Source organism: Thermomonas sp. (assembly GCF_041905325.1).
Lineage (GTDB): Bacteria > Pseudomonadota > Gammaproteobacteria > Xanthomonadales > Xanthomonadaceae > Thermomonas.
Genome location: NZ_JAYRLK010000003.1, coordinates 1 through 225,715, shown reverse-complemented (window position 1 = coordinate 225,715; position 225,715 = coordinate 1). Strand labels below are relative to the sequence as shown.

Genomic DNA, 225,715 nt, shown 5'->3' with positions numbered 1-225,715 from the left:
TCGCCCTGCCGGCCTGCCAGAAGGCGCGCGACGCAGCCGTGCAGGCCGCAGTGGAAAAAGCCACCGGCGCGAAAGTGGACAAGAACGGCAACGACGTCACCATCAAGACCGAACAGGGCGACCTGCACGTGGCCGCCGCCGCCGACGGCAACGTGGCGCTGCCGGCAGGCTTCCCCGCCGACATCTACCTGCCCGGCAAGCACCGGGTCACCACGGTGATGGACATGGCCGGCATGCAGATGGTCAACCTGAGCAGCCCCGATGCGGTGGCCATGGTTTATGCCGATGCCGACAAGGCGATGCAATCCGGCGGCTGGAAGCGGGAAATGGCGATGCAGTCCGACGATGGCAGCACGCTGATGTTCAGCAAGGACAAGCGCCAGGTGTTCTACCAGCTGGCCAAGGACGACAACGGCGGCACCCAGTTGGCCATCCGCACCGGCAACAAGGAATAAACCGCGCTCAGCCGCGCAGGAAGTCGACCACCGCTGCCGCCACCACCGCCGGTTGCTGCATGTGCAGGTGGTGGCCACCGGGCAGCAGCAGCATCCGGCCCTGCGGCAGCAACGCCACGCGCCGACGGCGCTCGGCATCCGGCAGGTAGGGCTGGGCGGGGTCGGCGAAGACCGCCAGCGTCGGGCATTCCACCGCCGCCAGCACGTCGTCGACCTGCGCGGTGGTCAGGCGCGCGAAGGTGGGCAGCAGCAAGCGCGGGTCGGACCGCCACGCCCAGCCGCCCGCCACCGGCTGCAACCCGCGCTCCACCAGCAGCCGCAGCAGTGTTTCGTCCAGCCCGCTGCCGGGTACGCGGCCGGCGTGCAGACGCGCGCGCACGGCGGTGTCCACGTCGGGAAACACGCGCAGCCGCTTGCCCACGCCCGCACGTTGCGCCGCCACCGCCTCGCGCATGCGGCGCGCGGTGCGCGCCGGCTCTTCGGCCAGCGCGCCCAGCATTTCGATCGCCAGCAGCCGCTCGACCCGCGCCGGGCAGGCGGCGGCCAGCAGGCTGGCGATGCCGGCCCCCATCGAATGCCCGAGCAGCGCAAACGACTCCCACCCCAGGGCATCGGCCACGTCCAGCACCGTCGCCAACGCCCCCGGGAAGCCGTACTCGGCGCCGGCCGGCACATGCGCGCTGTGGCCGTGGCCGGGCAGGTCCAGCGCCACCAGGTCCAGATCGCGCAGGTACGGTGCCATCGGCACGAAGCTGGCGGCGTTGTCCAGCCAGCCATGCAGGGCCAGTACGCGTGGCCCGCTGCCGCCATTGCGCAAAGCGGCCACCCGCCCCTGCGGGAGATCGAAGCCGGTGTCCTGCATCACGCCCATCCGCCCTCGGCCCGTGCCAACGCCGCCAGCACGTCGGCATGCACGGGCGTGGCGTTCAGGCAGGGGATGTAGCGCAGCGCCTGGCCACCCGCCGCACGGAAGGCCTCGGCGTTCTGCAAGGCGATTTCCTCCAGCGTTTCCAGGCAATCCACCGCGAACCCCGGGCAGGCCACGTCCACGCTGCGCACGCCCTCGCGCGCCAGTGCTTCCAGCGTTTGCTGGGTGGAAGGCGCAAGCCAGCGCTCGCGACCGAAACGCGACTGGAACGCCAGCACGATGTCCTTGCGGGGTACGCCCAGCGCCTGCGCAATGGCCACCACGCTGCCCTCGCAGTGCGTCGCATACGGGTCGCCCTGGTCCACCAGCCGCTGCGGGATGCCGTGGAAGGACAGCAGCAGGCGCTCGCCGCGGCCGTGGGTGTCCCAATGCGTGCGGATCGCCGCGGCCACCGCCGCGGCCCAGCCGGCATCGGCGTGGTAGTCGTGCAGCAACTCCACCCGCAGGTCGCCCGCCGCGGCAGCGACCGCATCGGCCACGCTGGCGGTGGTGGTGGTGGAATACTGCGGATACAACGGCAATACCCGCACCTGCCGCACGCCCTCGGCGCGCAGGGCATCGAACACCGATGCCACCGACGGCTCGCCGTAGCGCATCGCGTGCTTCACACGCCAGCCCGGCAGGCGTTCGGCCACCGCACCGGACAGCGCCTCGGTATGCACCGCCAACGGCGACCCGCCTTCCATCCAGATCTGCGCATATTTGTGTGCCACCTTCGGGCTGCGCAGCGGCAGGATCACGAAGTGCAACAACGGACACCACAGCCAGCGGGTCAGCTGCACCACCCGGCGGTCGTGCAGGAACTGCGCAAGGTAACGGCGCACCGCAGCGGCGGTGGGTGCCGCCGGGGTTCCGAGGTTGACCAGCACCAGGGCTGGGGCGGTGTCATTGGGCATCTGCATGCCGATAGGATGGCATGCGTCGCACGGATTGCCGCAACGGCTTAAGATCGATTCATGGCTGCCGCGCCACGATGCGGCATCGCCCCCGCCAATCCGGAGTCCACGATGACCGCCACCCCGCGCCGCCTCGCCCTTGCCCTTGCCGTCCTGCTTGCCGCCGGCGGTGTTGCCGCTGGTGCCCGCGAGGATGTCCGTGCCGACGACGCCGTGCGGGTGGTGCGGCAGATCCAGGCCATCCCCGAGGCGTCCATTCCCGACCGCCTGCTGGATGACGCGCACGCGATCGTGGTGGTGCCCGACACCATCAAGGCCAGCTTCATGTTCGGCGGCCGCCACGGGCTGGGCCTGATGTCGGTGAAGAGTGCCGATGGCACCTGGTCCAACCCGGTGTTCGTGAAACTGTCCGGCGCCAGCTTCGGCTTCCAGGCCGGGGTGCAGTCGGCCGACGTGATCCTGGTGTTCCGCAGCCAGCGCGGGCTGGACAACATCATGAACGGCAAGATCACCCTCGGTGCCGATGCCGGGGTGGCCGCCGGCCCGGTGGGCCGCAATGCCGCCGCCGCCACCGATGGCGCGATGAAGGCCGAAATCTGGTCGTGGTCGCGCGCGCGCGGGCTGTTCGCCGGGGTGGCGCTGGATGGCGCGGTGCTGTCGATCGACAACGGCGCCAACCGCACCGCCTACGGCCAGGACGCCACCCCGCGGATGATCTTCGAAGGCCGCGCCCCGCAAGCGCCTTCGGCCGCCATCACCGCATTCCGCAACAGCCTCGAGGAAGCCACCGCAGCGGCCCGCTACGCCCGCCAGCGCGCCAACCCGAATCCGGCACCCGTCGCCACCCCCGGTGCCAGCACCCCGCAACCGCTGGGCAACGACACCCCCGCCACCACCACGCCACTGCCCCCCACCCGCTGAACCTGCAGGCGGGGGCGGGAACTTCGGGCGGGCGCCGTGTTCCAAGTAGAATCCGCAGTCTCCTCCTTCCTCCACGGACGCAATCATGGGCGGCATCAGCATCTGGCACTGGTTGATCGTGCTCCTCATCGTGCTGCTGGTGTTCGGCACCAAGCGCTTGACCACGGGCGCGCGCGACCTCGGCAAGGCCGTGCATGAGTTCAAGAAAGGCATGAACGGCGACGACGACAAGCCGGCACCGCAACTCGGCAACGAGCAGTCGACGGCGTCCCAGGCACAGCAAGACCACCGCGACGACGTCGCCCGCTGATCCGGGCGGGCACGGCCGATGTTCGATTTCTCACTCGGCGAGATGCTGGTCGTTGCCCTGGTGGCGCTGGTGGTGCTGGGCCCCGAGCGGCTGCCGAAGGCCGCCCGCTTCGCCGGCCTGTGGGCGCGCCGCGCGCGTGCCTACTGGCATTCGATGAAGAACGAGCTGGAGCAGGAACTGGCGCATGAAGAGTTGCAGCGCAGCCTGCACGCAAGCCGGCAGGCGCTGGAGCAGGCGCAGGCGCAACTGCGCGAAGCCACCCAGGCACCGCCCACCACGCCGGCCGTGAAGCACGACGCCGACCAGGCCCGCCACGATGGCTGAAGGTGGCCACAACGACGCCGAGCGCCCGCTGATCGCGCACCTGCTGGAATTGCGCGCGCGGTTGCTGCGCGCGTTCGCCGGACTGGGGCTGGTGCTGGTGGCACTGCTGCCGCTGGCCAACACGCTGTACGGCTACCTTGCACGCCCGTTGCTGGCCAAGCTGCCGGCCGGCGGCACGCTGGTGGCCACGCAGGTGGCCAGCCCGTTCTTCGCGCCGATGAAACTGGCGTTCTTCGTGGCGCTGCTGGTGGCGATGCCGTGGCTGCTCTACCAGCTGTGGGCGTTCGTCGCCCCGGGGCTGTACAAGCGCGAACGACGCCTCGCGCTGCCGCTGCTCAGCTCGGCCCTGCTGCTGTTCTACGCCGGTTGCGCGTTCGCGTATTTCCTGGTGCTGCCGGCAGTGTTCGGTTTCCTGACACGGGTGACGCCGGATGGGGTGGCCATGATGACCGACATCAGCGCCTACCTCGACTTCGTGCTGGTGCTGTTCCTGGCGTTCGGGCTCGCCTTCGAATTGCCGGTGGCACTGGTGATCCTGGCCCTGCTGGGCTGGGTGACCCCGGCACAGCTGCGCGAAGGCCGGGGCTACGCCATCGTCGGCATTTTCATCATCGCCGCCGTGCTGACCCCGCCGGATGTGGTCAGCCAATTGATGCTGGCGATCCCGATGTGCCTGCTGTACGAGGCCGGGATCATCGCCGCAACACTGGTGACGCCCAGGCCGCACCGTGATGACGCCGCCGTCTGAGCTTGCGCCGGCGCGGCTGCTGCCGCGCTATCTGGCGTGGTCGCTGGATGCCGCCTGCCTGCTGCCGCTGCTGTGGCTGCTGGGGGCGGGCCCGCTGCGGCAAGCGCTGGGACAGGCCGATGCGGCGTGGCAGGCCCTGTGCATCGCCATGTTCAAACTGCTCGACAACGCACTGGTGCAAGGGCAGCCCCCCCTGCAGCTGGCAGGGTCGGCCCTGGCGGACCCGCGCCTGCGGGCCGACATCGACCAGCTTGAAAGCGCACTGACGCAGCTGCTGCTGATACCGCCATTGCTCTACGCCGGGCTGGCGTTGCCGTGGACCTGGCTGTTCGAAACCTCGGCCTGGCAGGCCACGCCCGGCAAGCGCGCACTGGGGCTGCGCGTGGTCGACGCCGGGGGCGCGCGCCTGTCATGGCGGCGGGTGCTGCTGCGCTTCCTGGCCAGCGGCCTGTCCTGGCTCACCCTCAACTTCGGTCATGCGATGGCCGGCTGGCCGCCGCACTTGGCGCTGCACGACCACCTCAGCCGCACCCGGGTGCTGGCCACGTCCCCGCCCCGCCCCGTGCCGCGCTGGGCGCGGGCCTGGCTGGCGCTGCAGGCATTGCTGCTGGTGGTGGCCGCCGCATGGCTGTACCACGCCGCGCAAGGGGCGATGCAGGCGGCCATGGCGCAGGCCCTCGGCCCGCTCTGACGGGCCGCCCTCAGGCTTCGAAGACGTGCACCGTCGCCATGCTCGGTGGCACGGCATCGCCGAAGGTATCGCGCCAGGCCAGATGGGTGGCACCCACCACCACTACCAGCACCACGGCGGCGAAGCCCAGCATCACCAGCAGGGCCAGCAGCGCGCCCAGCACCGGATGCAACGCGCCACCCAACATCGCCAGCAGCGTCACCAGCAGGGCCACCACCAGCGTGGCCACCAGCATCGCGCCGATGAACAGCGCACCGGCCAGCAGGTTGGCGGCGACATTGCGCAACAACGCCCGCAGCGCCAGCCGCAACGCATCCAGCACGCCGCATCCGGAAAACAGCATCAACGGGATCGCCAGCAGGATCAGCCCGTAGTTGAAGTAGTTGAACACCATCTGCAACACGAACATCAAGCCCGGATGCTGCGGCTCCGGCAACACCGGGGTGCTGCCCTGCACCATCGCCTGCATGGCCAGCATGTAGTCGCGCCAGTAGCCGCTGCCGGCCGCCGCCATCAGCAGCAAGCCGCCGCCTACCGCCATTCCCACCTGCACCAGCCCCAACCATGCCAGCCGCCGGCCGTGCTCGCCGCGCAAGGGCGCAAACACCGCGCGCGCGCGCACCGGGCGCCCGGCTTCGGCCTCGCGCACCACATGCATCAACCCACCCAGCAGGATCGGGACGAGAAACATCACCAGCAGCGTCATCGGCAAGGCCACCGCCATCAACAGACCGATATCCGGCGTCTTGCCGGCCGCCGCACCGCCCCCCACCAGCGCCGCCAGCACCAGCGCCATCAGCAACGCCGCCATGTACAGGCTGGCGATCAGCAGCAGCGCCGCACCGAACACCGCGCGCGGGTTTTTCGAACCCAGGTCGATGGCCTGCCGAAACCACACCAACCCCTGCATTGCCGGCAACCTGCGGATATCCATGATGCGCCTCGAAAAGTTGCGCACAGGATACCGGAGGATGCGTTCACCGCCGTGCGTGATGCACGAACCGGCGCAGGATTTCACGCGCGTGCGGGGCCGCGCTGACCGCGCGCCCCAGCTGCCGCGGGCAGCGCCCCTCCTGCCGCAGGGCATCGCTGCGGGCATGGATGTAGCCGCGCATGTGGGTGGTGCTGAATTCCGGGTGGAACTGCACGCCCCACGCGGCATCGCCCCAGCGGAAGGCATGACAGGCTTCGTGGGCGTTGTGGGCCAGCACGGTGGCCCCCGCAGGCGGCTGCAGCACGCTTTGCAGATGGGTGGCCTGCGCCGGAAAGCGTGCCGGCAGGCCGGCGAACAACGGGTCGGCCTGCGCATCGGCGTGCAGGTCGACGCAGACCGTCCCCATCTCGCGCCCACCCGGATTGTTGCCGACGCTGCCGCCCAGCGCATGCGCCAGCAATTGGTGGCCATAGCAAATGCCCAGCAGCGGCATTCCGGCATGGGCGGCATCGCGCAGCCAAAGCGCGCTGCGCTCGCTCCAGTCGCGGTGCTCGGTGACCATCGCCGCCGAGCCGGTGATCACCACCCCCGCAAACCCCGCGCGCAGCGGCAGCGCATCGCCACGCTCCACATCCACCACCACCGCCTGGTCGCGCGTCAGCCCGGCGGCCACCCGGATCCAGTGCGCAAAACTGCCATGACGGCGCATCGTCGGCGTGGGCTGGCCTGTTTCAAGGATCAGGAAAGGGGCATGCATGGCGGAACTCACAAGCGTGTCCAGGGCAACGGGAAGCCGGGGCATGCACCCGCCGCCCCGCGGTCGACAGCGTACACCGGCCGGTGGCAGGTGGCTGCGCCGGGCCCGCGACCAATGCACTCACGCTGCCATCAGGGGCTGATGGCAGCGGGGAATGACGCGACAGAATGCCCTTGCCTGAATTGATTCAGGCGGTGCCGGCACTCACCACTCCACTTCCGCCATCGAGCAGTTCAGGCCGGAACCAATACCCAGCAGGGCGACGCGGCTGCCCTTCTTCAGGCGGCCCATCTCGCGCAGCTTGGAGAGCACGATCGGCACCGATGCGGGACCGATGTTGCCGTGTTCACCGAAGATGGTCATGACTTTCTTGGGATCGATGCCCATCGCCTTGGTGAAGGCCGCGGTGTGCACCTTGCTGACCTGGTGGATGACGAATTCGTCCAGTTCGGAGGCCACCCAACCCAGCTTCTGCTTGGCCACGTCGAAGGTCTTGCTGGCCAGCTTCACGCCCTCGATCAGCAGCATGCGGGTGTCGGTGATCATGCCGTCGAGGTTGCCGCGGCACAGCTTGTTCCACTCGGTGGCGGCGCGGGTGACGCCGCCCTTGTAGCGCGGCGCGCCCGGGGCCAGTTCGGCGCGCGCCAGCACCATGGCGGCGGCACCGGAGCCCAGGGTGAGGGTGGCCAGTTCGTTCTTGAAGTCTTCCTCGGTGACATCGGCGCGGGTCATGCGCTCCAGCGTCTTCTCGTAGGCCAGGTCGGCGGTTTCGCCGTCCACCACCAGCGCATATTCGATCTCGCCGCGCTCGATCATGCGGCTGGCGATGTCCATGCCGTTGATGAAAGCCAGGCAGGCGTTGGCGATGTCGAAGTTCTGGCAGGTGTCGGGCAGGCCGAGGTTGCCACTGACGATGGACGCGGTGGACGGCTCCAGGTAGTCGCGGCTGACCGAGGTGCTGACCAGCAGGCCCACTTTGTCGGGGTCGATGCCCGCATCGGCCAGGGCCTTCACGCCGGCCAGGGTGGCGGCATCGGAAGCCTGCACGTCGCCATCCCACAGGCGGCGGGCGTGGATGCCGGCGATGTCGCCCAGCACGTCGGTCTTGATGCCGAGGCGGTCCAGCGTGGGCTTCAGCCGGGTGTTGATTTCATCCGAACTCAGGCGCCGCGGGGCGTCGATATGGGCCAGGCCAGCGATGGCAACGCGTTGGAACAGCATGGGACGACACTCGCACGGGCACCAGCAGGGTGCCGGAACCGCACAGGATAACGCTTTCTTTCACCATGCGGTTGCGTATTGATGAAACCCGGTTCAGCGGCAGCGCCACAGCGCCCATCGCTGCCGGCCTTCCAGCGGCGGGGTCAGCGGGCTGATGCCGTTCGCGGCCAGGCCGGGGGCCTCGTTGCGGGCCAGGGTTTCCAGCTCGTCACGCACCTGTACCGGGTTGCGCTGGTACACGCCCACTTTCCAGGTCACCGACACTTCCACTTCCCCGCGCGCCTCGCAGCCGACGGGGGCGCTGGCCAGCACCCGCACCTGTCGGGCCCCGGGGGCCATTTTGACGAACGTGCAGGCGGACAAGGCCAGCAGCGGGACAAGCGTCAGTACGGACAGCAAGCGCATGGGCGGGATCCGCAAAAGGAAACGCACCGGATTGTGGCCCGGTGCGTCTGAATCGTGCAAAAGCGCACTGCTCCACCCCTGCGTGCGGGGGTGGGGGTGCAGAAACGGCTTACTTCTTCACCACCGGCTTGCCGTCGGCGTCGAGCACGGTGACCTCGCCCAGGTTCAATGCCCGCACCGCGGCTTCGGTCTTGGACAGGTCACCCACCACCACCCAGGTCAAGCCCGCCGGGTTGAAGGCCTTGGCGGCGGCATTCACCTGCGCCGGGGTCATCGCCTCGATCTCGGCCTTGCGGCGGAACACGTAGTCGTCCGGGCGGCCATACAAGGCGTTGCTGGCGATGGTGTTCATCACCGAGGCCGCGGTTTCATATGCGCCGGGCAGGGTCAGGGTGAGCACCTTCTCCATGCCGTCCACTTCCTCGGCGGTGGCCGGGCGCTTGCCACTGGCGTACTCGCTGATTTCACGCTGGATCTCGGCCACCGCTTCGCCGGTCTTGTCGATCTGCACCGGCGCGCTGGCCGTCCACAGGCGCGGCCCCACCGCACCCTGCGCGCCACTGCGGGCACCGTAGGACCAGTGCTTGTCCTCGCGCAGGTTCATGTTGAGGCGGGCGGTGAAGTCGCCGCCGATCACCATGTTCGCCATGTCGTACTGCACGGCCTTCGGGTCGGTGCTGGAGGGCAGGGTCTGGGCGGCGAAGATGTTGGCCTGCACGGCACCGGGCTGGTCGATCAGGAACACCCGGGTCTTCGGCTGCACCGGCGCGGCCGGGACCTTGGCGGCGGAAGCGGCCGTGCCGGCCGCCTTCCAGTCGCCGAAGTGCTGCTCCAGCACCGGCAGAATCTCGGTCAGGGTGGTGTCGCCGACCACCACCAGGGTGGCGTCCTGCGGGCGCAGGGCGGTGTCGTGCCAGCGCTGGATGTCGGCACGGGTCAGGCCGGCGATGCTGGCTTCGGTGCCGTTGCCGCTGCGCGGCGCGGCGTACGGATGGCCGGCGCCGAACACCAGCCCCGGCAGCACGCGCTGGACGAGGCCGTTCGGCTGCGCCTTCTCCTGGCGAATGCCGGCCACCCACTGCCCGCGCACGCGCTCGATGTCGGCCTGCTCGAAACGCGGCTTGCGCAGCATGTCGGCGAACAGGCCCACCGAGGCATCGAGGTTCTGCTTCAGTGCCGACAGGTAGGCGCTGCTGCTGTCGAGGCCGGCACTGGCGCCGAGGTTGGCACCCAGCGACTGCGCGCGATCGGCGAAGGCCAGCGCATCCAGATCCCCCGCGCCCTCGTCCAGCAGGCCCATGGTGAAGCTGGCCACGCCCTGCCTGGCCGCCGCCTCCCCGGCGAAGCCGCCACGGAAGTCATAGCTCATCTGCACCACCGGGATGTCATGGCGCTCGGCCAGCACCACCCTGGTGCCATTGCGCAACGTGGCGTGCTGCTGCTGCGGGAAGATCAGGTCCGGGAAGCGCGCGGGCATCGGCACCCCGGCCTTGCGGTCCACGGCGCTGGCGGTGACCTTGTACCGGGCGTCCACCGCCGGGGCATGGAACGGTGCCGGGGTAGCGGCGGGTTCTTCGGCCAGCGCCACCCGCTTGCCCGGGTTCACCACCAGCGTATGGCTGCCCTTGCCGGCCCCCAGCCAGGTGTTGCCGGCGCTGCGCAGCGCCCCCGGGGTGGCCTCGGCCAGGGTCTTCAGGCTGTCGCGGAAGCAGCCGGGATTGCCCAGGTAGACGGCGCATTCGGCCAGTGCATCGGCCTTGCCGCCGAAACCGCCGATGCGCTCCACGCCACGGATCCAGCCGGCTTCGGTGGCGGTACGGGCGCGGTCCAGTTCGTCCTGCGCCGGGCCCTCACGCAACAGGCGCTGCAGTTCCTCGTCGATGGCCGCTTCCACCTTGGCCACGTCCACGCCCTGCTTGACCGCCGCGGTGATCATGAAGGTGCTGCTGAGCTGCGAGCCGTAGGCACCGGCGCTGACGTTGTCCACCAGCTTGTCCTGGTGCACCAGCCGCTTGTCCAGCCGCGAGGACTTGCCACCGCCGAGGATCTGCGCCAGCAGCTGCAGGCGGTCGAGGTCGGCCTGGCCGAATTCGGCCACGTTCCACACCCGGTAGATCCGCGACTGCGGGACGTTGTCGGTCATCTCGCTGCGCGAATTGGCGGTATGCGCCGCCACGTCCACCTTCGGCTGCGCCATGCTCGGGCTGGCCGGGATGTCGCCGAAGTACTGGGCCGCCTTCTCCTTGGCGGTGGCCAGGTCGATGTCGCCGGCGAGCACCAGCACGGCGTTGTTGGGGCCGTACCAGGTGCGGAACCAGGTCTTCACGTCCTCCAGCGAGGCCGCGTTGAGATCGTTCATCGAACCGATGGTGCTGTGGTGGTACGGGTGGCCGGCCGGGTACATGATCTTGCCCAACTCGTCCCACACCTGGCCGTAGGGCTGGTTTTCGCCCTGGCGCTTCTCGTTCTGGACCACGCCACGCTGTTCGTCCAGGGTTTTCTGGTCGATCGCGCCGAGCAGGTGGCCCATGCGGTCGGATTCCATCCACAGCGCGGTGTCCAGCGCGGTGGTCGGCACGTTCTCGAAGTAGTTGGTGCGGTCGGAGTTGGTGGTGCCGTTCTGGTTGGTGGCACCGATGGCCTTGAACGGGGCGAAGAACTCGCCCGGCGCGTTCTCGCTGCCGTTGAACATCAGGTGCTCGAACAGGTGCGCGAAGCCGGTCCGGCCGGCCGGTTCGTCCTTGCTGCCCACGTGGTACCAGATGTTCACCGCCACCACCGGCGCCTTGCGGTCGGTGTGCACCACCACGCGCAGGCCGTTCGGCAGGGTGAAGGTCTCGTAGGGGATGTCGACCGACGGGGCGCTGGCGGCGCGGGCGGCGGGCGCATAGGCACCGGCGGTGATGGCGGAGGCAAGGGCGAGCGCCAGCGCGGCGGGGCGAAGCAGGGACATGGGCAACTCCAGTCAGGGGCTGTCGAACAGGGACAGCGAGCCGCCGATGATAGACGTGGCCGATGGTCGAGGCACTAGGCCGGAAGCCACGGCCCGCGCCCGGCCTACAATGCCGCCATGCTGCACGTCATCCTGCATCGCCCGGAAATCCCCCCCAACACCGGCAACGTGATCCGCCTGTGCGCCAATACCGGCGCGCAGTTGCACCTGGTGCGCCCACTGGGATTCGATCTCGATGACCGCCAGCTCAAGCGCGCCGGGTTGGATTACCACGAATACGCGCGCATGCAGGTGCACGACGACCTGGCGGCGGCGCTGGCAGGCATCGCGGCCGGGCAAGGCCAGCCGCCCCGGGTCTTCGCGCTGTCCACCCGTGGCCTGCTGCGCTACGACCAACCGGCCTACCGCGACGGCGATGCCTTCCTGTTCGGCAGCGAAACCGCCGGTCTGCCGGAGGACGTGCTGGAACGCATCCCCGAAGCGCAGCGCCTGCGCCTGCCGATGCGGCCCGACAACCGCAGCCTCAACCTGTCCAACGCGGTGGCGGTGATGGTGTTCGAGGCCTGGCGGCAGGCCGGTTTCGCCGGTGGCGGCTGAATCGCGCGCCTTTACACCATCGAACCCGAACCATTCCTGTACCGATCAGTGGCGGATTCAGGCTATGTTCTAACAAAAAGCAAACAATTGCGTCACGTCCTGCCGGTCGGCTGGACGGAAAACAACAGACATAGAGGTCTAAACCCCATGAAGCGTTACGCCATTGCCCTTGCCCTGATCGCCGCCCTTCCCTTCGCCGCCTCCGCGGCCGACGGCATCTCCTACAACTATGTGCAGGGCGGCTACGTCGCCACCAACACCAACGGCCCGGACGCCGACGGTTGGGCCCTGGGTGGCTCGGTGGCCGTGCACCAGAACGTGCACCTGTTCGCCGAATACGCCAACCAGAAGATCGATCACACCAGCATCGATTTCGACCAGTGGCGCGTGGGTGCCGGCTACAACCGCGAGCTGAACAAGAGCGTGGACTTCGTCGCCAATGTCGCCTACGAGAAGCTGGATGCCGGCGCCGGCGCCAATGTCGACGGTTACAGCGTGGAAGCCGGCGTGCGCGGCGCGCTGGCCCCGAAGTTCGAAGGTTACGCGCTGCTGGGCTACACCGACGGCAACCACCTGAAGGGTGAGGCCTATGGCCGCCTGGGCGCCACCGTGAAGTTCAACCAGAACTGGGGCCTGAACGCCGACGTGCGCGTGGTCAACGGCGGTGACACCCAGTGGTTCGTGGGCCCGCGCTTCACCTGGTAAGCGACGCACCACCCTGCGACATGAAAACGCCCGGCACTGCCGGGCGTTTTCTTTTGCGCACGGCGCGATCCGCGCAGCTGTGGCGGATCAGGCGAACAGCGACTGCGGGTATTCGGCCTTGCGCTCGCGCGCCATCAGCCGCGCCAGGCCTTCGGCCGGCGTGACCGTGCCGTGCAGCACGTCGCGCACGCCTTCGGCGATCGGCAGTTCGATGCCGTGCGCATTGGCCAGCCGCATCACCTCGTCGGCGGTCTGCAGCGATTCGACCACCTGGCCGATCTCGCGCACCGCGTCGGCGATCGACGCGCCGCGCCCCAGCGCCAGGCCCAGCCGGCGGTTGCGCGACAGGTCGCCGGTGCAGGTCAGCACCAGGTCGCCGAGGCCGGCGAGGCCCATCAGGGTTTCCGGGCGGCCGCCGAGGGCGATGTTGAGGCGCAGCATTTCGTTGAGGCCGCGGGTGATCAGGCCGGCGCGGGCATTCAGCCCCAGCCCCATGCCGTCGGCCACGCCGGTGGCCACCGCCAGCACGTTCTTCATCGCCCCGCCCAGCTCGGCGCCGCGCATGTCGTTGCCGGTATAGGCGCGGAACGCGGGGCCGTGCAGCGCATCGGCGACCTGCTGGCAGAAGCCGGCATCGTCCGAATGCACGGTCAGCGCGGTGGGCAGGCCTTCCGCCACTTCCTTGGCGAACGAGGGCCCGGTGACCACCGCCAGCGGCACGCCGTCGCCCAGCACCTCGCCCGCCACCTCATGCAGGAAGCGGCCGCTGCCGGGCTCGAAGCCCTTGGTGGCCCAGGCCACGCCGGCCTGCGGCGGACGCAGCGGTGCCAGCGCGCGCAGGGTTTCGGCGAACGCGTGCGAGGGCACCACCACCAGCACCAGGTCGGCAACGGCCAGCGCCTCGTGCAGCGAGGTGGTGGCGCGCAGTGCGCCCGGCAGGGCGATGCCGGGCAGGTAGCGCGGATTCTCGCCGCCGCCTTCGATGGCCGCCACGGTGGCGGCATCGCGGCCCCACAGCACCGTGGGGTGGCCGTGGCGGGCAATCAGTGCAGCCAGCGCGGTGCCCCAGGAGCCCGCGCCAAGGACGGCGACATTCGGTTTGGCAGGCGCCGTCATGCGCTTGGGATCACGCGTTGCCGGCGGTTTCGGCGTTGGCCAGCGTGTTGCCGGACTGGCCCATCTGCTCGGCGCGCTGGCGCAGGGTCTCGGCGTACAGGGCATCGAAATTGATCGGCTGCATCGGGAACGGCGGGAAGCCGCCCGAGGTGATCAGCTGGCCGATGATGGCCGCCGCGTAGGGGTACAGGATGTTCGGGCACTGGATGCCCAGCATGGCGTCCAGCATCTGGTCTTCCATGCCGCCCAGGCCGAACACGCCGGCCTGCTCCACTTCCGCCAGGTAGGCGGTCTTGCTGTTCAGGGTGCAGGTCAGGGTGATGCCCAGGCTCACTTCGAACGCATTTTCGGCCAGGCGCTGCACCTTCTGGTTGAGCTTCATCTGCAGGTCCGGCTGGCCCTGTTCGTTGAACACCTGCGGGGCGTTCGGGGCCTCGAAGGACAGATCCTTCACGTACAGCTTTTCAACGGTGAAGGTCGGGCCTTGCGGCTGGTCGGCGGCCGGGGTGGCGCCGTTCAGGGTTTCATCGGACATGGGAACTCCAGAACTGTTCGGGTGCGGCGGAAGATTAGGGAACGGCCCGATTATCGCATCGAACCGGCACAACCCGATCGAGATTGGGGCGCGGGGGGCGCAACACAAGCCCCCGGCGACATCAGCGGCCCTTCACCAGCGGCAGGTCGGCCGCCTGCCAGGCACGGATGCCGCCATCGAGCACCGCCACGTTGCTGAAGCCGGCCTTGCGCAGGCGCCTGGCCGCGCCCTGCGCGGTCTGGCCAGCCTGACAGACCAGCACCACCGGCAGCGCCCTGGCCGGGGCCAGCGCCTTGTTTTCCGGGTCGAACTGGCTCATCTGCACGTTCCTGGCACCGGCGATATGGCCCTTCTCGAAATCGCCGCTGGCGCGCAGGTCCACCACCAGGGCGTTGTCGCGGTTGATCATGGCGGTCAGCAGCGCCGGCCCGACCCGGCGGATGCCACTGAGCAGGCTGACGATTTCGTTGGCCAGCAAGGCCACGGTGAGTGCGCCCAGCAGCAACGACAGGAAGGGGTTGCGGCCAGCGAAAGCGGCCAGTTCGGCAAAGGTCACGGCAGCAGGCCTTCAGGACGGGGCGGCAATTGTAGCCGCAGGCGTCGCCCGGCAGGGCTCATTCGCCCTGCCACAGATCCGGCAAGCCGCTGACCTGCCACCATGCCTTCGCCTGCGGGTCGTACTGCCAGCGCTCGCGGAAGCGCACCGTGCGCTCCACCATGGTGTTGCGGTTGACCACGCCGATCTCGATCTCGCGCTCCACCGTGCCGTCCTCCAGCGCGCGGCTGCCAAGGTCGCGGTAGGTGGACACCTGCACCTGCTTGTAACGTGAGAAATCGATGTCGGACAGCGGATGCGCCTGCCGCTCCTGCGGGGCCACCAGGTTCCAGGCACCTTCGAAATCGCCCCAGCGCACCGCCGCCGACCAGGCGTACTGGGCCTCTTCCAGCCCACGCGTGCGGCCCTTGCCCGCCGCCAGCGCGGTGGCCGACAGCAACAGCAGACACACCAGCAGCAGGATGCGCGGCACTTTCGACATGGGTGGGCACGGCACTGGGGGAACGGCCATCCTACCCGCTGCGGCTCAAGCGTGGGCGATCGCCACGTAGCGGCCGACGAAGGTGGCGGCCACCGCGCCATCGGCCAGCCGCGTGCGCGCCTGCAGGCGGATGCCGGCGCGCCCCTGCGCGCGCAGGGTGGCGGCCAGCGCGGCATGCTCGACGGCATCGTCGTACTCGGCCTCCACCACGATGTCCTCGAACACCGGCTTGAGGTAGCGCACGCGGCTGTCGGCCACGAACACGTCGGCATGCAGGCCGGCGGCTTCCAGCTCCAGCGCCACCAGCCCCCAACAGGCGATCGTCATCAGCGAGGCCAGGCTGCCGCCGAACGCGCAGCCCTTGTCGTTGATGTTGGCGGCCAGCGGCGCGCGCAGGCGCAAATGGCCATGCTGCCAATCGAGGATCTGCGGTTGCATGCCGGCCACCGGCGGCATGCCTTCGAAATGCGCGGCCAGTGCGTCCAGCGCCGCGTGCTGCATAGGTGCATCCATCCGCACAGCCTGCCGCATCCGGCCGTGCTGTGCCAAGCTTGCCGCATGCCACGCCTTGTCGATCAAGCACTTCCGCTTCAAGACTGGACCGTACTGTCGCTGCGCCCGCGCGGCCAACATGCCGGCCTGCGGGCAGCGGCGGCCCGGAGGGGCGCGCGGATGCTGGCGCTGTCCACCCTCGCCATCACCCCGCTGGCTGACACCAACGCGCGCACGGCGCTGGCCGCCGCACTGGCGGCCGACATCGTGCTGTGCACCAGCCCGAATGCGGCGCGCGCAGCGGCGGCGCTGGCGGCCCCGCGACCACGCCGCAACCGGCCGTGGCTGGCGGTGGGCTCCGGCACGCAACGCGCGCTGCACCGGCAGGGCATCGCCGCACGCGCACCCGCGCGGATGGACAGCGAGGGCCTGCTGGGGATGCCGCAATTGGCCGACGTGCAGGGCAAGACGATCGGCCTGATCACCGCCCCCGGTGGACGCGGATTGCTGGCCGCCACGCTGGCGGCGCGCGGTGCGACCGTGCGCCGCGCGGATGTCTATGCACGGCAGGCGGTGGCGCTGGCCGCACGCCCCCGCGCGGCATTGGCGGCTGCCCTGCAACGGCCCGCGCGCGTGCTGCTGGTGCTGAGCAGCGGCGAGGCACTGGATGCCCTGCTGGCGCAGCAGCCCCCGCCGGGCCTGCACGCGGTGGCGGTGGTCGCCGCCAGCGCGCGGCTGGCCGAGGCCGCACGCGCCGCCGGCTTCACCCGCGTGGCGGAGGCCGGAAGCGCACGCCCGGGGGCGCTGCTGGCGGCGGCGGCGCACGCCTTCGGCGCTTGATTCCGACGGCCCCGGGTGTACCCTCGCACGCCGTTGCAATACCGGGGTTTTCGATGACGTACGTTCTGCTGGCCGTGCTGTGCAGCGTGTTGGTATCGGTGCTGCTGAAGCTGTCGAAGCGCTACCGCATCGACATCGGCCAGGCGGTTGCCTGGAACTACCTGGTGGCCGGCGCACTGGTCTGGTGGGTCCTGCATCCGGCCACCGCTCCGCTGCAACAGGCACGCGCGCAGTGGCCGGTACTGGCGGCGCTGGGCGTGCTGCTGCCCACCATCTTCCTCGCGCTGGGCGCGTCGGTGCAGCACGCCGGCATCGTCCGCTCCGATGCCGCGCAACGGCTGTCGTTGCTGGTTCCGCTGATGGCCGCCTTCACCGTGTTCGGGCAGCATCCGGATCGCCTGCATGTGCTGGGCGCGGCGCTGGGCTTGCTGGCGCTTGCCTGCATGGTCTGGCGCAGCGGCGGCGCGGGCGCGGCGGGTTGGGGCTATCCGCTGCTGGTGCTGCTGGGGTTCGGGGTGATCGACGTGCTGTTCAAACGGGTGGCGGCCACCGGGCTGCCGCTGGGCAGCGCGCTGCTGGCGGTGTTCACGCTGGCGCTGCTGGTGGCGTTCGCGATCGAGCTGGTGCGGCGCGCGCCCTTCAGCCCGGCCACCCTGCTGGGCGGCGTGCTGCTGGGTGCGCTCAACTTCGGCAACATCCTGTTTTATCTGCGCGCGCACCGTGCCCTGCCCGGCCAGCCGGCACTGGTGTTCGCCAGCATGAGCCTGGGGGTGGTGATGCTGGGGGCACTGGTGGGCGTGCTGTTGTTCAACGAACGCCTCAGCCGCACCAATGCCATCGGCCTGCTGCTGGCACTGCCGGCCATCGCGCTGTTGGCGCAGCCATGACGGCCGGCGCCTACAATGCCGGCATGCAACCGCTGCCCGCCCTCGACACCGTCCGCGACTACCTCACCGGCCTGCAGGACCGCATCTGCGCCGCCATCGAAGGCGCCGACGGCAGCGCGCGCTTCCACGAGGACGCGTGGGCGAAGGATCCCGGCACGTCGCCGATCCGCGGCGGCGGGCGCACCCGCGTGCTGCGCGACGGCGCGGTGTTCGAGCAGGCCGGGATCGGCTTCTCCGACGTCTCGGGCGACCGCCTGCCGCCGTCCGCCACGGCCAACCGGCCCGAACTCGCGGGCGCGTCCTGGCGCGCGGTGGGGGTGTCGCTGGTGTTCCATCCGCGCAACCCGTTCGTGCCGACCACGCACGCGAACGTGCGTCACTTCCGCGCCGAGCGCGACGGCGAAACCGTGGCGTGGTGGTTCGGCGGCGGCTTCGACCTGACCCCGTTCTATCCGTTCGACGACGACGTGCTGCACTGGCACCGCACCGCGCGCGCGCTGTGCGAACCGTTCGGCGGGCAGGCGCGCTACGACGCGCACAAGAAGTGGTGCGACGACTATTTCTTCCTGAAGCACCGGGACGAAACCCGCGGCGTGGGCGGCTTGTTCTTCGACGACCTGCACGGCGACTTCGACGACTGCTTCGGCTACCTGCGCGCGGTCGGCGACGGCTTCCTCGATGCCTACCTGCCGATTGTCGAGCGCCGCAAGGACACGCCGCATGGCGAACGCGAGCGCCAGTTCCAGCTCTACCGGCGCGGCCGCTACGTGGAGTTCAACCTGGTGTTCGATCGCGGCACGCTGTTCGGTTTGCAGTCCGGCGGGCGCACCGAGTCGATCCTGATGAGCCTGCCGCCGCTGGTGCGCTGGGAATACGGCTACGTGCCCGAGGCGGGCAGCGCCGAAGCGCGGCTGGCCGACTACCTGCGCCCGCGCGACTGGCTGGGCGAGGCGCTGCGCTGATTCAATCGCGCTTGCGCGGCACCACGCTGATGTGGCCGTTGGTTTCCAGCACCGCCAACCCGACCTCGGCGACGTCATTCACCCCGTTCATGCGCAGCGCTTCGGCGAAATCGTCGTCGCTCACCAACTCGCGCCGCAGGGCCTGCCGGAACACCTGCCCGTCGCGCGCCAGCAGCACCGGCACACCCTCCACCCATTTCTCGATGCGGCGGTTGCGCGCGATCACCAGCGCCACCACGTAATTCAGCACGATCAGGGTGGTGGCCATCACCGCCGCACCGGTCAGCGAATTGTCGCCGCCATTGATGCCGTTCTGCACCGCATTGCCGATCAGGATCAGCAGCACCAGGTCGAACGGCGTGAACTGCCCCACCGCGCGCTTGCCGGACAGGCGCATCAGCACCATCACCATCACGTAGACCAGCAGCGCGCGCAGCACGAAGTGCCACCACGGCGCGGACAGATGGAACAGCTCGTTCATGCGCACTTCTCCGCTGGCTGCGTTCCCGACACATTAGCAACGCGGCACGCAGGAAGCCTGCATGGGGCACAGCCCCCATTGGCAAAGGGGGCACGGCGACACTACGGGGTTCTGGAGGCCACCGGCATCGGGCCAAGGCTTGCGGAGCACACTTCGGGGTTTTGCGGCCGCCCCGAAGGCGGCCACAAAAAAGCCCCGCAGTCAGGGGGGACTGCGGGGCCGGGGAAGGCCGGTTGGGGAGACCTGCGCCTTCCGGGTTGATCACACCAGGGGAGGGGTGGTGACCAGCCAGCAACAGGCGTTGCACCTGTTGCGTGTATATGACCACCGCGCGCCTTGCTGGTTCGTGAAGATTCCAGTTAAAAAACCGTTCGGTTCAGGAATAGTTCATTGCATTTTTACGCAACCGCCATCGTGGCCGCGCCACGTCACGTTTCCAGCGTGAAACCGAAAGGCTTTCAGTGCGCCTCTTCCCAGTTTTTCCCGCTGCCGGCATCCACCACCAGCGGCACCCGCAGCTGCGCCACGCCGGTCATCAACGCCGGCACCTGCGCCAGCAGGTCGGGCACGAACGCGGCATCCGCTTCGAACACCAGTTCATCGTGCACCTGCATCAGCAGCAGCGCGCGCGCGCGGTGATCGGCCAGCCACGCATCCACCGCCACCATCGCCATCTTGATGATGTCGGCGGCGGTGCCCTGCATCGGCGCGTTGATCGCGGCGCGCTCGGCACCGGCACGTTGCGCGGCGTTGCGCGCGTGGATGTACTCCAGCCGCAGGCGACGGCCGAACACGGTTTCCACGAAGCCCTGCGCGCGCGCCTGCTGGCGTGCGCGCTCCATGTACTCGCGCACGCCGGGATAGCGGGAAAAATACAGCGCGATGTAGTCCTGCGCCTCGCCACGGGTGACGCCCAATTGCCGGGCCAGCCCGAACGCCCCCATGCCGTAGATCAGGCCGAAGTTGATCGCCTTGGCGGCGCGGCGCTCGTTCGCGCTGACCTCCTCCAGCGACGCCTTGCCGAACACCTCGGCGGCGGTCGCGCGGTGGATGTCGGCACCGTGCGCGAACGCCGCCAGCAGCGCGGCATCCTGCGACAGGTGCGCCATGATCCGCAATTCAATCTGCGAATAGTCGAACGCCACGATCCGACGCCCCTCCGGCGCGATGAACGCGGTACGGATGCGGCGGCCCTCCTCGCTGCGCACGGGGATGTTCTGCAGGTTGGGGTCCGATGACGACAAGCGGCCGGTGGCCGCGCCGGCCTGGTGATAGCTGGTGTGCACGCGGCCGGTGGCGGGGTTGACCATCTCCGGCAACTTGTCGGTGTAGGTGCTGCGCAATTTGGCGAAGCCGCGATAGTCCAGGATCAGGCGCGGCAGTTCGTGCTGGTCGCTGATCGCCTCCAGCGCTTCTTCGTTGGTCGACGGCGCGCCGCCCGGGGTCTTCACCAACGCCGGCAACTTCAGTTCGTCGAACAGCAGCGCTCCCAGTTGCTTGGGCGAGTCGAGGTTGAAGCTGCGCCCGGCCAGCGCGTAGGCACGCTGCTGCGCGTCCAGCATGCGGCGCGCAAGATCGGCCGACTGCCGGCGCAATTCGGCGGCGTCGACCAGCACGCCGTTCTCCTCGATCCGCGCCAGCACCGGCACCAGCGGCATTTCGATGTCGCGATAGACACCCGCCAGGGTGGGCTCGGCGGCGAGTTGCGCCCGCAGCACATGGTGCAGGCGCAGGGTGATGTCCGCATCTTCGGCCGCATAGCGGGTGGCCACGTCCACCGCCACCTGCGAGAACGGCAATTGCTTCGCGCCCTTGCCCGCCACGTCTTCGAACTTGATCGTGGCGTAGCCCAGGTGGCGTTGTGCCAACGAGTCCATGTCGTGGCGGGCACTACCGGCCTCCAGCACGAAGCTTTCCAGCAGGGTGTCCTCGGCATAGCCCTGCACGTCCATGCCGTGCCGATGCAGCACGTGCAGATCGTATTTGCCGTGCTGGCCCAGCTTGGGCTTGTGCGGATCTTCCAGCAGCGGGCGCAACGCCTCGCGCACCTGCGGCCACGGCAGCTGCGGCGGCGCATCGGGGGCCAGGTGGCCCAGCGGGATGTAGCAGGCCTTGCCGGCTTCCACGCTCAGGCTGATGCCGACCAGGTTCGCGCGCAACGCGTCCAGCGCGTCGGTTTCGGTGTCGAAGGCGATCAACGGCGCGGCGTGCAGGCGTTGCACCCACGCCTCCAACTGCGCCGAAGTCAGCACCGTCTCGTAATCCCCGGGCGCGGCCAGCGCCGCATCGGCAGGCACCGCCGCGGGCGCCAACCCGGCCACGCCGGGCACCGGCGCGCGTGCGGCCGTGGCATGGCCGCCATCGAGTTCCTTCAGCGCCTGGTTGAACCCGTAGCGGGCGTACAGCGTGCGCAGCGCGCCCACGTCGGGCGCACGCAGGGCCAGCTCGGCGGGGCCTTCCGGCAGCGCCACGTCGGTCTTGATGGTGACCAGCGTGCGGTTCAACGGCAATCGCGGCAACGCGGCGCGCAGGTTGTCGCCGATCTTGCCCTTGATGGCATCGGCATGCGCGATCACGCCATCCAGCGTGCCGTATTCCGCCAGCCACTTGGCGGCGGTCTTCGGCCCGCACTTCTCCACGCCCGGCACGTTGTCGACGGTGTCGCCCATCAGCGCCAGCAGGTCGACGATCTGGTCGGCGCGCACGCCGAACTTGGCGATCACCGCCGCATCGGTGTCCATCCGGCTGCCGCTCATGGTGTTGACCAACGCCACCCCGGCCCCCACCAGCTGGGCGAAATCCTTGTCGCCGGTGGAAATGGTGACCGCCATGCCCTGTGCCGCGCCCTGCACCGCCAGCGTGCCGATCACGTCGTCGGCTTCCACGCCCGGCTCGCGCAGGATCGGGATGCCCAACGCCGCCACGATCTCCAGCATCGGCGGGATTTGCGCGCGCAAGTCGTCCGGCATCGGCGGGCGCTGGGCCTTGTAAGCGGGGTACAGGACATCGCGGAAGGTCGGCCCCGGCGCATCCACCACGAAGGCGATGTGCTCGGGCTTCTCCTTCAGGTGGCCGCGCAGCATGTTGACCACGCCGAACAGCGCGCCGGTGGGCTCGCCGGCCGCGTTGGTCAGCGGCGGCAGCGCGTGGAAGGCGCGGTAGAGGTAGGAAGAACCGTCGATCAGGACCAGGCGTGTCATGCCCGCGATTCTACGCGGGCGGCGCTGGCAGAATGTCCGGACCGCCCACGGAACGCCCGCATGCTGCGCTGGTTCGAAACCCGCCTCGACCCCTTCCCCGCATCACCGCCGATGCAGCCGCCCGGCACGCTGTACGCATTCTGCCGCCACTTCACCCGCGGTGCGGAGAAGTGGTTGCTGTTGATGGCGATCAGCTCGGCGGCGTTTGCACTGGGCGAGGTGGCGCTGTATGCCTACGTCGGCACGCTGGTGGACCGCATGAACGCGCTCGGCGTGGCGCGCTTCCTGGGCGCGGAAGGGCCGCGCCTGTGGTGGATGGGCGCGCTGGTGCTGGTGCTGCTGCCGCTGCTGGTGTTCTTCAATTCGACGGTGCAACACCAGACCCTGCTGGGCAACTTCCCGATGCGGATCCGCTGGAACGTGCATCGCTACCTGCTGCGGCAGTCGATGGGCTATTTCCAGGACGAATTCGCCGGACGCATCGCCACCAAGCTGATGCAGACCTCGCTGGCGGTGCGCGAGACCGTGGTGAAATTGTTCGACATCGGCAATTACGTGCTGGTGTATGTCGGCGGCACCTTGCTGGTGGCCGCCAGCGCCGACTGGCGGCTGATGCTGCCGTTCCTCGGCTGGCTGGCCTGCTACGGCCTGCTGATGCGCTGGTTCGTGCCGCGCATGGGCGCGGTGTCGCAGGAACAGGCCGACGCGCGCTCGCAGATGACCGGGCGCATCGTGGACAGCTACACCAACATCGCCACCGTGAAATTGTTCTCGCATTCGCAGCGCGAGCAAGCCTATGCACGCGAAGCGATGGAAGGCTTCCTGCTGCCGGTCTACCGGCAGATGCGGCTGGCCACGGTGGTGTACAGCCTGTTGTACGCGCTGAACATGCTGCTGCTGTTCGCGGTGGCGGCGCTGGGCGTGTGGCTGTGGCTGCATGGCCATGCCAGCGCCGGCGCGGTGGCGGTGGCGCTGGCATTGGCGCTGCGGTTCCTGGGCATGTCGCACTGGATCATGTGGGAGTTGTCGGCGCTGTTCGAGAACATCGGCACCGTGCACGACGGCATCAGCTCGATCGCGTTGCCGCCGACGGTGGACGATGCGCCGGGCGCGCCGGTGCTTGCGCCCGTGCGCGGGGCGATCCGCTTCGAAGACGTCACCTTCCACTACGGCAAGGGCAGCGGCGTGATCGATCGGCTGCACCTGGCCATCGCGCCGGGCGAGAAAATCGGCGTGGTGGGGCGCAGCGGCGCCGGCAAGTCGACGCTGGTGAACCTGCTGCTGCGCTTCCACGACGTCGAAGCAGGCCGCATCACGATCGACGGCATCGACGTGGCTTCCGTGCAGCAGGATTCGCTGCGCGCGCAGATCGGGGTGGTGACCCAGGACACCTCGCTGCTGCATCGCAGCGTGGGCGAGAACATCCTGTACGGCCGTCCGGATGCCAGCCACGCCGAGTTGCTGGACGCCGCGCGCCAGGCCAATGCCGACGGCTTCATCGCCGAACTGGTGGATTCGCACGGCCGGCGCGGTTTCGACGCGCAGGTGGGCGAACGCGGGGTGAAGCTCTCCGGCGGGCAGCGCCAACGCATCGCCATCGCCCGCGTGCTGCTGAAGAACGCGCCGATCCTGGTGCTGGACGAGGCGACCTCGGCGCTGGATTCGGAAGTGGAGGCGGTGATCCAGGAAAACCTGTACCGGTTGATGGCCGGCAAGACCGTGATCGCGATCGCCCACCGCCTGTCCACCATCGCCGCGATGGACCGGCTGATCGTGATGGATCAAGGGCGCATCGTCGAAACCGGCAGCCACGAGGCATTGCTGGCGCGCGGCGGGCTGTATGCACAGCTGTGGAAGCGGCAGTCGGGCGGGTTTCTGAGCGATGCGTAGGGCGGGGCGTGCCCCGCTGCGATTGCGCGTCGCGGCCAAGCAGGCGCGGCGCTGCAAATCCCATCCCCCTGGAAGTGGATGGCGTTGAATCGCGCATACTTGCCGCATCCATCCGAGGACACCACCATGCGCGTCGCCTTCCCGTTCGCACTCACCCTTGCGCTGGCTGCCTGCGCCACCGCCACCCCGGAAGAGATGCTGGCCCAGGATGCGGTGCCGGCCACCCACACCGAAGCCAATGGCGACGTCGTCACCGAGTACCGCAGCGGCAGCCGCCTGACCATGGTGAAGGTGGTGCCGGCCGTCGGCGCCACCTATTACATCTACGACCGCAACGGCGATGGCGTGATCGACGAACGCGATGCCAAGGGCGGGCCGCTGACCTACTACAAACTGTTCAGCTGGTAAGCGCGCGCCACCGGCCTCAACGCACGATCAAATCGATCAACCATTTCGCCTTCGAATACGGCGGCTTGAGCAGGTCGCCGCCGGTATTGCGCGCCTGCCACAGCACCGGCAGCAGCTTGCTCATCGCATCGAACCCCGTCTGGCTGTGGTAGGCCCCCATGCCGCTGGCACCCACGCCGCCGAATGGCAGGCTGGTGATGGCGTTGTGGAACAGGGTGTCGTTCACCGACACGCCGCCGGCCACGGTGGCGTGCAGGATGTGCTCGATGGTCGCGCGCTCACGGCTGAACGGATACAGCGCCAGCGGGCGCTCGCGGGCATTGATGCAGGCGATGGCGTCGTCGAGCGTTGCGTAGCTCCTGATCGGCAGCAGCGGACCGAAAATTTCGTCCTGCATGATGCGGGCGTCGTCGCCGGGCTCCAGCACCAGGGTGGGCGGCAGCAGGCGTTGCGCGGGGTCGGCGTGGCCGGCAAGGGTCACGACCGCCAGCCCGCGCTGGCTGGCGTCGTCGAGGTAGCCTTGCAGGCGCGCGTACTGGCCCTCGTTGACGATGCGGGTGTAATCGGCATGGTTGTCGAAGGCGTCGCCGTAGCGGGCCTGCACTTCGCGCCGCAACGCGGCCACCAAGGCATCGCGCTTGCCGGCGGGCACCAGCACGTAGTCGGGTGCGATGCAGGTCTGGCCGCAGTTGAACCACTTGCCGGTGGCGATGCGGGCGGCGGCCTTCTCCACCGGATAGTCGTCGCACAGCAACACCGGCGACTTGCCACCCAGCTCCAGCGTCAGCGGCGTGAGGTGGGGCGCGGCGGCGGCCATCACCTTGCGGCCCACCGCCGTGGAGCCGGTGAACAGCAGGTGGTCGAACGGCAGGGCCGCGAACGCCGCGCCAACCTCGGCGCCGCCAAGCGCCACGGCCACCCGGTCGGCGGGGAACACTTCGGCCAGCAACTCGCGCAGGAAGGCGCTGGTGCGCGGGGTGTGCTCGGAGGGCTTGAGGAAAACGTGGTTGCCGGCGGCAATGGCGGTGGCCAGCGGGATCAGGGCCAGGTTCACCGGGTAATTCCACGGCGCGATCACCCCCACCACGCCCAGCGGCACCGGGCGCACCTGCGCCCGTGCCGGCCAGAACCGCCAGCCCACGGCGGCACGGCGTGGTTTCATCCAACGCCGCAGGTGCTTGAGCAGGTGGTCGATCTCGTTGAGCGTGGCCATGCCGTCGGCGATGCGGCTTTCGTCCAGCGAGCGGTGCCCGAAATCGTCGGCAATCGTGCGCGCCATCGCGTCCAGCCTGCGCTTGAGCGCGGCGCGCAGGCGCAGCAGGTCGCCGCGACGCTGGGCGTAGTCGGGCTTGCGGGCCTGCCACGCCGCACGCAGGCGATCCAGCGTGGGTTGCAGGGCGGTGCTCGGGGTGTCGGTGCGCGTGTCCATACGGGGCAGTGTAGTCGCCCGCAGGCTAGAATCCAGCCATGGACATCCGACCCTATCGCGACATCACCCCCAGCCTTGGCGCACGCGCCTACATCGACCCCCGGGCCAGCGTGATCGGCGACGTGGTGCTGGGCGAGGACGTATCGATCTGGCCGTACACGGTGGTACGCGGCGACGTCAATTTCGTCCGCATCGGCGACCGCACCAACGTGCAGGACGGCAGCGTCATCCACGTCAGCCACGACGGCCCGCACGCGAAGCTGGGCGGCTTCGCCACCCGCATCGGCAGCGACGTCACCATCGGCCACAAGGCCGTCATCCATGCCTGCACGATCGAGGATGCGGTGCTGGTGGGCATGGGTGCGATCGTGCTGGATGGCGCGCTGGTGCGGACGCACGCCTTCATCGGCGCCGGTGCGCTGGTGCCGCCGGGCAAGGTGGTCGGCGAGGGCGAGCTGTGGCTGGGCAACCCGGCGAAAAAGGCGCGGCTGCTGTCCGATGCCGAGATCGAGGCGCTGTACTACAGCGCCGGCCATTACGTGCGCCTGAAGGACGAATACCTGCGCATGGCTCCGTGAGCGAGGGGCACTCCCGCAGACACGGGAGTGCATGCGTGGGGTGCGGCACGCTATTCCTGCGGCTCCCCAAGGGAGTCGGCAACGGTTACAGTGGCGCGGGGATTTTTCAATTCAACAAGGGGAAACCATGGATCCATACAACAGTGCGGACGCGCACAACGTATCCGCCAACCCGTACGCCGCACCGCAGGCCGGGGTGGCGGAATTGCCGCCCGGTGACACGCAGGAAAAGGCCGGCCGCGGCGCGCGGCTGGCCGCAGTGCTGCTGGATGGCGTGCCACCGATGGTGCTGATGATCGTGTGCATTCCGATCCTGGTCCTGGGCGACGGCTTTACCAAGGGGAGCGGCTTCAACGTGCTGGGAGGCACGGTGATCGGGATCGCGGCCCTGGCCCTGCTGGGTTACGTGATCTACCAACTGGTGCTGCTGCACCGCAATGGCCAGACCTTCGGCAAGAAGCTGATGAAGATCAAGATCGTGCGCAAGGACGGCAGCCGCGCCGGGTTGGGGCGGATCTTCTGGCTGCGCATGTTCGTGCCGGGACTGGCGGGCAACATCCCGTTCATCGGCGTCCTGTTCGCGCTGGCCGATCCGCTGTTCATCTTCGGCGAAGAAAAACGCTGCGTGCATGACCTGATCGCGGACACCATCGTCATCAACGCTTGATGCTGGATACCGTTCGCGAAGTCCACACCCCCGAGGGCGTGGCGCTGCGCCTGCCGGCGGCGGGGCCGCTGCCGCGCGCGCTGGCATGGGCGATCGACCTGGGCATCCGGTTGGGCATCCTCACCGCGTGCTCGACGGTGTTGAGCCTGCTGGGCAAGGCCGGGCTGGGCATCTACCTGGTGCTCCTGTTCGTGTTGGTGTGGGGCTACCCGATCCTGTGCGAAGGCCTGTTCAACGGGCAGACGCCGGGCAAGCGCGCGCTGGATTTGCGGGTGGTGTCCAGCGATGGCGCGCCGGTGGGCTGGCTGGCGGCGGTGGTGCGCAACCTGCTGCGCACGGTGGACATGCTGCCGTTCGGCTACGGTGCCGGGCTGGTGTGCGGGCTGCTGGACCCTTGGGGACGCCGGCTGGGGGATCTGGTGGCCGGCACCCTGGTGGTGCACGTGCAGGCACAGGTGCCGCTGCCGGAGGCCGGTGCAGGCGAGGCGCTGCCCACCGCCCTGCCGCTGCGGCCGCAGGAGCAGGTGGCAGTGGTGGCCTTCGCCGAGCGCGCGCCGCGCTTGACCCCGGCACGCCAGCAGGAATTGGCCGACATCGTGGCGCCGGTGACCGGGGCTGCCGGCGCGGACGGGGTGCGACGCCTGTTCGGGGTGGCGCGCTGGTTGCTGGGCGGGCACTGAGGGACGCGATGCGGCAGGAACATTTCATCGCCCGCCATCGCCAGGAATGGGCCGCGTTCGAGCAGTGGCTGGATGTGCGCGCCACGCGCCCGCGGCGTGCCCGTCACGACCCCCATTGGCGTGGGCTGGCCGATGCCGACGTGCCGGCGGCGTACCGGCGGCTGGCGCGGCAATCGGGTCTGGCACGGCGGCGTGGTTACAGCCCGCAGTTGCAGGCGCGCCTGCAAGTGCTGGTGCAACGCGGACACGACGTGCTGTACCGGCCACCGCGGCCGCGCTGGTGGCGCGCGGTGGAGTTCCTGCTGGCGGATTTCCCGCGGCTGGTGCGGGCCGAGGCCGGCGTGATGACCGCCGCCGCACTGCTGTTCGTGGTGCCGCTGGTGGCCAGCTTCGTGGCGCTGCAATCGCATCCGGAGTTGATCAACACGCTGATGACGCCCGAACAGATCGCCGACCTGGAGGCGATGTACGCCAAGGCGGCGCAGAAACTCGGCCGCGATTCCGGCGGCGATTTGCAGATGTTCGGTTTCTACGTCTTCAACAACATCAGCATCGGCCTGCGCACCTATGCCAGCGGCCTGCTGGCGGGGGTCGGCCCGGTGCTGGTGGTGGCCTTCAACGGCGTGATGGTGGGCATGGTGGCCGGGCACCTGCAAGCGGTGGGACTGGGCGAGCCTTTCTGGCGCTTCGTGCCGGCACATTCGGCTTTCGAACTCACCGCGATCGTCATCGCCGGCGGTGCCGGGTTGCGCCTGAGCCTGGCGCTGCTGGCACCGGGCCGGCAACGGCGGGTGGATGCGCTGATGGTGGCCGGCAAGCGCGGTGCGCAACTGGCACTGGGCGTGCTGTGCATGCTGTTGGTGGCGGCCTTCGTCGAGGCGTTCTGGTCGTCGATCGGATGGATCCCGGCGGCGGCCAAGTACGGCGTGGGCGCGGTGCTGTGGGCCCTGGTGGCGGCGTGGCTGCTGGCGGGCGGGAGGGACCGCGATGCAGCTTGAGCACTTGCAGGTGGAGCTGCGTCCGCGCCCGCAATGGGAAGCGGCCGAACTGGGGCAGGCGCTGGTGCGCCGGCATGCCCGCGCGATCTGGTGGCCGTGGCTGTGGTGCACGCTGCCGGCGTTCGTCGCCTGCAACCTGCTGGGCTGGGCACTGGGCCAGCTCTGGCTGGGCGCGCTGCTGCTGTGGTGGCTGAAGCCGGTGTTCGACCGCATCCCGCTGTTCGTGTTGTCGCGTGCGGTGTTCGGCGCAGCACCCGACGTGCGGCAGACGCTGGCGGCACAAGCGCGCTGGGGCTGGAAGCCGATGCTGGGATACCTGACATGGCGACGGCTGGGGCCGGCGCGAGCCCTGTACCTGCCCATCGACCTGCTGGAAGGCGGGCCGCACCCGGCGCAGCGACGCGCGGTGGTGGGCAGCGGCATGCGCGGCACGGCGGTGCTGCTGACCCTGGTGAGCGCGCATTTCGAACTGGTGCTGCTGGTGTCGGCCTACGCACTGGGCATGTTGTTCGTGCCGGTGGAATTGATGAGTGAAACCATGCGCGCGGCGTGGGCCTTGTTGGCCGAGCACCCGCCGGCATGGGTGCAAGTGCTGGGCAATGCGCTGCTGTGGCTGGCCAGCAGCGTGATCGAACCGTTCTACGTGGGGGCCGGCTTCGGCCTGTATCTGGACCGCCGCACCCGGATCGAGGCCTGGGACGTGGAAATCGCGTTCCGCCGCCTGCGCGCGCGTGCCATCCGCGCGCTGGGCTCGCTGGCCTGCATGGGCGTGCTGGCGTTGGGCCTGCCGGGACTGGCGCAGGCCACCACCGGCCAGCCGGTGGCGACCAATCCCTGCGAAGGCAACCACCCGCCCAGCGCACGGCAGGCCGACCAGCCGCTGCCGGACTGCCTGCAGGACGTGTTCCCGCAGGTGGTCGATGACCCGCGGCTGGACGCCGCCGTCAAACGTGCCTGGCAGGATCCGCTGCTGTCGCCGACCCGCAAGGTCGTGCGCTGGGTACCGCGGCACAAGCCCGCCACCCCGACAGCGGAGCGCCGCTTCGACAATCCGCTGCTGAACACCCTGGCCACGGTGGTGGGATGGGTGGGCGAATACGGCCTGTGGGGGCTGGTGGTGGTGCTGGCGGTGGTGCTGGTGCGCACCCGCAAGCAATGGTTGCCGTGGCTGCGCCGTGGCCCGCGCGGGCCGGCGCCGCAGGACGCTCCGATCCAGGTGCAGGCGCACGCCGACGCCGCCCCCCTGCCCGCGCAACTGGCGGACAGCCTGCGCGCGCTGTGGGCGCAGGGCCGGCAGCGGCGTGCACTGGCCTTGCTGTATCGCGCCAGCGTGGAAGCGATGGTCGCGCGCACCGGCGTGGTGCTGGTGCCTGGTGCCACCGAAGCGGAATGCCTGCGCGCGGCACGCGCACTGCGCGAGGATGCGGACCGCAACGCGTTCACGCAGATGGTGCGGGCCTGGCAATACGCGGCGTATGCCGGGCGACTGCCGGCGACCGAGGAGTTCGAAGCCCTGTTGCAACGGCTGGGTACGCGTTTCGGGTGGCCGGCATGAGCCGCGCCCGGCAGGCGGTGACGTGGGGCGCGGCGGCATTGCTGCTGGGCGCGCTGCTGGCGTGGTTCTTCACCCGGTACCAGCGGGTGGTGTCGGTGGAAACCCTGCCGCCCGCCGGCGAGGCCGCCTACAACCCCCTGTACGCACTGCGGCTGGTGTTGCAGGCCGAGGGCCTGCACGCACAATCGCGGCAGCATCTGCAACTGGATACGGTGCCGCTGGCGCGCCACGACACCGTGGTGGTGTACAGCGACCCGCGCACGCTGAGCCCGCAGGAACGCGACCGCCTGTTCGCGTTCGCCAAGGACGGCGGGCACCTGGTCCTGCGCATGCCGGCGTGGGGATCGCCGGGCAAGGACAAGCGCAACGACAACGCGGTACTGGCCGCCTACCTGCCCGTGCAGCCGCGCCTGCTGTGGCACGAGTGCGTGCACCTGCAAGTGCCGGGACAGTCGCTGCACAAGGAATTCTGCGACGGCCCGCGGTTCCTGCTGCGCGACGATGCACAGCCACTGGCGGCCTGGCGCACGGCCAGCAACGGCTACGTGTATGCCCGTTTCGCCCACGGCAGCGGCACGGTGGACCTGCTGGCCGACATGGCGATGCTGCGCAACACCGCGCTGCGTGAACGCACCCATGCCGTGTTCGTGCGCCAGCTGCTGGCACCCGGCTGGGGCCATGGCACCGTGCATCTGGTGTATGCGGCCCACATGCCGCCGCTGTGGCGCTGGTTGCTGGCACGCGGCTGGATGGCGCTGCTGCCGGCGGCATTGGCGTTGCTGGCGTGGTTGTGGCTGCGTGCCCAGCGCTTCGGGCCATGGCTGCCGTCGCCGCAACTGCCGCGCCGCGCCCTGATGGAACACGTGGAAGCCAGTGGGCAACTGCTGCTGCGCCATGGCCAGTTGGGGCGGCTGCATGGTGCCCTGCGCGATGCGGTGCTGGCGCGGCTGCGGCGCCGCGACCCGCTGGCTGCGGCGCTGGACGGCGACACCCGTGCGCAATTGCTGGCCCGCCGCACCGGGCTGGCGGCCGCCGCGCTGCGCGCCACCCTCGACAGCCGCCCGCCCTTGCACCTGGCCGAATTCCGCCAGCGCATCTCCCGCTTGATCGACCTGAGGAACCGCCTATGACCACCGACACCCTGCCCCCCGTCCAACCGCTGCTGGGCGATGCCCTCGGCGCGCGCGCGGCGGCCCTGCGCGACGAGGTCGGCAAGGCCTTCATCGGCCAGCCGGACGTGCTGGAGCAAGTGCTGGTGGCGTTGCTGGCCGGCGGCCATGTGCTGCTGGAAGGCGTGCCGGGGCTCGGCAAGACCTTGCTGGTGCGGGCGCTGTCGCAGGCCCTGGACTGCCGCTACGCGCGCGTGCAGTTCACCCCCGACCTGATGCCCAGCGACATCAGCGGGCATGCCGTGTTCGACCCGCGCAGCGAACGCTTCGAGGTGCGCAAGGGCCCGGTGTTCACCAACCTGCTGCTGGCCGACGAGATCAACCGCGCGCCGGCCAAGACCCAATCGGCCCTGCTGGAGGCGATGCAGGAGCAGCAGGTGACCATCGAAGGCCACAGCTACCCGCTGCCGCCGCCCTTCCTGTGCCTGGCCACGCAGAACCCGCTGGAGCTGGAGGGCACCTATCCGCTGCCGGAAGCACAGCTGGACCGCTTCCTGCTGAAGGTGTTGATCGGTTATCCCGCGCTGGAGGATGAAAAGCGCATGGTGGAAGCGGTGTGCGATGGCCGCATGGCCGCCGATTTCGACCTCGCGCGAGTGGGCTGCGTGGCCAACCGCGACGACGTGCGCGCGATGCAATGGGGCACGGCCCTGGTCCGGGTGGACCCGGCAGTGCTGGATTACGCGGTGCGCATCGCCAGCGCCACCCGCAAATGGCCGGGCATCGCGCTGGGGGCCGGTCCGCGCGGCAGCATCGCGCTGGTGCGCGCGGCGCGCGCGCAGGCGGTGCTGGCCGGGCGCGATTTCGTCACCCCCGACGACCTGCGCGACATCGCGCTGCCGGCGTTGCGCCATCGCATCACGCTGGCACCGGAACTGCACATCGAAGGCCAGTCCGCCGACGACACCCTGCGCGCGCTGCTGGCCAAGGTGGAGGCTCCGCGCCAGTGAGGCCCGCCCTGCCGCTGGTGGTGGCATTGCTGGGCTGGGCGGCACTGGGGCTGCTGGCCAGCGCCGACCTGCTGCCGGCACGCGGTTGGGCCTGGGCCGGCGGGCTGCTGGCACTGGTGGCGGCCGTGGACGCGCTGCGCCTGCGCCGCCTGCCGCTGCCGGATGCAGCGCGGCGGATGCCGGACGCTCTGCCGGTGGGCGTGGCGCGCGACATCGCGCTGCTGCTGGACAACGGCGCGGCGACGCTGCGGGTCGACGTGCACGACCTGCACCCCGTCGGCTGGCAGGCCGACGGCCTGCCGCGCACGCTGTCGCTGGCTCCGCACAGCGAAACCCGCATCGACTACACGCTGCGCCCGTTGGAGCGCGGCGATGCGGAGTTTGCCGGCATCCACCTGCGCCTGCATGCGCCCTGGCGCCTGTGGCGGCGCACGGTGGTGCTGGGCACGCCGCAGGCGGTGCGCGTGTTCCCCAACTTCGCACCGCTGGCCAAGTTCGCCCTGCTGGGGTCGGAGCAGGCCTCGCGCGCGATCGGTGCGCACGTGCGCAGGCGGCGCGGCGAAGGCACCGACTTCCACCAGATGCGCGACTACCGGGTCGGCGACAGCCTGCGCCGGGTGGACTGGAAAGCCACCGCGCGCATGCGCCGGCTGATCTCGCGCGAATACCAGGACGAGCGCAACCAGCACCTGGTGCTGCTGGTGGATACCGGCCAGCGCATGCTGGCGCGCGATGGCACGTTGTCGCATTTCGACCAGGCGCTGGATGCCGCGTTGGTGGTGGCGTGGCTGGCCTTGCGGCAGGGTGACGCGGTGGGCCTGCTGGCCAGCGGCGGCGCGCAGCGCTGGGTGCCGCCGCAGCGCGGTGCCGGTGCCATCGACGTCCTGTTGCGCCAGACCTATGACCTGCAACCGCAACCGCTGGCCACCGACTACCTGGCCGCCGCCACCGACCTGTCCCTGCGCCAGCGCCGCCGCAGCCTGGTGATGCTGGTCACCAACCTGCGCGACGAGGACGCCGATGACCTGTTGCCGGCGGTGCGCATGCTCCAGCAACGCCACCACGTGGTGGTGGCCAGCCTGCGCGAACAGATCCTGGATGCGGTACTGGAAGACCCGGTGCGCGACTTGCGCGGCGCGGTGCGCGCGGCGGCGGCGGCCAGCTACCTGCAACAACGCGCCATCGCCCATGAAGCGCTGCGCGCGCAACGCGTGGACGTCCTCGATGTCACCTGCGCGCAACTTCCCGGCGCATTGGTGGAGCGTTATCTGGCGATCAAGCGCGCCGGCGTGTTGTGAGCCGTCGTACTGCCGGCAACGGGACGGGGCGCGGGGACGGCTGCTGACGTGATACGGACACAGGCCGCAGCCGCTTGCTCAATCCGCCGTCACCAGCGCATCGGCGCGCTGGCTGAGGGCGGCGTAGACCGGTTCGGTGTCCGGGCGCACGCCGTGCCAGAGCAGGAAGCTTTCGGCGGCTTGTTCCACCAGCATGCCCAGGCCATCCACCACGTGGCTGCAGCCGGCGGCGCGGGCCCAGGCGAGGAAGGGCACGGCCGCTTCGCCGTAACTCAAATCCACGGCCACGCTGCGCGGGCCGGCCAGGGCCATCGGCAGCGGCGGCAGGCTGCCGCCACGGCTGGCCGAGGTGGCATTGATCAACAAATCAAACTCGCCCAACGCCGGCAGCGCATCCCACCCGCGCGCGTGGGCGCGGCCGGGTTCGCCCAGCGCGTCCACCAGCGCGTCGGCGCGTTCGGGGCTGCGGTTGATCACATACAGCGAGTGGATACCGGCATCCAGCAGTGCGGGGGCCACGCCGCGTGCGGCACCGCCGGCACCCAGCAGCAGCACCCGGCGCTCGCGCAGGTCCAGCCCGTGGCGTTCGGTGAGGTCGCGCACCAGCCCCAGCCCATCGGTGTTGTCGCCACGCCAGCCCGCGCCCTCGCGCAGCAGCGTGTTCACCGCACCGGCCCGCCGCGCACGCGCGCTGACGTTGCCGGCGCACAGGGCAAAGGCGTCTTCCTTCAGCGGCAGGGTGACATTGGCTCCGGCCACGCCACTGGCGGCGAGCTTTTCCGCAAAGCGGGCGTGGTCGGCCTCGATCGCCACGTAGTCCATGGCGATGCCGGTTTGCCGGGCGAACGCGGCATGGATGCGCGGGGATTGCGAGTGGGCGATGGGGGAACCAAAGACGGCGTAGTGCGGCATGTGTCACTCCCTCCGAACCAAGGCATCAACTCCGCAACCATCTTGCCGCATCCAGTGCGAAATAGGTCAACACGCCATCGGCCCCGGCGCGCTTGAACGCGGTCAGCGCTTCCATCGCCACCATTTTCTCGTCGATCCAGCCGTTGGCCGCGGCGGCCTTGATCATCGCGTACTCGCCGCTGACCTGGTAGGCGTAGGTCGGGCGCTTGAAGTGCTGCTTCACCCGGTACAGCACGTCCAGATACGGCAGGCCCGGCTTGACCATCACCATGTCGGCGCCTTCGGCGAGGTCGAGGCCGACTTCGTGCAGCGCCTCGTCGGCGTTGGCCGGGTCCATCTGGTAGGTGTACTTGTTGCCCTTGCCGAGGTTGCCGGCGCTGCCCACCGCACTGCGGAACGGGCCGTAGAAGGCGCTGGCGTACTTGGCACTGTAGGCCATGATGCGGGTGTGGATGAAGCCGTTGGCTTCCAGCGCGTCGCGGATCACGCCGATGCGGCCGTCCATCATGTCGGACGGCGACAGCACGTCGACGCCGGCGGCGGCGTGCACCAGCGACTGCTTCACCAGCGCCTCGATGGTCTCGTCGTTGAGGATGTAGCCGGTCTCGTCGATCAGCCCGTCCTGGCCATGCGTGGTGTACGGGTCCAGCGCCTGGTCGCTCATCACGCCGAGTTCGGGGAAGCGTGCTTTCAATGCGCGGATGGCGCGCGGGACGATGCCGTTCTCGTCCCAGGCGATGCGGCCGTCGGCGGTCTTGGCGTCCGGGTTCGGCACGCCGAACAGGTCCAGCACCGGCACGCCGAGTTCCAGCGCCTGCTCGCCCACCCGCAGCAGTTCGTCGATCGACAGCCGCTCCACGCCCGGCATCGAGCCGACCGGCGCGCGGCCTTGCTCTTCATGGACGAAGACCGGGTAGATCAGGTCGTTGGTGGTGAGCACGTGCTCGCGCATCAGCCGGCGCGAGAAGTCGTCATGGCGCATGCGCCGGGGGCGCACGAGGAACTGCTGGCGGGTGGTGTTCATGCCGGCATTTTACGCCCGCATCACAGGTGGCAGCCGTCGATCTCCACCAGCAGTTCGCGGCGGCAGACGTGGCCGTGCAGCACGATGTGCGGCACGCCCGGCAGGCGCGCGGCCAGCAGCGCCTGCATCTGCGGCAGTGCGTCGGCATCGCGCACGTAGACTTTCAGCCGGCTGGCCGGCCCGGGCTGCGCGGCCAGCGCGGGACGCAGCACACGGGCGGCGGCAAGCAGGCTGTGCAGATTGGCGAGGATTTCATCCAGCTGCGCGTCCAGCGAATCGCCATGCTGCGAAGCGTGGCCGACCACGGCGGCGGTGCCGGAGACCAGCAACGGCATCGCGCTGGAGGCTGGCAGCAGGGCGCGGGCGAAGCCGGGCGGCTGCGGGCCGTATTGGCGCGGGTAGCGCCAGGCCTGCACCTGGCGCGGGTTCTCCAGCGGCGTGCCGGCAGCCTGTGCAGCCAGCCAGTACAGCTGGAAGCGGCCGGTGCGGTGCGGATGGCCGATGGCAGTGGCCGCGGGCAATTCGCCCGGTGCCAGCGCACGCCCGATGCCGCGCGCACGGCCCACGCAAAAGCGGCGGTAGCGCTCGGCATCGCCGTCCCCTGCGGTGATGGCATCCAGATAATTCCAGATCCGCAGTGGGTGCGGATGGTCGCTGCCGGCCAGCCATGCCTGCAGGCGCGCGTAGGCGCGGGCCGCCACGGCGGCGATGTCGCCATCGTCTTCCACTTCCAGCGCACCGAATTGCAGGCCGCCACCGGTGCTCCAGACGATGTCGCCGGCGCGGCCATGGGCCACCTCGGCATCCACCTGCCAGCACTCCAGCGGCGCGCTGCCCACGGCCGGCAGCGCCACGTGCAAGTAGCGCGGGTCGGGCATCGTGCGCGGGGTGTCGCCGAAACCGAACACCGCCAGCGTGCCGGCGGCACCCAGCACGTCCACGGGCGACGCATCGAGGTACTCGACGCGCAACGCGGCGGCAGGCTGCAAGGCTGGGGCGGAAAGCGGCGACATCGAACCGCCATGATACCGCGCGGGCGATGCCGGCCCCCACCATCGGCACGGGCAGGGACCAAGCCTCCGCGCTAGGATGCCTGCCGGTGCGCATCGGCGCGAACACTGGGTTGGGAATGCGATGGCAGGACATTCAGGTGCAGCCTGGCTGCTGGGGGCACTGCTGATGGGCGGCGCGGGCGTGGCGACGGCACAGGCGCCGACGGTCACCGCCGCCGACTATGCGCGCGCGGTGCAGATGCTGGGCGACCGTACCGCGCCGCTGGTGGATCACATGGTGACCGCACCGGCATGGCTGGACGACGGCACGCTGGTCTATCGCGACAGCAGCAACGGCAAGGCACAGGTGCTGCGGTTCGACCCCGGCACCGGCAAGACCAGCGCCGCGTTCAACGCGCAGGCGCTGGCCGATGCGATGAACCTGGCCGCCGGCGGCAAGGGGCGGCCGGTGCTGGCGGACAAGCTGCCGCCGTTGCAGGTCACGCGCAACGCCGACGGCAGCCTGACCCTGACCGGCATGGCTGGCGTGTTCCATTGCACCGACAAGGGCTGCGGCGCGGCCCACCGGGCCAAGTCGGGCGACGAGCCCGGCGCGCCGTCGCCCGACCGCACCCGCGAGGCCTTCATCCGCGGCTGGAACCTGTGGGTGCGCGACGTCGCCACCGGCAAGGAAACCCAGCTGACGTTCGACGGCCAGCCCGACTACGGTTACGCCACCGACAACGCCGGCTGGAAGCACACCGACAACGCCATCGTGGTGTGGTCGCCGGACGGCAGGAAGATCGCCACCTTCCAGCAGGACCAGCGCAAGACCAGCACCATGACCCTGGTCGGCACCAACGTCGGCGCGCCCAAGGTCGAACAGTGGAAGTACCCGTTCGCGGGCGACAAGGACGTGACGCTGATCGAGCGCGTCGTGATCGACCTGTCCGGCGCCACGCCGAAGACCGTCCGCCTGCAGATGCCGGCCGACCAGCACCGCTCCACCTGCAGCGACGACATCGCCTGCGACGACGGCTGGGAAGACGTGCAGTGGGCGCAGGACGGCAGGACGCTGGCCTTCGTCAGCACCGACCGCGGCCACAAGTCCGCCACCCTGCGCGTGGCCGATGCCGCCACCGGCAAGGTGCGCGACGTCTACACCGAGACCGTCGCCACCCAGTACCAGAGCGCGCCGGCCCTGGGCGCCGTCAACTGGCGCTACCTGCCGGAGAGCAACGAGTTCCTGTGGTTCAGCCAGAAGTCCGACTGGGGCCACCTGTACCTGCACGACCTCGCCACCGGCAAGGAAAAGCGCCAGCTCACCCACGGCGCGTGGAACGTCACCGCGATCCAGCACCTGGACCGCGCCGGCCGCACCCTGTGGGTGACCGGCGTCGGCCGCGAGGCGGGCCGCGATCCGTACTTCGTGCACTACTACAAGCTCGGCCTGGACGGCGGCGAGGTCCAGCTGCTGACGCCGGAGGATGCCAACCACGCGATCACCGCGTCGGCGGACGGCAAGTATTTCCTCGACATCCACTCCACGATCTCCACTGCGCCGGTGGCCGTGGTGCGCGACGGCAACGGCCAATCGCTCGCCGAATTGGCCCGCGCCGACCTGACCCGGCTGAAGGCTGCCGGCTGGGTCGCGCCGGAGTCGTTCACGGTGAAGGCGCGCGACGGCAAGACCGACCTCTACGGCCAGCTGTTCAAGCCGTCGAACTTCGATCCGAAGAAGAAGTACCCGATCGTCACCTACATCTACCCCGGCCCGCAGGTGGGCTCCGTGCGCAGCCGCAGCTTCATGCCCGCGCACGGCGACCACCAGGCGCTGGCGGAGCTGGGGTTCGTGGTGATCGCCGTGGATGGCATGGGCACTCCGCTGCGCAGCAAGGCGTTCCAGGACGCGTGGTACGGCAACATGGCCGACAACACCTTGCCCGACCAGGTGGCGGCGCTCAAGCAGCTGGGCCAGCGCCATCCGTGGATCGACACGGCGCGCGCGGGCATCTGGGGCCATTCCGGCGGCGGCAACGCCACCGCGGCGGCGATGTTCCGCTACCCGGACGTGTACAAGGTCGGCATCGCCGAGTCGGGCAACCACGACAACCTGACCTACGAGGATGACTGGGCCGAGCGTTACCACGGCCTCCTCGAACAGAAGGCCGACGGCAGCACCAACTACACCGGCCAGGACAACGCCTCGCTGGCGAAGAACCTCAAGGGCAAACTCTTCCTTCTGCACGGCCTGATGGACGACAACGTGCCGCCGCAATCCACCCTGCAGGTGGTCGATGCGCTGATGAAAGCGAACAAGGACTTCGACCTGCTGTTGCTGCCGCACGCCCATCACGGCTTCGGCATGGACAGTTACTACGTGATGCGCCGCCGCTGGGACTACTTCGTGAAGAACCTCCTCGGCGCGGAGCCACCGAAGGAGTTCGAGGTGAAGCCGCAATACTGACGGCGTTGCCGTAACCGCACAGCACGACGGCGCCCACGGGCGCCGTCGTCGTGTCCGGGGTCAGCGCGGGCCCCCGGATCAGGTCCGGGGCAGGCTCTGCCCGAACAGCACCTGCTTCTCCTCGTCCGACAGCGGCTTGCCCGCGTTCGGGTTCACCTGCCGCGCCAGCGCATAGGCACGCTGGGTGGCCGGACGCGCGTCGGCGCCGGCGGCCACGCCGGTGAAACGCCCGGCCTTGTCGGACAGGTAGCGCAGGATCGCGCCGGATTCGAACACGCTGATCGGCTCACCACCGTCCGCAGGAGCATGGTCGACGATCGCAGGCATCTTGTTGTTCGGGGAGATCGCCAGGAAGGCAGGCTCGAACTGCGCACCCTTGCCGATGTCCACCGGATGGAGGGCATAGGGCAGCCCGGTTTCTTCCAGCAGCAGGGTGATCTTGTGGCCGTTCGGGGTGGGCCAGTAGTACAGGTCGATCATGGCGGGTCGCTCCACGGTGGGGAAGCGCCACTCTATCGCCGCCACCGTTGCGATGGCGGCAACGCGGCGTTGCGCGTCAGTGCCCGCGCTCGGCGGCCAACCGATCCAGGTCGATGCCCTGCCGGCGCAGCAGGGCACTGGCGCGCAGCGCATAGAACGCCAGATAGGCGAAACAGGCCACACCCACCCAGAAACTGGCGTGCACGCCCACTGTGTCGGCCAGCGCGCCCTGCGCCCAGCTGACCAGGCCGCCGCCCATGATCATCATGATCAGCAGGCTGCTGCCCTGGTTGGTGTGGCGACCCAGCCCGGTGATCGCCAGCGCGAAGATGCACGGCCACATCGTGCTGCAGAACAGGCCCACGCTGATGAAGGCGACGATGCTGGCCTTGCCGGTGGTGGCCATGCCGATCAGCAGGGCGACGATGCCGCACAGCGCGAAGTACAGCAGCATCCGTGCCGGGTTGCCGCGGCTGAGCCAGGTGGCGGCGATCATCAGCACGATGACGAAGGCGTAGCCGTAGAACTGCGACACGTCATGTCGCGCGATCGCGTTCACCGCCAGATACACGCCGAAGGCAAGGAATGGCAGCACCAGCATCAGCAGCTTCTTCATCCCCGCGCCGACATCGAACGCACCGGCCGCGCCGGTCCAACGACCGATCATCAGGCTGGCCCAGTACAGCGACACATACGGCGCCAAGTGCTGGGTTTCGATGCCCAGCCCTTCATGCAGATACGCCGGAAGGTTGCTGATGCTGGAGACTTCCACCCCCACGTACACGAAGATCGCCAGCATTCCCAGCACCAGCTGCGGGTAGGCGAAGGCGGAACGCAGGTGCACCCGCTTGCCGACGTCCGGCGCCTCGTCGTTGGCCAGCGCGTCCAGGTCGATGTGGTTGGGCACCGACGAGAACTTGATGAACACCGCCACCAGCGCGAAGGCCAGGCCCAGCACCAGATAGGGAATCTTCACGCTCTCGATGCTGGCGTCGGCGTGGCCTGCGGACACGCTGCCGAAGATGGCGAAACTCACCAGCAGCGGGCCGATGGTGGTGCCGAAGTTGTTGACCCCGCCGGCCAACGTCAGGCGCTGCGCGCCGGTGGCCGGGTTGCCCATCACGATCGCCAGCGGATTGGCGGCGATCTGCTGCAAGGCAAATCCCAGCCCGACGATGAACAGGCCCGACAGCATCAATGCGAACGAGCTGCTGTTGGCCGCCGGGTAGAACAGCAAGGTGCCCAGTGCCGAGATCAGCAGCCCCGCGCAGATGCCGTTCTTGTAGCCGATCCGGTTCAACACGTCCTGGCCGATGGCCTTGGAGATGCCGAAATAGATCAGCGAGCCCACGGTGTACGCCACGTAGAACGCCACCGCCACCAGCTGGCTCTGCGCCTGGCTGAGGTCGAAGGCCTTCTTGAACACGGGGATCAGGATGTCGTTGCTGGCGGCCACGAAGCCCCAGAAGAAGAACACCGTGATCAGGACGCCGAATTGCGCCCATCGGGTTGGCTGGTGGCGCATGAGATCCCCGCTGCTAGTGTGTGCACCGGCCGGGGAAACTCTGGCCCGTGCGTGCTCCCCGCCCGCAGTACAACAGCAGCATGCAGCGATGCACAAGGCACTGGGGCATTGAAAACGATTTCGCAACGGGTTGACGGCACCCCCCGGTGGACGTTGCAATGCAATGCCCATCGCAGCTCCGACACGCATGACCGTCAACCCCAACCGCAAGCTCTCGCCGCTGCCCGCCCTGATCTTTTCCTCGCGCTGGCTGCAGCTGCCGCTGTACCTGGGGCTGATCGCGGCGCAGGGCGTCTACGTGATCCTGTTCCTGAAGGAGCTGTGGCACCTGATCCACGGCGCGGTCAGCCTGAGCGAGCAGGACATCATGCTGCTGGTGCTGGGCCTGATCGACGTGGTGATGATCTCCAACCTGCTGATGATGGTGATCGTGGGCGGCTACGAGACCTTCGTCTCGCGCATGCAGCTGGAAAACCACCCCGACCAGCCGGAGTGGCTGAGCCACGTCAACGCCAGCGTGCTCAAGGTGAAGCTGGCGATGGCGATCATCGGCATCTCCTCGATCCACCTGCTCAAGACCTTCATCGAGGCCGGCACCATCGGTGGGCTGCCACTGTGCGGCGGCACCGATGCCGCCGCCGTGACCGCGCTGGCCGCCGGCATCGCCAAGACCTGCACCAAGGTCACCGCCACCGGGGTGATGTGGCAAACCATCATCCACTGCGTGTTCATCCTGTCCGCCATCGGCATCGCCTGGACCGACAAGCTGATGACCTACGGCGCCAGCAAGCGCGAGCACGCGGGGCACTGAGCGGTCCACGCCGGTAAAATGCCGGCATGGATGTTTCCCACCTGCTCGACGGGCTGAACCCGGCCCAGCGCGAAGCCGTGTCCGCCCCCCCGGCCCATTACCTGGTGCTGGCCGGTGCCGGCTCCGGCAAGACCCGCGTGCTGACCCATCGCATCGCGTGGCTGCACGAGGTGGTCGGGGTGCCGTTGCACGGCATCCTGGCCGTCACTTTCACCAACAAGGCCGCCGGCGAGATGCGCGGGCGCATCGCCGCACAACTGGGCGGCAGCGATATCGTGAAAGTCGGGCGCGGGGCATGGATCGGCACCTTCCACGGCATCGCCCATCGCCTGCTGCGCCTGCACTGGCAGGAAGCGAAGCTGCCGGAAGGCTTCCAGGTGCTGGATGCCGACGACCAACTGCGGCTGATCAAGCAAGTGGCCAAGCAACTGGAGCTGGACGATGGCCAGTTCCCGCCGCGCCAGATCGCGTGGTGGATCAATGCGCAGAAGGACGAGGGCCGCCGCCCGCAGCATATCCAGCCCACCCCGCAGGATCCGTGGAGCGACGTCCTGCTGCGCGCCTACGCCGCCTATCAGGAGCGCTGCGAGCGTGCCGGGCTGGTGGACTTCGCGGAACTGCTGCTGCGCGCGCACGAGCTGCTGCGCGAGAACCCCGGGCTGCTGGCGCACTACCGCCACCGCTTCGGCCAGATCCTGGTGGACGAGTTCCAGGACACCAACGCCATCCAGTACGGTTTCGTGCGCCTGCTGGCCGGCGACAGTGGGCAAGTCTTCGTGGTCGGCGACGACGACCAGGCCATCTACGGCTGGCGCGGCGCGAAGGTGGAGAACGTGCAGCGTTTCCTGCGCGACTTCGCCGGCGCGCAGACCATCCGGCTGGAACAGAACTACCGCTCCAGCGGCAACATCCTGAGTGCCGCCAACGCGGTGATCTCCCGCAACGATGACCGCCTCGGCAAGCAGTTGTGGACCGAGGCGGGGGAAGGCGAGGCGATCGACCTGTATGCCGCCTTCAATGAAATCGACGAGGCCGCCTATGTGGCCGACCGCATCGCGCAATGGGTGCGCGACGGCGGCAGCCACGGCGACGCCGCCATCCTCTATCGCAGCAACGCGCAGTCGCGGGCGTTCGAAGAAGAACTGCTGAAACGCAAGCTGCCGTTCCGCGTGTACGGCGGCATGCGCTTCTTCGAACGCGCCGAAATCAAGGATGCGCTGGCCTACCTGCGTCTGCTGGCCAATCGCGACGACGACGTCGCTTTCGAGCGCGCGGTCAACACCCCGCCGCGCGGCATCGGCGAACGCACGCTGGACGAACTGCGGCGCAGCGCGCGCGAACACGGCGAATCCCTCTGGCGCGCGGCACAGCGCCTGTGCGGGCACGCGCTGCTGGCCGCGCGCGCGCGCAACGCGGTGGCCGGCTTCCTCGCGCTGGTCGATGCGCTGGCAGCCGACTCCACCGAACTGCCGCTGGCGGACAAGATCGACCACGCACTGCTGCGCTCGGGCCTGCGCGCGCATTACGAAAAGGAATCGCAAGGGCAACTGGATTCACGCACCGACAACCTCGACGAATTGGTCAGCGTGGCCAGCCGCTTCGTGCGTGGCGACGAAGACGATGCCGCGGCGATGCCGGAGCTGGTGGCCTTCCTCGCCTACGCCTCGTTGGAGGCCGGCGAGGGGCAGGCGCAGGCCGATGAAGACGGCGTGCAACTGATGACCTTGCACAGCGCCAAGGGCCTGGAATTCCCGCTGGTGTTCCTGGTGGGTTGGGAAGACGGCCTGTTTCCCAACGCACGCTCGAAGGACGAACCCGGGCGGCTGGCGGAAGAACGCCGGTTGGCCTACGTGGGCATCACCCGCGCCCGCCAGCAACTGGTGTTGTGCCATGCCGAAACGCGCCGCATCTACGGCAGCGACACGTATTGCCGGCCGTCGCCGTTCCTGAACGACATCCCGGAACCGCTGCTGCGGCAGATCCGCCCCAAGCCCAAACCTGCCACCGCGTTCACCGCCCCGCTCCGGCGCAATCCCGGCCATGCCACGCTGGATATCCCGCCGCTGCGCCTCGGTGCCAATGTCCGCCACCCGACCTTCGGCACCGGCTGCGTCACCGACGTCGAAGGCAGCGGCGCCCACGCCCGCGTGCAGGTCCACTTCGACGAGGTGGGCAGCAAGTGGCTGGTGCTGGCGTATGCCAACCTGGCGGTGGTTTGAGGCGGGTCGCGCGCGACAACCGCGCGACCCGTGAGGCGGCTTACTTCCTCGCCGTCAGGATCGGAGTGAGGTAGTCCGGCTTGCCGGGGATGCGTTCCAGGTGCGGGTACCGCAGGCCGCCGTGGTAGTCGATCTTGACGGTGCGGTAGCGGTCGAATTCCTTCACCAGCAGCTCGATCGGGGCCTTGCCGCCCTTGGCCGCCTTCACCGCGTCTTCCAGCAACGGGCCGCTGAAGCTCTGGCCGTTGACAGCGACCAGGGTGGTGCCGGTGCCAAGCCCGGCATTGAAGGCGGGGCCGCCCCAGCGCACGTCGGAGAGGGTGCCGTCCTTGCCGGCGGACAGGCCCAGCGAGTAGGTGAGGTCGGCGCCGCCGCCACCGAAGGCGCGGCCCATGGACTTGGCGAAGTCGCTGGGGCTGTCCTTGTAGACCAGCGTCCAGCCGGCCGCCTCGATGCCGCCGGTGAGCCCCTTCTTGCCGTCCAGGCGTTCACGCAGGAAGCTCGCCCAGTCGTACGGGTACACGCCGTTGAGCACGCCCACCACGTCTTCGAAGGTGTAGGTGTTCTGCTGTTCCCATTCGCCATCGCGGACACCGAAGAAGCCCTTGGCGAAATCGTCCAGCGACTTCTTGCCGCCGGTCTTGCTGCGGATCAGCGCGTCGGCCTCCAGCCAGATCATCTGCCCGCCGGAGTAGTAGTCCTCGCTCATCTGGTAATTGCGATACGCACGCGGCGCGCGACTGGCGATGATCGGGTCGTTGGTGGTGTCCTGCACGTTGCGCCATTGCAGGCCCGGGCGGTTGTCGGCGTAGGTGGCCGCCACCGAGGCCAGTGCGTCGATGCTGGCTTGCAGCGGGCGCATGCCGCTGCGCGCGGCCAGCACATTGCCCCAGTACTGGGTCTGGCCTTCGTACACCCACAACAGACTGTCCTGCATGGGGGTGTTGAGGGTGGGTACCCACAGGTCCTTGCCGCGCCGGTACTTGCCGTTCCAGCTATGGGTGTATTCGTGCGCCAGCAGGTCGGTGAAACCGGTCTTGGGGTTCCACTCGGTGAAGTAGCCGGTCCCCACGCCATTTTCGCTGGACCGCTGGTGCTCCAGGCCATTGCCGCCCATCTGGTCGGACAGCGAGAACAGGAACTGGTAGTGGTTGTAGTGCTGCGCGCCGTACAGTTTCACTGCCTGTTCCACCATTGCCTGGTGCAGCTTCACCTGCTCCGGCTTGGCTTCCAGATACTTGGCCTCATCGGCGACCACGCCCAGCTTCACCGGCACGCTGCTGCCTTTCGGGGTGAGGTCGATGTTCTTCGCGTAACGACCGGCGTACACCGGCGAATCCACCAGGATGTCGAACGGCACGTCCTTGTAATTGACGGTGCTGCCGTCGCGGCTTTCCTCGTCCAGCGCGGTGAACGCGGTCCAGCCTTCCGGATACGTGACCTGCGGGTCCACCATGATCCGGTGCATGTAATGCCCGGCCGGGTACAGCACGGCGGAGAGGAATTGCAGGTTCAGCATGTTCGGCGTCATCACCACCCGGCCCTGGCCATTGCCGGTGGGGGTGAGGAAATCGAACTCGGCGGTGATCTCGGTGACGCCGGCGGGCACGTCGAGATGGAAGGCGGCGATGTCGAGGGTGTCGCGCTTCCAGTCCAGCGTCCGGCCATTGGCCTTGAAGGTGATGCCGGCGATCTTGTCGATGGAATTGCGCGGCGTATGCCCACCGGGCACCCACATCGGATACAGCAGGGTCAGCGGGCCGGCCTGCACCGGGATGGTTTCCTTCACCCGGAAGATGCGCTGGTTGAGGTTGGTGGCGTCCACCTGGAGCTTGAGGGTGCCCGGATAGGCCACGTCCTGCGGTGCAGGGTAGTTGGGCGAACCGCTCTGGGCGTGGGCCGTCGCAGCCAGCAACAGGGACGACAGGGCGAGGGGCAGCAGGCGACGCTTCATCGGTGGCTCCGGCATGGAGGTCAGGGAAGTGGCGATCGTAGCCACTGCACATGCCACCAACCCACTGCCGAAAGCCATGCCAAGCCGGCAAAACCGTGCGCGCTGTCGCGACTCAGCCCAGAAACGCATCCGTGGCCAGCAGCAGCACGTGTTCGCGCACATCGTCGGGCCAGTGCAGGATCTTTTCCTCGAAGCCGCCGAAGTCGCCGGCAAACAGCGCGCGGGCGGCCTCCTCGAAACCCGGCTCGTCGCCGGCCATCACCAGCATGAAGCGGTAGGCCGCTTCCTGTGCGGCGCGGCGGCGGTCATCGCCGGCGCTGACCGCGCGGGCGGCGTCCACCAGCCGGCGCAGCGCCACCGACGCACCACCCGGCTGCGCCGCCAGCCAGTCCCAGTGGCGCGGCAGCAGGGTCACCTCGCGCGCCACCACGCCCAGCTTGGGACGCCCGGGCTTGCGTGGTGCGGGCGCGATCTTGCCGCCGCCACCCGGGCGTGGCTGCGACAGCCAGGCCAGCAGGTCGGCGGCAGGCAGTTCCAGCGGCAGTTCCAGCGCACGTCCGCCGGCATCTTCGAACACCCGTACCGGGCGCTGCGGCTGGGCGTCGAACGCCTGCTTGGCCTTCATCGCCACATGCCGCAGCTCGCCGGTGGCGATGCGGTGGCCGCCGGCGAACGCCGTGCAACGCAGGGAGGGTGTGAGCACGGGCAGGTTCTGGGTCACGGGTGGGGATTATTGCCCGGGCAAATCATGCGCGCAATGACCTCAGCGCCCGGTGGGCATGTCCACCAGTTTCAGGAACTCGCTGCGGGTGCGCGCATCCTCGCGGAAGCTGCCCAGCATCTTGCTGGTCACCATGCTCACCCCGCGCTTGTGCACGCCACGGGTGGTCATGCATTCGTGCGCGCCCACCACCACCACGCCCACACCGCGCGGCTGCAACGCGCGCTGGATGCAGTCGGCAATCTGCGCGGTCATCTTTTCCTGCACCTGGAAGCGCTTGGCATAGGCCTCCACCACCCGCGCCAGCTTGCTGATGCCCACCACCTTGCCCGCCGGCAGGTAGCCCACGTGCACCTTGCCGATGATCGGGGCCATGTGGTGCTCGCAGTGGCTTTCGTAGTCGATGTCGCGCAGCACCACCATTTCGTCGTAGCCGCCCACTTCCTCGAAGGTGCGCGCCATGTAGGCGTCCGGGTCCAGCGCGTAGCCGCCGAACCATTCCTCGAACGCCTGCGCCACCCGCTTGGGGGTATCGCGCAGGCCCTCGCGGGCGGGGTCGTCACCGGCCCACTGCAACAGCGTGCGCACGGCACCTTCGGCCTGCGCGCGGGTGATCTGGTTGCGGATGTCGTCGGCCATGGCGGTTCGGTGGCGATGCGGGGCGTGCATGGTAGCGCACACCCCTGGCATCCTCAGGACGCCGTGGCGGTTCCGCCCAGCAACCGCGCCGGCAGGGTCAGCAAGGCGCGCAGGAAACCGAATACCGCCTCGAGGGTGATGCCGACCAGTCGCAGCGGCAGCGACACCAGCCAAACCAGTGGCCACAACAGCAGGGCCAGCACCGCCAGCGGCCAGCACAGCACCCACAGCAGGCAGAACAGCAACAGGGTGGTCAGGGTCTTCATGGTCGTGCTCCGTGGTTCCCGTCGCTGCAAGCGCGACGGCCACCAGCCTCGCCTGCGTGGCGGCAGGGGGCAAGCGGTTTGCGATGAAAGCGGGCATGGCGCGACGAAAACCGCCGCCGGTGCCGCACGAACTAGGCGGCGGGTGCGTCCAGCGCCGGTACCGCTGCGCCCGGCAGCGTCTCCACGTCACGCAGGCTGCGTTCGATGGCGCGGGTGCGCACGCCGGTCTGTTCGATCTGCTTGCTGGCCTGGTCCAGCTTGTCCTTGACCTTGTCCAGCACGTCGCCGAACTTGCCGAATTCGCTCTTGGCTTTTTCGAGGATGCGCCAGACCTCGGCGGAGCGGCGCTCGATGGCCACGGTGCGGAAACCGATCTGCAGGCTGGTCAACAGGGCCAGCAAGGTGGTGGGGCCGGCCAGGGTGATGCGCAGGTCGCGTTGCAGCGCTTCGAACAGGCCGGGCCGGCGCAGGGCTTCGGCGTACAGGCCTTCGGTGGGCAGGAACAGCACCGCGAACTCGGTGGTGTGCGGCGGCGCCACGTATTTGCTGCGGATGCGCTTGGCCTCGTCGCGCAGGCGGCGTTCCAGCGCATCCCCTGCCGCACGGGCGGCATCCACTTCGCCGGCCTCTTGCGCGTCAAGCAAACGCTCGTAATCTTCACGCGGAAACTTGGCGTCAATCGGCAGCCACACCACGCCCGCATCGCTGCTGCCGGGGAAGCGCACCGCAAATTCCACCCGCTCGCTGCTACCCGGCACGGTGGCCACGTTGGCGGCATATTGCTCCGGCGTGAACACCTGCTCCAGCAAGCCGGCCAACTGCACTTCGCCGAAGATGCCGCGCGATTTCACATTGGTCAGCAACCGCTGCAAGCCGCCGACATCGGTGGCCAACTTGCTCATGTCGCCCAAGCCCTGATGCACCTGCATCAGCATGGTTTGCACATTGGCAAAACTTTCGGTGAGGCGGGTTTCCAGCGTGGCGTGCAGTTTTTCATCCACGGTGGCACGCATGGCATCGAGCTTGGCGGCGTTGTCGGCTTGCAAGGCTTTGAGTTGCTGCTCCAGCGTGCTGCGCAAGTCCACCAGCCGGGTTTCATTGCGTTCGGTGAGCTCGCGCAGGCGTGCGCCTTGGCCGTCGGCGTGGCGTTGTTGTTGCTCGGCGTTTTCCTGCCGCGCCTTGCGGGCATCTTCGCTCAGTGCCGCACGCAACTCGTCCAGACGCTTGTCGGTGTTCTGGGTGAGCTCGTCCAGCCGGGCGTCAGTGCGCGCCGCCACCGCCTGCAACTGCTGGCCGAAGCCGTCCACGCGCTGGCCTTGCTGCAAGGCAAAACTGTCCAGTTGCGCGCGCAACTCGTCGCGCCCGCTGCGCTGTTCTTCACGCAACAAGGCGGCGATGCGCTCTTCCGGGCGGCGCAGCAGCAACAGCACCAGTAGGCCGATGACGGCCATCAGAACCAGCAGCAACAACAGGGTGTCGATCGTCATTCGCCTAGTGTAGCCAGCGGCCGTCGCAAAACCTGCGACGCTGCAATGCAGCGCCGCCTCAACCGACCGACACCCCGAACGCCCAGCCGATCACGGCGGTGGCCGCCTGCGCCAGGCTGCCCCACAGCAACACCCGCCATGCGCCTTTCAGGCCGCCGCCGCCGGCCACGCGTTCGGCCACGTAGCCCAGCACCGCCAGCAGCACCGTGGTGCTGGCCACGATCGCCATGGCCAGGCCGCCGCTGCGCCACAACCAGGCCAGCAGCACCGGTGGCAGCGCGCCCACGGTGAACGACGCGGCCGACGCCAGTGCCGCCTGCACCGGGCGGGCGCGCTGCATGTCGTGGATGCCCACCTCGTCGCGCAGATGCGCGGCCAGATCGTCGTGCGCGGTGAGCTGCTCGGCCACCTGCCGCGCCAACGCCGGCTCCAGCCCGCGCTGGATGTAGATCTGGGTGAGCTCGTGCAGCTCCGCTTCCGGGTGCGCATCCAGCGCCGCACGCTCGATGCGGATATCCGCGTGCTCGGCATCGGCCTGCGAGCTGACCGAAACATATTCGCCGGCGGCCATCGACAACGCACCCGCCGCCAGCCCGGCCACGCCGGTGAGCAGGACGGTGGCCGGCTCGGCATGCGCGGTGGCCATGCCCAGCACCAGGCTGCTGGTCGAGATCAGCCCGTCGTTGGCACCCAGTACTGCGGCGCGCAGCCAACCACTGTGCTGGCTGCGATGGGGTTCGTGATGGTGATGGTGGTGTTCCAGTTGCATCGGCTTTGCCCTGGCTGCCCGCTGCAGCCGCGTTCCAGCGGGCATTGTAGGGGGCTTGCCGATGCCCTGCGCCAGTGATTCGCATCCGCACGCGTGCCTTCAGTTGCAAGCCTGCAATTGCCGCCGCAAAGCGACGTAATCGCCTACGTAGGTGATGGCGTCTTCACGCTGGATGAAGATCTGCGGCAGGCTGCGGACCGGCGTGCCGACTCTGGCCTGCAATTCTTCCACGCTGATGTCCTCGCCTACCGTGTGGCAGGTGAAGGCCAGCGATTGCATCCGGCACAGCAGCTTGCTCTTGTCGCATTCCATGCAGCCGTCCTTGCCGTAGATGATCACGTGCATCGTGTGCTCCCGGGTTGTCGTCGTCATCGGATAAATTCAAAAATCGGCATCGAACGTCACATCGGCATCGTCACGGCGCATCACCCCGACCTTGTAGGCAGCGATGTCCTGCTCCTGCGGCGAAGCCTGGGTCTTGCTGATGTTCAGCCACTTCTCCATGAACTTCAGCGGGTTGGCGGCCGGCAGCGGGTGCTTGCCGGCGGCCAAGCCCAAGGTCTGGTAGACATCCTTGGCGCAGTACAGCGTCCACGCCGTCAGCCGCTCGGCAGTCATCCCCACCAGTTCGCGGCCTTCGGAAAACAGGTAGTCGATCCAGCGCAGTTCGCTGTCGATGACTTCCTCGATCAGCGCTTCGATCCGTGCGCGGCATTGCGTAAACGCCGTCTGCCCGCGCTCGGTTTGCAGCTCGTTGAGCAGCACCGCACGATCCAGCTCGGCGTGGATCTCGAGTTCATCCTGAGCGATCTTCTGGATGGCCTTGCCGATCGGTTGGAACAAACCGGTATCACAGATGGCGAACGTCACCGCGAAGCTGGCCATGAACTGGATGCGCTCCATGCAAAACAGCGCCAGGATGGTCATGAACACCGCGTTGTAGGTGGCCTGGTCGTTGGGCAACTGACCCAACGCATAGCGGTGCGAGGCATCGTAGCCGGCGGCGAAGACCCTGGCCACTTCGTGCAGACGATCATGTGCCTGCTGCACGCGCAGGATTTCCTCGAGGATGACCGCCGGATTGTCGAACGAGTTGCGCACGATTTCCGAATAGGTGGCTGCATGTACCACTTCATTGTCGGAAATGCGTTGCCAGCAAGCCCACAGCTCACTGGAAGTGATGAATGGCGCCAGTACCGGGGCGATCGCGCGCGAGGCCACCGAATCGGCCTCCCACTGCCATGCCAAGGTCTTGATCATCATGTCGTAGGTGCCGCGCGGGCACGATTTGAAATCGGCATTGCAAGATGCGTAGTCGAATTCGTTCTCGTCCCAGTCGAGCGATTTCTGCGCCTTGTACAGCGCCCAGATTGCCGGATAGTGACGGTTGACGGTATCGAACAGTCCCGGGCGCTGGCCCAGCAGCAGCAGGGGTTTTTGGTAGTCGGTCTTGGTGCGGTTGAAGACGGTGTCGGTCATGGAAGGGTTCCGGGAAGTGGGCAGGCGCCGCGCCGCATTGCGCGGCTCACAGCGTGCAGGCGTCGCAGGTTTCGGCATCGGCATCGGCATCGGCAGACAGCGCCTCCGGTGTCGCCTTGGGGATGGCCAGCTCCAGCTGGCGCATGCCGGCCGAGGTCTTCTGGTTCATGTAGTACTTCGACTTCAGCCCCAGCTTCACCCGGTACAGGTAATCGGCGATCAATTCCGACGAGGCGATGGTGGCGTCGCCAATGACCTTGCGGTAGAAGTCGGCGGAGATGCCCTGGTCGGTCCACTTCTGCACGATGGCGTACAGCTCGGCCATGTCCTTGGCCGGGATGTCCCAGGCCAATTGATAGGCATCGCCCAGGGTGTCGCCTTCGGGTGCGGCCCAGTAATTGACGCGCTGATTGTCGGTTTTTATCAACGTGAGCTCGCGCACCGGGTACAGGCCGTTGGTGGTACCGGAGGCGTTGGCGCTGGTTTCGGTGGGCATGTGTGCCACCAGCACGGAATTGCGGATGCCGCCGTTGGCGATGATCTCGCTGCGCAGTGCTTCCCAGTCGTAACGGGTCTGGAACGGCGCGATCTGCTCGACATTGCGGTTGCTGGTATCGCTGGGCAGCCAGCCTTGCGGCCAGCGCGTCTTGTGCATCCACGGTGCATTGCCCAGCTCTTGCCCCAAGCGCAAGCTGGCACGCAGCAGGTGGTAGTAGTGGCGCTCGGCCACGGCGTGGATGAACTGCTTGCCTTCGACATCGGTATAGCGCTGGCCGTGTTTGGCCATCAGATGTGCCAGCCCTAGGATGCCGACGCCGGCGTTCAGCCGGTTGCGCGAGGTCACACCTACCTGCGGCAGCTCGTAGTGCGCCAAGTGGATGCATTTGTCGATCATCAGCAGTGCGTAATAGGCCACTTCCGCGTATTGCGCCTCGGACTCGATGTTGTCCACGCAAATGCCGGCCAGGTTGCAGGTGGCTACTTCGCCGGCTTCACCATCGTCGGAATACAAGTCGGTGACGTGCTGGAACGGCTTGGTGGGTAGCGCGATTTCCGCGCACAGGTTGGAGCTGTAGATCACGTCCAGGAACGGCGTGTGCCGGTTCATCTCGGCGATGTTGTGCTCGTAGACGCGGCCTGTTTCGTTCCATTCGTTGCTGGCGGTAATCAGCAACTCACGGGCGTTTGCCCATGTTTTCTCGAAGGCGGGATCTTGCTCGTAGCGTGCGTACAGGCGCTCGAATTCGGCCTCGTCCGCGCTGTAAAGCGCCGCTTGCAGGTCCGGCGCGGTGTGGCAGTTGAACAGGAAGATGTCCTCGTTGCGCGCCACCTTGCGCGCGAAGAAGCGGTTGCCGCCCCAGCTGTAGTCCATCCCGCGGATTTTCTTGTCCTCGGTGGACATCGGGTTTTTCAGACGCAGCAACACGTCCACTTCCGGATCGAAGATCGGAAAATACGTGGTACACGCACCGCCGCGGCCGTTCTGAAGATTGCATTTCACCTCCGCCACCAGCGCGCGGTAGTAGGGCAATTTGCCTTGATGGCGAATGACGCCACCACGCACCGGGTCGTTCACCGATCGCGTTTGCAGGTGCGCGCCGATGCCGGCGCTCATGTAGGTCATGGTGTTGGCGATGTGGTTACCGATCGCGATAGAGCGCGCGTTGTCGTCCACCGTGTACAGGCAGCAGCTGGCGTAGCCGCGCAACGGCGTGCCCAGGTTGACGTGGTTGGGGGTGGGCGCGTTGATGCGGTTGCAGGAGAGATGCTCGTAGAAGCAGGCCACGTCGCGCATGCGCCGCTCGCGCGGCTGGTCCACCGCCAATGCCATCGCCATCCGCATGTAGATGAACTGCGGCGATTCAAATTGCACACCGGCCACGCGGTCGGCGATCGCGTATTTGGTCAGGTGGGTGTGCAGCTGGTAGTGCGCATAACTGAAGTCGCGCTCGTGGTCGATCAGCGCCTCGACCTGTGCGTATTCGGCATCCGAATAATCCAGCACTTCCATATAGCCCAGCGCCTGCAATTTGCGATGCAAGGCCAGCACGGTGGGGCGGTTGTTGCGGTACAGGTCCTTGCGGATCAAGGTGGCATACAGCCGCCCGGCCATGCGGTTGTACGACCAGCTGTCGTAGTTCAGGCAGGTGCGGATGAGTTGTTGTTGCAGCTCGCGCGAACTGGCGGTGTCGGGCATGGCCGACACGGTGTCCAGCACCGCCGACGGCCAGTCCACCGCATCGCCCAGCGCGGCGGCAGCCCACTGGCCCCATTGGTTGAGTTTGGACGGCGTGAACGGTTCGACGTGGCCGTCGCGCTTGATGATGGTTTGCAGCATGTGTGCTTCCCGCTGGAAAGCCAGCCCGGCAGACGCCCGGCGGCTCCTTGACCGAATACCTGCTCCCGCGCGCAGGGCCAAGGGATGGGGCTTGCAAGGCAAAGGCACACGCCCACGCGCGGGCACGCCATGCCCGGCACGCGACGCGCTTCCCCTCGAAGCGGCCACCCGCACCGGCATGCTGGCCCATGGCTGTCGCAGCCCCTGCGACCAGCACGCCCGGTGTGTCGGCAGGTCTTCGGACTTGTGGACATGGGGTGGCCCCCGCCTACTAGGCGCCGCTTCCCGGGGTTGCCCCCAGTGCTGTTGGCGCCGGTCGTTTCCACTTACCGCTGCGGGGCAGTTCCGGATTCGCACCGGATTCCCTTTTCAACCCCAGTGGTGATCGCACCTGCTGGAGTACCGACTGGCACAAGATATTGTGTGCGCCGGAATTGGTCAACACGAAATATGGGGCAGCGCGTGCCTTTCAGTCCAGCACGCGGCAGAACACCGCCTTGAGGTAACGCGACTCCGGCACCTGCGCCAGCCACGGGTGGTCCGGGCCGGCGCCGGCGACCTTGAGCACCTGCACCGTGCGGCCGGCGTAGAACGCGGCGCGGCGCAACATGTCGAGGAACTGGTCCTCGCTGACCAGGCCGGTGCAGCTGAAGGTGGCGAACAGCCCACCCGGCTTGACCACGCCCAGCGCCAGCTTGTTCATGTCGAGGTACTTCTTCAGCGCGTTGATGACCTGCTCGCGGTCGCGGGTCATCTTGGCCGGGTCGAGGATGACCACGTCGAACTGTTCGCCGGCCGCCGCCGCATCGCGCAGCCACGGGAAGATGTCGGCCTGCACGAAGCGCGGCTTGACGTGGTTGAGATAGGCATTGTGCTTGGCGATCTCGATCACTGCCGGGTCGATGTCGATGCCCACCACCTCGCTGGCGCCGCGCGCCGCCGCATACACGCCGAAGCCGCCGGTATTGCAGCACAGGTCGAGCACGCGCTTGCCCGCCACCTGCTGGCTCAGCCATTGGCGGTTCTCGCGCTGGTCGGCGAAGAAGCCGGTCTTGTGCGCGCCGGCCGGGTCGGCACGGAACTTGATGCCGTGCTCGGTGACGATGGCCGGCTCGGTGCCCTGGGTGTCCTTGTAGTCGAAGCTTTCCTGCTTCTGCACGTGCTCATCGGCGAAGCTGTGGAAGCGGCAGCCGGGGAAGTGCTCGCGCAGGGCGTCGAAGATGATGCTGCGGTGGCGCCACGCGCCGGCGCTGAAGAACTCGACCACGATCAGGTCGTCGTAGCGGTCCACCACCAGCCCGCTGATGCCGTCGCCCTCGCTGTGGACCACGCGCCAGGCGTTGGAGATCTCGTCCAGCTTGAGGATCTCGCGACGCAGCTGAATGGCTTCACCGATCTTGCGCACGAACCAGGCGGCGTCCACCGCCACGTCGGGGTCGCGCTCCAGCATGCGCAGGGCGATCCGCGAATGGCCGTTGTAGAAGCCGCGGCCGATCCACGCGCCATCCACGCCGACCACATCGACAATGCTGCCGGGCTTGGGCCGCTGCGCGGGTTTTTCGACCAGCCGCTGGAAGATCCATGGGTGGGTGGAATTCCAGGCGTTCTTGAGCCGGACTTGGGGCAGGATGTCGTTCATCCGCGCATTGTAGGCGGTTGCGGGAAGGTCGATGCCGCGGGCGGCTTGCCTTCCCCGCCCACGGCCCCACATCGCAAGCATGTCCAGCCCGCCATCCCGCGCCGCCCAGCGCCTGTCCGACCGCTTGCGGCTGCAACGCGCTTTCATCGCCAGCCTCGGTTTCAGTCTGCTGCTGTGGGCCTGCTTCGCCGCCCAGCAAGGGTTCGACTGGGCCTTCCTTGCGGTGACGCCGCACAGCCTGCCGGGCCTGACGGGCCTGCTCACCGCCCCGCTGCTGCACGGCTCGGTGGCGCATGTGCTGGCCAATTCCACCGCGTTGTTGCTGCTGGGCACGCTGGCCGGCACCACCTATCCCAAGGCCACCCTGCGCGCATTGCCCTTGCTGTGGCTGGGTGCGGGGCTGGGCGCGTGGCTGCTGGGGGAGGCCGGCACGCATCATCTCGGTGCCAGCGGGCTGACCCACGGGCTGGGCTTCCTGCTGTTCACCCTCGGCCTGCTGCGCCGCGACCGCGCGGCGATTGCCGCCGGCATGCTGGCGTTCTTTTTCTATGGCGGCATGCTGATGACGATCCTGCCGCACGAGGCGGGCGTGTCGTGGCAGTCGCACCTGGGCGGCGCGCTGGCGGGCGTGCTGGCCGCGCTCCTGTTCCGCCGCAGCGACCCGCAACCGGCACGCGCGCAATACAGCTGGGAGATCGAGGAAGCGCAGGAACGCGCCCGCAGCGAAGCCGGATTCGAGACCTTCGAAACCCGTGCCCCCGACGACGTGCCGGTGCTTTGGCAGCGCGGAACCGCAGAGGAGGCGCGCGGCCAGGTGCTGCCGTTCCGGCCACGCGACCAGCACCGCCCGTGATGCCGACCGGATTCGACGCGCACGGCAGCGCGTCTTATCCTGTGCGCCACGCCAAGGTCGGCGTGGAGTCATCCCAAAGGAGTTGCAAATGAAGAAGATTCTTGCGCTGGGCTGCGTGCTGGCCCTTTCCGCCCTGTCCACCAGTGCACTGGCCGGCAACGCGTTCGTGCGCGGCGAGCTGGGCCAAAGCGACGTCAATGCCAAGATTGACGGCACCGGCAACAGCGGCAGCGACAAGGACAATGCGTTCTCGCTGCGCGGCGGCTACTGGTTCAATTCCAATTTCGCCGTGGAAGGTCATTACAGCAAGTTCTACGACGAAACCGTGTACGACGACGGCACCAACCATGCCAGCGCCAAGCTGTCGGCGATCGGCCTGGGCGTGGTGGTCAAGGAACACGCCACCCCGACCGACCTGGGCTTTTTCGTCCAGCTGCGCGGCGGCCTGGCCCGCGGCAAGCTGTCGGTGGATTCGAACCTGGGCAGCGGCAGCGAGACGTCGACCAAGCCGTACTACGGCATCGGCGCCGGCTACGACTTCAGCAAGCAGTACGGCGTGAGCCTCAACTACGACCACAACCAGGGTTCGGGCGGCGGTCTGCGCCTGCGTGCCAACACCCTGTCGCTGGGGTTCGAAGCCCGCTTCTGAGCGCGGCCCGCCACGGCATCCACGCAGGCCGCCGCAAGGCGGCCTGCGTGTTTATGGTGTTGTCGTTCGGCCTGCGTTGCGCCACGCCGCGCTACCCTGCGCGCAGCCTCCGTCCCGGCTGCCGCCTCGCACCGTCATTGCCCATGCCCTGTCGCTCCATGTCCATGCCGCGCACCGCCTGTCTTGCCCTTGCTGCCGTCCTGCTGGGCGCTTGTGCGTCCGCCCCCACGCCCGCCCCTACCCCAGCGCCATCCGTGGCCACGCCGATGCTGCCGGCCGTGAAGATCGGCCTGGCGCTGGGCGGCGGTGCCGCCAAGGGCTTTGCCCACATCGGCGTGATCAAGATGCTGGAAGCCAACGGCATCCAGCCGGTGGTGGTGGCCGGCACCAGCGCCGGCAGCGTGGTCGGCGCGCTGTACGCCAGCGGCATGGATGCCTATGCCTTGCAGCAGAAGGCGGTGGCACTGGACGAAGCCAGCATCCGCGACGTCAGCCTGTTTTCCGGTGGCGTGGTGAAGGGGCAGAAGCTGGAGGATTACGTCAACACCCAGCTGCATGAACGCACCTTCGAGCAACTGAAGAAACCCTTCGCCGCCGTCGCCACGCGCCTCGAAGATGGCCAGCGCACGGTGTTCGTGCGCGGCAACGTGGGCCAGGCGGTGCGCGCATCCAGTTCGATCCCGGGGGTGTTCGAAGCGGTCAGCATCGGCAAGCACCACTACGTCGATGGTGGCGTGGCCAGCCCGGTGCCGGTGGACGCCGCGCGCGACCTGGGCGCGCAGTTCGTGATCGCGGTGGACATCAGCAGCAAGGCCACCGGCGCGGCCGACCCGTCCAGCATGCTGGGCAACGTCAACCGCAGCATCGCCATCATGGGGCAGAAGCTGGGTGCGGCCGAACTGGCGCGCGCCGACATCATCATCCGCCCCGCCGTGAACGACATCGGTGCCACCGATTTCGCGCAGAAGAACCGCGCCATCCTCGAAGGCGAACGCGCCGCGCAGGCGGCGTTGCCGCAGATCCGCGCCAAACTGGCCGCCATGCAGGCACAACGCCTGGCCCAGGCGCGGGCGACCGCCGAAGCCCGCGCCGCACAGCAGCGCGAGGATGCGCGCAAGGCGCGCTGCGCGCAGCAAACCGGGTGGCTGGACAGGTTGCGGCGCGACCCGGATTGCAAGTGACCGCGCGGGGCGTTATCGCTCGCGCGACGTGACGCCCACGCCGTAGCCATACACCAACTTGCCGCCCAGCCAGCCGGTGGCCAGCAAGGCCAGCACCCCCGCACCGCTGAGCGCCAGCGCCCACACGTCCGGAGCCATCGGCTGCCGGTCGTGCAGACGCAGGAACACGCTGCCGGCATACAGGCACCAGGTGGCCAGCGCGAGGCCCATATGCGCATTGGCGGTGCCACCGGCCGGATGCTCGGCCGGCAGCTTGAGCAATTCCAGGAACCCGGCCGCCGCCGCCAGCAGCCCGAAGCCACACCCCAGCACGGCCAGTGCGAATGCCAGCGGCCACAGCCATGGCGGGGCCCAGAACAGGCCGAGCACGTCCGCCGCCGTGGCCAGCACCCAGCACGCCACCGGGAAATGCACCACGGCGGGATGGACGGGATGGCTCATTGCATCACCACCGCCGCGATCAGCACTGCCGCCCCGGTGACGGCGAAGCTGGCATGGGTCAGCACCACGCGCTTGAGCGCCACCCGCTTGCCATAATGGATCGACGCCAGATAGAAACCGAAGCAGGCGGTGACCACGAACACGCCCAGTGCCACCAATGGCAAGGTGCCGATGTGCTCGGCAGTCAGGACGGACGCCGTCAGCAACACCAACCCGGTGGCACCCAGCAAGGCGTGCAGCAGCGACACCACCCACGGCGCCAGTTTCCCGCGCAGCACGTACGACGCCAGCACCAGACCGCCACAGGCGCCCACCAGAAACACGATCAAGGCATACAGCAACATTCCACACCCCCTTCTGGGTCGATGAATAGAGACTTCAGGCTTGCGTGGCGGGCAGTGCCGCAATCCGCGCCATCACCACCTCGGTGAGATGCGCGCACCGCGCGCCCATGAACTGGAACGCCTCCCCCTGCGCTGCCGACACGCGGCTGGCCAACGCCTCGCGCAACTGGCGCCGGGCGCGGTGCAGGCGGGTCTTCACGGTTTCCTGGCGGATCTCCAGCGCGCTGGCGGTGTCTTCCACCGAACACCCTTCCACGTCGCGCAGCACATACACCAGCCGGAACGCCTCCGGCAGTGCGTCCACCGCCTGTTCCAACAACCGGCGCATTTGCGCACGCGCCGCTTCCTCGGCGGGGTCGTCGCCCAGCACGCGGCCGGGAAACGCAATCAGCTGCGCCGCAGGTGCGCCCCTGTCGATATCGTCGATGTCCACGCTGTCGCGCCTCCGGCGCAGGCGACCATAGGCTTCATTGAGGGCGATGCGGGTCAGCCAGGTCGCCAGCGATGCTTCGCCGCGGAAGCTGCCCAGCTTTTCGTAACCGTGCACGTAGGCTTCCTGCACCACGTCCTCGGCTTCGGTCTCGTTGCGGATGACCCCACGCACCACCCGGAACATGCGCTGGTTGCAGCGCTGCATGATCTGCCGGAACGCTTCGCGCTCACCGGCCAGGACGCAGGCCACCAGTGCGGCATCGTCGAGTGCGGCGTAGTCGCGCGTGGCGCCTGCTGCAATCGTGTTCATGGCTGTTCCTCCATCACGCCGACAGCGCAGCGAGGATATCGTTGCGCCACGGCTCCCGTTCGAACGCGCCCAGCAGCCGCCGTGTCAGCATCGCGCTGCGGTGCACATGCACGCCGCGGCTGGTCATGCAGCCATGGCTGGCGCGGATCACCACCGCCACCCCGCGCGGCTGCAGCTCGCGCTGCAGCGCGTCGGCGATGTCCACCGTCAGCCGCTCCTGGATCTGCAACCGGCGCGCGTAGGCATCCACCAGCCGCGCCAGCTTGGACAGGCCCACCACGTGTTCGCCCGGCAGGTAGGCGAGATGCGCCACGCCGGTGATCGGCGCCATGTGGTGCTCGCAGGTGCTGTGCAGCGGGATGTCGCGCAGCAGCACGATGTCGTCGTAGCCGGAACGTTCGAAGCGACGGCCAAGGATCTGCGCCGGGTCCTTGGCGTAACCACCGAACCATTCCTCGTACGCGCGCGCCACCCGCGCCGGGGTGTCGTGCAGGCCCGCGCGCAGCGGATCGTCACCGGCCCAGCGGATCAGCGTGCGTACCGCCGCCTCGGCCTCGGCGCGGCTGGGCCGGGGGACATCGAATGCATCCTCCGCCGTGACGGGTGGTGCCGAAACGTGCAGGACGGGCGTGAGCATGATCAGGGTCCGGATCGGGGTCTTGTCCTGGCAGATGCAGCGGCGCGGAAAAGGTTCCCGGGGCCCCGTTCCCGCGTTCTGCATCCTTCCACAAGACCTCTTCCCGACCACCGCCCCACGCGGCGCGCTGCTGATGACAGGCAGGCGGCCGGCGTCATTCGCCCAGCACCCAGCCCTGCGCGCGCTTGACCGTGCGCAGCACGAAGCTGGAATTGACGTCGTCCACGTCCGCCTGCGCCAGCAGCTTGTCCAGCAGGAAGCGGGAGAAGTGCTCGAGGTTGCGCACCATCACGTGCAGCAGGTAGTCCATGTCGCCGGTCAGGGCGTGGCAGGTCACCACTTCCGGCCAGTCGTTCACCTGCCGCGCGAAGGCATCGATGCGTTCGGCGTCATGGCTCTTGAGCTGCACCCGCACGAACGCCTGCAGGCCCAACCCCAGCCGCTCGGGGTCGACCTCGGCGCGGTAGCCGGCAATCACCCCGTCACGCTCCAGCCGCTGCACCCGGCGCAGGCAGGCCGACGCCGACAGGTGCACGCGCTCGGCCAGCTCGGCATTGGTGAGGCGGCCACTGCGCTGCAATTCGGCCAGCAGGGTCAGGTCGATGCGATCCAGCTCGGTAGCGCCCATTTCTTGCACCCATCCGCGTTTTTCAGGGTGAATATTGCGTGATTCTGCTGCATGCACACAACTTTGCAGACATCTTGCGCAGCAGTGCGCCTACCCTGTGCGGTGTCCTCCTGCCTGGGTTTCGCCCATGTCCGCCCAACCGCTGCCGCGCCGTCTTGAAAGCATCCAAAGCGAACGGGGCTCGATCCCGGTCTACGCCACCGGCACGGTGGAGCAGCCGTGGGACAGCTACAGCGACAGCGACCACGACGTCTGGCAGCAGCTGTACGCGCGCCAGCAGGCGCTGCTGCCCGGCCGTGCCTGTGACGCCTTCCTGCATGCGCAGGCCTTGCTGCGGATGAGTCCGACCCGGATTCCGAAATTCAGCGAGCTCAACCAGGTGCTGGGTGCCGCTACCGGCTGGCAGATCGTGGGGGTGGAAGGGCTGCTGCCGGAGCTGGATTTCTTCACCCACCTCGCCAACCGCCGCTTTCCGGTGAGCTGGTGGATCCGCCGCATGGAGCAGATCGACTACATCGAAGAGCCCGACCTGTTCCACGACCTGTTCGGCCATGTGCCGCTGCTGATGGACCCGTTGTTCGCCGACTATCTGGAAGCCTATGGCAAGGGCGGCATCAAGGCCCACGGCATCGGCCCGGAAGCCTTGATGCAACTGGCGCGGCTGTACTGGTACACGGTGGAATTCGGCCTGATCCGGCAGGCCGACGGCCTGCGCATCTACGGCGCCGGCATCGTCAGCTCCAAGGGCGAATCCATCCATTGCCTGGAATCTCCCGCGCCGCTGCGCATCGGCTTCGACCTCGAACGCATCATGCGCACCGGCTACCACATCGACAGCTACCAGAAGACCTACTTCGTCATCGACAGCTTCGAGCAGTTGATCGCGGCCACGCTGGCCGACTTCACCCCGATCTACGCGCGCCTGGCCGGGCAGCCGGTGCTGCCCGCCGATGCGCTCCAGCCCGGCGAGGTGGCGTTGCCGGCGGCAGCCGCCAGGCCATGACCCCCGCCGCACTCACTTCGGCAGCAACGTCACCCGGTCCAGCACCCACATCGCCGGCCGGGTGTCGCCACTGAACCACAGGCACAGGTCGGCCTTGTCCGGAGCGTTTTGCAGCGGCGTGCGCAGGGTGAGGAAACCGTCGGCATCGGGCTGCGCCGGCAGCGGCAGGCGGGCCAGCAGCGGGCCGTCGCAACCGGCATGCAGTTCCAATTCGCCATGCGCGGTGGTTGCCGGCTTGAAGGTGCGGTACGGTTCGTCGTGGGCAAGCTGGAAGAAATACGGGATGCGGCCGGCGCGGACTTCCACGCTGCCGATGCCGGCCAGCGGTGCGGCGTCCCAACGCCAGCAGGGATTGAAGATGTCGACGTTGTAGACCGCACGCGGGCCGCTGCGCGGGCCATCGTCTTCCAGCCGCAACATCAGTTGCCCGGTGCACATCGCCAGTTGTTCGTCGCTGCGGGTGAGCAGGCTGGCGGCGGTGTAGTGCTGTTCGAACACGGCCCCCAGCGGCCGGCCGTCGAAAAACGCCTGCGCCTTCACGGTGGCGGGCAACGGCAGGGCCAGGGTCGTGAAATAACGCGGCGACGTGCCGGCGGGGGTACTACCGTCCAGGGTGTAGTGCACGGCATAGCCCAGCGGCTGGTGCAAGGTGAGCTCGGCCTGCCCGGTGCTGCCGGTTTGCAGGCTGGCATGGGGTTGGAACGGGGTTTGCGCCACGGCCATGCCCTGCGCCTGCCAGCGCGGCAGCATGGCGGGCAGGCGTTGCAGGAAGCTCTGGTAATCGCGCGCACCCGGCGGCGACCACGCCACTTCCGCGAGCGCGGCGATGCGCGGGAACACGGCATGCTGCACGCGCGCGAAGTTGCGCATGTGTTCGGTCCACACGTTGGCCTGCACCCCCAGGATGTGGCGGGCCTGGCCCGCGTCCAGTTCCGCGGGTACCGGCTCGAAGGCGTACACCTGTTGCAGGGATATCACCGCCGGGCGGCCGGGAGATTCTTCCGGCGAATGGGTTTGCAGATAGTCCAGATACAACTCGCCGGAAGGGCTCATCACCACGTCGTGACCCTGCCTGGCGGCATTGACGGCACCGCCGCGACCGCGCCAACTCATCACCGTGGCCGCTGCCGGCAATCGGCCTTCCAGGATTTCATCCCAGCCGATCAGGCGCTTGCCGTGTGCGGCCAACGTTTTTTCCAGCCGTGCCACCATCCAGGCTTGCAAGCCGGCTTCGTTCTTCACGCCCAATGCGCGGATGCGGGCCTGCATCTTCGGCGAAGCGACCCACTGGTCTTTCACCGCCTCGTCGCCACCGATGTGCACGAACGTCCCCGGGAACAGCTTCACCACCTGCCCGAGCACGTCGTCGAGGAAGCGCATGGTGGTCTCATCGGCATTGAACAGCTGGGTGTTCACGCCCCACTCGTTCGACACCGCGATCGGCTGGCCCGATACGCCCAGCTGCGGATAAGCGGCGATGGCGGCGGTGGCGTGGCCGGGGATGTCCACTTCCGGCACCACGTCGATGTGGCGCTCGGCGGCATACGCCACCACGTCGCGGATTTGCGCTTCGGTGTAGTAGCCGCAATAGGGCACCGGCTTGCCGCTGGCGGTGTCGATGCCGGCATCGCCTGCCGGAATGCGGCAGCCGCCCACCGTGACCAACTTCGGCCAACCCGGCACCGGCAAGCGCCAGCCCTGGTCGTCGGTGAGGTGCCAGTGGAAGGTATCGAGCTTGAGTTGCGCCATCGCGTCCAGCAGGTGCTTGATCTCGTCCACCGATTGGAAATGCCGCGCCGAATCCAGCATCAACCCGCGCCATCCGAAACGCGGCTGGTCTTCGATGTCGAGCGCCGGCAACACCACGCCGCCCTGGCCGGCAGCGCCCGAGGTGAGCAGTTGCGCCAGCGTCACCGCACCGTAGTACAGGCCCTTGTCGCTGCCGGCACGCACCCGCACGCCATTGCCGTCGATGTCGATGGCGTAGGCATCCGGCAGCGGCCAGCGGCAGCTGGCATCCAGCACGAACGCAATGTCAGCGCGGGCGGTGGCGGGGTTTGCCGCTTCCAGCGTGATGGGGAACACATCGCCCAGCATCGCCTGGAATTGCCGGCCCACCTGCCGCAGCCGCGGGTCATCGCCGGCCTGCACCCGCGCATGCGCCGGCACCGTGAAGCTGCCGGGCCGCTGCAGCATGTGCGCCGGTTGCGGGATCAACCGCGGCACCACCGGCGCGTCCGCGGCGGCGCACGGCGGCAGCAGCAGGGACAACGTGACAAGCAACAGGGCAAGACGTGGCTGCATCGCGGGCTCCGGAAGCGATGCCGGGATTCTGGCATCGGCCATCAAAAAAATGGGGCCCGGGTTGCGGGCCCCGAAGGGAGGGTTACGCCAATGGGAACGCTGGCAACGCGGCCTCAGAATTTCAGGTGCGCGTTGAGGTAGTACTGCCGGCCATTGCTGTAGAACGCGGTGGGAATCGCCGCGCTCTGGTAGTACTTGTAGGTCGGGTCGTTGAGGTTGAGCGCATCGAAACTGAAGCTCAGCCAGTCGGTGGCCTTGTAGCTCAACGAGGCGGCCAAGGTGCCGAACTTGTCCTGGTAGTACGGGTTGGCGCCGGACAGGCCGATCAGGAAGTCCGAGCGGTAGGTGTAGCTGACGCGCGCGCCGAAGCGGTCATTCTCGAAGTAGGCACCCACGTTCCAGGTGTTCTTCGAGGTGCCCACCAGGTTGTGGCTGCCATCGGCCCAGGTGTGCGCGGCGCTGCCATCGGCATAGGTGTAGTTGGCATTGATGCCGAAGTTGTCGCCGATCGGCTGCTCCCAGGTCAGCTCCAGCCCGGTGACCTTGCCGTTGGCGTTGACCGGCACCGAGACGTTGTACTCCTCGAGCTTGTGGGTCAGCTCGCTGAACAGCATCTGCTTCTCGGTGCCGAACACCACGTAGTCCTTCAGGTTCATCGAGAACGCACTCACCGCCAACAGGCCGCGCGGCATGAAGTACCACTCCAGGCTGGCGTCGAAGTTGGTGGACAGCAGCGGCTTGAGGTTCGGGTTGCCGCCGCCGCCGGTCTTGTTCAGGTCCGAGCCCCAGCTGGATGCGCCCAGCGACGAATAGTCCGGCAGGGTCTGGGTCTGCGAGGCGGCGAACCGGAACAGCAGGTCGTCGGCAAGGTGGAACTTCAGGTTGGCGCTGGGCAGCACGCGGCTGAAGTGGTTCTTGGTGTCCTTGTGGATCCAGGCGCCGAACAGGCTGGAGACATCGGCGTTGGCCGGGTTGCTGACCGACTGGTAGGAGTTGATCAACTGGTCGACGTTGACGTAGCGCAGGCCGACATTGGCGGCCCACTTGTCGCCTTCGAAGTTGGCCTGCGCGTAGGCGGCGAAGTTCTTCTCGCCCACCTTCCACTCGCCACCGTAGTTATGGCGGCCGGTGGGGCCGTCGTTGTTCGACAGCCAGGTGGAATTGGCGAGGATGGCGGTACGCAGCGCGTCGGTGGTGAAGTACCACAGGTTGCGCGGGAAGGTGCCACCAATGCTGCTGGCGAAATCGCCGGGGTACGACGCGGTGGCACCGGATTGCAACGCCGCCCAGATGTTGCCCGGCGAAGCGCCTTCCGGCGACAGCGCCTGGCGGGTGTGGTCGCCGTAGCGGGCCCCGAAGTCGATCGAGGTCAACGCGCCACCGTTGAAGTAGCGGGTGAAGTCGATCGAACCCCAATGCTCCTTGTCCTTGGCGGTGACCTGCTGGTTGCCCCAGGTGCCGAAGCCGGTCACCCCGGTGGGGGTGATGTCGCCGCCCACGCTCCAGTCCACCGGGGCGCTGTTGCCGTGGCTGTTCCAACTGGCACCGCCGCCCCTGGCCAGGGTCACTTCCGCGATGAACTGGCGCTCGGTGGAGCCGGTGCCGCTGGTGGTGCCCAGCTGGAACTTCGAGCTGAGGCTGTCACTGATCTGCCATTCGCCGTCGAAGGTGACGTAGCGGGTCTTGGCGGTGGCCTCGCGCGCGATCATGTCGTACACCGCGTAGTCGGTACCGGGCACGCCCGCGTAGGTGGCCGACACCAGCACGCCGTCCTTCACCACATAACCGGCGTTCGGTACTTGCGATGCGGCGAAGTTGCCGCCCCACAGCATGAAGTTGCGGTTGTAGTTGTTGGCGCGCATGTCCGACACGAAGCCGGTCAGGCCCAGGCTGAGGTCATTGCTGGGCTTGAATTGCAGCGAGATCAGGCCACCCTTGCGGTCGCGCACCTGCTCGAACAGGGTGGACCCCAGCAGGCCCGGGGCCCACACATTGGCCAGGTCCGGATGGGCAAGCGCCGCCGCGCTGGTGGGGCTGATCTGGAAGAAGCCACCCGGGACCTCCTGCGCTTCGCGACGCAGATGACGCTTCTGCGAGAACGCCTGCACCATCACCCCGAAGGTGCCCTGGTCGTTTTTGTAATTGAACAGGCCGGACAGCTGCGGGTCGTTGGCGGCGGCCTGGTCGGAGCGCACCATGCCCACCGAGGCTTCGGCGGTGATCGGCTTGGCGAACTCCAGCGGCTTGCGGGTGCGGATGTTGACCGTGCCCACCGCGCCGCCGTCCATCAGCTTGGCTTGCGAGGTCTTGTTCACCTCCACCGAACCCACCAGTTCGGACGGCAGCAGGGTGTAGCTCACGCTGCGGCCCACGGTATTGCCCTGGCTGAGCACGAACCAGTCGGCCGAGCCCACCGGATGGCCGTCGATCAGGGTCTGGGTCAGGCTGGGGCTGGTGCCGCGCAGGCTGACGCGGTCGGCTTCGTCGAAGCCGCCTTCATCGGCGCTGGCCGAACTGATGTTCACGCCCGGCAGGCGTTGCAGGGTATCGGCGACGTTGTGTGCGGGCAGCTTGCCCACGTCTTCCGCGGTCACCACTTCCACGTGGGAATTGGCATCGCGCTTCACGTCCAGCGATTTTTCCTGCGCACCACGGATGCCGGTCACCACCACGGCGTCGAGATCCGTGGCTTTCTGGCCGGCCGGTGTCTGATCCTGGGCCATGGCGACGCCGGACAGGCCCAGCGCGGCCACGATGCTCAACGTCAAAACATTCTTGCGGACTTGCATTGCTGATTCTCCAGGGCTGATGTGGCGTCCGGTCCCGCGCTGCTTCGGGCCTTCCGCTGTTGGGTCATGGTGCTGCTGCGGCCCGACTCTGCTTGGCCTCGTCCCGGTGTGCCCGCTCGCGCAGGTATTGCAGATACCAGCTCGCCGCACCGAGGACGCCGAGCCTTTCGTTTTCCACCAGCCGGACCGGGACACGCTCCAGCACCGGGCGCATCGCGCCCTTGTCCACCAGCCGCGCGTGGAATGCGCTGCGCGGCAGGAAGTCGACGACCTGCGGCACCACGCCGCCGGCCACGTACACGCTGCCGGTGCTGCCGATCACGGCAAGGTCGCCGATCACGCTGCCCAGCAATCCGCAGAACACCAACACCGCTTCCAGCGCCAGCGGCTCGCCGTGGCGGGCCGCCAGGGTGATGGCGGCAGGCGTGTCCAGCAGTGGCGCGCGGCCATGCATCGCGGCCAGCGCCCGATAGATGTTGATCAGCCCGGGCCCGGACAACAGCTGTTCGGTGCAGACATGGCGCTGGGTGCGCTGGCGCAGCCACTGCAGGATTTCGATTTCACGCGCGTCGCCCGGCGCAAACGCGGCCATGCCGGCTTCGGTGGGCAGCACCGCCACCGCATCGTCGCGCGGAATGCAGATCGCCGCCCCCAGGCCGGTACCGGGGCCCACCACCAGCACCGGGCCCGGCGCGGCGGTGTCCACGCCCGGCGTCAACAGCCGGCTGTCACCCGCCTGCAAGCGGGTGGTGCCATGGGCGGCGGCGGCGAAGTCGTTGACCACGTGCAGGGCACGCAGGCGCAGGTCGCGGCGCAGCTGCGGCAGCGCGATCCGCCACGGCAGGTTGGAATTGATGACCTCGTCATCCAGCACCACGCCGGCGGTGGCGATGACCATGCAGTCGATGCCTGCGTGGGCCGCATGATCGTCCATGAACTCGGCCAGGATCGCACCCAGGCCAGGGTATGCGGCACAGGGATAGCGCCGCCAGCACAACACCTGGATGTCGCCCTCGGCATCGGTGCGCACCACCGACAACCGCGCATTGGTGCCGCCGACATCGGCGGCGATGAAGCATTGGCCGGCCGTCACGGGCACAGCCACGCCGCGCAACCGCGCCGCCGCCGCCGTCTCGCCGATCCTGCCCATCGCATCCCCCATGCCCGTTGTCCCCGCGTCCTGGAAGGCGACTCTGCACAGCAGATGACATCGTTGTCAACAGCAGACAGGAAAATTCCCGAACCGGGCGCCTGAATGGCCGACGATGCCTGTTTTTATGTTGCATCGCAGCACCTCCATGCCTGCCGCATGGCTTTGTTTTTGAGGTGAAAGAGCACCTTTGCGGTGGCTTGCGAAGCCGGTACGCGTACCGCATGGACATCGTTGCACCTTTGTCTGTCCTGTGCGTCAATCCACTTCCTGCCGGGGTGGATCCGCCGGCAACGCCCGCCGCCTTCCGGAGCCCACCATGTCCACCGCGTCTTCCGTTGCCGCACCCCGCACTCCCATCGGCGCCCTCGTCATCGTCGGCGCGCTGTTCTTCATCTTCGGATTCGTCACCTGGCTCAACGGCCCGCTGATCGCGTTCGCCAAGCTGGCGTTCAACGTCGACGACAAACTGGCGTTCCTGATTCCCAGCGCGTTCTACCTGTCGTATTTCTTCCTCGCGCTGCCGTCGTCGGCGATCCTGCGCAAGACCGGCATGAAGAAGGGGATGGCGCTGGGCCTGTTCGCGATGGCCATCGGCGCGGCGGTGTTCGGCCAGTTCACCACCGGCCGCGTGTACGCCGGTGCAGTCACCGGCGTGTTCGTCATCGGGGCCGGCCTGGCGATCCTGCAAACCGCATCGAACCCCTACATCAGCATCCTCGGCCCGATCGAAGTCGCGGCCCAGCGCATCGCCATCATGGGCATCTGCAACAAGCTGGCGGGGATGGCCGCGCCGTTCGTGATCGGCACGCTGGTGATGCACGGCATGAGCGATCTCACCGCGCAGGTGGCCAGCGCCGATGCCGCCACCCGCGACACCCTGCTCGACGCATTCGCGGCGCGCATCCATGCCCCCTACATGGCGATGGCCGGCCTGCTGGCGCTGCTGGCGGTGGGCATCCTGTTCTCGCCGCTGCCGGAGCTGCGCGCCGAAGACGTGAATGCCGACCGCGGCAGCGGCGGCAAGACCAGCATCTTCCAGTACCCGCACGTGTGGCTGGGTGCGCTGTGCATCTTCGTGTACGTGGCCTGCGAGGTGATGGCGGGCGATGCCATCGGCACCTACGGCGCGGGCTTCGGCCTGCCGCCGGACGCCACCAAGTTCTTCACCTCGTTCACCCTGTTCGGCATGTTGCTGGGCTATGTGGTGGGGCTGTTGCTGATACCGCGCTTCATTTCCCAGCAGCGTTGGCTGGCGATGTCGGCCCTGCTGGGTGTACTGCTCACGGTCGGCGCTTTCCTGACCCACGGCATGGCGTCGGTGACCTGCGTGGCAGCGCTGGGATTTGCCAACGCGATGATGTGGCCGGCGATCTTCCCGCTGGCCATCCAGGGCCTGGGGCGCTTCACCGAACGCGGCTCGGCGCTGCTGATCATGGGCATCAGCGGCGGGGCGGTGGTGCCGCAACTGTTCGTGCACCTGAAGGACACGCTGGATTTCCAGCTGGTGTTCCTGCTGTTGATGGTGCCCTGTTACCTCTACATCCTGTTCTTCGCCACCCGCGGGCACAATATCGGTCGCTGACATGTTCGAGGTTCCGGTGCGCAAACCCACCATCAAGGACGTTGCCGCCCGTGCGCAGGTCTCGCTGAAGACCGTGTCGCGGGTCATCAACGACGAAGCCGGCGTGCACGCCCGCACCCGCGACAAGGTGCAGCTCGCCATCGCCGCGTTGGGCTACCAGCCGGACCCGTCGGCACGCAGCCTGCGCAGCGCGCAGTCGTACGCGCTGGGCCTGCTGTACGACAACCCCAACCCGTATTACGTGATCGCGATGCAGAACGGGGTGCTGTCGGTGTGCCGCGAAACCGGCTACGGCTTGCAGATCCACCCCTGCGACTCGACCTCGCCGCGACTGGCCGAAGAGATCGTCCAGCTGGTGCGCAACGCGCGGCTGGCCGGCATCGTGCTGGCGCCGCCGATGTCTGAAAACCAGAAGCTGGTGGATGCGCTGCTGGCCGGCGGCATCCAGCTGGTGCGCATCGTCTCCGCCTCCTCCGACCCGCAGGGCGGCGGTGCCTGCGTGTTCGTGGACGACCGCGATGCTGCCTACGCCATCGTCGAGCACCTGATCCAGCTGGGCCACCAGCGCATCGGTTTCCTGTGGGGCGGAAAATCGCATGGCTCCTCGTGGGAGCGCCACCAGGGCTATGTCGATGCGCTGCGTGATTACGGCATCGCCGCCGACCCGGAACTGGTGGTGGAGGGCGACTATTCCTTCGACGACGGCTTTCGCGGCGCGCGCAAATTGTTGCAGCTCCCGCAGCGACCCACCGCGATCTTCGGCAGCAACGATGAAATCGCCGCCGGCGTGCTGGCTGCGGCACGCTCCGGTGGCTTGAACGTGCCCTACGACCTGTCGATCGCCGGTTTCGAAGACAGCCCGTTCTCCAAGCAAAGCTGGCCCGCGCTGACGACGGCGCGCCAGGCCACCGAGGACATCGCCCGCCACGCCGCACGCCGGCTGCTGGCGGATATCCGCGAGCAAGCCGCAGGCAGCACGCCCAACCAGGGCTTCAGCCCCGAACTGGTGGTGCGCGGCTCCACCGCGCCACCGCGCCCCGCTTCCTGACCCTTTCCGGACCCCGCCCCGCATGCCCGCCCCCGACTCCACCTGGATGCACACCGAGGCTGCCGAAGCGGCCACCGCCGTGGCCCGCCAATTCGCCGCCAACGCGCCGATCGTGGCCGACCTTGCCCAGCGCCTGCGCGCGCAGCCGCCGCGCTTCATCGTCACCTGCGCACGCGGCAGCTCCGACCACGCCGCCACCTACGGCAAGTACCTGTTCGAAACCACCCTGGGGCTGGTCACGGCATCGGCCTCGCCGTCGGTGGGTTCGGTGTATGCGGTGCAGCCGAAGCTGGATGACGTGTTGTTTGTCGCCATTTCGCAATCCGGCAAAAGCCCCGATTTGCTGCGCAATGCGGAGATCGCCAAGGCCGGTGGCGCGCATGTACTGGCGTTGGTGAACGTGGCCGATTCGCCTTTGGCAAAACTCGCCGACACCGTATTGCCACTGCACGCCGGCCCGGAAAACAGCGTGGCCGCCACCAAGAGTTATCTGTGCTCGCTGGCCGCCTTGCTGCAACTGGCCGCGCACTGGAGTGGCGATGCCAAGCTGCTGGCAGCGGTGGATGCCCTGCCCGACGCGATGCGCGCCGCGTGGCAGGAAGATTGGTCGGATCTGGTATCAGGCTTGCGGCTGGCCAAGCACTTGTTTGTGCTGGGGCGCGGCTTGGGCCTGGGCGCGGCGCAAGAAGCGGCGTTGAAGTTCAAGGAAACCTGCGGCCTGCACGCCGAAGCGTTTTCTTCGGCGGAAGTGAAGCACGGGCCAATGGCCATTATCGGCACGGATTTCCCCATCCTTGCGTTCGCGCAAGATGACGAAACCGGCGATGGCACCGCCGCCGTGGCCGAAGAATTCCGCAAGCGCGGCGCGCCGGTGTGGCTGGCGCGGGCCGGCGCCAGCGGCGCGGGCATCCTGCCGCTGCCGGCCTCGCCACACCCGGCCGCCACCCCCATCCTCACCGTGCAGGCGTTCTACGCGGTGGCCAATGCGCTGTCGCTGGCACGCGGCCATGACCCGGACGTGCCGCCGCATTTGAACAAGGTGACGGAAACGGTGTGAGCATGACCACCCAGGTTTTCCACAACGGCCACATCCTCACCGAAAACGGGTTTGAAACCGACGTTTGCGTGGTGGTGGAAGACGGCCACATCGTGGCGGTGCTGCACGGCGCACCGCCTTCCACCGGCGAGCACATCGACCTTCACGACGGCTATCTGGTACCGGGCTTCATCGACGTCCAGGTCAACGGCGGCGGCGGGGTATTGTTCAACAATGACACCTCGGTTGAAGCGCTGACGACCATTGCCCGCGGCCACCGCCAATACGGCACCACCGGGCTGCTGCCTACCCTGATCAGCGACGATGCCGACGTGATGCAGCGCGCAGTGGCCGCCACCCGCGATGCCATCGCGCAAGGCGTGCCGGGCGTGCTCGGCATCCATCTGGAAGGCCCGTACATCGCGCCAGCACGCAAGGGAACGCATAACGCCGACAAGTTCCGGGTGCCCGATGCCGACGAAGTGGCGATGGTCACCGCGCTGGACAACGGCGTCACCGTGATTACCCTAGCCCCGGAACAGGTGCCGGTGACAACGATCCAAGCGATGGTCGAACGCGGTGCGATTGTCTGCGCCGGCCACAGCGCCGCCAGCTACGAGGAGGCCCGGATCGGGCTGGACGCCGGCATCACCGGCTTCACCCACCTCTACAACGCGATGACTCCGCTGCAGGGCCGCGAACCCGGCGTGGTCGGCGCCGCGCTGGAAGATGCGCACAGTTGGGTGGGCGTGATCGTGGATGGCGTGCATGTGCATCCGGCCAGCCTCAAGGTGGCGATTGCGGCCAAGCCGCGCGGCAAGGTGCTGCTGGTCACCGACGCCATGCCGATGGTCGGCAGCGACAACCCCAGCTTTGATCTTTACGGCGAAACCATCACCGCCATCGACGGCGTGGTGCGCAATGCCGCCGGCTCGCTGGCCGGCTCCGCACTGGACATGGCCAGCGCCGTGCGCAACACGGTGCAACTGCTCGGTCTGCCGCTGGACGAAGCCTGCCGGATGGCTGCGCAGTATCCGGCAGAGTTCCTGGGCTTGGGCAACACCCTGGGCCGCATCGCCCCCGGCTATCGCGCCGATCTGGTGCTGCTGGATGCCGGGGTGAACGTTACGCGCTGCTGGATCGGCGGCATCGAGTAAGGCTTACGCGCGGCGGGTTTGCTGCCCGCCGCGCATATTGATCCAGAACCCTGCAACCGCCACCACCAGCACCATCAGCTGCGCCAGCAGTGTCTGCCATGTCGGGAAGATTCCCAGCAGGTCAATGCGCGGCGCACGCACCAGGCCAAGACCGATCCAACCCGCTTCCTGCAGTGCCGCCACGCCCTTGCCGGCCAGCACCACCGCCAGCACTGCGATCAACAGCGAGCTCCACGAAAAGAATTTGCCAATCGGCAGCCGCGCACCCAGCCGCAGCAGCGCCCACGCCACCAGCGCCAGCGATGCCGCCCCCGCCACCAAGCCTATCAAGATGGCGGCCGCATCCTGTGGCGTCCACATGGCGGCGTAGAACAAGATGGTTTCGAAGACTTCGCGATACACCGCGACAAATGCCAGCACGAACAGGAACCACAGCGAACGCCGTCCCAATGCTGCGGCCATGCGTTCCTGCAGATAATGCTGCCAGCGTCCGGCCAGGCTTTTTTGGTGCATCCAGATCCCCACGCTCAGCAGCACCAGCGCAGCAAACACAGAAGACAGTCCTTCCGTCAGCTCACGATTTGCACCGCTGATTTCAACCAGCCACGTTGCTGCAGCCCAGGTGATGCCGCCGGCCACCAGCGCCAGCACCCATCCGGCATGTACCCACGGCAAGGCTTCTTTGCGCTCGCTTTTGCGCAAGAATGCAATCATGCCGATCACCACCAACAGCGCTTCCAGCCCTTCACGCAGCAAAATGGTGAAGCTGCCCAAAAAGGCGGCAGCCTTGCTGCCGGTTTCCGCGTGCAGCACGGCATCCGCCTGATCCATGAGTGCCGCCGCTTGCGCGATATCCGTTCGAATCGTCTCCGCTGCGGCACCGGCACCAATGTCAGAACGCAGCCGCCCCATCGCTGATTCAATCTCGCGCAGCAGCGCACCATCGCGTGCAGCCAGCATCGGCTCCACCGGCTCCACCCCGTCCAGATAGGCCGACAGCGCCAACGCTGCCGCACGCTTGCCGTCGCCTGCCGCATAAGCCGCTTGGGTTGCCTGCAGCTGGCGGCGCGCCAGCGCCAATGAGGCCGGCTGGTTGGGTTGTGCGGAGATCAGCGTCTGCGGCTGCGCGCGCAAAAATGCGGTAATCGCCAGCGCCTGTTGCTGATCCATCTGCTGTGCCAACTGCGCAGGGCTGCTGCGCGACAAGGCTTCCAGCGTTGGCAGCGCCGCATGCATGCGGGCGTCGTCATGCCACAACTGCGCGCCCGCAGTGCGCTGCTGTTCGTCAAACGCCAAGCTGCCCACATGGAACGCCAGCGCCCAACGCTGATCATCGCTTAGCTGGGAATACGCCACCATCGCAGTGCCGGCGACGCCGCGACTGATCGCTTCATACAGCGCCAACGGACTGCGTTGTGAAGCGCGTTCGCGGTCGGTAAATGCGATCGGCGGCGGGTCCAATTTCGCACCCGCTGCGCCATCACCGGCGCCGGTTGCGCCGTGACAACTGGCGCACTGCGCGGCGTACAGCTGTTTGGCAGCCGCCAAATCCGGCACCTTCGCGGGCGCGGCGACAACGCCATAAGCCGCCAGCAAATCATTTGCCAAGGCGTGCGCGGCTTCCGCCACCGCAGCGGCATCCGCGCGCTTGTCCACCAGCGCCACTAGCGCCTGTGCGCGTGCCGCAAGCGCCGCCCGCTGCGGGTTGTCCGGCAGTGCTGCAATGCGTTCCCGCGCCGTGGCCGAAAACTCCTGCATCTCGGCATATTCACCGGTACTGATCACCTTGCCGCTGTCCACGGCACCGGCGTAGTCCACCGCGATGTAGTCCAGCAGCTGCCACGCCTGCTGCACGCTCCCAGCCTGCGGCGGTACAGCTGCAGCCATCGTCGTCCACAACAGCAACAAGCAAGCGAACCAGCGGACAACCATGGCATGCCCCTCGGCAATCGAGAGGTTCAGTGTATTCCTGATTTTGCAAATGAGAATCAACCGCAGATAAATGCAGGCCCCCGACTGCCCCCCCAACCGGGCTGCTAAAATTCCGAGTCTTTGCTCGAACGCCGCCACCGTGCGGCGTTTTCGTCGTTTCCGGAGTCCGCCATGACCAGCACCGCCGAACTGTCCTCGCCCGAATCCGCCAAGTCGCTGCTGACGCACGACGTGCTGGACACCGACTACACGCTGGAGGACAAATACCGCCGCACCCAGGGCCGGATCTACCTGTCGGGGGTGCAGGCGCTGGTGCGGCTGCCGCTGGTGCAAAAATTGCGCGACGAGCGCGCCGGGCTGGACACCGCCGGCTTCGTGTCCGGCTATCGCGGCAGCCCGCTGGGCGGCTTCGACCTTGAGCTGTGGCGGGCCAAGAAGTACCTGGAAGGCGCGTCGGTGAAGTTCACCCCCGGCCTCAACGAGGACCTTGGCGCCACCATGGTCTGGGGCACCCAGCAGCCGGGGCTGTTCCCGGGGGCGAAGCACGACGGCGTGTTCGCCATGTGGTACGGCAAGGGCCCGGGCGTGGACCGCTGCGGCGACGTGTTCAAGCACGCCAATGCCGCCGGCACCTCCGTCCACGGCGGCGTGCTGGCGCTGGCCGCCGACGACCACGCCTGCCGCAGCTCCACCCTGCCGCATGGCAGCGAGGACGAATTCGTCAGCGCGATGATGCCGGTGCTCAACCCGGCCGGCGTGCAGGACATCCTCGACATGGGCGTGCTGGGCTGGGCGATGAGCCGCTACACCGGGCGCTGGGTAGGGTTCAAGACGATCGCCGAGACGGTGGAATCCTCCGCCTCGGTCGACGTCGATCCGCACGCGCTGCAAATCGTGCTGCCGGGCGACGACGATTTCGAAATGCCCGCCGGTGGCCTCGGCATCCGCTGGCCGGATCCGCCGATGGAGCAGGAGATGCGCCTGCACCGCTATGCGGTGAAGGCGGCGCAGGCGTTCGCGCGCGCCAACAAGCTCGACCGGGTGGTGATCGATTCGCCGAAGGCGCGGCTGGGCATCGTCACCACCGGCAAGTCCTACCTCGACGTGCTGCAGGCGCTGGAATACCTGGGCCTCGATGAGGCCGCCTGCTTTGAGCTCGGCATCCGCGTGTACAAGGTCGCGATGACCTGGCCGCTGGAGCCGGTGGGGATCGAACGCTTCGCACGCGGGCTGGAAGACATTCTGGTCGTCGAGGAGAAGAAAGCCTTCATCGAGCGTCAGTTGAAGGAGCAGTTCTACAACTGGAAGGACAGCTGGGGCCCGCGCCCGAGCATCGTCGGCAAGTACGACGAGGAAGGCCACTGGATCCTGCCCTCCACTGGCGAGCTGACTCCGGCCACCATTGCCGGCGTGATCGGCCGCCGTTTGCAGCGTTTCCACCGCAGCGAGAAGATCGACGCGGTGCTGGCGTGGATGGCGCAAAAAGAGGGCGAGCTGGCGCTGCCGCGCGCCAACTTCCCGCGCGTGCCGCATTACTGCAGCGGCTGCCCGCACAACACCAGCACCAAGGTGCCGGAAGGCAGCCGCGCGCAGGGCGGCATCGGCTGTCACTACATGGTGACGTGGATGGACCGCAGCACCGACACCTTCACCCATATGGGCGGTGAAGGCGTGACCTGGGCGGGGCAGGCGCCGTTCACCGACACGCAGCACATCTTCCAGAACCTTGGCGACGGCACCTATTTCCACAGCGGTTCGCTGGCGATCCGCCAGGCCATCGCCGCCGGCGTCAACATCACCTACAAGATCCTCTACAACGATGCGGTGGCGATGACCGGCGGCCAGCCGGTGGACGGCACCCTGACCGTGCCGCAGATCGCCCACCAGATGCGCGCCGAGGGCGTGCAGACGATTGCGCTGGTGTCCGACGACATCGACAAGTGGACCGACCCGTCGATCTTCCCGAATGGCGTGAGTTTCCACGACCGCCGCGACCTGGACGCGGTGCAGAAGATGCTGCGCGAGGTGAAGGGCACGTCCATCCTGATCTACGACCAGACCTGCGCCACCGAGAAGCGCCGCCGCCGCAAGCGCGGCAAGCTGGTCGATCCGCAAAAGCGCGTCATGGTGAATTCACTGGTCTGCGAAGGCTGCGGCGACTGCGGTGCCAAGAGCTTCTGCGTGTCGGTGACGCCGAAGGAAACCGAATACGGCCGCAAGCGCGCGATCAACCAGAGCGACTGCAACAAGGACTTCAGCTGCGTCGAGGGCTTCTGCCCCAGCTTCGTGACCGTGCACGGCGGCAAGGTGCGCAAGGGCAAGAAGGCCGATGCCGCCAGCCTGCTGGCCAACCTGCCCGCGCCCGCCGCGCGCACCGACCTGTCCCAGCCCTGGAACATCCTCATCACCGGCGTCGGTGGCACCGGCGTGGTGACCATCGGCGCGCTGCTGGGCATGGCCGGCCACCTGGAAGGCAAGGGCGCGACGGTGCTCGACCAGACCGGGCTGGCGCAGAAGGGCGGCGCCGTCACCACCCATATCCGCATTGCGAAAACCCCCGCCGACATCCACGCCGTGCGCATCGCCGCCGGCGAGGCCGACCTGGTGCTGGGCTGCGACATGGTGGTGGTCAACGACTACTGGGTGTTGTCGAAGATCCGCCCCGAGCGCAGCACGGTGGTGGTCAACACCTACGAGGCGATGCCGGGCACCTTCACCACCCGTCCGGACATGCAGTTCCCCGCCGCCGACATCGTCAAGGCGATCGCCACCGCGCTGGGCGGACAGGCACCGCTGCAGATCGATGCCACCCAGATCGCCACCGCGCTGATCGGCGACGCCATCGCCGCCAACCTGTTCATCCTCGGCTATGCGTGGCAGCAGGGGCTGGTGCCGATTTCGTTTGAAGCGCTGATGCGCGCCATCGAGCTCAACGGCGCCGCCATCGAGATGAACAAGACCGCGTTCGCCTGGGGCCGCCTGGCGGTGGTGGACCTGGCCGCGGTGGTCGAGGCCGCCGGCATCGTGCGCAACGCCCCCACCCGCAGCGAGGCCACCGCGCATGCGCTGCCGATGCTTGGCGCCACCGCCAACGAGGCGGCCGAGTCCGGGCTGATGCCGCAGGCCGCCGACCTGCGCGACGAGGATGCGCTGCGCCACGTGCCGGCCAGCGGCGATGCCGGCAGCGTCTTCGCGCCGCTGGACGACGCGCGGCTGTCGCGTTCGCTGGACGAGGTGATCGCGCGCCGCGTCGCTTTCCTCACCAGCTACCAGAGCGCCGGCTACGCGCGCCGCTACAGCGACTTCGTGGCCAAGGTGCGCGCCGCCGAAACCGCGAAGGCGCCGGGCAGCAGCGACCTGTCCGAAGCCGTGGCCCGCTACTTCTTCAAGCTGATGGCCTACAAGGACGAATACGAAGTGGCGCGGCTGTACACCAGCGGCGATTTCCGCAGGCAGCTGGAGGCGCAGTTCGAAGGCGACTACAAGCTGAAGTTCCACCTTGCCCCGCCGCTGCTGGCGAAAAAGAACGCGCAGGGCCAGCTGGTGAAAAAGGAATACGGCCCGTGGGTGTTCACCGCGTTCCGCGTGCTGGCCAAGTTCAAGGCGCTACGCGGCACCCCGCTGGACGTGTTCGGCTACACCAGCGAGCGCCGCGGCGAGCGCAAATTGATCAGCGAATACGAGGAAATCGTCACCGTCTTGCTGGGCAAGCTCGACGCCGGCAATGCGGACCTGGCCGCGCAGATCGCCAGCGTGCCGGAACACATCCGCGGCTTCGGCCACGTCAAGGAAAAGCACCTGCACCAGGCGCGTGAACAGCTGGCGCGATTGCTCAAGGAGTGGGACAACCCGCTGCGGATCGTGCAGCGCTGAAGACTGCCACGGCCCCGGCGATGCCGGGGCCGGAGCTCCGGCACGCCTGCTTGTTGTCGTGCTGTCCCCAAAAAAACGGCCCGCTTGCGCGGGCCGTTCTTCTTTGCAATTACCGGGGGTGAACGATCAGTTCACGCCCACCGCGGACCACGCGGCAGCCACGGTGTTGTACTCGGTGCTGCCATTGCCGTACAGATCAGCAGCCGCACTGAGGGTAGCGGCACGGGCACCGGCGTAGTTGGTGCTGGAGGTCATCTTCACCGTCAAGGCGCGGTACCAGATCGCAGCGGCCTTGGTGCGGCCGATGCCCGCCAGCGAAGTGTTGCCGTTGCACACCATCGATGCCGTGGTCAGGTTGGCCCAGGTGCCGGCACCGAAACCGGCAGGCACCACCGCGCCTTCCGCCAGCAGGTAGTAGAAGTGGTTGCCGACGCCCGAGCTGTAGTGCACGTCGAGGCTGCCGATGCTGCCGGAGTAGCAATCAGGCGAGGCACCGTCCAGGCTGGGCTTGAACATCCAGCGGATCGCCTTCTTCATGTCGGCATTGTTCGGGAACAGCTTCTCGCCGATCACGTAATCGGCCGGGTCATTGGCGTTGTTCGCGTAGAACTCGACCATGGTGCCGAAGATGTCGGAGTTGGCTTCGTTCAGGCCACCGGATTCACCGCTGTAGACCAGCTTGGCGGTGCGGCTGGTGACGCCGTGCGACATTTCATGGCCGGCCACGTCCAAGGCCACCAGCGGCAGGATGGTGGCACCGTTGTCGCCGTCGCCGAAGGTCATGCAGAAGCAGGAATCGCTCCAGAACGCGTTCTGGTAGTTGCGACCGTAGTGGACGCGGCTGATGGCACCGTTGCCGTCATTGGCAATGCCGTTGCGGCCAAAGCTGGTCTTGTAGTAATCCCAGGTCATCGCCACGCCGTAATGGGCGTCGGCACCGACGGTCTGGGCGTTGCTCAGCAGGTTGTTGCCCCAGATGTTGGTGGTGCTGGTGAACACCGAACCCATGCCGCTGGTCTTCATCGCCATGTTGTGGGTGGCACCGCCGCCGCGGGTCATGTCGACCATCTGGTAGCTGGTACCGCACTGGGTGGTGTTCACCACCACATCACCTTCGGTCAGGCTCTTGCCGGTACCGGCCACCGAAGTGGCACCGGCGCAGGAGCCGCTGCCGCCCGGGCCCGGCTTGGCGGTTTCGATGCCGTCCCACTGTTCAAGGATGCGGCCATTGCGGGCATCCACGAAGTAATGCATTTCGGTCGGGGTTTGATCGGCCTTGACGCCGTTGAACACCACTTCATGCGCCAGCACCGGGGACGCGCCACGGGCGTAGACCACCATGCGCGAAGTCGGGGCGCCGAAGAAACGGCTGCCGAAACGCGCACCGGCTTCGACGATGGCCTGGTCGCCGTTCACTTGCGGGCGCAGGCCCGGACGGGCGGCACTGTTCAGGGTCTGGCTGATGCCGGCCAGCTTGCCATTGCGCGAGTGCACCACCACGTCGCCGCCGATCACCGGCAGGCCGTTGAAGGTGCGGTCGTAACGCACATGTTCGCTGCCATTGGCATCGACCACCACGTCGCGGGCAACGAAGGCATCGGCATTGGCGCGGTGCAGCGTGGCGGCATGGTTGCCGACCAGTGCATTGGCGCGGGCGATCACCGCAGACTTCAGGGGCGCAGCCGCATCCGCCGGCGCCGCAGCAACGGCAAGGGCGGACGCAATGGCGAGACACAGCAGGTTAGCTTGTACTTTCATGGCGCATTCTCCGTGGTGATCAAGCCCGACGCCGTTGCCGTGCCGGGAATGGGTGGATTGGTGCCCTTGCGGGCAGGATGGATTCCCCTGGCGGCAGGCATCTGCACGCGCAGGCGTGCAGGAACTTGCAGCAAGGCGTCATCGAAATACGACACGCGCAGCTGCAGGCCGCGGGGCGAGTATCCGATGAAGACGGCATCAAAACCGGGCTCCACCGCACGTTTGTAGGCGGCGGCGATCTTCGCGTTTTCGATTTCCAGCAGGATACCCAGGCTCTCCGGGCGCTCCAGGCCCGCGTTGTACTCGGCCAGCACCTGCTTGCAGCGCTGGAAGAACGGCAGTTCGTGGTGCTGGCCGCGCAGCGGCTTGGCGAAGAACTGGCGGTAGTAGTAGGTCGGCTGGCGCAGGCGCGGGATGATCTTCACCACCGCCGTGCCCACGCCGCACAAGGCACCTTGCGTGTCGCGGGCGATGCACACCACTTGCGCGGCGCGCTGCTCGGCTTCGGCGGCATTGCCGATTGCCTGGTTGTCGCGCCAGAACGCCACCAACTCCTGCGCCAGTTCAGGCGTCACCTGCTTCCAGACCGGGATGATCTCGACCTTCACTTGCCGGCACCCTTGGCCGCAGGCTGCGGTGCCAATGCTTCCACCAGCTTGAGGTATTCGGCGAACTCCAGCTTGCCGTTGCCGTTGGCGTCGAAGCGGGCCAGCGGCGGCGCGGCGCGGCCGGCCTGCTTGATCAATGCCAGGGTGCCGTATTCGCTGCTGTCGATGGCACCGTCGTGGTTGGTGTCGAGGCTGGCGAACTGCCGGCGCAACGCGATCTGTGCGCGGGCCACGGCTTGCGCCTGTTCCCAGCCGGTGCGGAACTCGGCCAGCGACAGCTGGCCGTCGTTGTTCTTGTCCCAGGCCTTGAACATCGCCGCCGCCGGGTCTGCCGCAGCGGCGGCGGGGGCCGGTGCAGCGGGCTTGGCCTGGGCGTGTGCGACATGCAGCGGGGCGGAGACTGCCAGCAACACGGCCAGCAAGGGAACGATACGGCTCATGCGGCAGGGGCCTCCACCTTGATGTCGGATTCGAACGTGATCAGGTCGCGGATCTCGGCCGTGCGCAGGCCGATCATCATCGGGTGCTTCACGTTGGGCAGGAAGCTGATGTCGAAGATCTCGCTGATGTCGCCGTCGAAGCGGATCCAGTTCAGCACGTCGCCGTTGGTCAGCGAGATGATCTGCACGCCGCACCACGGTTCGGCGTCGCGCTTCTTCAGCTCGTCGTCCAGTTGCAGGCCTTCGAAGCGCTGGTTGCGCGGCTTCGACAGGCCCACCGCAGCGACGTTGCCGATCATCGACAGCCCGCGCGCGAAGCCCGGCACGAACGCGTGCGGCACGAACGCCTTGTTCTCGAAGTCCACCCAGCCCAGTTGGCCGGTGCCGGCGTTGAGCAGCCACAGCTTGCCGTTGTGCCAGCGCGGCGAGTGCGGCATCGACAGCCCTTCGCAGACGATCTCGTCGGTGGTGATGTCGATCACCACGCCGCCGTCGCGACGGCGCTCGCGCCAACCGTCCACGCTGTCGCTCTTGCACACCGCGGTGACGTACTTCGGCTCGCCGTCGACCATCGCCAGGCCATTCAGGTGACACCTGTCTTCCGGCGCCAGCTTGCTGATGAACTTCGGCTTCCAGATCGCCTTGAAACTGTGGGTGGGGCTGAGTTCGGCCAGGCAGGAATACTTGGTGTTCACGAACACCACCCGGCCGTCCTTGCGGATGCCCAGCTCGTGGATGTCCAGGTCGCCGATGGTCTGCGCATTGCGCGGCACGTAGCACTTGTCGAACTGGCCGTGGATGATCTCGTTGCTGCGCAGCACGTTCTCGAACCGCCACAGCTGGTACAGCCCGCCCAGGTAGATGCGCTGGGCGTTGCCCACCACGCCCATGGCGCGCTCGAAGATGCGTTCGAAGAACGACACGCGGCCCTGCTGGTCGCTGCCCACCAGGTAGATGCGGCCGGTCTGGTAGGAAGTGATCGCCAGCGACAGCCGGTGCTGGCCCAGCCAGCCGGCCAGCCCGCGCGAGCAGCTCTTTTCCACCTTCAGCTGGGTGATGTCGCGCGGGGCCTGCGCGGGGGCCTTGCCTGTCTCGGTGGCCGGGGCGGCCGCCGGTGCCGCGACCGGGGTGGCCTCGGCGGCGATGGCATCCAGGCCGGTATCCAACTCGGGTTTGTCCTGGTTGGCTTGGATGTCGGAAGCGTTGCTTGGGTTGTTTTCGTTAGACACTTGTTATCCAGACTGCTGTTGCCTGCCGGGCCCCGACGCGCTGCCGGGGCCCGGAGGTGAGTGAGTTACCAGGAGAAGCGGATGTTGGCCTGCGCGCCGACGAAGCTCTTGTAGGCGCCGCCATCGGTCCAGTTGGCACCGAGGGTGAAGCCCAGGCCGCCCTTCTGCACGCCCACGCCCAGCTCCGCCATCGCGCTGGTGCCCTTGGTGTCGGTGCCGCCGTAGAAGCTGCCCACCGTGTAGGTCGCGGTGCCGCCATCGCGGATCACGTTCACCGACCCGTACGGGGTCCAGCGCACGTCGCCCATCTGGAAGGTCTTGTTCAGCTCCACGCCCAGGCGGCCGCGGGTGAAGGTGCCGCCATGGGCGATGAAGTCCACGCGGTCGCCGCTGAACGTGCGGATGTCGCTGACGCGGGTACGGGTGTACTGCGCCTGCGGCACCACGTTCATGCCGCCGACGTGCCACTCGTAGCCGCCTTCCAGGCTCATCGCGCTGGTGTGCGCACGGCTGTTCATCACCCCGGCCACCGACAGCGCGCGGATATCCACCGCCATCTGCCGCGCGGTCAGGTCGACGTAGAACCCGTTCGGCACGTACCAGGTGGCGTAACCACCCACGGTCATGCCGTCCATGCGGTTCTCGCCCACGCCGCCGTCGGTCAGGCGCTGCCGGCTGTCGGCGTTGCCCAGCACCAGCCCGGCGTGGAAGTTGTCTGCCAGGTTGGCGTTGACGCCCACTTCACGACCCCAGCTGGACTGGTTGTAGTTGAAGTGGCCACCCTGCCCGAAGTTGCTGGCCACATGGCCCGGACGCATGTCGCCCTGATCATTGTAGAAACGCACGAAGGCACTGAGCACCTTGCCGGTGTCGCCGTACGGGTTCACGCCAAGCCGCTGGCGGAAGGTGCCGACCTGCGAGTTCAGGAAGCCGGCCGCGCCGGTGGCCACCGATGCCGCCAGGGTGCCGGCATCGTTCAGCCCGGTGACGTCCATGCTGATCGAGAACACGTCAGCGGTGGTGTTGGCGGCATTGATGACGCTGGTGACACCCAGCCCGATGTTCAGGAAGTTGGCGTTCTGGTTGTAACCGATGTACTGGCCCGCCACGAAGTTGCCGGCCACCGAGGTTCCGGTGACCTTGGCGAAGTCGATCTTGGTGTTGGCCGTGGTCGGCATGCCGGCAAACTGCACGTTGACGGTCTGCACCGCCGTGCCGGCAACGCTGCCATTGACCTGCCACTGGTCGGCGGTCAGCGTGCCAAGGTTGACGTCGATGTTCATCGTGCCGCTTCCGGCCAGCGTGCCGCCCACGGTCAGCTTGTCGGTGGTCACGCCGTTCAAGAAATTGAACAGCCCGGTGTTGGTCACCGTGCCCGCCGCGCCCGCATCGATGGTATTGCCAGCACCGGTGATCTTGACTGTGCCGGCATTGGCGAAGGCATTGGTGCCCGTGCCCATCAGCACGCTGCCGCCGGCAAGGTCGAGCAATGCCCCCGCGGTGTTGGTGGCGGTGTCATTGCCATCGCCGAAGCTGATGACGCCGGCGGTACCGATCTTGATGATCCCGGCGTTGGTCAGGCTGTCGTTGCCCGCACCCAGCTCCACCTTGCCGCTGCCGATCAGGATCGTGCCGCCGACCGCATTGTTGATGGTGTCGTTGCCATCGCCGAAGTCGGAGTGCGTGGTGCCCAACAGATCCCACACGCCGCCGGCCTTGTTGTTGAACACATCATCGCCGCCATGCAGCGACACGGCCCCGAGGATCCTGCCGCTGTTGTTGATGACATCGACCCCGTCACCGCCATATACAGCCCAAGTCTGCGTCGCCGTATTGCCCGAGGCACTGATCACGCCACTACCAAGATTGTTCAACGTGTTGGTGCCGTGCACACCCTCGAACTTCACCGCAGCGGTGAAATTGGCATTGGCGGCATGAACCACACCGGCGTTGTTGACCGTGGCGTTGCCGTCGATGGCATTGGCGAGAATGGCGATTGCCGTCGCGCCGCCGGTAGCCTCGACATCGCCGGTCGCGGTGTTGTTGACCAACACGTTGCCGTAGTAGGACTGGGCAAGGATGCCGTAGGAGCCGATAACGCCGGCCGCCTCGATCAACGCGCTGTTGCCCACGGTGGTGTCGCCCGCCATGGTGTAGCCGGTCACGCCGATGGCGATGCCGGTTGCCGAGGCGGCGGCCACGTGCCCGGTATTGCCCAGCACCACGTTGCCATGCGCGCTGTAGCCCTGGATGCCCACCGCACCGGAGGCACCGGTGGCGGTGATGCCGCCGGCACTGGAGACCGTGACGTTGCCGCTTTCGGCACGCCCCTCGATGCCAATGGCAATGTGGTTCGATGTTGCCTGGGTCTTGCTGTTCGCGGCGGTCGTGACCGTGGTGCCATGCTGCGAACGCGCAGCGATGCCCGTTGCCGTGTAGTACCCCGTTGCCGTGATGTGGCCACTGTTGCCCACGGCGGCAATGTCGCCCCGCGCAAGAATGCCGTATGCCGAATCACCCAGGTACGTACCATGGCCACTGACAGCGGTGATATCGCCGCTGTTGACCACGGTGGCCGTGCCATTGTCGGCACGGGCGAACACGCCCACTGCCACATTGTTGGCGCTGATCACGCTGATGCCATTGGTGTTCTTGACGGTGGTGTCGCCATGGCCGGCCACCGCGAACACACCCGCGGACTGGCCGAAGGCATACCCTTCGATGGTGCCGAGGTTACCCACGTAGACATCACCCTGGGATGCCGAGGCAAACACGCCCCAGCCGCGCCCGGCGTATGAATAGAAACCGATGTCAGCGCCCGCCTTGTTGAGCACGGCAATGTTGCCGGTTCCGGAAGTGGCGTATACGCCGAAAGCGTATTTCTGCCCATCGGCATGGAGCGTGCCACCATTGATCACGGTGACATCACCCAGCGCCCGCACATCGGCAGCGGTGGCCTGATAACCGCTGGTCGCCTTGACCGTGCCGTAATTACCCACTGCCGCCGTGCCATTGGCCGAGAATGCGGTGATGCCGGTGGCCGAGTAGGTCAACATCGCGGTATTGGCGACGTTGATGTCACCCTGGTTCACCACCACGGCATTGCCGGCGAATGACAGTGCGGTGAGGCCGCTGGCCGCCCCCTTCGAGGTCACGGTGATGTCGCCGACGTTGCTGATGGTGGCATTGGCATCGGCGGAGGCAAACACGCCATAGGCGCCATACCCGTACTTCTGGTTCTGGTCGATGGTCAGGTTGCCGCTGTTGTACACGCCCACCGCACCGCCCAGGCCACTGGATACCGCGGAGATGCCACTGGCACCGGAGATGCCGGCGGCGGTGATGTTGCCACTGTTATTGATGCCAACCACGGCACCGATGCCACCACTGACAGCATTGATGCCGGTGGCCAGCTGGGTACCGTAGTAGGTGGTGTGCTGGGTATAGGCATCGTATTGGCTGTGCAGCCCGCTGCCCACGACGATGTTGCCGCTGTTCTGCACGGCGAGGTTGCCGCCAGATTGCACTTCGATGCCGGTGGCATAGCCGCCCTGCACGGTGAGGTTGCCGCTGTTGACGACCTTTGCACCATAGGTACCACCGGTGGCGTAGATACCGAAGGCGGTGCCGCCATTGGTGCCGGCCACGACATTGCCGTAGCCATCCACTTCCTGCACGAACGGCATGGCAGAAGCCGTGATGGCGCCGGTGTTCTGCACGCCGACGTAGGCACTACCCTGCGCCTCGATGCCTGCCGCCCAAGTGTGGCCGTTGGCCTCGATGGCGCCGGTATTGTTCACGCCAGCCACCACGCCGGAAACAAACAGGCCGTCCGCCAGGCCGCCGTAAGAATATGCGGTGATGGCGCCGGAATTGGTGATCGACCCCACGCCATGCATCGAGTAGGCATACAGGCCGATGGCATTACCCGTGCCGCCCATTGCTGCAGCGGTGACAGCACCGGTGTTGCTGATGACTGCATCGCCCACGATGGTGTAGCTGGAAATACCCGTGGCAGCGCCCATGATCGTCATTGCAGTGACCGCCGCCGTGTTGCTGACGACGGCATCGCCAAGAACGCTGTTGGCTTTGATGCCGGTACCGCCCAGGTAAACACCAAATGCGGTGATTTCACTGGCGTTGTTGACCGTCGCATTGCCACTGTAGGCATTGGCCAGGATGCCGGTCGCACTGCCCATGGCGGAGGCATCGATACTGCCGGCCGTGTTGTTGACGGTGGCCGACCCGCTGGCCGACGCCACGACACCCACTGCCCCCATGTAACCGCTGGCGCTGATGGAACCGCTGTTGTAGACCAGGGCATCGGCGCCGCGGGCGATCACGCCGTAGGCCACGTCGCCCGGATAAGAGCCAGCACCGCTATGCGCCGAAATGTCGCCACTGTTGGTGACACTGGCGGTACCGTTGTCGGCACGGGCGAACACGCCTACTGCCGCGTTATCGGCGCTGACCACGTTGATCGTGTTGCTGTTGTCGACACTGGTGTTGCCCTGCTTCGCCACCGCGAACACACCCACCGACTGGCCAAAGGCATAGCCCTGAATGGTGCCGTCGTTGTCGATGGCCACATCGCCTTGCGAGGCCATCGCGAACACGCCGAAGCCACGGCCCGCATAGGAAGAGAAGCCGATCGAGGCATTGTCGCCGTTGTGGACGTTGACGTTGCCGCTGCCGGACACCGCATACACGCCGAAGGCGTACTTCTGCCCGTTGGCGTACAACGAACCGGTGTTGTTGACCGTCACGTCACCCAGGCCCTGCGCATTCACCGCAAACGCATACGACTGGATGATGCCGGCCGACGTCGCATTCACGGAGCCGCCGTTATTCACGTTGACGCCGCCATTGGCGCTGAACGCAAGGATGCCGGTGGCATTGTTGTTGGCCGTTGCCGAGCTGGTGGCATTGATGTCGCCCGCGTTGGTCACGTTGGCGTTGCCGGCGAACGACAGTGCCGCGATGCCGGTGGCCGAACCCGCCGAGTCCACCGTGATGGCACCGCTGTTGGTGACGTTGGAATCGCCATCGGCCGAGGTGAAGATGCCGTAGGCACCGTACCCGTACTTGTTGCCCTGGGCCACGGTGAGGTTGCCGCTGTTGTCGACGGTGACGGTGCCGCCTTCACCGCTGGACACCGCGGAGATACCGGTGCCACCGTAATACCCCAGCGCCGAGATGTCGCCGCTGTTGCTGATGTTGACCTGCGCGGCCACGCCGCCGGTCTGGGCATTGATACCCACCGCCAGCGCGCTGTAGTAAGTGCCACCGTTGACGTAGCCAGCGCTGATCCGGCCGCTGTTGGTGACGCTGATGTCGCCGTTGGAACGGGTCTCGATGCCGGTGGCGTAGTACCCCTGCGCATTGATGTTGCCGGTGTTGCCCAGCACCACGCCCTGGTCGCCGGTGGCGTACAGGCCGAACGCCGCACCGCCGGGGCCGACGGCGATCGCATCGATCGCGCCGTCGTTCTGCACGGTGGTGACATAGGCGCCCTGCGCCTCGATGCCGGCCGCCCAGCTGTTGCCCACCGCGTAGATGGCGCCGCTGTTGGTGACATCCACGTTCAGGCCGGAGGCAAAGATGCCGTCGGCCAGGCCCGCCGGCGCGACCACGGAGATGTCGCCGCTGTTGTTGACGGTCACGTCGCCGGTCATGGTGTAGCCGTACAGGCCGATGGCATTGCCGGCAGCCGAATACAGGTTGACGGCGGCGGCGTTGTCGATCGCCACGTCGCCGCCGGCCAGTGCCTGGATGGCGAAGATGTTGCCCTGGGCGGTACCGGAAATAGCCGCCGTGTTGCCCACCTGCACGTTGCCGTAGACGCTGGAGGCACGGATGCCGGTGGCCGCCGCCTGCTGGCTGCTGACGGTGATGCTGCTGGCGTTGTCCACCACGACGTCGCCATCGACGGAGCCGGCGATGATGCCGAACGCGCTGCCGGTCTTGGCCGTGGCCGAGATGCTGCCGCCGGTGTTGGTGACCGTGGTGCCGCTGGTGGACTGGGCCACGATGCCGGCCGCATAGGTGTTGCCGGCCACGGTCACGGTGCCGCTGTTGGAAACATCCGCATACGCACCGCTGGCGATCAGGCCGAACGCGGCGGTACCGGCAAAGCCGGCGGCACCGCTGGTGACACTGACACCGTTGCTGTTGCTGACGCTGGCGGTTCCTTCACCGGACACCGCCATCACCCCGCGCGCGGTGCTGTTGGCGGAGATCACGTTGATGGTGCCGCTGTTGTCGACGGTGATGTCGCCCTGCGGGGCCTTCGCCAGCACGCCATAGGCCTGATTCAGCGACAGCCCGCCGATGTAGCCGGCGTTGTCGACGGTGATGTCGCCTTCGGCCGCGTAGGTCCAGACGCCCCAGCCACGCCCGCTGGCGGAGAAGAAGTCGATGCTGCCATCAGCGCCGTTGTCGACGGTGATGTCGCCGTGGTTGGCCAGCGCGTACACGCTCAGTGCCAACGTGCGGCCCTTGGCGTAGATCTCGCCGCTGTTGTTGATGGTGATGTCGCCGCCACCGGAAATCGCCTTCACGCCATTGGCGCGACCGCTGAGGCCGGCGGGGGCGGTGGTGAGGGCCGCGATGTAACCGCTGTTGTCGACGGTGATGTCGCCGTAGGCGTTGACGTCCACGCCGTTGGCCAGGCGCACGCCGGTCGCCTTCGACACGCCCTCGTTGTAGACCGATGCCCCGCCGTTGGCGGAGAACGCCAGGATGCCGGTGGCACCGTTCGAGGTGTTGTTCAGCGTGCTGGTGACGACGATATTGCCGGTGTTGGTGACATCGGCGTCGCCGGCGAAGGACATGTCCGCGATCCCGAAGGCCTTGCCCTTGGAATTGGCGGTGATGTTGCCGCTGTTGTAGACCGTGGCGTCACCGTCGGCGGAGGTCAGGATGCCGTAGGCGCCGTAGCCGGTGGTGGCCAGGTTCTGGGTGATGAGGATGGTGCCGCTGTTGTCGACGTTGACGGTACCGCCGGTGCCGGTGGAGGACGCCTGGATGCCGATGGCCCCGTACACGCCGGCGGCGGTGATGGCGGCGTTGTTGTCCACCGTCACGACGGCATCGATGCCGCCCGCACTGGCATTGATGCCCCACGACAGGACGCTGCCGGTGGTGGTGCCGGCATTGATCGCGCCATCGTTGGTGATGGTGGTGTCGCCGTAGGTGTTGGTGAAGATGCCGGTGGCGTAATAGCCGCGCACGGTGATCGCGCCGCTGTTGGTCACGGTGGCGTCGCTGCCGGTGGCATAGATGCCGTAGCCCAGCGCACCCGACGCCGAGGACGCGGTGGACTGGATGGCGCCGGTGTTGTCCACCGTGACCGATCCGACGGCCTGGGCCTCGATGCCCGCCGCCCAGGTCCTGCCGGTCACGGTGAGGGTGCCGCTGTTGGCGACGTGGGTGATGTCGCCGTAGGCGAAGATGGCGTCCGCCAGGCCGGTGCTGCTGGTGGCGGTGATGGCACCTTCGTTGTTGATGGTGGTGGTGCCGTTTGCAGCGTAGCCGTAGATGCCGATGGCATTGCCGGCGGTGGAGACCTCGGTGATCGCACCACTGTTGCCGATCAACACGCTGCCGGTATCGCTGTAGCCGCTGATGCCGGTCTGGTTGGCGGCACCGCTTTCATTGATGGGGTCGCTGTTGCCGATCACCACGTCGCCGTACTTGTGGGTGTCGATCAGCGAGGCCACCGGGCCATTGATGCCGCCCAGCGACTGGAACGCGGCCACCATGGTGAGGTCGTGCACCGGGGCGAAGTCGATGGCCGGGCGCTGTACCTGCAATGCATGCGCCACCGGCAGGGCGTGGGGGTTGGCAGCCGCCGCGGCGCCACCGAAACCGATCGCCAGGGTCAAGGCCGAGGCGGCGAGTGCGGAACGCACTGCGCGGGTCATGGGGGCCATCTTGATGATGCGGCGCGCGCGCGCCTTGTTCGACGTGTTGCCGTTGCGGATGTCGCTCATGTAACCCCCAAGTCCGTTCTCGAAGAAAAAATCCCTGTGTGCCGCCCATCCGGACAGCCCCGATGCCCCAGCCAACGATGCTTCAAGCCCCCCGTGGGCGTTCAACGCAAGGAAGCCCCCCCCGGCTGAACGGCATATTCACGATTTATCGCCGCTTCCACGCGACTTGTCAACTACCGCCCGGTTTTATTGGGCCTGAAGCATTCCTGAATGGGGATTTGCGCGAAATGCCGCGTCGATCCGCGTCACTTCCGAGGGCATCACCGCCCCCCATTCCCCCCCTATCCACGTGTTGTCGCCCCATGCGGATGCGAACCGCTCGCGCCACCCCGCCGGTTCTGGAATAATCGGTCCCTTGACGGCCGCAACCGGCCACGAACTGCGGATGGGACATGCGTAACCACGATCTTGCCTTCCTCAAGCGTTTCTCGATGGTGATCGCCTTTCTGGCACTGCTGGCGCTGGGGTTGATCCTGTTTGCCCGCCACTTGAACAGCAAGGTCACCTACCCGGCCGATCCTTCCGCGCAGCAGGCCACCGCCGACCGCATCGCGCCGGTGGGCGCGGTGTATGCCGGTGCCACCGGCGCGGCCGCGCAGGCCGCCGCGCAGGTCGCAGCAGCAGCAGCCGCCACGGCCAACGTGCCCTTCGATGGCCGCACCGACGGTGCCGAAATCTTCAACAACGGCCCCTGCACCGGTTGCCACACCGCCGGCGTGGGTGGCGCACCGAAGCTGGATGCCAGCGGCATCGGTGCCCGCGTGGCCCAGCAGGGCCTCGAGGAACTGATCAAGAAGGCCACCTCCGGCTTCACCGGCACCGCCGGCACGATGCCGCCGAAGGGTGGCAACCCGGCCTTGACCGACGACCAGATCAAGGCAGTGGTGGAATACATGGTGGCGCAAAGCAAGAAGTAAGCCGCACCCATGCCTGCTGCCGAACGCCGCCTCCGGGCGGCGTTCGCGTTTGTGAACCGCTTGCGCAACATCCGTTTGACACCGCCTGCGCCATGATGCCGCCATGACCGATACCGCCACCACGCTGCTGATTCCCGGCCCCGCCGGCCCGCTCGAAGCCTGCCTCGAGGCGGCGGCCGCGCCCGCGCAGCCGGTGCTGGCGATCGTCTGCCACCCGCTGCCCACCGAAGGCGGCAGCATGCACAACAAGGTGGTGACGATGCTGTCGCGCGCCTTGCGCGAATCCGGCGTGGCCACCTTGCGTTTCAATTTCCGCGGCGTGGGCGCATCCGCCGGCCAGTTCGACGACGGCCGCGGCGAGCTGGACGACTTGCGTGCGGTCGCGCGCTGGGCGCGCGCGCACCAGCCCGGCCGGGCGCTGTGGCTGGCCGGTTTCAGCTTCGGTGCCTGGATTTCGCTGCGCGGCTGCACCGAATTGCAGGCCGATGCCTTGATCAGCATCGCCCCGCCGGTGGGACGTCGCTGGGGCTTCGACGATCTCGCGCTGCCCGCCGTGCCGTGGCTGGTGGTGCAGGGCGAGGCCGACGAGATCGTCGATGCACACGCGGTGCGCGCATGGCTGGAAAGCCTGCCGCAACCCCCGCAGCAGGTATGGATGCCCGACACCGGCCACTTCTTCCATCGCAAGCTGCTGGACCTGCGCGGCGCGGTACAGCACGAAATCCAGTCCTGGCTGCCGCCTCCGACGGCCGCATGAGCAACAGCCTGCCCTCCACCCGCTACGCCGACGGCGTGGCCCGCGGCGACTGGCGCGACGACCCGGCGCAGCACGGCGCATTGCAGGCGCTGGACCGCCTGCATGCCGCCCTGCTGCAACCGGTTCCCGCACGCGGATGGCTGCACCGCCTGCTGCGCCAACCGCCACCGCCGGCCGTGCCCGGGCTGTACCTGTGGGGCGGGGTGGGGCGCGGCAAGACCTTCCTGATCGATCTGTTCTACGACGGCCTGCCGTTCGCGGAAAAACGCCGCACCCATTTCCATCGCTTCATGCGCGAGGTGCACGAGCGCCTGCGCCGGCATGCCGGCGAAAGCGACCCGCTGGCCGCGATCGCCCGCGAATGGCGACACACCTTGCGGGTGCTGGTGCTGGACGAGTTCTTCGTGCTCGACATCGGCGATGCGATGGTGCTGGGGCGGCTGCTGGAGCGCCTGTTCGCCGAGGGCGTGACGCTGGTGACCAGCTCCAATACCGCGCCAGCCAACCTGTACAAGGACGGCCTGCAACGCGCGCGCTTCCTGCCCGCCATCGCCCAACTGGAGCAGCAGTGCGCGGTGGTGGAACTGGTGAGCGCCACCGATTACCGCCTGCGCGCGCTGACCAAATCGCCGGTGTACCGCACGCCGATCGATGCCGCCGCCGATGCATGGCTGCACCAACGCTGGATGGAGCTGAGCGGCGACACCACCCACCTGGACGCCGGCATCGTCATCGACGGCCGCCGCATTGCCGTGCGCGCGCGCACCAAGGGCTTGTGCTGGTTCGACTTCGCCGCGTTGTGCCAGGGCCCGCGCGGCAGCACCGATTACATCGAAATCGCACGCGAGTTCCATACCGTGCTGGTCGGCGGGATCCCGGGGTTCGACGCCAGCAACGAAGACGCCGCCCGCCGCTTCGTGACCCTGGTCGACGAACTGTACGACCGCCACGTCAACCTGGTCTGCACCGCCGCCGCCGCGCCGATGGACCTGTATGCCGGCGAGCGCCTGACCGGCGCATTCGAACGCACCAGCTCGCGGCTGGTGGAAATGCAATCCTCCGATTACCTGGCCCACGAGCACCGCAGCGAATGACCTCCCATCCCATTGCCGGCTCGCCGCTGGGCCGCGAAACCGCCTATCCCACCCACTACGACCCGGGCCTGCTGTACCCGATCCCGCGTGCGCTGGGCCGCGCCCCGCTGGGCATTGCCGGGTACGCACTGCCCTTCATCGGCCATGATCGCTGGCAGGTCTTCGAACTGTCGTGGCTGGACACGCACGGCAAACCGCAGGTGGCCACCGCCACCTTGCTGGTGCCGGCCGATTCGCCGTCCCTGATCGAATCGAAATCGCTCAAGCTCTATCTCAACTCCTTCAACGCCGGCCGCTTCGCGGATGCCGAGGCGGTGCGCACGCGCATCGAAGCGGATCTGTCGCGCGCCGCCGGTGCGCCGGTGGTGCTGACCTTCGGGCTACCGCGGCAGGGCACGCCCGACGCCGCCTTCTGCATCGACACCCTCGACGTGGCGATCGACCACTACGGCCCGCCGGATGCCGCCCTGCTGCAAGCCGATGCCAGCCAGCCAGTGGAGGAAACCCTGCACAGCGCGCTGCTCAAATCCAATTGCCCGGTGACCGGCCAGCCCGACTGGGCCGACATCACCGTTGCCTATGCCGGCCCGCGCATCGATGCCGCCAGCCTGCTGCGCTACCTGGCCAGCTTCCGCGAGCACGCCGAATTCCACGAGCAATGCGTGGAACGCATCTTCACCGACCTGCTGGTGCATTGCGCACCGCAGCGGCTGTCGGTGGAAGCACGCTATACCCGTCGCGGCGGGCTGGACATCAATCCCTGGCGCGCCACCCCGGGCAGCGGCGCGCCGGGGGCCATGCGCAGCCCGCGCCAATGACGCCGGCACGGCGCCCTGCAGCGGTTCTCGCCGGTGCCGTGCTGGCCGCACTGGCGGCGGGCGGCTGCACCCGCCCACCCGCCGCAGCACCCGCAGCACCGGCGTTGCCAGCGGCGGCAGCACCCACCCCGCCACCGGCCACTCGCATCACCCGCGTCGTGCTTGGCAATGCATTGGGCAGCGACCATCACGTACTGCTGCCGCGCATCGTGTTCGCCCCCGGCGACCCGCTGTACCTGACCGTGGAGCTGCACGGGGCCACCCCCGCCACGCCCCATCGGCTGGCGGTGAAATGGACGCACGAAAGCAGCCGGCAGCGGGTACTGGAAGAAGCCAAGTTGTTGCAGTTCGCGGGCCCGGCCTACAGCAGCTTCCAACTTTCCAATGCACACCCGTGGCCGGCAGGCCTCTACAAGGTCGAGGTGATGCTGGACGGGCATCTGGCGCAGTCGCGGTTGTTCGAAGTGCACTGAAGCAGTGCACCACCACGGCCAGAATCGCGCGGCCCGGAAATTGAAGAACCCCGAGCGCATCACCGGTTCAATCCCCGCGTGTGCGGGGAACGCACTAACAGCCGGCCACTTCAACGGTAGTAGTCCGGTTCATCCCCGCGTGTGCGGGGAACGCGAAAGCGTGCCGTTTCTTGTGGCCAGCGCGGCCGGTTCATCCCCGCGTGTGCGGGGAACGCTGGTGGACGTACAACCCGGAGAACGAAGACGACGGTTCATCCCCGCGTGTGCGGGGAACGCGCGCACATCCTGCATCTTGTTCTTCACGGGGCCGGTTCATCCCCGCGTGTGCGGGGAACGCGAGGGGAAGTGCCGCAGCATCGGCGGCATCATCGGTTCATCCCCGCGTGTGCGGGGAACGCGTGACCACCCTGTTCCAGAATATCCACGATGGCGGTTCATCCCCGCGTGTGCGGGGAACGCGCATTCGATGGCGGCCAGCACAATGTCGCGTTGCGGTTCATCCCCGCGTGTGCGGGGAACGCGCTGGCGGCGAGCGCGGCAGGAATTTTGCAACTGGTTCATCCCCGCGTGTGCGGGGAACGCGTTGTCGCGGCGCTGCTAGATCATTGTCATGGCCGGTTCATCCCCGCGTGTGCGGGGAACGCTCGGACGCATCGCGCGCGTACATGCTCGGGAACGGTTTGCGTGTTTCCAGCGGCTCGCGATTCAACAGCGTTTCGACAACTGCGGCCACGTCCAGCATATGGGCCAGCAGCCCATGGCCGTTGCTATCCCCGCTTTTTGCCCAAATGATTCTTGATGCCGGCGAGAGCCCCGAAAATTTCAAACATTCCCCCTTTGTTTGGCATTGATCCGATGCTGTCAACGGAGTTTGCCACTCACCCGTCTCATATCCTGAGACTCTTCTTCATATTCTTCCCCACCCCCGCGTTTTCCCCCCGCCCCCAATGCGCGACAATGGCCGCTTCCCCATCTGTGCAGGCCGCCATGTCCAAGATCCTCTACACCCTGACCGACGAAGCGCCGTTCCTCGCCACCGCCTCGTTCCTGCCGATCGTGCAGGCGTATGCGAAGACCGCCGGGGTGGCGGTGGAGACGCGCGACATCTCGCTGGCGGCGCGGATCCTGGCGCAGTTCCCCGAGCTGCTGGGCGAGCGCGCGGTGGCGGACGACCTGCGCGAGTTGGGCGAGCTGGCCAAGACACCGGAAGCCAACATCATCAAGCTGCCCAACATCAGCGCTTCGATCCCGCAGCTGAAGGCCGCGATCAAGGAACTGCAGGGCAAGGGGTATCCGCTGCCGGAGTACCCGGATGCGCCGCAGGGCGATGGCGAGAAGGATGTGCGCGCGCGTTACGGCAAGGCGATGGGCAGCGCGGTGAACCCGGTGCTGCGCGAAGGAAATTCCGACCGCCGCGCGCCGAAGGCGGTGAAGGCGTATGCGAAGAAGCACCCGCACCGGATGGGCAAGTGGGACGCATCCTCGAAGTCGCACGTGGCGCACATGACGGCCGGCGATTTCTACGGCAGCGAGCAGAGCTACACCCTGGTCAACGCCGGCCCGGTGCGGATTGAATACACCAGCGTGACCGGCAGCAGCTTCCCGCTGCGCGGGCCGGTGCAATTGCAGGCCGGCGAGATGATCGACGCCTCGGTGATGAGCGCCGGCGCGCTGGCCGATTTCATCGACGCGCAGATTGCCGATGCCAAGGCGCGCGAGGTGTTGTTTTCGCTGCACCTGAAGGCGACCATGATGAAGGTCAGCGATCCGATCATGTTCGGCATCGCGGTGTCGCGCTTCTATGCGCCGGTGCTGGAGAAGCATCCGCGCACGCTGGCCGAGATTGGTTTTGACCCCAACAACGGCATCGGCGACCTGTACGCCAAGCTGGGCCAGCTGGCCGACGCCGAGCGCAGTGCGATCGAGGCTGACATCGCCGCGCTGTATGCGCAGCGGCCCGGCCTGGCGATGGTGAATTCCGACAAGGGCATCACCAACCTGCACGTGCCGTCCGACGTGATCGTGGATGCGTCGATGCCGGCGATGATCCGCGACAGCGGCCGCATGTGGAACGCCAAGGGCGAGCTGCAGGACACCATGGCAGTGATCCCGGACCGCTGCTACGCCGGCATCTACCAGGTGGTGATCGACGATTGCAGGGAGCACGGCGCGTTCGACCCGGCGACGATGGGCAGCGTGCCCAACGTCGGCCTGATGGCGCAGGCGGCCGAGGAATACGGCAGCCACGACAAGACCTTCAAGATCAGCGGCGACGGCGTGGTGCGGGTGATCGACGAGCACGGCACCGTGCTGCTGCAACACCCGGTGAAGGCTGGCGACATCTGGCGCATGTGCCAGACCAAGGACGCGCCGGTGCGCGACTGGGTGAAACTGGCGGTCAGCCGCGCGCGCCTGTCGAACACCCCGGTGGTGTTCTGGCTGGATCCGCAGCGCGACCACGACCGCGGCCTGATCGCCAAGGTCGCCGCCTACCTCAACGACCACGACACCGCCGGCCTCGACATCCGCATCCTCTCGCCGGTGGAAGCGATGAAGTTCTCACTCAAGCGCATCCGCGAAGGGCTGGACACCATCAGCGCCACGGGCAACGTGCTCCGCGACTACCTGACCGACCTGTTCCCGATCATGGAGCTGGGCACCAGCGCGAAGATGCTGTCGATCGTGCCGCTGATGAACGGCGGCGGCCTGTTCGAAACCGGCGCCGGCGGCAGCGCGCCCAAGCATGTGCAGCAGTTCCTGGAAGAGGATTATCTGCGTTGGGATTCGCTGGGCGAATTCCTGGCGCTGGGCGCATCGTTCGAGCATCTGGCCAACACCACCGGCAATGCACGCGCGCAGGTGTTGGCCGATGCGCTGGATGCGGCCAACGCGAAGTTCCTCGACAACGACCGTTCGCCCGGCCGCAAGCTGGGCACCATTGATAATCGCGGCAGCCATTTCTTTGTTGCGCTGTACTGGGCGCAGGCGCTGGCGGCGCAGACCGCCGATGCCGAACTGGCGGCCAGGTTCGCGCCGCTGGCCCATGCGCTGGCGGAGAACGAGACGAAGATCGTCGAAGAACTCGTTGCGGTGCAGGGCAAGGCCGTGGACATCGGCGGCTACTACCAGCCGGACATGGCCAAGCTGACGGCGGCGATGCGGCCGTCGGCCACCTTCAACGCGGCGTTGTCCGCACTCTGAAGGATGCGCGCGCGCACGCCAGGCCTGTCCTGCGGCAACCCCCGCGCCCGGGGTGACTCAGGCGCGGACGTCGAGCAGGGATCCCAGCATGGCGTCGTGGGTGCGCAGGACTTTCAGGTTGGCCTGGAATGCGTAGCTGGCATCCCTGGCTTCCGGAAGCTCCTGCGTCAACTCGGGCGGGCCGGGTTCCTGCCGCTGCTGCGTCGCCACGCCACCGTCGGGCGTGGCCGTCTGCGTCACCCGCTGGCGCTGGGCATCCTGCACCTGCATCCGGGCCACGTTCTGCGCGGCGGCGTCCAGCCGCTGCTGGGCTGCGCGCATGCCCGATGAAGCGGTTGCCGTGATCGACATGCTGCCTCCCGTGATTGGCATCGACGCGGCCAGTCTGCGCCGGTCCTGTCCCTGCAACCGTGACCCGCATCGCGATTGCCGCATCTCGCCCGCCATGATGCGCCCGGCATGTTGATCGCCCTGAACAAGCCCTACGGCGTGCTCTGCCAGTTCACCGACCGCAGCCAACCGCCACGGCCGACGCTGGCCGGCTTCGGCCTGCCGGCGGGCGTGTATGCCGCCGGCCGGCTGGATGCCGATTCCGAAGGCTTGTTGCTGCTCACCGACGACGGTGGGCTGGCGCATCGCCTCACCGACCCGCGCCACAAGCAGCCCAAGACCTATTGGGTGCAGGTGGAAGGGGTGCCCGAGGCCGCGCAGTTGCAGGCGTTGCGCAACGGCGTGCTGCTCAACGACGGCCCGACGCTGCCGGCGCAGGTGCAGCGGATCGACGCCCCGGTGCTGTGGCCGCGCGATCCGCCGGTGCGTTTCCGCAAGCGCGTGCCGGACGCATGGCTGGCCCTGACCCTGGCCGAGGGCCGCAACCGCCAGGTACGACGGATGACGGCAGCCGTGGGGCTGCCCACCCTGCGGCTGGTGCGGGTGGCGATGGGCGACCGGCGGCTGGATGGGCTGCTGCCGGGGCAATGGCGGGTGCTGGAACACGGCCCCGCCAGCGCGTCCGCACCGCGGCGCGGGCGTTGAGCGCCGCGCGCGCGGTTTGCTAACGTCCACATCACCCTTGCGCGCAGCGGCGAACGTGCCCACCCGAATCTCCGAGACCGGACGCTTCCTGATCCTCCGCGATGCGCCGGCGGATACCGCACCCGTGTGCGCCTTGTTGCAAGCGCGCGGGCACCAGGTCTGGCAGGTGGCCCCGGATGGCCCGGTCCTGGACATCGCCCGCACCACCCCGCCCGACCTGGTGCTGCTGGACTTGCCGCTGGCGGCGTGCGTGGCACAGCTGGACGCCTTGCACACGCTTCCGGAACTGGCGCAGGTGCCGGCGATTTTCCTGGTGGACGCCCCTCCGCAGGAGCAACGCCTGGCGGCCTTCGATGCCGGGGCGCTGGGCTATCTGGTCAAGCCGGTACACCCGGAGGAATTGCTGGCGCGCATGCAGGTGCAACTGCGCCTGAAACTGACCCGCGACCGGCTGGAGCAAGTGGCACGCGAACGCCAGCAGTTGGTCAATCTGGTAGCGCACGATCTGAAGAACCCGCTCACCAGCGTGCTGTTCGCCTGCGAAATGCTGGCAATGCCGGACTGCAAACCGGAACGCGCGCCGCGCTACCTGCAAATCATCGACGACAGCGCGCGCGAGGCGCTGGGCTACATCCGTGGCTATCTGGGCACGCAGGCGCTGGCCGGTTGCCCACTGCCCGAGACCGCACGCGCCTGCGCGCAACTGGGCAGCGTGGTGCGCTGGCTGGCGGCGCGCTACGAGTTGCAACTGGAAGCCAACGGCATCCAGCTGCAACTGCACCTTCCAGATGCCGAGGCCTGCGTGTGCATCGATGAACAACGGCTGCGACAGGTGGGCGAAAACCTGGTCGGCAACGCACTGAAATACGCCCGCAGCGGGGGCGAACTGGAGCTGCGGGTGCGTGCCGGCGCGCACGGTGCATGGCAGCTCGTCGTGCAGGATCGCGGCCCGGGCGTGCCGGCCAGCTTCCAGCCACGGCTGTTCCAGCCCTTCCAGCGCCTGCCGGGCGGGGAAGCCGATGCCGGCAGCTCGCACGGGCTGGGGCTGGCACTGGCGCGCCAGATCGTGGTGGCGGCCGGTGGCCGGCTCTGGCATGAAGACCGCGAGGGCGGGGGCGCGCGCTTCACCGTCGAACTGCCGGTGGCCCGCTGCCCCGTCTGAGCCGCTTCAGACGCCGTAGTCGTCCTGCTCGTAGTCGCCACGCCGCAGCGCCCGCAGCTGCCGTGCCTGGCCTTCGATCGAAGCCTGCTGCTGTTTGCGCTGGCGTGCCGCCAGCCACAACAGGCCCACCCCCACCACCGCCGCGCCCACCAGCACCGGATTGCGGCGGACGAAGTTGCCGGCCACCTTGGAGCTGGCACGCAATGCACCCAGTGCCGCGCCGGTTTCCACCCACGTCAGCGCCTTGTCGGGCATCTTCCGGCGCAACCCGTCGCCCACTTCGGCCAGCAATTCCATGGCCCGATCCTGTGCCCTGTCCAACTTGCTCATGCGGCGCTCCTCGTGGGGTCGACAGCCCCAGTATGGCGCGAACCCTCGCCCGGGGGAATCATGTGCCGCGCGGCTTCGCCCGGTGCGTGGCAGTGGCATTCCACGGGTCGTCCGGCCACGGATGGCGCGGGTAGCGGCCTTTCATTTCCTTCTTCACTTCGGCATAGGTATTGGCCCAGAAGTTGTGCAGGTCGGCGGTGACTTGCAGTGGTTTGCCGCCGGGCGAGAGCAGGTGCAGCAGCAGCGGCACCCGGCCATCGGCAATCCGCGGCGTCTGCGCCAGCCCGAACAGTTCCTGCAGCTTCACCGCCAGCACCGGCGGCGCTGGCTCGCCGTGGTCGTCTAGGCGGTATTCGATGGCGCGCTCCAACCCCGACGGCACCGCGATGCGGGTGGGCGCCAGCTGGTCGATGCGCTGGCGCAGGTTCCAGTCGATGCCGGACTTCAGCGCTTCGGCCAGCTCGGCGCCGTCCAGCGCATCCAGCCGGGTCTTGCCGGCGAACGCGGGCTGCAGCCAGCGCTCCAGCGAGGCCAGCAGCGCGGCGTCGGACAGATCCGGTAGGCCCAGCGCCGGCATCCAGCCGCGCAGGCACTGCATGCGGATACGCCATTGCGACAGCCCGTCGCTCCACGGCAATACCGCAAGACCCAGTTCGCGCACCGCAGCGGTCAGCGCGTGCGCGGCGCGGGCCGGATCGACCCGACCGGCGGATTTCACCGCCAGCACGATGCCGTCGAAGCGCTCGACCCGTTCGCTGCGCAGCGCGCGCTTCCCAGCATCCCAACGCACCTCGTCGGCGTCGGAAAAATGCGTCGCAAACTCCGCGCGCAGCAGCGCCTCGTCCACCGGCGCGGCGCGCAGCAGCAGCGCGTCCTTGGCCTCGAAGCGCAGCTCGCTGGCCACGATCCACGGCTCGCCGTACAGCGCGGAATCGTCGAACAACCGCGCCATCCGCCCGTTCGCCAGCTGGTAGCGGCGCGGGTCCTGCGGATGCTGCTTCGCGATGCGATCGGGAAAGGCATGCGCCAGCAGGTCGCCCAGCGCATGCGCCGGCACCGAGGCCGGCGGCGAGGCATCGCAGCGCAAGCGACGACGCCACTGTTTCGCTGCGGCGTCGATGGCGGCCAGCGCGGAACGGTTGGCGTCGGCAGGCACGCGCCCATTGCGGAACGCGGCCAATGCCTGCCAGCGCTCGGCCAGTGCGTCGGAGCGGCTGCGCAGCGGATCGCGCGCTTCCACCAGCGCCGCCAGATCGCAGGCCAGTGCGATGCGTGCGGGCGCATCGGTTGCCAGCAGCATCGCCGCAAGTCGCGGATGCGTGCCCAGCGCCAGCATGCGCCTGCCGCGCGCGGTGAGCTTGCCCTCGCGCAATGCATCCAGGCGCTGCAACAAATCCCTGCCTGCGGCCAGCGCGCCCGATGGCGGCGGATCGACGAAGCGCAGTTCGCTGCTGCCCCAGGCCGCCAGCTCCAGCGCCAGCGCGGCCAATTCCACCTGCGCGATTTCCGGCTTGCGCTGCGGCTCCAACCGCTGCGATTGCGGCCACAGGCGATACGCCCAACCTTCCGCCACGCGACCGGCGCGACCGGCACGCTGGTCGGCGCTGGCCTGCGAAATCGTCACGCTGTCGAGCCGCGAGAAGCCGCTGTTGGGGTCGAAGCGCGGCTCGCGCGCCAGGCCGCTGTCGATCACCACGCGCACGCCGGGCAGGGTGACCGACGATTCAGCGACGTTGGTGGCCAGCACCACGCGCCGGCGGCCATCTGGCGCGGCCTGCAGCACGCGCGATTGCTGTTCGATGGGCAGGTCGCCGTGCAAAGGCAGCACCTCGAAAACCGGGAGCTGCGTTGTCGGCGACTGGGGCATTGCGTCAAGCGCGCCATGGATGGCGCGCGCCCGAATCGGGGCAGGATGCCCCGACTGAGGGGAAAGCAATGCCCCGGTCACCGGCAGCGCAGCCGCGAGCATCTGCTCCACCTTCGCGATCTCCCGCCGCCCCGGCAGGAACACCAGCACGTCGCCGGGATGCGCGGCCAGCGCATGCTCGACGGCGCGGCGGACCTGCTGCTCCAGCGCCTCGTCGCGGCGCGCCGGGAAATGCGCGATCTCGACCGGAAAGCTGCGGCCCGCGCTCGACAGCCGCGGCGCGTCGAGGAGCGCCGCCAGCCGCTCGCCGTCCAGCGTCGCCGACATCACCACGATCCGCAGGTCCTCGCGCAAGCCGGCCTGCACGTCCAGCGCCAGCGCCAGCCCGAGGTCTCCGGCCAGGTGGCGCTCGTGGAACTCGTCGAACAGGATCGCGCCCACGCCTTCCAGCAGCGGGTCGTCCTGCAGCATGCGGGTGAGGATGCCCTCGGTGACGACCTCGATGCGGGTGTTCGGCCCGACCTTGTTCTCGAAACGGATGCGATAACCCACCGTCTCGCCGACCGCTTCCCCCAGCTGCTTGGCCATGAAGCCGGCGGCCGCGCGCGCGGCCACCCGGCGCGGCTCCAGCATCACGATGCTGCGGCCCGCAAGCCACGGCGCGGCCAGCAGCGCCAGCGGCACCTGCGTGGTCTTGCCCGCACCCGGCGGCGCTTCCAGCACCAGCCGCGGCTGCGCGTCCAGTGACGCGAGGATGTCGGGCAGCAGCGGGGTGATGGGGAATTGCATGCGCGCATTGTAGAAGCGCGGCACCTGCTCTACTCGCTGCGAAGACAGCGAGGGAGCCGACTCCTCTAAAATCGCGCCATGCAGCTCATCGATATCGGCCTCAACCTCACCCACGACAGCTTCGACCGCGACCGCGATGCGGTGTGGCAGCGCGCCCGCGATGCCGGCGTGCGCCAGGCCATCCTCACCGGCGCCTCGCGCGAGCATTCGCCGAAGGCGCTGGAGCTCGCACTGACCCGCCCCGGCGAATGGTTCGCCACCGCCGGCGTGCATCCGCACCACGCGACCGAGTACACCGCCGAATGCGATGCCGAGATGCGCGCCCTGCACGCCCATCCGCAGGTGGTGGCGGTGGGCGAGTGCGGGCTGGACTACTTCCGCGACTTCTCGCCGCGGCCGGCGCAGCGCAGCGCATTCGAGCAGCAATTGCAGATTGCGGCGGACACGCAGAAGCCGCTGTTCCTGCACCAGCGCGACGCCCACGCCGACTTCATGGCGATGATGAAGAACTTCGAAGGCCGGATCGGCCCGGCGGTGGTGCACTGCTTCACCGGCACGCGCGAGGAACTGTTCGACTACCTGGACCAGGACTGGCACATCGGCATCACCGGCTGGCTCTGCGACGAGCGCCGCGGCCAGCACCTGCGCGAGCTGGTGAAGAGCATCCCCGCCCGCCGCCTGATGGTGGAAACCGACGCGCCCTACCTGCTGCCGCGCACGCTCAAGCCGATGCCGAAGGACCGCCGCAACGAGCCGGCGTTCCTGCCGCACATCGTGGAGGAACTGGCGCGCGACCGCGGCGAGGCCCCCGCCACCACCGCGGCCAACGCCACTGCCGCCAGCGCCGCGTTCTTCCGGCTGCCGGCATAGCGCATCCACACGTCCCTGCTGCATCAACGCAGGGGGCACTCTCTTTCCAACCACTATTCGGACGCTGGCAACCAGCCTGACAGCGCATCGGTGCGCTGGCGTGTCAGCCAGGTTGCAAGGCTGTCGCCACGCTGCGGATAGCGCACGTTCGCGAACTGCAGCCAGGCATCGCGATAGTGGATCCAGGCACGCTGTGCCTTGCGCACGTCGCCCACGGTGACCGTTCCGGCATCGCGAATCTCGCCTGCGTTGCCAGCCAAGCCATCGGTATTGGTCATCACCTTGCGAAAGACGGTATTGAGACGGTCATCCGCAGCCTTGCGCTCGGCGATGCCCGCAGTTGGCAGACGCGAGGACTCCAACGCTTCCAGCAGCGTGACGAAGACATCGAGCTGTTCCTGCTCATGGTCGGCAACCAAGGCCAAACGCGCCGAGCCGGAAAGATCGACTTCGTTTTCGCTGCTGACCTCGGCAAACACCTGCGCGGCTGCCAGCAGCGGCTGCCATGCCGCACGCTGTGCTGCGGTCCAGTGCATTTCGATCTGATCCAGCCGCTGCAGACGACGTTGGGTTCTGAGTCTTGCCTCGTGCCGCGCACAGACACCGCCTGCAAAGCCGCTGGTGATGTCATCGCAGAAACTGAAATCGTGCCCCGACCAATGACGCTCTTGCAGCTGCTGCAAATGCGCGATGCGCCCCCCCAATTCCGCCGCCGCACCTTCCACCCGACACGCCAGTGCGGTTGCCAACTGCAGATCGCGGTGCGCACCGACGCCGTTGGCGTAAATCGTCATCAGCATGCCGATGCCGGTGAAACCATTGCTGCTGTTATCGCCCTGTTCGGCCTCGCGCATCGCGCATTGGCGCGCCCGCACCGGGTTGGCGGGCATGCCGATACCGTAATACAGCTCTTCGGAATCACAATCTTTCAGCTGCTTCCCGTCTTCCGCCGAGGGCCGATCCTCTGCTGGCGGCTGCATGCCACGCAGGCGCGAACACAAGGCTTTCGACGGCTGGAACTCGGCTTGCGGAAAGTTCGTGTCGTCCGCCCAGTTCCAATCGCCAGCCGACGCCGAATGGCTGCTCAGCATCAGCAACAATGCCAACGATGCAATTCCCGGCATCACCTGGTTTCCTCCACCTTGTGCCAACCATCGAAGCGGCTGCCTGTGCTCACGCCGTCACAAGCGGCCCGAGGCTCAACGCTTCACCAACTCCACACGGCGATTTTTCGCCTTGCCTTCCTCGCTGCCATTGTCGGCCACCGGCTGACTGGCACCATGGCCATGGGCGCTCAGGCGCTTGGCGTCGATGCCCAGCGCCTCCAGTGCAGCCACCACCGCCTTGGCACGGCCTTCGGACAAGCTCTGGTTATGCGCGGCGTCGCCGGTATTGTCGGTATGCCCGTTCACGTCCAACTGCAGCGACGGCTCCTCCTTCAACAACTGCACCACCTGCGCGATCTGCAGCTGCGAGTCCGGCAGGATGTCGGTCTCGTCGGTAGCGAAATTCACCTGCAGCGCCACCTTGCCGTTGGCATCGATCTGCTTTTTCAATTCGGATGCAGGCAGCAGTTGGGCGGTCTGCTCGAACGCCTTCTCCTGGCCCACGATGATGCCGGCCTGCGACGTGCCCTGGCAGAAATGGATCCAGAGATTGCCCTCGGTTCGGTGCACCACGTAGGTCACCACCGGCAAGCTGTAGACGTCTCCCAATCCGGTGATGAAGCCTTGGGCGATCTCGTCACCCCACCCTTTCACGGTGTCATAGGGGATTTTTTCCTCCGAGACCTGCACGCCACCCATCTGCGCCACCAGAGCGTCCAGGTTCTTGCGCATCTCCAGCGGGCTGTAGTCGCCTTCCTTCTCGGGGTAGACGTTGACCAGATAGAAGCGCCCTTCCACCCAGTGCGCCGCGCCTTTCACCCAGAACGGGAAACGGGCGAATTTCTTGGTTTCCGGGCTGCCATTGCTCATGTAGCCCTGGGGCAGGCTGATGTAGGGGAAATCGCCCAAGGCCACCGTGCTCAACGGCACTGTATTGATATCGAAATCAGCCGACTTGGGCGTCGCCGTTGCGGCAGGCGATGCAACGTCAGCCGCCGCTGCGCTGCTGGCCACACTTGCCGCACTTGTCACATTCGGCTTCTTGCAACCAGGCAGCAGCGCCAGTGCGGCGAGCACGACCAACCACGGGGAATGGCGCTTTGTCATCCTTGAAACTCCAGCGTGTGCGGGGGAGCGCGGATTTTAGCGATGCCGGTCACATATTTCGTGCGCCCACGCATGCCCCTCTTTAGTGGACTCACCGGTTCAGTTATGTGCTAGGCTGCGCCCTTTCCCGTCCCCCTCGTCCGGAAATCGCGCATGCGCTCCCCCCTTCGCCTGTTCGTGCCGGGGCTTGCCCTTGGCTTGGTGCTGCTCGCTGCGGCCTGCTCCAAACCCGCCACCACCGACAAGCCCGCCGCCTCGCAGGCGGTCAGCGTGGTCAACGTGCAACGGCAATCCCTGCAACGCAGCGTGGAGGCGTCCGGCCCGGTGGCGGCATGGGAAGAGATGCAGCTGGGCGTGGAACTCAGCGGCCTGCGTGTCACCGCGTTGCATGTGGACGTGGGCCAGTCGGTGCAGAAAGGCGCGCTGCTGCTGGAACTGGATCATCGCAGCCTCGACAGTGACCTGGCGCAGGCCAATGCCGCGTTGCATCAGGCCGAAGCCGGCGCGGAACTGGCGCGTTCGAAATACGCACGCGGGCAGGCGCTGGCGGACGGCCACTTCCTCAGCGCAATGAACCTGGACGAGTTGCGGGCCGCGCGCACCCAGGCCGAGGCGCAACTGGGCACCGCCCGCGCGGTGCGCGATGCGGCGGCGTTGCGGCGCAGCTATGCCGACTTGCGTGCGCCCGATGCCGGCCTGATTTCCAAACGGCTGGTGCAGCCGGGGCAGGTGGTGGCCGCCGGCAGCGTGCTGCTGCAATTGATCCGCCAGGGCCGGCTGGAATGGCGTGCCGACCTGGCCGAAGCGGCGCTGGCGCAGGTCCGGCCCGGGCAAACCGTGATCCTGCAAGGCAGCGGCGTGCAGGGCCGCGTGCGCGCGGTCACCCCCGGCGTCGACGCCGGTACCCGTACCGGTACCGCCTATGTGGACCTGCCGGACCCCAAGGCGGTGCAACCCGGCACCTTCGTGCAGGGCCGCATCCTGATCGGTCAGGGCGAGGCCCTTGTGGTGCCCGAGAACGCCGTGCTGCGCCGCGACGGCCACACCTACGCCTTCCGCGTTGCCGACGGCACCCACGCGCAACAGGTGCGCATCGAGGTCGGCAGTGCCCAGGGCGGCATGCTGGAAGTGCGCAGCGGCCTGCGTGCCGGCGACCGCGTGGTTGGCACCGGTGCCGGTTTCCTGGCCGACGGCGACCGCGTGCGCATCGTGCCGGCGCCGGAGACCACGCCGTGAGTGGCGGCGGCACGCTGTCCACCTGGGGCATCCGCAACCCGGTGCCCGCCATCATGCTGTTCTTCGTGTTGTGCGTGGCCGGGCTGTGGGGCTTCCACCAGTTGCCGGTGGCGCGCTTCCCCGACATCAGCTTCCCGATGGTGACGGTGGTCATCACCCAGCCGGGCGCTTCGCCGCAGCAACTGGAAACCGAAGTCACCCGCAAGGTGGAAGACGCGGTGGCCACGCTCAACCACGTCAAGCGGGTGTTCTCCACGGTGGTGGACGGGCAGTCCACCACGGTCATCGAATTCCGTCTCGACGCCAACCTGCTGGAAGCGCTGAACGACAGCAAGGATGCGGTGACGCGCATCCGCATGGACTTGCCGCAGGACATCCAGGAGCCGGTGATTTCGAAAGTGGAAATCGTCGGCTCGCTGCTGACCTACGCGGTGGAGGCGCCGTCGATGCAGCCCGACGAGGTGTCGTGGTTCGTCGACCGTTACGTCGCCCGCACCCTGTACGGTGTCAACGGCGTGGCGGCGGTCACCCGCATCGGCGGCGTGGACCGGCAGATCCGCGTGGATCTGGACCCACAGGCCCTGCTGGCGCAGGGCATCACCGCCGGTGCGGTGAACCAGCAACTGGCGGCCATGCAGGTGGATCGCCCGGGCGGCAAGACCGAGCTGGCCGGCCAGCAACAAAGCGTGCGCACGCTCAACACGGTGCGCGATGCGCAGGCCCTGCGCGCCTTCAGCATCGCCCTGCCGAACGGCCAGCACACCCGGCTGGATGCGCTGGCCAAGGTCAGCGATGGCCATGCCGACCCCACCCAGATCGCGCTGCTCGATGGCAAGCCGGTGGTGGGCTTCTCGCTGGCGCGTTCGCGCGGTGCGGACGAGTTGAAGGTGCGCGATGCCGTGCGCGCGGCGCTGGCCGAACTGGCCAGGCAGCACCCCGGCGTGCAGTTCCGGCAGGTCACCGACATGTCGGAGGAAACCCAGCGCTCGTATTCGTCGTCGATGACGATGCTGTGGGAAGGCGCGCTGCTGGCGCTGGCGGTGGTGTTCTGGTTCCTGCGCGACTGGCGCGCCACTTGGGTGTCGGCGATTGCCCTGCCGCTGTCCATCATCCCCACCTTCGCGGTGATCCAGTGGCTGGGCTTCAGCCTGAACATGATCACCCTGCTGGCGTTGAGCGTGGTGATCGGGCTGCTGGTGGACGATGCGATCGTGGAGATCGAGAACATCGTGCGCCACCTCGGCATGGGCAAGAAGCCGCTGGACGCCGCGCGCGATGCGGCCGATGAAATCGGCACCGCGGTGATCGCCACCTCCATCACCCTCGCCGCGGTGTTCGTGCCGGTCGCGTTCATGCCCGGCGTGTCCGGCAAGTTCTTCCGCGAATTCGGCTGGACCGCCGCCACCGCCGTGCTGTTCTCGCTGCTGGTGGCGCGCCTGCTCACCCCGATGATGGCCGCGCACCTGCTTGCACCCAAGCCGCATGCGGAGGAAGACGGCGCGCTGATGCGGCGCTACCTGGCATGGGTGGACAAGGCCTTGCAGCACCGCTGGAAGACGCTGGGGATCGCCGGCGCGTTGTTCGTGGCCTCGCTGGCATTGGTGCCGCTGATCCCCACCACCTTCATCCCGGTGTCCGACCAGGGCCGCAGCATGCTCTCGCTGGAGCTTGCCCCGGGGGTGCAGATCGAAGACACCCGACACATGACCGAGCAAGCGCGCGCGCGGTTGCGCGCCATCCCCGAGCTCAAGCAGGTGTTCACCCAGATCGGCAGCGTGCCGAACCTGGGCGACCCCGCCAAAAGCGGCCTGCCGGACCTGCGTCGCGCGGTGTTGACGCTGGAATGGGGCGCGTCCAGCACCCGCCAGCGCAGCCAGCGCGCGCTGGAGAACGAGGTGCGCACGCGGCTCGCCGACCTGCCCGGGGTGCGCCTGAGCTTCATGAGCAACGAACCCGGCGAGTCGATGCAGCTGGTGCTGGCCGGCGACGACGCCGAGACGCTGAATGCCGCAGCGGCAAAAGTGGAACGCGACCTGCGCACATTGCCGGGGCTGGGCAGCATCTCCTCGTCGGCCTCGCTGCTGCGGCCGGAGATGCAGATCCTTCCGGATTCCGCGCGCGCCGCCGAACTGGGCGTCTCCACCACCGCGATCGCGGAAGCCGCACGCATCGCCACCAGCGGCGACTACGTGCAGCGCATGGCCAAGCTCAACCTGGCCGACCGGCAGGTGCCCATTCGGGTCGGCTTCGACCAGGCCACCTTGGCGCAACCCGGCCTGCTGGGGCAATTGCGCGTGCCGGGCAAGCGCGCGGCGGTGCCGCTGGCGGCGGTGGCCAGCATCCAGGAAGGCAGCGGGCCGTCGGTGATCAACCGTTACAAACGCCAGCGCAACATCACCCTCACCGCCGAACTCAACGGCCGCCCGCTGGGTGAAGTGATGGGCCAGGTGCAGCAACTGCCCGCAGTCAAGGCCTTGCCGCCGGGCGTCTCGTTCATCAACACCGGCGACTCGGAAATCTTCGTGGAAATGTTCACCGGCTTCGTGATGGCGATGGTGGCTGGCATCCTCTGCATCTACATGGTGCTGCTGCTGCTGTTCCGCCACCCGATGCAGCCGTTGACCATCCTCAGCGCGATCCCGCTGTGTGCCGCCGGCGCATTCGGCGCCCTGCTGATCACCCGCCACATGCTGTCGCTGCCGGCGCTGATCGGGCTGTTGATGCTGATCGGTATCGCCAGCAAGAACTCTATCCTGCTGGTGGACTACGCGGTGATGGCCGAAGACGAACACGGCCTGCCACGCCATGCCGCACTGATCGATGCCTGCCACAAGCGCGCGCGACCGGTGATCATGACCACGATTGCAATGGGTGCCGGCATGCTGCCGCTGGCGCTGGGCTTCTCCGGCGAATCCAGCATGCGCGCACCGATGGCATGGGCGGTGATCGGCGGGCTGGTGACGTCCACCGCACTGAGCCTGCTGGTGGTGCCGGCGGCTTACACCGTGCTGGACGATGCCGGCCACTGGTTCGCACGGCGCTGGCGCGGCGCGAAGGCGGGCAAGAACCCGGCGGCTGCGGCTTAACCCCGCAGCCCCACCCCGCGCTTGAGCAACTGCAGTGCCAGCGTGGCCAGCACTGCCACGAAGCCCAGCATCAACGCATAGGCCACCCACAGCGGCACGTCGCTTTGCCCCAGCAGGCCATAGCGGAAGGCGTTGACCATGTAGAAGATCGGGTTGGCGTGGGTGGCCGCCTGCGCCCAGCCCGGCAACAGGTTGATCGAATAGAACACGCCGCCCAGGTAGGTGAGCGGGGTGAGAATGAAGGTGGGCACGATGGCGACGTCGTCGAACTTCTTCGCGAACACCGCATTGATGAAGCCGGCCAGGGAAAATATCACCGCGCCCAGCAACACCGCGCTCAGCGTCACCAGCGGATGCGGCACGTGCACGCGGGTGAACAGCATGGCGATGACCATCACGATGCCGCCCACCATCACCCCGCGCAGCACCGCGCCGGCCACATAGCCGGACAGGATCACCCAGTGCGGCACCGGGCTGACCAGCAGCTCTTCCACGTAACGCCCGAACTTGGAGCTGAAGAACGACGACGACACGTTGCCGTAGCTGTTCTGGATCACGCTCATCATCACCAACCCCGGCACGATGAACTGCATGTAGTCCATGCCGCCCATCTTGCCGACCCGGCTGCCGATCAGGCCGCCGAAGATCAGGAAATACAGGGTCATGGTGATGGCCGGCGGGATCAGCGTCTGCGTCCAGATGCGCAGGATGCGGCTGACTTCGCGGCGGGTGATGGTGGCCAGCGCGGTGAGGTTGGGATTGCTCATGGCGTGGCTCCTTCCCTGGCGGTCATCCGCACGAACAGTTCCTCCAGCCGGTTGCTCTTGGTGCGCATCGAACGCACCCGGATGCCGGCGGCGTCGAAGGCGGCGAACACGCGGTTCAGGTCCATCGCGCGCGGCATGTCCAGGTCCAGCGTGTGGTCATCGGTGGCGTGCAGGCTGGCGCCGTCGATCCGCGGCAGGGCTTGCGGCAGGTCGCCTTCGATGTCGAACAAGAAGCCTTCCACGTCGAGCTTGGCCAGCAACGCCTTCATCGGCCCCTGCTCGACGATGCGGCCGTGGTCGATGATGGCGAGGTTGCGGCACAGGCTCTCCGCTTCCTCCAGGTAGTGGGTGGTCAGGATGATGGTGGTGCCGGCGGCGTTGATCTGTTGCAGCGTGGCCCACATGCCGCGGCGGATCTCGATGTCCACGCCGGCGGTGGGCTCGTCCAGGATCAGCAGCTTCGGCTGGGTCATCATCGCGCGGGCGATCATCAGGCGCCGCTTCATGCCGCCGGACAGCGAACGGCTGACCTTGTCGGCCTTGTCCCACAGCTGCGCCTCCTTCAACACCGTTTCGGCGCGCACCAGCGCCTGCGCACGCGGCAGGCCATAGAAACCGGCGTAGTTCACGCAGATGTCCAACGGCTTTTCGAACATGTTGAAGTTGAATTCCTGCGGCACCAGACCGATCTGGCGCATCGCCGCATTGCGCTGGCGGGCGACATCGATGCCGAACACCTCCACGCTGCCGCCGCTCTTGTTCACCAGCGAACTGACGATGCCGATCAGGGTGGATTTTCCGGCCCCGTTGGGGCCCAGCAGGGCGAAGAAATCGCCGGGTGCCACGTCCAGGCTGACGCCCTGCAGCGCTTGCACGCCGTTGTCATAGGTCTTGCGCAAATCGCGCACGCGCAGCGCGGGCGCGGCAGTCGTAGCCGTAGTCATAAGGGTCATGCCGGGCCTCGTGCGCGGAAGGCCGCGCGGGAAGCCGGTAGTATAGGCAGCCTTGTGGCACCACCCTCGCCACGCAGTGTTGCACCTTCGTGGCCATTGTCCATTTCCCGCTCAAGCTGGTTTCCCGCCGCATGATCGCGCCCAGCGTGGCGCACCTGTCGTTCCTGCGCGACGACGGTCAGCCGCTGCCCTGCATCCCGGGACAGTTCATCCAGATCCACTTCGAATACGCCGATGGCAGCGCCGCCAAGCGCAGCTATTCGATCGCGGTGGGCCGCGCGCTGGACGCACCCGCGGATGGCCGGGTGGACATCGCCGTCAGCTACGTGCCCGGCGGCGCGGCCACCGCGCTGCTGGAAGCGCTCGCCATCGGCGCCACGCTCAACGCCAGCGGCCCGTTCGGGCGTTTCTGCCTGTACCCCAACGACGCCAACCGCCGCTACCTGCTGATCGGCACCGGCACCGGCATCACCCCGTACCGGGCGATGCTGCCGCAACTGGCGCAGCAGATGGCCCAGCGCGGCATCGAAGTGGTGCTGCTGCAAGGTGCGCGCACGCCGGCGGAGCTGCTGTATGGCGACGAGTTCCGTGCCTTCGCCGATGCCCACCCCGGTTTCCGCTACCTGCCCTGCCTGTCACGCGAATTGCCCGCCGCGGATTCACCGCATGCGCACCCCGACGTCCGCCACGGCTATGTGCAGAACGTGCTGCCGGAACTGTCCCCGGACCCGGCCACCGACATCGCCTACCTGTGCGGCAACCCGGACATGGTGGATGCCAGCTTCGAGGCCTTGAAGGACGGCGGCCTGCCCATCCCGATGATCCGGCGCGAGAAGTACGTCAGCAACAAATAAGCCGGTAACGGCGGCATCGTCTGTCAAGCACGCTTGACAAGCGCATCGCGGGGTAGGCATGCTGTTGTCAAGCTCACTTGACAGCACATGGGGCGCATTCATGGCCAAGCCACACGCACGCAAGAACTCCGGCATCACCTTCCTCAGCGTCGGCATCGCCTTCATGGCGGTGTCCGCCAGTGGGCCAACTGCATTCCTGGGCGTGGGCGTGACGTTCGTCGCCCTCGGCGTCGCCCTCCTCGCCAAGGCCCGCAAGGACGACCGCCCGTGACCCTGCGCCGCTGGATGCTCGGCTTCGGCGTCATCGCCGTGGGCTGCCTGCTGCTGGCCGCCGCCGGCCAGTGGCTGCTGCATTGGCCGAAGGATGCGGTGCAGACCTGGCTGGGCATCGGCACCGGCTACCTGCTCGGCGCGCTGCTGTTCCTGCTGGTGCCGCGTTGGTGGCGCGAGCATTGCGACGAGATGTATGCGCAACCGGCCGGCAAGCGCTACCTCAAGGCGCTGTGGCCGATCATGGGTTTCTACTCGCTGGCGCTGTTCGCCTCGATCTGGTGGATCAAGCGCGGCATCGATTCGTTGCCCCTGCGCGCGGTCGTCGCCATCACCCCGGCCCTGGCCATCGTGCTGCTGATGCGCGCCGCGCTGCGTTACCTGCGCGAGATCGACGAGTTGCAGCGCCGCATCGAAACCGAGGCCATCGGTGCCGCCAGCCTGTTGGTGTCGGTGCTGTACTTCGCCGGCGGCCTGCTGGAAAAGGCCAAGGTGCTGCATTTCGATGCGGCGGCGGTGATGGTGTGGGTGTTCCCGCTGCTGATGCTGTTCTACGGCATCGCCAAATACGTGTTCACCCGGCGCTACCTGTGAACAACCGCCTGCGCGAATTGCGCGAAGCCCAGGGCTGGTCGCAAGGCGAGCTGGCCCTGCGGCTGGAGGTGTCGCGGCAGACCATCAACGCGCTGGAAACCGGCAAGTACGACCCGTCGCTGCCGCTGGCCTTCCGTATCGCGCACCTGTTTTCCATGCAGATCGAAGACGTGTTCCTGCCCGATGCGGGCTGAACCCGTTCCCCTTTCCACCGCAACCACAAGAGGGTTGTCACGATGATGTCCCGCAAGACCCGAATCCTCCTTGCCGTTACGCTTGCCGCCGCCCTGTTCGGCTATCGGGCGCTGCAACACGCGCAAGATCAGACACCTGCCCATCCGCGCCCCGGCACGCATGCCGGCACGCCGCTCGCACCGATCCAGCCGGTGATGCTGGGCAAGATCGCCTTCACCCCGTGCAGCCTCAGCTCGCCGCTGGCCAAGGACAGCCTGGAGGCGATGTGCGCCACCTACGCGGTACCGGAAGACCGCAACAAGCCCGCCGGTCGCAAGCTCGCGCTCAACATCGCCTGGTTGCAGGCCACCGGCAACGGCGAGAAACAGCCGGACCCGGTGTTCTTCCTCGCCGGCGGCCCCGGCCAGTCGGCGGTGGAGACCTTCCCCGGCCTCGACCCGGTGTTCAAGGAGGTGCGCAAGCAGCGCAACGTCATCCTCATCGACCAGCGCGGCACCGGCAAATCCAACCTGCTGTCGTGCAAGTTCCCGGATGACGATGCCAGCACCGGCACACCCACGCCCGAGGCGATGCAGACGCAAGCCGCCGCCTGCGCGGCCGCGCTGGCGAACAAGGCCGACCTGCGCCACTACACCACCACCGACGCGATCGCCGACCTCGATGCCGTGCGCCAGGCGATCGGCGCGCAGCAGGTCAACCTGGTCGGCATCAGCTACGGCACCCGCGTGGCGCAGCAATATGCGATGCGCTATCCGGCGGCCACCCGCAGCATCGTGCTGGATTCGGTGGTGCCCAACACGCTGGGGCTGGGCAACATCTTCGCCCGCAACCTCGACGATGCGCTGACCCTGCAGTTCGGCGTGTGCAGCAAGAACCCCGTGTGCAAGGACACCCTGGGCGATCCGCGCGCGCAGCTCGACGTGCTGTTGAACACCCTGCGCGCCCGCCCGGTGCAGGTGCAGTACCGCGACGCCACCAGCGGCGAGGTGAAGCAGGACACGCTGCGCGCCGAGACCGTGGCCGGGCTGGTGCGGATGTATGCCTACATGCCGCTGGCCAGCGGCCTGCTGCCCAAGCTGATCCACGAGGCCAACGGCGGTCATTACGAAGGCCTGATGGCGCTGGCGAAGATGATGACCAGCACCATGGAGGACGCGATGGCGTTGGGCATGCAGTTGTCGGTGACGTGCAGCGAAGACGCCGCCAGCATGGTGGCCCGCGAGGAAGACAAGGACACGGTGCTGGGCAACCTGATGCCGGCGGGCATGGCGGCGATGTGCAAGGCGTGGCCGAAGGGCACCCCGCCGGCGGATTTCCACCGCGCACTGGCAACCCGCGTGCCGGCGCTGGTGCTGGAAGGCGAGTTCGATCCGGTCACCCCGCCGCGCTACGGCAAGGAGGTGGTGAAAACCCTGCCGAACGGCCGCCTGTTCGTGCTCAAGGGCCAGGGCCACAACGTGATCGGCGCCGGCTGCATGCCCAAGCTGTTCACCCAGTTCATCGAGAAGGCCGATGCCAAGGCGCTGGACGGTAGCTGCCTGGACACGCTGGCCTACGCCACCCCCTTCATCAGCTTCAACGGCGCGCAGCCGTAAGCCGCCCTTTCAAGGAATGACGCAATGATCGTTGCAGAACACCTCCGCAAGACCTTCCCCGGACGGGGCAAGGACAAGACCCGGGTGGTCGCCGTGGACGACGTGGGCTTCACCGCCCGCGACGGCGAGATCACCGGCCTGCTGGGCCCCAACGGTGCCGGCAAGACCACCACGCTGCGCATGCTCTACACCCTGATGTCGCCGGAATCCGGCCGGGTGCTGGTGGACGGTACCGACGTGGCCAGCGACGCCGAGCGCGTGCGCCGCAGCCTGGGCGTGCTGCCCGACGCGCGCGGCGTGTACAAGCGCCTGACCGCGCGCGAGAACATCGACTACTTCGGCAAGCTGCACGGCATGGCGCCGGCGGAGATCGCCGCCCGCACCGCCAAGCTGGCGCAGGCGTTGCAGATGGAGGACTTCCTCGACCGCGCCACCGAAGGGTTCTCGCAGGGCCAGCGCACCAAGACCGCGATCGCCCGCGCGCTGATCCACGACCCGAAGAACGTGATCCTCGACGAGCCCACCAACGGCCTCGACGTGATGACCACCCGCGGCCTGCGCGGCTTCCTGCAGGAGTTGCGCGGCGAGGGCCGCTGCGTGATTTTTTCCAGCCACATCATGCAGGAGGTGGCCGCGCTGTGTGATCGCATCGTGATCATCGCCAACGGCCGGGTGATGGCACAAGGCACCACGGACGAACTGCGCGCCCAGGCCGGCGAGGCCAACCTGGAAGACGCATTCGTGAAACTGATCGGCAGCGAAGAGGGCCTGCACGCATGAACAAGACGTCGTTCACCACCGCCATGCTGACGGTGATGCGCAAGGAATGGCTGGATTTCTACCGCGACCGCCGCACCTTCCTGCTGTCGTTGCTGGTCGCCCCGCTGCTGTACCCGCTGATCTTCCTCGGCATCGGCAAGCTCACCCAGTTGCGCGCCGAAACCCAGCTGGAAAAGACCCTGCACGTACCGGTGGTCGGCATCGAACAGGCCCCGAACCTGATGAAGTTCCTGGCCAGCTACGGCATCGAAACCGAACCGGCGCCAGCCGACATCGAAGCGCGCGTGCGTGCCCAGCAGGAAGACCTGGCGTTGGCGATCGACGCCGACTTCGCCAGGGACTGGCACGCCGGCAAGCCCGCCAAGATCGACATCATCACCGACACCACCCGCCGCAACGGCGACGTGAAAGTGGCGCGCGTGAACAAGGTGCTGGAGAGCTATGGCAACGGTGTCGGCGCGATGCGCCTGCTGATCCGCGGCATCAACCCGGCGATCGCCACCCCGCTGCACGTCGGCACCCGCGACATGGCCACCCCGGAAGCCAAGAACAGCCAGTTCATGTCGATTTTGCTGCCGATGATCCTGACCATCTTCGCCTTCATCGGCGGCGCGCACCTGGCGATGGACACCACCGCCGGCGAACGCGAACGGCAGTCGCTGGAACCGCTGCTGGCCACCCCGGCCTCGCGCGCGGCGCTGGTGGGCGGCAAGATGCTGGCGGCCGCGCTGCTGGGTCTGGCCTCGATGCTGCTGATCCTGGTCTCGTTCAAGGTCAGCGCCACCCTGGCCAGCGGCATGGCCAAGCAGATGGACGTCAGTTTCCTGGCGATGGGCAAGCTGCTGCTGACCCTGCTGCCGCTGGTGCTGATCGGCACCGCGTTGATCACCGCGCTGGCGGCGGGTGCCAAGAGCATGAAGGAAGCGCAGAGCCACATCATGTGGCTGATGATGCTGCCGATGCTGCCTGCGTACGGGCTGATGGCGTATCCGCTGAAGGACACGGCCGCGTGGCAGTACGCGGTGCCGTTCCTGTCGCAGAACCAGCTGATCCAGAAGATCACCCGCGGCGAAGCGGCGTCGATGGAACAGTGGGGCCTGTACCTGGCCAGCTCGCTGGCACTGGCGGCGGTGTTGTGGGCGCTGGCGGTGTGGCGCTACAAGCAGGAGAAGCTGGCGATCTCGGCCTGACCCCGGCGTGGCATCGCTGCAACGAAAAAGCCCGGCATCCGCCGGGCTTTTTCTTGCCGCCTCGCCGTGTCGATTACTGTTCGAACGCGATCGTCCGCCGGCTGGTGGTGGCCTGTCCGACCGGCTGGAAGCGCCAGCGCTTCACTGCCGCCAAGGCTTCGCGCTCGAAGTCGCGCTGGAACTGCCGCGGACCCGTCGACGACACCACGCGGGCGCTGGCGATCGAACCATCGGTTCCGACGGTGAATTCCACCTGCACGTTGGAAGTGGCTCCGGCACGCTGCGCCGCCGGCGGGAACTTCGGCCCCGGCTGGCTGATCGGCCGCAATTCGTTGCTGACACTGGCGCGCGGTACATCGGCCGCCGGCTTCGGAGCCGCGCTCGCTTGCTGCGCCGCCTGTTGCTGGCGCTGGCGTTCGGCTTCGGCGGCGGCCGCCTGCTGTTGCCGCTGGCGCTCGGCATCGGCTTCGGCGGCGGCCTGCTGCTGGCGCTGCTGGTCGGCGGTGGACTGCTGCTGGCGTTGTTGTTCCTGCAACTTCTTCTGGTCTTCCTCGCGCTGCTTGGCGAGGTCCGCCTTGCGCTTCGCTTCTTCCTCGACGGTCAATTTCTGCGCATCGGCGCGCTGCTTGGCGTTGGTTTCGCTGCTGGCGATGCTGGCCTTGAGCCGGCCCAGGGCCGGATGGTTGGCGTCGGCCTTGCCGATCAACGCCACCAACCGCTTGGCTTCATCGAAATCCTCGCGGGCCAGGCCTTGCTCGGCGGCGATCACCGCCATCGGCAACAGGTCGTTCAAGGCGCTGGAGGCGCTGGCATCCCCGGGCTGCTTGTCGCGCAGGGCAAGGTAGTACTCCATCGCGTTGTTGCCGGCCGGTGCGTACAGACGATTCTCGTTGTAGGCCTTGCTGGCGGCATCGCGCAGTTGTTGCACGCCCATCGCCGACACCGAGGCGGACACCACCGATTCCGGCGTCGGCGCGGGGGCCGTCGCAGGTGCGGCCGCCTGGCCATTGGCGGCGGCGTCATCCTTCTTGCAGCCCGCCAATGCGCACGCCACGGCGAGCGTCAGCGCTGCCGGCACCATCCACCCCTGACGCGATTTGTTGCTTGCAGACATCGTGGTCATCCCCTGTGAATCAAAACACTGTCGACGATAGCACGCGGCAGCGCCGGTTGTTTGTCAAGGCTTGCGCCCCGCCCGGCCTCACTTGCCGATGCAGAAGGTGGCGAAAATGTGACCCAGTAGGCTGTCGGCATCCATGCGTCCGCCGATCTCGCCCAGTGCGTTGCCGGCCTGTCCCAAGGCTTCGGCCAGCAGTTCCAGCCGCTCGCCGGACAATTCCAGCGCCGCCTGCTGCAACCAGTGCTCCGCTTTCCGCAACGCCTCCACGTGGCGGGCACGGGCGCTGAACGCGCCGTCGCCAATGCCGCCCGCCAGTGCCTGCAAATGTTGGTGCAACGCATCCAGCCCCGCGCCGGTGCGCGCGGACACCGCCAGTGCGTCGGCGGCCAGCGGTGGTGGCTGCGCCAGCAGATCCGACTTGTTGTGCAGCCACAGCACCTGCGGCACGCCCACCAGGTCGGCCGCCACCGCGGCGCGGCCTGCATCGGGGTCGCGCGCGTCCAGCACCACCAGGGCCAGATCGGCACGCGCCAGCTCACCGCGCGCGCGGCGGATGCCTTCGGCTTCGATGGCGTCGGTCGCGACACGCAGGCCGGCGGTATCGACCAACGTCAGTTCTACGCCGTCGCTGCGCAGGGTTTCCTGCAGCACGTCGCGGGTGGTGCCGGCGATGTCGGTGACGATGGCGCGCTCGCTGCCGGCCAACGCATTGAGCAGCGAACTCTTGCCCGCATTCGGCGGCCCCACCAACACCGCATGCAGGCCATCGCGCAGCTTGCGCCCGCGTTCGGCCTCCTGCCGCAATTGCCGCAACCGCTCCAGCAGGCTGGCCAGCCGGGTTTGCAACAGGTGGCCTCCCAGCGTCTCCAGCGGTTCGTCTGCGAAATCGATCGCCGCTTCCGCATGCACGCGGAGTTCCAGCAATTGCGCCAGCAACGCATCCACCTGGCGGGAAAACACGCCGTCCAGCGAGCGCCGCGCCGCCCGCGCCGCGCGCATGTCGCCAGCGGCGATCAGGTCGGCGATGGCTTCCGCCTGGGCGAGGTCCAGCTTGCCGTTGAGGAAGGCGCGCTGGCTGAACTCGCCCGGCCCGGCCTGCCGCGCACCCAGGGCGACGCAGCGTGCGACGAGGGCACGCAGCAGCACCGGGCCACCATGCGCTTGCAGTTCCACCACGTCTTCGCCGGTGAAGCTGGCCGGGGCGGCGAAATACAGGGCGATGCCGTCGTCGAGGGTCTCGCCGGCGGCATCGGTGAAGCGGGTGTATTGCGCCGTGCGCACGCGCAGCGCGCATCCGCAGATGCGCTCGCCGAGCGTCCGTGCCAGCGGCCCCGACAGGCGCACGATGCCGACCCCGCCTTCCCCGGCGGCGGTGGCGATCGCGACGATGGTGTCGGTGTCGGACATGCGGCGATGATCGCAGCGTGCCGATGCGACGCGGCACGCTGCGGGCAAGGGCTTATGCCTTCGCGGGTTCCTCGGCGAATCGCTTCACGTTCCACCACTGCTGCAACAGGCTCAGCGTGCCGTTGGTGACCCAGTACAACACCAGGCCAGCCGGGAAGAACGCGAACATCACCGCCATCACCAGCGGCATCATCTGCATCATCTTCTGCTGGGTCGGGTCCATGCCCACCGCGGGCGTGATCCTCTGGGTCAGGAACATCACCGCGGCATTGAGGATCGGCAGGATGAAGTAGGGGTCCTGCGCGGTCAGATCGTTCACCCAACCCATGATCCACGGGGCCTGGCGCAGTTCCACCGCTTCCAGCAACACGTAATACAGCGCCAGGAACACCGGCATCTGCACCAGCACCGGCAGGCAGCCGCCGGCGGGGTTGATCTTTTCCTTCTTGTACAGGTCCAGCATCGCCATCTGGAACTTCTGCTTGTCCTCGCCGTAGCGCTCCTTGAGCTGGGTGATGCGCGGCTGGAACTTGCGCATCTTGGCCATCGACTTGTACTGCGCCGCCGACAGCGGATACAGCGCCAGCTTGATCAGCACCACCAGCAGCACGATCGCCCAGCCCCAGTTGTGGGTGAGCTTGTGCAACTGGGTCAGCAACCAGTGGATCGGCTTGGACAGCACGGTGAAGATGCCGTAGTCCATCGCATAGCCCAGGCCCGGCGCCGTGGCATCGAGTTTGCTGGCCAGCTTCGGGCCCACCCACAAGGTGGCATGGGTGTCGAAGCGCTGCCCCGGCGCCAGCGTGACCTTGGGCCCACGCGCGGCGACGTCATAGCGGTTGCCTTGCTGGCCCAGCGTGAACAGCGCCGCCTGGTCCTTCTGCGGCACCCATGCGGCCAGGAAATAATGCTGCGACAACCCGATCCAGCCGCCGGTGACCTGCTGGTTGAGCGGGCCATCCTTGGCGAATTTCGGGAATTTGCGCTTCTGGTACTTGTCTTCCTGGCTGTACCAGGCCGCGCCGTTCAAGCTGAAAGACTCGGGATTGGTGAAACCGGATTTGACCACCGGCGGCACCCGATCCAGGCGACGCTCGACATCCCCCGTCCAGGTCGCCGTGCCGGCATTCACCAAGGCATCCTGCACCTGCACGGCGTAGCTGCCGCGGGTCAGGGTGACGGTGCGCTGCAACTGCACGCCGGTCGGGGTGGTGGCCACGAAGCGCACCTGCACGCCCGCGGCACCGCCGGCCAGCACGACATCACGCACCGCGCCCTCCACCTGCGGAACCAGCGGGTGGCCATCGGCATCGCGCCAGAACGCTTCCGCCGCGAAGTACGTGGCCGGCGCGGCATCCAGCAACACCACCGGCGGGCTGCCGGCCGCCTGCGACCGCGGATAGGCCAGCAAGGCGGCGTGCGTGATGCTGTTGCCATCCAGCTCCAGCGCCAGCACGTCGTTGCGCAGCTGCACGGTGGGGGCCGGAGCCGTCACCGCTTGCCGTGCGGCCGCAGGTGCCGTGACCGGGCCTGCCTGGGCCACCGGGATGCCAGCACTGCCGTCAGACCGGGGGGCCGACGTCGTGGCCGTGGCCGCAGGCGCGTCCACGGGTGCGTGTTCCTTGCCCCATTCCTGCCACAGCAGGAAGGCCACCATCAGCCAGGCGATCAACAGGAAAGTACGGATCTGGTTCATGGATTGGGCGTCTCGGGGGGCGCAGGCCGCGCAGCGGCGGTGATGGTCGGGGATGCAGCGGGCGGCATTGTGCCGGCGGCAGCCGGCAGGGGCAACGCACCGGCGCGCACCAGCAAGTGTTCGAAGGCCGCCTGCAGGGCATGGCCGTCGGCCCGCGCGGCGTCATGGCGGGCGACCACCACATAGGCGCCGCCCTGCAACTGCGGGCGCAGTCGGCGGAAACATTCGCGCAACGCGCGCTTGATCCGGTTGCGGCCCACTGCGCGCCGGTCCACCTTGCGCGAGACCGCCAAGCCCAGCCGTGCCGGCTTGGCATCGGCCAGCCAATGCAAGGCCAACCGTGGCTCGGCGGTGCGCCGACCGGTTGCGAACACGCTGGCGAACTCGGCTTTCGCCCGTACCCGCGCGGCAGGAGGGAACCGCACCTGCGCGCGACGCGCAGACGCAAAGACGCCGGTATCCTGCGGGGACACCGGCGCCGGAGGTATTGCAATCACCGTCATTGTGCCCGGCGCGATGCCGATGGCACGTGCTGACCCGAAGGTCAGACGGTCAGGCGACGACGGCCCTTGGCACGACGACGCGCCAGGACCTTGCGGCCATCGGCGGTTGCCATGCGGGCGCGGAAGCCGTGATCGCGCTTGCGCTTGAGGTTGCTGGGCTGGTAGGTGCGCTTGGTCGCCATGGCGGGCCTGCTTGCTTGGTTTAACGGAAAAGATCGGCGATTGTAGCGGCCTCTTGGGCAACATGCAAATCGCGGCCCGGTTTGCCGCTGGCGGGGGCCATCCGATGCTGGATTGGCCCACCCCCTGCGCAGTGGTACTCTGCCGAATCCCGCCTTGCCTGCCACGCCGGTTCCACCACCGGCGAGCCGGCGTTTTCCTCAAGACCGCCTGCCCACCTATGCACGTTTGGCCCGCCTGCCTGCAACGCCTGGAGTCCGAATTCCCGCAGGAAGACGTGATGGCCTGGCTCAAACCCCTGCAACCCGCACCCGAAGGTGACCGGTTGGTGCTGTATGCACCCAACACCTTCGTCCGTGATGAGGTCCAGCAGCGCTTCCTGCCGCGCATCCGCGAGCTGGCGTTGCATTTCGGCGGCAACGACGACGTGTTGCTGGACATCGGCGCACCGCGCCGCGCACCGACCGTGGCGGCCGCGGCGACGCCGGTACGCACCGACGCGGCCATCCCGCTGGAGCCGTTGCGCGGCAACGTCGACACGCATTTCACCTTCGACAATTTCGTGGAAGGCCGCAGCAACCAGTTGGCGCGCGCCGCCACCTTCGCCGCCGCGCAAAAGCCCGGCGAGCGCACCCACAACCCGTTGCTGCTGTATGGCAGCACCGGGCTCGGCAAGACCCACCTGATGCACGCCGCCGGCAACGAAATGCGCCGGCTCAACCCCGGCGCGCGGGTACTGTACCTGCGCTCCACCATGTTCTACGAGGCGTTCTTCCGTGCGCTGCAGGAAAAGAGCACCGACCAGTTCAAGCGCCAGTTCCAGACCATCGATGCGCTGCTGATCGACGACATCCAGTTCTTCGCCGGCAAGGACCGCACCCAGGAGGAGTTCTTCCACACCTTCAACGCCCTGTTCGACGGCCGCCAGCAGATCATCATGACCTGCGACCGCTACCCGCGCGAGGTCGATGGCCTGGAGCCGCGGCTGAAGTCGCGGCTGGGCTGGGGGTTGTCGGTGGCGATCGACCCTCCGGATTTCGAGACCCGCGCCCAGATCGTGTTGTCGAAAGCGCAGGAACGCGGCATCGCCATCCCCAATGAAGTTGCCCAGCTGATCGCCAAGAAGCTGCGCAGCCACGTCCGCGAGTTGGAAGGGGCGGTCAACAAGCTCACCGCCCAGGCCGGCCTGCAAGGCAAGCCGGTGACGCTGGAATTCGCCCAGGAGACCCTGCGCGACCTGTGGCGCGCCCAGCAGCAAGCCATCAGCATCGCCAACATCCAGAAGGCCGTGGCAGACTACTACGGGCTGCAGCTCAAGGAGATGCTGGGGAAAAAGCGCACGCGGTCGCTGGCCCGCCCGCGGCAAATGGCGATGGCGCTGTCTAAGGAACTGACCGAGCACAGCCTGCCGGAAATCGGTGCTGCGTTCGAGGGCAAGGATCACACCACCGTGCTGCATGCCTGCAAGCAAATCCGCCTGCTCATGGAAGAAGATGGCAAGCTGCACGAAGACTGGGAGAAACTGCTGCGCAAACTCAGTGAATGAAACCGTGAGAAGCTGTGGACAAGTGGTGGATGAAACGCCTCCCCGAAATCCATCCACAGCTTTTCCCACGCTTCCACAGTTGTTTTCCAGCCGCTTTTCAGTTCAACAATTTCTCTTGAAATCAAAAAGTTACAGTAGTTTTCCAGAGCTTTTCGGCGACACCAGCACCACCTCTTTTCAGATTTATTCATTCATTCAAGAACGGAGCACGCCACTGGCATTGCTCCCGGATCCGTGAAGGGCGAGGGTTCACATGCGGTTTTCCCTGCAACGCGAAGTTCTGCTCAAGCCATTGGCCCAGGTCGTCAATGTCGTCGAGCGCCGGCATACCCTGCCGGTATTGGCCAACCTGCTGGTCAAGGTGCATGCCGGCCAGTTGTCGATGACCGGCACCGATCTCGAAGTCGAAATGGTTTCGCGCGTGGCCGTGGAAGAGCCGCAGGATGGTGAATCCACGATCCCCGCACGCAAGCTGTTCGAGATCGTGCGCGCTTTGCCAGACGGCAGCCGTGTCACCATCAGCCAGAATGGCGACAAGGTGTCGGTGCAAGCCGGTCGCAGCCGGTTCACGTTGGCCAGCTTGCCCGCCAATGATTTCCCGGCGCTGGACGAAGTGGATGCCACCGAACGGGTTGCAGTATCCGAAGCCGCGCTGAAAGAACTGCTGGAACGCACGGCATTCGCCATGGCGCAGCAGGACGTCCGTTACTACCTCAACGGCCTGCTGTTCGATCTGCGCGACGATACCCTGCGCTGCGTGGCCACCGACGGCCACCGCCTGGCGCTGTGCGAAGCCGCCCTGGATGCTGCTCCGGCAGGTGGCAAGCGGCAGATCATCGTGCCGCGCAAGGGCGTGCAGGAGCTGCAACGCCTTCTGGAAGGCAGCGACCGGCAGCTGGAACTGGAATTGGGCAAGGGGCATATCCGCGTCAAACGCGACGATGTCACGTTCACCAGCAAGCTGATCGATGGGAAATTCCCGGATTACGAAGCCGTGATCCCGATTGGTGCGGATCGCGAGGTCAAGGTGGATCGAGAAGTCCTGCGCGCCGCGTTGCAGCGCGCCTCGATCCTCTCGAACGAGAAGTACCGCGGCGTTCGCGTGGAAGTGGCCCCCAATCTGCTCAAGATCAGCGCCCACAATCCGGAGCAGGAAGAGGCGCAGGAGGAAGTGGAAGCCGATACGCATGTGGATGCCCTGGCCATCGGCTTCAACGTCACCTACCTGCTGGAAGCCCTGGGTGCATTGCGCGAGGAATTCGTGGTGATGCAGTTGCGCGATGCGAATTCCTCGGCGCTGGTGCGTGGTGCGGAAAGCCAGCATGCGCGGCATGTGGTGATGCCGCTGCGGTTGTGACCTGCAGGGTTTGCATGCAAGGCCATGTTCCACGTGGAACATCACTGCAACGCCCGGTTCTCGCCGGGCGTTGTCGTTTTCCTGCCCTTGACGCCGCATGTTGATCGAACGCCTTCAGTTGCACGATTTCCGTCGATTCACGGAAACCGAATTTTCCCCTTTGCCCGGTTTCAACCTATTGACCGGGGATAACGGCAGCGGCAAGACCACCGTCCTGGAAGCCCTGCACCTGCTGGCCCACGGGCGCAGTTTCCGTGGGCGGGTGCGTGACGGGTTGATCCGCCAGGGTGCCCCTGCCCTGCAGGTCTATACGGAATGGGTGGCACCCGATGGCTTGCGCCGCCGCGCTGGCCTGCAACATGCCGGCCAGCACTGGCAGGCCCGGTTGGACGGTGCGGATGTCCAGCAGTTGGGGCAATTGTGCGAAGCATTGGCGGTGGTGACCTTCGAGCCAGGCAGCCATGCCTTGGTGGACGGCAGCAGTGAAGTCAGGCGTCGTTTTCTCGACTGGGGCTTGTTTCACGTGGAACATGGGTTCATGCCCGGGTGGCGTCGGTATTCCCGGGCACTCAAACAGCGCAATGCCTTGTTGCGGCAGCGGGGCAGCCTGTCGGCATTGGATGCCTGGGAGCTGGAGCTTGCCACGGCGGGGGAAGCCTTGACTGCCATGCGCAGCCTGCATGTCACCCATCTGCAGCCGCACCTGGATGCTTTGCTGCCCCGTCTGTTGCCGGTTGTGGGTGAAGTGGTACTGGAATTGCAGCCCGGGTGGCGTCGGCAGGACATGTCGCTGGCAGATGCCTTGTTGTTGTCTCGCGAGCGCGATCTGGCGGTGGGGCACACGACGCAGGGGCCGCACCGGGCAGAGCTCCGCTTGCGGTTGCGCGATCTCCCGGGGCGCGAGGCCCTGTCACGGGGCCAGACCAAGCAGCTCGCATTGACCCTGTTGTTGACCCAGGCCAGCCTGTTGGCGGGTTTGCAAGGGCATTGGCCGTTGTTGCAGCTGGATGACATGGGTGCAGAGCTTGATCGATGGCATCAGCAACGCTTGCTGGAAGTATTGCAGGACACGGGTGCCCAGGTTTTCGTGACCGGTACCGATGTGCCATCGGGCCTGCAGCAGCAGGCTTTGCCCGTCACCACGTTTCACGTGGAACATGGTGCCTTGCACTCGAGGGTGTCGTCGTAGCCGCTTTCCTGAGGGGCATCCATTGGGGATAGCCCGGGTCGGCTATACTGCGGGCTCCTATAGCTAATGTGTCTTGGCGTGCCCTGTGCATGCCACGGGAGCAGAACGCGTCGATGTCGCAGAACGAACAAACCCCGGGCACCACGCCCGAAGCCACCCCGAACTCCAACTACGATTCCAGCAAAATCACCGTCTTGCGCGGGTTGGAAGCGGTGCGCAAGCGTCCGGGCATGTACATCGGCGATGTCCATGACGGCACCGGCCTGCACCACATGGTGTTCGAAGTGGTCGACAACTCGGTGGACGAGGCACTGGCCGGTCACGCCGACAACATCCTTGTCACCATCCACGCCGATGGTTCGGTCAGTGTGTCCGACAACGGCCGCGGCATCCCGGTGGACATCCACAAGGAAGAGGGTGTGTCGGCAGCCGAGGTGATCCTCACCGTGTTGCACGCCGGCGGCAAGTTCGACGACAACAGCTACAAGGTGTCCGGTGGCCTGCACGGCGTGGGTGTCAGCGTGGTCAATGCGCTTTCGAGCAAACTGACACTGGACATCTGGCGCGATGGTGGCCACCACCAGCAGGAATACGCCCACGGCGAGCCGGTCCATCCGCTCAAGCGGCTGGGGGAGCAGGGCGACAAGCGCGGCACCACGCTGCGCTTCTGGCCCTCCACCGAAACCTTCAGTGATGTCGAATTCCATTACGACATCCTGGCGCGACGCCTGCGCGAGCTGAGCTTCCTCAATTCCGGGGTCAGGATCACGCTGCAGGACGAGCGCGAGGAAGGCCGCCACGACGTGTTCCAGTACGAAGGCGGCATCAAGAGCTTCGTCGAGCATCTGGCGCAGGTGAAAACCCCGTTGCACCCGAACGTGATCTCGGTGACCGGCGAGCAGAACGGCATCACCGTGGATGTCGCCCTGCAGTGGACCGACGCCTATCAGGAAACGATGTTCTGCTTCACCAACAACATCCCGCAAAAAGACGGCGGCACCCATTTGCAGGGCTTCCGCTCGGCGCTGACCCGCACCCTGACCAATTACATCGAGCAAAGTGGCATTGCCAAGCAGGCCAAGGTGGCGCTGTCGGGCGATGACATGCGCGAAGGCATGATCGCGGTGCTCTCGGTGAAGGTGCCGGATCCCAGCTTCTCCAGCCAGACCAAGGAAAAGCTGGTGTCTTCGGACGTGCGCCCGGTGGTGGACAGTACGTTCGCTGCGCGGCTGGAGGAGTTCCTGCAGGAACACCCGAATGAAGCCAAGGCCATCGCCGGCAAGATCGTGGATGCCGCCCGCGCCCGTGAAGCCGCCCGCAAGGCACGCGACCTCACCCGCCGCAAAGGCGCGCTGGACATCGCCGGCCTGCCCGGCAAGCTGGCCGACTGCTCGGAAAAGGATCCGGCGCTGTCGGAACTGTTCATCGTCGAGGGCGACTCGGCCGGCGGCTCCGCCAAGCAAGGCCGCAACCGCAAAACCCAGGCCGTGCTGCCGCTGCGCGGCAAGATTTTGAACGTGGAACGTGCCCGTTTTGACCGCATGCTGGCCAGCGCCGAAGTGGGCACCTTGATCACCGCGCTGGGCACCGGTATCGGCAAGGATGAATATAACCCGGATAAATTGCGCTACCACCGCGTCATCATCATGACCGACGCCGACGTGGACGGCAGCCATATTCGCACCCTGCTGCTGACCTTCTTCTACCGGCAGATGCCGGAGCTGATCGACCGCGGCCATATCTACATCGGCCTGCCGCCGCTGTACAAGATCAAGCAGGGCAAGAACGAGCTGTACCTGAAGGACGATGCCGCGCTGGACGCCTACCTCGCCGGCAGCGCGGTGGAGGGCGCCGGGCTGGTGCCGGCCGATGGCGAGCCGGCGATCGAGGGCGCGGCACTGGAAGGGCTGCTGCTGGCGTATGCCCGCGCGCGGGAAGCGATCGCGCGCAACGCCCATCGGTTCGATCCGGGGGTGCTGGAAGCCTTGGTGGATTTCCTGCCGCTGGATGCCGCCAGCGTGGCTGCGCACGGCGACATGAGCGCAGCGCTCGATACCCTGGCGGCACGCCTCAACCAGACCGGTTTGGGTAAACCGCGTTACACCCTGCGCTGGCAACCCGCGCAGGAGAGTCGTCCGGCGGCGTTGTTGGTGACGCGTACGCACATGGGCGAAGCCCTCACCCAGATCCTGCCCCTGCCGCTGTTCGAGCACGGTGAGTTGCGCCCGCTGCGTGAAGCCGCCAGCCGCCTGCACGGGCTGGTGCGCGATGGCGCGCGGATCGTGCGCGGCAGCAAATCGCAGCCGATCGTCTGCTTCGCCGACGCCCAGGCATGGTTGTTGGAAGAAGCCAAGAAAGGCCGCCAGATCCAGCGCTTCAAGGGCCTGGGCGAAATGAACCCGGAACAGCTGTGGGACACCACTGTGAACCCGGACACGCGCCGCCTGCTGCAGGTGAAGCTGGAAGACGCGGTGGCCGCCGATGCCATCTTCAGCACGTTGATGGGAGATGTGGTGGAACCGCGCCGCAACTTCATCGAGGAAAACGCACTCAAGGTGGCCAACCTGGACGTGTGAACCACCGGCCGGACGCCGGAAGGCGTTTTGGCAGATGTCCATTCATGTTGTTTCTGCTACGTTCATCCGGTACCCGCCGCCGTCACGGGCAGCGTCCCAGCCATCGAGGTGTTCCATGTCCCAGATTTTCCGTCGCCCGCTTGTTGTTGCCCTGACCGCCGCACTCGGGGTGTCGTTGTTGGCGGCATCGGCCATTGCCCAGCAAAAAAGCGAGTCGATGCGTGACGCTGACCAGCGAGCAAGGAGCATGTCGGATGGAAAAGGCGAGCACCCGTCCGGGAAAAAAGACGGCGATGCAGCGAAGAAGCCGGCCCTCTACCCCAATGCAGCCCGTGTAGCCCCGGAGATCAAGGTTTCCCCGAAAGCAAGCAAGCTTCTGCAGGCAATGCAGGAGCAATACGGGAAAGATGATTGGGCAGGCGTGATGGCCAAAGCGGACGAAATCGTGGGGTTGTCGTCCGCGAATGCCTATGAAAAATCGTTTGCCTACTCCATGGCAGGCAACGCTGCAGCAAGTGCAGACGACCAGGCCAAGGCCGAGGAGTATTTCACCAAAGCTGTCGAAGCCAATGGTTTGGACAATGACGGCCACTACTCGACCATGTACAACTTGGCCGCGACCCAGTTCGGTGAGGACAAGTTTGCGGATGCGTTGAAGACCATGGATCGTTTTCTGGCAGAAACCAAATCCGACAAAGCAGAACACTTGGCGTTTCGCGCGGGGATTTTGGCCAACCTGGAGCGGTACGAAGAAGCCGCTGCGATCTACAAGAGCCTGATTGCGCAAAATCCAAATGACAAACGCATCTTGATGAATGCCGTAGCTGCCTTGCAGAACGCAGGAAAGTTTCCGGAAGCGAATGGCTTGTTGGAGGATGCCTACAAACGCAACATGCTGACGGAATCCAGGGAGTTGCGTTCCTTGTACATCGGGTACATGAACGTGGAGCGCTGGGATGATGCGCGGAAAGTGATTGAGGATGGAACGGCCAAGGGCATCCTGAAGCCGGGCCCGGATTTGGCGCGCGACTACCAGGTGCTGGCGCAGAACGCCTATGCGGCCGACAACCTGCCGCTGGCCATCGAGTTCTACAAGCGCGCTGCACCGATGGCGGCCGATGGCGAAGCGTACCTGAACCTTGCCAAGGTGCTGGACATGGCGGGCAAGAAAGCGGAAGCCAAGGCGGCGGCCAAGCAGGCGCTGGAAAAGGGCGTGAAGAAGCCGGAGGATGCCAATCGCATCCTGGCGCGCTGAGACGCAGCACGCACTTTTTTGCATACGCCAGCGTCGGGACTTGGAACAAGTCCACATGACTGGTATAAACTAGACAGTTCCTGCGGTCGAAACACCGCGCAGTGTTCGCCCCGATCAGAACGGTCGGGGCTCCCCCTAGCAGAGCCGTGCGCATGACGCAAGATCTCGCCTACATCGAGAAAAATGATGACCGCGATGGCGGTTTGAGCTGGCCGCGCATCACCGGCATCAGCTTCGCCATCGCCCTGCATGCTGCAGCGCTGCTGCTGCTGCTGTCGCCGATTGCGCCCCCGGCGCAGGATGCGGACAAGACCGATGTGGTCAATGTCACCTTCATCCAGCCGCCGCCACCGCCGCCGCCGCCGCCGCCGCCGCCGCCGCCGACCGACAAGCCGCCGCCGCCGATCAAGACGCTGGCACCGCCGACGGTCAAGACCGTGACCCCGCCGCCGCCGGACGATCCGCCGGTGGTGCTAGACCAGGCTCGCGCCAGTGACGTGCAGGCTCCACCGCCGTCACCGCCGTCGCCGCCGGCATCGGTGCCGGACATCGGTTCCAGCGTCGATGCTTCTTCGCGTGCCATGAATCCGCCGCGGTATCCAGCGGAAGAGTTGCGGCGTGGAGTGCAAGGTACGACGATCCTGATCGTCAGCATCGACGAGAATGGTGGCGTGCTCGATGTTGTAGTTGAGAAGTCGAGCGGTAACCGCAACTTGGATCGTGCAGCCCAACAAGGTGCACGCAAGTGGCGTTTCAATCCGGAGCGCAAGAATGGGCAGAAGGTCGCCAGTCGCGTACGCGTACCGGTAGAGTGGAAGCTCCAATGAGTTCAGCTGCACCTGCTTTACCCTGATCAATTCTCCAGAGCTACACCCCCCATCCACGACATCCAAAGGTAAGCGTTATGTTGCAAGATACTGCTGCTGCCGCACCTGCCGCCGCCGGAGGCAACAACGCCGCCGCGCTGCAGCAGATGGGCTTCGACCATCTGATCCAGGGCTTCGACGCGGTCGGTTGGGCCGTGTTCCTGACCCTGTCCATCATGTCGCTGATGTCCTGGTACTGGATCATCATCAACTTCCTCAAGAACATCCGCCTGCGTGGCCGCGCCGATCGCGTGGTCAACACGTTCTGGGAAACCCCGAACGCGCAGGACGCGATCCGTTTCATGGAAGAACAGCCGAAGTCCGAGCCGTTCTCCAAGATCGCGCTGGATGCCGCCCAGGCAGCCGCCCACCACCAGCGTCAGGATGGCTCGCGCCTGGCCGAGTCGCTGAACCGCTCCGAGTTCGTCGACCGTGCCCTGCGCCAGGCCGTGACCCGTGAATCGCTGGGTCTGGAAGACGGCCTGACCGTGTTGGCCACCGTGGGCTCGGCGGCACCGTTCGTCGGCCTGCTGGGTACCGTGTGGGGCATCTACCACGCCCTGATCAAGATCGGTTCCTCGGGCGACGCCTCGATCTCGGCCGTGGCCGGCCCGGTGGGTGAAGCGCTGATCATGACCGCCATCGGTCTGTTCTCCGCGATCCCGGCGCTGCTGGCGTACAACGCCTTCGTGCGCTTCAACCGCGTGACCAACAACCAGTTCGACACTTTCGCGCACGACCTGCACGACTTCTTCGCCACCGGCTCGCGCGTCGGCGAAGCGGCCGGCAAGCGTTGATCGAAGCGAACGGATCCTGACGGAGGCCCCTGACCATGGGTGCGAGTGTTGGCAACAAGGAAGAAGGCGCGCCGATGGCGGAAATCAACGTCACGCCCCTCGTGGACGTGATGTTGGTGCTCCTGATCATCTTCATGATCACCACGCCGCTGATGAACCACAAGGTCAAGGTGCAGCTGCCGGAAGCGGTGGTCGTCAAGAAGAATGACGACAAGAAGCAGCAGCAGCCCCCGATCACCATCTCGGTGACGGAGGCGGGCGAAATCTTCCTGAACGACGAGCCCACCACCAAGCAGGCGATCGAAAGCCGCCTGTCGGTGGAAGCACAGAAGACCCCGCAACCGCCGGTACAGATCCGCGGCGACAAGGCCACGCCCTACCATCTGGTGAACGATATCGTGAAGATCGCGCAGCAGCAGGGCATGGCCAAGGTCGGCTTCATCACCACCCCGCCGAAGAAAGGTCAGTAAGGAGACTCCAGGATGGCCTTTTCGACCAAATCCAGCCAAGGTGCCATGGCCGACATCAACGTCACGCCGCTGGTGGACGTGATGCTGGTGTTGCTGATCATCTTCATGGTGACCATGCCGATCCAGTCGGTGCCGGTGGATGTCGATCTACCGCAAAAGGCGCAAACCCCGCCGGACAACCAGAAGGAGCCGCCGAAGCCGATCGAGTTGCGCATCGACAGCAGCGGCCAGGTGTTCTGGGACAATTCGCCGACACCGGTGAGTGCGTTGCAGAAGATGATGGAAGAAGAAGTTGCCCGCGACCCGAGCAACCAGCCGGAGTTGCAGATCGATACCAACGACCAGGCCGAGTATGGCGTGCTGGCCAAGGTGTTGGCCGCCGCCAAGAATGCGGACATGGCCAAGATCGGCTTCGTGCAGAAATAACAACCGTTTCAGGCCCCGGGGTTCCGGGGTCCGTCGTGGATGACGAAAACGCCACCTTCGGGTGGCGTTTTTTTTTGGTTCTTCCTGCGCCCGGCAGGCAACACGCCGCGCATCAAGTGCGATGGGCGGTGTCGATGATGGTGCAGTAGGCCCGCACGGTGGCATCAAGGCCGGCATACAGGGCTTCGCCGATCAGGGCATGGCCGATGGATACTTCCCGCACCGCGGGAACGCCGGCAAGGAAAGCGGCCAGGTTGGCCTGTGACAAATCGTGCCCGGCATTGACTTGCAGGCCGGCGGCCTGCGCCAGTACCGCCGTGTGCGCAGCGGCATCCAGCGCCGGCTGCGGGGCGCCGGCGGCAAACGCCTCGGCGTAGGGGCCGGTATACAACTCGACGCGATCGGCCCCCAGTGCGGCCGCATCGGCCACGTGTGGGTTGCCAACGTCCACGAACACGCTGACACGCGCACCCGTGGCATGCAGTGCGGCGATCAATGGCGCCAGCCGGTGGCCGTCCGCGCCGAAATCGAAGCCATGGTCGGAGGTGAGCTGGCCATCGCCATCGGGCACCAGCGTGACTTGCGCCGGCCGCACGCTCTGGCACAACGGCAACAGGCCGGGGTAACCAGGACGTGGTGGTGCAAACGGGTTGCCTTCGATGTTGAATTCCACGCCTCGGCTGCGGCACAGGCCACCGAGGGCCAGCACATCGTCGGCCCGGATATGGCGGGCGTCCGGGCGCGGGTGCACGGTCAGGCCATGCGCACCGGCGTCGAGGCAGGCGATCCCGGCGGTGACGACATCCGGCTCACGGCCACCGCGCGAGTTGCGCAGCACCGCGATCTTGTTGAGATTGACGCTCAGTGCGGTCATGGCAGGCGGATGCTGGAATCGGACGAATCGTCGTCGTTGTCGCCGGGGATGCGCGCCTGCGCCTGCTCGCGCAAACGGCGCAGCTCGGCCGGGTCCAGCAGTTGTGCGAGATCGCGGCCCTGGTTGGCCACCCGTGCCTGGTACAGGCCCAGCACCCACAGCACGAACAACACCAGCGCCGCCAGCAGGCAACCCAGCAGGACGGCCGTGGAAGGGGTGATGAACGCGATCGCCATGGCGGCAATCGCCAGCAACAGGAACAACCAGGGCATGCGGGGATCTCCCGGGAACGATGGCGCAGTGTACGCCGCACGCGGCGGCGTCGGCAGGGTCAAAGCAGGGGGGCCAGCAGGCGTGCCAATGCCTCGGGCAGGCGGCTGCGCAGCAGCGGTTGGGGTCGGTCGGCGCGGACCTGCCGGGCACAGGCGAACTCCTGCTCCATGAGGGCGGCAAGGTCGCGGGCGATGCCGCCATCGTTGAGCAGCAGCGACGCCTCGAAATTGAGGCGGAAGCTGCGGTGGTCGAAATTGGCGCTGCCGATGATCGCCAGGCGCTCGTCGACCAACAGGGCCTTGCTGTGCAGCATGCGCGGGCCGTATTCGTAGACCTTGACCCCGGCGGCCAGCAGATCGTCGTAATAGGAGCGCACGCAGTACGTCACCAGCCGGCTGTCGCTCATCCGCGGGACCAGCAAGCGCACGTCCAGGCCCCCGAGGGCGGCCGAGGTCAGCGCCATCATCGCGGCTTCACCCGGCACGAAATACGGCGTGCTCAGCCATATCCGGCGATTGGCGGCGTGGATGGCACCGACATGCAGGCGGTGGATGGCCTCCCACGGCGAATCCGGGCCGGAGGCCAGCAGTTGCACGCGGAGGGCACCGGGTTGCCGCTTGGGCATGGCCAGCGCGAGTGCTTCGATGAAATGCCGTTGGCCGGTGGCATACGCCCAGTCCTCGACGAACACTTCCTGCAACGAACGCACCGCATCGCCTTCGATGCGCAGGTGGAGATCGCGATAGGCATCGCCGCGCTGGCGTTCATCCTCTTCATCGGTGATGTTGATGCCACCGATGAAGCCGATGGCACCATCGATGACCGCCAGCTTGCGGTGGCTGCGCAGGTTCAGCCACGGCCGCCGCCAGGGCAGCCACAGGCGCGACGGATGGAACCACGCGACTTCGCCGCCCGCCTCCAGCAATGCCCGGAAAAAGCGTCGGTTGGCGTGTTTGGCCCCGACCGCATCCACCAACAGGCGCACCGCCACGCCTGCTTGCGCACGCGCAACCAGTGCATCGCGCACTGCCCGCCCGGTGTGGTCGGGCTCGAAGATGTAGTACTCCAGATGGATGTGGTGGCGGGCAGTGGCAATGGCGTCCAGCAGTGCCGGGAATTTGCGGCTGCCGTCGATCAGCAGGCATGCACGGGTGGCGGTGGTGGCAGGCAGGCCACTGGTGGCACGGGCCAGGGTGCGCAATTCCAGGCTGGCATCGTCGCCGTCCAGCAGTTCCGCCGGCAGCGATGCGTGTTTGCGATGGCGGCGCGCGCGCTGCCGGTGCAGGCGCTGCGGGCCAAGCACGTAATAGATCAGGAAGCCGACCATCGGCAACGCCGCCAGGCTGACCAGCCAGCTCAGGGTGGCCACCGGCTCGCGTTTTTGCAGCACGATCCAGCCGCCCAGGCCGAGCAGGTACAGCACCCAGACAAGGGTGAGCCAGGTGCGTGCATGCGGCAGCATCCACAGGGCGTGCAGGCCGTGCAACAGGGTGTCCAGACGAAGGTCTCCTCTGCGAGGGCGTGGCGACGGCTTACCCGGAGAATGGCAGCAGCGGCCCGCCCATCCACAGCCAGCGTGCCAGCCAGGCGCTGACCAGCGCAATCAGGGCGGTCAACGGCAATCCGATGCGCAGGAAGTCGCCGAAACTGTATTGGCCGGGCCGCAGGATCAGCAGGTTGCCGTGGTGGCCGATCGGCGTGAGGAACGCCACCACCGCGCCCAGGGCCGTGCACACCACGAACGGTGCCGGCGGCAGCCCCAGCACATGCGCGGTGGCGATGGCGATGGGGCCCAGCAGGGCGGTGGTGGCGGCATCGCTCATCACCTGGGTGAGCAGCGCGGCCAGCGAAAACACCACCAGCAGGATCGCCAGCGGTGGCCAGTGCGCGATCAGGTGCGCCAGCCCCTGCGCCAGCAAGGCGGCAGTGCCGGTCTTTTCCATTGCGATCCCCAGCGGGATCACCCCGGCGATCATCACGAAAATGCGCGTGTCGATGCTGCGGTACGCCTGCTCCACGTCGATGCAGCGGGTGACCACCATCGCCGCGGCCCCGAACAGGAACGCCAGCTGCGGCGGCAGGCTGCCACTGACCGCAGCCAGGATGGTGACACCCAGGATGACCAGCGCCAGCGGCGCGCGCAGGCGGCGCTTGGCCTCGCCGGCGAACGGCACCAGCATCAGGAAACCGTGGTGGGCGGCGAGTTCGGCGAAGCGGCTGGGTTGCCCCCACAGCACCAGCAAATCGCCTTCGCGCAGGCGCGCATCGGACAGGCGTTCGGCCATTTGCTCGCCGCGCCGCCACAGGCCGGCGATCACGGTGCGGAACTGGCGGGCGAAGTCCAGCTCGCGAATGCTGCGGCCGATGAATTCGGAACCCGGGGCGACCACCGCCTGCACCAGTTGCGGTTTGCCGTCGCCGCTGGCTTGCGCACCGAAACGGGCGATCGCGTTCAAGTCCAGCCCGGCGTCGTCGTGCAACGACAGCAATTCGTCGGCGGCGGCTTCCACCAGCAGCACGTCGCCGGCCAGCAGCGGGCTGTTGCTGCCCAGGTCGGCGCGCTGCATGCCGTCGCGCAGCCAGCCCAGCAGGCGGAAGCGCTCGCCCAGCGCGCGTTGCAGGTCGGCCAATGGCCGCGTGCACCAGTGGCCGTCCTTCACCACCACCAGCTCGGTGCGGTAGCGGTCCAAGCGCAGGTAGTCGTCGTCGTTGCGCTCGCCGTTGCGCTTGGGCAGCAGCCAACGGGTCAGCAGCATGTAGGCGGTGCCCACCAGCACCAGCGCGATGCCGATCGGGGTGATCGCGAAGATCCCCAGCCCGGTGCCACCCGTCCGTTGCAACATGTCGTTGGCGAGCAGGAATGCCGGTGCGCTGAACAGGGTCAAGGTGGTGCCCAGCGACGCCGCCAGCGACATCGGCATCAACAGCCGCGATGCCGGCAGCTTGCGGTTGTGCGCGTGCCGCAACAGCAGCGGCAGCATCATCGCGGTCACCATCACGTGGTGGGTGAACGCGGCCAGCAGTGCCACCAACGGCATCACCACCGCGATGGTGCGCCACTCGGCGTGGCCGGAAGCGCGTTCGATCCAGCTGCCCAGTTTTTCACTGATGCCGGTGGCACCGAGCGCACCGGAAATCACGAATACCGCCGCCACGATGATCGCCGGTTCGCTGGAAAAGCCTGACAGCGCCTGCTTTTCGTCAAGGATGCCGGTGAGCACCAGTGCCGCCAGGATCAGCATGGCGGTGACGTCGACGCGCAGCTTTTCGCTGATGAACAGGTACAGCCCGCCGACCAGGATCAGGCCGAAGGCGAACTGTGACCAGAGGTGTTGGTCAAGATGCATGGCCTCATTCTGCCCCAGTTGCGCGGGCTTGCCGCATCACGCTACGGCATGGCAAACGCAGGATGCGTACTTGCACGACGGGCATGCCGGCATGCCCGTCGTGCGGGGCTTCAGGCATGGGCGGCGTCGTGGGCGTGATGGTAGGCGACCGCGGCTTCCACTTCGGTCTTCGAGCCCAGGAACACCGGCACCCGCATGTGCAAGCCGGTAGGCTGCACTTCCAGCATGCGCATGCGGCCGGTGCTGGCGGCACCGCCGGCCTGTTCCACCAGCAAGCTCATCGGGTTGGCTTCGTACATCAGCCGCAGCTTGCCGCCCTTGGGCGCGCACTTGCTGTCCAGCGGATAGCTGAAGATGCCGCCGCGGGTGAGGATGCGATGCACGTCGGCCACCATGCTGGCGACCCAGCGCATGTTGAAGTCCTTGCCGCGCGGGCCTTCCTTGCCCAGCAGCAGGTCACCCACGTAGGCCTGCATCGGCGCTTCCCAGAAGCGCTGGTTGGACATGTTGACCGCGAACTCCTTCGTTTCCTCGGGAATCGTCATCCCGCGCGTGGTCAGCACGAAGCTGCCCACTTCGCGATCCAGCGTGAACGCATGGGTGCCATGGCCCACGGTCAGCACCAGCATCGTGCTGGGCCCGTAGGTGCAGTAGCCGGCGGCGACCTGTGCGGTGCCGGGCTGCAGGAAGTGTTCGTCGCCGGCATTGGCCACCCCGTCCGGGCAGCGCAGCACCGAGAAAATGGTGCCTACCGAGATGTTGACGTCGATGTTGGAGCTGCCGTCCAGCGGATCGAACAGCAGAAGGTAGTTGCCGCGCGGGTACTTGTCCGGGATCGGCTGCGAGGTGTCCATTTCCTCCGAGGCCAGCCCGGCCAGGTGGCCGCCCCAGGCATTGGCTTCCAGCAGGATTTCGTTGCTCAGCACGTCCAGCTTCTTCTGCGCTTCGCCCTGCACGTTGATGCTGGCCTGCCCGCCTTCGCCGGCATCGCCCAGCACCCCGCCCAGCGCGCCCTTGCCCACCGCGATGGAGATGCGCTTGCAGGCGCGCGCCACCACTTCCACCAGCAGGCGCAGTTCGGCGTTGATGCGGCCGGCTCGTTGTTCCTCGATCAGGAATCGGGTCAGTGAAATGCTCGATGGGGTCATGGCGGTATCCGTGGCTGCAGGCCGCCATTGTCGCCGATGTCGGTGCGGGCCGCCCGCGCCACTCCCGTTGCGGCACCGGCTGCGGTAGGCTTGCGGCTTGCCGCATGCCGTCATGGGAGATCGCATGAGCGGAACCGGGTTGCAGGTCATGGTGGTGGAGGATCACGGCTTCCAGCGCCGCATCGCGCTGCGGTTGCTGGCCGATCTCGGCCACGAGCAGGCGCTGGAAGGTGCCGACGGGTTGCATGCGCTGGACGTGCTGCGCCAGCAGCCGGCGCCACCGGACGTGGTGCTGGTGGACCTGGACATGCCGGGCATGGACGGCATCGAATGCATCGGCCACATCGCACACGAGCACCTGGCGCGCGCGGTGGTGGTGGTCAGCGCGCTCGACCCGGCCCTGCTCAATACCGTGCAGACCATGGCCCGTGCCTACGGGCTGCGGGTGCTGGGCAGCGTGGAGAAGCCACTGACCCGCGACAAGCTGGAAGTGGTGCTGGCGCGCTTCCACGAACATGCGGGGGAAGCCCTCGACGAAGGCGAGGCCGATTTCGAACCCGACGAGGCGGTGGCGGCGCTGGCGCGCGGCGAGATCGTGCCGTGGTTCCAGCCGCAGGTGGAATTCGGCAACGGCAAGGTGGTGGGGGTGGAAGCGCTGGCGCGCTGGGAACGCGCCGATGGCAGCGTGGTGCGGCCGGTGCTGTTCGTGCCGGTACTGGAAGCCGCGGGACAGGCGCACGCGCTGACCGATCGCATGCTGGATGCCGGGTGCCGCTGGTTGCACCATTGGGGCCAGGAAGGCCGTCGCCTGCGGCTGTCGGTCAACGTCTCGCCGTTGGCGCTGGCCGATGCGACCGCCGCCGACCGCTACCAGAGCATCGTTGAAAGCCACGGGCTCAAGCCGGAGGACGTGGTGCTGGAAATCACCGAAAGCTCGCTGATGACCGATGCCGCGCGCGGGCTGGGGGTGCTGGCGCGGTTGCGGCTGAAAGGCTTCGGGCTGTCCATCGACGACTTCGGCACCGGCTATTCCTCGTTGGCGCAATTGGCGCAGGTGCCGTTCACCGAACTGAAGATCGACAAGGATTTCGTGTTTGCCTCGCACGCGCAGCCGCGCAAGCGGGCGATGGTGGAAGCCAGCCTGGACCTGGCGCGCAAACTGTCCCTCACCACCGTGGCGGAAGGCGTGGAAACCGTCTACGACTGGCAATTGCTGGCCGAACTGGGCTGCAACGTGGCCCAGGGGTGGCTGATCGGGCGGCCGGTACCCGGCAGCGAGCTGCCGGCGGCAATCGCCCGCTGGCGGCGGCCGGCGCGTTGAGCACGGCGCTCGCGGGAGTGCCGGCATGAGCTTGCGCCTGGACCTGTCCCGGCTTGGCATCCGCCAGCAGTTGCTGGGTCTGTTCGGGTTGTTCCTGATCACCGGTGCGCTGGTGCTGGCGCTGGACCAGTTGGGCCAGTACCTGGCCACCCGCGCGATGGCGTCGATGCGCGACGACGTGCTGACCGGCATGCGCCGCATCCGCCGGTTGTCCAATGCCTACGAAATGAACGTGGTGGACACCACCTTCCGCACCCGCAATTACCTGATCGGCTGGGACGAGGCCGAACGGGTGGTGGCGCATGCGCAGGCGACCACCGATGTCGAATGGAAAGCCTTGCAGGCGATGCCATTGGACGCCGACAGCCGCGCCCTGCTGGAGCAGGCGCTGCTGGCGCGCCCGCGCGCCGACGAGGCGGTGGGCAGCCTGCGACGGATCCTGCGCAAGCGCGACATCCTGGCGCTGGGGCAATTCGCCGACCGTGACCTGTACCCGGCGATCGACCCGCTGGTGCAACGGCTGGAACGCATCGATGCGCGCGGCCAGGTGCGCGCCGATGCGTTGGTGCGCGGCGAAATCAGCCGCGGCCGGTGGCTGGGCGCGTCGCGGCTGGGGCTGTCGCTGCTGTGTTTCGGGCTGGTGGCCATCGTGGGCCGGCGCGTGCTGCGCAATGGCTATCGCGGGGTGGAAAGCCTGACCCAACTGGCGCGCGGGATGGCCCAGCACGACTACACCGCGCAGCCGCGGTACCTGCCGCATGGCGAGCTGGGCGAGGTGATGGAAAGCTTCCTCGGCATGCGCGACCACGTGCGCCGGATCGAAGCGCAGCTCACCGACCAGCTGACCCGCAACGACCGCGTGCGCGAAGCGCTGGAGCGGCGCGAGCAATTCCAGCGCCTGCTGCTGGAAGCCGCGCAAACGGCGATCTTCGCGGTGGACGAAGAAGGCGTGTTCTCGCAGGTCAACCCGTTCGCGGAGAAGCTGCTGGGCTGGCCGTCCGGTGCGCTGCTGGGGCGCGAAAAACTCGACGTCATCCTCGACCCCGAAGCCCTGGGCGCGTTGGCGCGCTCGCTCAGCGAGGCGTACGGGCGCACCATTCCCGCCGACTGGACCGTCTTGCGCGAGCTGGCCCGCCACCGCGAGCCACCGCGGGAATTCGCCCTCCGCCATCAGCGTGGGCGCACGCTCCCGGTGTTGCTGGCGCTGTCGGCGGTGCGCGATGACACCGGCGTGATGGTGGGCCTGCTGGCCGTGGCCACCGACCTCACCCTGCTCAAGCGGCTGGAGCGCGCGTTGCGCGACAGCGAGGCGCGCGCACGCGACGCCAACCACGCCAAGAGCGCGTTCCTGGCGGCAATGAGCCACGAAATCCGTACCCCCATGATCGGCGTCACCGGGATGATCGAAGTGCTCGGGCATACCCGGCTGGACGCCGAGCAGCGGCGTTCGCTCAACGTCATCCAGGCCTCGGCGGAAACCCTGTTGCGGATCATCGGCGACATCCTCGACTTCTCCAAGATCGAAGCCGGCAAGATGGAAATCGAGCCGGTCCCCACCTCGCTTCCGGACCTGCTGCGCAGCGTGGTGGCCAACTATGCAGGGGCCGCCTCCAGCAAGGGACTGGTGCTGACGTGCCAGCTCGACCCGCTGTTGGCGCCGGCGCATCACGCCGATCCGGTGCGGCTGCGGCAGGTGATCGGCAACTTCCTGTCCAATGCGATCAAGTTCACCAGCCATGGCAGCGTCACCGCCACTGCCGAACTGGTGCGCCACGACCCGAACAATGGCGCGCTGGGGGCCGACACCCTGGTGCTGAGCGTCACCGATACCGGCATCGGCATCAGCGCGCAGGCGCAGGCGCGGCTGTTCCAGCCGTTCGCGCAGGCCGAGGTGGACACCACCCGCCGCTTCGGTGGCACCGGGCTGGGGCTGGCGATCAGCCGCCGCATCGCCGAGCTGATGGGCGGCAGCATCGACATGGAGTCCAGCCCCGGCAAGGGCACCCACATGCGCCTGCATGTCACCCTGCTGCGCGCGCCGGTGGAGGCGCTGCCGGACCAGTCCCTGCCCGGCAAGCAGGTGGCCGGGTTCCATCCGCGCCACCTGCCCACCGTGGTCGCCGCCGAGCGCGAGCGCAGCCTGGTGCTGCTGGTGGACGACCATGCCACCAACCGCCAGGTCATCCAGCGCCAACTGGCGCTGGCCGGCTATGCCTCGGAAACCGCCGAAGACGGGCAGGAAGGGCTGGAGCGTTGGCGCACCGGGCGCTACGCGCTGTTGCTCAGCGACGTGCACATGCCACGCATGGACGGCTATCAACTGGCGCGCACCATCCGCGAGGAAGAAGGTCGCCGCCACCTGCCGCGCACGCCGATCGTGGCACTCACCGCGTCGGCCCTGAAAGGCGAGGCCGAACGCTGCCTGGGTGCGGGGATGGATGACTACCTCGCCAAGCCGGTCGGCATCGCCAGCCTCGGTGCCTGCCTGCAACGCTGGCTGCCCCATACCGCCGGCGCGGAGGGGCAGTCGGTGGAGGAAGGCCTGCGCGTGCAGGGGGAAAACAACGCCCAGGTGGAAGCCGGCGCCGGCATGACCGGCGGCGGGGGCGACGAGGGCAGCGAGGCGATCCTCAGCGGTGTGGTGCTGGCCGAGTTGACCGGCGGGGATCCTGCCCAGATCCGCTTGCTGCTGGACGATTTCCTGGCCACCACCCGGGACGATCTGGCGGTGCTGGAGCAACTGCGCGAGGCCGGCAACCTGCCGGAACTGACCCGCCAGGCGCACAAGATCAAGGGCGCGGCGCGGTTGGTGGGGGCCCACGCGCTGGCCGATGCCGCCGCCGCGCTGGAAGCGGCCGGCCGCAGTGGCGACTGGGCGGGGGTGTTGCCGCTTTCCACCGACGTGCACACCGCCAGCGAACACCTGCGCCTGCAAGTGGCGCGGCGGTTTCCCGGCTGAACCGCATGCACGCGCCGGATGCCGCGTGTAACCTGCCTGCACCCCCTGGCGGAGCAACGGCATGAAGACCTGGCTGGTGGCGTGTTCGAAGGGTGGCGTGGGCAAGACCACGCTGGCGACCCACCTGGCCGCGCACGCCGCGCTGGCGGGGCGGCAGGTGGCCTTGGTGGATGCCGACCCGCAAGGCTCGGCCACCCGCTGGTGCCAGCGCCGTGCCGGGCTGGACGCGGCGGTATTGCCGGTGGACGGCACCCACAAGCATTGGCGGCGGCAGCTGCCGGCGGATACCGGGGTGGCGGTGATCGACACCCCGGCCGGGGCCCGCGAACGGGACCTGGAAAGCTTCCTCGATGTCGCCGACGCCTTGCTGGTGCCGATGCAGCCCTCGGCGCTCGACATCGAAGCGGCTGCCCACTTCCTCGACACCCTCGCCCGCCACCCCCGGGTGCGCCGCCGCCACCTGCCCACCGGGTTGCTGCTCAATCGCTGCAAACCCAATACCCATGCCACCCAGCAGGGCCTGGAGCTGCTGCGCGGCTGGCCGTTCCCGGTGCTGGCGCAACTGCGCGACAGCCAGGCCTACGTGGTGCTGACCGGGCTGGGAAAAAGCTTGTTCGACTACCATTCGGCGCAGGTGCGCGAGCATCAGGCAGACTGGGAGCCGCTGTTGCAATGGTTGCACCGGCACTGATGCCGCCCCCCGATCACAAGGATGACCCATGCGCGAATTGATCCTGCTCCGCCACGCCCACGCCGAAGCCGCCGGCCCGGGGATGGACGATGGCCAACGCCCGTTGTCGGCGACCGGATTGGCCGAAGCCCGCGCCGCCGGTGCCTGGCTGCAGGCACAGGGCCTGCTGCCCGACCGCGTGCTGTGCTCCCCGGCGCTGCGCGCCCGCCAGACTCTGGCCGCGTTGGGTGCATTGGGCCAGGCCGACGTGCGCGAGGAGGCGTCGATCTACGGTGCCAGCCCCGGAACCCTGATCGCGCTGGCCGATACCCATGCCGATGCCACGCGGTTGCTGCTGGTGGGCCACAACCCGGGGCTGGAACAACTGGCCGCCTTGTTGCACAGCGGCCAGAGTGGCGACTACCGCGGCATGCCGCCGGCCGGCGTGGCGGTACTGGTGTTCCCGAAGGACGCCGCCATCGAGCCCGGCGTGGCCCGCCTGTCGCAATTCTGGTGGCCATGATCCGATGAGGCGTGCGGGTTGCGGCCGCTGGCTGGCGTGCGCGCTGGCCTTGTTGCTGGCCAGCTGCGCCACCCTCTCGCCGGCACAGCGCCAGAAGGCCGCCGGGATCGCCGAAGCGGCCCGCAGCACGCAGGTGGATTGCACGCGCGCCGACGCCTGTGCGCTGCCCTCGCCGTTGCTGCAAATGGCGCGCGACACGTTGGCGGCGTCCACCCCGCAGACACCGCGCCATCGCGCCCTGATCCTCGACGACGCCCCCGACGCGCTGCTGGCGCGCGTGCACCTGATCCGCAGCGCGCAACGCAGCATCGAATTGCAGACCTACATCTTCGACGAGGACGATGCCGCCCAGCTGGTGCTGGACGAATTGCAGGCGGCGGCGTTCCGTGGCGTGAAGGTCCGCATCCTGGTCGACCAGCTGGCGGCGCTGCGCAAGGTGGAAACTTTCGCGGCACTGGCGGCGCTGCACGCCAACCTGGAACTGCGCGTGTACAACCCGGTGCTGGACCGCGCCCGCCTGTCGCTGCCGATGTATGCAGTGGCGGCGGCCTGCTGCTGGCGCCAGCTCAATCGGCGCATGCACAACAAGCTGCTGGTGGTGGATGGCGAGGTCGGCATCGTCGGCGGCCGCAACTACCAGGACGACTATTACGACTGGGGCGAGGACTACAACTTCCGCGACCGCGACTTGCTGCTGGCCGGCCCGGTGGTGCGCGACATGCAGGCCAATTTCGAGGCGTTCTGGGCGTCGCGCCGCAGCGTGCCGGCGGCACAACTGGGCGATGTCGCCCGCTACCTGCGCCAGCATGGCGCGCCACCGCCGCCGCACCATCCCTATCGCCGCCCCGAGCGCGTGCGCGCGCTGCTGGCCGACGTCGGCGATGCCGAGGTGCTGCGCGCGCGCTTCGTGCAGCCTGCGCAGGCGGTGCAAGGGGTGGCCTTCATCGCCGACCTGCCGCGCAAGCACCGTGGCGATGCCGAACCCGCGGGCGAAGGCGACGGCCCGCCCGGCCTGGCCGGGCAGGAGCTGCTGGGGCTGATCGCCAACGCACGCCACGAAGTGCTGCTGCAAACCCCCTACCTGGTGCTGTCCAAGCCGGCGCAGCAACTGTTCCGCCGCCTGCATGCGGAGCCCGCGCCGCCGCGCGTGCAGGTTTCCACCAACAGCCTGGCCGCCACCGATGCCTTCATCGCCTACGCGATGTCGTACAAGTACAAGCGCCGTTACCTGCGCGACTTCGGCTTCCAGATCCACGAGTTCAAACCGTTCCCCGCCAGCGCACCGTTCGAACTCGGTGCCACCGGGGCCGCGCTGTGGGAGGACGCCGATGCGGCGGCTGCCGTGGCCGCCCCGGCCTCATCGCAGCTGGAGGCCACGCGCCCCAACCTGCGCGACCGCCGTCTGGCCAAGCGCGGCCTGCGCAGCGAACCGGTCAGCGAAGCCGGCCGCCGCTCGCCGTTCGCGTCCTCCGGCGGCATGCCGGTGCGGCTCAAGAGCGCCGGCTTGCGGATGGGTCTGCATGCCAAGTCGATGGTGATCGACGAACGGGTGGCGGTGGTGGGCACCCACAACTTCGACCCGCGCGGCGACGCCCTCAATACCGAAAGCGCGGTGGTGATCGACGACCCTGCCTTTGCCCGCCGGTTGGCCGCCAGCATCCGCCGCGACATGGCCCCTGAGAATGCCTGGACCATCGGCCGCCGGCCGAGTGCGGCGCTGTTGCAGGGGGTGTCCTACACGCTGGCCCGGTGGTCGGAGACGATGCCGATCTTCGACCTGTGGCCGCGCAAGTACGCCACCAGCTACGACTACGTCGAAGGCCCCGACTGCCCGTCGGAGCCCGCGCCGCCGTCGCCGTTCGCCGCCGACTTCCTGCGCTGCAACCACCCCGTCGGTGACTTTCCGGAGGTCGACATCGGCCTGAAATGGCTGGGCGTGCGGGTGTTCACCGCGTTCGGTTCCGGCTTGTCGCCGATCCTGTGAAGGCCATCAGGCGCCGGCATGCCGGCAGGCGGATTGACGGGCCCGCGCGCGCGCCCTAGTCTGCCGGATCAATCATCATTCGCGCCCGGGCCCACCATGTCCATCACCCTGAACTTCGAGCTCAACGACCACGATCTGGCCCACTTCCAAGCCGCCGCCGAGCACTCGCGCAAGGCCGTGGAAGGCAAGAGCGCCGAGGAGATCGTGGCGGCGGCCGTGGCCCTGCTGGACGATGCACAGAAGGTGCAGATCCCCGATTTCATCAGGGCCCGCCTGCTGCGCCTGGACGACATGATCGCGATGGTGCGCGACGCGGCGTGGGCGATGGAAGACGCCGACCGCCAGCGCGTGCTGTCGGCGCTGGCCTATTTCGCCGACCCCAACGACATCATCCCCGACAACGTGCAGGTGCTGGGCTTCCTCGATGACGCGGTGATGATCGAGCTGTCGGTGCGCGAACTGGCGCACGAACTCGACGCCTACGACGATTTCTGCGACTACCGCGCCCGCGAGGCCGCCCGTCGTGGCGTCGACCCGTCCACGCTGGGACGCACCGACTGGCTGGACAGCCGTCGCGAGGAGTTGGTGGAGCGCATGCACGGCCGCCGCGAGCGCGACTTCGGCATCGGTTATGGCCGCAGCAGCGGTTATGGCCGCGAGTCCTACGTCCGCGCCTGGCGCCCGGGCGTGTTCGGCGTGCGCTGAAGCCGCGCCCCTTGTCCGTCCCCGCGTTCGCCTGGCCGGCCGGCGTCACCGTGGACGCGCTCAACGCGCGCTCCCGGGGGACGCTGATGGAGGCGCTCGGCATCGTCTTCACCGAACTCGGCGAAGGCTACCTGCGCGCCACCATGCCGGTGGACACGCGCACCCACCAGCCCTATGGCCTGCTGCACGGCGGTGCCTCGGTGGCGCTGGCGGAAACCCTGGGCAGCAGCGCCGGCGCGCTGCTGGCCGGCGGCAATGCGGTGGTGGGGCTGGAGATCAACGCCAACCACCTGCGTGCGGTGCGCGAAGGCACCGTCACCGGCACCACCCGCCCCATCCACATCGGACGCAGCACCCAGGTGTGGGAAATCCGGATCGAGGACGAAGCCGCCAGGCCGGTCTGCATCAGCCGGATCACCCTGGCGGTGTTGCCGCAACCGCCGGCATCCGGCGGATAATGGAATGCAACGCCCCGGCGCTTCCATTGCCCCCTCGCTTGCCATGACCCCGACGTCTCCCGCCGTCGCCACCTTGCTGCGTGCGCTGCGCTATGCCTGGCGCACCCCGCTGCTGCTGTGGCACGCCTGCATCGACCTGCCCATCGTGTTGCTGCTGATTGCGCTGGGGCGCGGCGGGGCGCTGTCGCACGCGGCCATCCGCTGGTTTGCCGGCAGCCTGCTGTGGATCTTCGGCCTGCGCTTGCGCCGCGAAGGCACGCCGCTGGCGGGCGGCACGCTGTTCGTCGCCAACCACGTCAGCTGGATCGACATCATGGTGCTGCACTCCCAGCACATGATGGGGTTCATCGCCAAATCCGAAATCCGCGGCTGGCCGCTGATCGGCTGGGTGGTGGCACAGGCGGAGACCATCTTCCTGCAACGCGGCAACGGCGATTCGCTGGAAAAGGTGATGGACGAGATGGCACAGCGCCTGCGCAGCGGGCGCGCGGTGGCTGCGTTCCCCGAAGGCGGCACCCGCAACGGTCGTGCCCTCGGCACTTTCCACGCCCGCATCTTCACCGCCGCCGTGCAGGCGCACGCGCCGGTGCAGCCGGTGGCGCTGTGCTACGGCGTGCGCAGCCAGGCCCAGCACGTCATCGCGTTCGCCCCGCGCGAGAGCTTCCTCGGCAACCTGCTGCGGCTGCTGGGCGAACCGGCGCGGCCGGTGCGGGTGTGCTTCCTGCCGCCGATCCTGCCCGCCGGCTTCAACGGCCGGCGCGGCATCGCGCAGGTGGCGCAGGCCGGCGTGGCCGCCGCCATGGCCGCCGCCTGACCCGCGGTTTCGGGTACCCTGCCGGGTGTCTTCCGCGGAGACCGGAACATGCACATCCACAGCGACAGTTTCGAACACCGGCAGCCATTGCCGGCCGAATTCGCCCTCGGGGCCGAGGGTGGACGCGGCGGCAACCGCAACCCGCACCTGGCCTGGGACGACGTGCCGGCCGCCACGCGGTCGTTCGTGCTGCTGTGCATCGACACCGATGCCCCCACCGATGGCGCGCTGGTGGCCGATGCCGCCACCCCGATCCCGGTGGCGCATCCGCGTGGCGACTTCGTGCACTGGCTGGTGGCGAACATTCCCGCCAGCACCCGCGCGATTCCCGCCGGCAGTTGCAGCGACGGCCAGACCGCCAGGGGCAAGCCGCAGGCGCACGATGCCGGCGGCGTGTCCGGCCTGAACGACTACACCGGCTGGTTCGCCGGCGATGCCGCCATGGGCGGCCAGTACTTCGGCTACGACGGCCCCTACCCGCCGTCGCACGACCTGCGCGTGCACCGCTATTTCTTCCGCCTGTTCGCGCTCGACGTGGCCACCCTGGCGCTGCCCGCCGCGTTCACCGCCGCCGATGCCTTCCGCGCCATGCACGGCCACGTGTTGGCCGAGGCCGCGATCTACGGGACATACAGCCTGCACGGGTGAGGTGGCAGGCCGTGCGGTGCGATGCCGGGTCCCCGGCATCGCTGGATGGTCACAGGATGTAGCGGCTCAGGTCCGGGTCCTGTGCCAGTTCGCCGAGTTGCGTGTCGACGTAGGCGCGGTCGATGACCACCTTGCCACCCTTGTCGGGGGCGTCGAAGCTCAGCGATTCCAGCAGTCGCTCCAGCACCGTGTGCAAGCGGCGCGCACCGATGTTTTCCTGGCGTTCGTTGACGTGCGCGGCGATTTCGGCGAGGCGGTCGATCGCCTCGGGCGCAAACGCCAGTGTCACGCCTTCGGTCTGCATCAGTTCGACGTACTGCTTGGTCAGCGCCGCCTTGGGTTCGGTGAGGATGCGCACGAAGTCGTCCTTGCCCAGCGCGGTGAGTTCCACCCGGATCGGGAAGCGGCCCTGCATTTCCGGGATCAGGTCCGACGGCTTGGCGAGGTGGAACGCGCCGGAGGCAATGAACAGGATGTGGTCGGTCTTCACCGCGCCGTATTTGGTGCTCACGGTGCTGCCTTCCACCAGCGGCAGCAGGTCGCGCTGCACGCCTTCGCGGCTGACATCCGCGCCCATGCCTTCGCTGCGCTTGGCGACCTTGTCGATCTCGTCGATGAAGACGATGCCATGCTGTTCGCAGGCTTCGATGGCGGCGTCGCGCACGTCGTCCTCGTTGATCAGCTTGCCGGCTTCTTCCTCGATCAGCAGCGGGCGCGCGGCCTGGATGGTCATCGTTTTCTTGTGCGATTTGCCGCCGGAAATCTGGCTGAACATCTGCCGCAGTTGCTGGCCCATGTCTTCCATGCCGGGCGGGGTGACGATGTCCACGCCCACGTTCATGGCGATCTCGAATTCCACTTCGCGCGCGTCCAGTTCGCCGGTACGCAATTGCCTGCGCAGTTTCTGGCGGGTCGTCGATTCCTGCGCCGACGGCTCGGCACCGATGTCGATGGTGGTGGTGTGCGCCGGGTTGAAGCCGAAGCCCGGTGCGGGTTCGCGCTTCGGCAGCAGGGCGTCGAGGATGCGGTCTTCGGCGCGCTCTTCCGCCTGCGTGCGCACCTTGGCGCGGGCCTGGGCGCGATGCAGCTTCACCGCGGTGTCGGCGAGGTCGCGGATGATCTGCTCGACGTCCTTGCCGACGTAGCCGACCTCGGTGAAGCGGGTCGCTTCCACCTTCACGAACGGCGCGTTGGCCAAGGTGGCCAGCCGGCGCGCGATCTCGGTCTTGCCGACACCGGTGGGGCCGATCATCAGGATGTTCTTCGGCATCACCTCGTTGCGCAGCTCGGGCGCGAGCTGCGCGCGTCGCCAGCGGTTGCGCAGGGCGATGGCCACCGCGCGCTTGGCGGCGTGCTGGCCAACGATGTGGCGGTCGAGCTCCGCGACGATTTCGCGCGGGGTCATGGAGGAAGAGTCGGTCATGTCTGGTGTCCTGGAGGCGGCGTACCGAGGGCGAGAAGTTCTTGGCAAGCCATCCCGGCAGGGCGGCCCATCAAGTCGCTCCCCGATACTCGCTTGGTTGATGGGCCGCCCTGCCGGGATGGCCCGCGAGGCATTCGGTCAGAGCGTCTCGACGACGATGTTGCGGTTGGTGTAGATGCAGATGTCGCCGGCGATGCCCAACGCTTCGGTGGCAATGGTCTTTGCATCGAGTTCGGTATGCGCCAGCAGCGCGCGCGCGGCGGACAGCGCGTACATGCCGCCGGAACCAATGGCGATCAGGCCGTCTTCCGGCTCGATCACGTCGCCGGTGCCGGAAATCACCAGCGAGGTGTCGGCGTCGGCCACCGCCAGCAGCGCTTCGAGCTTGCCGAAGCGGCGCTCGGTGCGCCAATCCTTGGCCATCTCCACCGCCGCGCGGGTCAGTTGGCCGTGTTTTTCCAGCTTGGCTTCGAACAGTTCGAACAGGGTGAACGCATCGGCGGCGGCACCGGCGAAGCCGGCCAGCACGCGGCCGTCCTTGCCGAGACGGCGCACCTTGCGCGCATTGGCCTTCATCACCGTGTGGCCCAGCGTGACCTGGCCGTCGCCGGCGATCACCACCTGACCGTTGCGGCGCACCGAACAGATGGTGGTGGCGTGGAATACGTGGGGGTTCTGGCTGGGGTCCATCGGTCTCTCCATCGGAACCCACGATCTGGGGACGATGCCGGGCGCTTCAAGCGCGCCGGGCCGGGCACCGGTTCAGGCGGTGTCCAGCAGCTTGCGCGCCCGCGCCTGCAGGGCCAACCACGAGGCTTCCAGCTTGTCGGGCTTGGGAGTGGTGCGGGCGATCAGGGCCAGCGCTTCCTCCAGTTGTTCGACCCGCCACGCCAGTTCGGCGTAGTCCTCGGCCAGCACCAGCTCCACCCGCTTGTCGGTGCACACGCCGATGCAGGGGCGCGGGGCGTCCACTTTGCCGCACCCGATGCAGCGCCAGCCGTCGATGGTCTCGATCATGCCGGCAGTGTGCCGGCCCGCCGCGCCGGGTGTCCTTGACCGCCGTCAAAAACGGCCCGTCAGGGCTTGCGCCTGGCGCGCGGGTGGGCGGCGTCGTACACCTTCGCCAGATGCTGGAAGTCCAGATGGGTGTAGATCTGGGTGGTGGCGATGTCGGCGTGGCCCAGCAGCTCCTGCACGCCGCGCAGGTCGCCGGAGGATTCCAGCACATGGCTGGCGAAGCTGTGCCGCAGCAGGTGTGGATGGATGCGCTTGAGCACGCCCTGGCGGGTGGCCAATTGCTTGATGCGCAGCTGGATGGCGCGGGCACTGATCCGCTGGCCGCCGCGGCCGGGGAACACGAAGCCATCGGCAGCGGGGCGCGTTGCCTGCCGCCATGCCAGCAGGGCCGCGCGGGCGTGCGAGCCCACCGGCACGATGCGCTGCTTGCTGCCCTTGCCGAGCACCGTGACCAGGCCGCCATCGATATCCAGATCGTGCCAGCGCAGCGCGCACACCTCCGACAGGCGCAGGCCGGAGGAATAGAACAGTTCCAGCAGGGCGCGGTCGCGCAGGCCCAGCGGGGCGTCGGTGGGCAGCTCGACCAGCTGCACCGCTTCGTCCACGTCGAGCACTTGCGGCAGCTTGCGCGGTGCCTTGGGCGCACGCACGCCAGCGCTGGGGTCCGCGCTGATGCGGCCTTGTTTCAGCAGCCAGCGGTACAGGCTGCGGCAGGCGGACAGGCGGCGCTGCAACGACTTGGGCGACAGCCCGCGCCGGTGTTCGGCGGCGATGAAGGCGCGCAGGTCATCGCTGCACAGCGCAGGCAGCGCGCGCCTATCCGCCCAGCGTGCGAATGCGGACAGGTCGCGCCGGTAGGCATCGAGCGTGTGGGTGGAGGCCTGCCGCTCGACCGCGAGATGCGCGAGGAAGGCGTCAACCGGCGACATCGCCCGGCTCAGTCGAACCGGGCCAGCGCCGCCGCCAGCGCTTCGCCCATCATGCGCAGGAACAGCGTGCCCATGCCCGGGAAGAAGCGATTGGGGTCGCGGCTGCCCACCGCCACCAGGCCGGTACCCGCCAACGACAGCAGCGCGGTGCTCTGCACGTCCTCCGCGCGGACGCCGAACAGCAGCGCGTGCTTGTCCGGATGCAGGCGGCCGCAGACCGGATCGCCACTGGCCAGCAGGTCGCGGAAGCCGGCCAGGCGCGGGCTGGCTTCGTCGATGTGTTGCAGCCAGTCCACGTCTTCCAGCCCCGCCACCGGGCGGAAGCTGACGATCCGCACCAGGTCGCCGTGGAAATCCTCGGCCAGCGAGGCCGCCAGCGCGCGCAAGGTATCGGCGGCACTGGTTTGCCGCAGCAGCGCCAGCGTCAGCTGATGGGTGCGCACCGCCAGGCGTTCGTTGTCCTGCGCATTGGCGAACAGCTCGTGCAGGCGCTTGCCCAGCTCGCGGTTCTTGTCGCGCAGGATCTCCAGTTGGTAGCTGGCCAACGATGCGGCGGGGCCGGTTTCGCGCGGCACCACCAGCGCCAGCGCCAGGTCGGGGAACTGTTGCAGGAAAGTGGGATGGCGGCGCAGCCAAGCCGCCACTTCATGCGCGCCCAGTTTTTCGGTGATGCCGTCGAAACCGGTGTTCAAAGCCATTCTCCTTCGAAGACGAAGGCGGCGGGGCCGCCCATGTGCAGGGTGCCGCGCTGGCGGTCGTGGCGGATGTGCAGGCGGCCGCCGGGCAGGTCCACCACCACCTCGGCATCCGCGGCGACGCGGCCACGCCTGGCCAGCACCGCCACCGCCGCGCAGGCCCCGCTGCCGCAGGCCAGGGTTTCACCCACGCCACGTTCGAACACGCGCAGGCGAATGTGGGTGGGCGACAGCACCTGCGCAAACCCCACGTTGACCGATTGCGGGAACAGGGCATGGTGCTGCACGCGTGGCCCGATGTGCGGCAGGTCGGCAGTGGCCACATCGTCCACTTCCAGCACCGCATGCGGGTTGCCCATCGACACCGCACCGAAGCGCAGCGTGGTGCCGTCGATCACCAGCGCATAGTCGTCGCAGGCGTGGTCGATGCCGGCCAGCGGCACGTCGGCCGGCGCGAAACGCGGCGCGCCCATGTCGATCACGAAACCGCCCTGGCCATCGTGCGCAACCGCATGCCGCCCGGCCGGGCTTTCGATCATGAAGGCGGCGTCCGCCGGCGCGACGCCATCGCGCACCAGCCATGCCGCCACGCAGCGCGCGCCGTTGCCGCATTGGCCGGACGACGAGCCATCGGCATTCCAGATGCGGTAGGCGGCCACCGCATCGGCAGCGGTCGCCGGTTCGATGGTCAGGATCTGGTCGCAGCCCACGCCGAAGTGGCGGTCGGCGATGCGGGCACACAACGCCGGCGCCGGCGCCGGCGTGCCGTCGCGCAAGTCCAGCACCACGAAGTCGTTGCCGGCTCCGTGCATCTTGGAAAAACGCATGCCGGGCGTGTTCATTCCTGCGCGGCGTGCGCACCCGGCGCGGCGGTCGCGGGGTGGGTGTCGGCCGCGGCGGCGGGCGTGTCGGCCGGCTTCTTGTCGGGCAGCACCAACGGCCCCTTGTTGCCGCAGCCGGCCAGCGAGCACAGCAGGAGTACGAGGAAAACGATGCGCTTGGTCATGGCTTCAGTGTAGCGGCGGACCCGGTGGCTGTCGCGGCTCCGGGCGTCGCCACAGCCACGCCGACACCAGTGCCATCACCGCGATGCCGATCGCCGCCATCCACCAGCGCGGGGCGAAGATCGCCATCGACACCGAGGACACGCACATCATCCCGATGGCCAGCCGCTTGGCCTGCCGCGAGACCGTGCCGTTCTGCTCCCAGTCCAGGATGGCGCGGCCAAACCTGGGGTGCGAGACCAGCCAGGCGCGCAGGCGGTCGGAGCCGCGGGTGGCGGCGAACGCGGACAGCAGCACGAACGGCACCGTGGGCATCACCGGCAGGAACGCGCCGATGATCCCCAGCACCAGGCTGGTCCACGCCAGCAGCGCCCACAGCCAGCGGGTCATGCGGGCCGCCTGGCCGCCTGTTCGTGGTCGATGCCGATGGCGGCGGGCTCAGTGCACATCCAGCCGATCCAGCATGAACGCGTACATCTCCGCCTGCTCGCGGTAGCGGCGGAAGCGCCCGGACTTGCCGCCGTGGCCGGCTTCCATGTTGGTGCGGAAGATGACCGGCTCGGCGGAGGTGTTCAGGTCGCGCAGACGGGCCACGTACTTGGCCGGCTCCCAGTACTGCACCTGCGAATCCCACAGCCCGGTGCCGACGAACATCGCCGGGTAGGCCTTGGCCTCCAGGTTGTCGTAGGGCGAGTAGGTGAGGATGTAGTCGTAGAACGCCTTCTGTTCCGGGTTGCCCCACTCGTCGTATTCGTTGGTGGTCAGCGGGATCGACGGGTCAAGCATCGTCGTCACCACGTCCACGAACGGCACCTGCGACAAAATCACCCGGTACTTCTCCGGTGCCATGTTCGCGATCGCGCCCATCAGCAGGCCGCCGGCGCTGCCGCCGTGCGCGGCCACGCGATCGGGTGCGGCATAGCCTTCCTTGACCAGGAAATCGGTGACGTCGATGAAGTCGGTGAAGGTGTTCTTCTTGTGCAGCAGCTTGCCGTCCTCGTACCAGCGGCGGCCCATTTCCTGGCCGCCGCGGATGTGGGCGATGGCATAGGCCATGCCGCGGTCCAGCAGGCTCACCGTGGTGACCGAGAAGCCGGGATCCATCGACAGGCCGTAGCTGCCGTAGGCGTACTGCAGCAGCGCGGCCGTGCCGTTCTTCTCGAAGCCCTTGCGGTAGACGATGGACACCGGAATCCGGGTGCCGTCGCGGGCGGTCGCCCACAGGCGCTCGGTGACGTAGCGATCGGGGTCGTAGCCAGGCACCGGCTGCTGTTTCAATGTGCGGCGTTCGCCGCTGCGGACGTTCAGCGCGTAGGTGGTGGCCGGCGTGGTCATCGAGGTGTAGCTGTAGCGCAGCCAGTCGGTGGCCGGCTCGCTGTTGACCTCCAGCCCCATCGAATAAGCGGGTTCGTCGGCGGCCACGAATGTCTCGCGGCCATCGGCATGCACGATGCGCAACCGCTCCAGCCCGCCGCTGCGCTCGGCGATCGCGGTGAAGCCGTCGAACAGTTCGAAGCCCTCGATCAGCACGTCGTCGCGGTGCGCGATCCAGTCCTGCCAGTCCTTGCGTGCGGTGGCACCGTCGGCGGCGGTGACCAGCTTGAAGTTGGTCGCCGGCGTGCCGTCTTGGTTCCGGTCGTTGGTGCGGATCACCCAACGCCCGCCGAAGTGGTCGGCGTCGTATTCCACGTCGCGCGCGCGCGGGGCGAGCACGGTGAATTCACGGGGGTCGGCGGCCGGCGCGTAGCGCAGCTCGTCGGACACCGTGCTGCTGACGCCGATCAGGATGAACTGCTCGTCGCGGGTGCGGTCGATGCCCATGTAGAAGCTGTCGTCTTCCTCTTCGTAGACGATCGGGTCGTGCTTCGGGTCGGTGCCCAGCACGTGCTTCTTCACGCGCACCGTGAGCAGGGTTTCCGGATCGTTCTCGACGTAGAACAGGGTCTGGTTGTCGTCGGCCCAGACCAGGTCGGGGGCGACGCCCTCGAGGGTCTCCGGATAGGGTTGCCCGGTGGCGAGGTTGCGGAAGCGGATGCTGTACTGGCGGCGGCCGTTGCTGTCGTCGGCCCAGGCCAGCACCCGGTTGTCCGGGGTGATTTCGTACCCGCCGACGCTGTAGTAGTCCTTGCCGGCGGCAAGCTGGTTGACGTCCAGCAGCACTTCTTCACCGGCGAAATCACCCGCCGCATTGGCTTGCTGGATCGACAGCGCGTCGAGCCCCGGCGCGTCCTTGCGGCGCGCGTGCACCGGGTAGTCCTTGCCGGTTTCGAAGCGGGCGTAATACCACCAGCCACGCTCGCGGAACGGCACGCTGGCGTCATCCTGGCGGATGCGCGCCACGGTTTCATCGTAGAGCCGGTCCTGCACCGGCTTGAGCGGTGCCAGCATGGCATCGGCGTAGGCGTTTTCCGCCTGCAGATAGGCCAGCATCGCCGGGTTTTCGCGGTTGTCATCGCGTAGCCAGTAATACGGGTCCTGCCGTTCCGCGCCGAACGGTGTCTTCACCACGTGCGATTGCTTCGTCGCGTCGGGCGGTGTGGGCGGGGTCTGGGCGGAGGCGAGGCTGCTCATGAGGAAAAGACCGGCGATCAGGACGTGGGAGTTCATGGGTGGGGCTCCGCGGGGCGAATTGCAACGCTCGCTCCACCATTTCGCACTTGCTCTTGCTCGTCATCCCCGCGAAGGCGGGGATCCATGGACTTTGGATTTCCAGTTCGAACAGCGTCCTTGGATTCCTGCCTTCGCGGGAATGACGAGCCTGGACATCATTTGCTCAGCTGGTTCCACAGGAACGTGTAGGCCAGCGCGTTCATGTGCGCCGCCTGCGCGTTGTTGGCCGCGCCGCCGTGGCCGCCCTCGATGTTCTCGTAGTAGCGCACATCCTTACCCGCCGCTTCCATCTTCGCCATCATCTTGCGCGCGTGACCGGGATGGACGCGATCGTCCTTGGTCGACGTGGTGAACAGCGTCGCCGGATAGGTCTTCGCCGCGTCGAACAGGTGGTAGGGCGAGAAGGTCTGGATGAACGACCAGTCCGCGGTGTCCGGATCGCCGTACTCGGCCATCCACGAGGCGCCGGCCAGCAGGTGGCTGTAGCGCTGCATGTCCAGCAGCGGCACCTGCACCACGATGGCGCCGAACTTCTCCGGGTACTGGGTCAGCATGTTGCCCATCAGCAGACCGCCGTTGCTGCCGCCCATGGTGCCGAGGCGCTGCGGCGAAGTGATCTTGCGCGCAACCAGGTCGTCGGCGATCGCGGCGAAGTCCTCGTAGGCCTTGTGGCGATTGGCCTTGAGCGCAGCCTGGTGCCAGCGTGGGCCGTATTCGCCGCCGCCGCGGATGTTGGCCAGCGCGTACACGCCGCCCTTCTCCAGCCAGGCCTTGCCGATGCTGCCGGAATAGGCCGGCGTCATCGAGATCTCGAAGCCGCCGTAGCCGTACAGCAGGGTCGGCGCCTTGCCGTCGAACGCAAGATCCTTCGGGCGGACCAGGAAGTACGGCACCTGGGTGCCGTCCTTGCTGGTGGCGAAGTGCTGTTCGATCACGTCATTGCCGCCGTCGAAGAACACCGGGTTGGACTTCAGCACTTCCGGCTGCTTGCCGATCTCCGCGATGGACAGCGTGGTCGGGCTGAGGAAGTCGGTGGCGGTCAGCCACACAGCATTGCTGTCCTCCGCATCCACTGCGCCGATACCAAGCGTGCCGATGGTCGGCGCGCCTACGAAGTCCGCTTTCGCCCAGTCGCCCTTGCCCGGGGTCAGCACGGACAGGCGGTTCTTGACGTCCTCCATCACGTTGAGGACAAGGTGGTCCTTGGTCCACGCGTAGCCGGCCAGCGCGGCGTGGTCGGTGGGCTCGAACAGCGCGGTGAAGTCGCGCTTGCCGGCCATGAAGTCGTTGAAATTGGTGGCGATCAGCGAACCGGGCGCATAGGTCTTGCCGCCGACGGCATAAGGCTCGCGCAGCTCCAGCAGCAGCCATTCCTTGTGCACGCCCTTCTGCGCGCTGTTGGGCGCGTCGACCTTGGCGAGGCTGCCGTCCGCGCTGCGCAGGTACAGCTCGTCGTTGTAGAACGCCAGCGTGCGGCTGACGAAGTCGCGCTGGTAGACCGGGCGGCCGTGATCGAACGTGACGTCGCGCATCGCGGCGATGTACATGTCGCCCGGCTTGCCTTCGTACACGGTCTTCGCCGCCGACAACGGCGTGCCGCGCTTCCATTCCTTGACGATGTTCGGATAACCCGAGCTGGTCAGCGTGCCCGGACCGAAATCGGTGAACACGTAGACCGTGTTCTCGTCGATCCACGCCAGCCCGCCCTTGGCTTCCGGACGGAAGAAGCCGTCCTGCACGAACTGCTTGGTGGTGAGGTCGAACTCGCGGGTCACGTCGGCATCGGAGCCGCCGGGCGACAGCGCGATCAGGCAGCGGGTGTACGCTGGCCGCAGGCAGTCGGCGCCGTGCCACACCCACTTGGCGTTCTCCGCCTTGTTCAGCGCGTCCAGGTCGAGCACGGTTTCCCACTTCGGCTCCGGCTTGCGGTATTCGGCCAGCGTGGTGCGGCGCCAGACGCCGCGCTCGTGCTGCTTGTCCTTCCAGAAGTTGTAGTAGTAGCCGCCGATCTTCTCGACGCCGGGGATCTTGGCGTCGGAATCGAGGATGGCGCGGATGTCGGCTTCCAGCTGCCTGAACGCCGGGGTGCCTGCGATCTCCGCTTCGGCCTTGGCGTTGCGTGCGCGCACCCAGTCCAGCGACGTCTCACCGCTGACGTCTTCCAGCCAGGCGTAAGGATCGGTGGCCGGCGCGGACTGCGCGGAGGCCGTGCCGGCCACGGCAAGACCGGCGAACAGGAAGGCGTTGGAAAGTGCATGCATGGCGGGATCGGTGGCAGCGGGAGGAAGCCGCCACGCTATCACGCAGGCCGGTGACGAGGCCGTGCCAAAGGTTCAGGCGCGCCGGGCCGCCGGTGCCTGGCCGGATGCGCGGTGCCGGCGTCGCACCGCCTGTGCGCGCCGCCGCCGCGGCAGGTGCAGCGCAAGCCGCGGCAGCGGCCACCGACGCAGGCTCCACCACGCCGCCAACGGCATGCCCAGCAGCCACAGCGGCAGCCAGCCCAGCCAGGCGTTGCTGCCGCGCGCGGCAGGCACCAGCAGCACCACCAGCGCGCCGAGGACGACGAACTGGCGCAGCAGGGCATCAAGATCACGGTGGGTCATGGCGGCAGCTCCGTGGAAGGTGCCGCCAGCGTGCAGACGGCCCATCTCACCGGCTGCGACGCTCAATATCCGGCGGCGTCCAGCGCCTTTTCCGCTTCGCGGCGACCGATGTCGATCAGTTCGGCACCGCGCCAGAATTCGTAGAACTGGCAGGCATCGCGCGGGATGCGGATCAGCAGTTCCGGCGGTTCCAGCGCCAATTGCACGCGGGCGATGCGTTCCTGCATGGTGTCCAGCGAATTGGCCATCACTTCCATCAGGCCGAAGCGATGTTGCGGCCGGCTGCCGTCGCGATTGCCGAAGTGCTGTTCCACCCAGCGGCCGAGGATGCCGGGGGCGGATTTGCCGTGTTCGGCATCCACGTCGCGCACCGGTTCGCTGATCCGCTGTGGAGGGCGGCCATGGATGTCCACCGCGATCACCCGGTGTGGACCGGCCAGACGGGTGGCGGTGATCGGCAGCGGTGCCAGCAGGCCGCCATCCACCAGCTCCATGCCGCCGATGGTCAGCGGGGTGAAGATGCCGGGGATGGCGAACGAGGCGCGCAGGGCATCCCACAGGTCACCCTGGCGCAGCCACACCTCGCGCTGGCGCAGCAGATCCACCGCCACCGCAGTGAAGTCGATCGGCAGGTCCTCGATGCGTGGCTCGCCGATCAGTTCACGCAGCACGCGCACCAGCCGGTTGCCGGTGAACATGGCCGGGCGGCCCAGGCCGGGGTCGAGCAGGCGCAGCATTTCGTTGCGGTTGGTGCGCAGCATCCAGTCGCGCAGCTCGCCCAGCTTGCCGGCGGCGAAGCAGCCGCCCACCAAGGCCCCGCAGGAGGTCCCGGCCACCGCTTCCACGAACAATCCGCGCGCCTGCAACACTTCGATCACGCCGATCTGCGCCAGCCCGCGTGCGCCGCCGCCGCCCAGCGCCAGCACGATGGACGCGTCGTGTGGCGGGGCGCCGATCATGCCTCCTCCGCGTAGTTCGACAGCGCCAGTTGCAGGTGCGCGCGCAGTTGTTCGCGCAGTGCCTTCGGCTCGATGATCTCGGCGTCGGCACCGTAGTGCAGCACGTCCATCAGCAATTCACGCGGCACCGAATACGGCAGTTTCAGTTCATAGCTGCCATCGGCCAGGAAGCGGCCTTGCTGCTGCGAATGCCAGTGCTCGTCGGCCACCCAGCGTGCGGCCTTGGGGCTGAAGCGGATCGTGGCCCAGCCCTTCGGTGCGCCGGAGAAGATGCCGTAACTGCCGGCCAGGTGGGCGTTGAGCGCGTCATCGGCGACGTCGTGCGCGCTGCCGTCGGCCATTCGCGCGGAGGTGATGCGGTCGATCGAGAAGCTGCGCAGCGCCTCGCGGTCCTCGTCCCACGCATCCAGGTACCAGTTGTCGCGGTAGTGGGTGAGGCGTTGCGGGCTGACCGTGCGGCGGGTTTTCTCGTCGGTGGAGCGGGCGCGGTAATCGAACGTCAGCCGGCGGCGCTCCAGCACGCTGGAGGCGACGATGCGGAAGGCATGCTCGTCCATGCGGCGGATGCGGTGCGGGATCACCCGCACGCGTTCCAGCGGCCAGTGCTTGTGGCCGGCGTGCACGTCCAGCAGTTTCTCCACCCGCTGCTGCAATGGCGCCAGCGCCGTCGACAACAGCCCGCCGCTGCAGCGCGCCAGCAAGTGTTGCGCGGCCAGCAGCGCGTGCAGTTCTTCCGAATTCAGCCACAGCCCCGGCAACTCGAAGCGGTCGGCCTCGTCCTTGTCGTAGTGGAAGCCGGTCTCGCCCTCGCCGATCACCGGCGCCATCAACGCATCGCGCAGGTAGGCGATGTCGCGGTAGACGGTGGCGCGCGAGCAGCCCAGCACGTCCTGCAAATGCGCCACGGTGACCGGGCGGCGGGCCGCTTGCAGGGTACGGTGCAGGGCGGTGATGCGTTCTTGGCGATCCATGGCCCGATTATGCGACAGCCATTCAGCCTGTGCGGGCCGCACCGTGATATGAATGCAAGCCGTTTCCCGGACCCTGCGACGACCATGCTGCCGCTGCTGTGGCTGGCGTTCACCGCGCCGCCGCCCGCCCTTGTCCTGGCCCCCGTACCGACGCTGCCGCCGGAGCTGGCGCAGCGGCTGGTGGACCCGCCGCGCTGCCTCGCCGCGCAATGCGTGCATGGGGAATGGGTGGTGGACGCGATGGTGCCGATCGCATCGGGGCAGCGTCGCATCGATGGCGACGACCTGCCCGGTGGCGGTGGCCGCCTGCACATCGCCAGCGCCCCGCGCGCCTGGGTGAAGGCGCAGGGCAGCAAGGCGCGGGTGGGCATGCTGTACGGCATGCAGGCGGTGCAGACCGTCGACACCAGCGTGAAGGTGTCGGTGGACACCGGGTATCGCCTGCGGGGCTATGCCGAAGACGGCATCGCCGGCACCGGGCCGGTCCTGCGCAGCCAGGTGGAGTGGAACCAGGCGCTGGGTGCGCGCACCCGGTTGTCGCAAACCACCCGGCTGGAGGCCGGCCAGCACGGTGCCTACCTGCGCAACAGCCTGCTGCTGAAGACGCAGTTGCGGCCGGCCCTGACCTTGAGCTCCGGGGTGGAGCTGCGCCGTGACAGCAACGTGGCCAGCCGCAACCAGACCGACGCCACGGTGAACCTGAAATACGCGTTCTGACGGCGGGTCAGCCGGCGTCGAGCAGTGCCCGTGCGCCCTGCGCCAGCAACGCCTCCGCCACCGTGACCCCCAGTGTTTCCGGTGCGTCGGCCGCGCCATGGGCCTGCGCGCGCACATGGTGGCCGTCGCGTGCCGAGCCCACCAGTCCTTGCAGGTGCAGTCGCCCATCGCCGCCCAGGGTGGCCAGCGCCGCCACCGGCACATGGCAACTGCCGTGCAGGGCGCGGTTCATGGCCCGTTCCGCACGCACGCACAGGCCCGTGTGCGCGTCGTCCAGGGCGGCGCACAGCGCGGCGACGCGCGGGTCGTCGCTGCGGGTTTCGATGGCGATGGCACCCTGCGCCGGGGCCGGCAGCCAAGCGGGGGCATCCAGCCGGGCGCGGATGCGGGCATCGAAGCCCAGCCGTTGCAGGCCGGCGCAGGCCAGCACGATGGCGTCGTAGTGGCCGGCATCGAGCTTGGCCAGCCGGGTATTGACGTTGCCGCGCAGGTCGCGCAGGTCCAGGTCGGGGCGCAGCGCGCGCAATTGCGCCTGCCGGCGCAAGGACGAGGTGCCCACGCGCGCGCCCTGCGGCAGGGCGTCGAGGCCGTCGAACCGGTTGCTGACGAAGGCGTCGGCGTGGTCGGCGCGCGGCAGGATGGCGGCCAGCGCGAAGCCCGGCTCCAGCTCCATCGGCACGTCTTTCAGCGAATGCACCGCGCAGTCGGCGTCCCCGCGCTGCATCGCCAGTTCCAGTTCCTTCAGGAACAGGCCCTTGCCGCCGATCGCCGCCAGCGAGCGGTCGAGGATCTCGTCGCCGCGGGTGGACAGTGGCACCAGTTCGACGCTCAGGCCGGGGTGCGCCGCACGCAGGCGCCCGGCGACGTGTTCGGTTTGCCAGAGGGCCAGCGGGCTCTTGCGGGTGGCGATGCGCAGCGTCTTCATGCGTGCATTATCGCCTGCCGCTCCGCAAGTGGGCGGGCCACGCGCGCCGCGGATGGCGAAGCGCGGTTACGGGTGCCGCAACGTCTCGCGCAGCTGGCTCAGGCAACGCCGGCTGACCTCCAGCGATTGCGCCGCGTTGCGCAGCACGGCATGGACATGCCCGTCCGGCGTGCGCCGCAGTTCGACGATCTCCGAACGCGCCACCAGGCAATTGCGATGGATGCGCACGAAGCGGTCGCCGAATTCGGTTTCCAGCGCTTTCAGCGATTCCTCGATCAGGTCCTCGCCGCGCGCATGGTGCACGGCCACGTATTTTTCGTCCGCCTGCAAATAGCGGATGTCGTCCACCGGGATCATCCGCAGGCTGCCGCGCAGGCGCGCGCACAGGTGCGTGCGCGCCTGTGCGTGGGGCGCATCGTCGCGCTGGTGGCTGCGGCCGGCGAGGAAGGTACGCACCTTGTCCAGCGCCGCCTCCAGGCGCTCGCCACGCACCGGCTTGACCAGGTAATCCAGCGCCCGCGCCTCGAACGCGGACAGCGCGTGCTCGTCGTAGGCGGTGCAGAACACCACCGCCGGCGGCGGCTGCAAGGTGGCGAGGTGGCGCGCGGTGTCCAGCCCGTCGATGCCGGGCATGGCGATATCCAGCAACACCAGGTCCGGGTGCAGGCGGGCACAGGCGTCCAGTGCCGCCTGCCCATCGGCGGCCTCGCCCGCCACCTGCACGTCCGCCCGTGCCTCCAGCAGCCCGCGCAGGCGCGCACGGGCCAACGGCTCGTCATCGACGATCAGCACGCGCAGCGGTTGTGCGGTCATGGTGCGATTCCTCCCCGAACAGCATCCACCGGGCCCCCCCGCGGCGATGGTAGCTGCGGGCCGGGGCGGGCGTCACCCTCGTGCCGCGCTCACGCGGTGAAACGCGCGCCCAGCCAGTCGCCGAGATCGCGGATTTCTTCGCCGCACACCGCGTGCTGCATCGGGTAGCGCCGGCTTTCGGCCGTGAAGCCGAAGCCGCGCATCGCCTGCAAGGCGGCATCGCCCGCCGCCGGCGGCACCACCGGGTCGAACAGGCCATGTGCCATGAACAGCGGTTGTGCGGCGGCCTGCGGGGCCAGCCGCTGCTGCGCCAGCGCCAGCGGCATCGGCAGATAGGTGGACAGGGCGATCAGCCCGGCCAGCGGCTGTGCGCGCGCCAGTCCCGCCGCCAGGGTGATCGCGCCACCCTGCGAGAACCCGGCCAGCAGCAGGCGCTGCGGCGGGATGCCGCGCCCTGCTTCGCGCGCGATCAGCGCCTCGACCTGCGCCACCGATGCGTCCACGCCTTCCAGGTCGGCGCGGTGGGCCAGGTCGAAGTCACGGATGTCGTACCACGCGCGCATGCGCGCGCCGCCGTTGATGGTGACCGCGCGCACCGGCGCATGCGGGAACACGAAGCGCAGCGCCGGCCAGCCATCGCGCACCAGCTCGGGCACGATCGGCGCGAAATCGTGACCGTCGGCGCCCAGGCCGTGCAGCCACAGCACGCACCACTGCGGGTCCGGGCCGGTTTCGTGTTCGACGGTATCCAGCAGCATGCGGCGTTCCAAGCGTTGTGGCAGGGCATTATGCCGCCGCCCCGGGACAGCTTCAGTGCGCGTGTTGCGCCGGCCGTTGTGGAAACAGCCGGATCGCCGCGACCACGCAGGCCAGCAGCACCAATGTGGCCGGCGCGCGGCCCAGCGCCAACCCGCCCTGTGCCGGCGGCTTGTCGAGGAAATCGCCCAGCACCGCTCCCAGCGGCCGGGTGAGGATGAATGCGGCCCAGAACAGCAGGGTCGGCGAGACTTTCTTCGTGAAATGCAGTGCGGCCACCCACGCCAGCGCGCCGCAGAAGAGGGCGATGCCACCGCGATAACCCAAGCCTTGCGTGTCGGCCATCCAATCGCCCAGTGCCGTTCCCAGCGTCTGCGAGCACATGATGGTCAGCCAGTAGAATACCTCGGCCTGCGGACGATCGACGCTGGCCACCGCGACCGTGCCCAGGCTGCGTTTCCACGACATGAACACGGCCAGCAGCAGGAGCAGCAGCAGGCTGGAACCGCCGCTGTAGCCGATGCCGAGGGAACGGTCGGCGAAATCCGCGAGCGTGGTGCCCACCGTGGTGCTGGCCAGGATCGCGAACCAGTACAGCCACGGATTGAAGCGCCGTGCCCGGATCTGCAGCCACACGGCCAGCACGAAAAGCGCGCCGAACAGACCGGTTCCGATCAGGTAGCCGTTGGGGTTGGCATGCGCGGAGGTTTCGCCCAGCCACGACATCGTCACCGCGTCGCCGCCGGTTTCGCCCAGCGTGGTGGCGGCGATCTTGATGGCCCAGAACAGCAACGTCACCTGCGGCACCTTGGCCAGTGCGGGGATGGTGGAATCGTCGGCAGGCGTGCGCATGACGAAGTGGCGATGGCGGGAACTGGCGTGCAGTGTGGCCGCAGCCACGCTGCGCCCGGCTCAGCCGAATCTCAGGCCGGCGTTAACACCCCGGCCATCCGGGAGTGGCAGTCTGTCGCGATGAGCTTGCCGACCCCCTCAGGCCTGCGCGTGCTGCTCATCGAAGACCAGCACGACATTGCCGCCAACATCTGGGATTTCCTCGAACGCCGCGGCCACGCGATGGATCACTGCGCCGATGGCGTGTCCGGCCTGGCCCGCGCATTGCAAGGGGGCGTCGACGTGATCGTGCTGGATCTGGGCCTGCCGCGGCTGGACGGACTGGCGCTGTGCCGCCGCCTGCGCGAGGCCGGTCATGGCGTGCCGGTGCTGATGCTGACCGCGCGCGACACGCTGGAAGACAAGTTGCGCGGTTATGCCGAGGGGGCCGACGATTACCTGGTCAAGCCGTTCGCGATGCGCGAGCTGGATGCGCGCCTGCGTGCCCTGTTGCGGCGGACGCATGCCATGGCGGCAGGCCATGGCGGCCCGCTGGCGTACGACCCGCGCAGCATGACCGCGACCCGCGAAGGCCGGCAGATCCCGCTGACCCGGCTGCAGGGTGCCTTGCTCGACCTGCTGCTGCGCGAAGCCCCGCGCATCGTCACCCATGCGCGCCTGATCGAGGGTGCCTGGGGCGCGCAAGGTGCCGACATGGCCGCCCTGCAAACCCAGGTGTACGAATTGCGGATGCTGGTGGACAAGCCTTTCGCGCAGCCGCTGATCCGCTCGGTGCGCGGGGTGGGCTACCGGTTGCAGGTGGCGGCGTGAAGGCGACGCTGCGGCTGCGTTTCGCCCTGCTGGCCACGCTGCTGGGCCTGCTGTTGTCGGGGCTGGCATCGCTGGCGCTGCTGCGGGTGGCCGACGATTACGAAAATGCGGTGTCCACCGAGATCCTGCGCGGGCAGGCCGAGGATTACGGCTTGCGCCTGGCGCGTGGCCAACCGGCGCCGTTGCCGCGCACCCGGCGGCTGCGCGGCTACCGGGCCGACGATCCGGCCCTGCCGCGCGCCTATGCCGCACTGCCCCCGGGCGTGCGCGAGGACCCTGCCGACGAAGACACCCACGTGGGCGTGTTCGATACCGCCGCCGGCCGGCTGGTATTCGTCATCGACCTGGGCGACATCGAAGCCATGGAGCGTCGCCTGCGCTGGCTGGTGGTGGCGATGATGAGCCTGGGAACCGGCCTGTCGGGGTGGCTGGGGTGGTTGTTTGCCGGTATCGCGCTGGCACCGCTGCGCGCGCTGGCGCGGGAAGTCGAAGGCTTACCCGTGCAGCCGCGCCCTACCCACCTGGCCCGCGCGGTCAGTCGCGACGAACTTGGCCGGCTGGCCGCTGCCATCGATGGCTACCAGGCCCGGCTGGTGGAGGCGGATGCACGCGAGCAGGCGTTCCTGGCCGATGCCAGCCACGAGCTGCGCACGCCGCTGGCGGTGATCCAGGGCGTGGCCGAAGTGTTGCTGGACGATGACACCGCATCGCCTACCCAACAGGCCCGCCATGCGCGACTGGAACGCGGCGTGGGAGACATGCGGCGGCTGCTGGAGGCGATGCTGGCGGCGGCGCGGCGCAAGCCGCTGCAATGCGACACGGTCGAAGCCGTGCGGCTGCTGGAAGCTGCGGCCGCCCTGGCGTTGGCGGGCCGTGGCGACATCACGGCGGACATCGCGGCCAGCGGGGATCTGCACATTGCCCGCCACGAGGCGGAACTGTTGTTGTCCGGGTTGGCGCGGCGGCTGCTGCAAGGGCGGGATGCCGGCACGCTGCGGCTGCACCTCGAACACGGGCACCTGCTCATGCAGGCCCTGCCGGAGGTGGACGACGATCGCCATCCGCAGCCCGCACGCGCCGACAGCGGCACCGGGTCGGCGCTGCTGGACCGGTTGGCCTTGCGCCTGGGGTGGCAAGTCAGGCAGGTGCATGCCGGGCGCATCGTGATCCGCCTCGATGCCCCGGCGGCCCAGACCGGGTAGGCTGCACGGGCCACCGGCAGGCTTCAGGCTGCGGGTGCTGTGGTCGATAACAAGGAAGACGCCGCCTGGCAGGCAGGTGGCGGCGTGGCCGGTGCGTGCATGGAAATGCCGTTGCCTTCACGGCGGAGGCCGGGAGTGGACATGAGAACAGGGGGGTGCATCGACGCCATGCTGGCCGGCATGCTGCTGGACCTGCTGGCCGAGATCCCGATGCTGCCGGAGGCGGACGTCGGGCCGCGCCTGCAAGCCGCACTGGCCGGCTTGCCGGGCACGCGCGCGGTGACGTTCCTGCCGGCCATGGAGCCCCCGGCACCGGGCGCCGGCCGCAGTTTCGCCCTCGCCGCCGAGGGCACCGCCCACTTCGGTACCCTCGTCTTCCAGTTGGCCGATGCTTACGCCTTCGGCCCCTGCGAACTCCCGCTGCAACACGCCTGCGCCAACCTTGCGCGGCTGCTGCAGGCGCGTGCGCAGATCGCCGGCAAGGTGCGCGCCCGCACCACCGCGCTGCGCCACAGCGAGCAGCGCTTCCGCGACATCTTCAACAACTCCCCGGACCCGAGCTGGCTGATCGAGCACGGCCAGTTCACCGACTGCAACCGCGCCGCAGTGGCCATCCTCGGCTACGCTTGCCGCGAGGAGATCCTGCAACATCCTTCGCGCATCTCGCCGGAATACCAGCCCGACGGCAGCGCCTCCTTCGAGAAAGCCGAACTGCTGATGCAACAGGCGATGCAGCAGGGCGTGCTGCGTTTCGAATGGGAGCACCGTCGCGCCGACGGCAGCTGCTTCCCGGCCGAGGTCACCCTGGCGCGCATCGACATGCGCGGTCACGCCGCCCTGTTCTGCGTCTGGCGCGACATCACCAACCGCAAGCAGATCGAGAAGCAGGCCTACGATCTCGCCTTCTTCGACCCGCTCACCAGCCTGCCCAACCGGCGTTTGCTGCATGACCGGCTGGACCAGGCGATGGCGGGCAGTGCCCGCAGCGGCCAATGCGGCGCACTGCTGTACCTGGACCTGGACCACTTCAAGATCATCAACGACACCCGCGGCCACGGCATGGGCGATCGCCTGTTGGTGGAGGTGGCCGCGCGGCTGGCGCTGCTGGTGCGCAAGAGCGATACCGTGGCGCGCATGGGGGGCGATGAATTCGTGTTGCTGGTGCAGCACCTGGATGGCGACGAGCATGCGGCGGTGGCGCAAGCCAGCCACGTCGGCGAGAAGGTGCTGGAGGCACTCTCGCATCCCTGCGTGCTGGACGGCGTGCCGTATCAAACCGGTGCCAGCGTGGGCATCGCGATGTTCTGCGGGCAGGCCACCGATGCCGCCGAACTGCTCAAGCGCGCCGACCTGGCGATGTACCAGGCCAAGGCCGCCGGGCGCGGCGCGTTGCGCTTCTTCGACCCCGAGATCCAGGCCGGCATCAACGCGCGTGCGGAGCTGGAAGCGGAATTGCGGCTGGCATTGGAGCGCGAGGAATTGGTGCTGCATTACCAGCCGCAGGTGGATGCCAAGGGCCGTTGCGTGGGCGTGGAGGCGCTGGTGCGCTGGCAACACCCGCAACGCGGGCTGGTCCCTCCCGGTGCCTTCATCCCGCTGGCGGAGGAAACCGGCCTGATCGTGCCGATGGGCGACTGGGTGCTGCGCCAGGCCTGCACGGTGCTGGCCGAGTGGCAGGCCGCCCCCAGCACCGACCAGCTGGTGATGGCGGTCAACGTCAGCGCCCGCCAGTTCTACCAGGAGCACTTCGTGGATGGCGTGTCCGCCTTGCTGGCCGCCAGCGGCATCAACCCCACGCGGTTGAAGCTGGAAATCACCGAAAGCATGCTGCTGGGCAACATCGAGCAAGCCATCACCACCATGCAGGCCCTGCGCATGCACGGCGTGGGCTTCTCGCTGGACGACTTCGGCACCGGCTATTCCTCGCTCAACTACGTCAAGCGCCTGCCCATCGACCAGATCAAGATCGACCAGTCCTTCGTGCGCGACATCCACGTCGACGCCAACGACGCCGCGATCTGCCGCGCGGTGATCGCGATGGGCCGCAGCCTCGGCCTGTCCACCCTGGCGGAAGGCGTGGAAACCCGCCAGCAATGGGAATTCCTCGCCCGCGAAGGCTGCGACGCCGCACAGGGCTACCTGTACGCCCGCCCGATGCCGCAAGCCGATTTGCAGGCCTGGCTGGTGCGGTGATCTGGGCCCACCAGGACTCGAACCTGGAACCAAGGGATTATGAGTCCCCTGCTCTGACCATTGAGCTATAGGCCCGTCGCGGAGAATTGTAGCCGCGGTGCATGCAAAAGCCCGCCGATGGGCGGGCTTTTGCCGGTGCGCAAACAAGTGATGGAAGGTGTCACTCCACGTCGAGGAAGCTGCGCAGCGTCTCCGAGCGGGACGGGTGGCGCAGCTTGCGCAGCGCCTTGGCCTCGATCTGGCGGATGCGCTCGCGGGTCACGTCGAACTGCTTGCCCACTTCCTCGAGCGTGTGGTCGGTGTTCATGTCGATGCCGAAGCGCATGCGCAGCACCTTGGCTTCGCGCGGGGTCAGCCCGGCCAGCACGCTGCGCACCGTCTCGATCAGGTTGATGTCGGTTGTGGCATCGATCGGGGACATCACGTTGGTGTCCTCGATGAAGTCGCCGAGGTGCGAATCCTCGTCGTCGCCGATCGGCGTCTCCATCGAGATCGGTTCCTTCGCGATCTTCATGACCTTGCGGATCTTGTCCTCGGGCATGTCCATTTCCTTCGCCAGCTCCTCCGGCGTGGCCTCGCGGCCGTACTGCTGGAGCATCTGGCGGGAAATGCGGTTGAGCTTGTTGATCGTCTCGATCATGTGCACCGGGATGCGGATGGTGCGCGCCTGGTCGGCGATCGAGCGGGTGATCGCCTGGCGGATCCACCACGTGGCATAGGTCGAGAACTTGAAGCCGCGGCGGTGCTCGAACTTGTCCACCGCCTTCATCAGGCCGATGTTGCCTTCCTGGATCAGGTCGAGGAACTGCAGGCCGCGGTTGGTGTACTTCTTGGCGATGGAGATCACCAGGCGCAGGTTGGCCTCGACCATCTCCTTCTTCGCCTTGCGGGCCTTGGCTTCGCCGTAGGCCATCGCGCGGTTGATTTCCTTGAGGTCGGCCAGGGTGACGTGCAGGACTTTTTCCTGCGCCAGCGTGGCTTCCTGCTCGGCGATGATCTGCTCGCGCACGTCACGCAGGGCGCTGCCCCATTTCTGCTTGCGCTTGAGCAGCTCGTCGACCCACTCGAGGTTGGTCTGGTTGCCTTCCCACGCCTTGATGAAATCCTTGCGCGGCATCTTGGCCACGCGGGTAGCGAGGTCGAGGATGCGGCGCTCGTGCTCCTTCACCGCACCCACTGCATCGCGCAGCTTCTTCACCAGCGTATCGGTCAGCGGCAGCGGCAGCTTCAGGGTGACGAAGATGGCGGCCATGTCCTCGCGCGCCTTGAGCGCGGCCTTGCCGTCCACGCCGCCCTTGGCGCAGGCCTTGAGGAAGCGCGCGTGGGCGGCACCCATTGCCTCCATGCGCACCGCCACTTCGGCCGGGTCGGGGCCGGTGGGCGCGGGCTCGTCGGCTTCGCCGCCGGCCTCGTCCTCTTCGTCCTCGTCCACCACGGCCTCGGCTTCGGGCACCGGCAGTTCCTCGACTTCCGGCTCCGCGTCGTTGAAGCCGACCACGATCTCGGCCAGGCGCTTCTTGCCGGCCTTGTGCAGCTCGTAGTCTTCCAGCAAGTGCTGCACCGACTGCGGGAAGCTGGCCAGCGCGGCGTTCATCTGCGCCAGGCCTTCCTCGATGCGTTTTGCAATCGCGATTTCGCCCTCGCGGGTCAGCAGGTCCACCGTGCCCATCTCGCGCATGTACATGCGTACCGGGTCGGTGGTACGGCCACCCTCGGTGTCCAGCGAGGTCAGCGCGGCGGCGGCTTCCTCGGCGGCGGTTTCGTCCACCTCGCGGCCGCCGGCCTGCTGGCCGGCCAGCAGCAGGGTTTCCACATCGGGCGCCACTTCGTGCACCTCGATGCCCATGCCATTGATCATGCCGATGATGTCTTCGATCTGCTCCGGATCGACCATGTCGTCGGGCAGGTGGTCGTTGACTTCTGCGTAGGTCAGATAGCCTTGCTCCAAGCCCTTGCTGATCAGGAGCTTGATGTCGGATTGGGGGGCGGTCTGCCGTTCGTTGGCCATGGATCGTGTACCGTGTGGGGATATCCGCGCGTAGCGCAGGAAAGAACCAAGCATTATACTGCGCAAACGCACAGTACGCTTGCGTATGGGTGGCGAGTCAGGGCCGCAGCAGGAACGTGGCCGGCCCGTCGTTGACCAGACTCACTACCATATGGGCACCGAAACGCCCGGTTTCCACCCCGTGTGGATGCAGGTGACGGCAGGCGTCGAGAAGTTGGTTGAACGTGCGTTCGGCTTCGGTGGGTGCGGCGGCGGTGCTGAAGCCGGGGCGCATGCCCGAGCGGGTGTCGGCGGCCAGGGTGAATTGGCTGACCAGCAGCAACTTTCCGTCGATTTCCTGCAATGAGCGGTTCATCTTGCCGGCATCGTCGTCGAAAATTCGATAACCCAGTATGCGTTGGGCCAGCCGCCGTGCCTGTGCGTCGGTATCCCCCGGCTCCACCCCCACCAGGGCCAGCAGGCCGGGGCCGATGCTGCCCACGGGGGTGCCATCGACCGTGACCGTCGCCTGGGTGACGCGCTGGATGAGGGCAAGCATGCGGCAAGGATAGCGCCCGCGCCGGCTAAACTGACCGGATGACCGAGTTTTCCGCCGCCCTGCTGCATGCCCTGGCCTGGGCCGTGGCGCGCCTGCCGTGGCCGCTGCTGCGGGCGCTGGCCGACGGCGTGGCGTGGCTGTGGCAATGGCTGGACGCCCGCGAGGCGCGGGTGGCGCGGCGCAACCTGGAATTGGTCCGGCCTGATCTTGACGTGGCGTCGCGCGAGCAATTGCTGCGCGCCATCCTGCGTACCACCGCGCGGCAGGCGTTCGAGACGTTGCGGCTGTGGACGCGTCCCAGTGCGCGCAACCTGGCCGAGATCACCGAGATTCACGGGGAGGCGCTGTTCGACGCCGCCCTGCGCAGCGGCGATGGCCTGATCGTGGCCGCGCCGCACATGGGGAATTGGGAGTTGCTGAACCAGTGGTTGGCGAAAAAAACGCCACTGGCCATCCTGTATCGCCCGCCGGAGTCCGCCATCGGCGAAGCCTTCCTGCGCCGGGTGCGTGCGAATGCGGATGGCGAAGTGGAGCAGGTGCGCGCCGAGGCATCCGGCGTGCGCAGTTTGCTCAAGCGCCTGCAAAAAGGCGGTGTGGTGGGCATCCTGCCCGATCAGCAACCCAAGGCCGGTGAAGGCGAATTCGCACCGTTCTTCGGCAAGCCGGCACTGACCATGACCTTGCTGCCGCGGCTGGCCCACCGCAGCGGCGCACGGGTGTTGCTGTGCTGGTGCCAGCGGCTGCCGGGTGGCGGTGCACCGCGTTTTGCGTTGCATGTGGAAGCACCGCCGGCCGGGATCGCCGGTGCCGACAGCGCGCAGGCCGTGGCGGCGCTGAACGCGGGGGTTGAAGCGGTGGCGCGGCGCGATTTCAGCCAATACCAATGGACCTACAAGCGTTACTCGCTGCGCCCTGCGGGCAGCGATGAAGAAAACCCGTACCAGGATTTGTATTGATGCATCAGGCGACCAGGACATTCCCCCATGCATGACCCCATTCTTGTTGTCGGCGGCGCCGGCTACATCGGTTCGCACATGGTCAAGCATCTGCGTCGCAACGGCTTCCATGCCGTGGTCGCCGATGACCTGTCCTCCGGCCACCGCGCAGCGGTGCTGGGCGCGCCGCTGCACGTCGGCGACATCGGCGATGCGGCCTTCGTCGCTGCGGTGCTCGGCGAGGTCCGGCCGGCGGCGGTGATGCACTTCGCCAGCTTCATCCAGGTGGGCGAGTCGGTCGCCGATCCGGCCAGGTACTACCGCAACAACGTCACCGCCACCCAGGCCCTGCTGGACGGCATGCGCGCGCACGGCATCGACAAGTTCATCTTTTCCTCGACTGCGGCGATCTTCGGCGACCCGCAGTACGTGCCGATCGACGAGACGCACCCGAAGGCACCGATCAATCCCTATGGCCGCAGCAAGTGGTTCGTCGAACAGATGCTGGAGGACTTTGATCGCGCCTATGGGTTGAAGGCGGTCTGCCTGCGCTACTTCAACGCGGCCGGTGCCGATGCCGACGGCGAGTTGGGCGAATGCCACGAGCCGGAAACCCACCTGATCCCGCTGATCCTGCAGGTGGCCTCAGGGCGACGTCCGCATATCACCGTGTATGGCGAGGACTACGCCACCGCCGACGGCACCTGCATCCGCGATTACATCCACGTCGAAGATCTGGCCGATGCCCACCTGCTGGCGCTGCGGCAACTGCTCGCGGGCGGCGCCAGCGCGCGCTACAACCTCGGCAACGGCAATGGGTATTCGGTGCGTGAGGTGATCGAAACGGTGCGCCGCGTCACCGGCCACCCGATCCCGGTGGTCATGGGCGCGCGCCGCGCAGGCGACCCGCCTGCGCTGGTGGCCGACGCGCGCGCCGCGCGCGCGGCGCTGGGCTGGCAACCGCGGCATGCGGAGCTGGATGCAATCGTGGCGCATGCCTGGGCGTGGGAGCGCAAGCGCAAGCAAGGAGACACGCCATGACGCCTGCCCGCGCCGCCCTGCCGCACCTGTCCGCCTGCATCATCACCTTCAACGAAGCCGACAGGATTGCCGATTGCCTGCGCTCGCTGGCGTTCGTCGACGACATCGTGGTGATCGATTCCGGCTCCACCGATGGCACTGCCGCGATCGCCGAAGCCATGGGGGCGCGGGTGCTGGTACGCGCCTTCGACGGATTTCGCAGCCAGAAGGCGTTCGCGGTGGAACAGGCCCGGCACGATTGGGTGCTGTGCCTGGATGCCGACGAGCGCGTCAGTGATGCCTTGCGCGACGAGATCGCAGTGGTACGCGCCACCGGCTTCGCAGGTGCTGCGGGCTATGTGTTCCCGCGCATGTCCTGGTATTTCGGCCGCTTCCTGCGTCACGGCACCGACTACCCGGACCGCGTGCTGCGCCTGTTCGACCGCCGTTGCGGCGGCTGGCGTGGCGAGCGCGAAATCCACGAATCGGCCAGTGTCGATGGCAACGTGGTGCGCCTGCGGGGTGACCTGTTGCATTACCCGTTCCGCTCGCTGCTGCAGATGCTGGACAAGCTGCAGGGCTATGCCGCGATGATGGCCGACCACGACCATGCCCGCGGCAAGCGCGCATCGTTGGCCAAGCTGTTGCTGGCACCGGGCTGGCGTTTCTTCCGCAGCTACGTGCTCAAGCGGGGATTCCTGGACGGCATGCCGGGGTTGCTGGCGGCGTGGGTGCACGCCAATTACGTCCGCCAGAAGGCGATGATGCTGTGGTTGCTGCAACATGGGCAGCCCGTGCGAACACCACGCCGGCCCGGCTGAGCCCGGGTCGCCGGTTCAGTGCGCCCGCGCCAGCAGCCGTGCCGGCAGGTTGTGCAGGTGCCAGCGCAGACGCAGCCACGCGCGGTGCGCCTCGCGCCGGAGCAGCCCCACCGGGCCCACCGTCGCCTTCTGCCTGCCACCGGCGCGAATGGTGGAGGCAAAACCATCGGCGGCAGACACCACGCCCGGCTTCAGGCCCAGGCATTCCACGCCATGCAGCCAAGCCAGGTCCATGTAATCGTCGACCGGCAGGATCCACGTATCGGCATGCGCCAGAAAACGCTTCGCCGCGACTGGCGCAAGGTAGTAGCCAAGCGTGCACATCGGGCTGCGCCAGTAGCGGTGCAGGACGAAATCACCGAAGCGCCGCCACACCATGCCGGGGCAGTCACCGGCATGCAGGCGGAAATAGCCCACATCGGTGGGCAGCAACGGCAGGGCGTGCAGCAATTCCGGCAGGCGCGCTTCCAGCACGATGTCGTCTTCCAGCACGATGATCGGCCGATTGCTGGCCACGCATTGCTGCCAGAGCAGGTAGTGGCTGGCCCAGCAGCCCAATTCACCGGGCCGGAATGGACGCCCCTTGCGGGCCAGGCGCTTGGCCTGGTGCACGTGCGCGAACAGTGGATGCCCGGCACGACCGTTCACCGCCTCGAAGAACTCCAGCGCGACCCCCAGCGCTGTTGCCTGTTGCATCATCGATGCACGGCGCTCGGGGGAGCCGGGCAGGTTGACCACGTGGAGGGTGGGTGTGGTCATGCGCGTGCACGACGCGCCAGGCGGCGATAGTTCCAGCGGCGCAGGCTGCGCGACAGCGACTGCAATGCATGCCGCCAGGTGCCTGCCTCGCGCAGCTGGATGCCGCCGGTGAAATAGCGCGTATCGGCGAGGACATCGGGCGACAGTCCGTATTTGGCCAGCAGCGCGGTCTTGTCGCATTCGGCCACCGAAGTGCCGGTGGCCTTGTACAGTTCGCCGCCACCGACCGGGCGCGAGTGGAACACGGCGGTGGCGTCGATGATCGCGATGGCCCGTTCGCCGCGCGACCGCAGCAGCAATGGCCAGACGAAGTCCAGCCCCCAGCCGCTGCTGTTCTCGGTGAAGGTGGGCAGGCAGGTACGCAGCGCGGCGCGGTCGAGCACCGGCACCATCACCTCGACGAAGCGGGTGTAGCGAAGTTGGTAGCGCGGGTCCTGCAGCAGCAGGGGCCAACTGAAGTACGAGTTGCGGGTCAGCGCCGGCTGCGCCAGCGCCAGCTGGTAGGCGGCGGCGAAGTCGAACATGCGGTTGATGGTGGCGGTGTCGGTGACGATGTCGTCGTCCGGGAACCAGAAATACGCGTAGCGCTCCAGCAATTCCGGCTGCGCCTGCAGCAGTTCCCCCAGCACCGGCCACTTCATGCCCTTGCGGTTTTCGTGGAAGTCGGCGCTGTCGGCGTAGCGGTTTTCCTGGTTGCCGAAGTAGCTGACGTAAATGTCGAAATTGCGTTCGGCATCCACCAGCCAGCCCGGATGCACCGAGTTGTCGCCGGCACGCACGACCACCAGATTGCGCCGGCTCATGCGGCGTCCTCCTGCGCCCGGCCCAGCAGCCGCGCGCCCAGCGCCAGCGCCGCGCCGACCACCTGGTCCATGTTGTAGTAGCGGTACTGCGCCAGCCGGCCGACGAAACTCACGCCGGTTTCCTGCTCCGCCATCGCCTTGTACCGCTGGTACAGCGCTTCGTTTTCCGGGCGCGGGATCGGGTAGAACGGGTCGCCATCGGCCATCGGGTATTCGCGCACGATCGAGGTGCCGGTGGCGGTTTCGCCGGTCAGGTGCTTGAACTCGGTGATCCGGGTGTAGGCGTGGTCGTTCGGATAATTCACCGTGCCGGTGGGCTGGAAGCGTTCGGTGCCGGCCAGGTGCTGGTGCTCGAAGCGCAAGCTGCGGTAGGGCAGCGCACCGTGGCAGCAGTCGAAGAATTGGTCGATCGGGCCGCTGTACACCAGCTGCCGTCGTGGTTTCGGCGTGGTCGCACGCGCGAAGCGCACGCCGGTGCGGACGGTGATGCCGGGATGGTCGAGCATGCGTTCGAACATCCGCGTGTAGCCGTCCGCCGGCATGAACTGGAAGCTGTCGGTGAAGTAGCGGTCGTCGTCGTTGCTGCGGGTGGGGATGCGCGCGGCGACCCCGGCGGCCAGTTCGGACAGGTCCAGCCCCCACTGCTTGCGGGTGTAGCCGCGGAAGAACTTCTCGCACAGGTCGGCACCGACGCTATTGAGCACCACGTCCTCGCTGCTGCGCGCCGGCGAACGGTCGGTGCGGCGTTCGGCCAGGAATACCTCGACCCCGGCCTCGTCCAGGTCCAGCCCGTACAGGCCGTTGATGGTGGTGCGGTTGATCGGGATCGGATGCAGCGCGCCGTCGACTTCGGCCAGGACCCGGTGTTCGTAGAAGCGCCAGGTGGTGAAACGCGACAGGTATTCGAAGATCCGCTTGCCGTTGGTGTGGAAGATGTGCGGGCCGTACGGGTGAATCAGCAGGCCGGCGGCGTCCCGCGTGTCGAAGGCATTGCCGCCGATGTGCGGACGCGCATCCACCACCAGCACCGACCAGCCGGCATCGGCCAGCTGGCGGGCGCAGACGCTGCCGGCGAAACCGGCGCCAACCACCAGCGCATCGAACTCACCGGCGTCCCTGAGTGCAGCGTTCATTGCGTGTCCTTTTCGATGAAGTCCGGTGCGTCCCGGCGGCATGCCGGTGTTGCGGCGGCGCCCAGCAACCACCAGCGGCGGCCGTTGGCGATGCCCATGTCGTGGGCTCGGGCCTTGTCCACGCAGGCCGGCAGGCCGTCGCCTTCCTCCACCAGCAGCCAACGCGCTTCGGGACGCGCCTGTTGCCAGCGCACTCCGTCGGCGAATTGCGCGGTGGGTTCGCGCTTGAAACCGAAATCGGCGGCGGGGCGGTCGGCCATCAGCAGTTGTTGCTCGCGCCAGCCGACCAGACCCAATTCGGCTGTGGGGCCGATGGCCGCACCGACATTCCGCATCAGGCCGCGCGAGGAGCTGCCGTCGTTCAGCAGCGGCGCGCCGACCAGCGAGTACAGCAGCCACAGCAGGGCGAGCATCGCCACCAAGGCAAGCGGCGCGCGCCGGCGGCCGAACCACAGGCAGGCCCCCACGCCGAAGCCGCCGCTGGCGATGAGCATCCACGCCAGCCCGATCGCCACGCCGGCCTCGCGGCCCTGCATGGCGTTGCGTGCAAAGCCGGGGTTGCCCAGCAGCATCGCCAGTCCCGCCGCCAGCGCTGCCAGCGAAAAAAGCACGGTGAACCCCAGCAACAGGCGTTGCGGTCCGGCCTTGCGCAGCAGGCCCGGCAGCAGCGGTGCCAGTGCCAGCGCCAGCATCGGCAGCGCCGGCAGGATGTACATGTCGCGCTTGCCGGAGGGGATGCTGAAGAACACGAATACCAGCAGCACCCAGCCCAGCGGGATCAGGAAACGCGCATCGCGCCGGCGCAGGCGGCGCTTCCACGCCGGCAGCGCCCACGGCAACACCAGCACGGTGGGCAACCACGCGGTCAGTGCCACTTCGATGAAGTACCACCACGGTTGGCCGTGGTGCCAGGCGTTGGCGTAGCGGGTGACGGTCTGGCGCAGCAGGATGTCGTCGACGTAGGCGCGGTAGGCGTCGCCGCCGTTGCCCAGCGCGGCGATCAGCATCGGCAGCAGCCACACCCCGCAGGCGGCAAGGAAGGCCAGCGGGCCCAGCCAGAATTTCGGGTGGCGCGCGTGAAGGCGTACCCCGGCCCAGCCACGCAGTGATGCGAATGCGGCCGGCAACAGCAGCAACAATGCGATCACGCCCACGCCCTTGGTGATCGTGCCCAGTCCCGCCGCCGCCCAGCCCAGTGCCCACATCGCCCAGTTCGGCCCTTGCCACGCGTGCCGCAGCAGGCCGTAGCAGGACAGCGTGATCCAGAACACCACCATCGGGTCGATCTGCGCCTTCTTGGCCTGGAAGGTGAACTGGAGCGTCAGCAACACCGCCCAGCCGGCGTAGAGCCCCACGCGCGGCGTCCACAGTCGCCGGCCCAGGTCCACCACGCACCACAGCGTACCCAGCGCCGCCAGCAACGAAGGCAGCAGGAAGGCGATGCGCAGGTTGCCGGTGAGCCATAGCACGCTGGCCTGCATCCACATGAACAGCGGCGGCTTGTCCGAATACAGCTCGCTGCCACGATGCGGGAACAGCCATTGGCCGCTTTCCACCATCTGCCGGGCCGCCAGCGCGAAGCGCGGTTCGTCGGCCGGCCACGGATCGCGCAGGCCCAGCCCGGTGGCCAGGATCAGCAGGGCGAACAGCCAGAACAGCCAGAGGTCGCGTTGGGGACGGGTCATGGCGCGCATTGTGGGCAGGGGGACGTTAGGCCTTTTTCAGGCGGGCGCAGAAGAACCCGTCCCGCCCCGCTTCGCCCGGCAGGCGCTGGTGGCCCGCGCCGGTGTCATGGCCGAAGCGGTCGTCCAGCGGCGCCAGAGTGGCGTCCGGCGTGCGGGCAAGGAAGGCTTCGACCTGCATCGCATTTTCCGCGCGCAGGATCGAGCAAGTGGCGTAGAGCAGCGTGCCACCGGGGGCGAGCAGTGGCCACAGCGCGTCCAACAGCCGGGATTGGGTGTCGTGCAACGCGTCGATGTCGGCCTCGCGCCGATGCAGCAACACGTCCGGCTGGCGGCGCACGATGCCGGAGGCACTGCACGGGGCGTCGATGAGGATGGCGTCGAACGGCGTGCCGTCCCACCACGTATCCGGGCGGGCCGCGTCGGCCGTGCGTGCGTCGATGCCTTCCAGGCGCAGCCGTGCGAACGTCTCCTGCATCCGCCGCACGCGGCGGGCGTCCACGTCCAGTGCGGCGATGCGCAGGGACGCGTCGCGCTCGGCCAGATGCGCGGCCTTGCCGCCGGGTGCCGCACAGGCGTCCAGCACGCGGGCATCGGATGCAGGGGCGAGCGCATCGGCCACCGCTTGCGCGGCAGCATCCTGCACCGACACCAGCCCGGCGTCGAAGCCGGGAAGCTGCTGCACCGGCAGCGCGGTGTCCAGCCGCAGGGCATCGGCCAGCGTGGCGTCTGCGGTGGCGTGGATGCCGGCTTCGCGCAACAGGGCCAGATAGTCGTCGCGGCCGATCCAGCGGCGGTTGACGCGCAGCCATAGCGGCGCGATCTGCGCGCTGGCCGCGAAGATTGCGTCGTATTGCTGCGGCCAGTCGGCGCGCACCTGTCGTGCCAGCCAGCCCGGCCACGCCTGCGCGGGGTCGGCCGGCGGCAAGGGTTCGCGGGTGGCGCGGCGCAGCAGCGCGTTGACCATGCCGGCCTGGTGGGCGCGGCCCAGGGCACGCGCGGCGTCCACCGTGGCCGCCAGTGCGGCGTGCGCCGGCAGGCCCAGCGTCAGCTGGGCAAGGCCGGCCAGCAAGAGCGCGCGCAGGATGCCGTCGCGCTGGCCCAGCGGACGCGGCATCCAGCCGTCCAGCGCGGCGTTGTAGCGCACGCGCTGGCGCAGCGCGGCCAGCACCATCGCTTCCACCAGCGCGCGGTCGCGCAGGTCGTCGAGGCCGGGCAGGCTGCCACCCAGCGCCGCCTTCAGCGAACGTCCGCGGTGCAGCACCTCGTCCAGCGTGCGTGCCGCGGCGACGCGGGTGGCGACGCCATCACTCATGCGAACACGTCGCGCCGGGCGTTGCGGTAGTCCTGCGCGCTGATCGGCTTGCCGCCGTCGCGCTGCAGGGTCTCCAGGCGCAGCACGCCGGCACCGCAGGCGATGTCGATGCCGTCGCGGCCGGTGCGCAACACGTCACCAGGTGCGGCGGCGTGGGTTTCGCCCAGCGCGATGGCGGCGTGGATGCGCACGCGCTCGCCCAGCAACTGGGCTTCGGCCACCGGCCACGGGTTGAATGCGCGCACTTTGTTGGCCAGCGTTTGCGCCGGCTGCGCCCAATCAAGCTTGGCTTCGGCCTTGTCCAGCTTGTGCGCGTAGGTCACACCCTCGGCTGGCTGCGGATGCGGCGGCAGCTGGATGGTGGCGCGCAGCAGGCCCAGCGCATCGGCGAGCACTTGCGCACCCAGCGCAGACAAGCGGTCGTGCAGCCGGCCGCCGGTTTCTTCCGGGCCGATGTCGATGGCTTGCGCCAGCAGCACCGGGCCGGTGTCCAGACCCTTCTCCATCCGCATCAGGCAGACCCCGGTGCGGGTGTCGCCGGCCTCGATGGCGCGCTGGATCGGCGCCGCGCCGCGCCAGCGCGGCAGCAGCGAGGCGTGCACGTTCCAGCAGCCGTGCTCGGGAATGTCCAGCACCGACTGCGGCAGGATCAGGCCGTAGGCCACCACCACCATCACGTCGGGCTTCAGCGCGCGCAGCGTGGCTTTCGATTCGGCCGAGCGGAAGTTCTCCGGCTGGAACACCGGAATGCCGCGCTGCACCGCCTCCAGCTTCACCGGTGACGGCGTCAATGCGCGCCCGCGTCCGGCGGGGCGGTCCGGCTGGGTGTACACGCCCACCACCTCGCCGCGCAGCGCGGCGGCGCGCAGGCAGGGGACGGCGAATTCCGGCGTGCCGGCAAAGACGATGCGCATGGGCTCAGGCGGCCCGCTTCGCCTTCAGCAGCTTCTTGCGCACCATTTCGCGCTTGAGCGGGCTGAGGTAGTCGACGAACAGCTTGCCATCCAGATGATCCATCTCGTGCTGCACGCACACCGCCAGCACGCCGTCGACCTCCAGCGTGAACGGCTGGCCGTGGCGGTCCAGAGCTTCCACCGTGATGGTGTCGCTGCGGGTCACGTCGGCGTAGATGCCCGGGACCGACAGGCAGCCTTCCTGGTAGACCTGCTCGCCGTCGCGGGCGGTGATGCGCGGGTTGACGAACACCAGTGGCCGGCTGCGGTCTTCCGTCACGTCGATCACCATGAAGCGTTTGTGCACGTCCACCTGGCTGGCGGCCAGGCCAATGCCGGGGGCTTCGTACATGGTCTGGAACATGTCGTCCAGCAGCGCCTGGAACGCCGGCGTGGCCAGATCCGCCGGTTCGACGGGGGCAGCCTTGGTGCGCAGGCGCGGATCGGGGAATTCGAGGATCGGGAGCAGGGCCATGGGGGAAATCCGGGGAAAAGGGCGGCCGGCGCGGCCACTGTGCGGGATTGTAGACCGCACAAGCTGCATGGGCGCTTGCCAGCAGGTGCAGTTTGTGGGCTATATTGCGCAGGCTTCAGGGGGTTTTCACCATACGGAGCGGGGAGATAGCAACCATGTTTGAACGGGTTTCCAACTTGGCGCGTGGCAAGGCAGCGCGTTCGCGCGGGCTGCGCACCATGCTTGTCGCCGCCCTGCTGACGGTGGCTGCCTATGCCGCTGCCGCCGAGCTGCGCGGCGACCATCCTGACAGCTACGTGGTCAAGCGTGGCGACACCCTGTGGGACATTTCCGCGCGCTTCCTGAAGAAGCCGTGGCTGTGGCCGGAAATCTGGCAGGCCAACCCGCAGATCAAGAATCCGCACCTGATTTATCCGGGCGACGTGATCAGCCTGGCCTATCTGGACCGCGTGGCGGTGCAGCCGGGCGAGCGCAAGGAAAGCCCGGTCAATGCGGTGCCGCTGTCGGAGGTCGAGCCGTTCCTGAAGGACTCGCGCATCGTCTCCAGCCTCGACAATCTGCCCTACGTGGTGGGTCTGGAAGACAACCGCCTGCGTGCCAGTCGTGGCCAGGTGGCCTACATCCGTGGGCTGGAAGGCGCAGCCCCGGGCCAGCGCTATCTGGTGGTGCGTGCTGAAAAGCGCTACCGCATGCTGGAGCGTGCAGGAATGTGCTGCGACCTGTTCCAGAGCCAGGATCTGGATGCGCGCGGTCACCATGGGCTGGATGACGGCACGCTGTGGAGCAATGCGGTATTCCCGACCGGCAATACCGAATTCCTGGGGTACGAGCTGATCACCCAGACCACCGGCACGGTGACCCGTGGTGAAGTGGCCGGGATCCAGGCCAGCACCCTGCTGCTGGACAGCGAAGGCCACGACGTGCGCGTGGGCGACCGGTTGCTGCCGGTGCAGGCGCAGCCCTACGACCTGCAATTCTTCCCGCATCCGCCCAAGCAGCAGGCCGAGTACGGCCGGCTGACGGTGATGGCGGTGGCCGATGGTTACAAATTCGGCGGCACCCACGACGTGATCGCGATTTCCGGCGGTGCCCGCGAAGGCATCGACAACGGCACCGTGTTCTCGATCTGGCGGCGCGGTAATTCGGTCACGGATCGAACCAAGGATGGTCTGGATGCCAATGAAGACCTCACCCTGTCGGAACACAAGGTGCGCCTGCCCGACGAATTCGCCGGCCATGCCATGGTGTTCCGCACCTTCGACAACGTCAGTTATGCGCTGGTGATGAGCAGCGTCAAACCCGCCCGCGTGGGTTACGAGCTCAAGCATCCGGACGCGCCCTACTGAGGTTGCAGGGTTTTCCGACGCAACAACGCAGCGGCGCCCGAGGGCGCCGTTGTCGTGTCCGGGGGATGCTGGGCCCATGCCTGCCTGCCCTGAACACGAAGCCCTGCTCCGCTTGCTGCACGCCGATGCCCCGGCGTCTGCGTTGCGGCGTCTGCTGGACACCCATGGCGATGCCTGCACCGCGCTGGCCGCCGGCCCGCGGGACTGGGCCAGCCACGGCCTCGATGCCGCCACCTGCCGTGCCATCCGCGGCCCCGTCTCTGCTGCCATGGCGCGCAGCCTGCGCTGGCTGGAGGACGCAAACCACCATCTGCTGGGCTGGCGGGACCCCGGCTATCCATTGCTGTTGCGCCGCACGTCGGCACCCCCGGCAATGCTGTTCGTGGCCGGCAACCCGGCCTTGCTGTGGCAGCCCGCCGTGGCCATCGTCGGCAGCCGCACCGCCACCGCCGGGGGCTGCGCCAATGCCGCGCAGTTTGCACGGGCATTGGCGGCGGCCGGCCTGTGCATCGGCAGCGGGTTGGCTGCCGGGATCGATGCCGCCGCGCACACCGCCACGCTGGAAGCCGGCGGCGCCACCGTGGCGGTGCTGGGTACCGGGCCGGATGTGGCTTATCCGGCGCGGCATCGCTTGCTGCTGGAGCGCGTTGCGGCAGCGGGGGCGGTGGTGTCCGAGCACCCGCCAGGCACCGCCCCGCTGCGCGCGCATTTCCCCAGCCGCAACCGCATCCTCGCCGGCTTGAGCCTGGGCACGCTGGTGGTGGAGGCGGCGTTGCAGTCGGGTGCGCTGATCACCGCCCGCCTCGCGGCCGACGCCGGGCGCGAGGTGTTCGCCCTGCCCGGCTCGATCCACAACCCGATGGCGCGCGGTTGCCACCGGCTGCTGCGGGAGGGTGCCACCCTGGTGGAAACCCCGGCGGAGGTCGCCGAACAGCTGGCGCCCTTGGCGCTGGAACTTGCCCACGCCCTGCGCGGGGTGTTGGAAGACGACGCCGCGGCGGTGGCCGTGGCATCGGGCGGTACTGCCACGCTGCCGGCGTTCCCCTCGCCGGACTACCACCGGTTGTGGCAAGCCCTGGGTCACGACCCTACGGGTATGGATACGTTGGCGCAGCGCACTGGATTGACGGTGGCCGAACTGTCGTCCATGCTGCTGTGGCTGGAGCTGGAAGGACGGGTGGCCGCCGAACACGGGCGCTATCACCGGATCGGTGGCTGAGACAGCGGTTGACTTCCACAGCGCCCCCGGGCGCGGGCCGAGGGACATGAAAGAGAGCATCCTGGACGTCCTGCTCTATCTGTTCGAGCATTATTTCGCCAGCGACGAGCTGGCCGTCTCCGACGTGGTACTGACCACCCAGGACGACTTGCTGATGGGCGAACTGGCGGACGCGGGCTTTTCGCAGGCCGAAGTGCGCAAGGCCTTCGACTGGCTGGATGCCCTGTCCCGGCAACGGCCGTCCACCGCCGGCGCGCGCGCCAGCGGGCCCACCCGGGTGTTCCACGGCGCCGAACTGGACAAGCTCGACGTGGGCGCGCGTGGCTTCCTGTTGTATCTGGAACAACAGGGCGTGCTGGATGCCGACCAGCGCGAGCTGGTGCTGGACCGGGCGATGGCGCTGGACCAGGACACGCTGGACCTGGACGACCTGAAGTGGGTGGTGTTGATGGTGCTGTTCAGCCAGCCCGGTGCCGAAGCTGCCTATGCCTGGATGGAAACCCAGATGTACCTGGACGATCCCGAACCCCTGCATTGAAATCCCGCGGCTCACCCGGGCCCACCTGACCACCGCAAGGAGCGACGATGACGAACTGGCATTACGCCGATGCCAACCTGCAGCAGCAGGGCCCGGTCACCAGCGAGGCATTGGCCGGGTTGCTGCGCAGCGGTGCGGTCCACCAGGAAACGCTGGTATGGCGGGAAGGGATGACGCAATGGGCGCCGCTGCGCGAGTTCGCCGCCGAGCTCGTCCCGCCGCCGCCGCCGATCGCACCCGCCATCCCCGCGCGGGCACCCGAAGTGCCCGGCATCGGCAAACCGGCCTCCATCGAGATCGCCTACGCCGGGTTCTGGCGGCGCTGGGCGGCGTTGTTCATCGACCAACTGATCCTGAGTTTGGCGTTCTATGCGCTGGTGTTCGTGCTGATCATCGCGGCCGCCGTGGGCGGCTGGGTGGACATGGACGCGCTGGACAGCGAGCACCCCTCGCCGCTGCTGGTGGCCGGGTACTTCGGCATCCTGCTGTTCTATTACGTGGCCGCCGCCGCGTACTACACGTTATCGGAAAGTTCGCGCCAGCAAGCCACCCTCGGCAAACGGGCGGTCGGCATCAAGGTAGTCGACCTGCACGGCCGACGGCTGACATGGGGCCACGCGATCGGCCGCTGGTGCGCGGCCAGCCTGTCCTATCTGTCGATGTACATCGGCTTCGCCATGGCCGGCTTCACCGCGCGCAAGCAGGCCCTGCACGACATGGTGGCCAGCACCCTGGTGGTGGATCGCTGGGCCTACACCGACTTCCCGGAACGCCAGCAGCGCGGTCCGGGGGGTTGCGCCATCGTGGCCATTGCCGGGGTCGTGCTCATGATCGCCATCGCGGTGATCGGCATCCTCGCGGCGATCGCGCTTCCGGCTTACAACAGCTACAGGCAGCGTGCCGGCATTGGCCAGGTGGTGGCCGAAACCGCCAGCTTGCGCAACAAGGCGCTGGCATATCACGCGCAGGAACAGCGATGTGCCGATGATGTGGCCGTTGGCATCGAAGATGGCGGGGCCGTGCCCGGAACCATGCACATTGCACATGCACAAGCCGGGGCATTCGAAGGCGGCGGTTGCGGGCTGGAAGTGACGCTGGGTGGCTTCAATGACGCCAAGCTGGATGGCCACAAGCTGTGGTGGGAAATCACGCCCGGGGGGGATTGGAAATGCAGTTCGGACCTCGATGGCGCACAGCAACCCGCAGGCTGCCGGAACTGACCCCCATTGCAGCGCGTGCTTGACAGCCGGCCCCTTTCCGTGATTCCACTATAAATAGCGCCCGGGGCACCTGCTCCGGGCGTTGGCATCTTCACCGGCCGCTGCGCCGGCCCTTCTGCACCCCTGGAATCCCGCTCCGCCATGGCCAAGAACCTGCTCATCGTCGAGTCGCCCGCCAAGGCCAAGACGATCAACAAATACCTCGGCAAGGACTTCACCGTTCTCGCCAGCTACGGCCACGTCCGCGACCTGGTGCCCAAGGAGGGCGCGGTCGATCCCGACAACGGTTTCGCGATGCGCTACGAGACCATCGACAAGAACGAAAAGCACGTCGATGCGATCGCCAAGGCTGCCAAGAGCGCCGACCACCTCTATCTGGCCACCGACCCGGACCGCGAAGGCGAGGCGATCAGCTGGCATATCGCCGAGATCCTGAAAGAGCGCAAGCTGCTGGAAGGCAAGTCGCTGCAGCGGGTGGTGTTCACCGAAATCACCCCGCGCGCAATCAAGGAGGCGATGACCCAGCCGCGCGGCATCGCCTCCGACCTGGTCGATGCCCAGCAGGCGCGGCGCGCGCTGGACTATCTGGTGGGCTTCAACCTGTCGCCGGTGCTGTGGCGCAAGATCAAGGCCGGGCTGTCGGCCGGCCGCGTGCAGAGCCCGGCGCTGCGCATGATCGTCGAGCGCGAGGAAGAGATCGAGGTGTTCAAGGCCAGCGAATACTGGACGATCGACGCCGAATGCGCGCATCCGTCGCAGCCGTTCACCGCCAAGCTGGTCAAGCTCGACGGCAAGAAGTTTTCCGCCGACACCGCCAAGCTCGAGTTCAGCCTGACCGACGGCAAGACCGCGGAAGCCGCACGGCTGCGGATCCAGCAGGCCGCCGCCGGCAGCCTGCATGTGACGGACGTCGCCAGCAAGGAGCGCAAGCGCCGCCCGGCGCCGCCGTTCACCACCTCGACCCTGCAGCAGGAAGCCGCGCGCAAGCTCGGCTTCACCACCCGCAAGACCATGCAGGTGGCGCAGAAGCTGTACGAAGGCGTACCGCTGGGTGACGAAGGCAGCGTGGGCCTGATCAGCTACATGCGTACCGACTCGGTGAACCTGTCGCAGGACGCGCTGGCGGAAATCCGCGACGTGATCGCGCGCGATTTCGGCATCGGCGCGTTGCCCGACAAGCCCAACTTCTACCAGACCAAATCCAAGAACGCGCAGGAAGCGCATGAAGCCGTGCGCCCGACCTCGGCGTTGCGCACGCCGGCGCAAGTGGCGCGCTATCTGACCGACGACGAGCGCAAGCTCTACGAGCTGGTGTGGAAGCGCGCGGTGGCCTGCCAGATGATCCCGGCCACGCTCAATACCGTCAGCGTCGAGCTGGCCGCCGGCAGCGAGCACGTTTTCCGCGCCAGCGGCACCACCGTGGTGGTGCCCGGCTTCCTCGCCGTCTACGAAGAAGGCAAGGACGGCAAGGGCAAGGAGGACGAGGACGAAGGCCGCAAGCTGCCGCAGATGAAGCCCGGCCAGAGCGTGCCACTGGACCGCATCCACGCCGACCAGCATTTCACCCAGCCGCCGCCGCGCTTCACCGAAGCGGCGCTGGTGAAGGCGCTGGAGGAATACGGCATCGGCCGGCCGTCCACCTATGCCTCGATCATCCAGACCCTGCTGGGCAAGCAGTACGCGGTGCTGGAAGGGCGCGCGTTCAAGCCCACCGACATCGGTCGCGCGGTCAGCAAGTTCCTGTCCAACCACTTCACCAAATACGTCGATTACGACTTCACCGCCAATCTCGAGGACGAGCTGGATGCGGTGAGCCGTGGTGAGGAGAACTGGATCCCGTTGATGGAGAAATTCTGGGGGCCGTTCAAGGAATTGGTGGACGACAAGAAGGCCACGCTGGACAAGGCCGATGCCGGCAGCGTGCGCGTGCTGGGCAGCGACCCGGCCAGCGGCAGGCCGGTCAGTGCGCGGATCGGGCGCTTCGGCCCGCTGGTGCAGATCGGCACCGTGGAAGACGAGGAGAAGCCGCGCTTCGCCTCGCTGCGCCCCGGCCAGAGCATCTACAGCCTCACCCTGGCCGAGGCACTCAAGCTGTTCGAGATGCCGCGCCAACTCGGCGTGGACGACAATGGCGAAGAGGTGAGCGTGGGCATCGGCCGCTTCGGTCCGTTCGCCAAGCGCGGCAGCACCTATGCCTCGCTGAAGAAGGAGGATGATCCCTACACCATCGACCTCGAGCGGGCGGTCTTCCTGGTCGAGGAGAAGGAAGAGATCGCGCGCAACCGCGTCATCAAGGCGTGGCCGGGCCACGAGGTGCAGGTGCTGAATGGCCGCTTCGGGCCCTACATCAGCGACGGCAAGCTCAACGGCAAGATCCCCAAGGATCGCGAGCCGGCTTCGCTGTCGCTGGAGGAGACGCTGCAGTTGCTTGAGGAAACCGGCAAGCCTGCACGCAAGGGCTTCGGCGCGAAGAAGGCGGCGGCGAAGAAAACCACCGCGAAAAAAGCCGCCGTGAAGAAGGTGCCCGTCGAGAAAGCGGTGAAGAAAGCCGTGGCGAAGAAGGCCGTGGCGAAGAAAACGGCAACGAAGAAGGCGGTGAAGAAAGCGGCGGCGAAGAACACCGCGCGCCCGTATTCGTCCGATCTCGAGCCCGCCAAGCCATTGCTGACCGCCGCCAAGGTGGAACCCGGCAAGAAGCGCGTGGTGAAGAAGCCTTCGCGCGAGGATGCGCCGTTCTGAGCTTTCTGCCGTCATTCCGTCTTCGCGGGAATGGCGGGAACATGCCCGCATGAATCTCCAGACTTCCCTCGCTTCCGCCCTCGCCGCCCTCCGCAGCGGCGGTCTCATCGCCTACCCCACCGAAGGCGTGTGGGGATTGGGATGCGATCCACGCGACGAGGCGGCGGTGCTGCGCCTGCTGGCGCTCAAGCAGCGTGAGGTGGCCAAGGGGCTGATCCTGATCGCGTCGAGCGAGGCGCAGCTCGCGCCCTTCATCGATGCCGCATCGCTCGCCGACGCGCAGTTGGCCGAGGTGCGCGCGAGCTGGCCCGGGCCGAACACCTGGATCGTGCCGGCGTCGAAGGATGCGCCGCGCTGGATCACCGGTACGCATGACGGCATCGCCGTGCGCGTTACCGCGCATCCGCTGGTGCGCGCGTTGTGCGACGGTTTCGGCGGCGCGCTGGTGTCCACCAGCGCCAACATCGCCAGCGAGCCGTCGCCGCGCACGCGCGCGGAACTCGATCCGCGCATCGTGGCCGGCGTCGATGCCGTGACCGATGGCGAAACCCTGGGGCGCGCGCAGCCCAGCACCATCCGCGATGCGCGCAGCGGTACGACATTGCGCTGAAACCCGCATCAGGCCTGCGTTTGCTGGCGGCGCAGGCGGTTGCAAGCGCAACCAAAAATAATTTCCGCCGCACTCTTGCTGCGTCGCTGGAAGTGTGCTTTAGTCGAATTGTGCACCGCGTCAATTCAGGATGGATGACGCGCCGTGTTCCCCAAACCTTTCACTTCGGACACTACGATGCGGCGCAGCCCGACTCGGGGTCTGTACGACCCTGCCAGTGAACATGACAGCTGTGGTTTCGGCCTGATCGCGCAGGTCGAGGGCGGGGCCTCGCGGGCGATCGTCGATGGCGCGCTGGAAGCGCTGTCGCGGATGGCGCATCGCGGCGGAGTTGCGGCCGATGGCCTGTCCGGTGATGGCTGCGGCGTGCTGCTGCACGGCATCGACGGGTTCGTGCGTGCGTTGGCGAACGATGCCGGCATCGCGCTGCATGCCGGGCCCATCGCCGTCGGCAACGTGTTCCTGCCTCGGGACGCGGCGCTCGCAGCGCGCTGCCGCGAGGTGCTGATGCACGAACTCGGCAACGCCGGCCTGCGCGTGGTCGGCTGGCGCGACGTGCCGGTGGATCCGTCGGTCTGCGGCGAACTCGCGCGCGCTTCGCTGCCGCGCATCGCGCAGGTGTTCGCGGAGAGCGACGGTGACGATGCCGATGCGTTCGAGCGCGCGCTGTACATGGCCCGCAAGCGCGCCGAGCAGGTGCTGCGCGAGGTGCCCGATTTCTACGTGGTCAGCCTGTCCACGCGCCTGCTGGGCTACAAGGGCATGGTGCTGCCGAAGCACCTGCGGCAGCTGTTTCCGGATCTTGCGCATCCGCTGCTGGAGGCGCGCGCGGTGCTGTTCCACCAGCGCTTCTCCACCAACACCCAGCCGCGCTGGCCGCTGGCGCATCCGTTCCGCCGGCTGGCCCACAACGGCGAGATCAACAGCATCGAGGGCAACCGTCGCTGGGCGCAGGCGCGCAGGGGCGTGTGGAAATCGAAGCTGCTGGACCTCGCCGGCATCGACGAAGTGGTGTCGATGCATGGTTCCGATTCGCAGTCGCTGGACAATGCGCTGGAGTGGCTGCTGCTGGGTGGCATGGACCTGCCCAAGGCGATGCGCATCCTGATGCCGCCGGCCACCCAGTCGCTGGAATACAAGGACGCCGACCTGTCGGCGTTCTACGAGTACTACGCGATCAATTCCGAGCCGTGGGACGGCCCGGCCGGCGTGGTCACCTGCGATGGCCGGCACGCCGCCTGCACGCTGGACCGCAACGGCCTGCGCCCGGCGCGCTGGCTGCTGACCACGGACGGGGTGTTCGCCATCGCCTCCGAAGCGGGTGTGCTCGATATCGACCCCGCGCGCGTGCAGGCCAAGGGCAAGCTGGGGCCGGGCGAGATGATCGCAGTCGACCTGGTCGCCGGCCGGCTGCTGGACAACGACGCCATCGACGCGCTCAACCGCGCGCGCGCGCCGTACAAGCAGTGGCTGCGGCAGGGCATGACCTACCTGCACACCGAACTGATCGATCCGGCGCTGTGCGACGTGCCGTTCGACGACGCCACCGTGCTTGGCTTCCAGAAACTGTTCCAGCTCACCCGCGAGGAACAGGAGCGGGTGCTGCGGCCGCTGGTGGAAACCGGGCAGGAAGCCATCGGTTCGATGGGCGACGACATCCCGATGGCGGCGCTCAGCCAGCGCGTGCGGCCGCTGTACGACTGCTTCCGGCAAGCCTTCGCGCAGGTCACCAACCCGCCGATCGACCCGCTGCGCGAAGCCTGCGTGATGACCCTGTCCACCCAGATCGGGCGCGAGGGCAACCTGTTCCACGACGGCCCGGACAACGTCGACCACGTGCTGCTCAATTCGCCGGTGCTGTCGCAGCGCAAGCTGCACCAGCTGCTGGCCCTGCCGCGCTTCTCCGCCCGCTACCGCTACATCGACCTGTATTTCGATGACGGCACCACGCTGGCGCAGGCGCTGGACCGCATCTGCGCCGAGGCAGAGGACGCGGTGCGTGCCGGCGACGAACTGCTGGTGCTGTCCGACCGCCGCCCGCGCCGCGGTGCGGCCGCCGTGCACGCGCTGCTGGCTACCGGTGCGGTCCACCAGCACCTGGTCCGCGCCGGCCTGCGCTGCGACGCCAACCTGATCGTGGAAACCGGCACCGCGCGCGACCCGCACCATTTCGCCTGCCTCATTGGTTTTGGCGCCACCGCGGTCTATCCCTATCTCGCCTACCAGACCCTGCACGCGCTGGGCCGGCGCGGCGTGCTGGGCGGCAAGACCGCCGCCGAGCCGCAGCAGATCGGCCGCAGCTACCGCCGCGGGGTGAAGAAGGGGCTGCTGAAGATCCTCTCGAAGATGGGCATCGGCAGTATTGCCAGTTATCGCGGCGCCGGCCTGTTCGAGATCGTCGGGCTGGCCGACGAGGTGGTGGCGCGCTGCTTCGACGGCACGCCCTCGCGGATCGGCGGTGCCGGCTTCACCCGGCTGGAAGCGGACGCGCGCCAGCTTGCCGCGCACGGCTGGGACGACGACGCGCTGCCGGAGCTGGGCGGGTTGCTGCACTACGTCCACGGCGGCGAATACCACCAGTACAACCCGGGGGTGGTGCAGTCGCTGCAGCACGCGGTGCTGACCGGCGATCGCGCCGATTGGAAAACCTGCGCCGCCCATGTCGACACGCGCCCGCCGGCGGCGCTGCGCGACCTGCTGCGGCTGAAAACCGCCGCGACCCCGCTGCCGCTGTCGGAGGTGGAGCCGGTGGCCTCCATCGTGCGCCGCTTCGACAGCGCGGCGATGAGCCTGGGCGCGCTGTCGCCGGAAGCGCACGAAGCGCTGGCCATCGCGATGAACCGCCTCGGCGGGCGCAGCAACTCCGGCGAAGGCGGCGAAGACCCGGCGCGCAACGGCACCGACCGGCGCAGCAAGATCCGCCAGATCGCCTCCGGCCGCTTCGGGGTGACGCCGGACTACCTGATCCATGCCGAGGTGCTGCAGATCAAGCTGGCGCAGGGCGCCAAGCCCGGCGAGGGCGGCCAGCTGCCGGGCAGCAAGGTCAACCCGCTGATCGCGCGGCTGCGCCACGCCAAGCCCGGCATCGGCCTGATCTCGCCGCCGCCGCACCATGACATCTATTCGATCGAGGACCTTGCCCAGCTGATCTTCGACCTGCGCCAGGTCAATCCGGAGGCGCTGATCTCGGTGAAGCTGGTCAGCCATGCCGGCGTCGGCACCATTGCTGCGGGCGTGGCCAAGACCGGTGCCGACCTCATCACCATTGCCGGCCACGACGGTGGCACCGGCGCCAGCCCGATCGGCTCGGTGCGCTATGCCGGCGTGCCGTGGGAGCTGGGCCTGTCCGAAGCGCGGCAGGCATTGCAGGCCAACGAACTGCGCGGGCGCGTGCTGCTGCAGACCGACGGCGGCCTGAAGACCGGGCTGGACGTGATCAAGGCGGCGCTGCTGGGCGCGGACAGCTTCGGCTTCGGCACCGCGCCGATGATCGTGCTGGGATGCAAGTACCTGCGCATCTGCCACCTCAACAACTGCGCCACCGGCATGGCCACGCAGGACGAGCGCTTGCGCCGCGACCATTTCAAGGGCCTGCCCGAGCGCGTCGAATGCTACTTCCGCAACGTCGCCGAGGACGTGCGCGAATGGCTGGCCCTGCTGGGCCTGCGCACGCTGGACGAGGCGATCGGCCGCACCGACCTGCTGGAACAGCACCTGCGCGCGACCCGCGAGGATGTCGACGTGGACCTGTCGCGGCTGCTGGCGCGCGATCCGGCGCAGGCAGCCGCCTACTGCGGATCGCCGGCGCTGCAGGCGCCGCCGGACGGCCTGGCCGCGCAGCTGGATGCGGCATTGGCGGAGGCCATCGAGCGCGGAGCGGGCGGCGGCTTCGTCGGCACCATCCGCAACACCGACCGCAGCATCGGCGCGCGCCTTTCCGGCCGCATCGCCCGCGTCCATGGCGATACCGGCATGAGCGCCGTGCCCATCGACGTGCGCCTGAGCGGCAGCGCCGGCCAGAGTTTCGGTGCGTTCAACGCCGGCGGCCTGCACCTGTACCTGCAGGGCGAAGCCAACGACTATGTCGGCAAGGGCATGGCCGGCGGCCGCATCGTGCTGCAGCCGCCGGCCGGCAGCCGCTTCGCCTCGCAGGACGCGCCGATCCTCGGCAACACCTGCCTGTACGGCGCCACCGGCGGCGAGCTGTTCGCGGCGGGCCGCGCCGGGGAACGCTTCGCGGTGCGCAACTCCGGTGCCACCGCGGTCATCGAGGGCGCGGGCGACCACTGCTGCGAATACATGACCGGCGGCGCGGTGGTGGTGCTGGGCCGCACCGGGCTGAACTTCGGCGCGGGCTTTACCGGCGGGCTGGCCTATGTGCTGGACCTGGAGCGCGATTTCGTCGATCGCTACAACCACGAGCTGGTCGATATCTCGCGGATCACCCCGGAAGGCCTGGACGGCTACCGCCAGCACCTCACCGACCTGCTCGAGGCGCACGCGCGGTTGACCGGCAGCGCCTGGAGCGCGCGCATCCGCGACGACTTCCGCGACTTCGTCGGCAAGTTCTGGCTGGTCAAGCCGAAGGCGGCGAGCCTGGAAGCGCTGGCGAATGAATTGCGGAGAGCGGCATGAAGGGCCTTCGACTCAAGGGTCGTCATTCCCGCGAAGGTGGGAATCCATGGACGTTGGCTCCCTGCGATAGAGACAACAGCAAAGTCCCTGGATTCCCGCCTTCGCGGGAATGACGAGCAAAAGCAAAAGCCCCCGCTTGCGTTGTTTACCGAGACAGCCAATGAGCAAGAAGCAACTCTTCCAGTTCCTCGACGCCCCGCGCGAGATGCCGGCCAAGGTGCCGCTGTCCGAGCGCGTCGCCGGCAGTTTCGACGAGCTCTACGGGCGTTTCGGGCAAGCCGAGGCCGCGCACCAGGCCGGGCGCTGCCTGGACTGCGGCAATCCCTATTGCGAAGCCAAATGCCCCGTCCACAACTACATCCCCGACTGGCTGCAGCTGGTGCAGGAAGGCCGCATCGTCGAGGCGGCGGCGCTCTGCCACGAAACCAACCCGCTGCCGGAGATGTGCGGGCGCGTGTGCCCGCAGGACCGGTTGTGCGAAGGCGCGTGCACGCTCAACGACGGGTTCGGCGCGGTCACCATCGGCGCGGTGGAGAAGTACATCGTCGATACCGCCTTCGCGCAGGGCTGGCGGCCGGACCTGTCGAAGGTGAAGCCCACCGGCAAGCGGGTGGCGGTGATCGGCGCGGGGCCGGCGGGGCTGGCCTGCGCCGACCGGCTGGCGCGCAGCGGCATCGAGGCCACCGTGTTCGACCGCTACGAGCAGATCGGCGGCCTGCTGCAGTTCGGCATCCCCAGCTTCAAGCTGGACAAGGCGGTGATCGCCACCCGCCGCGCGGTGCTGGAGGGGATGGGCGTGCGCTTCCGGCTTGGCGTGGACGTGGGCCGCGATGTCGGCATTGATGCGCTACTGGCCGAGTTCGATGCGGTGTTTCTCGGCCTCGGCGCCTATCGCTATACCGACGGCGGCCTGCCCGGGCAGGAGCTGCCGGGCGTGCTGCCGGCGCTGCCGTTCCTGGTGCAGAACGGCCGCATCGTCACCGGCCACGATCCGCAGGGCCGCCCGATTGCCGGCTGGGAAGACCAACTCGTGCTGCCCGAGTTGCGCGGCAAGCGCGTGGTGGTGCTGGGCGGCGGCGATACCGGCATGGACTGCGTGCGCTCGGCGGTCCGCCTCGGCGCGGCCAGCGTGACCTGCGCCTACCGTCGCGACGAGGCCAACATGCCCGGCTCCGCGCGCGAGGTGGCGAATGCGCGCGAGGAAGGCGTGCAGTTCCTGTTCAACCGCCAGCCGCTGGAGATCGTCGGTGACGGGCAGGTGCGCGGGGTGCGGATGGTGGAAACCCGGCTGGGCGCGCCCGATGGCAATGGCCGCCGCAGCGCCGAGGCGATCAACGGCAGCGAGTCGCTATTGGATGCCGACGTCGTCATCATCGCCTTCGGCTTCAGCCCGCGTGCGCCACGGTGGCTGGAAGCGCTGGGGGTGCAGGCGCAGGCCAACAGTCGGCTGATGGTGGGCGGCAACGGCCGGCTGCCTTACCAGACCGCGCATGACGCGCTGTTTGCCGGCGGCGACTGCGTGCGCGGCGCCGACCTGGTGGTGACCGCCGTGCAGGAAGGCCGCGATGCCGCGGCCAGCATCGCGCGCATGCTGCGCGGCGCCAGGGCGATCCCGCTGGCGCTGACGGCCGCCTGAAAGTGCGCGCGGCGCGGGGTTCCGCCGCGCGCGCCGACGCGCCAAGATGGGGGCATGCGCGTCGCCGTTCCCCTTGCCGTCGTCCCGTTGCTCCTGTGCATGCCGCTGGCGGCGTGGGCGCAGGACACCGTCTTCTACAAATGCACCGATGCCAAGGGCCAGGTGTCGATGCAGAACGGCGTGCCCTGCGCGGCCGGCATGAAGCAGGAAGTCCGCCGCGTCGGCACCGTGCAGACCGCGCCGGCACCGGCCAGGAAGCCCGTGCAGGACACTCCGCCCGCGGCACCGCCGCAATACGGTGAATTCGTGCTGGTCAGTGGCCCGGCCGCGCGCCGCCGACCGGCCGTGGAGGCCGCCGGGCTGCCCCCGCCGCCCCCGCTGTACCAGTGCCGCACCTGGGACGGCGCGACCTACGATGGCGACACCGCCACCCCGCCTTCCCGCTGCGTGCCGTTGCAGGTGGTGGGCCTGGACGGCAGTGCCGGCGGCGAGCTGAGTGCCGCCTGCGAGGTGAAGCAGGACACCTGCACCGAAGTGCCGGCCGCGCAGTTGTGCACGGCGTGGTACCGACGGCTGGACGAAGCCGACTTCAAGCGCCGCTATGCCGACGCGCACGACCTGCCGGCGCGCGATGCCGCCCATGCCGCCATCGCGGCGACCATCAAGGCCAGCCGGTGCGCCACCGAGGTGCCGCCCCCTGCAGCGGTGCCGTAAGCTGGCCGCGCGGATGCCGGCGGCATGCGGGCGAGGACGGGATGCGGGAATCGACGGAGTGCATGGCGTAGATGGATAGCGGTGGTCTCGAATTGGTGCTGGTGTTCCTGCTGGCCGCGGTGCTGGCGGTGCCGGTGTTCAAGAAAATCGGACTGGGGGCGGTGCTGGCCTATCTGGCCACCGGGGTGTTGCTGGGGCCGCATGCGCTGGCCTTGGTTGGCGACCCCGGGCGGGTGCTGGCGGCCAGTGAAATCGGCGTGGTGATGCTGCTGTTCGTGATCGGGCTGGAATTGTCGCTGCCGCGCCTGAAGGTGATGCGCAAGCCGATCTTCCTGGTCGGCGGCCTGCAGGTGCTGCTGTCGGGCGCGGTGCTGGGCGCGCTGGCGCTGCTGGGCGGGCTGGCGTGGAGGGCGGCGCTGGTGGTGGGCCTGGGGCTGGCGTTGTCGTCCACGGCGGTGGGTCTGCAACTGCTGGCCGAACGCAAGGAGCTGGCCAGCGAGCACGGCCGCCTCGCCTTCGCCATCCTGCTGTTCCAGGATCTTGCCGCGATCCCGCTGCTGGCGGCCATCCCGTTGCTGGGCAAGGCCAAGGACGCAGGCCTGGGCTGGGACGACGTGTTGCGTGCGGTGGCGCTGATCACGGCGCTGGTGGTGGGGGGGCGCTACCTGTTGCGCCGCCTGTTCCGGGTGATCGCCCGCACCGATCTGCCGGAAGTGTTCACCGGCGCGGCGCTGCTGGTGGTGCTGGGCAGCGCGTGGCTGATGCAATGGGCCGGATTGAGCGCGGGCCTGGGTGCGTTCCTGGCCGGGGTGTTGCTGGCCGAATCCGAATACCGGCACGAGCTGGAAGCACAGATCAAGCCGTTCGAAGGCTTGCTGCTGGGGTTGTTCTTCATGGCCGTGGGCATGGGTATCAACGTGCAGCGGATCCTCGCCGAGCCGCTGCTGGTGGCCGCCGGGGTGGTCACCTTGCTGCTGGTGAAGTCGTTGCTGCTGTTCGCGCTGGGGTTGCGTCCGGGGCGGCTGGCCGCACGCGGTGCCTGGCTGATGTCGGGGGTGCTGGCGCTGGGTGGGGAATTCGCGTTCGTGGTGTTTGCCGAAGCCGGCAAGGCGCGGCTGCTGGATGCCGTCACCCGCGACCGCCTGGCCGCCGTGGTCGGCTTGTCGATGGCGCTGACCCCGTTGTTGCTGATGCTGGCCGGCAAGCTGCTGGCGGACAAGCATGCCAGCGAGACGCACGAGTACGATGCGATTCCGGAAGCCGGCCACCCGCAGGTGCTGGTGGCCGGCTTCGGCCGTTTCGGCCAGATCGTGGCGCGCCTGCTGCGCGCGCAGGGCATTCCCTACATCGCCATCGATCCCGACATCGAACAGGTCAACCTGTCGCGGCGGATGAGCACCGACCAGATCTACTACGGCGACCCCACCCGGCTGGCGCTGCTGCGCTCGGCCGGTGCGGCGCGGATCAAGGTCTTCGTGGTCGCCATCAACGGTGTCGAGGCCAGCTTGCGGATGGTGCGGTTGGTGCGCAAGCACTACCCGCAGGCGCTGGTGTTCGCCCGCGCGCGCGACCGTCGCCATGCCTGGCAATTGGTGGATCTGGGCGCGCGGGCACTGCGCGAGACCTACGGCAGCAGTCTGGAAATGGGGCGCGAGGTGCTGGTGGCGCTGGGCATGGCGCCGGAGCATGCGCAGGATCGCGCGCAGCGCTTCCGGGAGTGGGACGAAGCCCTGCTGGAGTCGCAACGCATGTTGCAGGACGACGAGGATGCCCTGCTGCAAACCACCCGCGATGCGCGGCGGGAACTGGATGCGTTGTTCGAGGCCGACGCCGACGAGCATGCCGCGCTGCGGGCCACGCCGCCGGCACCGTAGCCGCGGCGCGCCGGTCTACTCGCGCAGGAAACGCGCCATCGAGACGCCGCTGCCGGGCGTGGACAGGCTGGGATGCGCCAGCTCCGCCGCCACTTCCATGTAGCCCCGCAGCAGCGCGATGTCGTGCGGGGTGCGGCCGTTGCCGTCGCGCTGGGTGGGGTCGGCCCCGGCGCGCAGCAATGCCTGGGTGACCCGCAACAGGCCGTGCAGTGCGGCCAGGTGCAGCGGGCCGTAGCCGCGCGCATCGCGTGCATCCAGCGCCACCTCTTCATCCAGCAATCGTTCCAGCGCGCCCAGCAGCACATCCTCGCTGGCGGGGGTGCCGGGCTCGGCGCGCGCGCCCAGCAGCAGCAGCAGCGGGGTGGTGCCGTTGGCTGCCGCGCACTGCGGGTCGGCACCGGCCAGCAGCAGCGCATCCAGCAGCGCCAGCAGGCGCGGGCGTTCGCGGGCGGTGAACCCGTACAGCGCCGCGCAATGCAGCGGGGTGAGGCCCTGCGCATCGCGGGCGTGCAGGTCGGCACCGGCCTGCAGCAGGCGCGCCACCAGTTCCGGCAGGCCCAGTGCGGCGGCCAGCATCAGCACCGTGACCTCGCCGGGCAGGCGTTGTTCCAGCCCGCAGCCGGCCTCCAGCAGGCGCTCCACGATGTCCAGGTGGCGCATGCTGACCGCCGCCGACAGCGCCGTGGCACCACTGCGGGCGGCCAGCCCGGGGTTGGCGCCCTGCGCCAGCAGATGCTGGACCAGGCCGCGATGGCCGCCACCGGCGGCACGCAGCAGGGCGGTGCAGCCCTGGCTGTCGGTGGCGTCCACCGGGAAGCCCAGTTCCAGCAGGCGGCGTACCGCATCAAGGTCGCCGACGATGGCCGCGGCCGGCACGTCGGTGGGCAGCAGCGGCCGTTGCGGCAGGCGCCAGCCGCGCCAGTTCAGCCAGTCGGCCAGGTCGCGGCGACCACAGGCCAGGGCAATGCCCAATGGGGTCTGGCCGTCGGCGGCGCGCCGGTCGGGGACCGCGCCCCGTGCCACCAGCAGCCGCAACGCCTCCAGCTGGCCATGGTGGGTGGCCAGGTGCAGGGCGGTGTTGCCGTGGCTGTCGCAGGCGTTGGGGTCGGCGCCGTGGGCCAGCAGCTGTTGCAGCAGCGGCAGCCACCCCAGGCGCACCGCCAGCAGCAATGGCGCTTCGCCGCCGGGGCCGGGGCCGAAGGGGTCGGCACCGCGTGCCAGCAATTCCAGCGCAAAATCCGGTGCGGCCACCGCACCAGCCCCCTCCCCGCCCGCCGCGAGGCAGGCGGTGAGGAAGCGGGCCAGCCCGCCGGCCCCGGCGGGGTTGGCCCCGGCTGCGAACAACGACCGCAGTTGCGGAATGCCACCCGCACCCAGATCCAGCGCGGCGTCCAGTGGCGTCGGCAGGCCGACGCAACGGGCATCGGGGTGGGCGCCGTGGCGCAGCAGCCAGTCGCTGCGGGCGGGATCGGCGGCCACTTCGGCATCGCACAGCAATTGGTCGAGGTCGGCGCGGGTGATGTCCGCCAGCAATTCGTCCAGTGGCAGGCCACGCGCGCCGGCCAGCAGGCGTTCGCGCAGCAGCAGCGATGGCGGGCGCTCATCCGCGTCCGGCACGGCGGCAGGGTCGGCACGCGGATCCAGCCACGCCAGCAGCGACCAGTGGCCGGCCTGGCGGGCGGTGTCCAGTGCGCTGCGGCCGGCGGCATCCACGGCCTGCGGGTCGAGGCCGCGTTGCAGCAGGTGCTGCACCAGTTCGGGCGCGGGCACCTCGGCGGCGCAGGCCAGGTGCAGCGCGTTGGCACCGCTGGCATCGCGGGCGTGCAGATCGGCACCGGCGGCCAGCAGGATGTCCACCATCGCCGTTGCGCCGGCCCGCGCTGCCTCCAGCAACGGTGAGCGGCCGGCAGCGTCGCAGGCCTGCACGTCGGCGCCGGCGACCAGCAAGGTGTCGGCAATCCCGGTGTGGCCGGCCAGTGCGGCTTCGTGCAGGGCGCTGCGGCCACGGTTGTCGGTGGCATTCACCCGCGCCTTGTGGCGCAGCAGCAGCTGCACGCCGGCGGCATCGTCTTCCTCGCTGGCGGCGGCACACAGCAGGGCCGGGCGGCCGTCGGCCGGTTCCGGGCGGGCCCCGCGCTCCAGCAGGAAGCGCGCCAGCCGCCAGTTGCCGACTGCACAGGCGCTGCCCAGTGGGGTGACGCCCTCCAGGTTGCGGGCTTCGATATCGGCGGCGGCATCGCGCAGCAGGGCGGCCACCGCCGGGTCGGAACTGCGGGCGGCGTGGTGCAGCGGGGTATTGCCGTCGGCATCGGCCAGGCGCGGGTCGGCACCGTTGGCCAGCAGGGTCATCACCGCTTCCGGGCGACCGTGCCAGCTGTCGCGCGTGGCGGCCAGCAGCGGGGTCATGCCCGATTGCATCGCGTTGACGTCCACCCCGCGCTCGATCAGCGCCCGCAACAGGCGCAAGTCCGGCAGCACCGCCGCCAGCACCGGCAGGCTGCGGCGGTCACGGGCGTTGGGTTCCGGCGCGGCATGCGGGTCGGCACCCTCGGCCAGCCATTGCAGGGCCTGCTCCACCCGCCCGGCGCGTGCGGCGGCATACAGCTCGCGCGCCAGGGTGGTGGCAGCGACGGCGGGATCGTTGCCCGGATCGCTGCGGGTTGGTGCGTCGGCCGTGTCGGCATCGGCGATCTCCGCGGTGGCCACCGCCACGGGCGGCACGCCGCCGGCCATTTCCACCACCGGCAGGCCATGGGCAACGGCGATGGTGGAAGCCGATTGCAGCACCGCATGCAGCAGCGGCAGCAGCAGGACCCAGGCCGCGGTGGCCAGCAGCCGTGGCGTGCCTGCCAGCAGCCCCGGCCAGGCCAACGCCAACGCCCCCAGCAGCATGCAGAACACCGGCAGCGCAACCTGCAACAGGCCGCGCCAGGCCGCGCGCGGCAGCGTGCGCTGCGCGGCCTGGCGTGCCCTTGCCGGGCCCCCCAGGCGCGCCAGCGCATGCCAGCTCGGCCATTGCCACCACAGCAGCACCAGCAGCGCCCCGGCCAGCCCGCTGGCCAGCAACGCACGCGCCAGCGAAGGGGCTGCAAGCAGCGCTGCCAGTGGCCCGCCCACCAGCAATGCCGTGGCCACCACTGCGCCGCCCCAGGCCAGCGCCAGCCGGCCGGCATCGGCCCCCAGCCCCTGGCGGGACCGGCTGCCGCGCAGCAGGGCCAGCCCCAGCGCCAGCGGCACCTGCGCCAGCCAGGCGGCCACCGGAACCAGCCGCGCATCCAGCGCGCAGGTGCCCGCCAACGACAGGCCGACGCCCAGCAGGAAGAGAGCCAGGCCGCGCGCGCGCTCAGGCATCGGTGCCCCAGTCGTCGCACATCGGGTCGAGGATGGTGGGCGGGAATTGCAGGTGGAAGCCACGGGTGGCGAGGTTGTTGCGCACCACCTCGGGGTTCTCGCGGGCCAGCGTGCGCCCGGGGACCAGGGCGACTTCCAGCACGAATTGCAGCGTGCCCATTTGCGCGCGCAATGGCTCCGGCAATCGCGCGAAGTCGTCGCGAGCGGCCAGATAGACGTAGGTATCGGCCTTTTTCAGGCTCTTGTAGACGAAAGCGAGCATCCGATCCGGGGGAATCGACAAGTGCGGAAACAATCACGGATTGTGCGGGAAAGCGCGCGGCGGCGAAACAGCGGCGCCGCCAGGCGGGACGTTCGGCACAAGCGCACCCGCATCCGGCTGCTACCCTGCCGCCTTCATTTCGCCGAAGAAGCCCCTGAATGCGCCTTGCCCCGCTTGCCTTCGCCCTGCTGGCCACCCTGTCCTGCGCGCAGGCCGCCGAACCCATCACCCTGGCCCAGGCGATGGCGGACCCGGACTGGATCGGCCCGCCGGTGGAAGGCGGCTGGTGGCGCTGGGATGGCAAGGCCGTGCAGTTCCTGGTCAAACATCCGGGCGAGACCTACCGCGACACCTGGCAGGTGGCACTGGATGGCAGCGCCCCGGTGGCGTTGGACAATGCCGCCCGCGCCGACATCGAAGCCGGCAACCTGGTGTACGCCGACGACGGCAGCCACAGCGCCTTCGTGCGCAGCGGCAACGTGTTCGTGCGCGACCTGCGCAGCGGCGCGCTGATCCAGCTCAGCCGCGACAACGACACCGCCAGCCACCTGCAATGGAGCCACGAGGGCGGGCTGGTGTGGGTGCAGGGCAACGCCTGGTACCGCTGGGACGGCCGCAGCGTCGGCATGGCGGCCCAGCTCAAGACCGAAGACGCCCCCGGCGCCGCCCCCAGGGCCGATGACCTGCGCGACCGCCAGTTGCGGCTGATCGCCACCCTGCGCGATGACCGCGCCCGTCGCGACGCCAATCGCGCGCAGATGGAGGCGATGCGCAAGGCCGACCCCACCCGCGCACCGGCACCGATCTACATCGGCAAGGGCGTGGACATCGCCGACTCCGCGCTGTCGCCGGATGGGCGCTGGCTGCTGGTGGTGACCAGCGAGAAGGGGGCCGATGGCGGCCAGGGCGGCAAGCTGCCGACCTACGTCACCGAGTCCGGCTACGAGGAATTCGAGGACGTGCGCACCCGCGTCGGCCGCAACCCGCCCGTGCCGCAGCGGTTGTGGCTGGCCGAGGTGGCCACCGGCAACGTCGCCGAACTCAAGCTCGACCGCCTGCCCGGCATCGCCGACGACCCGCTGGCCGCCCTGCGCAAGGCCGCCGGCAAGCCGGCGCAGACCGGCAACCGGGCCGTGCAGGTGGGCGGTTTGCAGTGGAACACGCGCGGCGACAACGCCGCGGTGATGCTGCGTGCGGTGGACAACAAGGACCGCTGGATCGCCAGCGTCGACCTGGCGGCCGCCACCCTGCAACCGCGGCATCGCCTGCACGACCCCGCCTGGATCAACTGGGAGTTCAACGACTACGGCTGGCTGCCGGACGGCAAGACGCTGTGGTACCTGTCCGAGGAAAGCGGCTACTCGCACCTGTACACGCTCGACGGCACCCGCCAGACCCAGCTCACCGATGGCCCGTGGGAGACCTCGCAAGTCAGCGTCAGCCGCGACGGCAGCACCTTCTACTTCCTGTGCAATCGCGCCGCACCGATCGATTACGAAGTCTGCAAGACCCCGGCGCAGCGCAACGCCGTGCAGGAAATCACGGCGCTCGACGGCGTGGAGGATTTCTCGCTGTCGCCGCAGGGCACCGCCTTGCTGGTGCGCCATTCCTCCGCCTACCTGCCGCCGCAACTGTCGGTGGTGGACGTGGATGGCCGGCGCGCGCGCCAGCTCACCGACACCCGCACGCCCGCCTACAAGGCGCACACGTGGGTGCAGCCGCAATTCGTGCAGGTGCCCAGCCGGCACGGCGCCGGCACCCTCTGGGGCAAGTTCTACGGCCCGGAGAAGATGGAGCCGGGCCGCAAGTATCCGGTGGTGATGTTCGTGCACGGCGCCGGCTACCTGCAGAACGTCTCCGCGCGCTATCCGAACTACTTCCGCGAGCAGATGTTCCACAACCTGCTGGTGGACGAGGGCTACATCGTCCTCGACCTGGACTACCGCGCCAGCCAGGGCTACGGCCGCGACTGGCGCACCGCGATCTACCGCTGGATGGGCAAGCCCGAGCTGGAGGATTACCTGGACGGCCTGGACTGGCTGGTGGCCAACAAGCAGGGCGACCGCGACCGCGCCGGCATCTACGGCGGCAGCTACGGCGGCTTCATGACCTACGTGGCGTTGTTCAAGGCCCCCGGCGTGTTCAAGGCCGGTGCCGCGCTGCGCCCGGTGGCCGATTGGTCGCAGTACAACCACGAATACACGTCCAACATCCTCAACACGCCGGAACTCGACCTCGAAGCCTACCAGCGTTCGTCACCGATCGAATTCGCCGCCGGCCTGCAAGACCACCTGCTGATCGCCCACGGCATGATCGACGACAACGTGTTCTTCAAGGACTCGGTGATGATGACGCAGAAGCTGATCGAACTGCGCAAGGACAAGTGGGAGCTGGCGCCTTATCCACTGGAGCGGCACGGGTTCACGCATCCCGACAGCTGGTACGACGAATACCGGCGCATCCACGAATTGTTTGGGCGGGTGTTGAAACCGTGAATTCTTCCGCTGTCCTTGCAGGTTTGACGAAGTTGAAGTGAATTGATCCAGAGATGCTTGTGAAAAAAGCCGGTGAGATGGCCGGCTCGGCTAAGACAGACGGGCGTTAACGCACGGCGTGGCGCTGTGGACGGCGTGCGTTCAGGGGGAAAAGTGATCCGTCAGTTCCATGCCGTCATACAGCAGGCGCAGCACTTCGATGGTGTCGTTGCCACGGATGCGGAACACGATGAAGTGACGGCCCTTGCGTCCGTTGCGTGCGACGTGCAGGGTGAGGATGCCATCGCCGAGATCGTTGCGCTGCTTCACTCCTAGAGTGTTGGGGCCGGATTCCAACGCAGCCAGCGCTAGTTTGATGGTGTCCTTGTAGATTCGCGTTTGCTGCGAGCCAAAGCGTTCCGCTGTCCAGCGAATGATGTGGGTGTAGTCTCGTTTGGCATCGTCAGTGCGCAGCACTTTCCAGACGGTGCTCATGCACGGGTATTCCGCTCGCTTTCCACTTCGCGGATGACTCGCTCGGCCTCCTCTTCGAAGTCATCCGCCAGCGCATCGATGCTTCCAAACGCGGTGTATCGTCCGGCCTCGATGTCGTCGATTCCCACTTGGATGGCCGCGCGCAGGGCCTTCAGCTTGGTCGCATGGTCGGTTTCACGCTGTTCCACCAGGCGCAGCCCCTCACGCAGCACTTCGCTGGCGTTCTGGTATCGCCCGTTGGCGACCAACTGTTCTACGAACGTGGCTTGGTGGTCGGTAATGACGACGTTGCGGGTGGGCATGACGAAGGCTCCCAAGAAAGCATTGGCAGATTATGCCAATGCATTGCGTAAGCGGCTAGAAGCCAAGCGTCATCCTCGAGCCTCCGCGACCATAGCTGGACGCCCTACCGCTCCAGAATCGCCACCACACCCATCCCGCCGGCGGTGCAGATGCTGATCAGGCAGCGGCCCTTGCCGCGTTGCTTCAGTTCCTTGGCGGCGGTGGCGACGATGCGTGCGCCGGTGGCGGCAAACGGGTGGCCGGTGGCCAGCGAGGAGCCCAGCGGGTTGAGTTTGTTGGGGTCGATGCGGCCCAGCGGCGCGTCCAGGCCGAGGCGGGTCTTGCAGTAGTCCTCGCTCTCCCACGCGCGCAGCGTGCACAGCACCTGCGCGGCGAAGGCTTCGTGGATTTCGTAGAAGTCGAAATCCTGCAACGTGAGGTGGTTGCGCTTGAGCATCTCCGCCACCGCGATGGTGGGGGCCATCAGCAGGCCTTCGCCGTGCACGAAATCCACGGCCGCCACCTGCGCATCGCGGATGTGGCACAGCACTTCATGGCCGTGTTGTTCGGCCCAGGCGTCGCTGGCCAGCAGGCAGGCGGCGGCACCGTCGGTGAGCGGGGTGGAGTTGCCGGCGGTCAGGGTGCCCTTGCCGGAGGTCTTGTCGAAGGCGGGCTTGAGCGTGGCCAGTTTCTCCACGCTGGTGTCGGGGCGCAGGATGTTGTCGCGGTTGACACCGCGGAACCCCACCACCAGGTCGTCGAAGAAGCCGCGCCCGTAGGCGGCGGCCAGCTTGTGGTGGGAGTCGGCGGCCAGCGCGTCCTGCGCCTCGCGCGGGATGCCCCATTCCTTGGCCATGTCTTCGCAGTGCTGGCCCATCGACTTGCCGGTGCGCGGCTCGGCCACGCCGGGGAAATCCGGCTTCAGCTCGCGTAGGCGAAAGCCCTTGAACGCCGCCAGTTTCTGGCCGAAGGTCCTGGCCGCCGCCGCCTTGAGCAAACGCGCACGCAGCGTCTTGCCGTACACGATCGGCACGTCCGACGTGGTGTCGGAACCGCCGCCGATGCCGGCTTCGATCTGCCCGGTCGCAATCTTGCCGGCGATGTGGAGCAACGTATCCAGCGAAGTACCGCAGGCGCGTTGCATGGTGATGCCCGGGGTCAGCGGTGACAGGCCGGAGGACAGCGCGGCTTCGCGGCCCAGGTTCCAGTCGGACGAATGCTTGATCACCGCGCCCATCGCCACTTCACCCAGCGGCTGGCCTTGCAGGCCGAATTTTTCCACCAGCGCGCCCAGCGTGCGCACCGACAGGCCGAGGTTGCCGACATCGGCATAGGCCGTGTTCTGGCGGCAGAACGGGATGCGCACGCCCCCCAGGACGGCGACGGGACGACCGTGTTGCATGACTCACCTCAAGGACGCGCCCGCCGCGCGGGCATAATGTGGGCCGAGTGTAGCGCCGCCTTTCCGAGTCAAGACTCCACATGTCCACGCCTGCTTCCAGCCCTGCCGTGTTTCGCGGCGTCATCGCCATCGAACTGCGCGACGGCACGCCACCCGAACGGGCCGCTTTGCCGGCCAATGCCGCCGGTGAAGTCGCCGCCTTGCTGGGCCGCGATTTGGCCAAACTGGCACCGGACGTGGCCGATTGCGACCTGGCCCTGCTGGCCGCGCACTTCGACCCGGCCGAAGCGCTGCGCCCCGGCTGGCCGTTGCACCAGCGCGTGCTGGAGCTGCTGCAACGGGCCCCCGGGCAGGCCCAGGGCGCGCGGGTGATGGGGTTCGGCGCCGATCCGCAAGGCGCGTTGCCGCCGACGATGCAGGCCGACCCGGCCCTGCTGGGCGGTGGGCTGCGGCTGCTGCCGTTCGTCCTGCGCGGCGCCCAGGTGGAAGCGGCCGCCGAACAACTGGAATCGAAGCTGTTCGATTGCGGCATGGCAAAAGCCGATGCCGCGCTGGCATTGCAGGAAGGGCTGGGCGCACAGGTCGAACACATCCGCTACCTCAGCCTGCACGACCTGCTGGCGATGATGGCGATGCAGTACCAGAACGCCGGTCTGGACGGGGTGTGGGCGCTGCTGGAAACCGCGCTGCTGGAACCGCAGGGCGAGCTGTTGCTGGATGCCGCGCCGGAGCCGCTGGCGCGTTACGGCGATGGCGAGGTGCGCATCGCGCTGCTGGACCTGCCGGCCTGGCACCGCCGCAACGCCCCCGCCTTGCAGGATGCCGCCGCGCTGGAACGCGGGTTTGCGCGTTTCCAGATGCGTCAGCGCCAATACGCGGAGGTGCTGCAAATCCACGGCGTGCCGGTGCAGTACGTGCACTGCGCCGATGGCGATGCCGGATGCCTGTACTGACCGGACGGGTCAGCCGGCCGTGGTCAGCGCCGGTGGTTCCACCGTGGCCAGCAAGGCCTGGACATCGAGGATGAAGGCGATCTCGCCGCTGCCCAGCACGCTGGAGCCGGCGACGAAGTCCAGGGTGGAAAACATCGGCCCCAATGGCTTGATGACCGTCTGCTGTTCGCCCAGCAGGCGATCCACCTGCAGGCCGGCGGCGGCACCGGTGGCGGTCCGCACCACGACGGCACTTTTGCGGGAGGTGGTGCCGCTGGCCACACCCAGCATCTCGCGGATGTTCAATACCGGCAGCGGCTGGCCACGGTGCATCACCATGCCGGTGCGGCCGCATACGGCGTCGTCACCCAGGTCGATGCATTCCTCGACGTGATCCAGTGGCAGCACGAAATGGCCCTCGCCGCAGCGCACCAGGAAGCCATCGATGATCGCCAGGGTCAGCGGCAAGGCCAGCGTGATGCGGCAGCCCTGGCCGGGGCTGGAGTGGATGTCGATGCTGCCGCGCAGCGCCTCGATGTTGCGCTTCACCACGTCCATGCCCACGCCGCGTCCGGAGATGTCGGTGACTGCCTCCGCAGTGGAGAACCCCGGTTCGAAGATCAGTTGCAGGACCTGCTCGTGGCTGAGCGCGACCCCTTCGCGCAGCAGCCCGCGCTGGCGGGCCTTGGCAAGGACGCGCTCGGGGTCGATGCCACGGCCATCGTCCTCGATCTGCAGCAGGATGCAGCCGGCGGCATGCCGGGCCGACAAGGTCAGCACGCCTTCTTCCGGCTTGCCGCTGGCGATGCGCTCCGCTGGCGTTTCCAGCCCATGGTCCAGCGCGTTGCGCACCAGGTGCATCAACGGGTCACCGATTTTCTCGATGACCGCCTTGTCCAGCTCGGTGTCGCCGCCGTGGATCTCCAGCCGCACGGATTTGCCGAGTTGGCCGGTGGTGTCGCGCACCACCCGGCGGAAGCGTTCGAAGGTTTCACCGATCGCCACCATCCGCAATGACATCGCATTGCCACGCACCTGCGCCAACAGGGCATCGAGGGCGTCCATGGTTTCATGCAGATTCGCGGCCCCGCTGCGTGCCGCTTGCTGCCGGGCCACCGCGCCCAGCACCAGCAGCTCCCCGACCATGTCGATCAAGGCGTCCACCTTCTCCGGCGCGACGCGCAGGCAGCGGCCGGTGTCGACTTTCGCGGCGCGGATGCGTTCCTGCTTTTGCAATGCGGCGTCGATCAGTACCGGGCTGATGTGCGCTTGCGTCTGCAGAATTTCGCCGATGCGGCCATGCGCGCCCGCATTGGCTGCGGCGGTGTGCTGGCGGGCCAGCGCCTCGTGCAGTTGGCGTGCGTCCAGCACGCCGCAGGCCATCAGGATTTCCCCCAGCCGTTCGGCGTCGTCGGGCAGGTCCTCGATCAGCTGCAGGTAGCCGGCAAGGCTCTTGCCGGGGGGAATCAGGTGGATCGTGCATTCGTCGTGGATGAATTCGAAGGCATCGTCCAGTTCCGCGCGGGTGGCTGTCGTGGACAGGCGGATTTCGAAGCCCAGGTAGCAATTTTCCGCATCCAGCCCGGCAAGCCGCGGCAACGTGGCATCGATGGTTTCGGCCAGCAGGATGTCGCCCAGGCTGGCCAGGTAGCGCAGCGTGGCGAACGGGTCGATCCCGTGGCGGAAGGCATCCGCTGCGAAGCGCAGGGAGATGTGCCAGGTGGCCGCCTCCGGCGCGGGCTCCGGCAACGCCGGGGCCACGGCCATCGGCGCAACCGACGGCATGCTTCCACCGGCTTCAAGCTGGCCGGCCAGGTGTTCGGCGTGTTGCAGCAAGGCATCCGGGATGGCCTGTTGCGGGCATTCGCGCGCATGCCGGAGCAAGTCGGCGATCTGGTCGATGCATTGCAGCAGCAACGACGTGGCGGTGCGGTCCAGGTGCCGATTGCCGTTGCGCAGGTGGTCAAGGACGGTTTCGACGCGGTGCGCGAAGGCCACCAATGCAGACAACCCGAACATGCCGCCGGAGCCTTTCACCGTGTGCACGGCGCGGAACAGGCCGTGCAGCAGGTCGGCATCGCCGGGATTGGCCTCCAGCCCCAACAGGGCCGACTCCATCGCCACGATCAGGTCGTCCGCCTCGTCCAGGAACGTCTGGCGGGCGCGCTCGGTGGCGATACGCAGGTCGTTTTCGTTCATGGCCATGGCCTCAGGAAGCAATCCGGAAACGGTGCAGGATGTGCATGGTCTGCAACATCAGCAGCAGGCGCGGCGACGGCATCGCCAACTCCAGCTCCAACCCGCGCGCCTCGGCTTCCTTGCCCAATGCAAGCAGCAACTGGATGCCGGCGGTATCGACATGGGTGGCTTGCGCGGCCACCGCCACCACCGGCCCGGTGCAGGTCTCCAGCCGGGCCAGCCAGTCGGCGGCAATGGCGGCCGCCTGGTCGATGACGAGGTCTTCGGGAAGCTCCAGGGCAAGCGGCATGCGGGTATCTCCGTGAATGGCTGCAGGGCATCAGGCATGGGCGAAGCGGACGATCTGCGCGGGCATCTCGGCCAGCGGCAGCACCTGGCGCACGCCGCCCAGCTTCACCGCTTCCTTCGGCATGCCGTAGACCACGCAACTGGCCTCGTCCTGCGCCAGGGTGATGGCGCCGGCGTCGAACATCTCGCGCATCCCGCGCGCGCCGTCGTCGCCCATCCCGGTCAGCAGGATGCCCAGCGCGTTGGCACCGGCGCAGCGCGCGGCGGAACGAAAAAGCACGTCCACCGAGGGGCAGTGCCGGTTCACCGGCGGCCCGGCCACCACGTCCACGTGGTAGCGCGCGCCATTGGCACGCAGCAGCAGGTGCTTGCCGCCGGGGGCGATCAGGGCCAGCCCGGGCATGATGCGGTCGCCGCTCTGTGCTTCGCGCACATCGATTTCACACACCTGATTGAGGCGGTCGGCGAAGGCGCGGGTGAATTTCTCCGGCATGTGCTGCACCACCGCGATGCCGGGGCAGACATGCGGCAGTGCCGACAGCAAGGCCTCCAGTGCCTGGGTGCCGCCGGTGGAGGCACCGATCGCCACCACGCGGTCGGTGGTGCGCCCCAGCCGGTTGGCCAGCGAGGGCTCCATCGGGATGACGTCGGCCGTCAGCTTTTTCGGCGGCGCCACCGGCAAGGGTTGCCGTGGGCGCGCCCGGGCCGCCACGCGCACCGCGTCCAGCAATTGGTTGTCGGGATCGCGCAGGAAATCGGCCACCCCCATTTCCGGCTTGGTGATGACCGACAGCGCGCCGGCTTGCAGTGCCTGGATGCTGAGGCTGGCACCTTGCGCGGTCAGCGAGGAGCAGACGATGACCGGGGTGGGGCGTTCGGCCATCAGCTTGCGCAGGAAGGTCAGCCCGTCCATGCGCGGCATTTCGATGTCGAGGACCAGCACGTCCGGCCAGTCCTTGGCCATCTTGTCCATCGCGAACAGCGGGTCGGCGGCGGTGGCGATGACCTGGATGTCGCTGCGCGCGCCCAGCACCGTGGACAGCACCTGGCGCACGGTGGCGGAGTCGTCGACGATCATCACCTTGATCGGCTTCACGGGCGCGCCTCCATGCGGAGGCCGGCATCCGCCGCGCCGGCCTGTCGGTGGCGCACCCACACGTCGCCACTCCACAACTCGAAGGCCAGGCTGCGATGGCCGCCGCCGCCGAGGTGGCGTGCCAGCACCGGGATGCGGTGCCGCTGCATCAGGGCTTCGGCCATGGCCACGTTGCGCTCCGGCACCGAGCCGGCAAGTTGCGCGGCAGGCAGGTCGAACATGCGCCCGCCGCCGAACAGCTTGCCGTGGAAGTCCGCCGGGTCTGCATCGTATCGGCGGATGCCACGCAACAGCAGGGCCAGGGCGTCGGGTGCATAACGGCCATCCAGCGCGATGCCGTGGTTGGCGGGGCGTTCCCCCAGCAGGTAATGGCACATGCCGCCGATCTTCCGTTGCGGGTGCCACAAGGTGACGGCCACGCATGAGCCCAGCAGCGTACGCAGCCGTACCCGGCCTTCGCCGAACCAGACCTCGCCGGGTTGCAGCACGATCTCGCGTGCGGGCTGGTCGCTGCCGGCGGTCATGGCTTGCGGTACACCGACGGCATCACCGCCTGCATGTCCAGCCCGAGGTCGGACACGCTTTCCGAGTGCCCGACCAATAGCCAGCCACGCGGTGCCAGGCGTTCGACCACGCGCTGCACCAGCGCGCGCCGCGCATCGCCGTTGAAATAGATCAGCACGTTGCGCAGGAAGATCACGTCGAAGCTGCCCAGTTGCGGCAGTGGCGCATTGAGGTTGACCCGGGCGAAGCGCACCCGCTGGCGCAACTCGGGGGCGATGGCGAATTGGCCCTCCTGGCGGCCGGTACCGCGCAGGCAATAGTCCTGCAGGAAATCCGGCGGGATTTCACGCGCCTGCGGCAATGGATAGATGGCGCGACTGGCGGTGGCGATGACACGGCTGCTGATGTCGCTGGCAAAGACTTCCCATGGCCGTTGCGGCAGGTGCCGTGCCAGCACCATCGCGATCGTCCATGCCTCCTGCCCGGTGGAGGAAGCCGCGCTCCATATCCGCAGTGGACGCCCCGCTTGCAGGCTGGGCAGGATGCGTTCGCGCAGGCAGGCGAAGTGTGCCGGCTCGCGGAAGAAGTGGGTTTCGTTGGTGGTGAGCAGGTCGATGGCCTGCTGCGATTCGCCGGCATCGCGCTGGGCCAGGTGCAGGTAGTCGTCGAACCCGCCCAGCCCCAGGCTGCGCAGCCGTTTCAGCAGCCGGCCGCTGACCAGCGGTTTCTTGCTGGCCGCAAGATCGATCCCGGCGGTGTCGCGCAACAACCGCCGGAACCCCTGGAAGGCGGTTTCGCTCAACTGCGGCAGCGGCGCAAGCGGGTTCATTGCGTGGCCATGTCCGCCGCCAACCTTGCCAGCTCATGCGGGGACAAGGCCGCCGAGGTGTGCAGCAGGATGATGAATTGCGCATCGCTGCGGATCATGCCTTGCATGAAGCGGTCCTCGATCCCGGCACCGAAGCTGGGGGCCGGCTGGATGTCGGTTGGCGCGAATTCCGCCACCTCGCAGACCGCATCGACCAGCGCCCCAACTACCAGCGGCGCAGTGTCGCCGGGCAATTCCAGGATCACCACGCAAGTCTTGCGGCTGGCTTCGGCAGGCGGCAGGCCCAGGCGCGCGCCAAGATCCACTACCGGCAGCACCGCGCCGCGCAGGTTCATCACGCCGCGCACGAAGGCGGGCATCCGCGGCACCGTGGTCAAACTGCCGAACTCGATGATTTCACGCACGTGCTCCAGCGGCATGGCATAGATGCCGCCACGCAGCTGGAAGGTCAGGTGTTGCCCGGACAATGCCCCTGCCGGTGACGGCAGGGCAATGGCCGGTACGGGGGCAAGGATGGCGTTCATGGCGGCCCTCCCGGCTCAAAACCGCACGAAGTCGGCATCGCTGTCGGCCATGGCCCGCCCTCGGCCGGCATGGGCTGCCTGCGGGACATGCTCGGCGGCGTGCCGATGGGGCTTGGCCGCCCCGTGGCGGGCCGTGGCGCGGCGCGTATCGCCCGCCGCGCTGCCACCGGCCACGCGGAAGAAGCTGATGGCCTGCTGCAGTTGTTCGGCCTGCCCGCTCATTTCTTCCGAGGTGGCCGCCAACTGCTCGGAGGCGGATGCGTTTTGCTGGGTGGTGGTGCTGATCTGGGTCATCGCCGCATTGATCTGTGCAGCACCGCTGCTCTGCTCACCGGAGGCGGCGGAGATTTCCTGCACCAGGTCGGAGGTCTTGCGGATCGAGGGCACCATTTCCTCCAGCGACTTGCCGGCGCGTTCCGCCAGCGCTACCGAGTTGGCCGCCAGTTCGCCGATTTCCTGTGCCGCCACCTGGCTGCGTTCGGCCAGCTTGCGCACTTCCGCCGCCACCACCGCAAACCCCTTGCCATGCTCGCCGGCGCGAGCCGCCTCGATGGCGGCGTTGAGCGCCAGCAGGTTGGTCTGGTAGGCGATGTCGTCGATGATCCCGATCTTGCCGGCGATGGTCTTCATCGCGGTCACCGTCTGGCCCACCGCCTCGCCACCCTCGCCAGCCTCGCGCGCGGCCTTCACCGCCATCGCGTCGGTGACGCGGGCGTTCTCGGTGTTCTGCGCGATCGAGGCGCTCATCTGCTCCACCGATGCCGACGTCTCTTCCACGCTGGCGGCCTGTTCGCTGGCGTTCTGCGACAGGCTTTGCGCGGTGGCGGAAACCTCCTCGCTGGCGCTGGACAGGTTGTCGGCGGCGGCGCGGACCTCGCCGATGATGTCCGACAGGCGCGCCACCATTTGCCCGATGGCAAACAGCAGGCTGCTGGTGTCGCCCTGCCGCAGCGCCACCTGCACGCCCAGGTTGCCCTCGGCGATCTGGCGGGTGATGTCGGCCGCATAGGCCGGCTCGCCACCCAGCTGGCGCAGCACGCTGCGCACGATCCACACCGCCAGCAACACCCCCAGCACCGCTGCGGCCAGCGCCAGCCAGAACATCAGCTGGTTGGCGCGGGAGACCATGGCCTTGGCATCCGCGCCGGTTTTCTCCATCAGGTCCCCTTGGAAATCGACCAGCGAGTTCACGCTGCCGCGGTATTCACTGGCCGCAGCTTCGAAGTCACGCGCAAGGAAGGCATTGGCTTCACCCGCCGCCCCGGTGGCAGCCAGATCGAAAAGCCGGTTCTGGACTTCGATGTAGCGGGCGCGCGCGTCGAGGATTTTCTGCATGCGCGCCTTGCCCTCCGGCGCCACCAACAGCGGTTGCAGTTTTCCCCAAGTTGCGCCCAGTGTTTCACGCGCGGACAAAATGCGGTCTTTCTGCTGCTGGCGAGTTCCGGCATCGGCGGTCAGTACCAGCCGGTTGCTGGCCTGCTCGATGTCGTTGACCGCCGCCAGCCCGGTTTTGAGCAGCACCACTTTCTGCCACTTGTTCTGGACGATATCCGACAGTGCATCGTCAGTGGCATTCAGGCGGGTGATGCCGACGGCGGCCACCATGGCCAGCAGCAACAACACCAAGCCGAACCCCAGTGCCAACCGCGTTGAAACCTTCATCGCTCCCAACATGACGCACCTCGATGGATGGCGGGCTTCCGGCCCGGTGGATGTCTGTGATTGCCTGCCGCCCTGGTACCGCAGGTGTCATCGTTTCCGGGCGTGCCGGAGTTCGCGGACCAGCGCGCGATCCGTGTCCAGGATGTGGGCGACCAGCCAGCGGCCGAGGAAGCGCAGCAGATCGCCGGATACGGCATGCGCGTCGCGCGCGCTTTGGCGCGTGGCTTCGGCCAGGTGGTCGATGAAGAGGGCGTGCGCTGCCAGGTGCGATTGGACATGCGCGGCCGGGATGGCATGTTCGGCCATCAACTGCGCTTCGTGCGCGAAGTGGTAGCGGGTGTAGCGCTGCAATTCGACCAGGACCCGCGGCAGGCGCTCGATGGCGGCGGTGCCGCGTTCGATCTCGCACAGTTTTTCCAGCAGGCGCACCAGGCGCTGGTGCTCGGTGTCGATGCCGGGATGGCCGGTGGCAAAGCGGGTATCCCAGCGCAGGCTGGGCCAGTCACCATCCGTTGGCAGTTTCTCGACTGGCATGCCTGTCTCTTGCCGTGCATTCCTTGCCGTGACGAACGAGCCGCCGGGCTCGCTACTTTTCACCAACGGCGACATCCTGTTGTAACGGCCAAGACTCGGGAAAACTCGACACAATATTTCGGCATGAGCAAAGCGGAATCAGTTGCGAAACGACAATGCGTCTTGCTTCATCTTCAGGTGTCGTCACGGGATCAGGGCGCGACCAGCCGAATCACCCCGCAGGCCACGCGCACGCCGGCGTTGCCAGCCGGCTGGCTGGTGTAGTCGTCGGCGGCGGCATGCACGATGAGGGCGCGGCCCAGGATGTCGGTGTCGGCACTGCCGCCCAGGCTGACGCCGGCGAAGTGCGCATCCACATGCGCCACGCCGTTGGCATCGGCCACCAGGTTGTCGCTGTCGCCGGCATGGTGCGGGCCTTTCCCGCTGCGGCCGTGGGGCTGCACGCCCGGGTTGAAGTGGCCGCCGGCACTGCTGGCATCCACCGCGCTGCAATCGCCTTTTTCGTGGATGTGAAAGCCGTGGCTGCTGCCCGGTTGCAGGCCGCCGATCTCGCCGGTGATGCGCACGCCACCACCCATCGGCTGCAACAGCAAGCGGCCGCTGACCAACGTGCCCGAGGCGGCGGCCAGATTCGCCACTGCCTGCTTGACGGTGCTGGTTGCCGTGACGGTGGGCCTTGTCGGCCGCGGGTGGGCGGGCGGCTGGGTGGCGCAGCCGGCAAGGCCCAATACCAGCACCAGGGGCAGCGCGCCGGGGATTCGAATTTGCATGGCCTTTCTCCTGTCGGATTGCAGACGTGCGTGCGGCATGGAAGGTGCGCTACGGGGCTTTCTTGCGCGAGGAACCGAGCTTGCGGGTGACGGTGTTGCGGGACAGGCCGAGCAAGCTCGCGGCCTCGCTGCGATGACCATCGCAGTGCTCCAGCGCGACATCCAGCAGGCTGCGGTCGAGTTGCTCGCGCGCTTGCACGTGCAGGTCGGTGGCACCGGCGGCCAGCTGCGCGCGCGCCCAGTCGGCCAGCGCCTGCGTCCAGTCGGTGGGCGTGCGGGCGGTGTCCGCGACATCGGCATCGGGAAACGCCAGCGACAGGTCGGCCGCGCCGATGGTGTCGCCCGGTGCCAGGGCCGCCAGCCGCCAGCACACGTTCTCCAGCTCGCGCACGTTGCCCGGCCACGGCTGTGCTTGCAGGCGCTCCAGCGCCGCCGCGGACAACTTCTTCACCGGCGATCGCAGCCGGCGTGCGGCGTGGGCGAGGAAGTGCGCGGCCAGTTGCGGGATGTCCTCGCGGCGCTGGCGCAGCGGCGGCAGCCGCAGCCGCACCACGTCGAGGCGGTGCAGCAGGTCGGCACGGAAGCGGCCCTGTTCCACCAGCGCCTCCAGCGGTTGGTGGGTGGCGGCGATCACGCGCACGTCGACGCGGATCAACTCGCGCCCGCCGACGCGGAAGAATTCGCCTTCGGCCAGCACCCGCAGCAGCCGGGTTTGCAGCGCCGCGGGCATGTCGCCGATCTCGTCGAGGAACAGGGTGCCGCCGTTGGCTTGTTCGAAGCGCCCGAGCTGGCGCTTGGTCGCGCCGGTGAAGGCACCGGCCTCGTGGCCGAACAGTTCGGATTCCAGCAGCTCGGCGGGGATCGCGGCGGTGTTCAGCGCCACGAACGGGCGCGCCGCGCGCGGCGATTCGCGGTGCAGCGCGCGCGCCACCAACTCCTTGCCGGTGCCGGTTTCGCCGGTGATCAGCACCGACAGCGGCACCTGCGCCAGCCGGCCGATGGCGCGGAACAATTCGCGCATCGCCGGGGCCTGGCCGACCAGCGCCGGCAGCGGTTCGGGGGGCGCGGCAGCGGGTGCGGCAACGGGCATTGCGTGGCGCGCCGGCAGGGTCCTGTGCACCAGAGCCACGGCGGCATCGAGGTCGAAGGGTTTGGACAGGAATTCCTGCGCGCCGCCACGGAACGCCCCGGCGGTGCTGGCCACGTCGGTATGCGCCGACATCACGATCACCGGCAAGCGCGGCAGCGCCTCCTTCAACCTGTCCAGCAGCACCAGGCCGCTGTCGCCGGGCATGCGCACGTCGGTCAGCAGCAGGTCGGGCGCGCGGCCGGCCGCCAGCGCGGCCAGCACTTCGCCGGCATCGGCAAAGGCGGTGACGCGGAAGCCGGCCTCGCCCAGTGCGGCGGCCAGCACGAAGCGCACCGAGCGGTCGTCATCCACCACCCAGACCTGCGCCGCATCAGCCATGGGGTTGCTCCGGTTCCGCCGCCAGCGGCAGCAGCAGGGTGAACACCGTATGCCCCGGGCGTGAGCGCCAGGTCAGTGCGCCGCGATGCTCGCGCGCCACCTGCTGCGCCAATGCCAGCCCCAGCCCGGTGCCGTCGGCGCGGCCACTGACCAGTGGCAGCAGGATCTGCTCGGCCAGTGCCGGCGGCACGCCACGGCCGTCGTCCACCACGTCCAGGCGCAGGGCGGGCGCGGGCAGCGCCTCGCCGATGCGGGCGGCATGTTCGATGCGGGTGCGCAGGGTGATGCTGCCGGCACCGGCTTCGATGGCGTTGCGCACCAGATTCCACACGGCCTGGTTCAGGCGGTCGGCATCGCCATGCAGTTCCGGCAGCGAAGGGTCGTAGTCGCGCTGCAATTGCACGGCCCAGCCGGCATCGGCTTCGGCCAGCCGCAGCACCCGTTCCAGCACCGCATGGATGTTGAGCGCGACAAAGGCGCGCGGTGGTGCCGGGTTGAGCAGGTGGTCGACCAGGTCGGACAGGCGCTGCACTTCGTCTTCGATGATGGCGGTGAGCTCGCGGCCGTCGGCCTCCACGCGTCGCGCCAGCAGTTGCGCGGCGCCCTTGATGCCCAGCAGCGGGTTGCGCAGTTCGTGCGCCAGCCCTTGCAACGACGCGGCCAGCGCGGCCGGCAGCAGCTGCGCGGGGTCTTCGCCGGGGAATTCGTCCACCGGATGCGCTTCCAGCCAGCGGCCGTCGTCGACCGTTGCCAGCCACAGGTCGGCGAAGCGCAGGGCCTCGCTGCCCGGCAGTGCCAGGCCCACCCGGCGCAGCCGCACCGGCGCTTCCGCCGGCAGCGCCAGGCACATCGCCAGCTGGCTGCCTTCGCGCTCCAGCGCGGCGGCATGCAGGCCGGCCAGTCGCCGCACGCTCACCCCCAGCCAGCGGCCCATCGCCGCATTCGCATGTGCCACCACGCCCTGCGCGTCCAGCCGCAGCAACGGGGTCGTCAGGGTGTCGAGCAAGGCGGCATCGCTGGGCGTCATTTGCACTAATTTAGTGCAAGCCAGGGGGTCTCGGCGAATCCCGCCGGCCATGCTTCCCTGGCGCTGTGGCCCGGTCTACAGTGGCGTGGCCGAGCCGTTCCGGCGTCCCCATTGCGAATGATGGCTGCCCCGCACGCGCCAATGCCGCCCACCAACGCGTTGCTGACGCTGCAGCAGCGGCGCCTGCGGCAGATCCTGTGGCTGCTGGTGGCGTGTTTCGCGCTGGTGGGGGGGCTCAATGTGTTGCGCCTGCACCTGTCCAGCGCCGGCATGGAGCTGGCCATCGCCGCGCTGCTGGTGGTGGCGGCACGCTGGAACGCGCGCGGCCGCATGCAGCAGGCCAGCGCATTGATGGTGTGGACCATCCTGCCGGGCTTGTGCGCGCTGACCTTGTTCGGCCAGGGCTTGTACGACGAGGCGCCGATGGCGTTCCCGGCGTTGCTGGTGTTCGCCGGCATGTTCGGTTCCCGGCGGCTGTTCCTGGCCCTGCTGGGGCTGATGCTGGCGGCCATCGCGGCGCTGTGGCTGCTCGATGCCAGCGGCGTCTTTGCAAGCATGCCGACCACCGCCAACACGATGCGGGCCGTGGTGATGACCCTGATCCTGCTGGCCAGCGGGTTTTTCATCTGGCTGCTGGCCGGCGACCTCGGGCTGGCGATGGAGCAACTGCAATCGGAAAAGCGCGCGTTGCAGGAATCGCACGCGCAGATCGAGATCCTGGCCCAGCGCGACAGCCTCACCGGCTTGCCCAACCGTGCGCTGGCCAAGGACCGGCTGGGCTTCCTGCTCAAGCAGGCGCGCCGCAGCGGCGGCATGGTGGCGGTGATGTTCCTTGATCTGGACAACTTCAAGACCATCAACGATTCGCTGGGGCATGCCGCCGGCGACGTGCTGTTGTGCCAGGTGGCCGATACGCTGCGCGGTTGCGTGCGCGAGTCGGACACGGTGGCGCGGGTGTCGGGCGATGAATTCCTGATCCTGCTGGGCGAGTTGCAGGAGGAAGAGGCGATCGTCGCGGTGGTGGCCAAGCTCACCCACCAGCTGGCGCAGGCGTTCAACGTGGGCGGGGTGGACGTGCTGGTCACCGCCTCGCTGGGGATCGCGGTGGCACCGCGCGATGGCGAAGGCATGGACGAGCTGCTGAAGAACGCGGACATGGCGATGTACCAGGCCAAGGACGCCGGCCGCAACACCTTCCGCTTCTTCGATGCCAGCATGAACCAGAGCGTCATCGAACACCTGCACCTGGCCTCGGGCCTGCGGGTGGCGCTGGAGCAGGACGAATTGCAGGTGTACTACCAGCCGCAGCTGGACCTGCGCAGCGGGCGGGTCATCGGCGCCGAGGCGCTGTTGCGCTGGAAGCATCCGGAGTTGGGCTTCATCCCGCCCAATCGTTTCATCCCGGTGGCCGAGCGCAGCGGGTTGATCCACGATGTCGGTGCCTGGGTCTTGCGGCGCGCCTGCCGCGATGCCGCGGCGTGGCGGGCGCAGGGGCTGGGTGCGTTGGGGGTGGCGGTGAATGTGTCGCCGCTGCAATTCCGCCGCGACGACATCGAGCGCGAGGTGGAGCGCGCCCTCGCCGCTGCCGACCTGCCGCATGCCGCGCTGGAGCTGGAGCTGACCGAATCGCTGCTGGTGGCGGATGCGCGCAACCTGGCCGATACCCTGCAACGGCTGAGCGCCAGCGGCGTGCAGATCGCCATCGACGACTTCGGGACCGGCTATTCCAACCTGGGCTATCTGCGCAAGTACGCCGTGCATCGGTTGAAGGTCGACCAGTCGTTCGTGCGCCGGATGTGCAGCAATGCCCACGACGAGGGCCTGGTGCGCGCCATCATCGAAATGGCGCATTGCCTGGAACTGGAAGTGGTGGCGGAAGGGGTGGAGGATGCCGCCACCCTGGCCCGCTTGCAGGGGTTCGGCTGCGAAGTCGCACAGGGCTACCACTGGTCGCCGGCACTGCCGATGGAGGAGTTCGTGGCCTTCGTGCGTGCGCGGCAACCGGTGCAGCCCTGAGCCCGCCGCCACCGCGTTTTCAGGTTTCGTAGGCGGCTTCGCCATGCGCGGTGATGTCGAGGCCTGCGCGCTCGTCGTCGTGGTGCACGCGCAGCCCGACGAGCTTGCTGGCCACGAGGAAAGCCAGCAGGGCCACCGTCGCTGACCAGGCCACGGTCACCGCGATCCCCTCCGCCTGCACCAGCAGTTGTTGCCCCATCGTGTGGTGGGCGGTGCCGTGGCCACCCCAGCCGGGCGCGCTGAACACCGCGGTCAGCAATGCGCCGACGATGCCGCACACGCCGTGGATGCCGAACACGTCCAGCGAGTCGTCCGCGCGCAAGTGGCGTTTGAGCGCGTTGACGCCCCAGTACCCGGTCAGGCCGCCGCAGGCACCGATGCAGAGGGCGCCGCCCACGCCCACCGTGCCGCAGGCCGGGGTGATGGCCACCAGCCCCGCCACGGCACCGGAGGTGGCACCCAGCATCGAAGCGCGCCCGCGCCACAGGCCTTCGATGGCACTCCAGCCCAGCACCCCGGTGGCCGCCGCCACCAGCGTGTTGACGAACGCCAGCGCGGCCACGCCGTTGGCGGCCAGCGCGGAGCCGGCGTTGAAACCGAACCAGCCCGTCCACAGCAGGCAGGCGCCGGCGAAGGTCAGTGGCAGGTTGTGCGGCGACAGCCGCTCACGCCCGAAGCCCAGCCGCGGCCCCAGCATCCAGGCCCCCACCAGTCCGGCCACGCCGGCGTTGATGTGCACCACCGTGCCGCCGGCGAAATCCAATGCCCCCTGTGCCAGCAGCCAACCGTTGCCGGCCCACACCATGTGGGCCAGCGGCAGGTAGGCGAAGGTGAACCAGAGTGCGGTGAACAACAGCACGGCGGCGAACTTCGCGCGCTCGGCGATCGCGCCCACCACCAGCGCGCAGCTGATCGCGGCAAAGGCGCCCTGGAAGGCCACGAACACCAGCTCCGGCAGCGCCACGCCGGGCGTGGGCGTCGGGATCAGCGTGTCGCCGGTGACGCCGCGCAGCAGGAACTTGCCCGCCCCGCCCAGCACCGCATTGCCGCCCTCGAAGGCGAGGCTGTAGCCATAGACCACCCACAGCACGATCGCCAATGCGGCCACCACCAGCACCTGCATCAGCACGGAGAGGATGTTCTTCGCCCGCACCAGGCCGCCGTAAAACAGCGCCAGCCCGGGCACCAGCATCAACAACACCAGCGTCGTCGAGGTCAGCATCCAGGCCACGTCGCCCTTGTCGACGACGCCGGTGACGGGAACCTGCACGAAGGTTGCGAGGGCGGTCATCGTGGCAACCCCGCGGTGGCGCGGAAGACGTCGCCGGCACGGCCGCGACGCAGGTGAAGCAGTTGGATGCGCATGACACAGGCTCCTGGTGAACGGTGCCCTCCCCGGTCATTGGCGTTGCGCTCCGGGCCGTGCCGGCCATGTTTCCCGTCCCGCCCCTCTCCCACGGCTGCGGTGCGGGGAGGGCGCACCCGTCGGTACGCCCTCCCGGCCCGCCTGATGGCCGCCGGGGAGGGAGCGAGCGGGCATCAGCCTGCCGCGCCCCGCGTGGTGCTCAGAGCGTGTAGTACATCTGGTATTCCAGCGGGTGGGTGGCGCCGCGGAACGCGGTGACTTCCTTCATTTTCAGGCCGATGTAGGCGTCGATGAAGTCGTCGGTGAACACGCCGCCGGCCTTGAGGAATTCGCGATCCTTGTCGAGGGCTTCCAGTGCCTGGTCCAGCGAATGGCAGACGGTGGGGAAGTTCTTTTCCTCTTCCGGCGGCAGGTCGTACAGGTCCTTGTCGGACGGCGCACCCGGGTCGATCTGGTGCTTGATGCCGTCCAGGCCGGCCATCAGCAGCGCCGCGAAGGTCAGGTAGCCGCTGTTCATCGGGTCGGGGAAGCGCATTTCGATGCGGCGCGCCTTCGGGTTGGCCACGTACGGGATGCGGCAGGAGGCGGAGCGGTTGGAGGCCGAGTAGGCCAGCATCACCGGCGCCTCGTAACCCGGCACCAGGCGCTTGTAGGAATTGGTGCTGGAATTGGTGAAGGCATTGATGGCGCGGGCGTGCTTGAAGATGCCGCCGATGAACCACAGCGCCATCTGGCTCAGGCCGCCGTAGCCGTCGCCCGAGAACAGGTTGGCACCACCCTTGGCCAGCGACATGTGCACATGCATGCCGCTGCCGTTGTCGCCGACGATCGGCTTGGGCATGAAGGTGACGGTCTTGCCGTTGCGGTGCGCCACGTTCTTGATGACGTACTTCATCGTCAGCAGGTCATCGGCTTTCTTCACCAGCGTGTTGAACTTGGTGCCGATCTCGCACTGGCCGGCGTTGGCCACTTCGTGGTGGTGGACTTCCACTTCGATGCCGACCTTTTCCAGCGTCTTGCACATCTCCGCGCGCAGGTCGTGCAGCGAATCCAGCGGCGCCACCGGGAAGTAGCCGCCCTTCACCATCGGCCGGTAGCCGCTGTTGCCCCCCGCATAGTCGCGCGCGGAATTCCAGTGCGCTTCCTCGGAATCGATCTGGAAGAAGGTGTGGCCCATCTCGTTGGCGAAGCGCACCGAATCGAAGATGAAGAACTCCGGCTCCGGCCCGAAGAAGCCCTGCTCGGCGATGCCGCTGGCCTTCAGGTAGGCCTCGGCGCGGTGCGCCACGCCGCGCGGGTCGCGCGAGTAGGCCTGCATGGTCGCCGGGTCGAGGATGTCGCAGGTCAGCACCAGCGTCGGGTCGGCGGTGAACGGGTCGACGAAGGCGGTGGACGGGTCCGGCAGCAGCACCATGTCGGAGTTCTGGATGCCGCGCCAGCCGCCGATCGAACTGCCATCGAACATCTTGCCGTCCTCGAACAGGCTGGCGTCGACGATCGACTTGGGGAAGGTCACGTGGTGCTGCACGCCGCGCATGTCGGCGAAACGCAGATCGACGAATTCGATCTTGTGGTCCTGGATGAGCTTTTCGATCTGGGCAAGGGACATGGCAAGGCTCCGGGCAGGGAATGGAAGAGACGCCATTTCCTAGCATCAACCATGCCAATCTCCAAACCATTGATTTCATTCGATAGTTCAGAGGGGCGCGATGAAATCAGCACGAAATTGGTGCAATTTGTGGTGCAGATTGCACCATCATGAGGCAATGCAATCTCGGGTATCCTGCCCGCTTGCGCGCCGCCCGCCTTGCCGAGGCCGGACGGTCTTTCCCAGCCCACGAGTCTCCCACGGCCCATGTCCGACCTGCTTGCCGCCCTGCTGCTGGGCATCATCGAAGGCATCACCGAATTCCTGCCGATCTCCAGTACCGGCCACCTGTTGATCGCCGAGCACTGGCTGGGCGCGCGCAGCGAGTTGTTCAACATCGCCATCCAGGCCGGTGCCATCCTCGCGGTGGTGCTGATCTACTGGCGGCGGTTGTGGGGCATGCTGCTGGCGTTCGTTGGCCGCGACGCCCCTGCCGCGTTCGACCCGCTGGGGATCAGCACGACGCCGGCGCAGTCGCGCGATTATGCGTTCAAGCTGGTGGCCGCCTTCGCGGTGACCGCCGTGCTGGGCCTGCTGGTCAAGAAGCTGGGGTGGGAGTTGCCGGATGACATCCGTCCGGTGGCATGGGCCCTGGTCATCGGTGCGCTGTGGATGGTCGGTGCCGAATGGCTGGCGGCCCGCCGCGCCGCACGCGACGGCGAGCGTGTCGCGATCGGCTGGACGGTGGCGATCCTGGTCGGTGTGGCGCAGGTGGTGGCCGGTGTGTTCCCCGGCACCTCGCGCAGTGCCGCCACCATCTTCGTGGCGCTGCTGGCCGGCACCACCAGCCGCGCAGCGGCCACCGAATTCGCCTTCGTGGTGGGTATTCCCACCATGTTTGCCGCCACCGGCTACGAGCTTCTGAAATTGTGCAAGGGCGGCGGCATCGGCAGTGAGGACTGGGCGGCGCTGGGCGTGGCTTTCGTGGCCTCCGCCATCACCGCCTTCGTGGCGGTCAAATGGTTGCTCCGCTATATCCAGAGCCACCGTTTCACCGCGTTCGCGGTGTATCGCGTCGTGCTGGGCATGGCGCTGCTGCTGTGGCTGCCGGCGGGCCGTTGAGCGGCCCCTCATCGTCATCGCAACGGAGGCAATGCATGCGCATGCTGGTCGCTTACTCGATGCTGGCCCTGCCGTTGGCGGCCTGTGGCGCACGCGTGCAGACGGCGCCCGCCGTGCCGCCGGCAACCGCGCCGGCCCCTGTACAGGAGGTGCTGCAAGCTCCGCAGGCGGCAGCGCCCGGGTCGTTGCAGGCGGTCTTGACCCTGACCCGCCACCATTGGCTGCTGCAGGACGCCCGCGATGCCGCCGGCAAGCGCATCGACGCCCTGTTCGTGCGCGCCGACAAGCCGCTGCAGCTGGATTTCAATGCTTCCATGGTGTCGGTGGGCAATGCCTGCAACACCCTCAGTGCACACCAGACCGCCACCGCCGACACGCTGGACATCGAGCCCATGGCCACCACCCTGATGGCGTGCCCGGACGCGGCGCTGATGGCATTGGACCGGGAGGTGGGCAAACGCCTGCAAGGGCGGCTGGGCATGCGGTTTGGCGAAGGCGACAGCCCCAGCCTGACGTTGACCGACGCGGCCGGCGACGTGCTGGTGTTCTCCGGTCGGCTGCCGGAAGCGAAGTAACCGCGTAATGGCCGGGCCCCGGTCACGAAAAACCCGCCTTGCGGCGGGTTTTTCGTGGAATGCCTGCGACGGGATGCGGCTGCACGGCACGCGTGCAGCCGGGGCATCACTTGATCTTGCCTTCCTTGTACATCACGTGCTTGCGAACGACGGGGTCGTACTTGCTGACCTCCATCTTGTTCGGGGTGTTCTTCTTGTTCTTGTCGGTCGTGTAGAAAT

The 225,715-nt window shown here is 68.0% G+C and carries 195 protein-coding genes, 1 tRNA gene, 3 pseudogenes, 1 CRISPR repeat array and 1 riboswitch (1 of these 201 cut by a window edge); of the genes and pseudogenes, 91 read left to right on the top strand and 108 right to left on the bottom strand.

Going from position 1 to position 225,715, the window contains the following annotated elements:
• Nucleotides 1-455, top strand: the 3' portion of a protein-coding gene (locus ACE3OK_RS05150; protein ID WP_374248479.1) for a hypothetical protein. 52 nt of this gene lie to the left of the window's left edge; 455 of the gene's 507 nt are visible here — the last part of the coding sequence; its start codon lies off the left edge, out of view; the stop codon is at nt 453-455.
• Between the two features lie 7 nt (nt 456-462).
• On the opposite strand, the gene ACE3OK_RS05145 is transcribed toward ACE3OK_RS05150, so the two are convergent.
• Both ACE3OK_RS05145 and hemH read right to left on the bottom strand, forming a co-directional pair.
• Nucleotides 463-1,317 carry an alpha/beta fold hydrolase gene (locus ACE3OK_RS05145; RefSeq protein ID WP_374248478.1) on the bottom strand — a complete coding sequence of 285 codons (855 nt, stop codon included), beginning with the start codon at nt 1,315-1,317 and terminating at the stop codon, nt 463-465.
• Nucleotides 1,317-2,285: a ferrochelatase gene (gene hemH, locus ACE3OK_RS05140; protein ID WP_374248477.1), complete on the bottom strand. Its 969-nt coding sequence runs from the start codon at nt 2,283-2,285 to the stop codon at nt 1,317-1,319. The genes ACE3OK_RS05145 and hemH overlap by 1 nt, the downstream gene beginning before the upstream one ends.
• Nucleotides 2,286-2,390: 105 nt before the next feature.
• On the opposite strand from hemH, the pseudogene ACE3OK_RS05135 reads away from it, so the two are divergent.
• From ACE3OK_RS05135 to ACE3OK_RS05115, 5 genes and pseudogenes are all read left to right on the top strand, one after another.
• Nucleotides 2,391-3,194: pseudogene (locus ACE3OK_RS05135) on the top strand (lipid-binding SYLF domain-containing protein); the annotation flags it as partial.
• Nucleotides 3,195-3,285: 91 nt separating this feature from the next.
• Nucleotides 3,286-3,510: a Sec-independent protein translocase subunit TatA gene (gene tatA / locus ACE3OK_RS05130; RefSeq protein WP_374248476.1), complete on the top strand. Its 225-nt coding sequence runs from the start codon at nt 3,286-3,288 to the stop codon at nt 3,508-3,510.
• An 18-nt stretch (nt 3,511-3,528) separates the two neighbouring features.
• Nucleotides 3,529-3,834 carry a Sec-independent protein translocase protein TatB gene (tatB, locus tag ACE3OK_RS05125; protein ID WP_374248475.1) on the top strand — a complete coding sequence of 102 codons (306 nt, stop codon included), beginning with the start codon at nt 3,529-3,531 and terminating at the stop codon, nt 3,832-3,834.
• On the top strand, nt 3,827-4,582 hold the full coding sequence (gene tatC / locus ACE3OK_RS05120; protein WP_374248474.1) for a twin-arginine translocase subunit TatC: 756 nt from the start codon (nt 3,827-3,829) through the stop codon (nt 4,580-4,582). The genes tatB and tatC overlap by 8 nt, the downstream gene beginning before the upstream one ends.
• A complete protein-coding gene (locus tag ACE3OK_RS05115) occupies nt 4,566-5,273 on the top strand; it encodes an RDD family protein (protein WP_374248473.1) in 708 nt (235 codons plus the stop codon). Before tatC ends, ACE3OK_RS05115 begins: the two co-directional genes overlap by 17 nt.
• 10 nt (nt 5,274-5,283) lie before the next feature.
• Here ACE3OK_RS05115 and ACE3OK_RS05110 read toward each other — a convergent pair whose 3' ends face one another.
• The 5 genes from ACE3OK_RS05110 to ACE3OK_RS05090 all read right to left on the bottom strand — a co-directional run bounded on the left by ACE3OK_RS05110 (nt 5,284) and on the right by ACE3OK_RS05090 (nt 11,543).
• Nucleotides 5,284-6,207: a hypothetical protein gene (locus ACE3OK_RS05110; protein WP_374248472.1), complete on the bottom strand. Its 924-nt coding sequence runs from the start codon at nt 6,205-6,207 to the stop codon at nt 5,284-5,286.
• 43 nt (nt 6,208-6,250) lie between these two features.
• Nucleotides 6,251-6,964 carry a glutamine amidotransferase gene (locus tag ACE3OK_RS05105; RefSeq protein WP_374248471.1) on the bottom strand — a complete coding sequence of 238 codons (714 nt, stop codon included), beginning with the start codon at nt 6,962-6,964 and terminating at the stop codon, nt 6,251-6,253.
• 204 nt (nt 6,965-7,168) lie between these two features.
• Nucleotides 7,169-8,185 carry a 3-oxoacyl-ACP synthase III gene (locus ACE3OK_RS05100; RefSeq protein ID WP_374248470.1) on the bottom strand — a complete coding sequence of 339 codons (1,017 nt, stop codon included), beginning with the start codon at nt 8,183-8,185 and terminating at the stop codon, nt 7,169-7,171.
• A gap of 93 nt (nt 8,186-8,278) precedes the next feature.
• The gene (locus tag ACE3OK_RS05095; RefSeq protein ID WP_374248469.1) at nt 8,279-8,590 is read right to left on the bottom strand and encodes a DUF4156 domain-containing protein; all 312 of its coding nucleotides are present in this window, start codon (nt 8,588-8,590) and stop codon (nt 8,279-8,281) included.
• Nucleotides 8,591-8,699: 109 nt separating this feature from the next.
• Nucleotides 8,700-11,543: a M16 family metallopeptidase gene (locus ACE3OK_RS05090; protein ID WP_374248468.1), complete on the bottom strand. Its 2,844-nt coding sequence runs from the start codon at nt 11,541-11,543 to the stop codon at nt 8,700-8,702.
• Between the two features lie 117 nt (nt 11,544-11,660).
• Here ACE3OK_RS05090 and ACE3OK_RS05085 point away from each other — a divergent pair, with 117 nt between their 5' ends.
• Both ACE3OK_RS05085 and ACE3OK_RS05080 read left to right on the top strand, forming a co-directional pair.
• On the top strand, nt 11,661-12,140 hold the full coding sequence (locus ACE3OK_RS05085) for a tRNA (cytidine(34)-2'-O)-methyltransferase (protein WP_374248467.1): 480 nt from the start codon (nt 11,661-11,663) through the stop codon (nt 12,138-12,140).
• Between the two features lie 147 nt (nt 12,141-12,287).
• Entirely contained in the window at nt 12,288-12,845 is a 558-nt protein-coding gene (locus ACE3OK_RS05080) for an Ax21 family protein (protein WP_374248466.1), read from the top strand.
• An 87-nt stretch (nt 12,846-12,932) separates the two neighbouring features.
• On the opposite strand, the gene ACE3OK_RS05075 is transcribed toward ACE3OK_RS05080, so the two are convergent.
• From ACE3OK_RS05075 to ACE3OK_RS05055, 5 genes are all read right to left on the bottom strand, one after another.
• Nucleotides 12,933-13,961, bottom strand: a complete 1,029-nt coding sequence (locus ACE3OK_RS05075) for an NAD(P)H-dependent glycerol-3-phosphate dehydrogenase (RefSeq protein WP_374248465.1) — start codon at nt 13,959-13,961, stop codon at nt 12,933-12,935.
• Between the two features lie 10 nt (nt 13,962-13,971).
• Nucleotides 13,972-14,496: a protein-export chaperone SecB gene (gene secB, locus ACE3OK_RS05070; protein WP_374248464.1), complete on the bottom strand. Its 525-nt coding sequence runs from the start codon at nt 14,494-14,496 to the stop codon at nt 13,972-13,974.
• A gap of 121 nt (nt 14,497-14,617) precedes the next feature.
• Nucleotides 14,618-15,052: a rhodanese-like domain-containing protein gene (locus tag ACE3OK_RS05065; protein ID WP_374248463.1), complete on the bottom strand. Its 435-nt coding sequence runs from the start codon at nt 15,050-15,052 to the stop codon at nt 14,618-14,620.
• A 58-nt stretch (nt 15,053-15,110) separates the two neighbouring features.
• Complete coding sequence (locus ACE3OK_RS05060; RefSeq protein WP_374248462.1) at nt 15,111-15,533, bottom strand: hypothetical protein; 423 nt, start codon at nt 15,531-15,533, stop codon at nt 15,111-15,113.
• 45 nt (nt 15,534-15,578) lie between these two features.
• Entirely contained in the window at nt 15,579-16,046 is a 468-nt protein-coding gene (locus ACE3OK_RS05055) for a YiiD C-terminal domain-containing protein (RefSeq protein WP_374248461.1), read from the bottom strand.
• A 45-nt stretch (nt 16,047-16,091) separates the two neighbouring features.
• Here ACE3OK_RS05055 and ACE3OK_RS05050 point away from each other — a divergent pair, with 45 nt between their 5' ends.
• The 3 genes from ACE3OK_RS05050 to hemF are packed head-to-tail and all read left to right on the top strand — an operon-like array spanning nt 16,092 to nt 18,714.
• Nucleotides 16,092-16,865 (top strand): uroporphyrinogen-III synthase, encoded by a 774-nt coding sequence (locus ACE3OK_RS05050; protein ID WP_374248460.1) that lies wholly within the window; start codon nt 16,092-16,094, stop codon nt 16,863-16,865.
• A 53-nt stretch (nt 16,866-16,918) separates the two neighbouring features.
• Nucleotides 16,919-17,752: an EamA/RhaT family transporter gene (locus tag ACE3OK_RS05045; RefSeq protein ID WP_374248459.1), complete on the top strand. Its 834-nt coding sequence runs from the start codon at nt 16,919-16,921 to the stop codon at nt 17,750-17,752.
• A 23-nt stretch (nt 17,753-17,775) separates the two neighbouring features.
• Nucleotides 17,776-18,714 (top strand): oxygen-dependent coproporphyrinogen oxidase, encoded by a 939-nt coding sequence (gene hemF / locus ACE3OK_RS05040; protein WP_374248458.1) that lies wholly within the window; start codon nt 17,776-17,778, stop codon nt 18,712-18,714.
• A 1-nt stretch (nt 18,715) separates the two neighbouring features.
• Here hemF and ACE3OK_RS05035 read toward each other — a convergent pair whose 3' ends face one another.
• The gene (locus ACE3OK_RS05035; RefSeq protein ID WP_374248457.1) at nt 18,716-19,195 is read right to left on the bottom strand and encodes a DUF421 domain-containing protein; all 480 of its coding nucleotides are present in this window, start codon (nt 19,193-19,195) and stop codon (nt 18,716-18,718) included.
• 458 nt (nt 19,196-19,653) lie between these two features.
• Nucleotides 19,654-22,395, bottom strand: coding sequence for a DNA polymerase I (gene polA, locus ACE3OK_RS05030; protein ID WP_374248456.1), 2,742 nt, complete (start codon nt 22,393-22,395; stop codon nt 19,654-19,656).
• A 60-nt stretch (nt 22,396-22,455) separates the two neighbouring features.
• Between polA and ACE3OK_RS05025 the strand changes: the two genes are divergently transcribed.
• On the top strand, nt 22,456-24,285 hold the full coding sequence (locus ACE3OK_RS05025) for an ABC transporter ATP-binding protein (protein WP_374248455.1): 1,830 nt from the start codon (nt 22,456-22,458) through the stop codon (nt 24,283-24,285).
• A 126-nt stretch (nt 24,286-24,411) separates the two neighbouring features.
• Nucleotides 24,412-24,693 carry a DUF2782 domain-containing protein gene (locus tag ACE3OK_RS05020; protein ID WP_374248454.1) on the top strand — a complete coding sequence of 94 codons (282 nt, stop codon included), beginning with the start codon at nt 24,412-24,414 and terminating at the stop codon, nt 24,691-24,693.
• A gap of 16 nt (nt 24,694-24,709) precedes the next feature.
• On the opposite strand, the gene ACE3OK_RS05015 is transcribed toward ACE3OK_RS05020, so the two are convergent.
• The gene (locus tag ACE3OK_RS05015) at nt 24,710-26,122 is read right to left on the bottom strand and encodes a coniferyl aldehyde dehydrogenase (protein WP_374248453.1); all 1,413 of its coding nucleotides are present in this window, start codon (nt 26,120-26,122) and stop codon (nt 24,710-24,712) included.
• Nucleotides 26,123-26,160: 38 nt separating this feature from the next.
• Here ACE3OK_RS05015 and ACE3OK_RS05010 point away from each other — a divergent pair, with 38 nt between their 5' ends.
• The 8 genes from ACE3OK_RS05010 (at nt 26,161) to ACE3OK_RS04975 (ending at nt 34,017) form a co-directional block, all read left to right on the top strand.
• Nucleotides 26,161-26,700 carry a gamma carbonic anhydrase family protein gene (locus ACE3OK_RS05010; RefSeq protein WP_374248452.1) on the top strand — a complete coding sequence of 180 codons (540 nt, stop codon included), beginning with the start codon at nt 26,161-26,163 and terminating at the stop codon, nt 26,698-26,700.
• Between the two features lie 127 nt (nt 26,701-26,827).
• Nucleotides 26,828-27,367, top strand: coding sequence for an RDD family protein (locus ACE3OK_RS05005; protein WP_374248451.1), 540 nt, complete (start codon nt 26,828-26,830; stop codon nt 27,365-27,367).
• Entirely contained in the window at nt 27,367-28,047 is a 681-nt protein-coding gene (locus ACE3OK_RS05000; RefSeq protein ID WP_374248450.1) for an RDD family protein, read from the top strand. Before ACE3OK_RS05005 ends, ACE3OK_RS05000 begins: the two co-directional genes overlap by 1 nt.
• 8 nt (nt 28,048-28,055) lie before the next feature.
• Nucleotides 28,056-29,045, top strand: a complete 990-nt coding sequence (locus tag ACE3OK_RS04995) for a stage II sporulation protein M (protein WP_374248449.1) — start codon at nt 28,056-28,058, stop codon at nt 29,043-29,045.
• The gene (locus ACE3OK_RS04990) at nt 29,035-30,600 is read left to right on the top strand and encodes a DUF4129 domain-containing protein (protein ID WP_374248448.1); all 1,566 of its coding nucleotides are present in this window, start codon (nt 29,035-29,037) and stop codon (nt 30,598-30,600) included. The genes ACE3OK_RS04995 and ACE3OK_RS04990 overlap by 11 nt, the downstream gene beginning before the upstream one ends.
• Nucleotides 30,597-31,730: a DUF4350 domain-containing protein gene (locus tag ACE3OK_RS04985; RefSeq protein ID WP_374248447.1), complete on the top strand. Its 1,134-nt coding sequence runs from the start codon at nt 30,597-30,599 to the stop codon at nt 31,728-31,730. The genes ACE3OK_RS04990 and ACE3OK_RS04985 overlap by 4 nt, the downstream gene beginning before the upstream one ends.
• Nucleotides 31,727-32,719 carry an AAA family ATPase gene (locus ACE3OK_RS04980; protein WP_374248446.1) on the top strand — a complete coding sequence of 331 codons (993 nt, stop codon included), beginning with the start codon at nt 31,727-31,729 and terminating at the stop codon, nt 32,717-32,719. Before ACE3OK_RS04985 ends, ACE3OK_RS04980 begins: the two co-directional genes overlap by 4 nt.
• Nucleotides 32,716-34,017, top strand: a complete 1,302-nt coding sequence (locus tag ACE3OK_RS04975) for a DUF58 domain-containing protein (RefSeq protein WP_374248445.1) — start codon at nt 32,716-32,718, stop codon at nt 34,015-34,017. Before ACE3OK_RS04980 ends, ACE3OK_RS04975 begins: the two co-directional genes overlap by 4 nt.
• A gap of 78 nt (nt 34,018-34,095) precedes the next feature.
• Here the strand turns inward: ACE3OK_RS04975 and aroE are convergent, their stop codons facing one another.
• Genes aroE through ACE3OK_RS04960 form a run of 3 tightly spaced genes read right to left on the bottom strand, consistent with a single transcriptional unit; the run spans nt 34,096 to nt 36,966 of the window.
• A complete protein-coding gene (gene aroE / locus ACE3OK_RS04970) occupies nt 34,096-34,929 on the bottom strand; it encodes a shikimate dehydrogenase (protein WP_374248444.1) in 834 nt (277 codons plus the stop codon).
• Nucleotides 34,930-34,954: 25 nt separating this feature from the next.
• A complete protein-coding gene (gene hemB, locus ACE3OK_RS04965) occupies nt 34,955-35,953 on the bottom strand; it encodes a porphobilinogen synthase (RefSeq protein ID WP_374248443.1) in 999 nt (332 codons plus the stop codon).
• 20 nt (nt 35,954-35,973) lie between these two features.
• A complete protein-coding gene (locus ACE3OK_RS04960) occupies nt 35,974-36,966 on the bottom strand; it encodes a pteridine-dependent deoxygenase (protein ID WP_374248442.1) in 993 nt (330 codons plus the stop codon).
• Nucleotides 36,967-37,087: 121 nt separating this feature from the next.
• Here ACE3OK_RS04960 and ACE3OK_RS04955 point away from each other — a divergent pair, with 121 nt between their 5' ends.
• A complete protein-coding gene (locus ACE3OK_RS04955; protein WP_374248441.1) occupies nt 37,088-39,412 on the top strand; it encodes a DPP IV N-terminal domain-containing protein in 2,325 nt (774 codons plus the stop codon).
• Nucleotides 39,413-39,490: 78 nt separating this feature from the next.
• Here the strand turns inward: ACE3OK_RS04955 and ACE3OK_RS04950 are convergent, their stop codons facing one another.
• Both ACE3OK_RS04950 and ACE3OK_RS04945 read right to left on the bottom strand, forming a co-directional pair.
• Nucleotides 39,491-39,892 (bottom strand): glutathione S-transferase N-terminal domain-containing protein, encoded by a 402-nt coding sequence (locus tag ACE3OK_RS04950; protein WP_374248440.1) that lies wholly within the window; start codon nt 39,890-39,892, stop codon nt 39,491-39,493.
• A 76-nt stretch (nt 39,893-39,968) separates the two neighbouring features.
• Nucleotides 39,969-41,417, bottom strand: coding sequence for an MFS transporter (locus ACE3OK_RS04945; RefSeq protein ID WP_374248439.1), 1,449 nt, complete (start codon nt 41,415-41,417; stop codon nt 39,969-39,971).
• A gap of 187 nt (nt 41,418-41,604) precedes the next feature.
• On the opposite strand from ACE3OK_RS04945, the gene ACE3OK_RS04940 reads away from it, so the two are divergent.
• Together ACE3OK_RS04940 and uvrD are read left to right on the top strand one after the other, a co-directional pair.
• Complete coding sequence (locus ACE3OK_RS04940) at nt 41,605-42,228, top strand: TIGR00645 family protein (RefSeq protein ID WP_374248532.1); 624 nt, start codon at nt 41,605-41,607, stop codon at nt 42,226-42,228.
• 26 nt (nt 42,229-42,254) lie between these two features.
• Nucleotides 42,255-44,447 carry a DNA helicase II gene (uvrD, locus tag ACE3OK_RS04935; protein ID WP_374248438.1) on the top strand — a complete coding sequence of 731 codons (2,193 nt, stop codon included), beginning with the start codon at nt 42,255-42,257 and terminating at the stop codon, nt 44,445-44,447.
• A 40-nt stretch (nt 44,448-44,487) separates the two neighbouring features.
• On the opposite strand, the gene ACE3OK_RS04930 is transcribed toward uvrD, so the two are convergent.
• From ACE3OK_RS04930 to ACE3OK_RS04885, 10 genes are all read right to left on the bottom strand, one after another.
• Entirely contained in the window at nt 44,488-46,401 is a 1,914-nt protein-coding gene (locus ACE3OK_RS04930; protein ID WP_374248437.1) for a M61 family metallopeptidase, read from the bottom strand.
• 112 nt (nt 46,402-46,513) lie between these two features.
• Nucleotides 46,514-47,122 carry a DUF2239 family protein gene (locus ACE3OK_RS04925; RefSeq protein WP_374248436.1) on the bottom strand — a complete coding sequence of 203 codons (609 nt, stop codon included), beginning with the start codon at nt 47,120-47,122 and terminating at the stop codon, nt 46,514-46,516.
• 42 nt (nt 47,123-47,164) lie between these two features.
• Nucleotides 47,165-47,761 (bottom strand): GTP cyclohydrolase I FolE, encoded by a 597-nt coding sequence (gene folE, locus ACE3OK_RS04920; protein WP_374248435.1) that lies wholly within the window; start codon nt 47,759-47,761, stop codon nt 47,165-47,167.
• 53 nt (nt 47,762-47,814) lie between these two features.
• A complete protein-coding gene (locus ACE3OK_RS04915) occupies nt 47,815-48,027 on the bottom strand; it encodes a hypothetical protein (protein WP_374248434.1) in 213 nt (70 codons plus the stop codon).
• A gap of 131 nt (nt 48,028-48,158) precedes the next feature.
• Nucleotides 48,159-49,514 (bottom strand): DNA recombination protein RmuC, encoded by a 1,356-nt coding sequence (gene rmuC / locus ACE3OK_RS04910; RefSeq protein ID WP_374248433.1) that lies wholly within the window; start codon nt 49,512-49,514, stop codon nt 48,159-48,161.
• A 58-nt stretch (nt 49,515-49,572) separates the two neighbouring features.
• Nucleotides 49,573-50,283: a VIT family protein gene (locus tag ACE3OK_RS04905; protein WP_374248432.1), complete on the bottom strand. Its 711-nt coding sequence runs from the start codon at nt 50,281-50,283 to the stop codon at nt 49,573-49,575.
• A gap of 99 nt (nt 50,284-50,382) precedes the next feature.
• Nucleotides 50,383-50,655, bottom strand: a complete 273-nt coding sequence (locus ACE3OK_RS04900; RefSeq protein ID WP_374248431.1) for a glutaredoxin domain-containing protein — start codon at nt 50,653-50,655, stop codon at nt 50,383-50,385.
• Nucleotides 50,656-50,664: 9 nt separating this feature from the next.
• Complete coding sequence (locus ACE3OK_RS04895; protein ID WP_374248430.1) at nt 50,665-51,762, bottom strand: ribonucleotide-diphosphate reductase subunit beta; 1,098 nt, start codon at nt 51,760-51,762, stop codon at nt 50,665-50,667.
• A 46-nt stretch (nt 51,763-51,808) separates the two neighbouring features.
• Complete coding sequence (locus ACE3OK_RS04890) at nt 51,809-54,100, bottom strand: ribonucleoside-diphosphate reductase subunit alpha (protein ID WP_374248429.1); 2,292 nt, start codon at nt 54,098-54,100, stop codon at nt 51,809-51,811.
• A gap of 211 nt (nt 54,101-54,311) precedes the next feature.
• Nucleotides 54,312-54,522, bottom strand: a riboswitch (cobalamin riboswitch).
• Nucleotides 54,523-54,569: 47 nt separating this feature from the next.
• Complete coding sequence (locus ACE3OK_RS04885) at nt 54,570-55,739, bottom strand: class I SAM-dependent rRNA methyltransferase (protein ID WP_374248428.1); 1,170 nt, start codon at nt 55,737-55,739, stop codon at nt 54,570-54,572.
• A gap of 79 nt (nt 55,740-55,818) precedes the next feature.
• Here ACE3OK_RS04885 and ACE3OK_RS04880 point away from each other — a divergent pair, with 79 nt between their 5' ends.
• The 3 genes from ACE3OK_RS04880 to ACE3OK_RS04870 all read left to right on the top strand — a co-directional run bounded on the left by ACE3OK_RS04880 (nt 55,819) and on the right by ACE3OK_RS04870 (nt 58,422).
• Complete coding sequence (locus ACE3OK_RS04880) at nt 55,819-56,592, top strand: rhomboid family intramembrane serine protease (protein WP_374248427.1); 774 nt, start codon at nt 55,819-55,821, stop codon at nt 56,590-56,592.
• 88 nt (nt 56,593-56,680) lie between these two features.
• On the top strand, nt 56,681-57,241 hold the full coding sequence (locus ACE3OK_RS04875) for a porin family protein (RefSeq protein ID WP_374248426.1): 561 nt from the start codon (nt 56,681-56,683) through the stop codon (nt 57,239-57,241).
• Between the two features lie 158 nt (nt 57,242-57,399).
• Nucleotides 57,400-58,422, top strand: a complete 1,023-nt coding sequence (locus ACE3OK_RS04870; RefSeq protein ID WP_374248425.1) for a patatin-like phospholipase family protein — start codon at nt 57,400-57,402, stop codon at nt 58,420-58,422.
• Nucleotides 58,423-58,434: 12 nt separating this feature from the next.
• On the opposite strand, the gene ACE3OK_RS04865 is transcribed toward ACE3OK_RS04870, so the two are convergent.
• The 5 genes from ACE3OK_RS04865 to ACE3OK_RS04845 form a co-directional block, all read right to left on the bottom strand.
• A complete protein-coding gene (locus ACE3OK_RS04865; RefSeq protein ID WP_374248424.1) occupies nt 58,435-58,863 on the bottom strand; it encodes a DUF2231 domain-containing protein in 429 nt (142 codons plus the stop codon).
• Complete coding sequence (locus ACE3OK_RS04860) at nt 58,860-59,207, bottom strand: hypothetical protein (protein WP_374248423.1); 348 nt, start codon at nt 59,205-59,207, stop codon at nt 58,860-58,862. Before ACE3OK_RS04860 ends, ACE3OK_RS04865 begins: the two co-directional genes overlap by 4 nt.
• Nucleotides 59,208-59,241: 34 nt before the next feature.
• On the bottom strand, nt 59,242-59,949 hold the full coding sequence (locus tag ACE3OK_RS04855; protein WP_374248422.1) for an RNA polymerase sigma factor: 708 nt from the start codon (nt 59,947-59,949) through the stop codon (nt 59,242-59,244).
• A gap of 13 nt (nt 59,950-59,962) precedes the next feature.
• A complete protein-coding gene (gene folE / locus ACE3OK_RS04850) occupies nt 59,963-60,586 on the bottom strand; it encodes a GTP cyclohydrolase I FolE (protein WP_374248421.1) in 624 nt (207 codons plus the stop codon).
• Nucleotides 60,587-60,740: 154 nt separating this feature from the next.
• Entirely contained in the window at nt 60,741-61,214 is a 474-nt protein-coding gene (locus tag ACE3OK_RS04845; RefSeq protein WP_374248420.1) for an Lrp/AsnC family transcriptional regulator, read from the bottom strand.
• 127 nt (nt 61,215-61,341) lie between these two features.
• Here ACE3OK_RS04845 and phhA point away from each other — a divergent pair, with 127 nt between their 5' ends.
• Nucleotides 61,342-62,217: a phenylalanine 4-monooxygenase gene (phhA, locus tag ACE3OK_RS04840; protein ID WP_374248419.1), complete on the top strand. Its 876-nt coding sequence runs from the start codon at nt 61,342-61,344 to the stop codon at nt 62,215-62,217.
• Nucleotides 62,218-62,229: 12 nt separating this feature from the next.
• On the opposite strand, the gene ACE3OK_RS04835 is transcribed toward phhA, so the two are convergent.
• The 3 genes from ACE3OK_RS04835 to ACE3OK_RS04825 all read right to left on the bottom strand — a co-directional run bounded on the left by ACE3OK_RS04835 (nt 62,230) and on the right by ACE3OK_RS04825 (nt 68,472).
• Entirely contained in the window at nt 62,230-64,521 is a 2,292-nt protein-coding gene (locus ACE3OK_RS04835) for a beta-N-acetylhexosaminidase (protein WP_374248418.1), read from the bottom strand.
• A 113-nt stretch (nt 64,522-64,634) separates the two neighbouring features.
• On the bottom strand, nt 64,635-67,310 hold the full coding sequence (locus tag ACE3OK_RS04830; RefSeq protein WP_374248417.1) for a TonB-dependent receptor: 2,676 nt from the start codon (nt 67,308-67,310) through the stop codon (nt 64,635-64,637).
• 64 nt (nt 67,311-67,374) lie between these two features.
• Nucleotides 67,375-68,472, bottom strand: coding sequence for a glucokinase (locus ACE3OK_RS04825; RefSeq protein WP_374248416.1), 1,098 nt, complete (start codon nt 68,470-68,472; stop codon nt 67,375-67,377).
• A gap of 307 nt (nt 68,473-68,779) precedes the next feature.
• On the opposite strand from ACE3OK_RS04825, the gene ACE3OK_RS04820 reads away from it, so the two are divergent.
• The 4 genes from ACE3OK_RS04820 to nagA are packed head-to-tail and all read left to right on the top strand — an operon-like array spanning nt 68,780 to nt 73,286.
• Nucleotides 68,780-70,045: a sugar MFS transporter gene (locus ACE3OK_RS04820; protein ID WP_374248415.1), complete on the top strand. Its 1,266-nt coding sequence runs from the start codon at nt 68,780-68,782 to the stop codon at nt 70,043-70,045.
• Between the two features lie 16 nt (nt 70,046-70,061).
• Nucleotides 70,062-71,093, top strand: a complete 1,032-nt coding sequence (locus ACE3OK_RS04815) for a LacI family DNA-binding transcriptional regulator (protein WP_374248531.1) — start codon at nt 70,062-70,064, stop codon at nt 71,091-71,093.
• 22 nt (nt 71,094-71,115) lie between these two features.
• Nucleotides 71,116-72,150, top strand: coding sequence for an SIS domain-containing protein (locus ACE3OK_RS04810; protein WP_374248414.1), 1,035 nt, complete (start codon nt 71,116-71,118; stop codon nt 72,148-72,150).
• A gap of 2 nt (nt 72,151-72,152) precedes the next feature.
• Nucleotides 72,153-73,286, top strand: coding sequence for an N-acetylglucosamine-6-phosphate deacetylase (nagA, locus tag ACE3OK_RS04805; RefSeq protein WP_374248413.1), 1,134 nt, complete (start codon nt 72,153-72,155; stop codon nt 73,284-73,286).
• A 3-nt stretch (nt 73,287-73,289) separates the two neighbouring features.
• Here nagA and ACE3OK_RS04800 read toward each other — a convergent pair whose 3' ends face one another.
• Nucleotides 73,290-75,218 carry an FTR1 family protein gene (locus ACE3OK_RS04800; RefSeq protein ID WP_374248412.1) on the bottom strand — a complete coding sequence of 643 codons (1,929 nt, stop codon included), beginning with the start codon at nt 75,216-75,218 and terminating at the stop codon, nt 73,290-73,292.
• 231 nt (nt 75,219-75,449) lie between these two features.
• Between ACE3OK_RS04800 and ACE3OK_RS04795 the strand changes: the two genes are divergently transcribed.
• Nucleotides 75,450-79,091: an indolepyruvate ferredoxin oxidoreductase family protein gene (locus ACE3OK_RS04795; protein ID WP_374248530.1), complete on the top strand. Its 3,642-nt coding sequence runs from the start codon at nt 75,450-75,452 to the stop codon at nt 79,089-79,091.
• A 126-nt stretch (nt 79,092-79,217) separates the two neighbouring features.
• Here the strand turns inward: ACE3OK_RS04795 and ACE3OK_RS04790 are convergent, their stop codons facing one another.
• The 5 genes from ACE3OK_RS04790 to ACE3OK_RS04770 all read right to left on the bottom strand — a co-directional run bounded on the left by ACE3OK_RS04790 (nt 79,218) and on the right by ACE3OK_RS04770 (nt 91,120).
• Nucleotides 79,218-80,849, bottom strand: a complete 1,632-nt coding sequence (locus ACE3OK_RS04790) for a M4 family metallopeptidase (protein ID WP_374248411.1) — start codon at nt 80,847-80,849, stop codon at nt 79,218-79,220.
• On the bottom strand, nt 80,846-81,457 hold the full coding sequence (locus ACE3OK_RS04785) for a hypothetical protein (RefSeq protein WP_374248410.1): 612 nt from the start codon (nt 81,455-81,457) through the stop codon (nt 80,846-80,848). Before ACE3OK_RS04785 ends, ACE3OK_RS04790 begins: the two co-directional genes overlap by 4 nt.
• Nucleotides 81,454-81,897, bottom strand: a complete 444-nt coding sequence (locus tag ACE3OK_RS04780) for an EF-hand domain-containing protein (protein WP_374248409.1) — start codon at nt 81,895-81,897, stop codon at nt 81,454-81,456. Before ACE3OK_RS04780 ends, ACE3OK_RS04785 begins: the two co-directional genes overlap by 4 nt.
• Nucleotides 81,894-83,126, bottom strand: coding sequence for a TIGR03032 family protein (locus ACE3OK_RS04775; protein WP_374248408.1), 1,233 nt, complete (start codon nt 83,124-83,126; stop codon nt 81,894-81,896). The genes ACE3OK_RS04780 and ACE3OK_RS04775 overlap by 4 nt, the downstream gene beginning before the upstream one ends.
• Nucleotides 83,127-83,191: 65 nt before the next feature.
• Nucleotides 83,192-91,120, bottom strand: a complete 7,929-nt coding sequence (locus tag ACE3OK_RS04770) for a hypothetical protein (RefSeq protein WP_374248407.1) — start codon at nt 91,118-91,120, stop codon at nt 83,192-83,194.
• A gap of 392 nt (nt 91,121-91,512) precedes the next feature.
• Here ACE3OK_RS04770 and ACE3OK_RS04765 point away from each other — a divergent pair, with 392 nt between their 5' ends.
• The 5 genes from ACE3OK_RS04765 to ACE3OK_RS04745 all read left to right on the top strand — a co-directional run bounded on the left by ACE3OK_RS04765 (nt 91,513) and on the right by ACE3OK_RS04745 (nt 95,179).
• A complete protein-coding gene (locus ACE3OK_RS04765; protein WP_374248406.1) occupies nt 91,513-92,037 on the top strand; it encodes a cytochrome c5 family protein in 525 nt (174 codons plus the stop codon).
• Between the two features lie 103 nt (nt 92,038-92,140).
• Nucleotides 92,141-92,794 (top strand): alpha/beta hydrolase, encoded by a 654-nt coding sequence (locus tag ACE3OK_RS04760; RefSeq protein ID WP_374248405.1) that lies wholly within the window; start codon nt 92,141-92,143, stop codon nt 92,792-92,794.
• Nucleotides 92,791-93,888, top strand: a complete 1,098-nt coding sequence (gene zapE, locus ACE3OK_RS04755; protein ID WP_374248404.1) for a cell division protein ZapE — start codon at nt 92,791-92,793, stop codon at nt 93,886-93,888. Before ACE3OK_RS04760 ends, zapE begins: the two co-directional genes overlap by 4 nt.
• Entirely contained in the window at nt 93,885-94,706 is an 822-nt protein-coding gene (gene queF / locus ACE3OK_RS04750) for an NADPH-dependent 7-cyano-7-deazaguanine reductase QueF (protein ID WP_374248403.1), read from the top strand. Before zapE ends, queF begins: the two co-directional genes overlap by 4 nt.
• Entirely contained in the window at nt 94,703-95,179 is a 477-nt protein-coding gene (locus tag ACE3OK_RS04745) for a hypothetical protein (RefSeq protein ID WP_374248402.1), read from the top strand. The genes queF and ACE3OK_RS04745 overlap by 4 nt, the downstream gene beginning before the upstream one ends.
• A 64-nt stretch (nt 95,180-95,243) precedes the next feature.
• A CRISPR array of direct repeats spans nt 95,244-95,823; the repeat unit is 28 nt; unit sequence GGTTCATCCCCGCGTGTGCGGGGAACGC.
• 50 nt (nt 95,824-95,873) lie between these two features.
• On the opposite strand, the pseudogene ACE3OK_RS04740 reads toward ACE3OK_RS04745, so the two are convergent.
• Nucleotides 95,874-96,005 (bottom strand): annotated as a pseudogene (locus ACE3OK_RS04740) (HD domain-containing protein); the annotation flags it as partial.
• A gap of 161 nt (nt 96,006-96,166) precedes the next feature.
• Between ACE3OK_RS04740 and ACE3OK_RS04735 the strand changes: the two are divergent.
• Nucleotides 96,167-98,380 carry an NADP-dependent isocitrate dehydrogenase gene (locus ACE3OK_RS04735; RefSeq protein WP_374248401.1) on the top strand — a complete coding sequence of 738 codons (2,214 nt, stop codon included), beginning with the start codon at nt 96,167-96,169 and terminating at the stop codon, nt 98,378-98,380.
• A gap of 57 nt (nt 98,381-98,437) precedes the next feature.
• On the opposite strand, the gene ACE3OK_RS04730 is transcribed toward ACE3OK_RS04735, so the two are convergent.
• Nucleotides 98,438-98,731 carry a hypothetical protein gene (locus ACE3OK_RS04730; protein ID WP_374248400.1) on the bottom strand — a complete coding sequence of 98 codons (294 nt, stop codon included), beginning with the start codon at nt 98,729-98,731 and terminating at the stop codon, nt 98,438-98,440.
• 108 nt (nt 98,732-98,839) lie between these two features.
• On the opposite strand from ACE3OK_RS04730, the gene ACE3OK_RS04725 reads away from it, so the two are divergent.
• Both ACE3OK_RS04725 and ACE3OK_RS04720 read left to right on the top strand, forming a co-directional pair.
• The gene (locus ACE3OK_RS04725) at nt 98,840-99,415 is read left to right on the top strand and encodes a pseudouridine synthase (RefSeq protein ID WP_374248399.1); all 576 of its coding nucleotides are present in this window, start codon (nt 98,840-98,842) and stop codon (nt 99,413-99,415) included.
• A 55-nt stretch (nt 99,416-99,470) separates the two neighbouring features.
• Entirely contained in the window at nt 99,471-100,577 is a 1,107-nt protein-coding gene (locus ACE3OK_RS04720) for an ATP-binding protein (protein ID WP_374248398.1), read from the top strand.
• A 6-nt stretch (nt 100,578-100,583) separates the two neighbouring features.
• On the opposite strand, the gene ACE3OK_RS04715 is transcribed toward ACE3OK_RS04720, so the two are convergent.
• Both ACE3OK_RS04715 and hrpB read right to left on the bottom strand, forming a co-directional pair.
• Nucleotides 100,584-100,907 carry a hypothetical protein gene (locus ACE3OK_RS04715; protein ID WP_374248397.1) on the bottom strand — a complete coding sequence of 108 codons (324 nt, stop codon included), beginning with the start codon at nt 100,905-100,907 and terminating at the stop codon, nt 100,584-100,586.
• Between the two features lie 58 nt (nt 100,908-100,965).
• Nucleotides 100,966-103,563, bottom strand: coding sequence for an ATP-dependent helicase HrpB (gene hrpB, locus ACE3OK_RS04710; protein ID WP_374248529.1), 2,598 nt, complete (start codon nt 103,561-103,563; stop codon nt 100,966-100,968).
• Between the two features lie 78 nt (nt 103,564-103,641).
• Between hrpB and ACE3OK_RS04705 the strand changes: the two genes are divergently transcribed.
• Nucleotides 103,642-104,433: a TatD family hydrolase gene (locus ACE3OK_RS04705; protein WP_374248396.1), complete on the top strand. Its 792-nt coding sequence runs from the start codon at nt 103,642-103,644 to the stop codon at nt 104,431-104,433.
• 53 nt (nt 104,434-104,486) lie between these two features.
• Here the strand turns inward: ACE3OK_RS04705 and ACE3OK_RS04700 are convergent, their stop codons facing one another.
• Both ACE3OK_RS04700 and ACE3OK_RS04695 read right to left on the bottom strand, forming a co-directional pair.
• A complete protein-coding gene (locus tag ACE3OK_RS04700; protein ID WP_374248395.1) occupies nt 104,487-105,557 on the bottom strand; it encodes a lysozyme inhibitor LprI family protein in 1,071 nt (356 codons plus the stop codon).
• A 75-nt stretch (nt 105,558-105,632) separates the two neighbouring features.
• On the bottom strand, nt 105,633-106,646 hold the full coding sequence (locus ACE3OK_RS04695) for an OmpA family protein (RefSeq protein ID WP_374248394.1): 1,014 nt from the start codon (nt 106,644-106,646) through the stop codon (nt 105,633-105,635).
• A gap of 153 nt (nt 106,647-106,799) precedes the next feature.
• On the opposite strand from ACE3OK_RS04695, the gene ACE3OK_RS04690 reads away from it, so the two are divergent.
• Nucleotides 106,800-107,882, top strand: a complete 1,083-nt coding sequence (locus ACE3OK_RS04690) for an efflux RND transporter periplasmic adaptor subunit (RefSeq protein WP_374248393.1) — start codon at nt 106,800-106,802, stop codon at nt 107,880-107,882.
• Nucleotides 107,879-110,968 carry an efflux RND transporter permease subunit gene (locus tag ACE3OK_RS04685; protein ID WP_374248392.1) on the top strand — a complete coding sequence of 1,030 codons (3,090 nt, stop codon included), beginning with the start codon at nt 107,879-107,881 and terminating at the stop codon, nt 110,966-110,968. The genes ACE3OK_RS04690 and ACE3OK_RS04685 overlap by 4 nt, the downstream gene beginning before the upstream one ends.
• Here the strand turns inward: ACE3OK_RS04685 and ACE3OK_RS04680 are convergent.
• Nucleotides 110,965-111,735 carry an ABC transporter permease gene (locus ACE3OK_RS04680; RefSeq protein WP_374248391.1) on the bottom strand — a complete coding sequence of 257 codons (771 nt, stop codon included), beginning with the start codon at nt 111,733-111,735 and terminating at the stop codon, nt 110,965-110,967. The genes ACE3OK_RS04685 and ACE3OK_RS04680 overlap by 4 nt on opposite strands.
• Complete coding sequence (locus ACE3OK_RS04675) at nt 111,732-112,679, bottom strand: ABC transporter ATP-binding protein (protein ID WP_374248528.1); 948 nt, start codon at nt 112,677-112,679, stop codon at nt 111,732-111,734. Before ACE3OK_RS04675 ends, ACE3OK_RS04680 begins: the two co-directional genes overlap by 4 nt.
• Before the next feature lie 140 nt (nt 112,680-112,819).
• Here ACE3OK_RS04675 and ACE3OK_RS04670 point away from each other — a divergent pair, with 140 nt between their 5' ends.
• From ACE3OK_RS04670 to ACE3OK_RS04640, 7 genes are all read left to right on the top strand, one after another.
• Nucleotides 112,820-113,542 (top strand): FAD-binding oxidoreductase, encoded by a 723-nt coding sequence (locus ACE3OK_RS04670; RefSeq protein ID WP_374248390.1) that lies wholly within the window; start codon nt 112,820-112,822, stop codon nt 113,540-113,542.
• Nucleotides 113,543-113,642: 100 nt separating this feature from the next.
• Nucleotides 113,643-113,813, top strand: a complete 171-nt coding sequence (locus ACE3OK_RS04665; RefSeq protein ID WP_374248389.1) for a hypothetical protein — start codon at nt 113,643-113,645, stop codon at nt 113,811-113,813.
• Entirely contained in the window at nt 113,810-114,406 is a 597-nt protein-coding gene (locus ACE3OK_RS04660; protein ID WP_374248388.1) for a hypothetical protein, read from the top strand. The genes ACE3OK_RS04665 and ACE3OK_RS04660 overlap by 4 nt, the downstream gene beginning before the upstream one ends.
• A complete protein-coding gene (locus tag ACE3OK_RS04655) occupies nt 114,403-114,600 on the top strand; it encodes a helix-turn-helix transcriptional regulator (RefSeq protein ID WP_374248387.1) in 198 nt (65 codons plus the stop codon). The genes ACE3OK_RS04660 and ACE3OK_RS04655 overlap by 4 nt, the downstream gene beginning before the upstream one ends.
• Before the next feature lie 45 nt (nt 114,601-114,645).
• Nucleotides 114,646-116,196 (top strand): alpha/beta fold hydrolase, encoded by a 1,551-nt coding sequence (locus ACE3OK_RS04650; protein WP_374248386.1) that lies wholly within the window; start codon nt 114,646-114,648, stop codon nt 116,194-116,196.
• 24 nt (nt 116,197-116,220) lie between these two features.
• Nucleotides 116,221-116,976 (top strand): ATP-binding cassette domain-containing protein, encoded by a 756-nt coding sequence (locus ACE3OK_RS04645; protein ID WP_374248385.1) that lies wholly within the window; start codon nt 116,221-116,223, stop codon nt 116,974-116,976.
• Entirely contained in the window at nt 116,973-118,166 is a 1,194-nt protein-coding gene (locus ACE3OK_RS04640) for an ABC transporter permease (protein WP_374248384.1), read from the top strand. Before ACE3OK_RS04645 ends, ACE3OK_RS04640 begins: the two co-directional genes overlap by 4 nt.
• A gap of 73 nt (nt 118,167-118,239) precedes the next feature.
• Here the strand turns inward: ACE3OK_RS04640 and ACE3OK_RS04635 are convergent, their stop codons facing one another.
• From ACE3OK_RS04635 to rpmH, 5 genes are all read right to left on the bottom strand, one after another.
• On the bottom strand, nt 118,240-119,280 hold the full coding sequence (locus ACE3OK_RS04635; RefSeq protein WP_374248383.1) for an energy transducer TonB: 1,041 nt from the start codon (nt 119,278-119,280) through the stop codon (nt 118,240-118,242).
• A gap of 87 nt (nt 119,281-119,367) precedes the next feature.
• Nucleotides 119,368-120,693, bottom strand: coding sequence for a tRNA uridine-5-carboxymethylaminomethyl(34) synthesis GTPase MnmE (gene mnmE, locus ACE3OK_RS04630; protein WP_374248382.1), 1,326 nt, complete (start codon nt 120,691-120,693; stop codon nt 119,368-119,370).
• Nucleotides 120,694-120,745: 52 nt separating this feature from the next.
• Nucleotides 120,746-122,389, bottom strand: a complete 1,644-nt coding sequence (yidC, locus tag ACE3OK_RS04625; protein WP_374248381.1) for a membrane protein insertase YidC — start codon at nt 122,387-122,389, stop codon at nt 120,746-120,748.
• The gene (gene rnpA, locus ACE3OK_RS04620; protein ID WP_374248527.1) at nt 122,386-122,862 is read right to left on the bottom strand and encodes a ribonuclease P protein component; all 477 of its coding nucleotides are present in this window, start codon (nt 122,860-122,862) and stop codon (nt 122,386-122,388) included. Before rnpA ends, yidC begins: the two co-directional genes overlap by 4 nt.
• 71 nt (nt 122,863-122,933) lie before the next feature.
• Nucleotides 122,934-123,074 (bottom strand): 50S ribosomal protein L34, encoded by a 141-nt coding sequence (gene rpmH / locus ACE3OK_RS04615; protein WP_028840469.1) that lies wholly within the window; start codon nt 123,072-123,074, stop codon nt 122,934-122,936.
• A 218-nt stretch (nt 123,075-123,292) separates the two neighbouring features.
• Here rpmH and dnaA point away from each other — a divergent pair, with 218 nt between their 5' ends.
• The 9 genes from dnaA (at nt 123,293) to ACE3OK_RS04570 (ending at nt 133,554) form a co-directional block, all read left to right on the top strand.
• The gene (dnaA, locus tag ACE3OK_RS04610; RefSeq protein ID WP_374248380.1) at nt 123,293-124,618 is read left to right on the top strand and encodes a chromosomal replication initiator protein DnaA; all 1,326 of its coding nucleotides are present in this window, start codon (nt 123,293-123,295) and stop codon (nt 124,616-124,618) included.
• A gap of 253 nt (nt 124,619-124,871) precedes the next feature.
• The gene (dnaN, locus tag ACE3OK_RS04605; protein ID WP_374248379.1) at nt 124,872-125,975 is read left to right on the top strand and encodes a DNA polymerase III subunit beta; all 1,104 of its coding nucleotides are present in this window, start codon (nt 124,872-124,874) and stop codon (nt 125,973-125,975) included.
• Nucleotides 125,976-126,072: 97 nt separating this feature from the next.
• Entirely contained in the window at nt 126,073-127,164 is a 1,092-nt protein-coding gene (recF, locus tag ACE3OK_RS04600) for a DNA replication/repair protein RecF (RefSeq protein WP_374248378.1), read from the top strand.
• 113 nt (nt 127,165-127,277) lie between these two features.
• Nucleotides 127,278-129,740: a DNA topoisomerase (ATP-hydrolyzing) subunit B gene (gyrB, locus tag ACE3OK_RS04595; RefSeq protein WP_374248377.1), complete on the top strand. Its 2,463-nt coding sequence runs from the start codon at nt 127,278-127,280 to the stop codon at nt 129,738-129,740.
• 115 nt (nt 129,741-129,855) lie between these two features.
• On the top strand, nt 129,856-130,995 hold the full coding sequence (locus ACE3OK_RS04590) for a tetratricopeptide repeat protein (protein WP_374248376.1): 1,140 nt from the start codon (nt 129,856-129,858) through the stop codon (nt 130,993-130,995).
• Nucleotides 130,996-131,147: 152 nt separating this feature from the next.
• Complete coding sequence (locus tag ACE3OK_RS04585; protein ID WP_374248526.1) at nt 131,148-131,822, top strand: energy transducer TonB; 675 nt, start codon at nt 131,148-131,150, stop codon at nt 131,820-131,822.
• A gap of 77 nt (nt 131,823-131,899) precedes the next feature.
• Nucleotides 131,900-132,658 carry a MotA/TolQ/ExbB proton channel family protein gene (locus ACE3OK_RS04580; protein ID WP_374248375.1) on the top strand — a complete coding sequence of 253 codons (759 nt, stop codon included), beginning with the start codon at nt 131,900-131,902 and terminating at the stop codon, nt 132,656-132,658.
• Between the two features lie 35 nt (nt 132,659-132,693).
• Nucleotides 132,694-133,128 (top strand): ExbD/TolR family protein, encoded by a 435-nt coding sequence (locus ACE3OK_RS04575; RefSeq protein ID WP_374248374.1) that lies wholly within the window; start codon nt 132,694-132,696, stop codon nt 133,126-133,128.
• 12 nt (nt 133,129-133,140) lie between these two features.
• Nucleotides 133,141-133,554 (top strand): ExbD/TolR family protein, encoded by a 414-nt coding sequence (locus tag ACE3OK_RS04570; protein ID WP_374248373.1) that lies wholly within the window; start codon nt 133,141-133,143, stop codon nt 133,552-133,554.
• A gap of 112 nt (nt 133,555-133,666) precedes the next feature.
• Here ACE3OK_RS04570 and ACE3OK_RS04565 read toward each other — a convergent pair whose 3' ends face one another.
• The 5 genes from ACE3OK_RS04565 to ACE3OK_RS04545 all read right to left on the bottom strand — a co-directional run bounded on the left by ACE3OK_RS04565 (nt 133,667) and on the right by ACE3OK_RS04545 (nt 139,196).
• The gene (locus ACE3OK_RS04565) at nt 133,667-134,428 is read right to left on the bottom strand and encodes a pyridoxine 5'-phosphate synthase (RefSeq protein ID WP_374248372.1); all 762 of its coding nucleotides are present in this window, start codon (nt 134,426-134,428) and stop codon (nt 133,667-133,669) included.
• Nucleotides 134,425-134,700 carry a hypothetical protein gene (locus ACE3OK_RS04560; RefSeq protein WP_374248371.1) on the bottom strand — a complete coding sequence of 92 codons (276 nt, stop codon included), beginning with the start codon at nt 134,698-134,700 and terminating at the stop codon, nt 134,425-134,427. Before ACE3OK_RS04560 ends, ACE3OK_RS04565 begins: the two co-directional genes overlap by 4 nt.
• Nucleotides 134,701-134,759: 59 nt before the next feature.
• Nucleotides 134,760-136,163 (bottom strand): cardiolipin synthase, encoded by a 1,404-nt coding sequence (gene cls, locus ACE3OK_RS04555; RefSeq protein ID WP_374248525.1) that lies wholly within the window; start codon nt 136,161-136,163, stop codon nt 134,760-134,762.
• A 70-nt stretch (nt 136,164-136,233) separates the two neighbouring features.
• The gene (locus tag ACE3OK_RS04550; RefSeq protein WP_374248370.1) at nt 136,234-138,048 is read right to left on the bottom strand and encodes an SLC13 family permease; all 1,815 of its coding nucleotides are present in this window, start codon (nt 138,046-138,048) and stop codon (nt 136,234-136,236) included.
• 110 nt (nt 138,049-138,158) lie between these two features.
• The gene (locus ACE3OK_RS04545) at nt 138,159-139,196 is read right to left on the bottom strand and encodes a class 1 fructose-bisphosphatase (protein ID WP_374248369.1); all 1,038 of its coding nucleotides are present in this window, start codon (nt 139,194-139,196) and stop codon (nt 138,159-138,161) included.
• Between the two features lie 124 nt (nt 139,197-139,320).
• Here ACE3OK_RS04545 and ACE3OK_RS04540 point away from each other — a divergent pair, with 124 nt between their 5' ends.
• The 9 genes from ACE3OK_RS04540 to ACE3OK_RS04500 all read left to right on the top strand — a co-directional run bounded on the left by ACE3OK_RS04540 (nt 139,321) and on the right by ACE3OK_RS04500 (nt 149,278).
• Nucleotides 139,321-140,517, top strand: a complete 1,197-nt coding sequence (locus tag ACE3OK_RS04540) for an EAL domain-containing protein (RefSeq protein ID WP_374248368.1) — start codon at nt 139,321-139,323, stop codon at nt 140,515-140,517.
• Between the two features lie 25 nt (nt 140,518-140,542).
• Nucleotides 140,543-143,476 (top strand): ATP-binding protein, encoded by a 2,934-nt coding sequence (locus ACE3OK_RS04535; protein WP_374248367.1) that lies wholly within the window; start codon nt 140,543-140,545, stop codon nt 143,474-143,476.
• A gap of 61 nt (nt 143,477-143,537) precedes the next feature.
• Nucleotides 143,538-144,167: an AAA family ATPase gene (locus tag ACE3OK_RS04530; protein ID WP_374248366.1), complete on the top strand. Its 630-nt coding sequence runs from the start codon at nt 143,538-143,540 to the stop codon at nt 144,165-144,167.
• Nucleotides 144,168-144,195: 28 nt separating this feature from the next.
• Nucleotides 144,196-144,669 (top strand): histidine phosphatase family protein, encoded by a 474-nt coding sequence (locus ACE3OK_RS04525; protein WP_374248365.1) that lies wholly within the window; start codon nt 144,196-144,198, stop codon nt 144,667-144,669.
• Between the two features lie 4 nt (nt 144,670-144,673).
• Nucleotides 144,674-146,653: a phosphatidylserine/phosphatidylglycerophosphate/cardiolipin synthase family protein gene (locus ACE3OK_RS04520; protein ID WP_374248364.1), complete on the top strand. Its 1,980-nt coding sequence runs from the start codon at nt 144,674-144,676 to the stop codon at nt 146,651-146,653.
• Nucleotides 146,654-146,749: 96 nt separating this feature from the next.
• Nucleotides 146,750-147,358: a YkvA family protein gene (locus ACE3OK_RS04515; protein ID WP_374248363.1), complete on the top strand. Its 609-nt coding sequence runs from the start codon at nt 146,750-146,752 to the stop codon at nt 147,356-147,358.
• An 86-nt stretch (nt 147,359-147,444) separates the two neighbouring features.
• Entirely contained in the window at nt 147,445-147,816 is a 372-nt protein-coding gene (locus ACE3OK_RS04510; protein WP_374248524.1) for a hotdog fold thioesterase, read from the top strand.
• A 43-nt stretch (nt 147,817-147,859) separates the two neighbouring features.
• The gene (locus ACE3OK_RS04505; RefSeq protein WP_374248362.1) at nt 147,860-148,630 is read left to right on the top strand and encodes a lysophospholipid acyltransferase family protein; all 771 of its coding nucleotides are present in this window, start codon (nt 147,860-147,862) and stop codon (nt 148,628-148,630) included.
• 48 nt (nt 148,631-148,678) lie between these two features.
• Complete coding sequence (locus ACE3OK_RS04500; protein ID WP_374248361.1) at nt 148,679-149,278, top strand: YbhB/YbcL family Raf kinase inhibitor-like protein; 600 nt, start codon at nt 148,679-148,681, stop codon at nt 149,276-149,278.
• A 49-nt stretch (nt 149,279-149,327) separates the two neighbouring features.
• Here ACE3OK_RS04500 and hslU read toward each other — a convergent pair whose 3' ends face one another.
• From hslU to ACE3OK_RS04435, 13 genes are all read right to left on the bottom strand, one after another.
• Nucleotides 149,328-150,701 carry an ATP-dependent protease ATPase subunit HslU gene (gene hslU / locus ACE3OK_RS04495; protein ID WP_374248360.1) on the bottom strand — a complete coding sequence of 458 codons (1,374 nt, stop codon included), beginning with the start codon at nt 150,699-150,701 and terminating at the stop codon, nt 149,328-149,330.
• A gap of 138 nt (nt 150,702-150,839) precedes the next feature.
• Entirely contained in the window at nt 150,840-151,391 is a 552-nt protein-coding gene (gene hslV / locus ACE3OK_RS04490; RefSeq protein WP_374248359.1) for an ATP-dependent protease subunit HslV, read from the bottom strand.
• A 72-nt stretch (nt 151,392-151,463) separates the two neighbouring features.
• Entirely contained in the window at nt 151,464-151,718 is a 255-nt protein-coding gene (locus tag ACE3OK_RS04485; RefSeq protein ID WP_374248358.1) for a hypothetical protein, read from the bottom strand.
• Between the two features lie 59 nt (nt 151,719-151,777).
• Nucleotides 151,778-152,647, bottom strand: coding sequence for a tyrosine recombinase XerC (xerC, locus tag ACE3OK_RS04480; protein WP_374248357.1), 870 nt, complete (start codon nt 152,645-152,647; stop codon nt 151,778-151,780).
• Nucleotides 152,648-152,655: 8 nt separating this feature from the next.
• Nucleotides 152,656-153,339, bottom strand: a complete 684-nt coding sequence (locus ACE3OK_RS04475) for a DUF484 family protein (protein ID WP_374248356.1) — start codon at nt 153,337-153,339, stop codon at nt 152,656-152,658.
• Complete coding sequence (gene dapF / locus ACE3OK_RS04470) at nt 153,336-154,169, bottom strand: diaminopimelate epimerase (RefSeq protein WP_374248355.1); 834 nt, start codon at nt 154,167-154,169, stop codon at nt 153,336-153,338. The genes ACE3OK_RS04475 and dapF overlap by 4 nt, the downstream gene beginning before the upstream one ends.
• 11 nt (nt 154,170-154,180) lie before the next feature.
• Complete coding sequence (locus tag ACE3OK_RS04465; RefSeq protein ID WP_374248354.1) at nt 154,181-154,348, bottom strand: lipoprotein; 168 nt, start codon at nt 154,346-154,348, stop codon at nt 154,181-154,183.
• Nucleotides 154,349-154,352: 4 nt separating this feature from the next.
• Nucleotides 154,353-154,736 (bottom strand): YbaN family protein, encoded by a 384-nt coding sequence (locus ACE3OK_RS04460; RefSeq protein ID WP_374248353.1) that lies wholly within the window; start codon nt 154,734-154,736, stop codon nt 154,353-154,355.
• 48 nt (nt 154,737-154,784) lie between these two features.
• Nucleotides 154,785-156,953: a S9 family peptidase gene (locus tag ACE3OK_RS04455; protein WP_374248352.1), complete on the bottom strand. Its 2,169-nt coding sequence runs from the start codon at nt 156,951-156,953 to the stop codon at nt 154,785-154,787.
• Nucleotides 156,954-157,111: 158 nt separating this feature from the next.
• On the bottom strand, nt 157,112-159,217 hold the full coding sequence (locus tag ACE3OK_RS04450) for a prolyl oligopeptidase family protein (RefSeq protein WP_374248351.1): 2,106 nt from the start codon (nt 159,215-159,217) through the stop codon (nt 157,112-157,114).
• A 72-nt stretch (nt 159,218-159,289) separates the two neighbouring features.
• Nucleotides 159,290-159,559 carry a hypothetical protein gene (locus ACE3OK_RS04445; RefSeq protein WP_374248350.1) on the bottom strand — a complete coding sequence of 90 codons (270 nt, stop codon included), beginning with the start codon at nt 159,557-159,559 and terminating at the stop codon, nt 159,290-159,292.
• A gap of 62 nt (nt 159,560-159,621) precedes the next feature.
• Complete coding sequence (locus tag ACE3OK_RS04440; protein ID WP_374248349.1) at nt 159,622-160,518, bottom strand: patatin-like phospholipase family protein; 897 nt, start codon at nt 160,516-160,518, stop codon at nt 159,622-159,624.
• Complete coding sequence (locus ACE3OK_RS04435) at nt 160,515-161,489, bottom strand: helix-turn-helix transcriptional regulator (protein ID WP_374248348.1); 975 nt, start codon at nt 161,487-161,489, stop codon at nt 160,515-160,517. The genes ACE3OK_RS04440 and ACE3OK_RS04435 overlap by 4 nt, the downstream gene beginning before the upstream one ends.
• An 84-nt stretch (nt 161,490-161,573) precedes the next feature.
• Here ACE3OK_RS04435 and ACE3OK_RS04430 point away from each other — a divergent pair, with 84 nt between their 5' ends.
• Nucleotides 161,574-162,206, top strand: a complete 633-nt coding sequence (locus tag ACE3OK_RS04430; protein WP_374248347.1) for a DUF481 domain-containing protein — start codon at nt 161,574-161,576, stop codon at nt 162,204-162,206.
• Nucleotides 162,207-162,213: 7 nt separating this feature from the next.
• Here the strand turns inward: ACE3OK_RS04430 and hemC are convergent, their stop codons facing one another.
• The 4 genes from hemC to ACE3OK_RS04410 form a co-directional block, all read right to left on the bottom strand.
• Nucleotides 162,214-163,131: a hydroxymethylbilane synthase gene (hemC, locus tag ACE3OK_RS04425; protein ID WP_374248346.1), complete on the bottom strand. Its 918-nt coding sequence runs from the start codon at nt 163,129-163,131 to the stop codon at nt 162,214-162,216.
• Nucleotides 163,132-163,197: 66 nt separating this feature from the next.
• Entirely contained in the window at nt 163,198-163,944 is a 747-nt protein-coding gene (locus ACE3OK_RS04420) for a LytR/AlgR family response regulator transcription factor (protein WP_374248345.1), read from the bottom strand.
• Nucleotides 163,945-164,033: 89 nt separating this feature from the next.
• A complete protein-coding gene (locus ACE3OK_RS04415; protein ID WP_374248344.1) occupies nt 164,034-164,702 on the bottom strand; it encodes an alpha/beta hydrolase in 669 nt (222 codons plus the stop codon).
• Between the two features lie 52 nt (nt 164,703-164,754).
• A complete protein-coding gene (locus ACE3OK_RS04410) occupies nt 164,755-165,552 on the bottom strand; it encodes a hypothetical protein (protein WP_374248343.1) in 798 nt (265 codons plus the stop codon).
• 120 nt (nt 165,553-165,672) lie between these two features.
• Here ACE3OK_RS04410 and ACE3OK_RS04405 point away from each other — a divergent pair, with 120 nt between their 5' ends.
• From ACE3OK_RS04405 to ACE3OK_RS04395, 3 genes are all read left to right on the top strand, one after another.
• Entirely contained in the window at nt 165,673-166,362 is a 690-nt protein-coding gene (locus ACE3OK_RS04405) for a response regulator transcription factor (protein ID WP_374248342.1), read from the top strand.
• On the top strand, nt 166,359-167,564 hold the full coding sequence (locus tag ACE3OK_RS04400; RefSeq protein ID WP_374248341.1) for a sensor histidine kinase: 1,206 nt from the start codon (nt 166,359-166,361) through the stop codon (nt 167,562-167,564). The genes ACE3OK_RS04405 and ACE3OK_RS04400 overlap by 4 nt, the downstream gene beginning before the upstream one ends.
• 141 nt (nt 167,565-167,705) lie before the next feature.
• Entirely contained in the window at nt 167,706-169,757 is a 2,052-nt protein-coding gene (locus ACE3OK_RS04395) for a putative bifunctional diguanylate cyclase/phosphodiesterase (RefSeq protein ID WP_374248340.1), read from the top strand.
• A gap of 2 nt (nt 169,758-169,759) precedes the next feature.
• On the opposite strand, the gene ACE3OK_RS04390 is transcribed toward ACE3OK_RS04395, so the two are convergent.
• The 3 genes from ACE3OK_RS04390 to dtd all read right to left on the bottom strand — a co-directional run bounded on the left by ACE3OK_RS04390 (nt 169,760) and on the right by dtd (nt 172,303).
• Nucleotides 169,760-169,832, bottom strand: a tRNA-Ile gene (locus tag ACE3OK_RS04390).
• Between the two features lie 85 nt (nt 169,833-169,917).
• On the bottom strand, nt 169,918-171,765 hold the full coding sequence (gene rpoD / locus ACE3OK_RS04385; protein ID WP_374248339.1) for an RNA polymerase sigma factor RpoD: 1,848 nt from the start codon (nt 171,763-171,765) through the stop codon (nt 169,918-169,920).
• A gap of 97 nt (nt 171,766-171,862) precedes the next feature.
• Complete coding sequence (gene dtd / locus ACE3OK_RS04380) at nt 171,863-172,303, bottom strand: D-aminoacyl-tRNA deacylase (RefSeq protein ID WP_374248338.1); 441 nt, start codon at nt 172,301-172,303, stop codon at nt 171,863-171,865.
• A 38-nt stretch (nt 172,304-172,341) separates the two neighbouring features.
• On the opposite strand from dtd, the gene ACE3OK_RS04375 reads away from it, so the two are divergent.
• The 3 genes from ACE3OK_RS04375 to ACE3OK_RS04365 are packed head-to-tail and all read left to right on the top strand — an operon-like array spanning nt 172,342 to nt 175,079.
• Nucleotides 172,342-173,259 (top strand): lauroyl acyltransferase, encoded by a 918-nt coding sequence (locus ACE3OK_RS04375; RefSeq protein ID WP_374248337.1) that lies wholly within the window; start codon nt 172,342-172,344, stop codon nt 173,257-173,259.
• A 27-nt stretch (nt 173,260-173,286) separates the two neighbouring features.
• Nucleotides 173,287-174,279 (top strand): UDP-glucose 4-epimerase GalE, encoded by a 993-nt coding sequence (galE, locus tag ACE3OK_RS04370; RefSeq protein WP_374248336.1) that lies wholly within the window; start codon nt 173,287-173,289, stop codon nt 174,277-174,279.
• Complete coding sequence (locus ACE3OK_RS04365) at nt 174,276-175,079, top strand: glycosyltransferase family 2 protein (RefSeq protein WP_374248335.1); 804 nt, start codon at nt 174,276-174,278, stop codon at nt 175,077-175,079. Before galE ends, ACE3OK_RS04365 begins: the two co-directional genes overlap by 4 nt.
• Before the next feature lie 15 nt (nt 175,080-175,094).
• Here the strand turns inward: ACE3OK_RS04365 and ACE3OK_RS04360 are convergent, their stop codons facing one another.
• Genes ACE3OK_RS04360 through def form a run of 7 tightly spaced genes read right to left on the bottom strand, consistent with a single transcriptional unit; the run spans nt 175,095 to nt 182,199 of the window.
• Nucleotides 175,095-175,838, bottom strand: coding sequence for a glycosyltransferase family 25 protein (locus tag ACE3OK_RS04360; RefSeq protein ID WP_374248334.1), 744 nt, complete (start codon nt 175,836-175,838; stop codon nt 175,095-175,097).
• Nucleotides 175,835-176,641, bottom strand: a complete 807-nt coding sequence (locus tag ACE3OK_RS04355; protein ID WP_374248333.1) for a hypothetical protein — start codon at nt 176,639-176,641, stop codon at nt 175,835-175,837. Before ACE3OK_RS04355 ends, ACE3OK_RS04360 begins: the two co-directional genes overlap by 4 nt.
• Complete coding sequence (glf, locus tag ACE3OK_RS04350; protein WP_374248332.1) at nt 176,638-177,774, bottom strand: UDP-galactopyranose mutase; 1,137 nt, start codon at nt 177,772-177,774, stop codon at nt 176,638-176,640. The genes ACE3OK_RS04355 and glf overlap by 4 nt, the downstream gene beginning before the upstream one ends.
• Entirely contained in the window at nt 177,771-179,459 is a 1,689-nt protein-coding gene (locus ACE3OK_RS04345) for an ArnT family glycosyltransferase (RefSeq protein WP_374248331.1), read from the bottom strand. Before ACE3OK_RS04345 ends, glf begins: the two co-directional genes overlap by 4 nt.
• Before the next feature lie 25 nt (nt 179,460-179,484).
• Nucleotides 179,485-180,771 carry a 16S rRNA (cytosine(967)-C(5))-methyltransferase RsmB gene (gene rsmB, locus ACE3OK_RS04340; protein ID WP_374248330.1) on the bottom strand — a complete coding sequence of 429 codons (1,287 nt, stop codon included), beginning with the start codon at nt 180,769-180,771 and terminating at the stop codon, nt 179,485-179,487.
• Nucleotides 180,768-181,685 carry a methionyl-tRNA formyltransferase gene (fmt, locus tag ACE3OK_RS04335; RefSeq protein ID WP_374248329.1) on the bottom strand — a complete coding sequence of 306 codons (918 nt, stop codon included), beginning with the start codon at nt 181,683-181,685 and terminating at the stop codon, nt 180,768-180,770. The genes rsmB and fmt overlap by 4 nt, the downstream gene beginning before the upstream one ends.
• Before the next feature lie 4 nt (nt 181,686-181,689).
• On the bottom strand, nt 181,690-182,199 hold the full coding sequence (gene def, locus ACE3OK_RS04330; protein WP_374248328.1) for a peptide deformylase: 510 nt from the start codon (nt 182,197-182,199) through the stop codon (nt 181,690-181,692).
• Nucleotides 182,200-182,417: 218 nt separating this feature from the next.
• Here def and ACE3OK_RS04325 point away from each other — a divergent pair, with 218 nt between their 5' ends.
• From ACE3OK_RS04325 to ACE3OK_RS04280, 10 genes and pseudogenes are all read left to right on the top strand, one after another.
• On the top strand, nt 182,418-183,545 hold the full coding sequence (locus tag ACE3OK_RS04325; RefSeq protein ID WP_374248523.1) for a LysM peptidoglycan-binding domain-containing protein: 1,128 nt from the start codon (nt 182,418-182,420) through the stop codon (nt 183,543-183,545).
• 76 nt (nt 183,546-183,621) lie between these two features.
• Nucleotides 183,622-184,764: a DNA-processing protein DprA gene (dprA, locus tag ACE3OK_RS04320; protein WP_374248327.1), complete on the top strand. Its 1,143-nt coding sequence runs from the start codon at nt 183,622-183,624 to the stop codon at nt 184,762-184,764.
• A gap of 46 nt (nt 184,765-184,810) precedes the next feature.
• Nucleotides 184,811-185,302, top strand: coding sequence for a DUF494 family protein (locus tag ACE3OK_RS04315; protein ID WP_374248326.1), 492 nt, complete (start codon nt 184,811-184,813; stop codon nt 185,300-185,302).
• 47 nt (nt 185,303-185,349) lie between these two features.
• The gene (locus ACE3OK_RS04310; protein WP_374248325.1) at nt 185,350-186,522 is read left to right on the top strand and encodes an RDD family protein; all 1,173 of its coding nucleotides are present in this window, start codon (nt 185,350-185,352) and stop codon (nt 186,520-186,522) included.
• Between the two features lie 141 nt (nt 186,523-186,663).
• A pseudogene (locus ACE3OK_RS04305) lies at nt 186,664-189,150 on the top strand (DNA topoisomerase I); the annotation flags it as partial.
• A 160-nt stretch (nt 189,151-189,310) separates the two neighbouring features.
• On the top strand, nt 189,311-189,871 hold the full coding sequence (locus ACE3OK_RS04300; RefSeq protein ID WP_374248324.1) for a Sua5/YciO/YrdC/YwlC family protein: 561 nt from the start codon (nt 189,311-189,313) through the stop codon (nt 189,869-189,871).
• 177 nt (nt 189,872-190,048) lie between these two features.
• Nucleotides 190,049-194,506: a glutamate synthase large subunit gene (gltB, locus tag ACE3OK_RS04295; RefSeq protein ID WP_374248323.1), complete on the top strand. Its 4,458-nt coding sequence runs from the start codon at nt 190,049-190,051 to the stop codon at nt 194,504-194,506.
• Nucleotides 194,507-194,666: 160 nt separating this feature from the next.
• Nucleotides 194,667-196,142, top strand: coding sequence for an FAD-dependent oxidoreductase (locus tag ACE3OK_RS04290; RefSeq protein ID WP_374248322.1), 1,476 nt, complete (start codon nt 194,667-194,669; stop codon nt 196,140-196,142).
• Between the two features lie 54 nt (nt 196,143-196,196).
• The gene (locus tag ACE3OK_RS04285) at nt 196,197-196,856 is read left to right on the top strand and encodes a hypothetical protein (RefSeq protein ID WP_374248321.1); all 660 of its coding nucleotides are present in this window, start codon (nt 196,197-196,199) and stop codon (nt 196,854-196,856) included.
• Between the two features lie 71 nt (nt 196,857-196,927).
• Entirely contained in the window at nt 196,928-198,730 is a 1,803-nt protein-coding gene (locus ACE3OK_RS04280) for a monovalent cation:proton antiporter-2 (CPA2) family protein (protein WP_374248320.1), read from the top strand.
• 15 nt (nt 198,731-198,745) lie between these two features.
• On the opposite strand, the gene ACE3OK_RS04275 is transcribed toward ACE3OK_RS04280, so the two are convergent.
• Nucleotides 198,746-202,081 (bottom strand): ankyrin repeat domain-containing protein, encoded by a 3,336-nt coding sequence (locus ACE3OK_RS04275; RefSeq protein ID WP_374248319.1) that lies wholly within the window; start codon nt 202,079-202,081, stop codon nt 198,746-198,748.
• Nucleotides 202,074-202,343, bottom strand: a complete 270-nt coding sequence (locus tag ACE3OK_RS04270) for a YcgL domain-containing protein (protein ID WP_374248318.1) — start codon at nt 202,341-202,343, stop codon at nt 202,074-202,076. The genes ACE3OK_RS04275 and ACE3OK_RS04270 overlap by 8 nt, the downstream gene beginning before the upstream one ends.
• A gap of 158 nt (nt 202,344-202,501) precedes the next feature.
• On the opposite strand from ACE3OK_RS04270, the gene ACE3OK_RS04265 reads away from it, so the two are divergent.
• Nucleotides 202,502-204,838 (top strand): prolyl oligopeptidase family serine peptidase, encoded by a 2,337-nt coding sequence (locus tag ACE3OK_RS04265; RefSeq protein ID WP_374248317.1) that lies wholly within the window; start codon nt 202,502-202,504, stop codon nt 204,836-204,838.
• Nucleotides 204,839-204,979: 141 nt separating this feature from the next.
• Here the strand turns inward: ACE3OK_RS04265 and ACE3OK_RS04260 are convergent, their stop codons facing one another.
• The 3 genes from ACE3OK_RS04260 to ACE3OK_RS04250 all read right to left on the bottom strand — a co-directional run bounded on the left by ACE3OK_RS04260 (nt 204,980) and on the right by ACE3OK_RS04250 (nt 206,996).
• Nucleotides 204,980-205,312 (bottom strand): type II toxin-antitoxin system RelE/ParE family toxin, encoded by a 333-nt coding sequence (locus ACE3OK_RS04260; RefSeq protein WP_374248316.1) that lies wholly within the window; start codon nt 205,310-205,312, stop codon nt 204,980-204,982.
• A complete protein-coding gene (locus ACE3OK_RS04255) occupies nt 205,309-205,614 on the bottom strand; it encodes a type II toxin-antitoxin system ParD family antitoxin (protein WP_374248315.1) in 306 nt (101 codons plus the stop codon). Before ACE3OK_RS04255 ends, ACE3OK_RS04260 begins: the two co-directional genes overlap by 4 nt.
• Before the next feature lie 104 nt (nt 205,615-205,718).
• Nucleotides 205,719-206,996 carry an acetyl-CoA C-acetyltransferase gene (locus ACE3OK_RS04250; RefSeq protein ID WP_374248314.1) on the bottom strand — a complete coding sequence of 426 codons (1,278 nt, stop codon included), beginning with the start codon at nt 206,994-206,996 and terminating at the stop codon, nt 205,719-205,721.
• A gap of 80 nt (nt 206,997-207,076) precedes the next feature.
• Here ACE3OK_RS04250 and ACE3OK_RS04245 point away from each other — a divergent pair, with 80 nt between their 5' ends.
• Nucleotides 207,077-207,949, top strand: coding sequence for a hypothetical protein (locus tag ACE3OK_RS04245; RefSeq protein ID WP_374248313.1), 873 nt, complete (start codon nt 207,077-207,079; stop codon nt 207,947-207,949).
• Between the two features lie 9 nt (nt 207,950-207,958).
• Here ACE3OK_RS04245 and ACE3OK_RS04240 read toward each other — a convergent pair whose 3' ends face one another.
• From ACE3OK_RS04240 to ACE3OK_RS04190, 11 genes are all read right to left on the bottom strand, one after another.
• Complete coding sequence (locus ACE3OK_RS04240) at nt 207,959-210,133, bottom strand: chemotaxis protein CheA (RefSeq protein ID WP_374248312.1); 2,175 nt, start codon at nt 210,131-210,133, stop codon at nt 207,959-207,961.
• Nucleotides 210,134-210,137: 4 nt separating this feature from the next.
• A complete protein-coding gene (locus ACE3OK_RS04235) occupies nt 210,138-210,416 on the bottom strand; it encodes an STAS domain-containing protein (protein WP_374248311.1) in 279 nt (92 codons plus the stop codon).
• Nucleotides 210,417-210,446: 30 nt separating this feature from the next.
• Nucleotides 210,447-211,511 (bottom strand): chemotaxis response regulator protein-glutamate methylesterase, encoded by a 1,065-nt coding sequence (locus ACE3OK_RS04230; protein WP_374248310.1) that lies wholly within the window; start codon nt 211,509-211,511, stop codon nt 210,447-210,449.
• Nucleotides 211,508-212,035, bottom strand: coding sequence for a hypothetical protein (locus tag ACE3OK_RS04225; RefSeq protein ID WP_374248309.1), 528 nt, complete (start codon nt 212,033-212,035; stop codon nt 211,508-211,510). The genes ACE3OK_RS04230 and ACE3OK_RS04225 overlap by 4 nt, the downstream gene beginning before the upstream one ends.
• Complete coding sequence (locus ACE3OK_RS04220; protein WP_374248308.1) at nt 212,032-212,844, bottom strand: protein-glutamate O-methyltransferase CheR; 813 nt, start codon at nt 212,842-212,844, stop codon at nt 212,032-212,034. Before ACE3OK_RS04220 ends, ACE3OK_RS04225 begins: the two co-directional genes overlap by 4 nt.
• Nucleotides 212,841-213,368 carry a chemotaxis protein CheW gene (locus ACE3OK_RS04215; RefSeq protein ID WP_374248307.1) on the bottom strand — a complete coding sequence of 176 codons (528 nt, stop codon included), beginning with the start codon at nt 213,366-213,368 and terminating at the stop codon, nt 212,841-212,843. Before ACE3OK_RS04215 ends, ACE3OK_RS04220 begins: the two co-directional genes overlap by 4 nt.
• Nucleotides 213,369-213,383: 15 nt before the next feature.
• Nucleotides 213,384-215,030 (bottom strand): methyl-accepting chemotaxis protein, encoded by a 1,647-nt coding sequence (locus tag ACE3OK_RS04210; protein ID WP_374248306.1) that lies wholly within the window; start codon nt 215,028-215,030, stop codon nt 213,384-213,386.
• 87 nt (nt 215,031-215,117) lie between these two features.
• Complete coding sequence (locus ACE3OK_RS04205; protein ID WP_374248305.1) at nt 215,118-215,564, bottom strand: bacteriohemerythrin; 447 nt, start codon at nt 215,562-215,564, stop codon at nt 215,118-215,120.
• A 191-nt stretch (nt 215,565-215,755) separates the two neighbouring features.
• Complete coding sequence (locus tag ACE3OK_RS04200) at nt 215,756-216,334, bottom strand: superoxide dismutase family protein (protein ID WP_374248304.1); 579 nt, start codon at nt 216,332-216,334, stop codon at nt 215,756-215,758.
• Between the two features lie 49 nt (nt 216,335-216,383).
• Nucleotides 216,384-217,802 carry a nitrogen regulation protein NR(I) gene (gene ntrC / locus ACE3OK_RS04195; RefSeq protein ID WP_374248303.1) on the bottom strand — a complete coding sequence of 473 codons (1,419 nt, stop codon included), beginning with the start codon at nt 217,800-217,802 and terminating at the stop codon, nt 216,384-216,386.
• Nucleotides 217,795-218,829: a nitrogen regulation protein NR(II) gene (locus ACE3OK_RS04190; RefSeq protein WP_374248302.1), complete on the bottom strand. Its 1,035-nt coding sequence runs from the start codon at nt 218,827-218,829 to the stop codon at nt 217,795-217,797. Before ACE3OK_RS04190 ends, ntrC begins: the two co-directional genes overlap by 8 nt.
• Nucleotides 218,830-218,970: 141 nt before the next feature.
• On the opposite strand from ACE3OK_RS04190, the gene ACE3OK_RS04185 reads away from it, so the two are divergent.
• A complete protein-coding gene (locus tag ACE3OK_RS04185; RefSeq protein WP_374248301.1) occupies nt 218,971-220,845 on the top strand; it encodes a putative bifunctional diguanylate cyclase/phosphodiesterase in 1,875 nt (624 codons plus the stop codon).
• A 19-nt stretch (nt 220,846-220,864) separates the two neighbouring features.
• Here ACE3OK_RS04185 and ACE3OK_RS04180 read toward each other — a convergent pair whose 3' ends face one another.
• Nucleotides 220,865-222,136, bottom strand: coding sequence for an ammonium transporter (locus ACE3OK_RS04180; RefSeq protein WP_374248300.1), 1,272 nt, complete (start codon nt 222,134-222,136; stop codon nt 220,865-220,867).
• Between the two features lie 274 nt (nt 222,137-222,410).
• Nucleotides 222,411-223,820, bottom strand: a complete 1,410-nt coding sequence (glnA, locus tag ACE3OK_RS04175) for a type I glutamate--ammonia ligase (protein ID WP_374248299.1) — start codon at nt 223,818-223,820, stop codon at nt 222,411-222,413.
• 246 nt (nt 223,821-224,066) lie between these two features.
• On the opposite strand from glnA, the gene ACE3OK_RS04170 reads away from it, so the two are divergent.
• Together ACE3OK_RS04170 and ACE3OK_RS04165 are read left to right on the top strand one after the other, a co-directional pair.
• Complete coding sequence (locus ACE3OK_RS04170) at nt 224,067-224,921, top strand: undecaprenyl-diphosphate phosphatase (protein WP_374248298.1); 855 nt, start codon at nt 224,067-224,069, stop codon at nt 224,919-224,921.
• Nucleotides 224,922-224,956: 35 nt separating this feature from the next.
• Nucleotides 224,957-225,496 carry an META domain-containing protein gene (locus tag ACE3OK_RS04165; RefSeq protein WP_374248297.1) on the top strand — a complete coding sequence of 180 codons (540 nt, stop codon included), beginning with the start codon at nt 224,957-224,959 and terminating at the stop codon, nt 225,494-225,496.
• Between the two features lie 106 nt (nt 225,497-225,602).
• Here ACE3OK_RS04165 and rpmG read toward each other — a convergent pair.
• Nucleotides 225,603-225,715 (bottom strand): 50S ribosomal protein L33 (gene rpmG / locus ACE3OK_RS04160; protein WP_374248522.1); only part of this gene is annotated, 113 nt, incomplete at its 5' end.

What these genes read in the sequence shown, in the direction of transcription:
- ACE3OK_RS05100 (WP_374248470.1), bottom strand. Translation starts at nt 8,185, where the DNA reads ATGCTGTTCCAACGCGTTGCCATCGCTGGCCTGGCCCATATCGACGCC.
- ACE3OK_RS04810 (WP_374248414.1), top strand. Translation starts at nt 71,116, where the DNA reads ATGCCCGCCCCCGACTCCACCTGGATGCACACCGAGGCTGCCGAAGCG.
- def (WP_374248328.1), bottom strand. Translation starts at nt 182,199, where the DNA reads ATGGCCCTGCTCCCGATCCTCGAATTCCCCGATCCGCGCCTGCGCACC.
- hrpB (WP_374248529.1), bottom strand. Translation starts at nt 103,563, where the DNA reads ATGCAATTCCCCATCACCCCGCTGCTGCCCGACATCCTCGCGTCACTG.
- ACE3OK_RS04535 (WP_374248367.1), top strand. Translation starts at nt 140,543, where the DNA reads ATGAGCTTGCGCCTGGACCTGTCCCGGCTTGGCATCCGCCAGCAGTTG.
- tatB (WP_374248475.1), top strand. Translation starts at nt 3,529, where the DNA reads ATGTTCGATTTCTCACTCGGCGAGATGCTGGTCGTTGCCCTGGTGGCG.
- ACE3OK_RS04780 (WP_374248409.1), bottom strand. Translation starts at nt 81,897, where the DNA reads ATGAGCCGTATCGTTCCCTTGCTGGCCGTGTTGCTGGCAGTCTCCGCC.
- dtd (WP_374248338.1), bottom strand. Translation starts at nt 172,303, where the DNA reads ATGCTTGCCCTCATCCAGCGCGTCACCCAGGCGACGGTCACGGTCGAT.
- ACE3OK_RS04635 (WP_374248383.1), bottom strand. Translation starts at nt 119,280, where the DNA reads ATGTCTGCAAGCAACAAATCGCGTCAGGGGTGGATGGTGCCGGCAGCG.
- ACE3OK_RS04745 (WP_374248402.1), top strand. Translation starts at nt 94,703, where the DNA reads ATGACGCCGGCACGGCGCCCTGCAGCGGTTCTCGCCGGTGCCGTGCTG.
- ACE3OK_RS05115 (WP_374248473.1), top strand. Translation starts at nt 4,566, where the DNA reads ATGACGCCGCCGTCTGAGCTTGCGCCGGCGCGGCTGCTGCCGCGCTAT.
- hemB (WP_374248443.1), bottom strand. Translation starts at nt 35,953, where the DNA reads ATGAACACCACCCGCCAGCAGTTCCTCGTGCGCCCCCGGCGCATGCGC.
- ACE3OK_RS04665 (WP_374248389.1), top strand. Translation starts at nt 113,643, where the DNA reads ATGGCCAAGCCACACGCACGCAAGAACTCCGGCATCACCTTCCTCAGC.
- ACE3OK_RS04725 (WP_374248399.1), top strand. Translation starts at nt 98,840, where the DNA reads ATGTTGATCGCCCTGAACAAGCCCTACGGCGTGCTCTGCCAGTTCACC.
- ACE3OK_RS04990 (WP_374248448.1), top strand. Translation starts at nt 29,035, where the DNA reads ATGCAGCTTGAGCACTTGCAGGTGGAGCTGCGTCCGCGCCCGCAATGG.
- ACE3OK_RS04960 (WP_374248442.1), bottom strand. Translation starts at nt 36,966, where the DNA reads ATGTCGCCGCTTTCCGCCCCAGCCTTGCAGCCTGCCGCCGCGTTGCGC.
- ACE3OK_RS04570 (WP_374248373.1), top strand. Translation starts at nt 133,141, where the DNA reads ATGGCCTTTTCGACCAAATCCAGCCAAGGTGCCATGGCCGACATCAAC.
- ACE3OK_RS04770 (WP_374248407.1), bottom strand. Translation starts at nt 91,120, where the DNA reads ATGAGCGACATCCGCAACGGCAACACGTCGAACAAGGCGCGCGCGCGC.
- ACE3OK_RS04700 (WP_374248395.1), bottom strand. Translation starts at nt 105,557, where the DNA reads ATGCCGGGAATTGCATCGTTGGCATTGTTGCTGATGCTGAGCAGCCAT.
- ACE3OK_RS04315 (WP_374248326.1), top strand. Translation starts at nt 184,811, where the DNA reads ATGAAAGAGAGCATCCTGGACGTCCTGCTCTATCTGTTCGAGCATTAT.
- yidC (WP_374248381.1), bottom strand. Translation starts at nt 122,389, where the DNA reads ATGAACCAGATCCGTACTTTCCTGTTGATCGCCTGGCTGATGGTGGCC.
- aroE (WP_374248444.1), bottom strand. Translation starts at nt 34,929, where the DNA reads ATGCCGCACTACGCCGTCTTTGGTTCCCCCATCGCCCACTCGCAATCC.
- ACE3OK_RS04510 (WP_374248524.1), top strand. Translation starts at nt 147,445, where the DNA reads ATGGAGGCGCTCGGCATCGTCTTCACCGAACTCGGCGAAGGCTACCTG.
- hslV (WP_374248359.1), bottom strand. Translation starts at nt 151,391, where the DNA reads ATGGACCCCAGCCAGAACCCCCACGTATTCCACGCCACCACCATCTGT.
- ACE3OK_RS04245 (WP_374248313.1), top strand. Translation starts at nt 207,077, where the DNA reads ATGTCCACGCCTGCTTCCAGCCCTGCCGTGTTTCGCGGCGTCATCGCC.
- hemC (WP_374248346.1), bottom strand. Translation starts at nt 163,131, where the DNA reads ATGAAGACGCTGCGCATCGCCACCCGCAAGAGCCCGCTGGCCCTCTGG.
- ACE3OK_RS04255 (WP_374248315.1), bottom strand. Translation starts at nt 205,614, where the DNA reads ATGCCCACCCGCAACGTCGTCATTACCGACCACCAAGCCACGTTCGTA.
- ACE3OK_RS04440 (WP_374248349.1), bottom strand. Translation starts at nt 160,518, where the DNA reads ATGATCGGCGCCCCGCCACACGACGCGTCCATCGTGCTGGCGCTGGGC.
- dnaN (WP_374248379.1), top strand. Translation starts at nt 124,872, where the DNA reads ATGCGGTTTTCCCTGCAACGCGAAGTTCTGCTCAAGCCATTGGCCCAG.
- rpoD (WP_374248339.1), bottom strand. Translation starts at nt 171,765, where the DNA reads ATGGCCAACGAACGGCAGACCGCCCCCCAATCCGACATCAAGCTCCTG.
- ACE3OK_RS04735 (WP_374248401.1), top strand. Translation starts at nt 96,167, where the DNA reads ATGTCCAAGATCCTCTACACCCTGACCGACGAAGCGCCGTTCCTCGCC.
- hemH (WP_374248477.1), bottom strand. Translation starts at nt 2,285, where the DNA reads ATGCAGATGCCCAATGACACCGCCCCAGCCCTGGTGCTGGTCAACCTC.
- ACE3OK_RS04300 (WP_374248324.1), top strand. Translation starts at nt 189,311, where the DNA reads ATGAATCTCCAGACTTCCCTCGCTTCCGCCCTCGCCGCCCTCCGCAGC.
- ACE3OK_RS05035 (WP_374248457.1), bottom strand. Translation starts at nt 19,195, where the DNA reads ATGAACGAGCTGTTCCATCTGTCCGCGCCGTGGTGGCACTTCGTGCTG.
- ACE3OK_RS04280 (WP_374248320.1), top strand. Translation starts at nt 196,928, where the DNA reads ATGGATAGCGGTGGTCTCGAATTGGTGCTGGTGTTCCTGCTGGCCGCG.
- ACE3OK_RS04275 (WP_374248319.1), bottom strand. Translation starts at nt 202,081, where the DNA reads ATGCCTGAGCGCGCGCGCGGCCTGGCTCTCTTCCTGCTGGGCGTCGGC.
- ACE3OK_RS04875 (WP_374248426.1), top strand. Translation starts at nt 56,681, where the DNA reads ATGAAGAAGATTCTTGCGCTGGGCTGCGTGCTGGCCCTTTCCGCCCTG.
- hslU (WP_374248360.1), bottom strand. Translation starts at nt 150,701, where the DNA reads ATGACCGACTCTTCCTCCATGACCCCGCGCGAAATCGTCGCGGAGCTC.
- ACE3OK_RS05020 (WP_374248454.1), top strand. Translation starts at nt 24,412, where the DNA reads ATGCGCGTCGCCTTCCCGTTCGCACTCACCCTTGCGCTGGCTGCCTGC.
- ACE3OK_RS04395 (WP_374248340.1), top strand. Translation starts at nt 167,706, where the DNA reads ATGAGAACAGGGGGGTGCATCGACGCCATGCTGGCCGGCATGCTGCTG.
- phhA (WP_374248419.1), top strand. Translation starts at nt 61,342, where the DNA reads ATGTCCGCCCAACCGCTGCCGCGCCGTCTTGAAAGCATCCAAAGCGAA.
- glf (WP_374248332.1), bottom strand. Translation starts at nt 177,774, where the DNA reads ATGAACGCTGCACTCAGGGACGCCGGTGAGTTCGATGCGCTGGTGGTT.
- folE (WP_374248435.1), bottom strand. Translation starts at nt 47,761, where the DNA reads ATGGCCGACGACATCCGCAACCAGATCACCCGCGCGCAGGCCGAAGGT.
- ACE3OK_RS05000 (WP_374248450.1), top strand. Translation starts at nt 27,367, where the DNA reads ATGCTGGATACCGTTCGCGAAGTCCACACCCCCGAGGGCGTGGCGCTG.
- polA (WP_374248456.1), bottom strand. Translation starts at nt 22,395, where the DNA reads ATGACACGCCTGGTCCTGATCGACGGTTCTTCCTACCTCTACCGCGCC.
- ACE3OK_RS04515 (WP_374248363.1), top strand. Translation starts at nt 146,750, where the DNA reads ATGTCCATCACCCTGAACTTCGAGCTCAACGACCACGATCTGGCCCAC.
- ACE3OK_RS04585 (WP_374248526.1), top strand. Translation starts at nt 131,148, where the DNA reads ATGACGCAAGATCTCGCCTACATCGAGAAAAATGATGACCGCGATGGC.
- ACE3OK_RS04290 (WP_374248322.1), top strand. Translation starts at nt 194,667, where the DNA reads ATGAGCAAGAAGCAACTCTTCCAGTTCCTCGACGCCCCGCGCGAGATG.
- ACE3OK_RS04765 (WP_374248406.1), top strand. Translation starts at nt 91,513, where the DNA reads ATGCGTAACCACGATCTTGCCTTCCTCAAGCGTTTCTCGATGGTGATC.
- ACE3OK_RS04225 (WP_374248309.1), bottom strand. Translation starts at nt 212,035, where the DNA reads ATGACCGCCGGCAGCGACCAGCCCGCACGCGAGATCGTGCTGCAACCC.
- ACE3OK_RS05105 (WP_374248471.1), bottom strand. Translation starts at nt 6,964, where the DNA reads ATGCATGCCCCTTTCCTGATCCTTGAAACAGGCCAGCCCACGCCGACG.
- ACE3OK_RS04310 (WP_374248325.1), top strand. Translation starts at nt 185,350, where the DNA reads ATGACGAACTGGCATTACGCCGATGCCAACCTGCAGCAGCAGGGCCCG.
- ACE3OK_RS04640 (WP_374248384.1), top strand. Translation starts at nt 116,973, where the DNA reads ATGAACAAGACGTCGTTCACCACCGCCATGCTGACGGTGATGCGCAAG.
- xerC (WP_374248357.1), bottom strand. Translation starts at nt 152,647, where the DNA reads ATGTCGCCGGTTGACGCCTTCCTCGCGCATCTCGCGGTCGAGCGGCAG.
- ACE3OK_RS04445 (WP_374248350.1), bottom strand. Translation starts at nt 159,559, where the DNA reads ATGACCCACCGTGATCTTGATGCCCTGCTGCGCCAGTTCGTCGTCCTC.
- uvrD (WP_374248438.1), top strand. Translation starts at nt 42,255, where the DNA reads ATGGATGTTTCCCACCTGCTCGACGGGCTGAACCCGGCCCAGCGCGAA.
- recF (WP_374248378.1), top strand. Translation starts at nt 126,073, where the DNA reads ATGTTGATCGAACGCCTTCAGTTGCACGATTTCCGTCGATTCACGGAA.
- ACE3OK_RS04890 (WP_374248429.1), bottom strand. Translation starts at nt 54,100, where the DNA reads ATGCTGCAAACCATCATCAAGCGCGACGGCCACGTCGAACCGTTCACG.
- ACE3OK_RS05080 (WP_374248466.1), top strand. Translation starts at nt 12,288, where the DNA reads ATGAAGCGTTACGCCATTGCCCTTGCCCTGATCGCCGCCCTTCCCTTC.
- ACE3OK_RS04855 (WP_374248422.1), bottom strand. Translation starts at nt 59,949, where the DNA reads ATGAACACGATTGCAGCAGGCGCCACGCGCGACTACGCCGCACTCGAC.
- rmuC (WP_374248433.1), bottom strand. Translation starts at nt 49,514, where the DNA reads ATGACGATCGACACCCTGTTGTTGCTGCTGGTTCTGATGGCCGTCATC.
- ACE3OK_RS04455 (WP_374248352.1), bottom strand. Translation starts at nt 156,953, where the DNA reads ATGAACTCCCACGTCCTGATCGCCGGTCTTTTCCTCATGAGCAGCCTC.
- ACE3OK_RS04880 (WP_374248427.1), top strand. Translation starts at nt 55,819, where the DNA reads ATGTCCAGCCCGCCATCCCGCGCCGCCCAGCGCCTGTCCGACCGCTTG.
- ACE3OK_RS04575 (WP_374248374.1), top strand. Translation starts at nt 132,694, where the DNA reads ATGGGTGCGAGTGTTGGCAACAAGGAAGAAGGCGCGCCGATGGCGGAA.
- ACE3OK_RS04715 (WP_374248397.1), bottom strand. Translation starts at nt 100,907, where the DNA reads ATGAGCAAGTTGGACAGGGCACAGGATCGGGCCATGGAATTGCTGGCC.
- ACE3OK_RS04435 (WP_374248348.1), bottom strand. Translation starts at nt 161,489, where the DNA reads ATGGATCGCCAAGAACGCATCACCGCCCTGCACCGTACCCTGCAAGCG.
- ACE3OK_RS04410 (WP_374248343.1), bottom strand. Translation starts at nt 165,552, where the DNA reads ATGCGCACGCCTGCCGACGATTCCACCATCCCCGCACTGGCCAAGGTG.
- cls (WP_374248525.1), bottom strand. Translation starts at nt 136,163, where the DNA reads ATGCTGCCGCATGCACGCACCTGGCTCACCCTTGTCTGGGTGCTGTAC.
- nagA (WP_374248413.1), top strand. Translation starts at nt 72,153, where the DNA reads ATGACCACCCAGGTTTTCCACAACGGCCACATCCTCACCGAAAACGGG.
- fmt (WP_374248329.1), bottom strand. Translation starts at nt 181,685, where the DNA reads ATGCGCATCGTCTTTGCCGGCACGCCGGAATTCGCCGTCCCCTGCCTG.
- ACE3OK_RS04530 (WP_374248366.1), top strand. Translation starts at nt 143,538, where the DNA reads ATGAAGACCTGGCTGGTGGCGTGTTCGAAGGGTGGCGTGGGCAAGACC.
- ACE3OK_RS04405 (WP_374248342.1), top strand. Translation starts at nt 165,673, where the DNA reads ATGAGCTTGCCGACCCCCTCAGGCCTGCGCGTGCTGCTCATCGAAGAC.
- ACE3OK_RS04220 (WP_374248308.1), bottom strand. Translation starts at nt 212,844, where the DNA reads ATGAACCCGCTTGCGCCGCTGCCGCAGTTGAGCGAAACCGCCTTCCAG.
- ACE3OK_RS05145 (WP_374248478.1), bottom strand. Translation starts at nt 1,317, where the DNA reads ATGCAGGACACCGGCTTCGATCTCCCGCAGGGGCGGGTGGCCGCTTTG.
- ACE3OK_RS04235 (WP_374248311.1), bottom strand. Translation starts at nt 210,416, where the DNA reads ATGCCGCTTGCCCTGGAGCTTCCCGAAGACCTCGTCATCGACCAGGCG.
- ACE3OK_RS05005 (WP_374248451.1), top strand. Translation starts at nt 26,828, where the DNA reads ATGGATCCATACAACAGTGCGGACGCGCACAACGTATCCGCCAACCCG.
- ACE3OK_RS04680 (WP_374248391.1), bottom strand. Translation starts at nt 111,735, where the DNA reads ATGAGCAATCCCAACCTCACCGCGCTGGCCACCATCACCCGCCGCGAA.
- ACE3OK_RS04860 (WP_374248423.1), bottom strand. Translation starts at nt 59,207, where the DNA reads ATGTTGCTGTATGCCTTGATCGTGTTTCTGGTGGGCGCCTGTGGCGGT.
- ACE3OK_RS04250 (WP_374248314.1), bottom strand. Translation starts at nt 206,996, where the DNA reads ATGCAACACGGTCGTCCCGTCGCCGTCCTGGGGGGCGTGCGCATCCCG.
- gyrB (WP_374248377.1), top strand. Translation starts at nt 127,278, where the DNA reads ATGTCGCAGAACGAACAAACCCCGGGCACCACGCCCGAAGCCACCCCG.
- ACE3OK_RS04365 (WP_374248335.1), top strand. Translation starts at nt 174,276, where the DNA reads ATGACGCCTGCCCGCGCCGCCCTGCCGCACCTGTCCGCCTGCATCATC.
- ACE3OK_RS04215 (WP_374248307.1), bottom strand. Translation starts at nt 213,368, where the DNA reads ATGAACGCCATCCTTGCCCCCGTACCGGCCATTGCCCTGCCGTCACCG.
- glnA (WP_374248299.1), bottom strand. Translation starts at nt 223,820, where the DNA reads ATGTCCCTTGCCCAGATCGAAAAGCTCATCCAGGACCACAAGATCGAA.
- ACE3OK_RS04950 (WP_374248440.1), bottom strand. Translation starts at nt 39,892, where the DNA reads ATGATCGACCTGTACTACTGGCCCACCCCGAACGGCCACAAGATCACC.
- ACE3OK_RS04420 (WP_374248345.1), bottom strand. Translation starts at nt 163,944, where the DNA reads ATGACCGCACAACCGCTGCGCGTGCTGATCGTCGATGACGAGCCGTTG.
- ACE3OK_RS04170 (WP_374248298.1), top strand. Translation starts at nt 224,067, where the DNA reads ATGTCCGACCTGCTTGCCGCCCTGCTGCTGGGCATCATCGAAGGCATC.
- ACE3OK_RS04980 (WP_374248446.1), top strand. Translation starts at nt 31,727, where the DNA reads ATGACCACCGACACCCTGCCCCCCGTCCAACCGCTGCTGGGCGATGCC.
- dprA (WP_374248327.1), top strand. Translation starts at nt 183,622, where the DNA reads ATGCCTGCCTGCCCTGAACACGAAGCCCTGCTCCGCTTGCTGCACGCC.
- ACE3OK_RS04835 (WP_374248418.1), bottom strand. Translation starts at nt 64,521, where the DNA reads ATGCAGCCACGTCTTGCCCTGTTGCTTGTCACGTTGTCCCTGCTGCTG.
- ACE3OK_RS04955 (WP_374248441.1), top strand. Translation starts at nt 37,088, where the DNA reads ATGGCAGGACATTCAGGTGCAGCCTGGCTGCTGGGGGCACTGCTGATG.
- galE (WP_374248336.1), top strand. Translation starts at nt 173,287, where the DNA reads ATGCATGACCCCATTCTTGTTGTCGGCGGCGCCGGCTACATCGGTTCG.
- ACE3OK_RS04800 (WP_374248412.1), bottom strand. Translation starts at nt 75,218, where the DNA reads ATGGTTGTCCGCTGGTTCGCTTGCTTGTTGCTGTTGTGGACGACGATG.
- ACE3OK_RS04790 (WP_374248411.1), bottom strand. Translation starts at nt 80,849, where the DNA reads ATGAAAGTACAAGCTAACCTGCTGTGTCTCGCCATTGCGTCCGCCCTT.
- ACE3OK_RS04505 (WP_374248362.1), top strand. Translation starts at nt 147,860, where the DNA reads ATGACCCCGACGTCTCCCGCCGTCGCCACCTTGCTGCGTGCGCTGCGC.
- rsmB (WP_374248330.1), bottom strand. Translation starts at nt 180,771, where the DNA reads ATGAGTGATGGCGTCGCCACCCGCGTCGCCGCGGCACGCACGCTGGAC.
- ACE3OK_RS04900 (WP_374248431.1), bottom strand. Translation starts at nt 50,655, where the DNA reads ATGACGACGACAACCCGGGAGCACACGATGCACGTGATCATCTACGGC.
- ACE3OK_RS04695 (WP_374248394.1), bottom strand. Translation starts at nt 106,646, where the DNA reads ATGACAAAGCGCCATTCCCCGTGGTTGGTCGTGCTCGCCGCACTGGCG.
- ACE3OK_RS05075 (WP_374248465.1), bottom strand. Translation starts at nt 13,961, where the DNA reads ATGACGGCGCCTGCCAAACCGAATGTCGCCGTCCTTGGCGCGGGCTCC.
- dnaA (WP_374248380.1), top strand. Translation starts at nt 123,293, where the DNA reads ATGCACGTTTGGCCCGCCTGCCTGCAACGCCTGGAGTCCGAATTCCCG.
- ACE3OK_RS04460 (WP_374248353.1), bottom strand. Translation starts at nt 154,736, where the DNA reads ATGACCCGCTGGCTGTGGGCGCTGCTGGCGTGGACCAGCCTGGTGCTG.
- ACE3OK_RS04450 (WP_374248351.1), bottom strand. Translation starts at nt 159,217, where the DNA reads ATGCATGCACTTTCCAACGCCTTCCTGTTCGCCGGTCTTGCCGTGGCC.
- folE (WP_374248421.1), bottom strand. Translation starts at nt 60,586, where the DNA reads ATGCTCACGCCCGTCCTGCACGTTTCGGCACCACCCGTCACGGCGGAG.
- ACE3OK_RS04845 (WP_374248420.1), bottom strand. Translation starts at nt 61,214, where the DNA reads ATGGGCGCTACCGAGCTGGATCGCATCGACCTGACCCTGCTGGCCGAA.
- ACE3OK_RS04730 (WP_374248400.1), bottom strand. Translation starts at nt 98,731, where the DNA reads ATGTCGATCACGGCAACCGCTTCATCGGGCATGCGCGCAGCCCAGCAG.
- ACE3OK_RS04355 (WP_374248333.1), bottom strand. Translation starts at nt 176,641, where the DNA reads ATGAGCCGGCGCAATCTGGTGGTCGTGCGTGCCGGCGACAACTCGGTG.
- ACE3OK_RS04200 (WP_374248304.1), bottom strand. Translation starts at nt 216,334, where the DNA reads ATGCAAATTCGAATCCCCGGCGCGCTGCCCCTGGTGCTGGTATTGGGC.
- queF (WP_374248403.1), top strand. Translation starts at nt 93,885, where the DNA reads ATGACCTCCCATCCCATTGCCGGCTCGCCGCTGGGCCGCGAAACCGCC.
- ACE3OK_RS05090 (WP_374248468.1), bottom strand. Translation starts at nt 11,543, where the DNA reads ATGTCCCTGCTTCGCCCCGCCGCGCTGGCGCTCGCCCTTGCCTCCGCC.
- ACE3OK_RS05045 (WP_374248459.1), top strand. Translation starts at nt 16,919, where the DNA reads ATGACGTACGTTCTGCTGGCCGTGCTGTGCAGCGTGTTGGTATCGGTG.
- ACE3OK_RS04550 (WP_374248370.1), bottom strand. Translation starts at nt 138,048, where the DNA reads ATGCATCTTGACCAACACCTCTGGTCACAGTTCGCCTTCGGCCTGATC.
- ACE3OK_RS04520 (WP_374248364.1), top strand. Translation starts at nt 144,674, where the DNA reads ATGAGGCGTGCGGGTTGCGGCCGCTGGCTGGCGTGCGCGCTGGCCTTG.
- ACE3OK_RS04500 (WP_374248361.1), top strand. Translation starts at nt 148,679, where the DNA reads ATGCACATCCACAGCGACAGTTTCGAACACCGGCAGCCATTGCCGGCC.
- ACE3OK_RS04945 (WP_374248439.1), bottom strand. Translation starts at nt 41,417, where the DNA reads ATGCGCCACCAGCCAACCCGATGGGCGCAATTCGGCGTCCTGATCACG.
- ACE3OK_RS04165 (WP_374248297.1), top strand. Translation starts at nt 224,957, where the DNA reads ATGCGCATGCTGGTCGCTTACTCGATGCTGGCCCTGCCGTTGGCGGCC.
- ACE3OK_RS04525 (WP_374248365.1), top strand. Translation starts at nt 144,196, where the DNA reads ATGCGCGAATTGATCCTGCTCCGCCACGCCCACGCCGAAGCCGCCGGC.
- ACE3OK_RS05015 (WP_374248453.1), bottom strand. Translation starts at nt 26,122, where the DNA reads ATGGACACGCGCACCGACACCCCGAGCACCGCCCTGCAACCCACGCTG.
- ACE3OK_RS04650 (WP_374248386.1), top strand. Translation starts at nt 114,646, where the DNA reads ATGTCCCGCAAGACCCGAATCCTCCTTGCCGTTACGCTTGCCGCCGCC.
- ACE3OK_RS04190 (WP_374248302.1), bottom strand. Translation starts at nt 218,829, where the DNA reads ATGACGCCCAGCGATGCCGCCTTGCTCGACACCCTGACGACCCCGTTG.
- ACE3OK_RS04705 (WP_374248396.1), top strand. Translation starts at nt 103,642, where the DNA reads ATGCAGCTCATCGATATCGGCCTCAACCTCACCCACGACAGCTTCGAC.
- ACE3OK_RS04240 (WP_374248312.1), bottom strand. Translation starts at nt 210,133, where the DNA reads ATGGCCATGAACGAAAACGACCTGCGTATCGCCACCGAGCGCGCCCGC.
- ACE3OK_RS04285 (WP_374248321.1), top strand. Translation starts at nt 196,197, where the DNA reads ATGCGCGTCGCCGTTCCCCTTGCCGTCGTCCCGTTGCTCCTGTGCATG.
- ACE3OK_RS04895 (WP_374248430.1), bottom strand. Translation starts at nt 51,762, where the DNA reads ATGACCGACACCGTCTTCAACCGCACCAAGACCGACTACCAAAAACCC.
- ACE3OK_RS05055 (WP_374248461.1), bottom strand. Translation starts at nt 16,046, where the DNA reads ATGGATGCACCTATGCAGCACGCGGCGCTGGACGCACTGGCCGCGCAT.
- hemF (WP_374248458.1), top strand. Translation starts at nt 17,776, where the DNA reads ATGCAACCGCTGCCCGCCCTCGACACCGTCCGCGACTACCTCACCGGC.
- ACE3OK_RS04590 (WP_374248376.1), top strand. Translation starts at nt 129,856, where the DNA reads ATGTCCCAGATTTTCCGTCGCCCGCTTGTTGTTGCCCTGACCGCCGCA.
- ACE3OK_RS04645 (WP_374248385.1), top strand. Translation starts at nt 116,221, where the DNA reads ATGATCGTTGCAGAACACCTCCGCAAGACCTTCCCCGGACGGGGCAAG.
- ACE3OK_RS04485 (WP_374248358.1), bottom strand. Translation starts at nt 151,718, where the DNA reads ATGATCGAGACCATCGACGGCTGGCGCTGCATCGGGTGCGGCAAAGTG.
- secB (WP_374248464.1), bottom strand. Translation starts at nt 14,496, where the DNA reads ATGTCCGATGAAACCCTGAACGGCGCCACCCCGGCCGCCGACCAGCCG.
- ACE3OK_RS04580 (WP_374248375.1), top strand. Translation starts at nt 131,900, where the DNA reads ATGTTGCAAGATACTGCTGCTGCCGCACCTGCCGCCGCCGGAGGCAAC.
- ACE3OK_RS05095 (WP_374248469.1), bottom strand. Translation starts at nt 8,590, where the DNA reads ATGCGCTTGCTGTCCGTACTGACGCTTGTCCCGCTGCTGGCCTTGTCC.
- ACE3OK_RS04560 (WP_374248371.1), bottom strand. Translation starts at nt 134,700, where the DNA reads ATGCCCTGGTTGTTCCTGTTGCTGGCGATTGCCGCCATGGCGATCGCG.
- ntrC (WP_374248303.1), bottom strand. Translation starts at nt 217,802, where the DNA reads ATGGCTGATGCGGCGCAGGTCTGGGTGGTGGATGACGACCGCTCGGTG.
- ACE3OK_RS04865 (WP_374248424.1), bottom strand. Translation starts at nt 58,863, where the DNA reads ATGAGCCATCCCGTCCATCCCGCCGTGGTGCATTTCCCGGTGGCGTGC.
- ACE3OK_RS04345 (WP_374248331.1), bottom strand. Translation starts at nt 179,459, where the DNA reads ATGACCCGTCCCCAACGCGACCTCTGGCTGTTCTGGCTGTTCGCCCTG.
- ACE3OK_RS04260 (WP_374248316.1), bottom strand. Translation starts at nt 205,312, where the DNA reads ATGAGCACCGTCTGGAAAGTGCTGCGCACTGACGATGCCAAACGAGAC.
- ACE3OK_RS04325 (WP_374248523.1), top strand. Translation starts at nt 182,418, where the DNA reads ATGCTTGTCGCCGCCCTGCTGACGGTGGCTGCCTATGCCGCTGCCGCC.
- ACE3OK_RS05060 (WP_374248462.1), bottom strand. Translation starts at nt 15,533, where the DNA reads ATGTCGAAAGTGCCGCGCATCCTGCTGCTGGTGTGTCTGCTGTTGCTG.
- ACE3OK_RS04940 (WP_374248532.1), top strand. Translation starts at nt 41,605, where the DNA reads ATGACCGTCAACCCCAACCGCAAGCTCTCGCCGCTGCCCGCCCTGATC.
- ACE3OK_RS04820 (WP_374248415.1), top strand. Translation starts at nt 68,780, where the DNA reads ATGTCCACCGCGTCTTCCGTTGCCGCACCCCGCACTCCCATCGGCGCC.
- ACE3OK_RS04360 (WP_374248334.1), bottom strand. Translation starts at nt 175,838, where the DNA reads ATGACCACACCCACCCTCCACGTGGTCAACCTGCCCGGCTCCCCCGAG.
- ACE3OK_RS04210 (WP_374248306.1), bottom strand. Translation starts at nt 215,030, where the DNA reads ATGAAGGTTTCAACGCGGTTGGCACTGGGGTTCGGCTTGGTGTTGTTG.
- ACE3OK_RS04825 (WP_374248416.1), bottom strand. Translation starts at nt 68,472, where the DNA reads ATGGGGGATGCGATGGGCAGGATCGGCGAGACGGCGGCGGCGGCGCGG.
- ACE3OK_RS04675 (WP_374248528.1), bottom strand. Translation starts at nt 112,679, where the DNA reads ATGACTACGGCTACGACTGCCGCGCCCGCGCTGCGCGTGCGCGATTTG.
- mnmE (WP_374248382.1), bottom strand. Translation starts at nt 120,693, where the DNA reads ATGTCCGACACCGACACCATCGTCGCGATCGCCACCGCCGCCGGGGAA.
- ACE3OK_RS04830 (WP_374248417.1), bottom strand. Translation starts at nt 67,310, where the DNA reads ATGCAAGTCCGCAAGAATGTTTTGACGTTGAGCATCGTGGCCGCGCTG.
- gltB (WP_374248323.1), top strand. Translation starts at nt 190,049, where the DNA reads ATGCGGCGCAGCCCGACTCGGGGTCTGTACGACCCTGCCAGTGAACAT.
- ACE3OK_RS05085 (WP_374248467.1), top strand. Translation starts at nt 11,661, where the DNA reads ATGCTGCACGTCATCCTGCATCGCCCGGAAATCCCCCCCAACACCGGC.
- ACE3OK_RS04870 (WP_374248425.1), top strand. Translation starts at nt 57,400, where the DNA reads ATGTCCATGCCGCGCACCGCCTGTCTTGCCCTTGCTGCCGTCCTGCTG.
- ACE3OK_RS05025 (WP_374248455.1), top strand. Translation starts at nt 22,456, where the DNA reads ATGCTGCGCTGGTTCGAAACCCGCCTCGACCCCTTCCCCGCATCACCG.
- ACE3OK_RS04985 (WP_374248447.1), top strand. Translation starts at nt 30,597, where the DNA reads ATGAGCCGCGCCCGGCAGGCGGTGACGTGGGGCGCGGCGGCATTGCTG.
- ACE3OK_RS05050 (WP_374248460.1), top strand. Translation starts at nt 16,092, where the DNA reads ATGCCACGCCTTGTCGATCAAGCACTTCCGCTTCAAGACTGGACCGTA.
- ACE3OK_RS04565 (WP_374248372.1), bottom strand. Translation starts at nt 134,428, where the DNA reads ATGACCGCACTGAGCGTCAATCTCAACAAGATCGCGGTGCTGCGCAAC.
- ACE3OK_RS04915 (WP_374248434.1), bottom strand. Translation starts at nt 48,027, where the DNA reads ATGAAGACCCTGACCACCCTGTTGCTGTTCTGCCTGCTGTGGGTGCTG.
- ACE3OK_RS04265 (WP_374248317.1), top strand. Translation starts at nt 202,502, where the DNA reads ATGCGCCTTGCCCCGCTTGCCTTCGCCCTGCTGGCCACCCTGTCCTGC.
- ACE3OK_RS04205 (WP_374248305.1), bottom strand. Translation starts at nt 215,564, where the DNA reads ATGCCAGTCGAGAAACTGCCAACGGATGGTGACTGGCCCAGCCTGCGC.
- tatC (WP_374248474.1), top strand. Translation starts at nt 3,827, where the DNA reads ATGGCTGAAGGTGGCCACAACGACGCCGAGCGCCCGCTGATCGCGCAC.
- zapE (WP_374248404.1), top strand. Translation starts at nt 92,791, where the DNA reads ATGAGCAACAGCCTGCCCTCCACCCGCTACGCCGACGGCGTGGCCCGC.
- ACE3OK_RS04185 (WP_374248301.1), top strand. Translation starts at nt 218,971, where the DNA reads ATGCCGCCCACCAACGCGTTGCTGACGCTGCAGCAGCGGCGCCTGCGG.
- ACE3OK_RS04545 (WP_374248369.1), bottom strand. Translation starts at nt 139,196, where the DNA reads ATGACCCCATCGAGCATTTCACTGACCCGATTCCTGATCGAGGAACAA.
- ACE3OK_RS04270 (WP_374248318.1), bottom strand. Translation starts at nt 202,343, where the DNA reads ATGCTCGCTTTCGTCTACAAGAGCCTGAAAAAGGCCGATACCTACGTC.
- ACE3OK_RS05110 (WP_374248472.1), bottom strand. Translation starts at nt 6,207, where the DNA reads ATGGATATCCGCAGGTTGCCGGCAATGCAGGGGTTGGTGTGGTTTCGG.
- rpmH (WP_028840469.1), bottom strand. Translation starts at nt 123,074, where the DNA reads ATGGCGACCAAGCGCACCTACCAGCCCAGCAACCTCAAGCGCAAGCGC.
- ACE3OK_RS04415 (WP_374248344.1), bottom strand. Translation starts at nt 164,702, where the DNA reads ATGCTGCTGGATACCGTCGAACACGAAACCGGCCCGGACCCGCAGTGG.
- ACE3OK_RS04905 (WP_374248432.1), bottom strand. Translation starts at nt 50,283, where the DNA reads ATGCAACTGGAACACCACCATCACCATCACGAACCCCATCGCAGCCAG.
- ACE3OK_RS04540 (WP_374248368.1), top strand. Translation starts at nt 139,321, where the DNA reads ATGAGCGGAACCGGGTTGCAGGTCATGGTGGTGGAGGATCACGGCTTC.
- ACE3OK_RS04670 (WP_374248390.1), top strand. Translation starts at nt 112,820, where the DNA reads ATGATCGCGCCCAGCGTGGCGCACCTGTCGTTCCTGCGCGACGACGGT.
- dapF (WP_374248355.1), bottom strand. Translation starts at nt 154,169, where the DNA reads ATGCGTTTTTCCAAGATGCACGGAGCCGGCAACGACTTCGTGGTGCTG.
- ACE3OK_RS04465 (WP_374248354.1), bottom strand. Translation starts at nt 154,348, where the DNA reads ATGACCAAGCGCATCGTTTTCCTCGTACTCCTGCTGTGCTCGCTGGCC.
- ACE3OK_RS05010 (WP_374248452.1), top strand. Translation starts at nt 26,161, where the DNA reads ATGGACATCCGACCCTATCGCGACATCACCCCCAGCCTTGGCGCACGC.
- ACE3OK_RS04430 (WP_374248347.1), top strand. Translation starts at nt 161,574, where the DNA reads ATGCTGCCGCTGCTGTGGCTGGCGTTCACCGCGCCGCCGCCCGCCCTT.
- ACE3OK_RS04930 (WP_374248437.1), bottom strand. Translation starts at nt 46,401, where the DNA reads ATGAAGCGTCGCCTGCTGCCCCTCGCCCTGTCGTCCCTGTTGCTGGCT.
- ACE3OK_RS04995 (WP_374248449.1), top strand. Translation starts at nt 28,056, where the DNA reads ATGCGGCAGGAACATTTCATCGCCCGCCATCGCCAGGAATGGGCCGCG.
- ACE3OK_RS04180 (WP_374248300.1), bottom strand. Translation starts at nt 222,136, where the DNA reads ATGACCGCCCTCGCAACCTTCGTGCAGGTTCCCGTCACCGGCGTCGTC.
- ACE3OK_RS04760 (WP_374248405.1), top strand. Translation starts at nt 92,141, where the DNA reads ATGACCGATACCGCCACCACGCTGCTGATTCCCGGCCCCGCCGGCCCG.
- ACE3OK_RS04690 (WP_374248393.1), top strand. Translation starts at nt 106,800, where the DNA reads ATGCGCTCCCCCCTTCGCCTGTTCGTGCCGGGGCTTGCCCTTGGCTTG.
- ACE3OK_RS04885 (WP_374248428.1), bottom strand. Translation starts at nt 55,739, where the DNA reads ATGAACGACATCCTGCCCCAAGTCCGGCTCAAGAACGCCTGGAATTCC.
- ACE3OK_RS04375 (WP_374248337.1), top strand. Translation starts at nt 172,342, where the DNA reads ATGACCGAGTTTTCCGCCGCCCTGCTGCATGCCCTGGCCTGGGCCGTG.
- tatA (WP_374248476.1), top strand. Translation starts at nt 3,286, where the DNA reads ATGGGCGGCATCAGCATCTGGCACTGGTTGATCGTGCTCCTCATCGTG.